We start from the raw sequence: 227776 nt of genomic DNA, 5'->3' as shown, positions 1-227776 counted from the left end.
ATCCACGAGGGATACGTCCCAAGCGAGCGGCCCATGTTCAAACGCATTTCCATCCGCCCCGAAGCCCTGGCCTTCCTGGCCAGCCTCCTGCTGCTTTCGGTCTACAACTTCCCGCTCTGGCGGCATGTCTTCGCCATAGTCCCGGCCGATGCCGACGGACTCGGCATGCGCATGGCCTTCGGCGTCATGGTGCTGGCCATCTTCAACTTCGTACTCGCCCTGCTTTCCTTCCGCCGGGTCTTAAAACCGGTGCTGATCTTCCTGTTCCTGGCCAGCTCCGGGGTCGCCTATTTCATGAGCCAGTACGGCGTGCTGATCGACGCCAACATGCTGCGCAACGTCGCGGAAACCGACGTCAACGAAGTTCGCGACCTGCTTTCCTTCAAGCTGCTGCTGTTCGTCCTCATCCTCGGTGTGTTGCCGAGCTGGCTGCTGTGGAAATTGCCGGTCCGCCACCAGCCCCTGCGCCGTGAACTGCTGGGCAAGCTAGCCCTGGCAGTCGGCTCGCTGACTGTGTTGGGAGTGGTCGCACTGGCCAACTACCAAGGCCTGGCGTCGCTGTTCCGTAACCACCACGAATTGCGTCTGCTGGTGGTGCCCAGCAACTACCTGAACGCCTCCTTTGGCTATGTGCGCGAACAACTGGTGGTGGCCAAGGAGCCATTGCGCCAGATCGGCACCGATGCGAAAAAGGCGCCGGCCTGGCAGACCCACCAGCGCAAGTCGCTGACAGTCCTGGTCGTGGGTGAAAGCGCGCGGGCGGAAAACTTCGGCATCCTCGGCTATGCACGCGACACCTCTCCGCTACTCCGGGGCCAGCAAGGCGTCACCGCCTTCAGCAACGTGCGTTCCTGCGGCACCGAGACTGCCGTCTCCGTGCCCTGCATGTTCTCCAACATGGGACGCGGCGACTACGACGCCGCCCGCGCCCGCAGCCAGGAAGGCCTGCTTGATGTGCTCAAGCATGCGGGCCTCGCAGTGACCTGGCGCGACAACCAGTCCGGCTGCAAGGGCACCTGCGACCGCGTTACCCAGGAAAACCTCAGCCACCTGAAGGACCCCGTCCTGTGCAGTGGCGGCGAGTGTCACGATGAAATCCTGCTCAAGGACCTGCAAGCCTACATCGACCAGCTCAAGGACGACTCGGTGCTGGTCCTGCATCAGATGGGTAGCCACGGCCCGGACTACGCCAAGCGTTATCCCAAGCGTTTCGAGAAGTTCACCCCGGTGTGCAACAGCAATGCCTTGAACGACTGCAGCCAGGAAAGCATCGTCAACGCCTACGACAACACCCTGGTCTATACCGACTACGTGCTGTCGAACCTGATCGATCTCCTGCGCAAGAACCAGGACAAGGTCGACACGGCCATGATCTACCTCGCCGACCACGGCGAATCGCTCGGCGAGTACAACCTTTTCCTGCATGGCACGCCCTATGTGCTGGCCCCCGACCAGCAGAAGCACGTGGCCATGCTCACCTGGTTCTCCGACAGCTACCGCAGGGAGTTCGCCCTGGACACCGGCTGCCTGTCCAGGGAGCGCGACAAGCCGCTGAGCCAGGACAACCTCTTCCACTCGATGCTGGGTCTGTTGCAGGTCCAGACCGGTGAATACCGGGAAGGCCTGGATCTGTTCGCCTCCTGCCGTACCAGCGGCCTCACCGTTGCAAGGAAATAGGTCGACGCCATGGGCGGGAAGCAGCCACTTGAGCGACGGATCATCTTCGCCTTCGTGTTGATGACGCTGATCGTTGGCGGCACCTTTTCCCTGGGAATCGTCGCCATCGTGCACTTCATCGAAGAGCACCTGGTGTCAGAGGAGATGGGCCGGGAACTGGACTATGCGATAGACGAAGAGCTCAAGCTGGACACGGTTGCGCGTATCGATGCCAATACCCGCTTCTTCAGTTCCCACAGCGGACGTGATGCCTTGCCACCGCGTTTCACCGGTCTGCCGGAAGGCTTCTCCGAGGTGCTCGATGGCGACGCCGCCTACTACGTATTCAAGCGCAGCCACGGCAGCCATGAGGACGTGCTGGTGGAAGAACAGCACGAGTTCGAGGCCCGGGAGCAGGTCCTTTTCGACGTAGTCCTGGCCGGTTTCTTGCTCAGCGTGTTCGGCGCCTGGGGACTTGGACGCCTGCTCGCACGCCGGGTGATGGCACCCGTTCGACGCCTGGCGCAACAGGTTCGCCATCGTGACCAGCTGCTGCCCATGGCACCCAGGCTGTCGCCCGACTACCCGGACGACGAGGTCGGTCGGCTCGCCGCCGCCTTCGACGAGACCCTCGGCCAGCTCCGCCATTCACTGGAGCGCGAGCGGCTGTTCACCAGCGATGTCAGCCATGAACTGCGCACCCCGCTGATGGTCATCGCCACCTCCTGCGAGCTGCTGCTGGACGCCGCCGGACTTACCGCCAGCGAGCGCGCCCAGGTCGCCCGCATCGCTCGCGCCAGCGCTGACATGCACGATCTGGTGCAGACCTTCCTGCGCCTGGCGCGAGCCGGCCAGGAGGAAAGCGGCATCGCCGAGAAAGTTGCCCTGTCCGGACTCGCGGCCGAGCAGTACCGCCAGTGGATGCCCCAGTTCCAGGCCAAGGGCCTGGCGTTCGCCCTGATCGACGAAGGCTCCAGCGCGGACCGCTATGAAGCCCCGCAACTGCGCACGGTCATGTCCAACCTGCTGCGCAATGCCTTTCACTACACTGAACAGGGTGCGGTGCGGCTGATCCTCGCGGCAGACGGTTTCCGGGTCGAAGACAGTGGCCAGGGCATTCCGGAGGAAGAGCAGGAACGCATCTTCCAGAGTTTCGTACGCGGCCAGCAGGCCCGCGGCGAAGGTCTGGGCCTGGGGCTCTCGCTGGTCAGGCGCATTTGCCAGCAGCAGGGTTGGGAAGTCCGGGTGGAATCCAGTCCGGACTCGGGCAGTTGCTTCTCCGTACACCTTGGTTGCAGCCGTTGACGTTTTTTTCACGGGCTTTTGACCTCGCCAATACAGCCCGCCATCCAGACTTATCAGCTGTCCACATGGATTCGGTGCACTGGGCTTCGCCAAGTGGTGGGTCTGCGTTCCGCGTCCTGAGCGAAGGAACTCCCCATGTCCGCCAATACCACCTCTCTGCCGCGTCGCCGCTCTCCCTTCCGCAAGCGCTCACGCGCCGGCGGCCAATGGCTGATCCTGCTTCTCGACCAGCGCACCATGCGCTGGTTGCTAGGAGCCTTCGCCCTGCTCCTGTTGTTGGGTGCAGGGATACCTGCCTGGCACCACCTGTACCCCGCCGTTGCCGCGCAGGGATGGAGCTATCAGGTGCACCTCGACGGTATCGAGCAAGTCAGCGCGCTAATACCCGATGACCGGGGAGGCCTTTTCCTCAGCCAGGAACTGCAAGACGGCAAGGGCCGTATCCTGCGTGTCGGATCGGGCGGCAGGAACAGCGAAGTTGAGACCGGCCTGTCCAAGCCCGACGGCATGGCCCGCTATCGCGGGGGCATCGCCTTCAGCCAGGAACAGGGCGAACACCCGGTGCTCTGGATGAACGACCTGGGCACCCGGCAACTGTTCAGCGCCGACAGCGTAGAAGGCCTGTCCACAGACGGCCACTACCTCTACGCAATCGAAGATCTCCACGGTAACGGCCGCTTGCTGCGTTACGACCCGGAAACCGATAGCGTCACCACGCTGCGCAGCGGCCTGGACGAAGCCGAAGCGGTCGCCTTCTGTCCCGATGGCCGCCTGTTCTACAGCGAGAAAACCAGTGGCCAGGTCCGCCTGCTGCAGGATGACGGGCAGGACCCGGTGGCGATCGATGGCCTGCGCGAACCCGGTTTCCTGCTCTGTAACCACGATGGATTGTGGGTCACCGAAGACGCCACGCACATGGCCCGCGTCCTGTTGCTCGATGCCAAGGGAGACCTGAACGTCGTGCTGTCCCACCTGCGTTCGCCGCAAACCATAGTCGAGGTCGCTTCAGGCCGTTACCTGGTCGCCGAGCAAGGACGCAAACGGGTGCTGGAACTGCAACGAAACCCTGAGCATCGCTGATGGCCACTGCCTCCTCGCAACCGCCCGACAGCGAAAAGGAACCACCTCGAAATCCCGAAACATCAACACACAGCTTTCACCATTGTGTCGTTAGGTTAGTCCCATACCCGCGAGCGGTGCCGGTTTGACCGGCACCGGCAACTCTACCGTTTCAGGAAGAACTGACGTCCAGCGCTTCCTCCGCCCGGGCGGCCATTTCCAACGGCTCCGGGCGATAGAGCACGAGGCGGTAGCAGACCAGGCTGATCATCCAGTCGAACAGCAGCGTCCAGACGTTATGCGAGAGAAAGTGCGCGCCCTGCATCATCCGTCCGAGCGAGAACAGGCTACCGAGGACCAGCGCCCCCACCAGCGCGGCCCGCGCCAAGCGTGGACGGCGGTCGCGCAAGACGAAGAACAGGGCGAGCAGGCAAAAACCTGCCGAGGCATGGCCACCCGGCCAGCAGCGGCCAGGCTTGTCGACGTAGGGATGGTGACCGATCAATGGCGAATAGGGTTCGACACCGCCGAATTCCGCCAGGCTCCAGGGGCACTGCACGGCGGTAACCGCCTTGAGCGGCGTGACGATGGCCGTGGACAGGCCGAGGGCCAGCACCAGATAGCCCAGCTGACGACGCCACTGGCGCAGGCGGGTAGGAAGCAGGCTGACGAGAAAGCCGGCGATAGCGAGGACGCCGAGGAGGATCACGGCCTGCTTGGCGCGGTCGTGCAGTACATCCTCGAGGAACGCGCTGTGCCGACCGATGAAACCGTTTTGCGGGTCGTAGAACAGGTGCGCCAGGGCGAAATCGACGTGGGGCACGTCGATCAACAGCAGAAGTGCCATGGTGGCCAGCGGCAGGCCGCTCCAGAGCACGAAATTGAAGGGACGCGAATGGGGCATCGGAAGGTCCTTGGTCAAGTGGGACGACCGAAGTCTGCGCCGGCATGCGTGAGCAACTGGTAAAGGGCTTGTGAAAAAAACATCAACGGCGCCACGGCGCAGGATCGAGGGCACTAAGTGCGAGTACTGATCATCGAAGACAACCGCGACATCCTCGCCAACGTGCTGGACTACCTCCAGCTCAAGGGTTACGGCGTCGATTGCGCCCAGGACGGCCTGTCGGGCCTGCACCTGGCGACTACCCAGCACTACGACCTGATCGTGCTGGACATCATGCTGCCGGGCATCGACGGTTTGCAGCTCTGCAACCGCCTGCGCCAGGAAGCCCGGCGGGACACGCCGATCATCATGCTCACTGCCCGCGACACCTTGGAAGATCGACTGGCCGGCCTCAGGTCGGGCGCCGACGACTATCTGGTCAAACCCTTCGCGCTGTCCGAACTGGTGGCCCGCATCGAGGCGGTGGTGCGGCGTAGCCACGGCGGACGCAAGAGCAGACTGCAGGTGTCCGACCTCATCTATGACCTGGACACCCTCCAGGCCACCCGTGCCGACCAGCGCCTGAAACTCAACCCCATCGGCCACAAGCTGCTCACTACCCTGATGCGCAGGAGCCCGGCCGTGGTGCGCCGCGAAGTGCTGGAGGAAGCCCTCTGGGGCGACGACTGCCCGGACAGCGATAGCCTGCGCAGCCATATCCACCAACTGCGCCAGGTGCTCGACAAACCCTACGAGCGCCCCCTGCTGCACACCATCCATGGCGTGGGATATCGATTGGCGGAACTGGACGACAAGGATTGATCGTTGCGCATTCGATGGCCGGACCTGAGGCCCGGGTGGCGAATAAATTCGCCCCTACAGGTTCTTGCCTAACCTGAAGCAAGTGCCGACAGGACAGGGACATGCCCGCTTCCGCCACCGCTCACCGCATTCCACGCACCGTCTGGGTACTGGGCTTCGTCAGCCTGTTCATGGACCTTTCCTCCGAACTGGTGCACAGCCTGTTGCCGCTGTTCCTGGTGGGCAGCCTGGGCGCGAGCATGCTCGCGGTCGGATTGATCGAGGGCCTGGCCGAAGCCACCGCGCTGATCGTCAAGGTCTTCTCCGGGGCACTCAGCGACTTCCTCGGCAAGCGCAAGGGACTGGTGCTGTTCGGCTACGGCCTGGCGGCGCTTACCAAACCGCTGTTTCCCCTTGCGGCCAGCGCCGACCAGGTGCTGTTCGCGCGCCTGCTGGACCGGATCGGCAAGGGCATTCGTGGCGCACCAAGGGATGCGCTGATGGCCGACGTCTCGCCTGTAGATATCCGTGGTGCCTGCTTCGGCCTGCGCCAGTCCATGGACACGGTCGGCGCCTTTCTCGGTCCGCTGCTGGCGATCCTGCTGATGATACTGCTGGCCGGTGATATCGCACTGGTGCTCTGGTTCGCCGTGTTGCCAGCGCTGATTTCAGTGGCCTTGATCCTGTTCGGTGTAGAAGAACCCGACATCACCCATCCGTCCCGGCGTCTGCGCTCGCCCATTCGGTTTCGCGCATGGCGAAGCTTTTCTCCGGCGTACTGGTGGGTGGTCGGCCTGGGGGCGTTGTTCAGCCTGGCGCGATTCAGCGAGGCATTCCTCGTGTTGCGTGCGAGGGATGCGGGCCTCTCCACCATCTGGGTGCCGCTCGTCATGGTGGTGATGGCAGCCTTCTACATGCTCTCGGCCTACCCCGCCGGCAAGCTGTCCGATCGAATCGGCCCCACCGGGCTGCTGGTCTTCTCCCTGGCGTTGCTGATTGTCGCCGATCTGCTGTTGGCGGGAGCTGACAACCCGACCCTGCTGCTGGCCGGCGTCGCCTTCTGGGGTCTCCACATGGGGTTCAGCCAGGGCATCCTCGCGGCGCTGGTGGCCGAGACCACTCCAGCGGAGCTAAAGGGCACCGCGTACGGCCTGTTCAACCTGGCAAGCGGCGGCGCCCTGCTGGTGGCCAGCACGCTGGCAGGCTGGCTCTGGCAAAGCCAGGGTCCCGCCAGCACCTTCCTCGCCGGTGTGGCGTTCTGCGTGGCGGCGCTGGTAGTGCTGGCGCTGCGTCGACACTAATCGAAAGTCGGGCTGCCTCCATCATTCGCCGGCGCGAACCTTGTTTCGATGGCCCGGGGCGGGTGTCGGACTCCGGGCTGCATGGGACGACAACAAGGAGAAGAAAATGCCCTGGTACCTCGAAGCGTTGATCAGCATCCCCGCCGGCCTGCTGCTCGGCAATTTCACTGAATGGTGGTTCCACCGCGTCGTGCTCCACGGCCTGGGCCGCAAGCGCGGCACCTTCTGGAGCTTCCATTTCCACGAACACCACCGCAACGCCCGCCAGAACAACTTCTACGACCCCTGCTATCGCCGCCATCCGCTGGGCTGGCACGCCCAGGGCAAGGAAGCCTGGGCCCTGGTGGTCGCCAGCCTGCTGGTGGCACCGTTGATTCTCTGGGCACCCTGGTTGTGCCTGACGCTCTGGTATTGCGCCGGCAACTACTACTTCACCCACAAGAAAGCCCACGACCACCCCGACTGGGCCCGCCAGCACCTGCCCTGGCACTACGACCACCACATGGGTCCCAACCCCCAGGCCAACTGGTGCGTAACCAAGCCCTGGTTCGACTGGGTGTTTGGCACGCGTGAGCATTTCGTGGGTAAACAGCAAGACGCCACCGCGCCGTCGTGATCCCTTCGCCCCTGCCCCCGGCTCACTGCCAGCGGGAACCAGAGGGACGGCCCCCCCTCTCCCTCAAGGGCGAGCGGTGACTCTCGGCTCACCACCGGCATTTGCCTGTGGGAGCGAATTCATTCGCGAAATACCCAGGACTCCAAGTCACGGGTACCCGCCCTCTCCCCCAGCCCCTCTCCCTCAAGGGCGAGGGGTGACGCTCCGCTCACCACCGGCATTTGCCTGTGGGAGCGAATTCATTCGCGAAATACCCAGGACTCCAAGTCACGGGTACCCGCCCTCTCCCCCAGTCCCTCTCCCTCAAGGGCGAGGGGTGACGCTCGACTCACCACCGGCATGAGCCTTTAGGGGCGAATACATTCGCCAAGCGGGCCGCAGGTCCGCCCCCGACCCACTTTGCGCATTCCTGATATCGCCGCCTCTCCCCTCGCCTTAACGTCACACCGGCAGGCACGGCCATCCCGCGCCTGCTCGACGGCACAACAACAAGAAGGAAGCACCGCCATGCTCAAGAAAGCTGTACTCGGGTGGCCCCAGATCGCGGGGCTCGGCATATCGCTGGTGATCGCCGGTCAATTCTCCGGCTGGAATTTCGGCCTCGCCGAAAACGGCTGGGCCAACATGCTCCTGGCCACCCTGCTGATGGCGGCACTGAGCTGCGGACTGGCGATGTGCATCAGCGAACTGTCCACCGCCATGCCCCATGCCGGTGGCGTGTTCGCCTACGCCCAGAGCGCATTCGGCCCGTTCGTCGGTTACCTGGTGGGGTCCGCCTGCGCACTGGCGCTGACTATCGGCACCGGCGCCGCAGCCACCTTCGTCGCCTCCTACATGGAGTCGGTATTCGGCTTCGGTGGCTGGCCGGTAAAGGTGGCTCTGTTCGCCCTGATCATCGGCATCCACATCCGCGGCGTCGGTGAAGCCCTTGGTGTCACCTTGCTGGCAGGTGCCATTGCCGCCGTGACCCTGCTGGTATTCGGCGGCGCCATGCTGCCCCAGCTCGATAGCAGCAACCTGCTCGGCACCGCGGGAAGCTTCGGCGAGTCCCTCAGTCTCCATGGCATTTTCGCCTGCGTGCCGTTCGCCATCTGGATGTTCATCTGCATCGAGCAGGTCAGCTCCGCCGCCGAAGAAGCTGCCGACCCCGGCCGCGCCATGTCCCGCGGGATCGCCGCAGCCGTCGCCACCCTGCTGTTGACGGCAGTCACCGTGCTGGTCTGTGCACCGGGCGCCGCCGGGGTCCAGGTGGTCGGCACAGCCGCCGACCCGCTGTATGCCGCCATGACCCACAGCGGTCGCTACGACGCCTCGAGCTGGCTGGCGCAACTGGTAGGCATTGGCGCCATCTGCGGCTTGCTGGCCACCTTCTTCTCGGTGGTCTATTCAGCCTCCCGCCAGCTCTTCGCCCTGTCCCGCGACGGCTACTTCCCAGCCGCACTGGCGCGGACCAACCGTCGCGGCTCACCCTATATCGCACTGCTGGCCCTGGCCGCAATCGGCCTGCCGCTGACCCTGGTCAGCCCGGAGAAACTGCTGCTGTGCGTGGTGCTGCTGCTCTGCACCTGCCACCTTTTCCTGTTCGCCGCCTACATCCGCATGCGCCGCACCCATGCCCATCTGGCGCGCCCGTTCCGACTGCGCGGCGGCCCCGTGATCGCCGGCCTCGGCATGTTGCTGACACTGACGGTGATTGCCGCCTGCTTCCAGCTCGAAGTCGAAGTGCTCATCGCCCTCGCCGTGCTGGCCGTCGTGCTGGTCATCAACTACCTGATGCGCGTCTCGCGCGTTGCCAAGCCCCTCGCCACGGAGAATCCCGACAATGTCTGAGCACGATCTTCTGCAACGCCGCTACCGGGCCATGGGCGACCAGTCGCCGCTGTTCTATGACCAGCCCCTGAATCTGGTGAAGGGCCAGGGCGTATGGCTCTTCGATGAGAGCGGCAAACGCTACCTGGACGTCTACAACAACGTGCCCTGCGTGGGTCACTGCCACCCGCGCGTGGTGGAGGCGATGGCCAGCCAGGCGGCCACCCTGAACATCCACACCCGCTACCTGAACGAGCGGATCGTCGCCTACGCCGAACGCCTGACCCGCACCTTCGATGCGTCTCTGGACTGCGTGATGTTCACCTGTACCGGCAGCGAGGCCAACGAACTCGCGCTGCGCATGGCGCGTTCGGGCACCGGCGGCAAGGGCGTGATCGTCAGCAGCTACAACTACCACGGCAATACCACCAGCCTGGCCGAAGTGACCACCGCGCTGCCGAGTTCCGAGCCCTTCTCGCCGTTCGCCCGCGCGGTGCCGATTCCCTGCCTGTACCGGGCGCCGGTCGGCACCAGTGCGGCAGACCTGGCCGATCAGTACGTGGCTCGTGTGGCCGAAGCGATTGCCTCGCTCAAGGCCCAGGGCGTGCAACTGGCGGCGATGCTGATCGACACCCTGTTCGCCAACGAGGGCCTGCCCCGCATTCCGACAGGCTACGTCGAGCGCATCGCGGCGCTGGTCCACGAGGCCGGCGGCCTGCTGATCGTCGATGAGGTCCAGGCCGGATTCGGTCGCACTGGCGAGCACATGTGGGGCCACCAGGCCCATGGCGCGGTACCGGACATCGTCACCCTGGGCAAACCCATGGGCAACGGTTTCCCCCTGGCAGGCCTGGTGACCCGCCGCGAACGGGTCGAGTCCTTCGGTGGGCGCAACCTTTACTTCAACACCTTCGGCGGCTCGCCGGTGGCCGCCGCCGTGGGCAGCGCGGTGCTCGACGTCATCGAGGACGAACAGTTGCTGCACAACGCCCGCGCGGTTGGCGCGCACCTGGCGAACGGACTGGAGCGCCTGGCGGGCCAGCATTCGATCATCGGCGACGTGCGCGGCAAGGGCCTGTTCTTCGCCGTCGAGCTGGTGCGCGACCGCCAGCAGAAGACGCCGGCAGGTGCCGAGGCGCGCCGCGTAGTCAACCAGATGCGCGAGCGCGGCGTGCTGATCAGCAAGATTGGCCCCGACGACAACCTGCTGAAGATCCGCCCGCCGCTGGTGTTCAGCCGCGCCGACGCGGACCTGTTCATCGACACCCTCGACAGCGTCCTGCGCGAACTCTGAGAACCGTGCCATGAGCCAATTCCACACCTTCGACCACGACCAGCAGGTCGCCAGCCTGAAGCGCCTGGCGTTCACCGCCCTTGAGCAATGGGACGGCGATTTCGTCCGTCTGGACCTGATCAAGTACCGTGAAAACGCTGTGTTCTGCGCCACCCGCCGCGACGGCCAACGCAGCGCCCTGCGCGTCCATCGCGACGGCTACCACTCCGAGGAAGCCTTGCGCTCCGAGCTGCAATGGATGGAGGCACTGGCCGCCGACGGCATCCATGTACCGCAGATCATCCGCACCCGCCACGGTGAGCATCTGGCACGGGTTCACAGTGACGAGCTGGGCGAATCTCGCTACATCGACATGCTCGGCTGGCTGAACGGCACCAGCATCGGCTCGGCCGAACACGGACTCGCGGTGCAGACCGACGTTGCCGGCCTGTTCTTCGACACCGGTGCCGTCGCCGCGCGCATCCACCAGAGTTCGGCACGCTGGGAGCAGCCCAACGCTTTCAGCCGCCACGCCTGGGATGAAGAAGGCCTGATCGGCCAGCGCCCATTCTGGGGCCCCTACTGGGAGCTGGACCTGCTCCAACCAGCCCAGCGCGCGCTGTTGCAGGCCACACGTCAGGCGGCACGCGCGGACCTGCGACGTTATGGGCGCAACCTGGACAACTTCGGCATGATCCACGCCGACCTGGTGCCGGAAAACCTGCTGCTGGAGCAGGCCAGACTGCACCTGATCGACTTTGATGACGCCGGCTTCGGTTGGCACATGTTCGAGCTCGCCACGGCGTTGTACTTCTGCCTGGATGACCCGCGCTACACGGAGATCGAAGCGGCGCTGCTGGGTGGCTACCACTCGGTCAAACCGCTGACCGCGGCTGACCGCGCGACCTTGCCGCTGTTCCTGGCGCTACGCGGGATGACCTACCTGGGCTGGATTCACACCCGTCGGGAAAGTCGCACAGCCGAGGAGCTGGCGCCCATGCTGATCGGGCGGGCCTGCCATCTGGCGCAGGCCTACCTCGACCAGCGATGATCCATCGCGGCAGCGCCTGGCAGGGATGCACAAGCGCCTGGCGCGCAGGGTAATGCCGGTTGCGCGGGACTCCGCCATGATGGCCCGGAGCGTCCGCCAACCGCGCTCGACAGGTAACCCGACATGACAGGCATTGCCCGACACCAGGCATCCGACTCCGACGAGCTCGCCGGCGCACTGGCCGGCTGGAACCAGGACTACACCCAACTGGGACGTGGCCGGCTGCATGCCGAATTGCTGCACATCCAGCTCGTCGAGGCGTCACTCATCTACGAGCACTCCAACCTGCACCTGCACGAGAACATGACGCCACCGCAAGACCAAGTGGTGTTCGGCATTCCGCTGAAGGTTTCCGCTGATTCGCTGTTCAATGGCGGAGCCCTGGCCGGCGACACTCTGCTGGTACTGGAAGGTGGCGAGGAAATGGAAATCTGTGCCCCCGGCGAAATCGGCATGCTCGGGCTGACAGTGGATCGCCGCCTGATCGCCCGGGTTCTCGGGGCCGAGGAGCAGGAACGCCTGGAGCAGGCACTCGGCCGGCGCCGCCTGGATATCTCACCGCTGGCTGCGCAGCGCCTGCGCGAGGACCTGTGCGCCTCCATCGGCGCCTTCGAGCGCGCGGAATACGACCCGCGCTCAGCCGAGCATGGCGTGCGTACCGTGATGTCCAGCCTCGACTGCGTGCTCCAGGGGCTGGACGAGGTGCTACTCGGTCCGAACCAGCGCGGTAGCGCCCTGCCCCGCACACTGGAACAACGTCGCCGCCTGGTGCTGGCGGCGGTGGAGATGATGCAGGCGAACCTCGACCTGCCGCTGTCCATGCTCGAACTCTGCCAGGCCCTGAACACCAGCCACCGCACCTTGCAGTACTGCTTCAAGCAGATCAGCCAGGCCACGCCGCAGCAGTTCTTCCTTTCCCTACGCCTGGCCGAGGCACGTCGCCGGCTAAAGCAAGACCCGCTGCAGAGCATCACCACCCTGGCGCTGGACCTGGGCTTTGCCAGCTCCAGCCATTTCTCCTCGCTCTACAAGCGCCTGTATGGCGAACAGCCCTCCCTGACCGGGCGCCGCGGTTAGGCCGCGCACCCAAGGCCGACTCAGCGCCTCTTGCGCAGCGGCTCGAGAAGCGGTTTCAGGCCGTTGTGGTCGATCTCCTGCATCAGCAACAGCAACCGACCGATCTCACCCTTGGGAAAGCCCTCGCGGGCGAACCAGTTGAGGTAATGCCCAGGCAGGTCGGCGAGCAGGCGGCCCTTGTACTTGCCGTAAGGCATTTCGCGGGTGACCAGGAGCAGCAGGTCTTCGGGGTTCATCGGGTGGCCTTGCAGGTAGAGAGAGCGGCGATTGTCGCAGAGCCACGGCTCAGGCATCCACAGCTGCGCCCAGTAGACCGAACTCCGCCGGCACCTTCACGTAGAACAGAGTCACGCCTTCTTCTTCCAGGCGCTTGAGCAAGGCGTCGCATTCGTCCTCGGAGAGCGCAAGGAGGATCAGCATCGGCTGGTCGGCCATCTCGAAGAAGTGGTGAGAATGAAATTGCCGACTGTGGCCAAAACCCTCGATCCCGGAAACCAGAGTGGCGCCGCGCAGGCCCATGTCCATGGCCTGGGCGACGATCCAGTCAGCCAGCATCTTGCCCTGATGACGGCGGTTCTGCTGGGTATACAGGGTGAGCTGGTAGCCTTTCATGCGACCTCCACATTAGAGCCTGCTCACGGTTGCGCGAGCTAGAGAGGAACAAGGCGCGAATAGCTTAGGAAGCAGAGTTTACGAGCTGTAAATGAACAAGCCCGAAGCCATTCGCAACGCAGTTAATCCGACGCGCAGCCGATCGTGAGCAGGCGCTCAGACGATGCCACCATTGACCCGCAGCGTCTGTCCGTTCACCCAGGCCCCTTCCGCACTGACGAGGAAAGCCACCAGATTGGCGATGTCTTCGGGATTGCCCAGCCGTTCCAGCGGCGCCTGCTTGGTCAGGCGCTCCACCAGTTCCGCCGGTTTACCTTCCAGGAACAGGTTGGTTGCGGTCGGCCCCGGCGCCACGCAGTTCACCGAGATGTTCCGCCCGCGCAGCTCGCGAGCGAAGATCGCGCTCATGGTTTCCACCGCCGCCTTGGACGCGGCATAGATGGCGTAGCCCGGCAGGCTCAGCCCAACCACGCTGCTGGACAGATTGACGATGCGACCGCCACGGCGCAGGCGCGACGCCGCCAGTTTGAGGGTGTTGAAGGTGCCTCGGGTATTGATGGCGAACAGCCGGTCGTAGAGCGCCATTTCGGTGTCGGCCAACGGCACCAGGCCGGGCTGGATCACTCCGGCATTGTTTACCAGGATGTCGATGGCGCCGTATTCCATCTCCGTCTGGTCGAAGAGGACGGCGACCGCCACCGGGTCGCTGACATCGGCCAGCACCGGGTAGGCCTTGCCACCCGCGCGCCGGATCTCCTCCACCACCTGTTCGGCGGCTTCCGGCCGCGAGGCGTAGTTGACCACCACCTGGATTCCTTCGGCGGCCAGGCGTCGCGCAATGGCGGCACCGATACCCCGGGACGCTCCGGTGACGATGGCTGTTCTGGCAGTTTCTGGCATGCGGCTCTCCCGGACAGGCCCTCGAAGCCACGGCTGCTGCCGTGTGTGGGGCCTTTTCAGTGGTATAGCCGCTGTTGGCGCGCCGTGCGGGACCGGTTATCCGGCGCCGCAATCGGCCCCGAAGGGGCTCATTCATCTGATCCCGGGAAACCACATCCTCAGGACGTGATCACGAATCATCGGCTCTGCCTGTGATAATTCGAAGTGCTCCCATTAGCGGGAGGGGTTTGAACTTTCTGCAGGAGCGAGCTTGCTCGCGAAAGATCGTGCTCGGCCTGTTCGCGAGCAAGGTCGCTCCTACAAGTTCCCTGGTGGGCGGACGCAGAGGCCATCCGCCCTACCGGTCACCAAGGGTAGAGCCGCAGTCCGCAAGGCGATTGAAATCGCCCCTAGAAGGTGCCGCCTACCGGCGCTGTGGTCGCCACCGGCCTGTAGCTCGCCGGGCTGAACAGCCGGGTCAGCCCGAGCATCAGCACCGCGCTGACCACCAGCACCAGCCAGGCGGCGGCGAAGTTGCCGGTGAGTTCCCGCAATAAGCCGCTGAGCCAGGGCGACACGGCGTTGATCAGGAAGCCCACTCCCTGCACGAAAGCCGCCAGTTGACCAGCCTCGCGCGGGTCGCGGCGGTGGTCGAGGGTGAGGATCAGGCTGAGGGCGAAGCAGGCCCCGAGACCGAAGCCGATCAGCGCCACCCAGAGAGCGGACAGCTCCGTCGGCGCCCAGATCAGACCGCCGAATCCCACTGCCTGGGCGGCCAGGCTGACCGACAGCAATGGCCGACGGTCGATACTGCGCTGCGCCAGTGCGGGCATGCCCAGCGCGGCAATGACCTGGAAGAGGGTCATGAAGGCGAGCAGAGAGCCGCTGCGGGTTGGGCTCCAGCCGAGTTGCTGATAGTAGGCTGGCAGCCACGCCACCATGCTCATGTAGCCGCAGTTCACCAAGCCGAAGTACAGCGCCAGCAGCCAGGCCCGGCGATTGCCGGCGAAACGCGCGGACCTACCTGCGACGGTCGGCGCGGGCCCCGGCACGGGACGCGCCAGCCACAGCACCAGGGCCAGCAACGCCGGCACCAGCCAGAGGCCAAGGCCGGCCTGCCAATGCTCAAAACGGTGGGCGAGTAGCGGGCTGCACAGCGCGGCCAGACCTCCACCGGCCATCAGGGATGCGGAATAGACCCCCATGGCCAGCGCCACGCGGCCTTCGAAACGTCGCTTGATCACGGCCGGCAGCAACGCCTGGATGAGCGCCACCCCGGCGCCGCCCAGCAACGCGGTTGCAAGCAGTGGCCCGGCCTGGCCGAGGAGCAGCCGCGCCAGGCAAGCGCCGGCGATCAGTGCCAGACCGAGGCCGATGCCGCGCCGCTCGCCCAGGCCGTCCAGCCGGTTGCTCAGCAGCGCCACCAGGCCCATGCAGACGACCGGCAAGGTGGTCAGCAACGCGGCAGTCTGGAAGCCCATGCCGGTGGCGCCGCGGATATCAGCCAGCAGCGGACTGACCGAGGCGAGGATAGGTCGCAGGTTCAATCCAAGGGCGATGAGCAGTGCCCAGCCGGCGAATCTTTCAAGGCGTTCAGCGCGTTGCATGCAGGGCCTGCCAGCGCGCGTAGATTTCGCTCATGGCCGGTTGCGGCAGGTGCCGGATATCCAGCTTCTGGGCCTCCAGCGGCAGGGCCATCTGTTGGTAGACGGCAGCGGTGGAAAGGCCGAAGGGTTCGCCCACGGAATTGGCCGCGGCAAATACCACGCGGCTCACGCCACACAGATGCATGGCCGCCAGGCACATGGGGCAAGGTTGGCCGCTGGCATAGATGACGCAACCGTCCAGGCGCGGCCCTAGTTGCCTGCTGGCAGCGCGGATGGCCTGGAGTTCGGCATGGCAGGTCGGGTCCTGGGTCAGATGGATTTCATTCACGGCACGAGCCAGAACTTCACCATCGCGAACCAGCAGTGCACCAAATGGACGGCCGCCCTGCTCCACGTTCTGCCGCGCCAGTTCCACGGCCTGTTCCAGGTAATTGCGTTCTTCAGACATGGGTTGCTCCATCAATCAGCGGGCGCCGGCGGCGCGCAGCCTGGCGGCGATGGCCGACTGGCCGCGCTGCTCGGCATGTTGCAAGGGGGTAACGCCGTCCTTGTCGGGCAGGTCGAGATCGGCATCGGCGGCGATCAGCAGGTCGACGATGCGCTGGTGGGCCAGGCCGCCGTCGCCCAGCAGCACGGCTTCCAGCAGGCAGGTCCAGCCCAGCTTGTTGACATGGTCGAGGTCGACGCCACCGGCGATCAGGGTGCGCACGGTTTCCACGTGGCCACGCTCGCAGGCGGGAATCAGTGCAGTGCCGCCGAAGCGATTGGTGCTGCGCAGGTCGGCACCATGGGCAAGGGTCAGTTCCAGGATCTGCTGGTGGCCGCTAGCGCCGGCCAGCAGGTAGGCGCTGTCCTGCATGCGGTTCTGCAGATTGACGTTGGCACCGGCTTCGATCAGGCGGCGCGCCACCTCGACCTGATTTCCGGCCGTGGCGACCAGCAAGGGGGTATTGCCCTCGGCATCGCGTACATCCACCGAAACGCCCTGTTCCAGCAGTTTGTCGACGGTGACCAGGTCACCCGTCCCGGCCGCCTGAAGCAGGCTTTGGCCGGCGTCATCGGCGTTCGCCTGGGCCGCCAGCAGCAGGCTGGTGGCGAGGAGCAGGCAGTGGGTGAGTCGGGCTTTCATGGTTCGCCTCCGCGCTTCGTCGAATGAGCGAAATTATGTCCACCTGGTCAGGTATTCTGAAATTAAATATATCCATGCCTATCAGTGTCAGTAGGAATAGTTAAATGTTCGATCCCCTCCTCCTGCGCAGCTTCGTGGCCGTAGCCGACTGCGGTAACTTCACCCGCGCCGCCGAGCGCCTGCACCTCACTCAATCCACCGTCAGCCAGCAGTTGCGAAGGCTGGAGGAAAGCCTCGGTTGCCGCCTGCTGGACCGCAGCCAGCGCCAGGTGGTGGCGACCGCCGAGGGGGAACAACTGCTCGGCTATGCACGGCGCATCCTTGCCCTTCAGGACGAAGCCGCTGAAGTGCTGCGCCACCAGCCCGGCAGCGGCGTATTGCGCCTGGGGGTGCCTGAGGACTTCGCCGCTGAACGCCTGATGCCGGTGCTCGCAGAATTCTCCGCCGCCTGGCCCGGCGTGCGCCTTGAGGTGACCAGCGGCCTCAGCCCGGAACTGCTGCGGCTGTACCAGGGCGGTGAGTTCGACCTGCTGTTGGTCAAGCGTATGGGCGATGGCGGTGACAGCCTGGCGTCCTGGCCGGAGCCCCTGGGCTGGGTGGACAGCGCCAGCCAACCGGTCTTCGGACGTGAACCGCTGCCGCTGGTGGTGTTTCCGCCTGGCGGGCTCTACCGCAACGAAATGCTCCATGGCCTGGACGTGCAGGGCCGGCGCTGGCGCATCGCCTACTCCAGCGCCAGCCTGGCAAGCGTGCGTGCGGCAGTGGCTGCTGGCCTGGGCGTGAGCCTCTTGCCGCTGCGCGTGCTGGGGCCGGAGCACCGCTTGCTGGACGAAGGGCAAGGGTTGCCGGAGATCCGAGGGTTGAGGCTGGCGCTGTATGGGAGGACCGGATTGGGGCGTGCGGGGGATGAGTTGGTGGAGAGCCTGAAGGTGTTGTGTGAGGTGCCGGTTGTGGATGTGAGCGGCCAGACGTAACCCTGTGGGAGCGAATCATTCACTCCCACAATGGTGTCCCACTCCAAGTGTCGGGAGCGTCAGGGAGTCGCTTCCGAATCCGAATCCACCTGTTCCAACTGTCCCTGATCCCACCCGCCACCCAGCGCCGCGATGAGCTGGACGCTGGTGGTCAGGCGGGTACCCATCAGGGTCAGAACGGTGCGCTCGTTGCTCAGTGCGGTGGCCTGGTTGGTGACCACGCTGTTGAAGTCCACGGTACCGGCCCGGTACTGGTTGGTGATCAGGCGCAGGGCCTCGCGGGCAGCATCGAGGGCCTCCTGCTGCACCCCGCTCTCCTCTTCCAGGACGTCGAGCTGGACCATGTAGTCCTCGGCCTCGCGGAAGCTGTCCAGCACAGTCTGGCGGTAGGTCGCGACGGTCTGGTCGTAGCTGGCTTCGGCCTGCGCCACCTGGGAGCGGATCAGGCCACCATCGAACAGGGTCATGGCGAATTCCGGGCCGATGGACCAGAAGCGGTTCGGCGTGGTGATCCAGTCCTGCAGGCTGCCGCTGCGATAACCACCCGCAGCGGTCAGGCTGAGGCTGGGGAAGTAGGCCGACTTGGCGACACCGATCTGCGCGTTGGCGGCCATCATGTTGCGCTCGGCGGAAGCCACGTCAGGACGACGCTCCAGCAGTTGCGAAGGCAGCAGGGTGGGCACGCTCGGCAGGGCCGGCACGCTGTCCACTTCGGCCAGGCTGAACTCCGCCGGCGGTACGCCGATCAGCACGGCGATGGCGTTTTCCAGTTGCGCACGCTGGTACTTGAGGTCGATGGCCTGGGCCTGGGTGCTCTTCAGCTGGGTGGTGGCCTGGGCCACGTCGGCGCGGGTCACGATGCCAGCCTTGTACTGGTTCTGGGTCAGCGTCAGGGCGCGTTGGTAACCGGCGATGGTGGCTTCCAGCAAGCGTTTCTGCGCATCCAGAACGCGCAGTTGCAGATAGTTCTGCGCAAGTTCCGATTGCAGGCTGAGGCGCGCTGCGGCCAGGTCGGCAGCGCTGGCCTGCATGCTGGCAGTGTCGGACTCCAGCTGGCGGCGTAGCTTGCCCCAGAGGTCGATCTCCCAGTTCACCCCGAGGCTGGCGTCGTAGCTCTTGGACACACCACCGCCACCGGAGCTGGTGACGGTTGAACCGTCGGACAGGCGCACGGTGCTATCGCCGCCACCCTGGCCCGAGCGGGTCTTGCCAGCATTGCCGCTCACCGAGGGGAAGAACGAGGCACGGGCACCACGGGCCAGCGCCTGCGCCTGACGGTACTGGGCGACGGACTGCGCCAGGGTCTGGTTGGAGGTTTCCAGGCGCTGCTGCAAGTCGTTGAGGGTGGCGTCGCCGTAAAGCTCCCACCAACGGCCACGATGGTCCAGGTCGGCCGGGCTGGCCAGGGACCAGCCCTCTGCATGCTTGAATTGCACGGGCACGCTTTGTTCCGGACGCTTGTAGTCCGGGCCGATAGCACAGCCAACGAGCAACAGGCCGGCGAGCGCCAGGGCTATCGCGCGGCGCAGGGGGTTCAGGGAAATGGCGGCGGTGTTCATAGGGGTGTTTCCAGAGCAGCGTCAGTGCGCACGCCACGCCAGCGATTGAAGCGATGGCGCAGCCGGTCGAGATAGAGGTAGACCACAGGGGTCGTGTAGAGAGTCAGCAACTGGCTCAGCACCAGGCCGCCGATGATGGCGACACCTAGGGGCTGGCGCATTTCCGCGCCTTCCGTGCCGCCGATGAGCAGCGGCACGGCGCCGAGGATGGCGGCGATGGTGGTCATCAGGATCGGCCGAAGTCGCAACAGGCAGGCCTGGCGAATGGATTCTTCAGGCTCCATGCCTTCCTGGCGTTCGAGCTGCAAGGCGAGGTCGATCATCATGATGGCGTTCTTCTTCACCACGCCGATCAGCAGGAACAGTCCCAGCAGCGAGATCAGGCTGAACTCCCCACCGGTAAGCAGGATCGCCAGCAGCGCGCCCACCCCGGCCGACGGCAGCGTCGAGAGGATGGTCAGCGGGTGGACATAGCTCTCGTAAAGGATGCCGAGCACCAGGTACACCAGCACCAGGGCGGCGAGGATCATCCACGGCTGGTTCTGCTGGGTGCTCTGGAAGGCATCGGCGCTACCGCCCATACGCGCGATCACCGAGCTGGGCAGGCCGATGGCGGCCACCGCCTTCTCGATGGCCACGGTGGCCTTGTCGAGACTGACGCCAGGCGCCAGGTCGAAGGCAATGCTCTCCGAGGCGAACTGGCCTTCGTGGTTGACGCGGTCTTCTTCGAGGCTGCGCTCGTAGCGGGCGAAGCTGGACAGCGGCACGCGCTGGCCATCGGCAGTGATCAACTGGACCTGCTTGAGGGTTTCCGGGTCCTGGGCGTATTTCGGGTTGACCTCCATCACCACCTGGTACTGGTTCAGGGTGTCGTAGATGGTGGAAATCTGCCGCTGGCTGTAGGCGTTGTTCAGCGCGGTGGTGACCATGGACATGTCGACCCCGAGTCGCTTGGCGGTGTCGCGGTCCACTTGCAGGGTGACCTGCTGGGCGCCCTCCCCTTCGTTGGCGTCGATGGCGGTGAGCTCCGGCAACGCCTTGAGTGCAGCGGTGACCTTCGGCCCCCAGGTGCGCAGGTCGGACAGTTCGCCACTCTGCAACACGTACTCGTACTGCGAACTGCGCTGCTCGCGGCCGCCACCGAATTGCAGGTCCTGGTCGGCCATCAGCATCAGCCGGCCACCGGGCACCTTGGGTAGATTGGCGCGCAGGCGTTCGATGACCTTCTGCGCCGACACATTGCGCTCGGCGATGGGCTTCAGGCGCACGATCATGAAGGCGTTGTTGATACCACCACTGCCGCCGATGAAGCCGGCCACGCTTTCCACGGCCGGGTCCTTGAGGACGGCGCGGCGGAAGATTTCCATCTTCGGCTGCATCACGGTGAAGGACAGACCATCGTCGCCACGGATGAAGCCGATCAACTGGCCGGTGTCCTGCTGTGGCAGGAAGGTCTTGGGCACCAGCACGTAGAGCGCGATATTGCAGCCGATGGTCAGCAACAGGCTCGCCAGGGTCAGACGCGGATGACGCAGGGCCACGCCCAGGGTCCGGTCGTAGACATTGACCATGCGCGTATGCAGCGCCTCGCTCCAGCGTTGCAGGCGGCTGTCTTCGTCCGGCACATGGGGTTTCAGCCAACGCGCACAGAGCATCGGCGTCAGGGTCAGGGACACCAGCAGCGAAACCAGGATAGCCACCGCCAGGGTCAGCGAGAACTCGCGGAACAACCGGTCGATGATGCCGCCCATGAACAGGATGGAGACGAATACCGCCACCAGCGAGAGGTTCATCGACAGCAAGGTGAAGCCGACTTCGCGGGTGCCCTGCAGCGCCGCCTTGAATGGCGCCATGCCGTCGTTGATGTGCCGCGAGATGTTCTCCAGCACCACGATGGCGTCGTCCACCACCAGGCCGGCGGCGAGGATCAGCGCCATCAGCGACAGCACGTTGAGCGAGAAGCCCATCAGGTACATCACCGCGAAGGTGCCCACCAGCGACACCGGCACCGCCAGTGCCGGAATCAGCGAGGCGCGCAGGTTACCGAGGAACAGGTAGACGACCAGGATCACCAGGCCGACGGCGATCAGCAGCGTGCGCTCGGCTTCGTGCAAGGTGGCGCGGATCACCGGCGAGCGGTCCATGGCCAGATCCAGCTTGACGCTGGCCGGCAGCACCGCCTGCAGCGCGGGCAGTTGCTGCTTGATGCTTTCGATGGTCTCGATGATGTTGGCGCCGGCCTGGCGGTTGATCACCAGCAGCACCGCCGAGTCGTCGTTGAAGAAGCCGCTGTTGTAACGGTCTTCCACCGCATCGCGGACCTTGGCCACGTCGCCCAGGCGCAGGGCGGCGCCGTCCTGGTAGCGGAGGATCAGCGGCGTGTAGTCGGCAGCCTTCTCCAGCTGGTCGTTGGCGCCGACTTGCCAGTGGCGGCCGGCGTCTTCCACGGAGCCCTTGGGGCGACGCTGGTTGGCGGCGGCGATGGCGCTGCGCACATCGTCCAGGGCAATGCCGTACTGAGTCAGCAGTTGCGGCTCCAGCTCCACCCGCACGGCCGGCAGCGAGCTGCCGCCGATCTGCACCTCACCCACGCCCTTAACCTGGGACAGGCTCTGGGCCAGGATGGTGGACGCCATGTCGTAGAGCTCACCTTTCTCCTTCACGTCGGAGGTCAGCGACAGCACCATGATCGGCGCCTGGGACGGGTTGACCTTCTTGTAGGTGGGCATGCTGCGCATGCCGCTGGGCAGCAGGTTGCGGGAGGCGTTGATGGCCGCCTGCACATCGCGGGCAGCGCCATTGATGTCGCGGTCCAGGTCGAACTGCACGATGATCCGCGTCGAGCCCTGGCTGGTGCGGCTGGTCATCTGATTGATGCCGGCGATAGTGCCCAGGGAGCGTTCCAGCGGCGTGGTCACGCTGGACGCCATGATCTCCGGACTGGCGCCGGGCAGGCTGGCCTGCACAGTGATCACCGGGAAGTCCATCTGCGGCAGCGGCGACACCGGCAGCAGGCCGAAACTGACGCTACCCAGCAGCAGGATCGCCAGGCTCAGCAGCATGGTGGCGACCGGGCGATGGATGAAGGGGGCGGAGAGGTTCAAAGACTAGCCTCCGCGCGGAGCACGACTGCCCTCACCCCCGCCCTCTCCCAGGGGGAGGGGGAGTAAAAGCGGCTCATACCGCCACCCCCGCCGCACTGCGGCCGGTGAAGCGACGGGCCAGGCGGTCGAAGGCCAGGTAGATCACCGGGGTGGTGAACAGGGTCAGCACCTGGGACAGCAGCAGGCCGCCCACCATGACCAGGCCCAGTGGCTGGCGCAGTTCGGCGCCGGAGCCGGTAGCCAACATCAGCGGGATGGCGCCGAACAGGGCCGCCAGAGTGGTCATCAGGATCGGTCGGAAGCGCAGCAGCGCCGCCTGGTAGATCGCATCCTCGGGCGACATGCCCTGGTGCCGCTCCGCGTCCAGGGCGAAGTCGATCATCATGATGGCGTTCTTCTTCACGATGCCGATCAGCAGGATGATGCCGATGATCGCGATCAGGCCCAGGTCATTGCCGGTCAGCAGCAGCGCAAGCAGGGCGCCGACGCCCGCCGAAGGCAACGTGGAGAGGATGGTCACCGGGTGGATATAGCTCTCGTAGAGCACCCCCAGCACGATGTACATGGTCACCACCGCCGCCAGGATCAGCAGCAGCGTGCTCGACAGCGACGCCTGGAAGGCCGCCGCCGCGCCCTGGAAGCGGGTCTGGATGCCTTCGGGCATGCCGATGTCCTGCTGCACCCGTTCGATCACCGCCACCGCTTCGCCCAGGGCGACGCCAGGCGCCAGGTTGAAGGACAGGGTCACGGCCGGGAACTGGCCGATATGGCTGACCGCCAGTTGCGTCTGGCGCTCTTCCACTGTGGCCAGTGCCGAGAGCGGCACCTGGGTGCCGGCACTGGTGACGACGTGAATCTGCTGCAGCGCCTGCGGGCCGATCACTTCGCCGGCGGCGGATTCCAGCACCACGCGGTACTGGCTGGACTGGGTGAAGATGGTAGAAATCTGCCGCTGGCCGAAGGCGTCATAGAGGGCGTCGGTGATGGCGGAAATCTCCACACCCAGGCGTCCGGCCATGTCGCGGTCGATGTTCAGGTACACCTGCAGGCCCTTGTCCTGAAGGTCACTGGCCACGTCCGATAGCTCCGGCTGCTGACGCAGGGCGTCCACCAGCTTGCCTGTCCACTCGTTGAGCAGGTCGGCGTCCGGGGATTCCATGCTGAACTGGAATTGGGTGCGGCTGACCCGGTCCTCGATGGTCAGGTCCTGCACCGGCTGCAGGTAAAGACGGATGTCGCTCTGTTTGTCGAGCTCGGGCTGCAGGCGCTGGATCACCTCGCTGGCGGTCACATCGCGGTCGCCGTGGGGCTTGAGGTTGATCAGCATGCGGCCGCTGTTAAGGGTGACGTTGTCGCCGTCGACGCCGATGTAGGACGTCAGGCTGGCCACCGCCGGGTCCTTGAGGATCAGCGCGGCGACCTTCTGCTGGCGTTCGCTCATGGAGCGGAAGGACACCGACTGCGGCGCCTCGGTGATGCCCTGGATGACGCCGGTGTCCTGCACCGGGAAGAAGCCCTTGGGTACCGCGAGGTAGAGCAGCACGGTCAACACCAGGGTGCCGATGGCCACCAGCAGGGTCAGGCCCTGGTGCCTGAGCACCCAGGTCAGGCCAAGGCCATAGCGTTGGATCATGCCGTCGATGAAATCACCGCTGGCCTTGTAGAAACCGCCCTCCTCTTCTTTCTTCTCCCGCTTGAGCAGGCGCGCGCACATCATGGGCGTCAGGGTCAGGGAGACCACCAGCGAGATCAGGATCGCCACCGCCAGCGTGATGGCGAACTCGCGGAACAGCCGGCCCACCACATCAGCCATGAACAGCAACGGGATCAATACGGCGATCAGCGAGAAGGTCAGGGAGATCAGGGTGAAACCGATCTGCTTCGCACCCTTGAGCGCGGCATTGAGCGGTGTCTCCCCCTCTTCCAGGTGACGGGAGATGTTTTCCAGCATGACGATGGCGTCGTCCACCACGAAGCCGGTGGCGATGGTCAGTGCCATCAGCGTCAGGTTGTTGATGGAGAAGCCGGCCAGGTACATCACCGCGAAAGTGCCCACCAGGGACAGCGGCACGGCGATGGACGGGATGATGGTGGCACTCATCCGGCGCAGGAACAGGAAGGTCACCATCACCACCAGGGCGATGGCGAGGAATAGCTCATGCTGCACATCGGTGATGGCCGCGCGGATGGTCTGGGTGCGGTCGGTGAGGACCACGACATCGATGCCCGCCGGCAGGTTGGCGGTGATCGACGGCATCAGGGCCTGGATGCGGTCCACCACCTCGATCACGTTGGCGCCGGGCTGGCGCTGGATGTTCAGCAGCACCGCCTCGTTCTGGTTGGCCCAGGCGGCGAGGCGCTCGTTCTCAGCACCGTCGACGATACTGGCGACATCCTTCAGTCGCAGGGCGGCGCCGTTGTTGTAGGCGAGGATGAGGTTGGCGTATTCCTCGGCGGACTTGAGCTGGTCATTGGCGTCCAGCATGGAAACGCGGGTCGGGCCGTCGAAGTTGCCCTTGGGCTGGTTGACGTTGGACGCGCTCACCAGGCTGCGCACGTCGGACAGGTTCAGGCCATTGGCCGCCAGGGCTTCGGGATTGACGCGAATGCGCACCGCCTGGCGCTGGCCGCCGGCGATGCTGACCATGCCCACGCCGCTGATCTGCGCCAGTTTCTGCGCCATGCGGGTGTCCACCAGGTTATGCAGCCTGGGCAGCGGCATGGTCTTCGAGCTGATGGCCAGGGTCAGCACCGGGGTATCGGCCGGATTGACCTTGTTGTAGACCGGCGGCGCCGGCAAGTCGTTGGGTAGCAGGTTGGTGGCCGCGTTGATGGCCGCCTGCACCTCCTGCTCGGCCACGTCCAGATTTATTTCCAGGCTGAAGCGCAGGGTGATGACCGAGGCACCGCCGGAACTGGTGGAAGACATCTGGGTCAGCCCTGGCATCTGCCCGAACTGGCGCTCCAGCGGCGCGGTAACGGCGCTGGTCATCACGTCCGGGCTGGCGCCCGGATAGAGGGTGAGGACGCGGATGGTCGGATAATCCACCTCGGGCAGCGCGGAAACCGGCAACAGGCGGTAGGCGATCAGGCCGGCGAGGAGGATCGCCAGCATGCTCAGAGTGGTGGCGACCGGCCGCAGGATGAACAGGCGAGAGAGGTTCATACGCCGCCTTTCGCGTCCTGGCCTTCAGGTTTGGCGCCCTGCAGTTGCTCGGTGGGCTGCACTGGAACCTCGTCGGCGTCATGCACCACTTCCACGTCGCTGCCGTCGCGCAGGCGGTCGGTACCTTCCAGCACGACGCGCTCGCCTGGCTGCAGACCGCTCTTGACCACCGTGCGCTCGCCGTCGTCCGGACCGGTTTCCAGCTTGCGGACCTTGACCTTCTTGTCGCCATCCATCACGTAGGCGAAGGTGCCCTGGCTGCCGAACTGCACGGCAGCCGAAGGAATCAGCACCGCCTGCGTCAGCAACTCGGCGCGCAGGCGGACATTGACGAACTGGTTGGGGAAGAGGACTTCGTCTTCGTTGGCGAAACGCGCCTTGAGTTTCAGGGTGCCGGTGGTGGTGTCGATCTGGTTGTCCAGGCTCTGCAGCACGCCTTCGGCCTGCTTGACCTTGTCGCCACGGTCCCACGCCTCGACCACCAGGGGCTGGCCGGCACGGAAGCGGCTGACCACCTGCGGCAACTGGCCCTCGGGGAGGGTGAAGGCGACGCTGATGGGCTTGGTCTGGGTGATGACCACCAGCGGCGTGGTGTCGCCGCTGCTGACCAGGTTGCCGAGGTCCACCTGGCGCAGGCCGAGGCGACCGGAAATGGGCGCGCGCACCTGGGTGAAACCGAGGTTCAGCCTGGCTGAAGCCACGGCCGCCTCGTCGGTCTTGATGGTCCCGCGGTACTGCGCCACCAGCGCTTCCTGGGTGTCCAGGGTCTGCTTGGCGATGCTGTCCTCGGCATAGAGGCCCTTGTAGCGGCCCAGGTCGATTTCGGCGTTCTTCAGTTGCGCGCGGTTTTGCGCCAGGGTGCCTTCGGCCTGTTGCAGGGCGACCTGGTAGGGACGCGGGTCGATCACCGCCAGCAGGTCGCCAGCCTTGACCTGTTGACCTTCCTCGAACTGCAGCTTGACCAGTTCACCATCGACACGACCGCGCACGTTTACGGTGTTCAGCGCAGTAACGGTGCCGAGAGCCTTGAGGTAAACCGGGAAGTCGCCCTGGCTGATGGTGGCGACACGCACCGGTACCGGTCCCGAGAAGGCACCGAATCCGGGGCGCCCGGCTCCCCCTCGGCCGTTCTGGTGGCCGGCTTTGGAGGCGGCTTCTGGCCAGAACCACCAGATCAGGACCAGCAGTGCCAACAGCGAGACGGCAATGACGAGCCAGTTACGGAGGGAACGGGAGTTCGGGGAAATCTCAGTGATCGGGGACATGATTCGAGTCGAGGTATGCGAGAGCGTGAACGATAAGCAGTTGAAAGCAGAAGGCAAAGTCTATTTACCGGCTATTTACCTAGGCCCGACGCAGCGAACTATCCTTACTGACCTGCGATTACCCTGCTTTTGCGGCCACAAGTGATTACACCGGGCCAGGGAGAGTTCCGTGTTCGAATGTTTCAGGCAGCGTTTTGCCGCTCTCAGGACAGGTGCCGAGGTCCATTCCTTGCGCATCGTCCGCCAGAGCTCCGAACAGGCCATGGTGCGCCGCGGCATCGCCGAGCCGCCGTCCCTGGGGCTGGACATGGGGGCGATGCTCAGCGTGCGCTTCGCTGGCGTGGAAGCCTATGCGGCCACTGCCGACCTCAGCCCCTCCGGGCTGCAACGGGCCCTGGACAAGGCCGAGGAGCTGGCCCGGCAGATCGCCCGCTACGCCCTGGTGGACCAGAGCCGACTCGAGTCGCCCCGAGGAAGTGCGGACTACCGTTCACCGGGACTGGAGCAGCCCTTCCCCAGCCTCGCCGAACGCTTCGAACTGCTGGCCGAGGAATCGGCGCGAATCCCCAATGACGCGCGCCTGGTCAACTGGAGCCTCTATCTCGACAGCCAGCGCCATGAGCAGCTCTACCTCAACAGTGCCGGCGCCGAGCAATGGCAGGACCTGCGCTTCACCTACCCCGGCATCAGCGTCACCGCTTTCGACGGCAGTGACAGCCAGACTCGCAGCTTCGGCGGCTACGGCAGTGGCCAGCAAGGCGGCACCGAAGTGCTGCAGCGCCTGGGTTTCGTCGGCGCCGCTGAGCGCGTGGCCGACGAGGCGCTGCAACTGCTGCTGGCGCCCAATACCCCCAGCGGGATCACCGACCTCTTGCTGATGCCGGACCAGATGATGCTGCAGATCCACGAGTCCATCGGCCACCCGCTGGAGCTTGACCGCATCCTCGGAGACGAACGCAACTATGCCGGCACCAGTTTCATCGGCCTGGAGGACTTCGGCCGCTATCAGTACGGCTCGCCGCTGCTGAATGTCAGCTTCGATCCAGGCATCCCGGAAGAGTTGGCCAGTTACAGCCACGATGACGACGGCCGGCTGGCAAGCAAGGAAATGCTCATCCGGGATGGCGTGCTCCTGCGCCCGCTCGGCGGCGCCCTGTCCCAGCAACGCAGCGGCCTGCCGGGCGTGGCCAACAGCCGGGCGAGCAGCTGGAATCGCGCCCCCATCGACCGCATGGCCAATCTCAACCTGGAGCCGGGCGACCAGAGCCTGACCCAGCTCATCGGCGGCATCGAGCGCGGCGTCCTGATGAGCACCAATCGCTCCTGGTCCATCGATGACGCCCGTAACAAGTTCCAGTTCGGCTGCGAGTGGGGTCGGCTGATCGAGGATGGCGAACTCCGGGGCGTGGTAAAGAACCCCAACTATCGCGGGGTTTCCGCGCAGTTCTGGCGCAACCTCGCCGCAGTGGGCAATGCCAGCACCTTCGAGGTCCATGGCACGCCCTATTGCGGCAAGGGCGAGCCGAACCAGGTGGTGCGCGTGGGCCATGCCTCGCCCGCATGCGTCTTCAGACAAGTGGAAGTCTTTGGAGGAGCCCAGTGATGGCTGACGCAGAATCCCGCTTCACCGCCCTGGCCGAAAGCCTGAACGCCAACCTGCAGGCCGGCGAGGATTTCAGCCTCTGGTACAGCGGCGAGGAGTCCGAGTTCATTCGTTTCAACCGTGCCCAGGTGCGCCAGGCGGGGCACGTGACCCAGGGCACCGGCCGCCTGCGGCTGATCCGCGACGATCGCAGCGCGGAGATCGCCATCGCGTTATCCGGCGATCCGGAAAGCGACCGCCAGCATCTGGCCGAAGGCCTGGTGCAGCTGCGCCTGGTGATCTGCCAGTTGCAGCCGGACCCTTACCTGCAAGTGGAGCGCTCCGCCTGGCATCGTCGTTCGGTAGACGAAGCCACCCTTCCCGACTGCGCCAGCGTGCTGGCCGGGATCGACGAAGCGGCCAACGGCCTCGACCTGGTGGGTATCTACGCCGCCGGCCCGTTGTACCGGGGTTTCGCCAATAGCTTCGGCGCCCTCGGATGGCACGCAGCACACTGCTTCAACTTCGACTGGAGCCTGTTCCACGCCAATCACCAGGCGGTGAAGGCCGATTACGCCGGCGCACGCTGGGACGCCAATGAGTTTGCCAGTCGCTTCGACAATGCCCGCCGGCAACTGGAGTATCTGGGCAAGCCAGTGCGTCACCTGCACCCCGGCGACTACCGCGCCTACCTGGCCCCGGCCGCCCTGGACGAAGTGTTGGGCATGCTCTCCTGGACTGGTTTTTCAGCCCGCGCCCTGGCCAACAAGGAAAGCCCTCTGCAGCGCCTGCATGACGGCAGCGCCCACTTGAGTCCGCTACTCAACCTCGACGAACAGGTTGCCGGCGCCCTGGCCCCGGCCTTCGGCCCAGAGGGAGCCCCGCGCAGCGATGTGTCACTGGTGCGCGGCGGCAAGCTCACCGGGCAACTGGTCTATCCCCGCAGCGCGCGCGAATACGACCTGCAGGCCAACTGCGCCGACGCCAACGAAGCCACCCAGTCACTGGTGATGGGCGCTGGCACGCTTCCCCTGGAAAACGTGCTGGAGCGCCTTGGTAACGGTCTCTACATCGGCAATCTCTGGTACCTGAACTGGTCCGACCTGCCTGCCGCACGCATGACCGGCATGACCCGCTTCGCCACATTCTGGGTGGAAGACGGCCAGATCCAGGCGCCAGTGGACACCATGCGTTTCGATGACAGCCTGTTCAACCTGCTCGGCGACCAGTTGGAAGAGCTGACCCAGGAGCGACAGTTGCGCTTGTCCAACAGCACCTACGGCGAGCGCCAGACCTGGTCGGCACTGCTGCCGGGAGCACTGGTCAGAAACCTGAAACTGACGCTGTAGCCCTGCCCTGTGGGAGCGATTTCAATCGCGAATGAATTCGCTCCCACAGATCAGCCTCAACCCCACAGCGCGCAAGAAAAAAGGGAGGCCATTGGCCTCCCTTCTTCATTTCATCTTGCCTTACAGGGCAGCGATGGCAGCCGCGTAGTTCGGCTCGTCGGCGATTTCGCCTACCAGCTCGCTATGCAGCACCTTGTCGTTCTCGTCCAGAACCACTACGGCACGGGCGGCAATGCCAGCCAGCGGGCCGTTGGCGATGGCGACGCCGTAGTCCTTGAGGAAGCTGGCACCGCGCATGGTGGACAGGTTCACCACGTTCTCCAGGCCTTCGGCGCCGCAGAAGCGCTTCTGGGCGAACGGCAGGTCGGCGGAGATGCACAGCACCACGGTGTTCGCCAGTTTGCTGGCCTCGACGTTGAACTTGCGCACGGACGTGGCGCAGGTCGGAGTGTCAACGCTCGGGAAGATGTTGAGCACCTTGCGCTTGCCGCTCAGGCTGGCCAGGGTCACGTCGGACAGGTCGCCGCCAACCAGGCTGAAGGCCGGGGCTTGCTGGCCTTTCTGCGGCAGTTGGCCGTCAACGTTGATCGGATTGCCCTTGAGGGTTACTTGAGCCATTGCATGGGTCCTTGTTTCAGGTGGTGTTGTAGTAAAGCGCTGAGTTAATCACGGGTCAGGGAAAATGTCCTGACTTTTGAGTCAGCCCGGCGCGGGAGAATTCGACTGGATGCTAACGCATCCCAACTACTGGATGAATGCAGGGTGGATGTCGTTTTTTGCATCCATCAATGGTTGCCAATTCAGGCTTCTATGGTGGATCGATGAAGCGTGATCCACCCTTGGATGCCCATCTCAAGGGCCGCGTTCAGAAATCCCGCTTGTAGAAGAGATCCAGTGAACTCGCCAAGCCACTGGCGGCCTCCAGGTAAAGACGCTTGGTCAGCTCGTAGCGCAGCGCCACCACGCTGGTGGAGTCCACCACCCCGAGTCCGTAACGGATGCTCAGGCGATCGGTAATCTGCCCCAGGGCGCCATCATCATCGAGTTGAAGGTCCTTGAGGCCGAGACTCTGGGCCAGTTCGCTGGTCAACGAAGCACTCCCGGAAAGGCCCATGGCCAATGCCGCGCGGCCCACGGCGTTGCCGTCACCTTCACTGGTGTTCATCGGCCGGCCGAGAATCAGATAGGACAGCGCCTGCTCCTGGCTCATGGCCGGATTGGAGAACACTTCGGTAGCGGGTTCGTCGGCACGACCATTCAGCCGCAGGCCTGCAGTGACGTCGCCAATGACGCGGACGGCTTCCACATCCAGGTAGGGCTGATCCAGCGGGCCGGCGAACAGCAGACGCGCACGGCGCAGGTCGAGGCGCTGGCCATACGCCCGATAACGACCGTTCTTCAGTACCAGCTCACCGTTGCCAGTGAGGTTGTCGCCAACCTTGAGATGCCCCTGGAGGTCTGCGGTCAGGCCGAAGCCGGAAAACTGCAGGCGGTCCTGGCCGACTTCCACATCCACGTTCATGGCCATCTGCAGCGGCTGTTGCTCTGCCTCCTGCTCGCCGACCACACGGGCATCCGGGGAGACCTTGACCGCTTGCGGCGGCAGCTCGCGGACTTTGATCTTGCCTCGCGGCACCTGCACCTTGCCACTCACGGAGAGGCGATCACCGGACAGTCCGATGTTCAAGTCCGGCTCCACTTCCAGGTTGGCGTAAGGTTCCACCACCAGCGGCAGGCGAGTGCCACGCAACGCGAGATCGAGGTCCAGACCCTGAGCCCAGGCGAGACTGCCGGACAGGCTGCCCTGGCCTTGCTCGCCACTGCGCCATTGCCCGCTCAGTTCCATGTTCTCGCCGGCGATTCGTGCGTCCAGGCCCAGGTTCTCGAAGCTCATGGGCAGGTCGCCACCACCGATTCGACCATCCGCCAGTCGCAAGTTGCCCAGGACATAGGGAGCCTGCAGGGTACCGCTCAGGCTGCCGGCACCTTCAAGGCGGCCTTCAAGGCTTTCCACCTTGGGTACGAAGGGACGCAGCACCGCAAGGTCCAGTCCGTCCAGGCGGAACTGTCCGGACAGCGGTTTGTTCGCAGGACGCGGATCGATTCGCGCATCCAGCTGCAATTCGCCAAGGCCTTGACCCTGGAAGCTCAGCTGGTTGTCGATTCGCTGTGGACGCAGGGTGCTATCGAGCAGCAGGCGCTGGTAGGGGAAATCGACCCAGCGATCTTCTTCCTTCAGGCGCAGCACGCCGCTCCCGGCGTCCAGGGTGATCTGGCCATTCGGGCCGCTGGCGGGCAGGTCGAGCTTGAGGTCGCCGTTGAGTTGGCCCTGCCAGGCGAAGTCCTCTGGTAACCAGCGCGCGAGGCTGGCCAGGGGGAAGTCGCGCAGGCGGTAATCCAGCTTTGGCTCAGGCATCAGGCGCTGTTCCCCGCCGCAGAGGCTCGCCGGGCCCGAGCGCCAGCAATGGGCGCCGAAGTTCAGCTTGCCGTCGGCCAGTCGCTCCAGTCGCGCAGGGGCTTCCAGGCGCCAGTCCTGGCCACCGGCCTGGACTTCCCCCCGGGCAAGACGACCGCGCCAGTTGCCGCCGTCCAGCTTGCCATCCAGGGCCAACAGCAGATCGAGCATCGGCCCCTTGAGGTTCATTTCGAGTTGCTGGCGTATCCGGTCGCCAGAACCGTCAGCCGTGAGCGTGCCGAACTCGTTGTCACCGGAAGCGAGGCCATCCACCTGCAACTGCACGCGGCCACGTTGGGCGGCGTCGAGCTGGGCATCCAGCTTCAGCTTGTCGAGGCGGTTGTCGCCCTGCCCCATCCGTTCACCGGTCAGTGCCAGCTTGCCCTGCGGCGCTTTCAGCGTGCCAGCGAGGTCGAGGCGCCCCTGGACCTTGCCGAAGAGTTTCGGCCAAAGCTGCCCAAGACGATTCAGGGCCAGGTCGAGATGGCCGCTGAGCTTCTGGTCCAACTGCCCTCGCCCCTCGATCCGGTTGTCACCCAGGCGCGCCTGCAGTGCATTGAGCAGCCAGCGCTCGCCGGCACCTTCGGCTTTGGCCTGAAGCACAGCCGGCTGGCCGCGCAGCTGGCCATTGAGGTCGAGGTCGGCATTCAGCTCCAGTCGCTGGTCGCGCCAAGCCCCCCTTGATTGCAGCTTGCCAGCCAGTTTGCCGGGCAGTTCGGCCAGCCAGTAGGAAGGGTCCAGCTCGCTCAGGGCCAGTTGGCTGTCCCAGCCTACGCCGTTGGCGAAATCAACTTTCACCTGGCCCTGCGCCCGCCCCCGCCCGGCTTTAAGCAGCAGGTCGGGCAGGTTGACGCTGGCGAGGTCTCCAACCACCGGACTGCCAATGCTGAAGTCGCCCGCCGGCCCCTTGAGGCTGGCTTCGAACCTGCCCTCATAGCGCGACGCGGCATAGCGCGCCTCGGCATCGAGCTGATGCAGCTCCACTGGCGGAGGTTGCTCCTGGGGGAACAGCCGTTGCCAGGGGAAATCACGCCATTGCAGGCGGCTGTCGATGGCCAGCTCCTGCTGCCAGTCGACCCGCCCCTGCAGCGCCAGGGTCTGCTGGGCATCACCAGTGAGCAGTAGCTGCTGGATGTCCGCGCCGTTGGCATCGACTCGCCCAGCCAGGTCCAGCGCTACGGCGCCACCTTCACCCGGGAGGCTGGCCTTGCCCTGCACGGCGTAACCCGCCTGGAGATCGCCCTTGGCGTCCAGGACCACCTGGTTGAGGGTCAGGGTATCCGGCAGCTCTGTGCTGGCCTTGAAACCATCGGCCCGCAGGGTGGCGCTGGCCGGCAGGTTCTCCGCCAGGGGGCGCAGCTCGCCGTCGAGGCGGCCGTTGAGGTAGCCACTGCTATCGGCCTGGAGCCGGATCGCTGACTGCAGCTCGCCGTCCGCCTTCAGCATCAGCGTCCACGGTCCCTCTCCCGGCGCGGGTAGCTGCAGGCTGCCCTGCAGGGCCAGGGGCCAATTACCTTCGGGGTGCAGCCTGCCGTGGAGATCCAGGTCCAGATCATCGCGGCGCAGCTTGAGACGTTCGAGGTTCACGCCATCCGCTTGCCATCGCGCAACCAGCTCCAGCTGCTGCAGCTGGTCATTGCCGTCGAGCAGAAAGCGGCCAATTCGCACTTGCCTGACTTCCAGCGCCAACGGTAAACGCAGCGCCGGCAGACTCATGGGGCCGCCGCTTTCTACATCCCGGGTGGGAGGCAGATCGAGGTGAATGCTGTCGCTGGACAGCTCGTTGATGCAGAGGGTGCGACGCAGCAGACAGGCGGGATTCCAGTCCAGCATTGGCGCTTCCAGTTTCAGGACGGTGTCATCCTGCTGCCACGACATTCGGGTGGCACTCCAGCGGCCACCCAGGGTGCCTCTGTAGTCGTCCACTTCCAGTCCCGGCAGTTGACCCAGGGCCCAGCGGCCACCGGCTTCGGTGAACAGCAGTGCTGCCGGAATCGCCACCGCCGCCGCAAGAACAGCGGCCAGCCCCGCAAGGCCGTACTTCACACTGCGCCTCACAGCTCGGGCCCCATGGAGAAGTGGATACGGAAGCCGCCTGGATCATCCAGGGCCTTGGCCACGTCCAGGCGAATGGGCCCCACCGGAGAAACCCAGCGCACGCCAATGCCGGCGCCGGTCTTCATCGCCGCATTGAGGGAATCCATGGCATTGCCACGGTCGACGAACGCCGCCAGACGCCACTTCTCGGCGACCGGATACTGGTACTCGGCGCTGCCCACCAGCAGGTAGCGGCCGCCAACCTTGTTGCCGCTGCTGTCTTCCGGCGAAAGGGTCTGGTAGTCATAGCCGCGCACGCTCTGGTCGCCACCGGCGAAGAAGCGCAGGGACGGCGGGATGGCGTCGAAATCAGTGGTGGCGATGCCGCCCGCCTGCACCCGGCCCAGCACGCGATGGCCACCGGGCAAGGTGTAGAGCCCCTTGGCCATGGCGCTGGCATAGGTGAAGTCGGTGTCGGAGAGGATGCCCTCCTTGGCGCCACGCACGTCGAACTGCAGCGAATAGCCACGATTGGGGTCGAGCTTGTTGTCACCGCGGGTTACGCCGTAGCTGATACCGGGAATGAGGAAGCTGCTGCGCCCGTCGTCGCTGCCATCGCCGAAGTCGAAGGTTTCCTGCTCCCAGCGCAGCGAGACCACCCGTTGCCAGTCGCTGGGCAGCTTGGACTGCCACTGGCCCCCGATGGTGAAGCGCCGACTGTCCACGTCCACCAGGTTTTCCCGTTGCAGGCCGGTAGAGAAGCGCAGCGTGTCAGTGAGCGGCGGGTCCAGGGGAATCTCGTACCAGGTGCCGACGCTCTGTCGTACCGGCGACACTTCGGTCTCGGCGCCCAGGCGGTGGCCCTGCCGGTTGATCCAGTGGCGGGTCCAGTTGGCACGGGCACGCGGGCCCACGTCGGTGGAAAAACCGATGCCCAGGCCAACGGTACGCGGCTTCACCGTCGCCAGTTTCACCTTCACGGGAATCACCTGGCCGGCGCCCTTCACCGGGCTGGCATCCACCCGGACCTCGTCAAAGTAGCCGCTGGCCTGCAGATGTTGACTGAGCTTGGCGACCTGGTCGGAGTCGTAGGGCGTAATGGCTGGAAATGGCACCAGACGTGCCAGCAGATCGGGATCGAATGGAGTATCGCCATCGAAACTGACAGCACCCAGGCTGTAGCGCGGACCGCTGTCATAGATGAGCTCGATATCCGCCACCCCGGCGCGCGGGTCGATATCCAGTCGCTGACGCTTGAAGCGTCCGTCGAAGAAGCCGTAGCGCAGTCCCTGATTCTGGATCAGTTTCTTGGCGTCCTCGTAGGCGCCGTGGTTGAGTTGCGCACCGGTTTTCAGCGCCTTGCTATCGGGAACGCGAAACGCCTTAAGCGCGCCGGCCTCGCCCTCGATCCGCACCACTACGTTGCGCAGCCGCACCGGCTCACCGGGAACCACCAGCAGGTGCAGGGCGGGGTCCTTGCCACCTTCGACGCGGCTGTCGATCTCGGCCTGGTAATAGCCGAGCGCCTGAGCGGCCTGGCGCGCCTGGTCCTCGGCTGAACGCCGGAAACGTCGCAGGTCTTCTTCCTTGCGGTCGCCAAGGGCGCCGATATAGGCCTCGATATTGGCCTTCAACGGCGCATTGGCAGGTTCGACTTTCACGTCCAGCCTGGCCTTGGCCAGCGCCAGAGTGCTTGTGCAGAGCAGGACCAACAGCAGCGGCCCGCGCAATCCTTGGCAGAAATTCATGGGGCGAAATCCTACCACGGCATTTCGCCCTTTCTGTCGGAAATGCGAATCAGCCGCTAGCCCGCATCACCGGCCGCGGATTGGGGTGGAAGAAGACATGCTCGACCACCGGACCCAAGGCGACCTCTCCCACCTCCTCGTACCCCTGACGCTTGTAAAACTCCAGGTAACGGACGTTGCCGGTGTCCAGCACGACCCCCTGGGAGCCATCGTCCTCGGCGCACCAGTTGTGCAAGGCCTCCAGCAGCTTTTCACCGAGATGCCGCCCCTGGAACTCCGGATGGATGCCGAGCAACGGCAGCACGTGATAAGGCCCCGGAGGCAGGCAGGCGAGCACAGCGTCGTGGTAATCGAGATAGCGGCGGGTGCAGCGGAATCCGGTGGTGAGCAGCATGCGTAGCCGCCAGCCCCAGCTTTCGGTGATGTCCAGGCGGCGCTGTGGAGGCGCGATCAGGGCTATGCCCACCAGGCGCTCCTCGATCAGCAGGCCGATGGCCGGCAGGTCCTCTAGGAAATGCTGTTGCACCAGTTCTCGTACCGTGGCACGTACCCGCTGGTCGTAGCCGGGACGCTCGGCCTCGAACAGATAGGCGAAGGTAGGTTCATGGCGGTAGGCGTGGTACAGCAGGGAACGTGCTTCGCGGGCGTAACCGCCGTCCAGCAGACGCACCTCGACCGGCGCGGTGGGGATGTAACCGGGCATTCACGGCACCTCTTTTGTTATGGGTTCTATCGGGCCAAGAAGGAAATTAGCACCAGATTCCGGGCCCAGCCATGCCTGCTGGCCGGGCGGCCAACCATCGGCTAGCATCGCGTTTTTGCCAGGATGCCTTCGCGATGAAGATCGTTTCTTTCAATATCAATGGCCTGCGGGCACGCCCCCACCAGCTCGAAGCGCTGATCGCCAAGCACCAGCCGGACGTGATCGGCCTGCAGGAAACCAAGGTCGCCGACGAGCAGTTCCCGGAAGCGGAAATCCGCCAACTCGGCTACCACGTGCACTACCACGGCCAGAAAGGGCACTACGGCGTCGCCCTGCTCTCCCGCCAGGAGCCGATTTCCCTGTTCAAGGGCTTCCCGAACGACGGCGAGGAAGCCCAGCGCCGCTTCATCTACGGCACCTTTGCCGATGCCCATGGCAACCCGGTGACCGTAATGAACGGCTACTTCCCGCAGGGCGAAAGCCGCGACCATCCGGTCAAGTTCCCCGCCAAGGAACGCTTCTACGCCGACCTGCAAGTGCTGCTGGAGCAGCAATTCCAACCGAGCCAGCAACTGGTGGTGATGGGCGACATCAACATCTCGCCGGAAGACTGCGACATCGGCATCGGCGAAGAGAACCGCAAGCGCTGGCTGAAGACCGGCAAATGCAGCTTCCTGCCGGAAGAGCGCGAATGGCTCGCGCGCCTGAAGAACTGGGGCCTGGTGGACAGCTTCCGCCACCTCAACCCCGAGGTGAATGACCGCTTCAGCTGGTTCGACTACCGCAGCCGCGGATTCGAAGATGAACCCAAGCGCGGCCTGCGTATCGACGTGATTCTCGCCACCAGCCCGCTGCAGGCACGCATCAAGGACGCTGGCATCGACTACGACCTGCGCGGCATGGAAAAGCCGTCGGATCATGCGCCCATCTGGCTGGAACTGGCCTGACCCCGCAGGCTGTCGCCGCAGGGCGCCGGCCTTGAGCCCGCACACGAAAAAGGCCCATCGATGATGGGCCTTTCTTCTTTCAGCGCCTGTTTGCTCAGGCCTCTTTCACCATCCGGGTCGCACCTACCCGCATGATGGTTTCGATGGCCCGTTGCAGGGCATGCTCCGAATCATAGAGGTGGCTCCGGACGATCACCTCCTTGTTGGCTGCGCGCAGCTTGAAGTAGTTCTTGCCGCTGGAATCGATGCGCCGTACGAAGCGCTCCTCATGCACGCAATTCTCGCGAAAACGGGCCATGGCCTCCTCTGCAGTGCCACGGTCTTCATGGATGCCGGTATCCACAAGGGTTTGCGCGTCGGCCGCCTTCAAACGCAGGCGCCAGGTGCCACCAGTGTTCTTTCGCAGCTCGAACCAACCACTCATCTCAAACACTCCTTGAACAAGTAAGGGATGCGCTTAATGCGCCAACTCGAAGCACCTCTCACGGGGCGTTTCGGGCAGCGGGATACCCTACCCCCTGGCAGATTTCCGGGTTGCAGGAACGGACTTATAGCGTTGTAGGAATACCCCTGGGCAGTCGAGGCGAAAGAGCCTCAAGGTTGGAAAAGGCCCAAGGCAGAGCGCCTTGTCATATCTCCGTCACCCGGCTGACTTAATCTCGCGGCTCCTTTCACTCCCTATGTACAAGGTGTCTGCCCATGCCGCGCGCCATGACCGCCAGCGACAAGGACATGTGGGGCCGTGCCCTCAGCATGTTGCTGCTCGGTTTCATCTGCTATGCCTTCCCCTGGTCGGTGTTCGCCGCCCAGCCCGAGACCGTCCTGCGCATCCAGGGCTCCAATACGATCGGTGCCAAACTGGGCCCGGCTCTGGTCAAGGGCATGCTGGAAGAGGAAGGACTGCGCGGCGTGCACCAGACGCCCGGCGACCGGGAAAACGAAGTGCATATCGTGGCTCATGATGCCCAGGGCAAGGAGATCCAGGTGGAGCTGGCCGCCCATGGCTCGTCCACCGGTTTCGTCGCACTCAAGGACAGCAGCGCCGACCTCGCCGCCTCTTCACGCCCTATCAAGGATGCCGAGGCCCAGGAACTGTCCACTTTCGGCGACCTGCGAAGCCAGTACGCCGAGCAAGTGATCGCCATCGACGGCCTCGCCATCATCCTGCATCCGGGCAATCCGCTGCGCGCCCTGACCACCGCCCAACTGGCCGCGGTATTCGCCGGCGAGGTGAAAACCTGGGAAGAGCTCGGCGGCAAGGGTGGCGCCATCCATCTTTATGCCCGCGATGACCAGTCGGGCACCTACGACACCTTCAAGGAACTGGTGCTGGCCCGCCAGGGCAAGACGCTGGCCAACACGGCCCAGCGCTTCGAATCCAATGACAAGCTTTCCGCCGCCGTCAGCACCGATCCGCAAGGTATCGGCTTCGTCGGCCTCGCCTCGATCAACCAGGCCCGCGCCCTGGCCATCGCCGACGGTGATTCCCAGGCGATGCCCCCCAGCGCCGAGCTGATCGCCACCGAAGACTATCCGCTGTCGCGTCGCCTGTTCCTTTATATGAGGCCAGGCGAACAGAACCGCTGGGCCAAGTCGCTGGTGCACTTCGCCCAGAGCGCTCGCGGCCAGGCGATCGTCGACCAGAGTGGCTTCGTCGCCCAACAGGTCCAGGCAATCAAGGTCCAGGCCCAAAAGGACATGCCGGAGAACTACCGCGAACTGGCCAGCAACGCCCAGCGGCTATCGGTGAATTTCCGCTTCCAGGAAGGCAGCGCCAACCTCGACAACAAGGCCCAGCGCGATGTGCAACGCGTGCTGGACTACCTGAAGCAGACCAGCAAACTGGAGCAGAAAGTCGTACTGGTAGGCTTCGGCGATCCCAAGGCCGACCCGCAACGGGCTGAGCTGCTGTCCAAGCTGCGAGCCATGGCCGTGCGCCGCGAACTGGTCAAGGGCGGCGTCGTCCTGAAGGATGTGACTGGGCTTGGAGACGAACTGCCGGTGGCGGCCAACACGGCCGAAGAGGGACGGATTCGCAACCGTCGAGTGGAAGTCTGGGTGTATTGACCGAGGCAGAAGGATCGTAGGAGCGAGCTTGCGCGCGAACAGTCCTAGCGCGATCTTTCGCGAGCAAGCTCGCTCCTGCAGGAAATCCGAGCCCCCTCTCCCAAACGGGAGGGGGGCCTCGCCGCATCAGAAGTCGAAGCGGGTGGTCAGCATGAAGTTACGCGGGTCGCCGTAGAAACCACCGTCATAGAAGCCCAGGTTGCTGAAGTACTTCTTGTCGGTGAGGTTGTTGCCGTTGAGGGTGACGGACAACTGTTCGGTGACCTGGTACTTCGCCATGGCATCCAGCACCCAGTAACTTTCCTGGGTGTACTCGTAGTCGCTGGCGTTGGTCGCCGGGTTCCAGATGTCCTTCCAGATCTTGCTCTGCCAGCTGGCCGAACCACCGATGGTCAGCTTGTTGAACTGGCCCGGCAGGCGGTAGCTGGTGGACACGCGGAACATGTCTTCCGGCTCAGTGGTGGAGATCTTGTCGTCATCCCCATCGCGCGTGATGCGGTGGGTGTAGCCACCCTGCACGTTCCAGTCCGGCATCAACTCGCCGGCGACTTCGAGCTCGAAGCCCTTGGTCTTGGCGCCCTGCACCGCTCGGTAAATGGACTTGTTGGTTGCCAGGTCGAAGCCGATTTCTTCAGCCAGGTTGTCCTGCTTGACCTCGAAGATCGCCGCGCTGGCGTTAAGGCGCCCGTCGAAGAGTTCCGCCTTCAGGCCCAGTTCGTAGGCATCACCCTCTTCCGGCTCGATGGCCTTGCCGTTGGCATCCTGCTCACTCTCATGAGGCTTGAAGATGCTGGTGTAGCTGGCATAGACCGAGTAGGTGTCGTTGAGGTCGTAGACCACGCCGGCGTAAGGAACCACTACGCCGGTTTCACGCAGGCTCTGCAACTTGGCGCTCTGGCCCGAGGTCAGGTCGGTGCCAGTGCTGTCCAGCTTCCAGTTGGAAACGCGGGTGCCAAGGATGATCGACAGATCGTCGGTCGGCTTGAAGCGGCTGGTCAGGTAGGCGGCAGACTCTTTCAGCTCGGTCTTGACCTTGGACTGCGGGTTGCCCCAGTCGGGCTCGGGGAAGTCGCCGTTCCAGCCAAAGACGCTCGGCGCGGCGTCGAAGAAGAACGGCCAGTTGGTTTCGTCCGACTCAATGTCGCGATGGGACAGGCCGACCACCAGCTCATGCTCACGCCCCAGTAGCTGGAACGGACCGCTGGCGTACAGGTCGTAGGCGTTCTGGCTGGTCTCGTAGTCGTACTTGCCGCGCCAGACGAACATACCAGTGCCGTCTACCGGATTCGGGTTGCCGCTGGCGGCCGAACCCAGGGTGATGGGCGAATCAGTCTCGGTGCGACTGATCGAGGCCTTCACCATCCAGTCGTAGGCAAGGCGCTGCTCCAGGGTCACGAAGGCGTTGTCGGTGGTGTTGTCCCACTGACTCCACTTGGTGCCTGGATTGTGCGAACGGGACATGTTGATTTCGTTGCCATTGCTGTCGAGCAGCGGCACCGAGGAGCCCCAGGAGGAGCCATCCGGGCGGTTGGTCTGGCGGCTGACGCCAGCACTCAGGAGAGTGTCTTCGGAGATATCTGTTTCGAGAATGCCGTAGAACACCTGCTTCTTCTCGGACAGGTGATCCATGAACGAATGACCATCCTCATAGGCGGTGACGAAACGCCCACGCACGTTGCCTTGCGGGGTCAGCGAACCGCCGATGTCGAACTCACTGCGGTAGGTATCCCAGCTGCCAGCGCCGGCGGAGATGTAGCCGGAGAGTTCCTTGGTCGGACGCTTGCGCACCAGGTTGACGGTGGCCGAGGGGCTGCCGAAGCCACTGAGCAGGCCTGTGGAGCCCTTGAGGACTTCCACGCGGTCGTAGATCACCATGTCCGCCTGGTCGATGCCGTTGCCGAAGCGGAAAGCCGCCGGGATGCCATCGATCTGGAAGTTGTCGATCTCGAAGCCACGGGACTTGAAGCTGGCGCGGCTGCTGTCGAGCTTGTTGATGGTGATGCCGGGAGTCTTCGACAGCACATCGCCGATGCTGGTCAGGTTCTGGTCATCCATCTGTTGACGGGTGATGACGCTGATCGACTGCGGAGTCTCGCGAGGCGACAGCGACAGCTTTGTGGCGGTACGCGTCGAGCCGGTGGTGTAGGAACCGGTACCCTCGGTGGTTTCCCCGAGGCGGTTATCGGTGATGGACGTAGCCACCAGTTCCAGCGATCCGTTGCCTTCCTGCTCTTCGGCCAGCACTGCAACTGCCTGCAACGCCAGGGCCACGCCCAGGATCGCCACGGACAACGGATGACGCTTGAGCCGCGCGACACCGGCATCCCCAGCCGTTTCCGTCACATTGAACGCATTTTGCTGTTGCACTCTCAAACCCCTTGGATGGTCTGTCTTGTTGGCTGGCTAACCAACGGTCTTCTTCTTTTTTTCGTGCGGTGCACGTCACTCGCATTCGCACCGTCAACCGTGCAGGTGCGATCGCATCTGACGGCGGATGCGGAAATTACCATCGAATAGTAATTGTTTACACCTGCATTTATGATTCATTCGCATGTAATTCTTGGAGATTTCTCACAAGGGGCAAAGAATTGTTACAGCGGCTCCGTTCCTCCCATACCCGGCCACCGGTAGGCTTTCCCATGTGACGCCGGGCCCCTCTGACGGCTTGCCAGCCGCCATGTCGGAGTCACGTTTCATCAACGACATAAGGAGGGGCTCATGGCAGCTCTGCACGCGTTTCTCACAGCCGACTTCCTCGGCACCGCCACCTGGTTGTGGCTCGTCTTCCTCGCAATAGTCCTCGCCTTGCTGGTCTTCGACCTCGGGGTGCTGCACCGTGACCAGCACGAAATCGAGGTACGCGAAAGCCTGCTGCTCTATGGCGGCTATTTCAGCGTGGGTGTGCTGTTTGGCGTCTGGGTGTGGTTCGAGCTGGGCGCGCAGAGCGCCCTTGAGTTCTACACCGGCTTCCTGGTCGAACAGTCCTTGTCCATGGACAACGTCTTCGTCATGGCCATGATCTTCGGCTTCTTCGCCATCCCCCGCCGTTATCAGCACCGCGTGCTGTTCTGGGGCATCCTCGGCGTGGTGGTGCTACGCGCCATCATGATCGGTCTGGGTAGCGCGCTGGTGAAGGAGTTCGACTGGATCCTCTACGTGTTCGGCGCCTTCCTGCTGTTCACCGGCGTGAAGATGCTTTTCACCAGGGAAGAGGCCCACCCGGACCTCGCCAACAACCCGGTGCTGAAATTCGTCCGCCGCCACATCCGCGTGACCGACGATCTGCATGGCTCGCACTTCTTCGTGCGTCTGAAGCAGGTTGGCGAGAGCAAGCCCATGCTCTACGCCACACCGTTGTTCCTGGCCCTGGTGCTGATCGAGCTGGCTGACCTGGTATTCGCGGTGGACAGCGTCCCGGCGATATTCGCCATCACCCAGGACCCGTTCATCGTCTACACCTCGAACATCTTCGCCATCCTCGGTCTGCGTGCCCTGTACTTCGCCCTTGCGGCACTGATGCACCGCTTCGTCTACCTGAAGTACGCCCTGGCCCTGGTACTGATCTTCATCGGCGGCAAGATTTTCCTGCACGGATTCATCGGCAAGATTCCCCCGCTGCTGTCCCTTGGCGTAACCTTCGGTCTACTTGCCGGCGGCGTGCTCCTGTCCCTGTTGAAAACACGCGACCGCCCGGCCAAAGCCTCGGGAGACCTGGAGAAACATGGATGAAGTGCGGATCGAACCCTTCGAGAAAAGCGGCCGTGTCTACTGGCGGGTGCGCCTTGGGCATCGCAGCCTGACCTTCCAGGAGGAACTGGCCGCCCGCGCATTCGCCGCCCAGTTGCACCTGCGGATGGGCTGGCTGAAGGCCAGGAACCCGGTGCCTGAGAAGGATTGATACGACCGGCGCATCAACGATGGATGTGAGAAACGAAAAGGCCCGCAAAATGCGGGCCTTTTCATTTCAGGCGATCACTGACCGCTGCGCAGCATTTCCTTCGGCACGTACTTGCCGATCTCGAACTTGCCGATGGCTGCACGATGCACTTCGTCCGGGCCGTCGGCCAGGCGCAGCGTGCGCTGCATGGCGTACATGTAGGCCAGTGGGAAGTCATTGGAAACACCGGCGCCGCCGTGGATCTGGATGGCGCGGTCGATCACCCGCAGGGCGACGTTGGGCGCGACGACCTTGATCTGGGCTATCTCACTCTTGGCCACCTTGTTGCCGACGGTGTCCATCATGTACGCCGCCTTCAGGGTCAGCAGGCGGGCCATGTCGATCTCCATCCGCGAGTCGGCGATCTTGTCGACGTTGCCACCCAGGCGGGCCAGCGGACGGCCGAAGGCGGTACGGCTGACGGCGCGCTTGCACATCAGTTCCAGGGCGCGCTCGGCCATGCCGATGGAGCGCATGCAGTGGTGGATACGACCCGGGCCGAGGCGGCCCTGGGCGATCTCGAAGCCACGGCCTTCTCCCAGCAATACGTTCTCGTAGGGCACTCGGACGTTCTCGAAGACCACTTCGGCATGGCCGTGCGGCGCGTCGTCATAGCCGAATACCGGCAGCGGGCGCAGGACCTTCACGCCGGGAGCGTCCAGGGGCACCAGGATCATCGAGTGCTGCTGGTGGCGCGGCGCATCCGGGTTGGACAGGCCCATGAAGATGAGGATCTTGCAGCGCGGATCGCAAGCACCCGAGGTCCACCATTTACGGCCATTGATGACCCACTCGTCACCTTGGCGCACAGCGCGCGCTTCCATGTTGGTAGCGTCGGAAGAAGCCACGCCCGGCTCGGTCATGGCGAACGCCGAGCGGATCTCGCCACGCAGCAGCGGTTCCAGCCACTGGCGCTTGTGTTCTTCGCTGCCGTATCGCACCAGCACTTCCATGTTGCCGGTGTCCGGCGCGGAGCAGTTGAACGGCTCCGGGCCCAGCAGCGAGCGGCCCATGATCTCAGCCAGCGGCGCGTACTCCATGTTGGTCAGGCCGGCGCCGTACTCGGACTCCGGCAGGAACAGGTTCCACAGCCCTTCCGCCTTCGCCTTGGCTTTCAGCTCTTCCATGATCGCAGTGGGCTGCCAGCGGTCGCCTTCGGCAACCTGCTGCTCGAATACCGGCTCGGCCGGATAGACATAGGCGTCCATGAATGCGGTGACGCGTTCACGCAGTTCCTGGACCTTCGGGGAATAGGCGAAATCCATGCGGGGCTACCTTTTTGCGGGTCTGTTTGTGAGGTCTGGTAAGGATGCTAGAACAGGGCGTAAGATTTCCCTAGTCTATTTTCGGCATCTATGAACATTCATCACCGATATATGATCCGCTGATAAAAACAACTTTCAGGAGCACGCCCGGCATGAATTTGAACAAGGTAGACCTCAACCTCTTCATCGTCTTCGACGCCATCTATACCGAGGCCAACCTGACCCGCGCCGGCCAGATCGTGGGCATCACCCAACCTGCCGTCTCCAACGCCCTCGCCCGCCTGCGCGAGACCTTCAACGACCCGCTGTTCGTGCGCACCGCCCAGGGTATGGTGCCCACGCCCATGGCGCAGAACATCATCGGTCCGGTGCGCAATGCCCTGCAGTTGTTGCGCGTCTCGGTACAGGAAAGCCGCACCTTCAACCCATTGCAGGCGAACAAGACCTACCGCATCAGCATGACCGACCTCACCGAGACGGTGATCCTGCCGCCGCTGTTCCAGCGCCTGCGCCGACTGGCGCCCACGGTGCAGATCGAAAGCTTCCTGGCCAAGCGCCGGGAAACCACCAAGGAACTGGCCGCAGGCCGCCTGGACTTCGCCGTGGACGCCCCGCTGAACACCGACCCGCAGGTGCGTCACGTCAAGCTCATGGAAGACCGCTACGTCTGCGCCATGCGCCGTGGCCACCCGCTGGCCAAGGACAAGATCAGCCTGGACGAGTACCTCTCGCTGTCACACATCCACATTTCCAGCCGCCGCAGCGGCCTGGGCTACGTGGACCTGTCACTGGGCAAGATGGGTATCCAACGCAAGGTGACCCTGCGCTCGCAGCACTACCTGATGGCTTCCACCGTGTTGCACGGTACCGACCTGGCGATCACTGTCCCGGAACGTTTCGCCCGCCGCCAGGATCTGCACTACGTGGACCTGCCGGTGCACGACGTGCCCGCGCTGGAAACTCACCTCTACTGGCATGAAAGCACCGACCAGGACCCGGCCAACCGCTGGATGCGCGAGCAGATCATCGAAATCTGCCAGCAGGTGACGGCGCAGGAGCAGAAGGAACGTGCCTGAAGAACCTGTAGGGGCTAATTCATTCGCCGAGGGCAGCGTAGCTGCCCCCTTCGGCATTGCAGGACAGGTCTTCGACCTGCGTGGCGATTGAAATCGCCCCTACAGAGACTGCGCCCTGATTGGACTCACCGCCCAAACTCCGGCTTGCGCTTCTCGATGAAGGCACCCATGCCTTCCTTCTGATCCGGCGTGGCAAATACCGCCTGGAACAGCCGCCGCTCGAAGCGCAATCCTTCCCCCAGCGAACCTTCGTCCACCCGGTTCACGCACTCCTTGAGCATCATCACCGCCGTGCGTGACTGCGCGGCGATGCGGTGGGCGCTGTCCAGGGCATGGTCCAGCAGTTCGGCGGACGGCACCACCCGCGCAACCACCCCGCAACGCTCGGCTTCGCTTGCCTCCATGCTGCGTCCGCTCAGCAGCATCTCCATGGCCTTGGCGCGGCCAACCAGGCGGGTCAGCCGCTGGACACCACCCGCCCCCGGAATCACCCCCAGCTTCACTTCAGGCAGGCCGAAGCGAGCCGTGTCCGCGGCGATGATGAAGTCGCACATCAGCGCCAGCTCGAAACCGCCACCCAGGGCGTGGCCGGCGACGGCGGCGATGATCGGCTTGCGACGCTGCGCCACGCGGTCCCAGCGGCCGAGGAAATCATCGAGGTAGGTACCGGGAAAGCACAGTTCGGCCATTTCCTTGACGTCCGCCCCTGCCGCGAAGGCCTTGGCGGAGCCAGTGATCAGCACGCAGCCGATGGCAGCGTCCCGCTCGAAGCCATCGAGTACCTGGTTCAGTTCGTCGATGAGCTGGGTGTTGATGGCGTTCAGCGCCTCGGGGCGATTGAGGGTGATCAGGCCGACAGCGCCGGCCTGCTCCACCAGCAGGGTCTGGTAGGTCATATCGAATTCCTGAAGAGAAAGGGAGGTTGGCGCTGCGGGCCGATTGCCGAATGAATTCGCCCCTACAGGAATGTGGAGTCTTGTAGGGGCGATTTCATTCGCCAAAGGCAGCGCAGCTGCCCCAAAGCTCAGAGGCTGCGGGCGATCACCATGCGCTGCACGTCGGAGGTGCCTTCGTATATCTGGCACACGCGCACATCGCGGTAGATACGCTCCACCGGGAAGTCCTTCAGGTAGCCGTAGCCACCCAGGGTCTGGATGGCCGCGGAGCAGACCTTCTCGGCCATCTCCGATGCGAACAGCTTGGCCATTGAGGCCTCGGTCAGGCAGGGCATACCCGCTTCGCGCAGGCTGGCGGCGTGGTGAACCATCTGACGCGCCACGGCGATCTGGGTGGCCATGTCGGCCAAGCGGAAGGACACTGCCTGGTGCTCGATGATCGGCTTGCCGAAGGTCTTGCGTTCATGGGCGTAGTCGCGCGCCGCCTCGAAGGCCGCGCGGGCCATGCCGACGGACTGAGCAGCGATGCCGATACGCCCGCCCTCCAGGTTGGACAGGGCAATGCGGTAACCCTCGCCCTCCTCGCCCAGGCGCAGGGAGGCCGGAATCCGCACCTCATCAAGCTGGATCTGGCAGGTATCGGAAGCGTGCTGGCCGAGCTTGTCCTCCACCCGCACCACCTGGTAGCCGGGGGTATCGGTGGGCACGATGAAGGCGCTGATGCCCTTCTTGCCGGCCTGAGGATCGGTCACGGCGAAGACGATCACCATCCCCGCATGGTTGCCCGAGGTGATGAACTGCTTGGCGCCGTTCAGTACGTAATGGTCGCCATCGCGGCGGGCACGGGTGCGCAGATCGCTGGCGTCGGAACCGGCCTGGGGCTCGGTGAGCGCGAAGGCACCGATCATCTCGCCCGAGGCCAGCGGACGCAGGAATCGCTCCTTCTGCTCCTGGCTGCCGTACTTGAGGATGGGCATGCAGCCCACCGAGTTGTGCACGCTCATGATGGTGGAGCAGGCGCCATCGCCAGCGGCGATTTCCTCCAGCGCCATGGCATACGCCAGGTGGCCGGTGGCCGCACCGCCCCACTCTTCCGGCACCAACATGCCGAGGAAGCCCAACTGGGCCATCTCGTGGATGGCCTCGGCGGGGAAGCGGTGCTCGCGGTCCCAATCAGCGGCGAACGGCTTCAGCCGCTCCTGGGCGAATTGACGGGCCATGTCGCGGATCTGGATTTCGTCTTCGGAGGGGATCATGGTCGCTTCCTTCAGCTGATTCGCTCGATGGCCACTGCAGTGGCTTCACCGCCACCGATGCACACCGAAGCCACGCCACGCTTGAGGTCGTATTGGGTCAGCGCATTGAGCAGGGTCACCAGCACCCGCGCCCCGGAGGCGCCAATGGGGTGGCCCAGGGCGCAGGCGCCGCCATGGACGTTGATCTTGTCGTGGGAGATATCGAGGTCGCGCATGGCGACCATGGGCACCACGGCGAAGGCTTCGTTCACTTCGAACAGGTCCACCTCGTTCAGGCTCCAGCCGGTGCGGGTCAGCAGACGCTGGATGGAGCCCACCGGTGCGGTGGTGAACAGGTTCGGCGCCTGGGCGAAGGACGCATGACCCGCGACATGGGCCAGCGGTGTCAGGCCGCGTTTTTCCGCTTCGGACAGGCGCATCAGCAGCAGCGACGCCGCGCCATCGGAAATGGAGCTGGAGTTGGCTGCGGTGACGGTGCCGCCCTCGCGGAATGCCGGCTTGAGGGTAGGAATCTTCTCCAGGCGCGCCTTCGGCGGTTGCTCGTCCTGGCTGATGGTCACCACATCACGGCCGGACTTCGCTTCCACCGGAACGATTTCGGCGGCAAAGCGGCCGTCGGCCATGGCTTTCTGCGCGCGGGTCAGCGAGGCGATGGCGAAGGCGTCCTGCTGCTCGCGGGTGAAGCCATAGGCTTTCGCGCAATCCTCGGCGAAGGTACCCATCAGGCGGCCCTTGTCGTAGGCGTCTTCCAGACCGTCGAGGAACATGTGGTCAAGCACCTTGCCGTGCCCCATGCGGTAGCCGGTGCGGGCACGTTCCAGCAGGTAGGGCGCATTGGACATGCTCTCCATGCCGCCGGCCAGCACCACGTCGGCACTGCCGGCACGCAGCAGGTCGTGGGCCAGCATCACGGTCTTCATGCCCGAGCCGCACATCTTGTTCACCGTGGAACAGACCACGCCCTGTGGCAGGCCCGCGCCAAGAGCGGACTGGCGCGCCGGGGCCTGGCCCTGGCCGGCCTGCAATACGCAGCCCATGATGACCTCGTCCACGGCTTCGCCCTGCACGCCGGCACGCTCCAGCGCGGCACGGTTGGTGGCGGCGCCCAGTTGCGCTGCAGTCATGTCCTTGAAGTCACCGAGGAAGCCGCCCATGGCGGTTCGGACGGCGCTGACGATAACGATGGAATCCCCGTTCATGGCGTTCTCCTTACTTGGCGGTCATGCGAATGGCGCCATCGAGGCGGATGACTTCGCCATTGAGCATGGCGTTCTCGACGATGTGGCGAACCAGCGCGGCGTATTCGGCCGGGCGACCCAGGCGCGGCGGGAACGGCACGGAAGCGCCGAGGGAATCACGCACTTCCTGGGGCATGCCGGCCATCATCGGAGTCTCGAAGATACCGGGAGCGATGCACATCACGCGGATGCCGTGGCGCGCCAGCTCGCGGGCGATTGGCAGGGTCATGCCGACCACGCCGCTCTTCGATGCGGAATAGGCCGCCTGGCCGATCTGCCCATCGAACGCCGCAACCGAGGCGGTGTTGATGATGACACCGCGCTCGCCTTCGGCGTTGGGTTCACCCTGTGCCATGGCCTCTGCGGCCAGACGCAGCATGTTGAAGCTGCCGACGAGGTTGATGCTGATGGTCCGGGCGAAGCTGTCCAGCCCGTGGGCGCCGTTGCGCCCAATGATCTTCTCGGCCGGAGCGACGCCAGCACAATTGACCAGCCCGTGCAGTCCGCCAAAGGCCTCTACAGCGACGGCCACTGCGGCGCGAGCGTCTTCTTCACGGGTGATGTCGGCCTTCACGAAACGGGCGTTGGCGCCCAGTTCTTCGGCGCGGGCGTTGCCGGCGTCGGCATTGATGTCCACCAGCACCACCTTGCCGCCCTGCCCCACCAGCTCACGGGCAGTGGCCAGGCCGAGACCGGAGCTGCCGCCGGTCACCAGGAAAACGGAATTCTCGATACGCACGATTGCTACTCCTCGGGGTTCAGTTGGCGGCGGCCGCCTGGGCCTTGGCGATCTCCTGGTTACGCAGGAGGAAACGCTGGATCTTGCCGCTCGGGGTCTTGGGCAATTCCGCGACGAACTCGATCTCGCGCGGATAGGAATGGGCGGACAGACGCTTTCGCACGTATTGCTGCAGAACGTCGGCCAGTTCGGCATCGGCGTTGTGGCCGGCATGCAGCACGACGAAGGCCTTGACCAGTTCGGTGCGCTCCGGATCGGGTTTGCCAATGACAGCAGCCTCGATCACCGCCGGGTGCTCGATCAGCGCACTTTCCACATCGAATGGACCGACCCGGTAGCCGGAGGTAGTGATCACATCATCAGCACGACCGACGAAGCTGATGCTGCCGTCGTCATTCAGCTCCACGGTGTCACCACTCAGATAGTAGTCACCGACGAACGCCTTGGTGGCCATGCCCTGGTAGCCGGGGAACCAGAACAGCGGCGAGCGCGGCATGTCGAGTGACAGGACGCCGGGCTGGCCGGCAGGCAGTTCGCGATGTTGCTCATCCAGCACCACTACACGGTGGCCGGGCATGGCGAAGCCGGCAGCCCCCAGGCGCACCGGATGTTCCAGGGCGTGATGGTTGCACAGCACCATGCCCAGTTCAGTCTGGCCGTAATGGTCGTGGATGGTGCAGCCCAGGCCCTCGGCGAACCAGCGGATCACTTCCGGGGTCAGGGGCTCACCGGCGCTGCTGACGGCACGCAGGTTGCCTTTGATCGCGGCCTCCACCTCGTCGCGGGCAGCCAGCAGCAGGCGATAGGCCGTGGGCGAGCCGGCCAGGTTGGTTATGCCATGCTCGCGGATGATCCGGCAGGTGCTTTCAACGGTGAAGCCGCCTTCGTAGAAGGTGGTGGCGTGGCCCATGGCGAGAGGACCGGTCACGGCGTAGTAGAGGCCGTACGCCCAGCCCGGATCGGCCAGGTTCCAGAACTTGTCGTCCGGACGCAGATCGACCGCATCACGCATGTAGCTGACGAAGGCGACGATGGCCTTGAGCGGCACGGCTAGTGGTTTCGCCAGGCCGGTGGTGCCAGAGGTGAACATCAGCAAAAACGGATCGGATGCCTTGCGCAGGACCGGTTCGAAGCTGTCCGCCTGGCGTTCCAGCTCAGCCCAGAAGTCGTCGCCGACAGTCAGTACCTGCGGCAGGTCCGCCACCTCATCCAGTTTCGGACGGTTGGCAAGATCGGTGACGACCAGCTTCGAACCTGCCCCCTGCACCCGGTGCTCGATGGCCTTGGGGCCGAACGCGGTGAACAGCGGCTGGTAGACGGCGCCTGCACGCCAGGTACCGAGAATGGTGATCAACAGTTCCGGGGTACGCGGGAGCATGCCTGAAACGCAGTCGCCGGGGCGCACGCCACGGGCATGCAGGAGGTTCGCGAAGCGAGCCGCGGCCTCCTTGAGCTGGGCGAAGGTCCAGGTGGCCTGCTCACCGTTACGCCCCTCCCAGACCAGCGCGACGCGCCCCGGTTCGGCATGGCGGTCGCAGCACTCGACACAGGCATTCAGGGCGTCGAGATCGCCCGCCAGGGTGGCGGAGGCGGCGCTGGCGTAGTCGAACTCGTCGGCAGCGGTGAAGTAATCGCGCATCGGATGGGCTCCCAGGTTGTTTTTGTTGGAGTACCGGGATGGTCGCGCCGAGGACCGATTGCGGCAATGTCGAAAGGCATCAACCTGGATGAGCGGATTTGACAGGATCGCACCAGGTGAAGAAGCACCTTGTGGGAGCGAATTGATTCGCGAAGGGCAGGACTGCGGCCTGCTTGGCGATTGAAATCGCCCCGACAGAAGAGCGGAGCGTTGCTGGCGAGTATGAAGTCGCCGGCGCGCGTCACCCCTCGCCTTCTGGGAGAGGGGTGGGGGTGAGGGAGGTCAGGCGCGGAACTGCGCCATCAGCCCCTGTTGGTGGTTGGCCAGGCGGTTCAGCGCCTGGCTGACCTGGGCGGACTCCTCGGCCTGGCCGGAGAGCGATTCGGTGACGTCGCGGATCGCCGCCACGTTGCGGTTGATCTCCTCGGCCACCGCGCTCTGTTCCTCGGCGGCGCTGGCGATCTGCAGGTTCATGTCGGTGATCACCGTCACCGCTTCGCCGATGCGTTGCAGCGCAGTCACCGCCTGTTCCACCTGCTCGACGCTGCCCTGGGCCTGGCGGTGGCTGCTGTGCATCGAACCGACCACCTCGCGCGTGCCGTTCTGCAGGCCCTCGATCACCTGGCGGATTTCCTCCACCGAGTCCTGGGTGCGCTTGGCCAGGTTGCGCACTTCATCGGCCACCACCGCGAAGCCGCGGCCGGCCTCGCCGGCACGCGCCGCCTCGATGGCCGCGTTGAGCGCCAGCAGGTTGGTCTGCTCGGCGATGGCGCGGATCACTTCCAGCACCGAGCCGATCTGCTCGCTGCTGTTGGCCAGCGCCTGCACCTCTTCCATGGCCGCACTCATTTCGCTGGCCAGTTGCTCGATGGCGCTGGTGGTCTTGCCGATCACGCCGAGGCCTTCCTGGGTGGCGTGGTCGGCCCCCCGCGCGGCTTCGGCGGCCTGGGCGGCGCTGCGGGCGACGTCCTGGGCGGTGGCGCTCATCTCGTTGGAGGCGGTGGCCACCTGGTCCACTTCGCGGTACTGCTGCTGCATGCCGGCGCTGGTCTGGCTGGCGATGGCGGCGGACTGGTCGGCGGTGCTGCGGGCGTCCTGCACCGAGCGTTTCACGTCGGCAATGATCGGCTGCAGCTTGTCGAGGAAGCGGTTGAACCAGCCGGCCAGTTCACCCAGTTCGTCCTGGCGGGCGTAGTCCAGGCGGCGGGTCAGGTCGCCTTCGCCACTGGCGATGTCCTTCAGCATACTGGCCACGCCTAGGATCGGCCGGGTCACGCCACGGGCGGTGAGCCATACCAGCAGCAGGCCGGTGACGGCAGCGGCAATGCCGAACAGCAGTTCCAGCCAGGTGCCCTGGGCATTGCGAGCGTCCAGGTCATTCTGTAGCTCCAGGGCCGGCGCCAGGAGAGTCGGCAGGGGCACGTCCAGCAGTACCGCCCAGGCTTTGGATTCCGGAATCGGCTGCAGCGGCGCGAGTACTTGCAGGTGGTCATTCGCCTGTTGTTCGTGGGCCTTTCCCTCGCGCTGGAGGCCAAGCAGCACGGAGGCTTCGTTCGGGTAGGCCTTGGCCAGGCCCTGGCCGAGCAGGCCGGCGTCTGCGCTATGGCCTGCGAGCAGACCGGCGGGACTGAGGATGCTGATGGCACCCTGGCCCTCATACAAACCCTGGCTACCGGCACTGGCCAGCTGCTGCAGATTGCTCAGACTGATATCCATGCCGACCACCGCGAGCATCTTGCCGTCCTCGATCACCGGGAAGGTGAGCGTGGTGATCAAGGTCTTCTGGCCCGAGGCGTCGTCGAAGTACGGGTCCAGCAGGCAGGGTTTCAGGGTCTGCTTCGGGCAGTTGAACCAGGTATTGAACGGGCTGCCATCGAGCATCGGCGTGGCATCGCTGATCATCACCTCGGTCGGTGCGAGGCTGTTCAGGCTGCCGCCGCGCTGGGCCCAGTAAGTGGAGAAACGGCCCACCTCGTTGCTGCCGAGTTCGGCGCGGTTGGCGTAGAGCGCATCGTTGCCGTCAAGGGCATTCGGCTCGAACACCAGGTAGAGGCTGAGCAGTTGGGGATTGGCCTGCAGCGCTTCCTTCACTTGCTGATGCAGGTCCTCGCGCAGGGCCTGGCTGTCCAATTGCAGTTTCTGCGCCTGGCGCCGCTGCTGCAGTACCTGGCGGGAGAAATTGAGACCGTCCTGATAGGCCGACAGGAAGTATCGCTGGATGGTCAGCGCCTGCACCTTGCCCTCCCCCTCCATGCGCTCGCGGGCCGACGCTTCCAGCATCTGCGCGCTGTTCGCCTTGACCAGCGCGGTGCCCGCACCCATGCGATAGAGCGATATGCCTATCAGCACGGCAACGATGGCCAGCAGGCAGAGGCCGGCCAGCAGGGTGATCTTCCACTGGATGGAAAGTCGGTTGAGGGGCATGGGCAAGGGTCCTGTGTACTTCGAGTCGGCGATTGGGCGCGGACGTCGCGCGCCTTTGAAATAGAGGCAGATAACACCTTCAACTTGAGTCGGGATGGATCAATGAGCGGTACTGGCCCGGTGTCGAACCGGTCCATTTCTTGAAGGCTTTGTAGAAGGCGCTGGTATCGGCGAAACCCAGCTCGAAGGCCAGTTCAGTGAAGTTGCCTTCGCCGTTGTCCAGCCGCGCGATAGCGAGGTCGCGTCGTACCTGGTCCTTCAGCCCCTGGTAGGACTGACCCTCCAGCGAAAGTTTGCGGCGCAGCGTGGAAGGCGCCATGTAGAAGTGGCTGGACAACGCCTCCACATCCGGCCAGCGCTCGGGCTTGATGCTGCGCAGGTAGGCGCGGATGCGCGCCGCCAGGCTCTGCGGGTCGCGGTAGCGCACCAGGATGTTCGCCGGCAAGCCACCGAGGAAGCGTTTGAGGTCGCGGCTGCTGCGGCGTACCGGCAGCTCCAGGCAGTCAGCGTTGAACAGCAGGCGACTCTGCTGGCGGGAGAAGCGCAGGTTGGTGCTGAACATCACCCGGTAGTCCTCGATGTAGTCCGGCACCGCGCAGCGCAGGTCGACACCGAGAATGGGAATGCGCCGCCCCGCCAGCCAGCACATCAGGCCGTGGATCATCAGCCACAAGGTGAAGTAGCTGAACGCACGGCATTGCTGGCCTTCGGGTTCCTCCAGGGTGATCTCCGCCAGGCCCCCGCGACATTCAAGATGAGGCGAGAGGCCGTCGAAGATGAGCTCGAACAGGCGCAGCGACAACTCCAATGCCGCGCCCACCGTGGGCTCCTTCACCGCCGCGCGGGTCATGTAGGCGAAGCTGCCGGACTTCATCCGCCGCGGATTCATGCCGAAGAATTCGTCGTCCATGGTCTGCGCGATCAGCAGCCAGAGCGCTCCATAGAGTTGCGAAGACACGCGTCCATAGGGCTTGGCCAGCAGCTCGGCGGGGATGCCGGCCTGGTGCAGCAGCCCCGAATCGTCGAAGCCCCGCTGGCGCAATTCCAGCAGGGCTTCGTGAACCAGGCGGACTGAGATGGTGCCTTTCTCGGCAGACGTGCCTGTCATGGTCTCCCTTGGTGCTGATTTCCGGCGATGCAGCATTGTAGGGGCTTTACCTGTGGGGGCGAATTCATTCGCCAAGGGCAGCGCAGCTGCCCCATGGGGTTCCGAATGGCAGGACTGTGTCCCGCTTGGCGAAAGAACTCGCACCTACAAAAGAGCGAAGAGTTCTGCCCAACGGCCCTACCGAATCGCCGTCACCTTGCCGTCCTTCGTCGGGGTCAGTTCCTCGATGCTGATCTCGCGCATGCGGAACTTCTGGATCTTGCCGGTCACTGTCATCGGGAAGGCATCCACGAAGCGGAAGAAGCGCGGCACCTTGAAGTGGGCGATACGCTCCTTGGCCCAGGCACGCAGCTCGTCTTCGGTGGCGGTGTGGCCGGGGTGGAACTTGATCCAGGCAACGATCTCCTCTCCGTACTTGCTGCAGGGAATGCCGATCACCTGCACGTCGGCCACCGCCGGGTGGGTGAAGAAGAACTCCTCCAGCTCGCGGGGGTAAACGTTCTCGCCACCGCGAATGATCATGTCCTTGCTGCGGCCAACGATGCAGACGTAGCCATTCTCATCCATGGAGGCGAGGTCGCCGGTGTGCATCCAGCGACCCGGATCAATGGAATCGGTGGTTGCCTGCGGGTTGTTCCAGTAGCCCAGCATCACGCTGTAGCCACGGGTGCAGAGTTCGCCGATGGTGCCGCGCGGAACGATCCTGCCCTCGGCGTCGACGATCTTGCTCTCCAGGTGCGGCTGGGTGCGGCCGACGGTGGTAACCCGCAGTTCCAGCTCGTCATCCGGGCCGGTCTGCAAGGACACCGGGCTGGTCTCGGTCATGCCGTAGGCGATCTGCACTTCGCTCATGTGCATCTCGTTGATCACCCGGCGCATCACTTCGATCGGGCAGGTGGCGCCGGCCATGATGCCGGTACGCAAGCTGGAAAGGTCGAACTCGTCACGCTGCGGATGATCCAGTTCGGCGATGAACATGGTCGGCACGCCATAGAGCGCAGTGGCCTTCTCCTCTGCCACGGCACGCAGGGTGGTCAGCGGGTCGAAAGCGTCACCCGGGTAGATCATGGTGGAGCCGTGGGTCACGCAGCCCAGGTTGCCCATCACCATGCCGAAGCAGTGGTACAGCGGCACCGGGATCACCAGGCGATCCTGCTCGGTCAGGCCAAGGCTCTCGCCGACCATGTAGCCGTTATTGAGAATGTTGTAGTGACTGAGGGTGGCGCCTTTCGGGAATCCGGTGGTGCCGGAGGTGTACTGGATGTTGATCGGGTCATCGAACTGCAGGCTGGCCTGACGCTCGGCCAGGGTCTGGTCACTCACCTCGCCCGCCTTCTGCTGAAGTGCAGCCCAGGGCAGGAATGCAGACGGTGGGTTAGCGGCCAGGCTGACCACGCCGCGCAGTTCCGGAAGGCGCTCGCAATTCAGACTGCCCGGCTCGGCAGCGGCCAGTTCCGGCACCAGGCCGAGGAACATGGCGTGGTAATCGGACGTCTTGAAGGCATCTGCGCAGATCACCCAGCGGCAGCCGGATTGCTTGAGCGCGTACTCCAGCTCGCTGCTGCGGTAGGCCGGGTTGATATTGACCAGGATGGCGCCGATCTTGGCGCTGGCAAACTGGGTGATGCACCACTCGGCGCAGTTGGGCGCCCAGATCCCTAAACGGTCGCCACTGTTCAGGCCCAGCGCGAGCAATGCGCGGGCGTGGCGATCCACTGCCTCGGCCAATTCCTTCCAGCAGTAGCGCAGGCCCTGATGCCTGACTACCAGCGCCTCGCGCTCGGGGAACTGGGCAACGGTGGCATCGAATGCCGCGCCTATGGTCATGGCGAGCAGGTCTTTGTCCTGCCTCCCCCGGGTGTAGCTCTGGTGATTCATGGCTTTCCCTTCTTGTCTTTGTGCTGGGATCGACTCAGATCAACTGGCCTCCAACTACGGCAGAGAGGCCGGGCACGTACTGGGCTTTATTTACCTTTACGTAAACGTAAAGGTAAATAAAGCCGGTTTTCCTGTCTAGTGACTCATTGGTCGGATATGGGTTCGGTCGTCGGGCACCGATGGTCAGGCCTTGACCATTCTGTGGGAGCGAATTAATTCGCTCCCACAAGGTCTGGCCCTTACCTCACGAATACCTGCGTCGTGGTGATCGCCATGTCGCCACCCGGCAGCTTGATGTTCTTGATCTTCTCCAGGCTATCCGGATCGAACACCGCGATGTCATTGAAGGTGCCCGCCAGGTAGAGCTTGGTGCCCTTGGTATTGAAGGCGACGCAGTAATAGGAGTGATCCAGGTTCGCAGCCTTGATCAGCTTCTGCTCCTTGATGTCGTACTTGGCCAGGCGGTTGAGCACGCCGAACATCTGGTTCGGGTCCTTCGGCGAACGCAGTCCGGTGAAGTACAGCTCGGTCAGCGGCGCGAAATCCTGGACGGTGGCCTTGCCGGTCTTCAGGTCGATGCTGACGAAGCCATAGATGAAGTCGGCGGAGGCCAGGTCCTGTTTCTCGTCCTTGAACTTGGCCGTGGTGTAGAGCATCGAGAACTCGTGGAGCGGTGTCTGGTGCGGCCAGAAGTACAGGACGTCCGGCGCGCTGTAGAGCGGGCGCTGCCAGTTGCGGCCGGGTACCGCCACCTCGTACTTGCCGGTCTTCACATCCATCTTGTAGATGTCCGGCCCGGCGACGAACAGCGAGCCATCATCTGCGGCGCGCATCAGGTAGACCTGGCGCGGCATCGGGAAGCTGCGCACGGGCTTGGCATCCAGGCCGTCGCTGGTGCGGAAGACCTCCAGGCGCGGCTGCTTGACCACGTAGTGGTCGCTCATCATCTGGGTCGGGTTGACCGTGGTGTAGAGCTCCTTGCCATCGGGGCTGAGCGCGAAGGAGAACATCGAGCGCACCTTCTCGCCCGGATTGCGCGACAGCTTGGCGTGGAACACGGTCTTGCAGCCGTCCAGGTCGATGCCGTACAGGTCACCGAAGTGGTTGTTGAGGATGAACGCGGTCTTTTTGTCCGGCGCCATCATCGCGGTGCCGGGGCCAAAGGCGTCGGGCAGGCGACAGGTCTTGTACAGGCTGTCGCTGGCCAGATCGACCACGTGCAGGTTGTTCGGGTAGTTGGTGGCGATCATGTATTCATGACCGGACTTCAGTGCCGGGCCTGCTTCATCCGCGGCCCAGGCACTGGTGCCCAGTGCGAGTCCGGCGACAGCGGTCGCCAGGCTGGCGATGGCTTTGAGTTTCATGTGGTTTCCCCTCTTGTTCTTGTCGCCGGTCATTTGTCTTTCGGGAATACGGTGCCGAGGTTGCGCCAGTCCTCTTGCGAGTTGGTCGCCTGGGCGTTCCAGTCCTGGTAGGTGCTCATCATGTCGGGCACCTGGGCCGGCCACCAGCAAGGGTCGGAGCAGCCGTAGAGGTCCGCTTCCATCGGCTGGCAGAGCGAGGCGACGCCGCCGAAGGCGTCCACTTCCCAACCCGGGTCAGTGGTGGCGGTACAACCGGCCACCGCACTCATGGCCATGACTTCTTCGATGCGATCTTCGGCTGCGGCTTTTTCGAGCATTTGCGCTTTGTTGTTGAGCGGCTTCAGATGTTTCATGTCAGTGCGCCTTCCGCGGGGAGATGTAGCTGCTGATGAAGGCCGGATTGACGGCCATGATGCGGCTGTAGACTTCGATGCCGAAGTCCACCCAGTCGCGCATCAGCTCGCAGTAGTGATAGGTCGGATGAGTGGGGTCGCCGTAACGGGCATAGCTCTCGTGGTAGCAGCCGCCGGAGCACAGGTTGCGGATGCGGCAGGTGTCGCAGCCGGTGCCGCTGCGGTCCAGGCGCTGGGAGAGGAAATCGTTCAGCTCGACCTGTTTCACGCCACTGTGCACGTTGCCGAAGGTCGGCAGGCTGGAACCGGTAAAGCGGTGGCAGAGGTTCAGCTCGCCCTTGTGGTCCACCGCCAGCATTTTCAGGCCAGCACCGCAAGGCAGCGCCTTCTTGTGGCCCTCGTGGATGTCGGTGATCAACTGGTGCAGGTTGGAGAAACCGATGTTGCGGTGCTCCAACGCCGCCTCCAGGTAGCGACGACCGAGGGCCTTCATGTTGGCGAAGACCTCCACCAGTTCTTCACTGGTCAGGTTGTAGTTCGCCATGTCGCCGGAGGTGACCGGAGCGAAACCGACTTCGGCGAAACCGAGTTCGTTGAACAGGTGGTTCCAGATGGTCTCGACGTCGGTAATGCCACGGGTCAGGGTCACCCGCGCGCCCACCGGGCGGCTGCGATAGCGCGACAACAGCAGATCCACCTTGCGCCGTACCACGTCATAGGTACCCTGCCCGCCCACGGTGATGCGATTGCGGTCGTGCACCGTCTTCGGCCCATCGATGCTCACCGACAACCCGAAGCGATGCTTGTTGAGGTAGTCAATGATCTCTTCGGTGAGCAGCGTGGCGTTGGTGGTCATGATGAACTCCACCTGCTTGCCAGCCTCGGCGAATCGACGCTCGCAGTAGTCCACCATGTGCTCGATCAGCGGCCGGTTGGACAGCGGCTCACCGCCGAAGAAGACCACGCTGTAGCGCTCCTCGTCGGGCGACTCCTTGAGCAGCATTTCCACCGAAGCCTCGGCGGTTTCCGCGCCCATCTTCTTGCCGGCGGAAGGCTTGTCGAGGTCTTCCTTGTAGCAGTAGGTGCAGCTCAGGTTGCAGCCGGTGTTGACGTTCAGCACCACGGTGTTGAGCGCGGTGCGCTCCACCTTGCTGATGCCGATTTCCGGCGTCAGCGGCGAGCCGTCGCTAACCACTTCCAGCGCGATCAGCTCGCGCAGGGTTTCATCGATGTCCTGCCCGGCGAAACGCCCGGCCAGGCGTTGCACCAGATCCTCGGACGAACAGCTCTGCTGGCGCAGCGCGTCGATGATGCCGCCGGTGATTTCGTCGGCGGCGAACAGCGAACTGCTCGGGATGTGGAACAGCATGCGGTCGGCATCCACCCGCACTTCGTGCAGGTTGCGTTCGACCAGATTCAAGATTGCGCCCATGGCGACCTCCCGGAAATTTGCCCAATCGTCGTTGCGAATCCGGGCGGGACGAACCCGCCCGAGCCACTGCCGGCTACGGCAGCGGCGGGTTGTTCCAGCGCTGTACGGTGACGATCAGGTGGCCTTCGCCCTTCTGGCCGCCTTCTTCCAGCTCGGCGATCACCTTCAGGTTGCCAGCGTTGTTGGTCATCATCTTGCGCTCCGGGTTCGGACCGGCGCCGCCAGGGATGAACACACCGTCCTTCTGCATTACGCCGGCGAACTTCACGTCCTCGTCTTCCTTGGCGCGCTCGTCGAAAGGCTCCACCGACCATTTCGCCGGCAGGTAGCCGATGCGGTAGGGCTTGCCGTCGGCGCCCTTGCCCCAGGCCTCGGCCTCGAAACGGCCCTGAACCTTGGGCGTGGAGCCGCCGTTCTCACCCACGCGGGCGATGGAGAACTCGGGCACCACTTTCACTTCGGCGATGTCCTTGTAGACGGCCAACTCGACGCCATTGAGCTTGCCCAGTGCCACGCTGCGCACGCCAGGTGCCGCATCGGCTGCGGCCTTGACCTTGACGCGAAGCTGTTTCGGGGTGACTTCCAGCACCTTCACCACTTCGACACCGGCACCCAGGTCCGGAGTACCGGAAAGGCCACTGCCCACCAAGGTCAGTTCCGCTTCGCTGCCAGCCTTGATGAAGGCGGGCTGCACGGCCAGCAGCTTGGCACTGCCTTCCTTGGCGGCGCTGAAGTCCAGGCCACGCTCATCATGCTCGGCCTCGAACATGCGACCTTTCATCTCGCCGTTCAGGGCAGCGAATACCTGGCGCAGGTTGGTCTCGCCAACCTTCACGTTGCCGCGCCACTCGTAGCCGTTGTAGAGAATGGCCGAGCCACTGCCGTTGAACGGCGTGCCGTCGGCGTACTGGCCTTTCACCTCGACCTTGAAGGTGTCGCCTTCATCGGCGGTCACGGTCATCACGCCGCGCACATCACCCTTGGTCAGCATATGGCCGCTGAAGCTCCACTGCCCCGGCAGGGCATCAGCCTTGGGCTTGGCCTTTTGCCAGTCGGCCCAGGCCTTGTCTTCAAGCGGGAATCGCTTGGCCAGTTCCGGCACCATTTCCTTGAGGGCGAGGTCCAGCCAGTCACGATCGCGGGACTGGGCCTGGTACTCGAGGGACGGCCATTGGCCGAGGTGGAAGTTGACCAGGTGTTCCCACTCCTTGGCCGGGCGGCGCTGCAAGGCGACGCGGGCACCCGAGTGGCAGCGACCGCAGGTCTGACTCAGCTGGTCGTCGAACTTTTCAACCGTGTTCAGCCGACGCTCCATGGCGTAGCGCACACCCTCGGTCTCGCTCGGCGCCAGGCCTTGCTTGTCGGCCAGGTACTTGACCAGGGTGCGGCGGTCATCGTCGCTGATCTTGAGGCCGTGCATCACCTGCATGCGCGCGATGCTCATCAGCCAGCCCTCTGGGGTCTTGCGCTGGTGGCTGATGCGACTGTAGGAATCGTTGCCTTCGGGGATATGGCAACCCATGCACTTGGACTTGAGGAGGGCAGGACCCTCCTCCGCTGCATGGGCCTGGGCGAACATCAGGGACGCCATGGCCAGTGCCAGGGTGCCCGCGTGCTGCCGGAGTCGAGTCGTCTTCAAGGTCAGACCTCCACGGTGTTGTTCTTATGATTTGCACCCCACGGCGGAGCGGGTGCAGTTGTCACGGCAAATACATAATGTGTGCCATGCCAATGAAAGTCCTTTTATAACAACGATTTAGCCTTAAAAATCAGGCTTGGCGGGAATGCTGACGGTGGACCCCGGCGTCTAATTTCGCGACAGACTGTTCCACGCTGAGACTGCACCACGCAGCATCCAGTAAAGGTAGACACTGCGACTGTTCCAGGCCCGTCTCAGCGAGTCTCAAAGTGCAACAGCGAGGCTTTCGACGACGATCGAATAACACCATTAAATTCTTTTTAAATCATAGTCTTATGTTTTATTAACGGCCTTGGCATGGGGGTTGCGAAAGCCGGGTACAACTTCAATAAACAGAGGCTTTCCCCCCATGCTCGCTGACCTGCCCGTCCTTCCCCAGACCCAAGCCTTCCTCAATCGCAAGCTGAAGATGCTGATCGGTGCCCAATGGCAGGACGCCGCCAGCGGCAACACCATGAGTTTCCGTAATCCTGCGACCGGCGAAATCCTCGGTGAAGTGCCCTCCGCCACCGCCGAGGATGTGGACCGCGCCGTGCAGGCCGCGCGCCAGGCCTTCGATGATTCCGCCTGGAGCCGCATGCGCCCCCGCGAGCGGCAGAACCTGCTGTGGCGCCTGGCCGACCTGATGGAGCGCGATGCCCAGGAACTGGCCGAACTGGAATGCCTGAACAACGGCAAGAGCGCCGCCGTGGCCCAGGTCATGGACGTGCAGCTGGCCATCGACTTCCTCCGCTACATGGCCGGCTGGGCCACCAAGATCGAAGGCACCACGGTCGACCCGTCCCTGCCGCTGATGCCAGGCGAACAGTTCCACGGTTTCATCCGCCGCGAAGCCGTCGGCGTCGTCGGCGCCATCGTCGCCTGGAACTTCCCGCTGCTGCTGGCCTGCTGGAAGCTCGGCCCGGCGCTCGCCACCGGCTGCACCGTGATCCTCAAGCCCGCCGATGAAACCCCGCTGACCGCCCTCAAGCTGGCCGAACTGGTGCTGGAAGCCGGCTACCCGGCCGGGGTGTTCAACGTCATCACCGGCACCGGCCTGAATGCCGGCGTCGCCCTCACCTGCCATCCGGGCGTGGACAAGCTGACCTTCACCGGCTCCACCGAGGTGGGCAAGCAGATCGGCAAGGCGGCCATGGACAACATGACCCGCGTGACCCTGGAACTCGGCGGCAAGTCGCCGACCATCGTCATGCCCGACGCCAACCTCGCCGAAGCCGCCGCCGGCGCCGCCAGCGCGATCTTCTTCAACCAGGGCCAGGTCTGCTGCGCCGGCTCGCGCCTGTATGTGCACCGCAAGCACTTCGACAACGTGATTGCCGACATCGCGGGCATCGCCAACGGCATGAAGCTCGGCAACGGCCTGGACCCCAGCGTGCAGATGGGCCCGCTGGTCTCCGCCAAGCAGCAAGACCGCGTCACCGGCTACATCAACCTCGGCCGCGAACTGGGCGCCACCATCGCCTGCGGCGGCGAAGGTTTCGGCCCCGGCTACTTCGTCAAGCCGACCGTGATCGTCGACGTCGACCAGCAGCACCGCCTGGTGCAGGAAGAAATCTTCGGCCCGGTGCTGGTGGCCATGCCCTTCGACGATATCGACGAGGTGGTGCGCATGGCCAACGACAACCCCTATGGCCTGGGCGCCAGCATCTGGTCCAACGACCTGTCGGCGGTACACAAGATGATTCCGCGCATCAAGTCCGGCTCGGTCTGGGTCAACTGCCACAGCGCCCTGGACCCGGCCCTGCCCTTCGGCGGCTACAAGCTCTCCGGCGTCGGCCGCGAGATGGGCGCGGCGGCCATCGAGCACTACACCGAGCTGAAGTCGGTGCTGATCAAGCTCTGAGGGCTCCTGTGGGAGCGATTTCAATCGCGAATGAATTCGCTCCCACAAAGGTGCCAAACGACCATTCGGCACCCGGTCCGACACCGTTGTGTGGGTGAAAAAAGCGCCATCCACCCTACGAAAGCCGGCCCCAGTCAGAATGACAACGACTGCTGTCATTCGCACCCTGGTCAAAATGACACTTGAAAACCCAACCTACTGATTTGCATGGGTTTGATTACTGGCACGAAAAATGACCATTCCCCTTCGCCATCCACCATACGAAGGGAACCCCCATGAAAGTCCCCAGCATCACCCTGTGCCTTGCCCTGCTCTCCTCGCCCGTCACTTTTGCCGCAGAAGTGATATCCGAAGTCCCTGACACCACTGTCGGCAAAACGTCCGGCGGCATGACCGGGCTTATGCTCGGCGCCATTGGTGGCCCCATTGGCGCCGTGGCCGGCGCTGCCGCGGGCTACTTTGGCGGCAGCGCCGCGCAGCAATCCAGCGGTCTCGCCGAACCGGCTTACATGGTGAAGATGGATGACGGTTCGGTGCAGCGCTTCCGTTCCCCGGGCAAGCATTTCAAGCCCGGCGACGAGGTCGAGGTGCGCGGCATCCGCCTGGAAGCCGCTAAGTGACGGTGCAGCGCCCCTGACCCGCTGGGCCAGGGGCGCTGCCAAGAGCTACTTGTTCAATGCCGCTTCGGCCGCGGCGATTTCCGCCTGGCGCTTGGCGATCATGTCGCCGATGGGCGGCCCCTGGAAGCGCCGGGCCTCGAACGCGAACCAGACGATTCCCGTAAGGACCAGGAAGCCGATGGTGATGTAGAGCGCCCAGTCATTGGGCGGCTGGATGCCGATGGTGAAAATCAGCGCCATCGAGATGATCGACAGGATCGCCACCAGCGAAAACAGCCCACGCCCTAGATTCCATGGCCCCATGCGCGGCCATTTGGCAGTGCCGAAGGTAAAGAGCCCGAGCACGATGGGAATGACAAAGGAGAAGAACAGGAAGATCACAGTGCACGACACGACGATGGTGTAGACCGGCGTTTCGCCGATGGACACCAGCGACGAGCCCCAGACGAACAGAACCGCCAGGATGGCGCCGGTCCAGATCGCCGCTACCGGAGTGCGGTGGGTCGGCGAGACCGAAGCCAGTGCCTTGGATGCCGGCAGGCCACCGTCACGGGCGAAGGCGAAGATCATCCGAGAAACCGAGGTCACCGTGGCCAGGCCGCAGAGGATCTGCGAGATGAAGATGGCCAGGTAGAGCAGTTCCTTCACCGTCGAATTCACCTGGGTGTCCATGGCCCAGAAGAATACGTTCCAGCCCTGGGCCGCCGCCTGCTCCATGCTTGGCAGCATCAGCACGAAGGCGCTCAGCATCAGCCAGCCGAACAGCAGCGACCAGACCACCGACATCACCATCCCGCGCGGCACGGAATGGGCCGCCTGCATGGTTTCTTCCGAGGTGTGCGCGGAAGCGTCGTAGCCGGTGATGGTGTAGATCGGCAGCAACAGCCCGAGGAGGAAGATCCAGCTATTGGACACTTCCGGCCAGACATTGCCACCGGCCGCGCCGGAGAAGTTGCCGAAGGTCCACAGACGAGAGAACTCGTAACTGGGCGCGGCGACCAGACAGACGATGGTCAGGGCGATGGCCGTGGCGAAGATCAGGTAGCCCGAGAAGTCCGTGAGCTTGGCCGTCAACCCGATGCCGAAGTGGTTACAAAGCGCCTGCCCGCCGGTAAGGATCGACAGGAAGATGATGCGTGTGGTGATGGTGTCTTCCATGCCCAGCATCGGCCCGAAGGCACCGAAGAAGAAGTAATAGGTGCCGACGTTGATCGCACCCAGTACCGTCACCAGCCCCAGCAGGTTGAACCAGGCGGTGAGCCAGCCCGTGAAGCGATTGCCGAGGATCGAACCCCAGTGGTACAGCCCGCCGGCGGTGGGATAGGCCGAGGCAATTTGGGCCATGGCCACGGCGAACACACCAGAGATCATGCAACCCAGGGGCCAGCCGATGCCGATGGCCGCGCCGCCGGCGCCGGATGTGCCCTGAGCCAGCGAGTTGATGCCGCCGGAAAGGATGCAAATGATGGAGAAGGAAATCGCGAAATTGGAGAAGCCGCCCATCCGTCGCGACAGCTCCTGGGCATAGCCCATGCTGTGCAACAGCTTGACGTCATCATCCTGATGCGTGGAGCCGTGTTGGCCTGCAGGATTCATCTTGGGTGCCCTTTGGTTTGGATTGGCAATGGATTGCTCCATGCGGCGGTTCGGGCACCTTCCCCGCCTGCACTGCGACAGCCTGTCGTATTGCTCCAGTCCCCTTTACAAACCGGTCAACCAGCGTGCCCGAACCCGCCGCTTGCCGGACAGCGAATCTGTCAGTAACGCTCGAATCCGCGCTGCAACTCCCAGTCGGTGATGCGTCGGTCGTACTCTTTCTGCTCCCATTCGGCGGTGTGCACGTAGTGGTCGACCACCTCGTCGCCGAAGGCCTTGCGCAGCATGTCCGAGCCCTTGAGGGCGGCAGTGGCTTCGCGCAGGGTCTTGTCGACCTCCGGGAGCTGGTCATTCACATAGGCATCCCCCTCGAATGGAGCACCCAGTTCAAGCTTTTCATCGATGCCTGCCAGGCCGGCGGCGATCAGCGCGGCAAAGGCGAGATAGGGATTGAGGTCGGCACCACCGATACGACACTCGATGCGCACCGACTTGCTGCCCTCGGCGCAAAGACGGAAACCGGCAGTGCGGTTGTCACGGCTCCACACCGCGCGCGTCGGTGCGAAGGTCCCGGCCTGGAAGCGCTTGTAGGAGTTGATGTAGGGCGCGAGGAAATAGGTCACCTCGCTGGCGTACTTGAGCTGCCCGGCTACCCAGCCGCGCATGAGTTTGGACATGCCGAACTCGTCCTTGGGATCGTAGAACAGCGGCTTCTTGCCCTTCTTGTCCCAAAGCGAACTGTGGATGTGGCAACTGGAGCCGGCCAGGTCGTAGCGCCACTTGGACATGAAGGTGATCGACTTGCCCTGCTGGTACGCGATTTCCTTGCAGGCGTGCTTGATGATCGCGTGGCGGTCGGCCATGGTCAGGGCGTCTGCATAGCGGACGTTGATCTCTTCCTGCCCCGGCCCCCATTCCCCTTTCGAGTTCTCGACCGGCACACCGCTGGCTTGCAGGTGCTTGCGAATCGCCCGCAGCACCGGCTCCTCACGGGTGGTCTGGAGGATGCTGTAGTCCTCGATGTAGTGCGCGGCCGTCTTCGGATGGCTGTAGTTGCGCTTGTGGATGGCGTCGTAGCTTTCATCGAAGAGATAGAACTCCAGCTCCGAGGCGAACATCCCGGTGTAACCGCGCTCGGCCAGCCGCGCCACCTGCTTCCTGAGGATGGCGCGCGGACTGTGGGGCAGGTCTTCGCGGTGGTGATGATCCAGTACGTCGCAGAGCACCAGCGCCGTACATTCCAGCCAGGGCACCCGACGCAGGGTGCTCATGTCGGGCTTCAGAACGAAGTCACCGTAGCCCTTGCTCCAACTCGCCGCCGCGTAGCCGGGCACCGGCTCCATGTCGATGTCGTCGGCCAGCAGGTAGTTGCAGCAGTGGGTTTCTTCGTATGCGCTGTCGACGAAGAACTCAGCCTGGAAGCGCTTGCCAACCAATCGTCCCTGCATGTCCACCATGCAGGCCAGCACCGTATCGATCTCGCCGCTGGCTACGGCTTTCTTGAGTTCGTCGAAGCTGAGGAGTGGTTCGCTCATCTGGCGGTCCTTCGATGGGGGGACTGCCGAAAGCTTAGTTCAGGAATGGAAAGTGCAAGGATTACCCGCACCAGGACGGTGCGAACGGTGCAGATCGGGGAACTTGCGGGGGTTTTAGCGGCCGTCTCGGACTCGTCACATCACTGTGGGAGCGAATTCATTCGCAAATGCGGACCGAAGGTCTGCCAATCGATTTTGCAGGGGGCGACCGCGTCGCTCTTCGCGAATGAATTCGCTCCTACAGGGGAACGGTTCGGCGCCACTCAAAAAAAACCGGCAGGCGTGAAGGCGCCCGCCGGAAATCGAGGGTTTGGATCAGTGGGAGATGCAGACCGACTTCAGCTCGGTGTACGCCTCGATCACTGCGCGGCCGAACTCGCGGCCCATGCCGGACTGCTTGACGCCGCCGAAGGGCATGTTCGGGTCCAGCAGCACGTGGGCGTTGACCCACACGGTGCCGGCTTCGATACGCGGTACCAGGTTCATCGCCTTGGACAGATCGTTGGTCCAAAGGCTGGCCGCCAGGCCGTAAACGCTGTCGTTGGCCAGTTCGATCATGGCGTCCTCATCGGTGAAGGGGATCACCGACAGCACCGGGCCGAAGACCTCTTCGCGAGACACGGTCATGTCGTGGTTCACGTCAGCCAGCACGGTGGGCTGGACGAAGAAACCCTCGCCTTCCAGGCGCTCGCCGCCGGCCACCACGCGGGCACCTTCCTGGCGGGCCAAGTCGATGTGCTTGAGCACGTTCTGCTGCTGCTTGAACGACACCAGCGGGTTGATCGCCGCTTCCTGGTCCATGCCCGGGCCGATGGAGAGACCTTTCACCGCAGCGGCCAGGCCCTGGACGAATTCCTCGTAGATGGACTGGTGCACGTAGAAGCGCGAGGCCGCGGCGCAAACCTGGCCGTTATTCAGCAGACCGCCGAGCAGCGCGCCCTGCACCGCCTTCTCCACGTCGGCATCGGCCAGCAGGATCATCGGGTTCTTGCCGCCCAGCTCCAGAGCGAAGCGGGTCATGTTCTCCATGCAGGCCACGCCAACGCTCTTGCCTACAGCGGTGGAACCGGTGAAGGACACCTTGCTGATCAGCGGGTGCGACGCCAGGGCGTTGCCCACGGTGCTGCCGCCGCCGGTGACGACGTTGAACACGCCCGCCGGGATGCCCGCCTCGAAGGCCAGTTCGGCCAGGCGCAGGGCGGTCAGCGGGGTTTCGCTGGCGGGCTTGATGACCACGGTGCAGCCGGTGGCGAGCGCCGGCATTGCCTTCCAGGTGGTGATCATCAGCGGGAAGTTCCACGGCACGATGCCGGCGACCACACCCACCGGCTCACGACGAGCGAAGGCCGTGAAACGCGAGCCCGGCGGGATCGGGATCGACACGTCCATGGTCTGGCCTTCGATCTTGGTCGCCCAACCGGCCATGTAGCGCATGAACTCGACGGTAGCGCCGACATCCAGCATGCGCGACATGTTGATCGACTTGCCCTGGCTCAGGGTTTCCAGCTGGGCCAGCTCTTCCGCATTCTCTTCCACGAGGGCGGCAAAACGCAGCAGGATGCGCTCGCGATCGGCCGGACGCAGGCCGGACCAGACGCGAGACTTGAACGCCTTGTGGGCGGACTGCACGGCACGATCCAGGTACTCCAGCGGCACGTCCGGCACGTGGGAGATGGCTTCGCCGGTAGCAGGGTTCAGCACCGGGGTAGTCGGGCCTTCCGGCAGCACCCACTGGCCATCGATGAAGCAACCGTGGCGGCGCTCCAGGAATGCCGCCACCTGCGGCAGGATTTCAACCTTGCTCATGCTCGATCCTCTTTAACCGTGGGCCGGGCGCCTGCCCGGCACCATCATTTCTGTGCACCCAGGAAGCAGCCGACCGCGCGACGATCGTCAGCGCTGGCCATACCGGCATAGGGCATGTAGGTACCGGCGACGAAGCCCTGGGGTTGGGCAATGAACTGCTCCAGGCTGTCCAGCTTCCATTCCACCGCTTTGGTCTTCATCGCCTGGGAGTAGCTGAAACCAGCCAGACTGCCGGACGTGCGTCCGTACAGGCCATGAAGGTTCGGGCCCATCATGGCCGGGCCACCCTGCTTGGCCGAATGGCATACCGAGCAGTCGCTGCCGAATAGCGTCTCGCCCTTCTGCACCTGTTCCGGCGCGCAGTCCGCTGCCAGCACCGATTGGGCCATCAGCAGCGACAGCACGCCGAACAGTAGCCCCTCATTGCGTTTGTGCATCTACTCACCACCTCGATCATCTACAAGCCCGCCCGCGCTGCCACTACGGCACACGCGGAAACAGGGCCGATGTCCGGATTCTCGGCGCTGACGGGATTCGAGGTTTTTTTGTGTGTGCCAGACGTGTTGGCAGGGCTGCCAGGTGTTGGCGGCAGGGAAACCTGTAGATGGGGCGAATTCGTTCGCTATGTCTGCGTTAGCTGTTGCGAGAGATTTACCATCGAGCCAAGAGCGTTGTAGGAACTGGCTTGCCGGCGAAACGCGGCCATTCGCTGGCAAGCCAGCTCCTACGGGCAGTGCAGTTGCTTGCAACACGTCATGCAGACAGAGCCAATTCATTCGCCAGGTAGGACGCAGTCCTGCCCTGCAACCTCTCTGGGGGCAGCTGCGCCGCCCTTGGCGATTGAAATCGCCCCTACAGGGCCACTGCCTCCCCTACAACAACGTTCAAGCCTGGCTGTACTGCTTGCGGTACTCGCTGGGCGACACGCCGAAACGCGCCTTGAAGGCGGTGGAGAAGTAGCTGGAGTCAGTGAAACCCCAGGCGTAGCCAAGGGCGGAGAGTTTCTGCTCGCCACCAGAGTGGCGGAGGCTTTCGGCGCAGAAGTCCAGGCGACGGTTCTTGATGTACTGCGCCACCACCAGGCCCTTCTTGGCGAACATGCGGTAGAGGCCACGTACCGAAACCCCCACTTCGCGAGCGATGGTTTCCGGGCAAAGCTCTTCGGCGCAGATGTTCTCGTCGATGAAGCGCAGGGTCTTGCGGAACAGGCGCTCGTGGGCATCCTGCTCGGCTTCGGCTGAGCTCAGGGCCGGGCGCAGCAGACTGATCATTGCCTCCAGGGTGGCTTCGCTCTCGGGCAGGCTGAGGCTGTCCTGACGGGTCGATTCGATGATCAGCCGATTGGCCATCACCGCCACGGGCGAGCTGGCCGGAATGCGCTGGGCACAGCGCACGCCGGAGAAGCGCAGGCCCTGCTCCACGATGTGGCGCGGCACGATCAGCGACAACTGGCGAGAGTTCTCGTGATAGACGAAGTCACTCGGCAGCGTGGAGTCGATCAGGGTGATGTCGCCGGGTGCCAGCTCGATGCTGTTACCGGCCTGTTCCATACCGGCGCGGCCGGCGAGCTGGAAGGCCAGGTAGAAGTGCTTGCCTTCGCTCTGCGCCACTTCCTTGGGCGTGCGGAACAGGCGCGCTTGGGCCACGTCCACGAAGCTCAGCTTGATGGCGCCGGCCTTGTGCTCGCGGATCGCCCCGGAAAATTCCGAGCCAAGCAACTTGGCCCCGAAACGGCCGCAGACCTGGTTGATGCCTTGCAGCCACTCGTCGAAGCGGTCTGCCCTTACTGATTGTGCACTCATCATGGCTTTCTCAGCCTCACGCTAGGCGTTGTTCTTGTCGTTATCCGGCAGTGCCGGGTTCACCTCGTCCGTGACTGCCGCCCTCCCGGGCGGCTGCTTTACCTCAATCCACCGAATCGCTGATAGAAGCTCTCCCCGGCGTCGGGCAACGGACCATCCGCGGTTTCCAGCGCCGCGTTCAGCCATTCCTCTGCCTTGGCAAAGATGAGTCGGTAGATATTGCGGCACAGTTGGCGCGCCGCGCGGCCTTCCCAATCGCCCGGAAGGAGTTCGTCGGGCAGTTGCGGGTCACGCAGCAGCAATTTGCGGTATTCGTGGATCAGCAAGGTTCGGGCCACAAAGCAGTCGGCCGGCTGCAGGTTCTCCTGCTCCCGCAGGGCTTGCCAGAGCGGGCGGAACAGCTGGATGAACTCGCTGTAGTGCGCGCCCAGCTCATCGATGTTCCAACTCTCGCGAACCTGCATGCGCAGGGCCTTGGAGGCCAGCACGTCCTGGGAGCGGGTTTCGAAAATGATGCTGTCTTCAACGGCGTCCAGTTCCTGCAGGGTCGCAGTCAGATCCACCCGGTCGCAACGCGGATTGGCCAGCACGGTGGGTGAAATCGCACCAAAACCTTGCCATTCCAGCTCTTCGCGCACCTGTTTGCGCTTGTCCTGGGGCAATTGCGACAGCATCACCAGCGACCAGGCACCATCCCAGGCCGGAACACTGGAGCTGTACACCCGCTTGAAGGCCTTCTCGAACCGCCGCCGACCGGTGCCGGTCAGGCTGTAGTAGCTGCGTCGGCCAACCTTTTCTGCACTCAGCCAGCCTTCCTTGGTCAGGCGGAAGATCGAGGTACGGATCAGCCGTTCGTTGATACCCATGGGCTCCAGCAACTGGATCAGGCTGCCCAGCCAGACAGTACCGCCGTGGGGCTCGATGGCATCGCCGTAGAGGGTGATGATCAGCGAGCTGGCACGAATGGGCGTCTGCTGCTGGAAGCGGGTGACGAGTTGGTCCAAGGGCACGAGCGAAGTCATGGGCATACTGGAAACGGAAAAGATGCCGAATATACCCGCAGGCTCATCGGCATGACCATCGGGGAACACCCCCGGTGTGCGAAGACCGCACTCATTGCGACGAAGTACCTTTCGGACGCAGGCCACGATCGGTTATGCGGGCGCGATCAGCCTCCACCTCGGACAACGGCTCGCAAGCCACCATATTCTCCAGGCAACGCCGGGCCAGCAGCTGGTACTCCCGGGTACCGGCCTGCTTCCAGGTCACTTCCTCGTCGCTGAGGCTGCGCTTGACCTGCGCCGGCGCGCCCATCACCAGCGACTGAGCCTCACAGCTGAAACCGGCCTTGACGAAGGCGGTGGCGGAAACGAAGGAGCGCGCACCAATCCGCGCGCCGTCCATCACTACCGCGTTCATCCCCACCAGGGCGTCTTCACCGATGCGGCAACCGTGCAGCACGGCACCGTGGCCGATATGGCCATTGCGCTCGACCACCGTGTCGCTCTCGGGGAAGCCATGCATCACGCAGGTGTCCTGGATGTTGGCGCCCTCCTCCAGGATGATCCGGCCGAAATCGCCACGCAGGCTGGCCAGGGGCCCGACGTAGCAACCCGGGCCGATGATCACATCGCCGATCAGCACCGCGCTGGGATGCACGTAGGCGGTGGGATGCACCACCGGGGTCAATCCGTCGAGGCTGTAGCAAGTCATCGCAGGGCTCCTTCTTCCTATAGGCTCACGCCGCACCGTGGCGACGGCTCTGCACGGTAACGAAGCGACGGGAAACGAAAGCACCGTCGGTGATAGAGGCGTTGGCCGCCGGATTGCCACCGCTGGCATGGAAATCGCTGAAGGCCGCGGACTGGTTGACGAACACGCCGCCATCGAAGTTGACCGACAGGGCTACGGCAACCTCCTGGGACAGCTGCTCTGCTTGGTCCAGAACGTCCTCGTCGGTGGAGTACACACCCAGGGTCAGGGCGCCCTTCTCGGCGATCACCTCACCGGCCAGACGCAGACTGTGCGCGGTGTCGTCGGTGGCGATGACAAAGGCGATGGGGCCGAAACGCTCCTCGGAATAGGCTTCGCGGTCAGCGGCCTCCACCTTCAGCAGCAGCGGCGTGTGGATGCGCGCGCCAGGGAACTGCGGATGCTCGCGAGATTCGCTATCGAGCAGCACCTCGCCCAGTTGGCGGCAAGCCTGTATGCGCTGGGCGGTGGCTTGGGACTGGATGGCACCGATCACCGCGCAAGCACGCTCGTTGTCGGCGAGGAAGCTCTTCACAGCACCGGCCAGTGCCTGGGCGACCTCATCGAAGCTCAGTTGCTCGTCACCGTTACGGATACCGCCCCGGGGTACATAGATAGCCTGGGTGGTGGTGCACATCTGCCCGGAATAGAGGCTGAGGGAGAAAGCCAGGTTGCGCGCCACGGCCTTGATGTCGCGCACGCTATCGATGATCACGCTGTTGATGCCAGCCTTCTCGGTGAACACCTGGGCCTGGCGGGCGTTATCTTCCAGCCAGTTGCCGAAAGTGCTGGAACCGGTGAAGTCCACCAGTTTCACGCGCGGGTCCAGGGCCAGTTTCTGACTGACCGGAGCGTCAGGCGTATCCACCACCAGGCTCACCAACGCGGGATCGAAGCCCAGTTCGGCCAGCACGTCCTGGGCGACCTTGACGCTCATGGCCACCGGCAGGATGGAACCGGGGTGTGCCTTCACCAGCACCGGATTGCCGGTGGCAAGGCTGGCGAACAGGCCGGGATAGGTGTTCCAGGTGGGGAATGTCGAGCAGGCGATCACCAGCGACAGGCCGCGCGGGACGATGTGCCAGCGCTTGTCGAGCACCAGCGGGTCCTGCTTGCCCTGAGGTTTGGTCCAACGCGCTGCTTCCGGCACCTCGGCCATGGCTCGCCAGGCGTAGGCCAGCACTTCCAGACCACGGTCCTGGGCGTGAGGGCCGCCAGCCTGGAAGGCCATCATGTAAGCCTGGCCGCTGGTGTGCATGACGGCATGGGCCAGTGTCGGGCTGAGGGCGTTCAGCCGCTGGAGGATTTCCAGGCAAGCGCCAACCCGCGCCTTCGGCCCGGTATCACGCCAAGCCGGCAGCGCCGCCTGCAGCCGCGACAGCAGCTCGTCCGCGTCGTACTGGTCGTAAGTCACACCCAGGTCGAAGCCATAGGGCGAACGCTCGGCGCCTGCTCGACCAACCGATTGCGGACCTGCCAGGACGAAATGCTGGCCAAGCAGTGACTCGAAGGCAGCCTGGGCATCTTTTACCGACTCTTCCGGGTACTGCTTGAGGCTTTCCGGGAAGGGCGACCAGTAGCCGCGCTCGCTGATGGCCTGGACGGCGCGCTCAAGGGTGCCGCGATGATGCTCGAACAGCTCGAGGGCGGCGGCGCGGGCGGTGGTCGACATGGAAAAACTCCTCAACTGGGCAGATGAAGCCACAAGGTGGCGCAAAGCGATTCGCTAGATACTGAATTTTGTATCACATCACTCTGCAACATAGAAGCTCAAGCACCTGTATCAGATGACGACCGGTAATCGGTACGTATCACGCGCCCTTAAACAATGATAAACCCGAGTAACCACGGCCTTTCCATGCACATGACCGGGCCTTTCAATCTGTTCTTTTGTAGTAAAGACAGAAGATATGAGACACATAAATCATATCTCACATTCTTGTTTTGTATCGCTTTGTGGTTATACTCCGGCCAAAGTCGCCCCGCCCTCAGCGCGGCAGACACAGGAAGGGACCCCACCCGAACCCACTAATAAGAGCGGCTCGCCAAAGGGCCGCGCGTGCACCTGAGGAAGAGTCGAAATGCCTCGTACCCTTGCTGTCCTGCCGCCTGAGCAGGGTGTCCGCCTGATCACCCTGCAGCGCCCGGAAGCGCTCAACGCGCTCAACACCGAGCTGTTGGGTGAGCTGGCCGCCGAACTGGATGCCGCCGAGCAGGACGCCGAGACCCGCGTCGTGGTCATCACCGGCAGCCGCAAGGCCTTTGCCGCCGGCGCCGATATCAAGGAAATGGCCGAGCGCGACCTGGTGGGCATCCTCAATGACCCGCGCCTGGCCTACTGGCAACGCATCACCCGTTTCAGCAAGCCGCTGATCGCCGCCATCAATGGCTTCTGCCTGGGCGGCGGCTGCGAACTGGCCATGCACGCAGACATCCTGATCGCCGGCGAAGACGCCCGCTTCGGCCAGCCGGAAATCAACCTGGGGATCATGCCCGGCGCCGGTGGCACCCAGCGCCTGCTGCGCGCGGTCGGCAAATCCCTGGCAATGCAGATGGTGCTCACCGGCGAAGCCATCGACGCCCGGCATGCCCAGCGCGCCGGCCTGGTCAGCGAAGTGACCCAACCCGAATTCACCGTCGAGCGCGCCATCGCCATCGGCCGCGTCATCGCTCAGAAGGCGCCTCTGGCGGTGCGTCTCGCCAAGGAAGCGCTGCTCAAGGCCGAAGACACCGACCTCGCCAGCGGCCTGCGCTTCGAGCGCCACGCCTTCACCCTGCTGGCCGGCACCCGCGACCGCGACGAAGGCATCCGTGCCTTCCAGGAAAAGCGCCGCCCCGAATTCACCGGCCAGTAAGCACTGACCGTCCGCCCCTTCGAACTCCGTAGAGCGCCAAAGCCATGAACTTCGAGCACATCCTGTTTTCCATCGAGGCTGGCGTCGCCACCCTCAGCCTCAACCGCCCGGAGCAACTGAACAGCTTCAACGCCAAGATGCATGGCGAAGTCCGCGAAGCCCTCAAGCAGGTGCGCCAGAACCCCGAGGTCCGCGTCCTCCTGCTGACTGGCGAAGGCCGCGGTTTCTGCGCCGGCCAGGACCTGGGCGACCGCAATGTGGCCCCCGGTGCTGCCGCACCGGACCTGGGCGAGTCCATCGAGAAGTTCTACAACCCGCTGATCCGCGCCCTGCGCGACCTGCCGCTGCCGGTAATCTGCGCCGTCAACGGCGTGGCCGCCGGTGCTGGCGCCAACATTCCGCTGGCCTGCGACCTGGTCCTGGCTGGCCGTTCCGCCAGCTTCATCCAGGCCTTCTGCAAGATCGGCCTGATTCCGGATTCCGGCGGTACCTGGACCCTCCCGCGCCTGGTCGGCATGGCCCGCGCCAAGGCCCTGACCCTGCTGGGCGACCGCCTGACCGCCGAGCAGGCCGAACAGTGGGGCCTGATCTACCGCGTGGTGGACGACGCCGCCCTGCGCGAGGAAGCCCAGAAGCTCGCCCGTCACCTGGCCACCCAGCCGACCTACGGCCTGGCCCTGATCAAGCGCAGCCTCAACGCGAGCCTGAACAACAGCTTCGACGAGCAACTGGACCTCGAACGCGACCTGCAGCGCCTTGCCGGTCGCAGCGAGGACTACCGCGAAGGCGTCAGCGCCTTCATGGAAAAGCGCACCCCGGCCTTCAAAGGACGCTGAGCCCATGCCCGCCCTTCATACTTCCGCCACCGTCGCCGTGATCGGCGCCGGCGCCATGGGTGCCGGTATCGCCCAGGTCGCCGCCCAGGCTGGCCATCCGGTCAAGCTCTATGACAACCGCCCTGGCGCTTCCGCCCAGGCCATCGACGGCATCGACCGCCAGCTCGGCCGCCTGGTGGAGAAGAACAAGCTCTCTGCCGAAAATCGCGCCGCTATCGTCGCCCGCCTGCAACCGGTGGAAGCCATCGAGGCCCTGGCCGATTCCAGCCTGGTGATCGAGGCGATCGTCGAGAACCTGGAGGTCAAGCGTGGCCTGCTGCGCCAGCTCGAAGCGCTGTGCAGCAGCGACTGCATCCTCGCAAGCAACACTTCTTCCCTGTCCATCACCAGCCTGGCCGCCGGCCTCAAGCATCCGGGCCGGGTCGTCGGCATGCATTTCTTCAACCCGGCACCGCTGATGGCGCTGGTGGAGATCGTCTCTGGCCTGGCCAGCGACCGCGACCTCGCCGAAGGCCTGTACGAAACCGCCAGGGCCTGGGGCAAGCAGCCGGTACATACCCGCTCCACCCCCGGGTTCATCGTCAACCGCGTGGCGCGTCCCTTCTATGCCGAAAGCCTGCGCCTTTTGCAGGAAGGCGCCGCCGACTGCGCCACACTCGACGCATTGATGCGTGACGCGGGCGGCTTCCGCATGGGCGCCTTCGAACTGACCGACCTGATCGGCCATGACGTCAACTACGCCGTCACCTGCTCGGTGTTCGACGCCTACTACGGCGACTTCCGCTTCCAGCCCTCGCTGATCCAGAAGGAACTGGTGGACGCCGGCCGTCTGGGCCGCAAGAGCGGTCACGGTTTCTACAGCTATGCCGAAGGCGCCGAACGTCCGCAGCCGGCCGAGCTGACCAGCGACGCCAGCGTGGAGTCCTGCGTGGTGGAAGGCAGCCTGGGGGTTGCCGAACCCCTGGTACAGCGTCTGGTGGACGCCGGCGTGAAGGTGGTCCGCCGCGACGGCAAGGGCCTGCTGCGGGTAGGTGACGCAGTAATCGCCCTGTCCGACGGCCGTCTCGCCAGCCAGCGTTCCCGTGAAGACGGCCTCATCAACCTGGTGCTGATCGACCTCGCGCTGGATTACAGCAAGGCCAGCCGCCTTGGCATCGCCTGCGCCACGAGCACGTCCGGAGAGGCTCGCGACCAGACGGTCGCGCTGCTGCAGCGCGCCGGCCTGAAGGTCAGCCAACTCAACGACATTCCGGGCCTCGCCGTGCTGCGCACCGTGGCCATGCTCGCCAACGAAGGTGCCGATGCCGTGCTGCAGGGCGTGGGTTCGGCTGGCGACATCGACCTGGCCATGCGTGCCGGCGTGAACTATCCGCAAGGGCCGCTGGCCTGGGCCGATGCCATCGGCCTGACGGAAGTCCTGCGCACCCTGGAAAACCTCCAGACCGCCTATGGCGAAGAGCGCTACCGCCCTTCCCTGCTGCTGCGTCGCCAGGTTGCCGAAGGGAGGAACTTCCGTGTCTAACCACGAAGCCCTTTCCCTTGCCGAAGCCTGCGGCAGCGCACTGTTCGAGCGCGATTCTGCCAGCCAGGCCATGGGCATGCGCCTGCTCTCGGTCGCACCGGGCCAGGCCCGCGTCGGCATGAGCGTGCGCGACGACATGGTCCAGGGCCACGGCACCTGCCACGGCGGCTACCTGTTTGCCCTGGCCGACTCGGCCTTCGCCTTCGCCTGCAACACCTATAACGAAGCCACCGTGGCCATCGGTTGCAGCATCGACTACGTAGCCCCGGCGCGCCTCGGCGACACCCTCACCGCCCAGGCCGTCGAGCAAAGCCGCAGCGGCCGCACCGGCAACTACGACGTACGCATCGAAAACCAGAACGGACAACTGATCGCCCTCTTCCACGGCAAGTCCTACAAAGTGCGCGGCTCGGTACTCGCGCAGGAGACCCCTGATGAATGACGCCCTGATTATCGACGCCGTACGTACGCCTATCGGCCGCTACGCCGGCGCCCTGTCCGCGGTGCGTGCCGATGACCTCGGCGCCGTGCCCATGCGCGCGCTGATGCAGCGCCATCCCGAACTGGACTGGAGCGCCATCGACGACGTGATCTACGGCTGCGCCAACCAGGCCGGCGAAGACAACCGCAACGTCGCACGCATGTCCGCCCTGCTCGCCGGCCTGCCGGTGACCGTACCCGGCACCACCCTGAACCGCCTCTGCGGCTCCGGCCTGGACGCCATCGGCAACGCCGCCCGTGCCCTGCGCTGCGGTGAAGCCGGCCTGATGATCGCCGGCGGCGTGGAATCCATGTCGCGTGCACCCTTCGTGATGGGCAAGGCGGAAAGTGCCTTCTCCCGCCAGGCGGACATCTTCGACACCACCATCGGCTGGCGCTTCGTCAACCCGTTGATGAAGAGCCAGTTCGGCATCGACTCCATGCCGGAGACCGCCGAGAACGTGGCCGAGCAATTCAACGTTTCCCGCGAGGACCAGGACGCTTTCGCCCTGCGCAGCCAGCAGCGCGCCGCCGCCGCCCAGGCCAATGGTCGACTGGCGAAAGAAATCGTCCCGGTGGAAATTCCGCAGCGCAAAGGCCCGCCGAAGATCGTCGAGCAGGATGAACACCCGCGCGGCGACACCACCCTGGAACAGCTGGCCAAGTTGGGCACGCCTTTCCGTCAGGGCGGCAGCATCACCGCCGGCAATGCCTCGGGTGTGAACGACGGCGCCTGCGCCCTGCTGCTGGCCAGCAGTGCCGCGGCCGAACGCCACGGCCTCAAGGCCCGCGCCCGCGTGGTGGGCATGGCGACCGCCGGCGTCGAGCCGCGCATCATGGGCATCGGCCCGGTACCGGCGACCCGCAAGGTGCTGGAACTGACTGGCCTGTCGCTGGCCGAAATGGACGTGATCGAGCTCAACGAAGCCTTCGCAGCCCAGGGCCTCGCCGTTCTGCGTGAGCTGGGCCTGGCCGACAACGATCCGCGCGTGAACCCCAACGGCGGCGCCATCGCACTCGGCCATCCGCTGGGCATGAGTGGTGCACGCCTGGTCACCACCGCCCTGCACGAACTGGAAGAACGCCAGGGCCGCTACGCCCTCTGCACCATGTGCATCGGCGTGGGTCAGGGCATCGCCCTGATCATTGAAAGGCTCTGAAACGCAAGAACCGAGATCTGAAAAACGGGTGAGGAGTATCCTCTTCCTCAGCACTCAGAAGCCTACGGCTTCGCGCACAAAAATAATTCGAGTGAACCATGAACATGATTGCCAATACCGCCTTGCTTGACCCGATGGAAACCGCCAGCGTCGACCAGTTGCGCCAGCACCAGCTGGAACGCCTGCGCTGGAGCCTCAAGCACGCCTACGAAAACGTTCCGCTGTACCGCCAACGCTTCGATGAGAAAGGCGTACACCCGGACGACCTGAGATCCCTGGAAGACCTGGCGAAATTCCCCTTCACCGGCAAGAACGACCTGCGCGACAACTACCCCTACGGCATGTTCGCCGTGCCGCAGAGCGAGATCGTGCGCATCCACGCTTCCAGCGGCACCACTGGCAAGCCCACGGTGGTCGGCTACACCCAGAACGACATCGACACCTGGGCCAACGTGGTCGCGCGCTCGATCCGCGCGGCCGGCGGTCGCAAGGGTGACAAGGTGCATATTTCCTACGGCTACGGCCTGTTCACCGGCGGCCTGGGCGCCCACTACGGCGCCGAGCGCCTGGGCTGCACCGTGATCCCGATGTCCGGTGGCCAGACCGAGAAGCAAGTCCAGCTGATCCGTGACTTCCAACCGGACATCATCATGGTCACCCCGTCGTACATGCTGAACCTGGCCGACGAGATCGAGCGCCAGGGCATCGACCCGCACAAGCTGGCCCTGCGCCTCGGCATCTTCGGCGCCGAACCCTGGACCGCCGAACTGCGCCGCGCCATCGAAGAACGCATGGGCATTACCGCTCTGGACATCTACGGCCTGTCGGAAATCATGGGCCCCGGGGTCGCCATGGAATGCGCGGAAACCAAAGACGGCCCGACCATCTGGGAAGACCACTTCTACCCCGAGATCATCGACCCGGTGACCGGAGAAGTAGTGCCGGACGGCCAGATGGGCGAGCTGGTGTTCACCTCGCTGTCCAAGGAAGCGCTGCCGATGATCCGTTATCGCACCCGCGACCTGACCCGCCTGCTGCCGGGCACCGCCCGCCCCATGCGGCGCATGGACAAGATCACCGGCCGCAGCGACGACATGCTGATCATCCGCGGCGTGAACGTGTTCCCGACCCAGATCGAAGAACAGGTGCTGAAGGTCAAGCAACTCTCCGAGAACTACGAGATCCACCTGTTCCGCAACGGCAACCTGGACAGCATCGAGGTGCATGTCGAGCTCAAGCACGAGCACGAGAACCTCGGCGAGTCGCAACAGCAGGTGCTGTGCAACGAGCTTTCCAAGTACATCAAGACCTACATCGGCATCAGCTCGCGCATCGTCCTGCGCCCCTGCTATTCACTGAAACGCTCCGAAGGCAAGGCCTGCCACGTGTACGACAATCGCAACAAGTAACCCTCGCGAAATGAAAAAGCCCCGCTTCGGCGGGGCTTTTTCATGGGCAGGAACAATCGGCGAAAGACGCATTTCTTTCCGCCAGCCCAAAGACATCACAGCGCATTGACCGCTGGTCGGCGCAAGCACCACTCGATTGGCGAGTCTGTCGAACCGGCACTATCTAGATCGACTCATTAGTGAATCGGGCGCGTGATCCCTGCGTGTACCGGATGCGACAGACAACTTTTTTTCACACCATCCAGAAAGGAGAATGGATATGAGCTACGTAGATGGATTCCTGGTACCCGTTCCCACCGCCAGCCGTGAGGCCTACCGCAAGGTGGCCGAGATGGCTGCTGGCGTCTTCAAGGAATGCGGCGCCCTCAGCGTCGTCGAGTGCTGGGGTAACGACGTACCCGAGGGCAAGGTGACCTCCTTCCCCATGGCAGTGAAATTGAAGGAAGGTGAAACCGTGGTCTTCTCCTGGATCACCTGGCCGTCCAAGCAGGTCAGAGACGAAGGCATGAAGAAAGCGATGGAAGACCCGCGCATGAAACCCGACCCGAGCACCATGCCTTTCGATGGGCAGCGGATGATCTTTGGCGGTTTCGAGGTGTTGGTAAGCGCGTGATGAGCTGTTGGACGGGGGCAGCTGTGCTGCCCTTTCGCGAATGAATTCGCTCCCACAAAAAACAGCGGCGACGTGCTTGAACTGTGGGAGCGATTTCAATCGCGATGCAGGTCGAAGACCTGCCTGATAGCTCAGGCCAAACCCCGTGCACGAACCTTGTAGGGGCTATTTCAATCGCCAGGCGCCACTTGCCCCTACTTGAGTACACCCAGGAGCTTCCACAGGCGGCGGGATTCGGCATCGGCCGTGATCAACTCATCCAGCAGATTGCTCAACGGCTGGTTGCCCCATTCCACCGCGCGGCGGATCACATAGGGCACCGGGCTGTGTGGCTCTGTGCGGGCGAGGTAGTCGGCGATCAGCGCCAATTGGCGATAGGCCTCTTCGCGGCTACCCGGTGTGCCGCTGAAGCTGGGCGCGACCTCCGCGGCGGCGGCAATCGGAGCTGCCGAGGATTCGGAGGCTGGCTCCATGGCAGGCGGCGTCTGGGATTGCATGGGGGCGAACTCCTGCATGAGCGAGCGGATGGCGTTCAGGGTCTGGTGCAAAGGAGCGAAGCTGGGAGCCAGGTCACCCAGCCAGCCGTCGCTCCAGGCATCCAGGCGACCGAGTTCCGCCAGGCTCGCCTCCGCGCCCTGACGCACGCGCAGGAAACTCGCCGGTGACATCTGCCTGAGCGTTTCATCGAGCTTGCGCTGCTCCAGCCGTGCCGCCTCGGCGGCGACCTTATCCGCCTTGCTGTCGCTGGCCTGCACCTGCCGTTGCTGGAGTTGCTGCCAGCCGTGCAGAGTCAGGTGGGCGAGATCGGAATGCTCGGCACCGAACAGCGCGCATCGGGTCAGCACGATTTCGCTGTAGCGACGCACCATCCACTCCAGCGGCGCCACGCGCCAGGAACGGTCGCCGTCCTCCGGTTGCGGGTGCAGATCGTCGGGGTAGCGCTCACAGAGTCCGGCGAGCAACCCCAGCGCCGGCGCCAGGCCGTCGAGTCCGCTGCGCAGGAGCCAGGCCTCGCCCAACCAGGCAGCCAGCATCAGGTCCTTGCTGCGTTCACGGAGCAGCTCGCTGGCCAGGTGCTCCACAGCAGCCCAGTCACCGCGCTTGAGGTCCGCTTGCCAGACTCCCGCGGGCAGGCTGGCGTCGTCCTCCCGGCGCAGCTCTCGCAGACGGTCCCAGGCGGGGTCGTAGCGCAGGCTGGGACCGCAGGGTTCGGTATCGGAAATGGGGTCCAGCAGCTCGCTGGCCGGGCTATCGGTCATCGGCAGGTTCATGGCGTCGCCTCGGTGCTGACCAGGGAAGCGCTGTGGCTATTGATGAAGGGCGAGCGCGGAGCCTTCACCGGCAGGGGCTGAATCGACAGCGGCAGCTTGCCCCCCTGCGTCATCAGCGACAGGCGCATGAACATCAACGCCTGCTGGTTGCCGCTCGGAGTACCGCGCACCGGCACCTGAAGGGTCAGCGGAAAGTCGGTGTAATCCATGCTCGGCTGCCGTTGCAGCACCACATGGGAGCGCATCAGGCGCAACAGCGCCCACGGCCCGCGGTACTCCCAGCCCGCCTCCAGATCGGACACCGCCATGCTCGGCTGCAACGGGTCGATGCTCGGTCTCTGGCTGCCGTCCTTGGCCCAGCGCAGCAACAGCTGCACGGGATCGCCGACGTTCCAGTGCAGACGCTGCACTTCGCCGGGGAAGCCGATCTGCTTGTCGCCAGCATGCAGACCCCAGGCGATTACCTGGTCCGCTCCGCGCTCGTCATCGCGGTCGGTGCGCCAGCGCACGTCCAGCTCGACGCCCAGGGAGCCAGAAGGGTCGCGCAGGAACAGCGGGCCAAGCCAGCTACGCGCCTGTTTCAGACGGGCGAGGAAGTCCTCCGCTGCAGGGCGATCGCTGGCGTTGCTCCATTTCAGGCCTTCTTCAGCCTGCGCCAGCCGGCTGTCGATCAGTTCCACCAGGTGCTGCACCCGTGCCGGGTCGGCATCATCGGCCTGAAGGCTGTAGGCGAAGGGGAAGCGGTCAGCGAGGTACTGGTTGAAGTAGTCCGCCAGGTCATTCCAGGCCTGGGCGGCACGCTGCTGCTGCAACTGGCTGCAGCGCTGCGACGCCTGTTCGCGCAGGACATGGGTACGCCGGGACAGATCGCCGACACCGGCGGAAAGGGTGGCGGTGGCCAGCACCTGGGTGCAGGAACCCATGTCCATTTCGACGAAGTCGCGGCTGACCAGTTGCTCGAACAGCGCCGGTGAGCTGGCAGGGTTCTGGGCCTTGTACTTGATCATTTCCTCGCTCAGGGCAGCCAGGCGCGCCACCCGGTCCCGCTCGGAGGAAGACAACCCTGCCTGCTCCTGGAGCCACGTCAGCGCTGGCGCCGCGCCCTCACTGGTGGAAAGGATGACTGCGAACTGCTGGCCCAGGCTGTTCTTCAGGTCCTGCACATCGCTGGAGCGGAAGAGTTGCAGACCGAGATTGCGGCCACCGTCCCATTGGTAGATGTCGAAGCGCTGGGTAAATACCGGTAAGGCATCGATGCTGCCCAAAGCTGAATCGACATCGGCCATGGCCATGCGGGTCAGCTGGCTGCGCAATGCGCCAGCAAGGTCGGTCCGATCGAGCTCGACCAGTGCGTTCAGAACCTGGCCGGCCTGTTCCACCGGAACATCGAAGGCCTTGCTGGCCCCGCCTGGCGGGCGCGGATCGGAAGCGCTGAGGCTGGCCCAGATGGCTCGCGTCGCCGCTTCACCAGCCGCCTTGAGCATGCCTTCGCGATAATCCGGCGGAATCAGTGCCAGCTCCTGGCCGACGAAGGCGCGATAGCTGTCGACGAAGCCCTGCGCCTGGGCCAATGCCCGCGAATCGACGTAGCGCAGTGTCCGCGGATCGGGCTCGGCGGCGTCCCGACGCAGGGCAACCACGACGAAATCGCGCTTGAGCAGCCCTTTGATCGCCTTTGCCAGCGCGCTGATGTGCTCTTGCATCGTCAGCGTGCCGCCCGCCTGACGCTGCAACAGGTTGGAGCGAGTGCCGATGCTGGCGATCCACTGCCCGTGGAAGCCTTTGCGCAGGCGGGCCGCTTCGGCCTCGAGGTTTTGCTCCACCGCGGGGCCCAGCAAACTGTTCTGACGCACAGTTTCCATGTGATTGCGATAACCCGGAACCAGCTCCTCGCCATTGCTGTGGCTCCAGGCGGAGTTGGTCAGGGCGATCAGGTCTTCGAGGGTATCGATCAGGCTGTTGATCTCTTCCAGCTCGGGCAGTGTATTGCCCTGCCCGCCTTGCAGGCTCTCGAGGTGCACCTTGAGGTACCCGGCCGGACGAACGAAGTTGTCGGCCAGGAAGTACTGCGTCAGCCAGAGCTTCATCAGCGCCTGATATTGCTGGCTCAGGGCCTGGCGCTGGGGCTGTAGGTCGAGCGGCGCCAGTCCCGGGCCGCCCAGCCCTCGCAAAACGCGCTCGTAATAGGCGCGGCGGCGCAGGTCGGCCGTGTTCAAGTCCAGCCCGAGCGCGGTGTTGCCCAGTTGCGCCAATGGTTCCAGTACGCCCTTGTCACCGGACAGGACGTCGGCGAACAGCCGGTTCTGTTGCGCCAGGCTGGACACGCCGTAGGCCAGCTTGCGCGCCTTGACATAGTTCGGCCAATCCTCGGGCTGCTCGCCTTCGACGCTGGTGCGTCGATCACCCACGCGGATCGCCAACAGCTTGTCCAGCTCCACTCGCTGCAGCTGTCCCAGGGGGTGCATCGCCTCGCTGCGCGCCATGGACCGGAGGACGTTGTCCATGCGTCCATCGAGGGAGGAAAACCAGGAGGTGGGATAGACCAGCGAGGCGAAATGCCAGCGCGGAGCATCCTGCAACAGGCGCCAGAAGCCCAGCAGGTTACGCCGCGCCTGCTCCGCGCTGCGCGCCGGGTCCTTCAGCGTCACATGATTGTTCTGCGCAACCTGCAGCACACGCGTCAGCTCGCGGGCGTCACGCTGGCCGTCATGCCACACCCAGAGCATCCCGAGGAGCCAGAAGGCGCCGATGACCGCCGCCGTACCGGCAACTACCTGCTGCCAGCGCTGACGCAGGCGCAAGATGCGCGGCACCGCCTGGGCCAGGCCCTGTTCAGCGAGGAATCGTTGGCGCCAGAGCGAGCGCGTGAACACGCCGCGCGCCGGAGCCAGTTCGCGGGCGGTCAGCTCCCACGACTCGGGATCGCTGGCGAACGCTTGAGCCGAGCTGAGATAGAGCCCCCGCAGCCGCGGTGCCTCGCCCTGGGCATTACCCTGGAATACCGGCTCGAGCAGCGCGCGCAGGTTGCCCCGCAAGCAATCCAGCTGACCCGGCAGACGGTAGAGGTCTTCTCCCAGCTCACCCTTGATAGCCGCTACTTCGAGGATCGCCGCCTGCACACCCTGGATCACCTGGTCGATGGCGTCATCCAGCCAGTAGCCCTGCCAGCCCGCCTCCAGGGCATAGGGTGATGCCCAACCCAGGGCGCGCTCACGGCCTTCTTCCGGCAATGCGGCTACCAATTCCTGAAACCCCTGCATTTCCTCGAGGCCAGTGACCAGCACATGTACCGGTAGGCTCAGGCCCAGACGCTGCAGCATTTCGCCGAAGCGGCGACGCGCGGCGATGGCATCGGCTGCCAACTGCGCATCGTCCAGCAGGCGCGCCAGCGGGATGGTCCAGATCACACCATCCAGGGGCCGCTGGCCACGCAAGCGCAGCAACATGCCGAGCAGTCGACGCCATGCGAAGGCCGGAACGGTTCCACCCTCCTCCGGCAGAAACAGGCCTTGGGGCACCACCAGCAGACAGCCGTCGGGGTCGAGCCACCAGCGACCAAACCAGGCAGCCCGCCCAGCCGGCGCCAATTGCCAGTCCAGGCACAACTGGCCGCCTTCACGCGGGTCGCCCACCAGCAATAGCCAGGGAGTCTGATAACGATCCTGGCTGCCCTGGTCGTGTTCCATCTTGCGCACGGCGGCATAGAAGCTGCGGATGGCCGCGCCGGACTGGGTGCGCAACCACCACCAAAGCACCGCGAGGGCGGCCAGCAGCAGGAGCAGCGCCAGGACTATCAGGGCAATGGCGAAGCCGCTCATTCCGACTGCTCCCCGTCATCCAGCGTGGCGGCCAGGTGCAGGACGGGTTCCAGTTCGGACTGGATGTCGCTCCACAGCCACTGCCCAAGGGCTGTCAGCAGCAGCGCAAAACCTGCAATCGCCAATCCCAGGCGCAGGCCATCCGGCAAAGCCCGACGCAGGGGCCGGCTCAGCGGCTCGGCGCGCAGTGGGCGCTCGAGGCTCTGCAGTGCGCCTTGAGCGACGGGCTCGCGCTGCCAGGCGAAGGTGAACAACGCCTGCCGCCAGCGTTCGTGCATGGCCTGACCACGCTCACCGCGCAGCTGGCCGTGGAAGCCCAGCACCAGGCATTGCAGGTAGACATTGGCCAGGTCGCGGGTGGCCGGAATACGCTCCTTGAGCAGGTTGCGAATGGCCGTGGGCACGCGCTCGCCGGCATTGCGCGACCCATAGAGCCGCGCCTCCAGCGGGCGTTCCTGCCAGGCGATCTGGCCAGCCCAACTGCCGAACAACAGGGTTTCATCCAGCAGCGCCACGAAGGCGTAGACCATCGCCTTGACCTGGGCCGCCGCCGGCTCGCCGACACTGGCAAACGCGCTGCGCCAGAGGCGGCGAACGATGCGCGTGGCAGTCTCGGCCGTGCGCTCCACCAGTTGGCCGTCGCTGTCGTCGGCATCTTCCAGCTCGTCCCAGGCATCACGCCATTCCAACCAGGCCTGGCGAAAAGCGAGGCTCAGGGGTGCCTCGCCGAACTCCGGCGGATACAGGGCCACACTCCTTTCCGGCATTTGCGCGTCCTTGGCTGGTCAGGCGAATTCGTGTGCGTTGGCGACGAACAGCACCACTTGCCAGGGCCCTACCAGCGCAGCCTGGCCGGGCACCACGATGCAGAGTTTCTGCTCGGGATCGAACCACTCTCCGGCAGCCTGGACCACGAACAGACGGGTGTCCTCACCCACACTGTAGGCAACCTGCTCGCCTCGGCTCATGGATTGGTGCGCCAGCCCACTCATGCGCTGGCGAGCAAGAGTCGGCACCTGACCCTGGGCGGCGATGATGGCCTGTCCCAGCCAGTAGGAAGCAGCCTGCTCCCCAGCGCCAGCCGGCATGCGCAGGCCGATTACCAGGCGCTGGCGACGGGACTGGAGGTCCGGCAGTTGAATGGCGAAGCCCTGCTCCACCTGTTCGAAGACCAGGCAGCGATAACCGACCCGCACACGGGTCAGGGCGCTCTCCAGCCAGTCGAGTACTTCGTCGTAGCCGCGCTTTAGGTCGAGGTAATCCAGCGGCGCGAAGGCCGGAACGCCGGCCACCGGGTCCAGCGCGCACCAGGCGCCAGCCATGCCCACGAGCAGGCCATGCAAGCGGTCAGGGGCGGCGATCCGGCTGTTCAGCGCCGCCTCCACTTCCGGCAACCGCGCCCAGAGTGCGGCGAGCTGCCGGCGAATCTCCACCATGTCGTCATGGTTGCCCGCCTGCTCCGCCTGACGCAGGCGTCCGCCGAGGAACAGACACTTCTCCCGCGTGCGGGCACAGAGGGCGGCAACCGCACGACCGAGCACGGATTCGGGAAGGACTCGCGGGGTTGGCGCCACATAGGACTGGCGAACGAAACCACCACCCTCCTTGGCGATCCGCAGGAGCGGCAGGCAGACCGAATCGGCACGACCGATCTCAGTCACCAGTCGCGCAGCCGGACGCCAGACCAGGATGGGTTCGGGGTGTTCGCCGCTGGCCAGGTCAGGCACGGCCTCGCCCACCGCCGATTGCAGGCGCCCACGCAGCGGCAGCACCTGGCCGCCTCGCCCGAGCGGGTTGACGGCCAGGAACACGGTGACGGTTGAAGTCGCGGACTGGGCGATGGCGGTGCTGAGGTCCAGCTCCAGCACTACGCCCTCGCCGGGCTTGATGCTGACCGGCAAACCGTCGGGCAGGATGGCTTCGAGGGCGAGCACGCGCACCAGGCCTGCGCTCAATGCAGCGGGGTCGAGTTCGAGTTGGGAGATGCCCCAGAACCAAGGATTGCCGGCTTGGGCGAAATGGGCGGCAAGGACTTCCGCGCGCAACCCTTGCAGCTGGAAATGCTGGGGCAGCAACTGCATGCCCTCGTGCCAGCACACCGCGTCAGGCAGAACTTTCATACCACTCCCCTTCGACGTCCAACGTTGTCGCGAGCTCGACGCCCTGCTGCTTCAGGGGCCTTTCGTCACTGCTCGTTCTCGCTCAGCAAGCGCATTTCCCTGCTATCGAACCGGAGCCAGGCACGGCTCTGCTCATCCAGTCTCAGGCGGTGAGCACCGGGTGTGTTATAGCCGGCAAAGACCAAAAGTCCAGCCGCGCTATCACCCGCCAGAGGAAACTCGCGAGCCTCCATGAATTGCCCGGGAACCAGCTCCAGGCTCCAGACGGAAAACTGCTGACGGTAGTCGCGGCGAAACTGCTCGCGATCGGCGAACCACTGCCGTGCGGTGATGCCGGAAAGCACCTTGAGCAACTCGGGATCGCGCACCGCGATGAAGTCGACGGCGATGGGTGTGTCGTCGTTGGCGCGCTCGGCGACATCCAGGGTCAGTGCGTCGAGTTGGACCTTCGGACCGAGTAGATCGGAGCATCCTCCCAGCAAGATCGCAGCGGCCAGGAACAACAATTTTGAACTGGAAATGAAACGTCCTTGCTTCATGAAGGTCAGACTCTGGTTTGCATTTGCAAATTTATAGACCTGTTCTAGCGTGTGTGAGTAGTTCATCGGACCGATGAACTAGAGGGATCGCCAAGGACAGGCTTGCGTGTAGTTTCCCCCTGTCGCGTCGTGATCCAGCAAGGGAGTGCGATGACAGGACCAGTCCGATGCATTGCGCTCGTGGCAATGCACCGGAGCCCACCAAAATGGCCGAAAGCACGCAGCACAAACTGGATCGGGTACGCCCGCCCCGGGTTCAGATCACCTACGACGTCGAAATCGGCGACGCCATCGAGAAGAAAGAACTGCCGCTGGTCGTGGGCATCCTCGCCGACCTCTCGGGCAAGCCCGAGCAGCCCCTGCCGAAACTCATCGAGCGCCGCTTCACCGAGATCGACCGCGACAACTTCAACCAGGTCCTCTCCTCCATCGCACCGCGCGCCACCCTGCAGGTGGACAACACCATCACCGGTGACGGCAGCAAGCTCAATGTCGAGCTGCGCTTCAAGGACATGGACGACTTCGATCCGGTCAACATCGTCAAGCAGATCACCCCGCTGCGCCGTCTGTTCGAGGCTCGCCAACGCCTGCGCGACCTGCTCACCAAGCTCGACGGCAATGACGATCTCGACAAGCTCCTGCAGGAAGTGGTGAGCAACACCGAAGGCCTGCAAGAGATCAAGTCGGCGCGTCCCGAAGCCGAAACCGCCGCGCCCGAGGGCGAAGGCGAAGCACCGGCCGAACCCCAGGCCTGATCCATAGCCCGACTTCCAGGAGGAATCGCTCATGGCAACAGAAGCCGGTGCGAACAGCGAGAGCACCACGCAGACCCTGACTCTGCTCGACCGAATCGTCGCCGAGGGCCGCATGGCCCACGATGACAGCCAGCAGGATTACGCCCGCGACATGCTCGCGGAATTCGCCACCCAGGTTCTCGACGAAGGCATGGCCATCGACAAGGACACCGTGGCCATGATCAACGATCGCATCAGTCAGATCGACGAACTGATCAGCGCCCAGCTCAACGAAGTCCTGCACCACCCCGAGCTGCAGAAACTGGAAGCGTCCTGGCGTGGCCTGCACCTGCTGGTGCAGAACACCGAAACCAGCTCCCGCCTGAAACTGCGCCTGCTCAACGTCAGCCAGAAAGACCTGCAGACCGACCTGGAAAAGGCCGTCGAGTTCGACCAGAGCGCGCTGTTCAAGAAGATCTACGAAGAGGAATACGGCACCTTCGGCGGCCATCCCTTCAGCCTGCTGGTGGGCGATTACAGCTTCGGTCGGCATCCCCAGGACGTGGCCCTGCTGGAGAAGCTTTCCAATGTCGCCGCCGCCGCTCACGCGCCCTTCATCGCGGCTGCCAACCCGAAACTGTTCGACATGAACAGCTTCACCGAACTGGCCGTACCCCGTGATCTGGCGAAAATCTTCGAGAGCCAGGAGCTGATCAAGTGGCGCAGCTTCCGCGAGAGCGAGGACTCGCGCTACGTTTCCCTGGTGCTGCCGCACTTCCTCCTGCGCCTGCCCTATGGCCCGGACACCCTGCCGGTGGAAGGCATGAACTACGTCGAAGACGTCAACGGCACCGACCATTCCAGGTACCTGTGGGGCAACGCTGCCTGGGCCCTGGCCCAGCGCATCACCGAGGCGTTTGCCAAGTACGGCTGGTGCGCAGCGATCCGTGGCGCCGAAGGCGGCGGTGCGGTGGAAGGTCTACCGGCCCATACCTTCCGCACCAGCTCCGGCGATCTGTCGCTGAAGTGCCCGACCGAGGTGGCGATCACCGACCGCCGCGAGAAGGAACTCAACGACCTCGGCTTCATTGCCCTCTGCCACAAGAAGAACAGCGATCTCGCGGTGTTCTTCGGTGGCCAGACCACCAACAAGGCCAAGGCGTACAACACCAACGAAGCCAACGCCAACGCGCGCATCTCGGCGATGCTGCCGTACGTGCTCGCGGCCTCGCGTTTCGCCCATTACCTGAAGGTGATCATGCGCGACAAAGTGGGCAGCTTCATGACCCGCGACAACGTTCAGACCTACCTGAACAACTGGATCGCCGACTACGTACTGATCAACGACAACGCCCCCCAGGAGATCAAGGCCCAGTACCCGCTGCGCGAAGCACGGGTGGACGTTTCGGAAGTGGCCGGCAAGCCGGGCGCGTACCGGGCGACCGTATTCCTTCGCCCGCACTTCCAGCTGGAGGAACTGACCGCCTCGATCCGTCTTGTGGCCAGCCTGCCGCCGCCGGTAGCCGCCTGACCCGTGCCGCCCGCCGGCCAGTCCGGCGGGCGGGCACCACCCTTTCTTTCGGATTTTCCAGATTCAGGAGTTCCAATCGATGGATGCGATCATTCTCGACCTCGGCGACGACATCAAAGGCGACAGTCTGCTCGAGGGCTATTCCGACAAGATCGAACTGATGTCCTACAGCCACAACGTGGCCATGCAGGTCACCAACGACGTCAGCAACTCAGAACGCACTTCCGGCCGCCCGCACATTGGTGAGTTCACCGTCACCAAGTTCATCGACACCTCCACCCCGTCGCTGAACGAATACTGCTGCGCCGGAAAACCCATCACCACGGCGAAGATCACCATCGGCCGCAACGCCGCCGAAGGTGATGGCAAGGTCCTCCCCTTCATCGTCTACACCCTGGATAACGTGGTGCTGTCCAACGTCAGCGTGAGCGGTGGTGCCGGTGGCAAGCCGGTGGAAACCCTGTCGCTGAACTTCACCAAGATCAAATGGGAGCTCACTGCGCAGAAGGACGACGGCACCAAGGAAGGCACCGCCGCTTCCACCTGGGACCTGGCGGCCAACAAGGTGGTCAAGTAACGACGCCCGGCCATGTCGGAAGCCGGCCTGCTGCCGCCACTGTTCGAGCGTCTTGCCGCCCAGGCGGACGAGGCGCAGGCCTTCGACCGCGAGGCCATGGCGGAATCCGTCCGCCAGGAACTGGCGCGGCTGCTCAACACCCGCCGCGCCAGCGCCAGGAGCGCGCAACCACTGACCATCCTCGACTATGGCATCGGCGACTGGAGTGCACTCCAGGCACGCCGCAGCGATGACCGGCGGCAACTGGTACGGGAAATCCGTGCCGCCGTTCAGCACTTCGAACCGCGCCTGCAACTGACCGAAGTGGAAGCCGAACCGGTCCCCGGCCAACCCCAGCGCCTGCGTCTTCGCCTGGGTGGCAGTCTGCGCAGTGGTCAGCGCAGCTGGCCGGCGGTGTTTGTCATCGACAACAACGACGAGGGCCTCGAGGTAAGCCATGAGCGACTCGATTGACCCGGAGCTGCTGGACTACTACCAGCGCGAACTCACCTGGCTGCGCCACGCCGGCGCCAGTTTCGCCGCACGCTATCCCAAGGTTGCCCGCCGCCTCGAATTGTCTCCCGGCGAATGCCCGGACCCACATGTGGAACGGTTGCTGGAAGGCTTCTCGCTACTGACCGCGCGCCTGCAACGGCGCCTCGACGACGACTACGCAGAGTTCAGCGATGCCCTGCTGGAACAGCTCTACCCGTTGGCCCTGCGCCCCTTGCCCTCCTGCGCCATCGTCCAGTTCGAGCCGGACCCGACCCAGGGTAGCCTGGCCGAAGGCTTCCGGATGCCACGCGACACGCCGCTGTTCGTCACCACCAGCCAGGGCGCCAGCGTGCACCTGCGCACCACGGCAGAGGCGATGCTCTGGCCCGTGCGCATCGGCGGTGCGACGCTGCTGGATGGCGACGAGGCAGTTGCCCTGACCGGACGCCCCGAGGCACGCGCGGCACTGCGCCTGGAACTGCACTGCCTGGGCGAGTTCGATTGGGCGCAACTGCCCATCCGCCAATTGCGCCTGCATCTCGCCGCCTCGCCGGTGACCAACGCCGCGCTCTACGACCTGCTCGGCGCCCACACCCTCGGCATCCATTGCGGCGTACCGGGCGTGCCATTGCTGCCCTGCCCCGGCGAGCCTCAGCTGGTGGGCTTTGCCGACGACCAGGCGTTACTGCCCGAGGAAGATGGCCAGCATCCTGCCCTGCGCCTCCTGGCCGAGTACTTCACCTTCCCGGACAAGTTCGCGTTCTTCGATATCCCGATCCAGCCGCCCAGCACGGGCGGGCGCGATTGCGTGCTGTTGATCGCCTTCGACCGCGCTCCGGCGGGCCGCCTGCACCTGCAGCAGCACGACTTGCGCCTGGGTTGTGCGCCCGTCATCAACCTGTTCCCGCGCACCTCCGAGCCGCTCCGACCGGACGGCACCCGCAGCGAGTATCGCCTGATCGCCGATGCCCACCGCGAAAGCAGCGTGGAGATCCACAGCGTCCGCGCCATGCGGGCTGCATCGCCGCGCGGCGTGATTCCAGTACCGGCCTACTATGGCCATGCCCATGGTGCGAGCGTTCCCGGTGCCCGCCTCTATTGGCATGCCCGCCGGGTACAAGGCATGACCCCCAATCGCCTGGGCACCGACCTTTTGCTGAGCCTGGTGGACACCCGTTTCGATCCATTACAGGACGCCCCCGAGTACAGCCTGACCGCCGAGCTGCTCTGCACCAATCGGCACCTGGCGGAGAATCTGCCGGCTGGCACGCGCCTGGGCTTCGAGCGCCCCGGCCCGGTCGCCCGCGCCAGCCTGCGCAACCCGCCCACCCCGCAGAGCCTGCCGCGCCTGTCCGGCGAATCGCGCTGGCGAATGGTCTCGCAGCTCACGCTCAACCACCTGTCCCTGGTGGAAGGCCCGCAGGCCCTGGAAGCCCTGCAGGAGATGCTCAACCTGCACAACCTGCGCGACGAAAGTGGCGTCCGCCGGCAGATCGAAGGCATCACCCGACTGACGTGCGAGCGGGTAGTCGCCAGGATCGGCGACGATGCCTGGCGCGGGTGGCGCAATGGGCTGGAAGTGCGCCTCAGCCTCGATCCCCAACACTTCGCCGGCGCCAGCGCCGTGCTCTTCTCCGCCGTACTCGCGCAATTCTTTTCCCTTTACGCGACCGCGAACCGCTTCGTGCGAACCGTGCTGGTCGATGGCGACAAGGAGGTCAGGACGTGGCGACCCCAGGCCGGCATGCCCCTCTCCCTCTGAGCCGGCGCCTGCGCGAAGCGCCGCAGGCGTTCGAGCTCCTGCAGGCACTCCTGCTGCTGGAGCGCGAACGGCCTGGTGCAGACCCCCTTGGCCAGGGCAGCGCCCCCCAGGGTGAAGCCTTGCGCCTGCGCGGCCCGCTGACCCCGACCTTCGCGGCCAGCCAGGTCGAGAAGCTGGAAGAACAGCCCGGCCAGCCACCGACCCTTACCACTCCCGTGTTCGGCCTCGGAGGCCCCGACGGCCCCCTGCCCTACGCCTACCAGGAGTGGTTGCAACAGCGCGCCAAAGAGAAGGATCACGCCCCGGCGGAATTCCTCGACCTGTTCCAGCATCGCCTGCTCAGCCTGTTGTACCGCGCGCTCGGCAAACATCGCCTGGCGCTGGGCTTTCGCGCGCCCGAAGACTCGCCAGCACAGGACCAGTTGCTGGCCCTCTGCGGCCTGCTACCCGGTGCCCTGCAGAATCGCCTGACCCTGCCGGACGCGGCCGTGACCGCACGCACCGCGTTGTTCGCTGGCGGCCGTCGCTCTCTGGCCGGTTTTGCCGCACTGGTGCGTCACCAGTTCAACGTCGCGGTGCGCTACGAGGCCTACCAAGGGGGCTGGCGCGAAATCCCACCGGCCAGCTGCAGCCGCTTGCAACGCGGCGCCCGCAACCTCCGCCTGGGCCGCGATGCCATCGCTGGCACCCGTGTATGGGATGAACACGCCGGTATCCGCCTGATCCTCGGCCCGCTGTCCAGCGACCGTGCACGCGACTTTCTTCCCGCCGGCGCCGACCACGTACAGCTTGCAAGCCTGGCCGCGCTCTACTTCGGCCCAGACCTGGACTGCAGCCTGCGCCTGCTGGTCCGTCCCGGTGCGCCGCTGTGCCTGGACCGCACCCAATCGCCCCGCCTGCGCTGGAGTGGAGGCCTGCAGTTGCACGGCGAAACGCTGCAACGGATCGACACTCGATTGCGCCACTCGGAGGTGACCTGACCATGGAACTCGGCAGCCTGATCGGACGCCTCAACGCGGAAAGTCGCCGGGCCCTGGAACGGGCTGCACAGCGCTGCCTGCAACGTACCCACCACTACGTGGAAATCGAGCACCTGCTGCTGGAGCTGCTGGATATCGAAGGTGGCGACCTGGCCTGCCTGCTGCCGCGTTTCGGCCTGGAGCGCGACACGCTCGCCTCGGAGATCAACCAGGCGCTGGAACTGTTCAAGGCCGGCAATACCCGCACCCCGGCGCTCTCCGCGCAGACCATCGGCGTGCTCGAGGATGCCGTGGTGCATGCCAGCGTGCTGGGCCAACAGAGCATCCGCTCCGGCCTGCTCCTGCTCGCCCTGCTCGACCGCGACGAACGCCGCACCCTGCTGCTCAACAGTGCCTCGTCACTGCTGCGTATTCCGCGCGAAGCCTTGCGCAGCAACCTGCTGGAATGGACCCAGCCCTCCCGCGAGCAACCCGCCGCCGCCCAGGCCGCCAAGGGAAAGCCCGCCCAGCCAGGCGCCCAGGACTCCATCCTCGACCAGTACACCCAGGACCTCACCGCCGATGCCCATGCCGGGCGCATCGATCCCATCGTCGGACGCGACAGCGAGATCCGCCAGAGCATCGACATTCTCCTGCGCCGCCGGCAGAACAACCCGATCCTCGTGGGCGCCCCCGGCGTGGGCAAGACGGCTGTCGTCGAAGGGCTGGCCCTGCGCATTGCCGCCGGCGACGTGCCGCCACCCTTGCAGGACGTCAGCCTGCGGGTGCTCGACCTCGGCCTGCTGCAAGCTGGCGCTGGCGTCAAAGGCGAGTTCGAACAGCGCCTGAAAGGTGTGATCGACGGTGTACGCAATGCTGACAAGCCAGTCATCCTGTTCATCGACGAGGCCCATACCCTGATTGGCGCCGGCGCCGCCGAAGGCCAGAGCGACGCCGCCAACCTGCTCAAGCCGGCCCTGGCCCGTGGGGAACTGCGCACCCTGGCCGCCACCACCTGGCTGGAGTACAAGAAGTACTTCGAGAAGGACCCGGCCCTGGCCCGACGCTTCCAATTGGTGCAAGTGGAAGAGCCGGACGAGACCACGGCCGTGGAAATGCTCCGGGGAGTCGCCGCCAAGCTGGAACAGCACCACGGCGTGCAGGTACTGGATGCCGCCATTCACGACGCAGTGAAGCTTTCCCATCGCTACATCTCGGGTCGACAGCTGCCGGACAAGGCCATCAGCGTGCTCGACACCGCCTGCGCCCGCGTCGCCCTCGGCCAGCACGATGTGCCTCCGCCGCTGGAAAGCCTGCGCCACCGTGAGCAATCCCTGGAAGAAGAGCTGCAACGCCTGCGTCGCGAACAGGCCACCGGCCTCGACCACCGCGAGCGCATTACCGCACTGGAAACTGAATCGCGCGGCAACCTCGTCGCCATCCGCGAGCTGGAAACCCGCTGGGGCGAGGAACGTGAAGCCGTGCGCGAATTGCTGGACGCCCGCCGGGAACTGCTCGCCCTCAGCGACAGCGTCGACACCAGCAAGCCCAACGAAGAATTGGATGACCGTATCGACCACCTGGCCGCCGAACTGGCGCGCCTGGAAGCTGGCCTCGATGCCATTCGCCAGGACGACCCGCTGGTGCCGGAGCAAGTCGATTCCAAGACCGTGGCTTCGGTCATCGCCGGCTGGACCGGCATCCCTATCGGCAAGATGCTCGCCGACGAAGCCCACGCCGTGCGTACCTTGGGCCAGCGCATGGCGCAACGGGTCATGGGCCAGGAAGCTGCCCTCGCCACCATTGCCCAACGCATCCAGGCCTACCGAGCCGGCCTTACCGACCCGGCCAAACCGGTGGGCGTGTTCCTGCTGGTGGGCCCCACCGGCGTCGGCAAGACCGAGACCGCCTACGCCCTGGCCGATGCCCTCTACGGCGGTGAGCGCAACCTCATCAGCATCAACCTCTCCGAGTATCAGGAAGCCCACACCGTCAGCCAGCTCAAGGGCGCCCCGCCCGGCTACGTCGGCTACGGCTCCGGCGGCGTACTGACCGAAGCCGTGCGCCGCCGACCTTACTCGGTGGTGTTGCTGGACGAGATCGAAAAGGCTCACCCGGATGTGCTGGAAGCCTTCTACAACGTCTTCGACAAGGGCGTGATGGAAGACGGAACCGGCCTGGTGGTGGACTTCAAGAACACCGTGATGCTCGCCACCAGCAACGTCGGTGCCGAACTGGTCCTCGACACCCCGCTCGACCAGCTCGCGGGCGACGCTTTCAACGAACGCCTGCGCAAGGTCCTGCTGCAAGCCTTCCGCCCCGCCTTCCTCGCCCGCATGACCGTGGTGCCGTACCGCCCGCTGGACGAGGCGACCCTGGAAGGCATCGTCGTTGCCAAGCTGGAGAAACTTCAGGGTCGCTACAAGGCCGCCACCGGCAAGCAGTTCGACTTCGACCCGGCCATCGTCAAGGCGGTACTCGCCAAGTGCAGCTCGGCGGGAGCGCGGGATATCGAGAACGTACTGATGGCGCAGGTGACGGGGAAATTGGCGGAGTGGGTGTTGGAATGACGGTCTGAATCAGGAGGTGATATATGCCAGTCGCACATGTAAGTGCCGCCGTGGGGACAGCCCATCGAGATATCGTCCGGGAACTTGCAACGGCCTGCATTCTGCAGTTCCAGAGCATCAGGGGACCGGGAAATGGCGTCGGAAACGGGTCCTGCTGCGCAAGCGTCAGATTGACCGCCCCGGGGCCGTGGGGCGCTCCCGATTACCGATTCGGGCAAAGTCAGGCACATCTCCTGGACGCGGACGCAATCAATGTCGGCGGTCTGTTCAATCCCCAACACCATGCAGAAAGACAGGCGCATGCCGCCGGGAATCTTGCTGGTGGATACGTGCCGCATCTGTTCGTCGAACTCCCTCCTTGTGGTGGCCACAACGGCTGTGCCAACTGGTGCGCGGCCAACATCACCAATGTGAACGTCTGGTACCTGTACGCCAATACGCAGGCCATGGTCGCTGCCCATAGCGCTGGCAACTTCGCGCAGTTCGCGGCCCTGAACCAGGCCCTGCCATAAGAAGCTGCGGCCGGAACGCCCCGAAGCCAAGCAAGTGCCTGCGCACGACTACAAAGAAGGAACATTCAGATGGCGAACGCAGAAGTCTATGCAAAATGGAGTGGCCAGGCCGATGGCAATCGGCGCTCCGGAGGCTGGAGCGGGCCGCACGGCAGTGCCAGTGCTTCAGGCGCAGGTGGAATAGTTGCACTGAACCAACATGCTGAGCGCCTGGCATGGAAAGCCGCATGGCCCTCACGAATCCGTGCGCATATCCAACAAACCATCGGAAATTTTCCGAACCAGACATATCAGATAAAGATCTGGGTTGATCAACAGGTATGCCCAACCTGCCAGAAGTGGATGGTCATCGACGTCATCGGCCATCTGAAGCTTCTCCAGCAGTCATATCCCACCCTGAAAGTCGAGCTGTATGCCGAGGTGCTTTTCGCAGGCGTCACGAGAAAAGTACGCGTACAACGAACAACGGTCTGGCCAATCGAAATCGGCAATCAGAGCACCTACCAGAACCTGCCCGTTATTTATAACTGACAGAAAAAGCCGATGATCCGCCGGGGCTGACCTACATGAACATCATGAGTTGGAACATCAAGCAATTTAACTACAACCCCCAAAAGGACAAGTCCGAGCAACTGGCTCGCATGGTTCAGATAGCGGAAATCGTTTCGAGCCGGAACATCGACATCCTGACCGTCCTTGAAGTACGTCCGTCCGTAAAGAGCCCGATATTCGGCGAGTCCTATGACGATAGTCAGGGAGCGCTTGCGATTGCTCAGTTGAAGGAAATCCTGGGAGAGCAGTGGCAGTACAGCTTGTCTGGCGGGAATGCATACAAGGAAAGCAACAAGGGTGAACTGTATGCGTTTCTATGGCGTTCCGACCGGGCAGTGCCCTTGAGTGAGCCATCACTTACCAACACCAATGCACAGCAGAAGATCCTGCCGTTCAAGAACCGTGTGCCGGCCATGATGCTGTTCGGGGAGAACGGCACAGAGAACATCGTCGCCGTGATGGTCTACCACGCACCCAACCCGAGCGAAATGAGCGACAAGGAAATTGGCTACATAAAGCAACTTGCCCATGTTCAAGAGTTTCCGACGGTACTCTGCGGCGACTTCAACATGAACACCCACGATGTATTCACCATCTTGCAGCCGGAATTCAATCTGGCGGTCACCAATGAAACCAGCCTGAGGGTCAAGCCTACCGGCACTGACAATCCCTATGACGCCATTTTCTATCACGGCCTGACACTGCAGTCCGCTGGTGGGGATAACCTGCTGACGACGGTACAGAACGCTCTGGACATGACTATCAGTACGACCCAGGAGATAAAGTCCATCAAGCACTACACATCGGACCACGCGCCGGTATGGGCGCAGTTTTCCCTCACCTGACGAGAACACGGCCACTAAATGGATTTCACAATTACGGTCGGAGGGATCGACAATTTCACGGCTGATCTCTGTTCAGGCTCAGAGAATCTGCAGGACTTTTTCGGCCTGACACTGTTCGGTCACAGCGCCACCCCTGTAACCCTTTCCAGCACCATCGCCACCCACCTCACCACCACCCTCCACATCGACGCCAAGCAACGCCCCCTCGACGCCCTGGTGGCTGAAATCCACCAGCTCCCCGCCGACGCCACCGCCGAGCGATACCAACTGGTGCTGCGCCCCTGGCTCTGGTGGTTGACCCTGGCCAGCAATAATCGTGTGTTCCAGAACAAGACCACCAGCGACATCGTCACCGGCATCTTCACGGCCCACGGTTTCACCGATTTCAAGCTGTCCCTCAGCGGCAGTTACAGCCCGCGCGAGTATTGCGTGCAGTACGGCGAAACCGATTTCGCCTTCGTCTCGCGGCTACTGGAGGAGGAAGGCATCTTCTGGTTCTTCACCCACGAGGACGGCAAACACACCCTGGTGCTCGGTGACAGCAACGACGCCTTTGCGCAGATACCCAACGGGCCGACCGTGCCCTATCTGGGCCAGGGGATCGGCGTGCGCGAACTGCATGGAGTGCGCTCCGGGCAGCTATGCCTGCAAGCGGTGGCCGGGATCTACAGCGCCACCGACTACGAGTTCACCACCCCCACGACTTCGCTCTATAGCCAGGCCGAAGCGGTGGCAGGACCGCGATCGATTTACGAACATCCGGGCGGCTATACCGCCAAGGCCCGAGGCGACGCGCTGTCCAAGCAGCGGGTGGATGAGCTGCGTAGCCAGGAGAAGCGCTTCATCGGCGAGAGCGACTGCCGCTGGCTGGTGCCGGGACACTGGTTCACCTTGAGCGGGCACGACGATACGTCGCTCAACATCGACTGGGTGGTGACTTCGGTGACCCACGAGGCCAGCCACGAGCATTACCGCAATCGCTTCGAAGCCATTCCCAAGGCCAACCACTACCGCCCCCCGCGTGCCACGCCCAAGCCGCGGATGCATACGCAGACGGCGGTGGTGGTGGGCAAGAGCGGCGAGGAAATCTGGACCGACCAGTATGGCCGCATCAAGATCCAGTTCCCCTGGGACCGCGATGGCAAGAATGATGAAACCTCTTCCTGCTGGGTGCGGGTGGTGCTGCCCTGGAGTGGCAAGGGCTTCGGCATGCAGTTCATCCCGCGTATCGGGCAGGAAGTGATCGTCACTTTCATCGATGGCGACCCGGACCGCCCACTGGTGACCGGCTGCGTCTACAACGGCGACAACACCCTTCCCTATGCCCTGCCGGACAACCAGACCCAGTCCGGCATCAAGACCAACTCCTCCAAGGGCGGCGGCGGTTTCAACGAATTGCGCTTCGAAGACAAGAAGGATGCCGAGGAGGTGTTCCTCCAGGCGCAGAAGGACATGAAGGTGAATGTGCTCAACGACAGCAAAGCCACCATCGGCCATGACGAAACCCTCACGGTGCAGAACGCCCGCACCCGGACGGTGAAGGAAGGCGACGAGACCATCACCCTGGAGAAGGGCAAGCGCAGCGTCACCATCCAGACCGGTAGCGACACCCTGGATGTGAAGGACAGTCGCACTGTGAAGGTTGGTGCCGACCAGACCCACAGCACAGGCGGCAATTACAGCCACAAGGTGACTGGCAACTACGAACTTACGGTAGACGGCAACCTGACCATCAAGGTCAGCGGCACGCTCACCTTGCAGAGCGGCGGCAGCCTGACCATCAAGAGCGATGCCGACCTCGCCGCACAGGCCGGGACCTCCATCACCCAGAAGGCCGGCACGTCCCTGACCAACCAGGCGGGCACGTCGTTGGACAACAAGGCCGGCACGACCTTGACCAACGACGCCGGCATCAGCCTGACCAACAAGGCCAGCGCCGAGCAGACGGTAGACGGCGGCGGCATGCTGACCATCAAAGGCGGTCTGGTGAAGGTGAACTGAGCATGGCGCAATCCGGCAAGCTCGACCTCATCCGTGGCGACAGCCGTATGCAGGGCAATCTGCAGGACGGTGGCCTGGAAGGGCCAGTGCGTATCGAGGAGGCCGGTCGCCCCCAGGCGCAGCTCGGCTACAGCCAGGGCGAGCTGAACGGCCCGAGCACCCTCTTCCACCCCAACGGCAGGGTTTCGGCGCAGATGCCCTACCTGCGCGGCAAGCTGCATGGCGTGGCGACCTTCCATGCGCCAGAAGGCTGGCTGCAACGCAAGGTGAGCTATCGCCACGGGCTGATGCATGGCGAAGCCACTAGCTATTACCCGGATGGCAGCGTTGCGGAGATCGAACAGTATCGCGATGGCGTACGCGACGGTCCTTACCAGCGCTTCCACGGTAATGGCCAAGTGGCCCTGCGTAGTCGCTACCTGAAAGGCCAGATGCTGGAACCGGGTCAATCCTTCGCCGAAGACGGCCGGCCGCTGGACGCCGATGGCAAGCCCATATCGCGGCTGCTCTGGTGGTGGAAGCGCTGGACCGAACCCGCCGAAGCCTGACGCCCATCCCTGTAAGAGCGAGCTTGCTCGCGAACCGGTCCAGCCATTCGCCGGCAAGCCGGCTCCTACATGCACCTGCCACAGCCTGTAGGAGCGAGCTTGCTCGCGAACCAGACCAGCCATTCGCCGGCCAGCCGGCTCCTACATGCACCTGCCACAGCCTGTAGGAGCGAGCTTGCTCGCGAACCGGGCCGACCATTCGCCGGCAAGCCGGCTCCTACATGCACCTGCCACAGCCTGTAGGAGCGAGCTTGCTCGCGAACCAGGCCGACCATTCGCCGGCAAGCCGGCTCCTACATGCACCTGCCACAGCCTGTAGGAGCGAGCTTGCTCGCGAACCGGGCTCGCGCCGGCTTAGGGAATCAGCATCTGCACCTGGCCAGGCATCTGGATCTTGATCACCCCCGCCCAGCTACACATCAGCGTGCTGTTGGCATCCAGCGCCGGCATGTTGCCCAGCAGCACGGTCGGTGCGCCGCCCGGAATCCAGGGCGCCGCCGTGGCCGGTATGCAGGGCATCGGGGTCAATACGCCAAGAGCGGCGGCGGTGGCGGCGGCCACGGTGGGATTGGCCAGGCTCTGACACATACCGAAGGTAGGGATGTTCACCAGCGGGATGTGATCCGTGATGTTCGCCGCCGGCATTCCGCCCGTCATAGTCCGGTTCACCGGCAGAACATTCAGCACCGTCGGCGCCACGCCAAAACTGCATTGCAGCGTCGCACCGCTGCACACCTGCGGACATCCCATGTTCCACCCTCCTCCGTTCGTCGCCTGAAACTCTAGACGACCCTCTCGATTGTCGCCCGGCGCAACAACCAATCACATTACAACCAACAGCTAGATCCTTCCTGTATCACATCACTTGATACAGGATCGCACCTCGTCCTTGTGGGAGCGAATTCATTCGCGATTATCGGCCGCACGCGCTCTGGAATGGGACTCCAGCCCATTATCACTGACCTATCGCGAATGAACTCGCCCCCACAGATAACGCATCGCTGCCAGGCGGCTTATGCCTGAAGCCCACCCTTGTCCTTCCGCGAAGCGATACAAAAACCATATTCGATACACGTTTTAGTGTTTGATATTTGTTTTCGTATCATTTAAAAATAGCGCCATGGCCAAGCCACCCCACGAACCCTGCATGGCTGGAGAACGGCATGTACGCACAATTGGTTGAGACCGGCGTGAAGCGCGTGAAAGCGCTGGAGGAGATGTCCCCCGAAGAACGCGCCTTCCAGGAGAAGATCGACGCGGAGATCAAGATCGAGGCGAAGAACTGGATGCCGGACGCTTACCGGCAGACCCTGATCCGCCAGATTTCCCAGCACGCCCACTCCGAGATAGTCGGCATGCTGCCCGAAGGCAACTGGGTGACGCGCGCCCCGACCCTGAAGCGCAAGCTGCAACTGATGGCCAAGATCCAGGACGAAGCCGGCCACGGCCTCTACCTGTACAGCGCCATGGAAACCCTGGGTGCCGACCGCGACGCGGAAATCGCCAAGCTGCACAGCGGCAAGGCCAAGTACTCCAGCATCTTCAATTACCCGACCCTGAGCTGGGCCGATATGGGCGCCGTGGGCTGGCTGGTGGATGGCGCCGCCATCGTCAACCAGGTGGTGCTGCAGCGGACCTCTTACGGCCCCTACTCACGCGCCATGATCCGCATCTGCAAGGAAGAGTCCTTCCACCAGCGCCAGGGCTACGAAATCCTCCTGCACATGATGCGTCACGGCACCCAGGCCCAGAAGGACATGGTCCAGGACGCCATCAACCGCCTCTGGTGGCCGTCGCTGATGATGTTCGGCCCGAGCGACGCCGACTCCCCCAACAGCGCCCAGTCCATGGCCTGGAAGATCAAGCGCCAGAGCAACGACGAGCTGCGCCAGCGCTTCATCGACCAGACCGTGCCGCAACTGGAACTGCTCGGCTGCACCGCCCCGGACCCGCACCTGAAGTGGAACGAGGAACGCGGTCACTACGACTTTGGCGACATCCAGTGGGAAGAGTTCTACGAAGTGCTCAAGGGTAATGGCCCGTGCAACGTCGAACGCGTCGCCACCCGCCGCAAGGCCATAGAAGACGGCGCCTGGGTCCGCGAAGCCGCAGTTGCCCACGCCCGCAAACAACAACAGAAACGCGACGCAGCCTGAGTCGTCTCGAGGAGAAGAACAAATGTCCGAGTGGACCCTTTTTGAAGTCTTCGTGCGCAGCAAGCACGGCCTGAACCACAAACACGTCGGCAGCGTGCATGCCGCCGATGCGCGCATGGCCATCGAGAACGCCCGCGAGCTGTACACCCGCCGCAACGAAGGCGTGAGCCTCTGGGTGGTGCCGTCCGCGCTGATCACCGCCTCCTCGCCGGACGAGAAAGAGCCGCTGTTCGACCCGTCCCAGGACAAGGTCTACCGCCACGCCAGCTTCTACGAACTGCCGGCCGAAGTCGGCCACATGTGAGGCCGCTGCCATGACCGAACGCGAAGACCTCATCCAATACCTGCTGCGCCTCGGCGACAGCGCCCTGATCCAGGGCCAGCGCCTGTGCGAATGGTGCGGCCACGCCCCGGCACTGGAAGAAGAGCTGGCGCTGATGAACGTCGGCCTTGACCTGGTGGGCCAGGCTCGCAACTGGCTGGATTACGCTGCGGAGCTGCTGGACGACGGCCGTGACGCCGACCACCTGGCCTTCCGCCGCGACGAGCGCGCCTACCGCAACCTGCTGCTGGTGGAACAGCCAAACGGCGACTATGCCGTGACCATCACCAAGCAGTTCTTCTATGACGCCTGGCACTTCCAGGTCCTGCATGGCCTCTCGCAGTCCAGCGACGAGCGGGTCGCCGGCATCGCCGCCAAGGCACTGAAGGAAGTCACCTATCACCTGCGCCGCTCCAGCGAATGGGTCGAACGCCTGGGCGACGGCACCGAGGAAAGCCACGAGCGCATGCTGGCGGCCATCGGTGACATCTGGCGCTTCACCGTCGAACTGGTGAACGGCGACGACGTGGAGCAGCGCCTGTTCGAGGCTGGTATCGCGCCGAACCCGGCTGAGATCGCCGCAGCCTGGAAGTCCAAGGTTGCCGACATCTTCGCCAGCGCCACCCTGCCCCTGCCGGAGCCGGCCAGCTATTTCTACCTGTCCGGTCGCAAGGGCCTGCACACCGAGCACCTCGGCCTGCTGCTGGCAGAAATGCAAATACTCCAGCGGACCTACCCCGATGCGTCCTGGTGAGCTGATCGCCAGCGACCGTGGTGCCAGGGCCGGCGCGCCAGATGATCTGGCGCACGCCTGGTCGGTACTGGGCGAGGTGATGGACCCGGAAGTGCCGGTGGTCAGCGTGGTCGACCTCGGCATCGTCCGCGGCCTCGACTGGCAGGACGGCCACCTGCATGTGGTCGTCACCCCGACCTACTCCGGCTGCCCTGCAACCGAGGTGATCGAGCAGGACATCGAGCAGGCTCTGGAAGGTGCCGGTTTTTCCGCACCGAAGCTGGAGCGTCGCCTGACGCCTGCCTGGACCACCGACTGGATAAGCACTGACGGCCGCGAGCGCCTGCGTGCCTATGGCATTGCGCCACCGGCCGGCAGCACCAGCAAGCGCAGCCTGATGGGCGACGCCGGTGATGTCTGCTGCCCGCAGTGCGATAGCGCCCACACCGAGTTGCTCAGCCAGTTCGGCTCCACCGCGTGCAAGGCCTTGTATCGCTGCATCGATTGCCGCGAGCCCTTCGACTATTTCAAGTGCATCTGAGTGGCTTGCCACCGGAGACGACCAAGATGAGCAAGTTCCACAGCCTGACGATCAAAGAAGTCCGCCCGGAAACCCGCGATGCGGTCTCCATCGCCTTCGATATTCCCGCCGACCTGACCGAGGCGTTCCGCTTCACCCAGGGCCAGCATCTGGTGATGCGCACCCAGATGGACGGCGAGGAAGTGCGCCGTTCCTACTCCATTTGCACTGGCGTCAACGACGGCGAGCTGCGGGTGGCGATCAAGCGTGTGGCCGGCGGCCGTTTCTCCGCCTTTGCCAATGAAAGCCTGAAAGCCGGCCACAGCCTGGAAGTGATGCCGCCCTCCGGCCACTTCTTCGTCGAGCTGGAGGCCGCGCGCCACGGCAACTACCTGGCAGTGGCGGCCGGCAGCGGCATCACGCCGATCCTGTCGATCATCAAGACCACCCTGGAAAGCGAGCCGAACAGCCGCTTCACGCTGATCTACGGCAACCGTTCCAGCGCTTCCGCTCTGTTCCGCGAGCAGCTGGAAGACCTGAAGAACAGCTACCTGCAGCGTCTCAACCTGATCTTCGTGTTCAGCCGCGAGCAGCAGGACGTGGACCTCTACAACGGCAGGATCGACGCCGACAAATGCGGCCAGCTGTTCTCCCGCTGGATCGACGTCAAGGCCCTGGATGCTGCCTTCATCTGCGGCCCCCAGGCCATGACCGAGACGGTGCGTGACCAGCTCAAGGCCAACGGCATGCCCACCGAGCGCATCCACTTCGAGCTGTTCGCCGCTGCTGGCAGCAACGCCAAACGCGAAGCCCGTGAAGCCGCCCGCACCACCGACAGTGCTGTCAGCCAGGTCACCGTCATCGCCGATGGCCGTGAAATGACCTTCGAACTGTCGCGCAACAGCGTCAGCGTGCTCGACGCCGGCAACGCCCAGGGTATGGAACTGCCCTACTCCTGCAAGGCCGGCGTGTGCTCCACCTGCAAGTGCAAGGTGGTCGAGGGTGAGGTGGAGATGGACAGCAACTTCGCCCTGGAGGACTACGAAGTGGCCGCTGGTTACGTGTTGTCCTGCCAGACCTTCCCGATCAGCGAAAAAGTAGTCCTCGACTTCGACCAGCTGTAAGCAACACCCGTAGGAGCGAGCTTGCTCGCGAAGCTGTTTGGCAGAAACCGTTCGCCAGCAAGCTGGCTCCTACAAAAAAACTAGAAAGGCAGCACCCGCGTTACCCCGTTCAACACAAGCAGCCTTGCCGTCGGCCGTTGAATGGGCGCCTCGACAATCACAAAAAGAGAAAGCAACCATGACCCCGCAAGACCTCGATCGCATCCGGGAGAACCCGGACTTCATCCAGCTGGTCCGCCGCAAGCAGCGCCTGACCTGGTCCCTGACCGCTGCCATGCTGGTGATCTACTACGGCTTCGTGCTGCTGGTGGCCTTCGCACCCGGCGTGCTCGGCCAGTCCCTCAATGGCGGCGTTACCAGCGTGGGTATGCTGGTGGGCGTGGTCATCATTCTGCTTTCCTTCGCGCTCACAGGCATCTATGTGAAGCGCACCAACAGCGTCCTCGACCCGCTGAACGACAAGCTCAAGCAGGAGTGCGGCCAATGAAAGCGCTCGCCTCCCTGCTGCTCATTGCCGGCCTCGCGGCCTCCCAAGGCGCCTTTGCAGCCGACGCCGCAGCCCGCCCGCTGAACTGGAACGCCATCTACATGTTCCTGGCGTTCGTGCTCTTCACTCTCGGCATCACCCGCTGGGCCGCCCTGCGCACCCGCTCGGCCGCCGACTTCTACACCGCCGGAGGCGGCCTCACCGGTTTCCAGAACGGCCTGGCCATCGCTGGCGACATGATCAGCGCGGCATCGTTCCTCGGCATCTCCGCCATGATGTTCATGAACGGCTACGACGGCCTGTTGTACGCCCTGGGCGTGCTCGCCGGATGGCCGATCATCCTGTTCCTGATCGCCGAACGCCTGCGCAACCTCGGTAAGTACACCTTCGCCGACGTGGTGTCCTATCGCCTTGAGCAAAGCCCGATTCGCATCACCGCAGCCTTCGGCACCCTGACCGTGGCGCTGATGTACCTGGTGGCGCAGATGGTCGGCGCCGGCAAGCTGATCGAGTTGCTGTTCGGTCTTTCGTACTCCCAGGCAGTGATGCTGGTGGGCGTGCTGATGGTCTGCTACGTGACCTTCGGCGGCATGCTGGCCACCACCTGGGTTCAGATCATCAAGGCCGTGTTGCTGCTCTCCGGCACCACCTTCATGGCCTTCATGGTGCTCAAGCACTTCGGCTTCAGCACCGAAGCCATGTTCTCCGCCGCCGCCTCGGTCCATGCCAAGGGCACGGCCATCATGGCGCCGGGCGGGTTGCTGTCGAACCCCATCGACGCCATTTCCCTGGGGCTGGGCATGATGTTCGGCACCGCCGGCCTGCCGCACATCCTGATGCGCTTCTTCACAGTGAGCGACGCCAAGGAAGCCCGCAAATCGGTGTTCTACGCCACCGGTTTCATCGGCTACTTCTACCTGCTGCTGATCGTGGTCGGCTTCGGTTCCATCGTCATGGTCGGTACAAATCCCGAGTTCCGCGACGCAGCTGGCACCATAATCGGCGGCGGCAACATGGTAGCCGTGCACCTGTCCCACGCCGTCGGCGGCAGCCTGTTCCTCGGCTTCATCTCCGCCGTGGGCTTCGCCACCATCCTGGCGGTGGTTGCCGGACTGGCCCTTTCCGGCGCCTCGGCGGTTTCCCACGACCTGTACGCCTGCGTTATCCGCAAGGGCAAGGCCAGCGAGCGTGAAGAAATGCGCGTGTCGCGCATCGCCACCCTCTGCATTGGCGTTCTGGCGGTAATCCTCGGCCTGCTGTTCGAATCGCAGAACATCGCCTTCCTCTCCGGCCTGGTGCTGGCCATCGCCGCCTCGGTCAACTTCCCGGTGCTGTTCCTCTCCATGTTCTGGAAAGGCCTGACCACCCGTGGCGCCGTTGCCGGCAGCGTGGCTGGCCTGATGTCCGCCATCGTCCTGCTGGTGCTGAGCCCCGCTGTCTGGGTCAACGTGCTGCATCACGACAAGGCGTTGTTCCCGTATTCCAACCCGGCGCTGTTCTCCATGGGCCTGGCCTTCTTCAGTGCCTGGCTGCTCTCGGTGACCGATGCCTCCGAGCGCGCCAAGGAAGAACGTGGTCGTTACCTGGCCCAGTTCATCCGCTCCATGACCGGTATCGGCGCAGCCGCCGCCAGCCGCCACTGAGCCCTGAACAACCGGACGATGGATACAAGAACAATGACCCAAAGCCGTACCACTGCGCCGCTCCTTGCGGCGCTCACCCTGCCCTTTGCCACCTCGGCGCTGGCGGGTTTCATCGAAGACAGCAAGGGCAGCCTGGAGCTGCGCAACCACTACATCAATCGCGACTTCCGCCAGGACGGTGCCGCACAGTCCAAGGCCGAAGAATGGAGCCAGGGCTTTACCGCGCGCCTCGAATCCGGCTTCACCGAGGGCACGGTCGGCGTCGGCCTCGATGCCATCGGCGAACTGGGTGTGAAACTGGATTCCAGCCGCGACCGACGCGGCACTGGCTTGCTGCCGTTCGACCCGGTAACGAAAGAGCCGGTGGATGATTACAGCGAGCTGGGTCTGACCGCCAAGCTGCGCGCTTCGAAAAGCGTGTTGCGCCTGGGCACCCTGCAGCCGCTGCTGCCGGTGGCCACCTATAACGACACCCGCCTGCTTTCCTCCACCTTCCAGGGCGGCATGCTGACCAGCCAGGAGCTGGCCGGCCTGACCTTCAACAGCGGCCGCCTGACCCGTACCAACCTGCGCGACTCCTCCGGCCGCGACGACATCGGCTTTGGTGCCGCCACCAGCGACGCCTTCGACTTCGCCGGCGGCAGCTACGCCATCAACCCGCAACTGGCGCTCAGCTACTACTACGGCCTGCTGGACGATATCTATCGCCAGCAGTTCGTCGGCCTGGTGCACACCATGCCATTGCCAGGCGGCGTCAACCTGAAGAGCGACATCCGCTACTTCGACAGCCGCGGCGATGGCGTAGAGCGCGCCGGTGAAATCGACAACCGCAACTTCAATGGCATGTTCAGCCTGGGCAAGGGCGCCCACCGGATCAGTGCAGCCTTCCAGCGCATGTCCGGCGACAGCGCCTTCCCCTTCCTCAATGGCGGCGACCCGTATGTGGTCAACCTGGTGACCTTCAACACCTTCACCCGCGCCGAGGAAGATGCCTGGCAACTGCGTTACGACTACGACTTCGCCGCTCTCGGCATCCCGGGGCTGACGTTCATGACCCGCTATGTCGACGGCAGCAACGTCAAGACCGCGACCGGCGACGACGGTGAGGAATGGGAACGCGACAGCGACCTCGCCTACGTCATCCAGAGCGGCCCTGCGAAGGGCCTCAGCCTGCGCTGGCGCAATGTCACCTTCAGGTCCGGCAATGGCCTGACCACCGATATCGATGAAAACCGCCTGATCCTCGGCTACACCCTGGCCCTCTGGTAAGGCACCCGAAACCGTAGGAGCGAGCTTGCTCGCGGATAGCTGCGATTCGCGAGCAAGCTCGCTCCTGCAAACGAAACCCACATCGGAGCCCATCGCTCCGTCCCCCTCACGGAGAAATCCTCATGAGTAACGCCCCCACGCTGCAAAGCTTCATCGGCGGTCGCTGGATCGGCCAGCAAGGCGCCCAGGCACTGCGCAGTGCCATCGACGGCAGCACGATCGCCCGCGCCCACGAGGAATCCCTGGACTTCTCCGAAGCCATCGAACATGGCCGCAAACGCGGTATCGCCAGCCTCATGGCCCTCGATTTCCAACAGCGCGCGGCGCGCCTCAAGGCCCTGGCGCTGTACCTGACCGAGCACAAGGAACAGCTCTACGCGCTGTCGCGCCACAGCGGCGCTACCCGTGCCGACAGCTGGATCGACATCGAGGGTGGGGCCTCCACCCTGTTCAGCTACGCCGGTGTCGGCGCTCGCGAACTGCCGTCCGGCAACATCGTCCATGAAGGCCCGGCAATGCCGCTGGGCAAGCAGGGCACCTTCGCCGGCACCCACATCCTGGTGCCGCGCGGCGGCCTGGCCGTGCACATCAACGCATTCAACTTCCCGATCTGGGGAATGCTGGAGAAGTTCGCCCCGAGCTTCCTCGCCGGCATGCCCTGCATCGTCAAACCCGCTACCGCCACCAGCTACCTGACCGAAGCCGCCGTGCGCCTGATGAATGAATCCGGCTTGCTTCCCGAAGGCAGCCTGCAGCTGATCATTGGCAGCACCGGCGACTTGCTGGACCGCCTGCAAGGCCAGGACGTGGTGACCTTCACCGGCTCGGCCGACACCGCCGCCAAGCTGCGCGTGAATGCCAACCTGATTCGCAACTCCATCCCCTTCAATGCCGAAGCGGACTCGCTCAACTGCGCCATCCTCGCTCCGGAAATCACCCCTGACGATCCGGAGTTCGACCTCTTCGTCAAGGAAGTCGCCCGCGAGATGACGGTGAAGGCTGGCCAGAAGTGCACCGCCATTCGCCGTGCCATCGTCCCCGCCAAGCACATCGACGCCGTAGCCGAGCGTCTGCGCGAGCGTCTGTCCAAGGTCGTGATCGGCGACCCCGCCGTAGAGGGCGTGAAGATGGGCGCGCTGGCGTCCCATGCCCAGCAGGCCGACGTGGCCGAGCGCCTGGACGCCCTGCTGGCCAGCAGCGACTTGCTGTTCGGTGCCCGCGACGGCTTCGCCCCGCGCGGTGAAGGCGTGAACGAAGGCGCCTTCTTCGCGCCCACCCTGCTGCGCGCTCGTGATCCGCACGCCGAAGGCGGCGCCCACGACATCGAGGCGTTCGGCCCGGTGAGCACCCTGATGGCCTACGACGACATCGACGAAGCCATCGCCCTGGCCGCCCGTGGCAAGGGCAGCCTGGTGGCCAGCCTGGTCACCAAGGACCCACTCGTCGCGGCCCGCGTGGTGCCGCAAGCCGCCGCCTTGCACGGTCGCCTGCACATCCTCGACCGCGAATCCGCCGCCGAATCCACCGGCCACGGTTCGCCGCTGCCGGTGCTCAAGCACGGCGGTCCCGGCCGCGCCGGTGGTGGCGAGGAACTGGGCGGCCTGCGCGCAGTGAAGCACTACCTGCAACGCGCCGCCGTCCAGGGTTCGCCCACCATGCTGGCCGCCGTCACCGGCGAATACGTACGTGGCGCCAAGGTGGTCGAAACCGAAGTACACCCGTTCCGTCGCTACTTCGATGAACTGCAAATCGGCGAATCCCTGCTGACCCACCGTCGCACCGTCACCGAAGCCGACATCGTCAACTTCGGCTGCCTGTCGGGCGACCACTTCTACATGCACTTCGACGAGCTGGCCGCCAAGGAATCCCAGTTCGGCAAGCGCATCGCCCACGGCTATTTCGTGCTCTCCGCCGCCGCCGGCCTGTTCGTCTCCCCGGCCCCTGGCCCGGTGCTGGCCAACTACGGTTTGGACAGCCTGCGCTTCATCACCCCGGTGGGCATCGGCGACACCATCCAGGCGCGCCTGACCTGCAAGCGCAAGATCGACCAGGGCAAGAAGAGCCCCAAGGGCGAGCCGCAAGGCGTGGTGGCGTGGGATGTGGAAGTCACCAACCAGAACGGCGAGCTGGTGGCCAGCTACGACATCCTGACCCTGGTGCTGAAGCGCCCGGATGCTGCATGAACCGAGTCGCTGCGTGAGTTTACGACCGGCCTTAGGGCCGGTTTTTTTTGCCTGCTCGGACGATTCGCTTTCTGCAGGGGCGATTTCAATCGCCAAGCGGACCGCAGGTCCGCCAGTCCAAGCCAGCGGGGCAGCTGCGCCGCCCTTGGCGAATGAATTCGCCCCCACAACAAGCGCCACGCCGGCGGTCCACGCCGATTCTGGCACGCAGCCTCAAGCCCTTGGCAAGCAGGCACAAGGCCAGTGCACGGCAACTCCTTAGTATCCGGTCGCAGAAACGCTCCGCTGCCAATACCAAGAAGAAGGAAGCCTTGCCATGTCCCGGTCAAACCTGTTCCGACTTTCCACCCTGGCGCTGCTGGTGGGTGCCGCTACCCAGGCGGGTGCCTATGAGCTCTACGCCGACGAAGACACTCACCTGAACGCCACCCTGGAGGCCGTGTACGGCTTCTTCCACAGCCAGGAAAACTACGCCATCGCTGGCTCGAAGAGCGAGGGGTCGTCGTCCTGGCGCGAGGGCTATGCCAAGTACGGCATCAGCTTCGACCAGGGTCTGGCAGGGGCCGGCACCAGCTATGGCGCCTTCAACATGCTCAGCTCCGGCACCTGGGGTGACGGCGACGCGGCTGGCTTCACTGATGGCTCCGAGCGCACCACCAAGATCGAAGATGCCTATCTCGGCTGGCGCTCCGGCCTGTTGTTCGAGGCTCTGGGCGAAGACGGTGTGGACTTCTCCTTCGGCCGCCAGAACATCATGATCGGCGACGGTTTCCTCATCAATGGCGATGCCCTCAACCTCGGCAAGGGCCTTGCCGACGGCGAATTCAACCGTGGCGGCGCGTACTGGCTGGCGGCACGCAAGGCATTCGACCAGACCGCCATACTGCGTCTCGGCGGCAAGGATGGCCTGCGCGGCGACCTGATGTGGCTCAAGTCCGACAACCGCGCCCAGGCCAAGCCCGAACTGCTGGTGGGCAACCTGGAGCACGTATCCGAGGCCGGTACCCTGGGCCTGACCGCCATCGATATCCGCGATATCGATGAAGAGTTCGCCTCGCCCTTCCAGGCCGAACGCGACGGCATGAAGACCTACAGCGTGCGCGGCCAGGGCAATGCCGGCGTAGAGAACCTGTTCCTCTCCGGCGAGTACGCCTGGCAGGACAAGAAGAACGTCGACGACGAGGACGCCTGGTACCTGGAAGCCGGCTGGACCTTCTCCGATGTGGCCTGGAGCCCGAGCGTGAACTACCGCTACAGCCGCTTCTCGGAAGGTTACGACCCACTGTTCACCGGCTTCAGCCGTGGCTACGGCACCTGGTTCCAGGGCGAGGTGGCGGGTAACTATGCCGGCCCGTTCAACTCCAACACCCAGGTTCATCACGTTGCCTTCAAGGTGACGCCGCTGGAGAACCTGAGCCTTGGCGCGCTGTGGTTCGACTTCAACACCCTGGACCGCGACCTCGGCAACTTCGATGGCCGCGAGGTGGACCTCTACGCCGAATGGGCGGTGACTGAAAACCTGATCGTCATGCCGGTGGTCGGCCTCTACAAGCCTGACCGCAGCGCGGACGAAGGCGGCACTCAGCTCGGCGGCAACGACAGCAACCTCTACAGCCAACTGGTGTTTGTCACCATCTTCTGAACCAATCCGGGGCGGCAGCGCCCCGGTTTCCCCAGGCGACCGCGCCCATGACCAGCCCCAGCCTCAGCATCCAAAGCAAGATCACCCTGCTAGCGAGCCTCTGCCTGATCCTGGTGGTGGGGCTGCTGGTCGGCCTGTCGCTCTACCAGACTCGCGCCAGCACCGAGCGGGTCAAGGATTCCAGCGGGCGCATGTTGGCCGAGGCGGCACGCCTCAATCTGCAGGCCCAGGGCAAGGTCCAGGCCCTGCAGATCCAGCGCAGCTTCACCCGCACCCACGAATATGGCCTCGGCCTGGCGCGACACCTGCTTTACCTGCGCGAGCGTGCCACCCGTGGCGAGATCAGCGCAGAAACGCTGCGCGCCGAACTGGCCGGTGAACTGCGCAAGGCCGTCGAGCAACGCCCCGAGCTGCTCGGCCTGTTCCTGATTTTCCAGCCCGATGCACTGGATGGTCGCGACGCCGAATTCCACGGCCGCAATGAGCTGGGCAGCAACGATGCCGGTCGCTTCGCGTTGTACTGGCTGCAAGCGAAACCGGGCGAGCTGCAAGCCGTACCGGGCGATGAGAAACTGCTGGCGGATACCTCCCCCGGCCCCAGCGGCGCACCCTTCAACGCTTTCTTCACCTGCCCGCGCGACAGTGGGCAGCTGTGCTTGCTGGAGCCGTACTTCGACGAGTCCTCGGGCGCCCGCAGACTGGTCACCAGCATTGCTTTCCCGTTGCTGGAGAATGGCAAGGTGCTGGCCGTGATCGGTCTCGACATCAGCCTCGACAGCCTGCAACTGGATGCAGCGGCCAGCAGTCGCGAGCTCTACGAGGGCAACGGCCACGTCAGCATCGTCAGCCCGTTGGGCGTGGTTGCCGGCCATAGCGAGGATGCAAGCCAACTCGGCAAGCGTCTGCAGGCAGTGCTGCCGGACCAGGCCACCGAAGTCCTGGATTTCCTCGGCCGCAGCAAGCCCCACGCGTTCATCGACAAGGGGCAGATCAGCGTGCTCGAGCCCCTCTCCCCCATCGCCGGCGCCAAGCCGTGGGGCGTGTTGCTGGGCGTGCCGCAGCGGGTGCTGCTGGCTCCCGCCGAAGCGCTGAAAGTGCAGATGGATGACGAGCGCCTGCAAAGCTCGGCGCTGGAGTTCATCCTCGGCTCAGTGGCAGCCCTGCTGGGGGTCGCCATGATCTGGCTGGCCGCCCGCGGCGTGACCCGCCCGCTGCTGCGCCTGGCTGGCATGCTGGAGGACATCGCTGAAGGTGAAGGTGACCTCACCCGCCGCCTGACCTACGCCCGGCGTGACGAATTGGGTCGCCTGGCGCTCGCCTTCAATCGCTTCCTCGACAAGCTGCAACCGGTGATCGCCAAGGTCCAGGGTTCGGTTCGCGACGCCCGCGACACCGCCGACCAGTCCGCACTTATCGCCCGCCAGACAAGCGAAGGCATGCAGCAGCAGTTCCGCGAGATCGACCAGGTGGCCACCGCCCTTCACGAGATGTCCGCCACGGCCAATGCATCGGCACAAAGCGCGGCCCAGGCCGCCGATGCCGCGCGCAACGCCGACCAGGCCAGCCGTGAGGGCCTGGAGGTGATCACCCGCACCACCAGCGCCATTCACGCCCAGGCGCGGGACATGAGCGAGGCCATGGCTCAGCTCCAGACGCTGGCCCAGAGCAGCGAGCAGATCGGCTCGGTGCTGGAGGTGATCCTCTCCATCGCCGGGCAGACCAACCTGCTCGCCTTGAATGCCGCCATCGAGGCGGCACGTGCCGGTGACGCCGGGCGCGGTTTCGCCGTGGTGGCCGATGAGGTGCGCAGCCTGGCGCGACGCACCCAGGACTCCGTGGAAGAGATCCGCCAGGTGATCGACAACCTGCAGAACGGCACCCGTGACGTAACCCAAGCGATGCAGGGCAGCCACGGCCTGGCCCAGGAGAACGTAAGCCAGGTGCAGCAGGCAGTGACCGCGTTGGAGCGCATCAGCGACGCCGTCAACCTGATCACCGAGATGAACCTGCAGATCGCCAGTGCCGCCGAAGAACAAAGCAGCGTCGCAGATGAGATCAATCGCAACGTCGAGGCCATCCGCGACGTGACCGAATCGCTGTCCGGCCAGGCCGAGCAGTCGGCCCAGGTCAGTCGCCAGCTCAACGAACTGGCCAACCATCAGCAGGGGCTGATGCAGCAGTTTCGCGCCTAGGGGTCCACAAGACTCAGGAGCGTCATCAGGCGGCTTCGCCGCCACTCCCCGTCGCCACCGGCCTGAAGGGTTACCCGCCCCGACTGGTCGGTGGCTCCTGTCACAACTTCTGCGCGGGTGTGACCGCGCCATAGCCGGGCCGCGTCATGGAAGAAAACCTCCCTGCACGCAGAAGTCTCCATGCACCCACTTCGCAAAGCCCTGCATAACGAGTTGCACTCGCGGCCGTCGATCTATTTTCGTGATCCGGCCAACGTCTATCACTTCGCCTTCGCCGACGCCGAGGACGTCTGCGACGCCCTGGTCGAGCACCTGAACCAGACTGCCGATGCTTCACTGGCCACCAATGGCTCCCAGGGTTTGCTGCGACTGGGCGAAGACACCCTGAAATGGGAACGCCATACCGAGTTCTTCACCCTCACCCTGGTGGTGCCACGCAAGGCGGGCGACGACTTCTGGCCGGCCCTGCCGGCAGCGCTGGAGAGCCTGGTGGCCGACTACCGCCATCTGCTGATCAACGCCGACCAGGTGCTGGTGGAGTCGGAGACGAACTGGGCGGGCGACACCTCCGCCTATGGGTTCAAGGACCCATCAGGCTCCACCTTGGGCGGCGGCGATGCCATCGCCTGGTCGGACTTCCGCCTGAGCGAAGACGGCGTGAACCGCATCCTGCTGGTCAACCGCCGGCTCAACGCCTATCGCCTGGGCCGGATGATCCGCCGCCTGCTGGAAATCGAGACCTATCGAATGATGGCTTCGCTCACCCTGCCGGTGGCCCAGGCGGTGAGCGGGCAGTTGAAAGAATACGACAAGGAACTGGCCAGGCTTTCCGACCGTAACGCCGAGAGCAAGGGCAGCGCCAAGGAGCTGTCGACGGATATTGCCGCCCTCTCCGCCCGTATCGTGCGCAGCACCGCCCGGACCCGCCAGCGCTTCAGCGCCACGGAGGCCTACGCGCAGATCGTCTTCGAGCGCATCAACGAGCTCCGTGAATCCCATATCGATGATTGCCAGCGCCTGGGGGTGTTCATCGAACGACGCTTCCGCCCCACCGTGCGCTACTGCGCCGCCACCGACCAGCGCCTGGTACGCCTGGGCCAGAGCGTGGCCAACCTCGGCGACCTGCTGCAGGCACGCGTCCAGGTGGAAGTGGAAGAACAGAACTCGGAGATCCTGCGCAGCCTGAACGCCCGCGCCGATACCCAGATCAAGATCCAGAAAGCGGTGGAAGGCCTGTCGATCATCGCCATCAGCTACTACCTGCTGAGCCTGTTCAAGCTGTTCTACGGCGGCTTGCACACGCTCGGCCTGGATATGTCACCGAAGGCGGCGATCCTTGTGATGACACCGGTCGTGGCGTTGATACTCGGCGTGATAGTCCTGCGGATCAGGAAGGCGAAGGGGCATTGACCCCGTTGACGAAGGTCACCGCAGAGCTGTAGGGGCGATTTCAATCGCCAAGGGTGGCGAAGCTGCCCCCTGCAAGTCCGATGGGCAGACCTGCGGCCTGCTTGGCGAATGAATTCGTCCCTACAAATGTGTACCGACGCCTCGGTACATCCACCAGCGGACCTCGGAACGGGCACCTGTGGTGGATCGGTGAAGCGTGATCCACCCACACATCAAGGCCGATTTCGGCGGCCGCAGAAATCGCAGTCAAAAAAAGACCCGGCAAATTGCCGGGTCAATAACCGTGATTAGCCTGATGAGGAGATAATCTGATGAGTCCGAAACTGGGCTTGTCAGCTTATCCAGCTGGCCGCGAGGCCAGTGGCTGTAATAATAATGATTCTCATTTTTCAGTCAAGCGATAGTCGCTACCGAATGTGAATTACTTCTATTTGACGACAAGCGGCCTCCGCTCCCCTTTCTGCTCACTCCAGATCCAGGCCTGCCTCGGCCAGCGTTCGGCGATAGCAATCACGCAGTGAATCCAGGTGGCTCCATACCTGCCCCGCGCACTCGTCCAGGGCGATATGGCTTCCGGCGCGGCAGCGATTTTCCAGCTCGCAGCCCTGATAGAAGGCATTCACCACCTCGACCATGGGCTCGCGCTGGTTTTCCATCAGCACCGCGGCGTGCGCCAATACCACATGACGACCATCGTCGCGCCGGCGTCGCCAGCGCTGGGCGGTGCCGACCAGCTTGCGCGATTCCAGGGTGACGTTGTAACGGCCGTCACAGAAAGCGCCATCCACCTCACCCAGCCCGCCTTCGAGTCCCATGCCGGCCAGCCAGTCGAGCATCGGCTGGCAGAGCCGCAGGTAGGCGTTCTCGATCCTGGTCAGCTCGCTCTCACGGGGTGGCAAGGCATAGACAAGCGCCACATTGAGCACCGCCGGTGATTGCGGCACGGGCTCGCCACCGCTGTCGCGCAACGCGACCGGCCAGCCCAGCGACTGGCAATCAGCCCCGGCGGCGGCGAATCCGGCCAGTCGGCTCATGCGCTGCGGCATCACCAACGCTGCCTCCCGTGGTCGCCACAGGAGCAACCCGCATTCCCCTTCCCCTTGCTGGATGCGCTCCAGCAGCCGGCGTTCCTCGTCCAACCCTTCGGCTACCGCGTAGCGTGGAACCTGGTGCATCTCTCCTCCCACAAGTGTCAACTTTCCACCAGCAACCAAGCGCCAAGGCTTTGCCGCTCTAAGTCACTAATACATTTGTACTTTTATACCGTTCGTATCCGTACTTCAGCCGCCAGTCCGCCAGAGGCGGTTTTCACCCAGATGAATGATGGCACCGCGGAATTGCCTCCTCTAAGTTTGTTTCAACCTGTTTCATAAGCGCGATACAAGCTTCGACCGGCAATCACTACAGAGCCAACAAGGCCGACCGGTACGAGGTGCTTCTGAGGCGGACAGAGCGATCGAAAGTTCACCGTCAATCAAGCTGTGGAGGACCGCAGCCGTGAATATCTCTCGCTTGCTGTTCAGGGGCACTCCGCTTGTCGCCAGCAATGTCACAGGTGACAGCAACCAACAACCACTCGCCAACACCAACCGCCGTTCATTCCTCAAATGGTCCGCAGCCGCCAGCGCCCTGCCCTTGCTCCTTACCGAACGTGACAGTCACGCCAAGGACAGCGACACCTCCGATGTCGCCAGCCCGAAGACCACTCCGTGGAAGGAATTCCTGCCCAACCAGATGAGTCCGCTGAACCCGGTCAGCGTGCTGCATGGAGCGGACGGCGTGCAGGTGGTTCCGCCTTCCGTCACCGCCGACGCCGAGCACGGGGAATGTGGCCGCAAACCACACCAGCGCTATGACCAACTGGGCATCGATCCGACGATGTATGAAATCAACGTGGTGGAGCGCCCGTGGAAGGCGCACCCGGACCTGCCGGAAACCAAGGTCTGGAGCTACCGCGCCGCCGACTCCACCCCGGATAGCTTCAGCCCGATCATCTTCGCCCGCTATGGTCAGCCGGTACTCTGCCGCTTCCACTGCAAGTTGCCCAAGGACCATGTCGGCGTCGGCGTCCCGTACATCTCGGTGCACCTGCACAATCTGCACTGCCCTTCGGAAAGTGACGGTTTTCCCGGTGATTTCTTCAGTGCCCAGAAGCAGGGCCTGACCATGGACTTCAAGGGCGAGTACAAGGACCACTTCTACCCCAACGTATACGCCGGCCTGGACGAGATGCAGAACGGCATCGGCGACTACCGCGAAGCGCTCGGCACGTTGTGGTTCCACGACCACACCTGGCAAGCCACCTCGCAGAACGTGGTGCGCGGGATGTTCGGCTTCTACGTCATCTTCGACCACCTGGACTCCGGCAACGAGAAAGACCCGAGCCCGGAAGCGCTGCGCCTGCCTAGCTATCCGTACGACTACATGCTGAGCTTCAACGACATGCGCTTCGATTCGAAGGGTCAGCTCGTCTTCGACCGTTTCAGTCCGGACGGCACGCTGGGCGACAAGATCCTGGTCAACGGCAAGATCGAGCCAGTGCTGCGCGTCGCGCGGCGCAAGTACCGACTGCGCCTGCTCAACGCCGGCCCGTCGCGCTTCTACGAGTTCTACCTGAACGACAGCAAGGGCAAGGCGCAGACCTTCACCTACATCGCCAATGACGGCAACCTGCTGCCCGCGCCCATCCGCAACATGGGCAAGGTTCATCTGGGCGTCGCCGAGCGCGCGGACCTGGTGGTGGATTTCTCCAAGTACCCCGTCGGCACCGAGCTGTTCCTTACCAACCGCCTGATCCAGGACACCACCAAGGGACCGGACAAGGTAGACGGTTCCGGCACCAAGGTGCTCAAGCTGCTGGTGGACCGTGACCCGCCGGAGCAGGACCTGAGCCAGGTGCCTGATGTCCTGCGGCCGCTACGCCCACTGTGCGACGAGGAAATCGAACGGGCCAAGGTGCGCCGCTGGGTGTTCGACCGCAAGGGCGGCGAATGGGCGGTCAATGGCAAGCCGGAGAATATCCTCGACACCAGCGCCAAGATCGACAAGGGCGAGTGCGAGATCTGGGAGCTGGTCAACGAAAGTGGCGGCTGGCAGCACCCGGTGCATATTCACTTCGAGGAAGGTCGCATCCTCAGCAAGACGGTCAACGGTGTGCCGGTGGCCATTCCGGAACACGAGCGAGGACGCAAGGACGTCTATGTGCTCGGCAAGAACGAGGCGGTTCGGGTGTTCCTGCGCTTCCGCGACTTCACCGGCAAGTACGTCATGCACTGCCACAACGTGATCCACGAGGACCACGGCATGATGATGCGCTGGGACATCGAGGACGACACGCCGCCCGAACCGCCAGCCGGGTGCAACGTCAGCTGAGCCATAGCCAACCCTTGATCGTTACTGGAGATGCCAGATGAACACTCGCAGAAATCTGCTGTTCGGCGCCGGTGTGGCTGCCACAGGCCTGGCCGCGCTGGGCGCCGGCCTGGTAGATCGCAACTGGGCCGCCCCGGAACCCGAGTACGCCGAGGGCGACAGCTTCGGCGCCCGCTACTTCCCTAACCTCACCCTCTACACCCACCTCGGTAAGCGCGTGAAGCTCTATGACGATCTCATGCGCGACAAGGTGGTGACCTTCAACATGATGTACACGATGTGCGGCGGCCTCTGCCCCACCATGACCGCCAACCTGCGCGGCACCCAGAAGCTCCTGGGCGACCGGGCCGGGAAGAATGTCTTCATGTACTCCATCACCCTGCAGCCGGAGCTGGATACGCCGGAGATCCTCAGGGAATACGCCGAGTCCCACCATGTCGGTCCGGGCTGGCTATTCCTCACCGGCGACCCGGCGGACCTGGAGAAGCTGCGCCGCAAGCTCGGCTTCTTCGACCCGGACCCGGTAGTCGATGCCGACCGCACCACCCATATCCGCATGGTGCGCATCGGCAACGACCGCTTCGATCAATGGACCATGGCCTCGGCCCGCTCACAGCCTGAGCAGTTGGTGGCGGCGATCAACATGGTGGACCGGTCGGTGGATTTCACCTCGCACAATGGGAAGGATGCGAGCCTGCCGGCTTGAGGCCCGGACCGGCCGAGGATTGACTTGTGGGAGCGATTTCAATCGCGATGCAGTACGCAGTACTGCCGGGAATACCAGGGCGGCTAAACCGCCCTATTCGCGAATGAATTCGCTCCCACAGGCGAGGAGCCGTGCACCGCTCAGCGCACCCGCCCCAGATTCACCACCAATGGCCAGCTCACCCGGCGGGTGCTCGCCGGGTCGCCCCAGGCCTGCGTGAATCGTTCGCGTAGCGGGTCGAGCGGGTTGTTGCCGTGGGCGTTCTGGTAGGTCGCCAGGGCCGACCAGCTTTCCAGGTAGCCCAGAAGCCGCGCCAGGTCCCATTGGGCATCCAGGTTGAAGGGCGGCACCTCGATGCGCTCGAAAGGGAACGGCAGGGTGCGATAACCCTGCTCCACGTGCTTGCGCTCCTCGGCCCAGTAACTGCCGAGGATGTCGCTGTAGAAGTGACTGACCAGCGCATCCACTTCGGGCGTGATCGTCGTGAGGTTGTAGGAAATCACCGCAAGCAACCCGCCCGGCCGGCTGACCCTGCGGACTTCGGCATAGAAGCGTTCCAGGTCGAACCAGTGCAGCGCTTGCGCCACCAGGGTCAGGGAAACGCTGGCGTTGGCCAGCGAAGTCTGCTCCGCCGGCTCGCAGCGGTAGTCGATATTGGCGGCCTGCTCGGCCTTGGTCAGTTGCTGCGCGCTCACATCGGTTCCCACAACCCGCTGAAAATGCCGCGCAAGGTCGACGGTCGCCTGACCGGAACCGCAGCCGCAATCCCAAGCCAGGGAAAGGTCCGGTGCCTGCTGGCTGAGCCAAGCGATCAGCGCGGGGTCGTAGGTGGGGCGACTGGCGCGGTAAGCGTCGGAATTTCTGGTGAAGAGTGCGCTTGTGTCGGACATGGCAGGAAATCCGCTTCGGGTCGCAGGGATTGCCAGCATAGCGCGGGTGGAGCCATGAGGCTGGCGTTGTAAGGGTGAACTCATTGGCCAAGGGCAACGCAGTTGCCCCCGAGACTCCACCCGGCAGACCTTCGGCCTGCTTGGCGATCGAAATCGCCCCTAAAGAGGTAGAGGGGGCAGTCCGTGCCTCATTTCACGATGGCCAGTTCGAACGAACCCTGGTCACTGTGCTCATGCACCTGCATGCCCGCTTCGCTCAAGGCAAGGTCCTGCAGGGGGCGCTTGAAGGGTTTGTTGTCCAGGGTCTGCACGCTGCGGTCTTCGTCTGTGGTCAGCAGCAGTACGTAGCGTTCGCCCTGATTGGCGCGGACCTGCACCGTGCCTTCGATGAAGGCATAGCGGTACCAGGTTTCGCCGTGGAGCTGATAGACCGCATCGCTCACCAGCCGCGTCGGCCGTTTGGCTTCGTCGAGGAACAGCAGCGAGGGATAGACCACCTGGCGATTGGCGAAGCTGCGGATTCGCAGCCCGTAGCTATGCTGGGAGCGCGGCAGCTTGAGGGCGCTGTAGTAGCTGCGCCCCATGGGAAAGTCGAAGCTGGGCGAGAGGTTGTTCAGCTCCTCGTAGCGCGGCTCTTCTACTGAAACCTCGGTGAAGGCGGCGTCCGCCAACTGACCGCAGCAGCGCTCCACCAGGCTCTGGTAAAGCGCCTCACCCTGCTCTTCGCTGCCCTCCAGCAAGGCCTTCATGGCGGCCGTGGGCTGGCCATCGAGGGATGGCAACAAAGCGGCCTTGCGCTTGAATTCCATCTCGCGGGCTTCGGTATAGGCAATGGGGCCGGGAGGCGCGTCATCCGCTTCCGACTCCTTGCCCCGGGCAGGCACCGGCGAGTTGTGTGTGCGGCCCTGCTCATCGACCCAGGTGAAGTACGCTGGGCCCTGTTCCGGCCGGGAGTAGCCGCGGCCTTCGAGGACCGCCGAGTCGACGTACTCCTCGGAGCGCTGGCCGTTGGGCAGCACGAAATCGCGATGGCCCGAATCCACCTGCCCCGCCGCGTAGAAACTGTTCTGCAGATTGCCGCTGGCATCCACCCAGGTGAAATAGCGCCGCTTGCTCTCGCCTGCCTTGGCGCTGCCGGGCCACAGTGCGTCGCCGCCATCCTTCAGGCGTGCCTGGTCGCTCTGCACGACTCGCCTGGCCGCCTGGCGCTGCTGCTCGCTGTAGCGGCTGTCGACGAAGGTGTTGTGGACGCGGCCCTGATCGTCGATCCAGGTCAGGTAGCGGCCACTGCTGGCGTGAGCGGTGCCGGCGAGAGTCATGGCGATAAGCAGGATGGGCACTTTCATCAGAAGGTCGTCTGGTAGGTCAGGGCCAGGATGTACGCCTTCACTGAAGTCGAGACGTTTTGTCCGGCGTAAGGGTTGTAGACCAGGTTGTCGATACCGGTGCAGTTGAGGCTGCAGCTGGTGTCGGCCTTGGTGCTCTGCCTGGTGGTGAAGTAGTTGAAGCCGATGTCGATGTTGGTGTCCTTGTCCCAGCGATAACCCAGGCCCAGGCCATAGAGGTGGGCATCACCGATGGGTGCGAGCACGTCGGCCTTGTCGTCCGGAATGGCCGAGGGACGCCACTCGTAGCCGGCGCGCACGGCCAGGCGATCGGTCCACTGGTACTGCACGCCGAGCGCCCAGCTCCAGGTATCGCGGTAGCCACGGTCGAGGATGATGCTGTGGCTGGTGGCATTGCCGCCGCCGAAGTTCTTGGCGATGCGCAGCAGGTCCAGCTCGCGGTCGAACTCGATCTCGAACTCGTTCCAGTCGCTGTAGCCGCTCCACTTAAGGTCGAAGTTGAACTGCCAGCGGTCGAATGGAACGATCTTGATGCCCGTGGAGAAGTTGTCCGGGTAGGTCATGTCCAATGACGCGTTGCCCATCTCTTCGTCGACGTTGCCGTAGGGGAACAGCGGGCTCAGCACCTGGCCGAACAGCGAGGACTGCATGCCGGACCAGAAGCCCTGCCAGTCCTTGCTGTAGTCGACCCGGTACTTGCCCTGCAGATGCATGCGCGCCTCGCTCTGGTACGTGGCGCCCCAGGCGAACCAGTCGGTGGGCTCCCAGAGGAAGCCGATGTTCCAGGTCGGCGACAGCGACTGCTGCAGGTCCAGGTCCATGTTGGCCAGCGTGTCGAAGGGACCGATCTTGCCGCCGCAGACGTTGATGATTCCCGAGACGACTTCGCCCAGCCCGGGCAGGCAGAGGAACTCGTTGAACAGCCGGGTCAGTCCGGTCAGGAAGCCCGGGTTGCGAAAGTCCTGGTTGAGCGCCATGGCCTGGTGGGAGAAACCAATGGACAGGCCCACCGCCAGCTCGTCATTCACCTGGTAGCCCACCGAGGGCGAGAAGTAGGTAATGCGCTGCAAGGCGACCTCACGCCCCTGGTAGCGCGCCGGATCGCTGTCCGAGTCCCGCGAGTAGCCCAGGGCCATGGGTGCGTAGACGTTGGTGGCGAAGGTGAACTTGGAGCCCGGCGGGTTGATAGACAGACCCGCCAGCGGTGCGAACAGCACCGGCACTTCGGTCATGCCGCCCATGCCCGGCAGGTACATGGCTGGCGTCAGGGTGCGGCTACTGGAGTTCGCCACCGGGTCGTCGTCGTAGCCGAGGAAGCCGTAGTCCTCGGGGGCCTCGAACTTGGCGCGAATGTCCATCACCCCGGTGAGGAACTTCACCGTGGTCTGGCGGCCCTTGAGCTTGGTCAGTGCGGCCGGGTTGTAGTGCACCGCGTCGATCCCGGAGGAATCGGCGGTGATGGCGTTGGCCATGGCCATCGCCTTGGGGTTGCCGATGGTCAGGTCGTTGGCCAGTTGGGCCTGGGCCAGGCCCGCCCAGCAAAGGCCTACCCCGACGATCGCCCGCGCAAGCGGCGAAAGGTGCGTGCTCATGAGGTGATCTCTCGCCGGTTACTGGGCCTTGAGGCCTTTGATGTCGAGGGGTACGGAAAGCCCCAGGAGTACGTCCGGCGAGTCCTCGGTCATGCCGAAGCCGGCGTTGACGTTGATGATGTAGTCCGGCGACGTTCGCAGGCCAAGGGAGAAGTTCATGATCGAACTGGTCTGTTCGGTTCCCTCCAGGTTGGCGGTCTGGAACTTGTATGTCGGCTTGGTCGTGTAGGCCATCTGGTACGAGGTGGCCAGGGACACGTCGTAGGACAGCGCATAGGCGAAGCCCATGCTGAAGTTGAGGGTGTCACCCGGTTCCACGTCTTCCAGGATGCGCCCGCCGCGCATCTGGTGAATGTCATGCACCGGCATGTTGTAGGTGTATCCCACCGAGCCGAACAGCACGACCGGGTCGATCACGTAGGACATGTTGGCGCCTACGCCCAGGCTGTAGTAGCCGTTGCCGGTGGACAGGTCGTTTTCGGAGTTGATGTCGTAAGGGCTTTCCCCGGTGGGCAGGCCCAGGGTGGCGAAGAGCGTGGTGACCGGCCGGCCACGGGTCGAGGCCCAGGGCTGCCAGCGCAGGGAGGCAGAGATGTCACCGAGGCTGTAGACGTTCAGGTCGCGCTCAGTGTCGTACTTGGCGACGAAGGGCAGGCGCACGCTGAAGGTCAGGTTGTCCCACACCCCGTAGTCGAAGGTGAAGGAGTTGGTGAAGGTGTGTTGGGCCTCGCTCTGGCTGAGCACGCTGTAGACGTTGCTGCCGGTGCGGAAGGTTTCGATCTGGGTATCGCGCACCAGCGAGTAGTCGAAACCGTAGGTGAGCGTGCGCTCGCCTTTCTTCAACAGCGTGTAGCTTTTCTCGGAGGCCTGGAACACTTCTTCCAGCGCCTTGGCGCTGTCGGCGTCGTCGTCCTTCTTGCTCAGCGCGTCACGCGCCTCGTCCACCGAGCTCTCCTCGGCCTGCAGCGGCAGACTGGTACAGAGCACCAGCATGGCCAGCCATGCGTATTCCCTTGGTCCCATGGTGCTATCCCCAGGTCTTTCTTGTTATGAGCGGGTGTCACTTGCGGCGGATGTAGCGGATATCGCCCCCCGAACCCAGTTCGTCGATTTCGTTCTGGGTGAACTTGGTGATCTGCGGAAACTCCTTGAACGCCAATAGGCTGACGATGCGATCGTCCACCAGGCGCAGGTCGCGCTCGGTGAGGGCCATGGCGTTCTGCGGTTCGTTGCCCGAGGGGAAGATCACGAAGAGGACGTTCTGGTCCCAGATTTCCTCGAAACGGGCACGGGTGAAACTGATGTTGCCGAGTGCGGGGTCCGCGACGAATACGTGGTCGTTGTAGACGTCGCGCACCACCACGAAATGCTTGAAGCCGCCGTAGTGGATCGGAACGATGGCCGGATGCTCCAGGGCGTCGAGGTCGCCGAATTCGGCACGGAATCCGCCACTCTTGTAGCCCAGCGCGCCGACGAAGCGCTTCATGTCCAGCAGCGAAAAGCCACGGCGCTCGACGATCTTGTCGGCTTCGCCGTAGCGCAGCAGGCCTTCCATCACCTGGCGTTCTTCCAGGTTCCGGCCCAGGTAGTAGTCCAGCAGGCTGGTCAGTGCCGCGGAGCCGCAGCTGTAGTCGTAGGCCTGACGGATGACGTTGCGAAATTGCAGCTGGCTCATCGGCTCGACCACGGCCGTTTCACGGTACGGACCATTGGGCGAGAGCGGCTGGCTGATGTTTACCGCACCTTGCGGTTGCGGCTTGGTGTCCACCGTCTGGGTGAAGCCGAACAGACCGAGCAAACTGCCAATCAGGATTTCGATCATTGCCGTTCCGACTACTCGACTCTTTTCTTGGGGAAAGGCCCCGCCGACCAGGTCGGCGAGGCTTTCCGGATTACAGGATCAACGAGCTGTCAGTGACCCCAGACCTTGAGGGTGGAGCCGGACATGTTCATGTTGTTGATGGCCAGGGAACCGATGCTGGCGGCGCTGGAGTCGCCGACGCGGATGGCGCCGACCGAGAGCTGGCCGGTGATGGACGGCAGGCTGATCTGCAGCTTGTCGCTGCCACCGGCGCCACCGTCGATCACGTCGATCTTCAGCGGGTCGCTGTCGAGGATGTCGAAGCCGGTGAAGGACACGGTTTCCAGGCGCAGGGTACCGGCGGTGGTGGTGCTGCCGGAGGTTTCGGAGTCGGTGTAGACGATGCTGCCGATGGAGCCGTTGAAGCTACCGGAGATGCTGATGCCGTCCTGACCAGTCACACCGGACAGAGCGGAATCGTCCATGGCCTTGAGGTCGGCCTGGGCCATGAACGGAGCAGCGAGCACAGCAGCGGCCAGAGCCAGTTGTTTGAAGCTTTTCATTCTTTTTATCTCCAAAGTTCACAGGTGGGTTGCCCCCGGGGCCTGCCGTCGACTCCTGTCATCGGCAGTTGGACCGGCTGACGCCGATCTCCTGGCCGGACGCTGCTTCCTTAATCGCATCCGGCGAGGATTCGTGAAGCACCATGCTTCTCGACCTGGGAACAAAACTACTTAGCCCCTCCCCCGCTGCCAGCCCATCCAAGGGATGGAGGGGCTGTGGGGTTCCCCACCTCAGGCCTCGCTCAGGAGGCCCAGACTCTTGCCCTTCAACACGGCCTGGGTACGGCTGCGCACCCCGAGCTTGGCGAACAGGTTGTGCAGATGCCATTTGATGGTGGCCTCTGACAGGTGCACCGCCTGGGCAATGTCGCGGTTGGAAAGACCTGCCGCGACATACCGCAGGATTTCGCGCTCTCGATGGCTAACATCTTGATTTTCATCGAAAGTTTCCGGATCCACGGAGAGCCGGCGGCATTGCTCGCGCAGGCTTTCGGCCACACCTTGCCAGGCGCCGGCACGCTTGGGTTCGGCGGCGCGCCAGGCATCCCAGAGCGGCAACAGCCAGAGCGCATCATCCTGGAACAACCGGCGGTAGCCACGATTCCAGGCCTCTTCCAAGGTGTTCTGGAACAGGACGAAGGCCTTCTCGCTGTTACCTTTGCGCCAGTACGCCACAGAAAGTAACAGCGACAGCCGCAGGCGACGATCGCGCTGGTGTTCGTCCTGTTGCCGCGCGAGGCAATTCTCCAGGCTCGATTGGGCACGCTCGGGGCGGCGCTCGGTGAGTGCCAGGCGTGCCTCGGTCAGGGCCAGCACCGTGTGCGCATCGGAGTAACGCGCCAGCGGCAGCACGGCCAGGTGTTGCTGCAGTTGCAGGCAGATGCGCTCGGCTTCGTTGGGCCGCCGCAGCCAGAGCAGGAACTGCACCTTGCAGGCCATTCCATGGGCGAAGACCCGCTCGTAGCCCGCACCCTGCAGGCCAGCCAACCATTCGTCGAGCTGGGCCAGCGCCTGCTCCGGTTCACCGGCAAAGAATCGCGCCCGCGCCATCACCAACTGACCACGGCTTATCAATTCCACCGGAGTCGCTACATCTCGCCAGGTAGTCGCCAGGGGCAGTTCGGCAAGGATTGCGGCCTGGCGGTCCTGTTCGTAAAGGAGGTCGGCGTAGGCCAGGGCCAGCGGCCCACCTACCCGGCTGCGTCGCCCGAACACCCGTTCCACACGGGCTCGGGCGGTTTCGGCGATGGCCCGGCCGCGTTCCAGTTCGCCGCTTTCCTTGCAGATCAGCGCCTCGATCAGGCTGGTCATGACATGCAGGTATTCGCTGTCCACCAGTTTCAGGTTGTCACGGGCTATCGCGATGGCCTTCGCGGCTTCGCCGAATTCGCCCATCAGCGCATAGGCCGCCGCCTGGACGCAGGCCAGGCTGGCACGGAACACCGGCTGGTTGTCCGGCACCATGGCGAGCCACTGGCGGGCGACCTTGAGGCAGGCTTCCAGCTTGTCCTGATAGAGCATGACCAGGGCCTTGAGCACCTGGGAGGCCGCCAGCAGTTCGCCAAGGCCGAAATGGATCACCTTGCCGCGCCCTTGCAGCAGTCGCGTGCTGACTTCCTCGATCAGCGCTTCGGACTCCGCGAATCGCTGCTCGAACGCCAACTGCCAGGCATAGAAGATCTGGAACACCGGGTGCTCGCGAATGACCTCGGCGGGCACGCCCTTGAGCATCGAAAGAATGCCGTAGACCCGGTTGCCGGCGATCAGCCGTGCGCCCTGGCGCTCCAGCATCGCGGCGGCGAAGGCGAAATCGCGGCCACGCAGGGCGTACTTGATGGCGCGGTCCGGCATGTCGTGGCCTTCGCACCAGCGCGCCGCCGCATGCAGCAGGGTTGCCGGATCCGTCTGGCGCGCCAGGCGACCCTGGAGGAACTCGGCAAACAGATGGTGATAGCGGAACCACTCGCCCTGCTCGTCCAGGGGAATGATGAAGAGCTGCTCGCGCTGCAGCCGCATCAGCATGTCGAGCCCATCGCGGCGGCCGGTCAGGGCATTGCACAGGTCGGCGCAGAAGTCGTCGAGCACCGAGGTCTGTTCGAGGAACTGCTGCAAGGGTTGCGGCAGGCTTTCGAGCACGTCCTCGGTCAGGTAGTCGGCGATGTTGCGCTCGGTGCCGCTGAGGCTGGCGAGGAAGGCAGCACGATCGGGATGCCGGGCCAGCGCCAGGCTCGCCAGGTGCAGCGCGGTGATCCAGCCCTCGGTGCGGGTGTGCAGCAGGCGCACTTCATCGCTGGCCAGCGTCAACTGGCGCACCTCGCGGAAGTAGGCCTCGGTTTCTTCGAGGGTCAGGCGCAGGTCTTCGGCTTTCAGCAACAGCGATTCCGCCTCGCTGAACAACAGCCGTGGTGTGAAGCGGGTGCTGCTGACCAGGTGGACATTGGCCGGCAGGTTCTCGATCAGGTAGCGCGCCCCCTGGTCGAGGGCTACGTGGCGGATGCGGTGGAAGTCATCGAGCATCAGGTAGAGGTCGCCCTCGATGCGTTTCAGATCGCCGACGAACGCGTCGATCACCGCCTCGATGGGCCAGTTCACATCACCCTGCAGAAGGCCAACGGTATTGCCACCAAAGCCGGGCAATGCGGCATCCACCGCGGCGACCAGGTACTGCAGCAGGCGTTGCGGCTCGCTGTCGGCCTCATCGCAGGACAGCCAGGCGACATGTGCGCCATCGATCTGGAGGTGCTGGCGGAACAGGCTGAGCACGGTGCTCTTGCCGAATCCGGCCGGCGCACTGAGCACCAGTACGCGGCGGCTGCGGGCGCCCTGCAGGCGCTGGATCAACGCTCGGCGCGGCAGTACCGGGCGGCCACCGGCATCGGCCGGGAACAGCTTGGTGCGCAGGAGGGGAATCTGGTGCGGGCGTGACAGGCAGAGGTCGGTCATGATTCGAGCAGCCCCAGCTCGCGGGCACGCCGGATCGCTTGGGTCCGGTTACGCACCTTGAGCTTTTCGTAGATGTTGTGCAGGTGCCATTTGACAGTCCCCAGCGCCAAGGCCAGCTGCTGTCCGATCTCCTCGTTGGACATGCCCTTGGCGGCCAGACAGACCACCTCGCGCTCACGGTCGGTGAGTCCTTCTTCCAGCACATCCAGGGATTTGCGTGCGTCGTTGCCGGGCCAGGACGCCAGCAGGTCGCGGATGAAACCTTGCAGCGCGGGGTGGCGTTCGGCCGCTTCCAGTTGCTGGAGCAGTTGGCGGATGGCCTCGCCCTCCTCTATGAACAGGCTGCGCACGCCCTCCCGCTCGGCACAGAGCAGGCACTGCACCAATAGGCTCTGGGCGCGCTCCTGATAACCCAGGCGCTGGTAACTGAGGGCGGCCAGCAGGTCCAGGCGCAGCCGTTGCAGGCCATGCCAGTTGGGCTGGAGCTTGCCGCGCAATTGGGTGATCTCGTGCAGGGCTTCGCTGAAGTGCCCACGGGCTTGCTGCAGGCGCACGCGGATCAGCCCCTGTACCCAGAGCGCCGAATTGGCGCCGTGCTGGGTACCGCCGCTGGCCAGCTTGTTCCAATCCACGCCCTTGAAGCGCTGTTCGGCCCGCTTGATGCGATCGGTGCCAGGCTCCTGGAGCGTCAGCGAGATTTCCTCGGCCACCGCTCGCGCATAGAAGCGCCAGGACTGGTTGCGTGCGGCCAGGTTCTGCATCAGCACCAGGGTCGCCTGGGCTTCCTTGGGCTTGTCCTGCATGCGCTGGATGCGCGCAAGGAAGAGCATGCCCTGGGCATAGATGTCGATCGGCCGGATGACGTCGATATGGGTCAGCGCGCTGCCGAGGCGTTCCTCGAGGCCGTCGAGGCGCCCCTGCTGGTAGGCGATCAGGGATTCGACTATGACCGGCAGCGCCATCGCACGGGACTTTTGCCCCAGGTGCGGCATGACTTGCGCATGCATCTGATCGAAGAGCATCTGCGCCTGCCGCACCTGGCCCTGTTCCAGGGCCAGGAGGATCTCGACGTTGGCCAGCTGCATGTCCAGGTAGCGGCCTTCGAGGAAGTGGTTGCGCTGCTGGGCCAGGGACAGCAGGCGGCGGGCCTGGTCCGGCTGGGCGAGGACCGCCAGGGCCATGGCGCCAATCACCAGGATGGCCACTTCGAGGAAGGCCTGGTTGCGCCCGAGTTGCGCCTCAACCCGGCGGGCGATGGTGACGCAGAGTTCGAGGTCGTCCTTCTGCAGGGCGAGGGCCGCCTTTACCGCCAGGGTCGCCAGGTACTTGTCGCTGATCTGCGCCTCGGCGCGGGTTCCGCCCCAGCGGGCCAGCAACTCGTCGAGCATCTGGATGGCTTCCGGCAGTGCCATCTCGGTCGCACGGTTCCAGACATCCGCCAGTACCAGGGTCGGGTAACGCGCGGCAATATCGTCCGGCACCTTCTGCCGCCAGCGGTAGATCTTGTTCAACTGGCCGCGGTTGATCAGTTCCAGGCCGCAGCCATCCACCAGCGCCGCGAGCATGTCCGGGTCTTCGGCTAGGCTCGCGTGCTCGATGGCGAGGTTCTGCATGTGATGGTTGGTGAACCAGAGACTGGCGTTGAAGTGCAGTTGCTTCAGGCGCTCCGGATCACGGGTCTTGAGACGGCTGCGCAGGAAGTCGGCGAACAGGTGGTGGAAGCGGTACCACTGCCGCTCACGATCCAGCGGCAGCAGGAACAGCTGCATGGTTTCCAGCCGTTCCAGCAACGCCTGGCCATCCTGGCGCCCGGTCAGTGCGTTGGCCAGGTCACCACTGAGCTGGCTGGCGACACCGAGGGCCAGCAAGGCGTCCTGCAGATCGGCAGACAGCTGCTCGAAAACGCTGGCCAGCAGGTATTGACCTACCGTGGCCTGGTCACTGCCCAGGCACTCCATCTGCTCAGTGGCTTGCGGTTGGTGGCGGAGCCACAGGCTCGCCAGCTGGACACCAATCGCCCACCCTTCGGTATGGCTGTGCAGCGCGGCCAGTACTGCATCATCCAGTTGCAGGCCGGTACGGGCCAGGTAGTCGCGGGTTTCCTCGACGGACAGGCGCAACTCGTCGAGACCGATCTCCAGCAGCCAGCCCTTGGCCCGCAAGGTGGCCAGACTCAGCGGCGGCAGGGAGCGGCTGCCGACGGCCAGGGAGAAGCTGGCAGGGGCCAGGCGCACCAGGCGGCCAAGTGCGGAAAAGAGTTCGGGGTCTTTCAACAGGTGCAGGTCATCCAGCACCAGCAGGAGCGGACCATTGTGGCGGGCGAGGTCCACCAGCAGGCTTTCGAGCACGGCGTTGACCGGGACCTGCATGGTGTTATGCAGGTAGCCGCGGGCGTAGTCGCCAACGCCGGGCACGGCTTCGCCGAGGGTCTTGATCAGTTGCTGGAAGAATCGCGCGGGATCGTCGTCCTCGGCCTCCAGGGAGAACCAGGCCACTGCGCTGCCGGCGGTGCGGCGTTGCTCGGCCAGGGCCGCAAGGGCGGTGGTCTTGCCGAACCCGGCAGGTGCCGAGAACAGCAGGAGGCGAGCATGAGGATGGGCGGCCAGTGCCGCCTGAACCTGGGGTCTTGGCAGATAATCGGCAGATGCCTGAGGTGTCACGAGTTTGGAGCGCTGGCGGCTACCGGCTGCGGGGTTGAGAACTGCGTCCACTGCCTGAATCCCTGTGTCGTTATCGTTGTGGTTCGGAGGTACATCTCCGTGGGATTGGTACATAAGTATCAGAATGTTTTTCCTACGTAAACGTCAGAAAAGGCTCTAGGATCGACACTGCAGGCAGACTAGAATCCGCTCCTGCATTCAGCCCGCGCCGCCCCCATGCCTGACTGTCATTTACACGCTCTTCCCTATCAGGAATCTCCCTGCGAACGCTTCGCCCGAGTCCGCCAGGCCCCCGGCGCCGTGTTGCTGGACGCCGGCCGACCGGTCGCCGAGCGTGGACGCTATGACCTATTCAGCGCCTGGCCATTGGCAGCATTTGCAGCAGCGCCGGGCGAATCGGCCAACGACTTCGCCCATCGCCTGCGGAAGGCTCTGGCCAGCCTCGGCGAGGCGAGCCTGCCTGCGGGAATCGAACTGCCGTTCGTCGGCGGCCTGATCGGCTACCTGGCCTATGACTTCGGCCGCAGGGTGGAGCAACTGCCGGAAGCGGCCATCGATGACCTGCAATTGCCCGACGCCCAGTTGGGCCTCTATGCCTGGGCGCTGGTCAGCGATCATCAACTGCGCACCAGCCAACTGGTGTTCCACCCCAGCCTTGCGCAAGCCGAGCGCGCACGCCTGATCGCCCTGTTCAGCGAGCCTGCCGAATCGGCATCCGCCCCATTCCGCCTGCACGCGCCCTTCCAGGCCAACCTCGACCAGGGCCAGTACCGCGACGCCATCGAACGGGTGCAGGCCTATATCCAGGCCGGCGACTGTTACCAGGTGAATTTCACCCAGCGCTTCCAGGCACACTGTGAGGGCGATCCCTGGTCCGCCTACCAGGCATTGCGCGCGGCCTGCCCGACGCCGTTCGCCGGCTACCAGGCGCTGAACGATGGCGGCGCCATCCTCAGCCTGTCGCCGGAGCGTTTCATCAAGGTCAGCCAGGGCATGGTGGAAACCCGCCCGATCAAGGGCACCCGACCGCGCGGCCAGACACCGGAGGAAGACCGCATCCAGGCCGAGGAGCTACTGGCCAGCCGCAAGGACCGCGCGGAGAACCTGATGATCGTCGACCTGCTGCGTAATGACCTCGGACGCAGCTGTGCCATAGGTTCGGTACGAGTGCCTGAGCTGTTCGCCCTGGAGAGCTACCCCAACGTCCATCACCTGGTCAGCGCCATCACCGGCCGCCTGGCGGCAGACAAGGATGCACTGGACCTGATCACTGGCAGTTTTCCCGGCGGCTCGATCACCGGCGCCCCGAAGATTCGCGCCATGCAGATCATCGACGAGCTGGAGCCCACTCGCCGCTCGATCTATTGCGGGTCCCTGCTTTACCTGGACGTTCGCGGCGAACTGGACAGTTCCATCGCCATCCGCACCGTGCTGGTGAAAGACGGTCGGGCCAGTTGCTGGGGTGGCGGAGGCATCGTCGCCGACTCCGACTGGCAGGAGGAATACCGTGAGTCAATCACCAAGGTGAAGGTGTTGATGCAGACGCTGGAGAGGTTGGGAGATTAAAACCTGTGGGGGAAGAATTCATTCGCGAACCGAATTGGCACCGTGCCAGCAGACGGCCCCTCCCCCCAACCCTATTCCAGAGGGCGAGGGAATGAAAAAGCCCGCTTTCGCGGGCTTTTTCATAGGCAGGATTCAGAGGCTCAACTGACGGTTGGAGGCCTTGATGAACTCGCGCTTGAGGTCTTCGTAGGTGTGCACCGCCGGGAACTGCGGGAACTCGCGGATTACATTTTCCGGCGCATGGAACAGGATACCAGCATGAGCTTCGCTGAGCATGGTGGTGTCGTTGTAGGAGTCGCCAGCCGCGATCACACGGTAATAGAGGCTCTTGAAGGCCAGCACGGACTGGCGCTTGGGGTCCTTCTGGCGCAGCTGGTAATCCACCACACGATCGGTCTCGTCGGTGATCAGGCGATGGCAGAGCAGGGTCGGGAAGCCCAGTTGACGCATCAGCGGCTGGGAGAACTCGTAGAAGGTGTCGGAGAGGATGACGACCTGGAAGCGCTCGCGCAGCCAGTCGACGAACTCGACGGCGCCTTCCAGCGGCTTCAGGGCAGCGATCACTTCCTGGATGTCGGCGAGCTTCAGGCCGTGCTCGTCGAGGATGCGCAGGCGCTGCTTCATCAGCACGTCGTAGTCCGGAATGTCCCGGGTAGTCGCCTTCAGCGCTTCGATTCCGGTTTTTTCCGCGAAAGCGATCCAGATTTCCGGAACCAGTACACCTTCAAGGTCGAGACAGGCGATTTCCACGAGCAATTTCCCCGCATGGCTTTTTGATTGGAGGCGGCACTCTAGCGACTCGACAGATACCGTGCAACGCAGCCCTTATATCCAAACGCAGCAGTGGTACTTCCTGATGGTTATTTAGGAGCATAACTCCCCTTTGTTAAGATGCCCGCCATAGAGCGCGCCCAGCGCCACCCCTAAAAGGAAGCCTGCCTGATGAGCCACCCCTTCGACGTCGTCGCACTGGCGACGGCTTACGCCAGCAAGTCCCCCCAGGACATCCTCAAGCTCGCCTTCGAGCATTTCGGCGACGACCTGTGGATTTCCTTCAGCGGCGCCGAGGACGTGGTCCTCGTGGACATGGCCTGGAAGCTGAACAAGAACGTCAAGGTATTCAGCCTGGATACCGGCCGTCTGCATCCGGAAACCTACCGCTTCATCGAGCAGGTGCGCGAACACTATGGCATCGCCATCGAGGTGCTATCGCCGGACCCGCGCCTGCTGGAACCCTTCGTCAAGGAAAAGGGCTTGTTCAGCTTCTTCAAGGACGGTCATGGCGAATGCTGCGGCATCCGCAAGATCGAACCGCTGCGCCGCAAGCTCTCCACCGTGACAGCCTGGGCCACCGGCCAGCGTCGCGATCAGAGCCCGGGCACCCGTTCCCAGGTGGCCGTACTGGAAGTGGACGGCGCCTTCTCAACCCCGGAAAAGCCGCTGTACAAGTTCAACCCGCTGGCGCAGATGAGCAGCGAAGAAGTCTGGGCCTACATCCGAATGCTGGAGATTCCCTACAATCCACTGCACGAGCGCGGTTTCATCAGCATCGGCTGCGAGCCCTGCACCCGCCCGGTACTGCCGAACCAGCACGAGCGCGAAGGGCGCTGGTGGTGGGAGGAAGCCACCCAGAAGGAATGCGGCCTGCACGCCGGCAACCTGATCAGCAAGGCCTGAGCCATGCGCATCACCCTGGTGAAGAAAGTCCTCGCCGATGGCCAGGACTGCCGCAAATGCCGGGATGTGATGGTGCACCTGGAACGCGGGGGCCATCTGGAGCGGATAGACCGCATCCTGGTGGCCGACGAGCGCAACCCGGGTAGTGCCGGCTGGATGGCAGCGCAGCATTACGGCGTGGACACTGCACCGTTCTTCGTGGTGCGCCACGACGATGGCCGGGAGCAGGTCTACACCGTATTCCTCGCCTTTCTGCGCGATGTGTTGCAGCCCTCCTCCAACCCATCCTCGTAGCCCAGCAGGGTGTTTGGCTTCGCGGAGCTCAGCCCAACCTACAGCCCTCTTGGCGTGCAGGTGGGTTGCGGCAGAGCAAAGAGAAACCCAACAGCATCCAGCGTCGTAACTCCTGTGTACCGCCCAGAAAGAAGCCCGGCAATAGCCGGGCTTTTTCCTTGCCCTGACCCTTAGTAGGTCGGCAGCTCCACGTCGTGGAACAGCTCGTCCAGCTCCGCCTTGTTATGACACTGCACGGCCCTGGCCTGGACATCGCGGGTCAGGTGCGGGGCGAACTTCTCGATGAAGTCACACATGAAGCCGCGCAGGAAGGTGCCGCGACGGAATCCGATCTTGGTCACGCTCGCTTCGAACAGTTCACTGGCGTCCAGCACCACCAGGTCGCTATCGAGCTTGGGATCCACCGCCATTTTCGCGACGATGCCCACGCCCAGCCCCAGGCGTACATAAGTCTTGATCACGTCAGCGTCGGCAGCGGTGAACACGACCTTGGGGGTCAGGCCACGATGGCTGAACGCTTCATCCAGCTTGGAGCGGCCGGTAAAGCCGAACACGTAGGTCACGATGGGATGTTCAGCAAGTGCTTCGAGGGTCAGCTTGGGCAGCTTGGCCAGCGGGTGGCCTTGGGGAACGATGACGCAGCGGTTCCAGCGGTAGCACGGCATCATCACCAGGTCACCGAAGAACTCCAGGGCTTCGGTGGCGATGGCGAAATCGACAGTGCCATCGGCAGCCATCTCTGCGATCTGCATGGGCGTCCCCTGGTGCATGTGCAGGGCAACGTCGGGGTACTGCTTGATGAATCCACCGATCACCGGCGGCAGTGCATAGCGCGCCTGGGTATGGGTGGTGGCAATGGACAAGGTGCCTTTCTTCTCGTTGGAGAACTCCTGGGCAATCTGCTTGATGCTCTCGACCTTGCGCAGGATTTCGCCGGCGGTGGTGATGATGCGCTCACCGGCCGGAGTGACTCGAGTGAGGTGCTTGCCGCTTCGCGCGAAAACCTCGACGCCCAGCTCGTCTTCCAGCAGACGGATCTGCTTGCTGATGCCCGGCTGCGAGGTGTAGAGGCTTTGGGCAGTAGCGGACACGTTAAGGTCGTGGTGCGCTACTTCCCAGATGTAGCGCAATTGCTGGAGCTTCATAGGCAATCCTCAAAGCGATTACGCCGCAGGATGTCGGCGGCGTTTATAACCATATTAATGGTTTGCTGAATAAAACTAGACGTTTTTTTGCGCTTTGCACAACCCGCGACCAGCGGTGATCAGAAGTCGTTGCGCCCGCGATGCTGGAGCATTGGCACCAGATACACCGGCACCTCTGAAAGTTGCACCAATCTGGCAGCGGTACGGCCCAGCGGTGTATCCAGCGAAGTCCCGTGGCTGTGGCTACCTACTACGAGCAGGTCCACCGAGAGCTTCTGCACTTCTTCGAGTATGACCAGCGGCGGATCCCCCTGAACCACCCGCACCGCGCGGATCATGTCCAGGTCCTGGACCGCCTCGCCCATTTCATCGCGAAACCCCTCCAGCACCCGCTGCTCGATACTCGACATCACGGTGCCCAGCCCCTTGGCCCGCAGCTCCTTGAGGGTGGCGTCGTCAAGGTAGGTCTGCAGAACCGATTCGGCGAACAGCCCAAGGGGCTCCACCGCATGAACTACATACAATTGGGCGTTGTAGGCGCGAGCGAGAGACAAGGCGTGCTGCAGAACATATGGGGCATAGAGACCGAGGTCCGTGGCATAGAGAATGGAGCGAATCATGAGGCCTCCTACTGCCATGCTTGGCTGGCCTCACCAGAGCTTAGGTTCTGTAGGAAAAGTCGTCGAGCGACCGGCCGGCGCGGCACAAAGACCATTGGACCGCGCTGAAGCGTGCTAGCCACAAATGGCTTTCCAGGCCGATTGCGGAGCCTGCTGGCAACTCTCGTAAGGAATCCGATCAGAACTGCGGTTCGTTGCTCACACCGTGGGGAACATGCCCGGTAGCCACTACATCGCGGGCCTTTTCGCAGTGTCCGGCCTGGTCGTCGAAGAACACATCTGCGCCAAAGGTTTCGAGGATGGCGGCCTTTTCCAACCCGCCGAGGAAGAAGGATTCATCCAGACGAATGTCCCAGTCGCGCAGGGTGCGGATGACCCGCTCATGCGCCGGCGCGGAGCGCGCGGTTACCAACGCCGTGCGAATCGGACAGGCTTCCGGCGGGAACTCCTGCTGCAACCGGTTCAGCGCCGAAAGGAAAGGCTTGAAGGGCCCTCCATCCAGAGGTTCGCGCGCCGAATCGCGCTCGTGGGCCTGGAAGGCTTCGAGGCCGCCACTCTGGTAGATACGCTCGGAATGGTCGGAAAACAGCACCGCATCTCCATCGAAGGCGATGCGCAGCTCATTGCTCGCGGCGCGGCGCGGACCGCCAGAGAGAATGGTGGCGGCGGCGTAGCCCGTCTGCAGGGCGCGACGCACATCTTCGGCATGGGTGGACAGGAACAGGTGGCAACCGAAGGCGCGCAGATACGGCTCGGGACTGCGCCCGCCGACAAAGGCAGCGCGGGAGATGCCAAGACCGTAGTGCTGGATGGAGTTGAAGGCCCTCAGCCCGGTGTCGGCGCTGTTGCGCGACACCAGGATGACCTCGACCCGCTGCTGGCCCAACTGTTCGTTCAGGCCAAGCAGTTTCTCCACCAGCGGATAGGCATCGCCAGGAGCCAGCACTTCGTCTTCATGGTCGATCTGGTACTGGCGGTAGGCTTCTATGCCTTCTGCCTCGTAGACCCGGTGGCTTTCGTCCAGGTCGAACAGTGCCCGCGAAGAGATCGCCAGTACCAGCTTGTCACCCAGCCCCTTGCCCATGAAGGTCCGTCCTCTCAACCCTGATTGCGTGCATCGATGAAGCGTAGCGCCTGATAGAGCGCACGGATACGCGGCATCTCGAACCCGACTGCAGCAGCCGCAGCAAGAGGAGCTTCATATATGGCGCCGAGTTCAAGCGGGCGTTTCTGCACGAAGTCGTGGTACATGCTGGGCAAGTAGTCGGGCATGCGATCGGTTGAAGCCAGCAGCTTGGCGGCGAAGTTGTCCGGGATGCGATGCCCGATGGCAGTAGCCGCATCCACCACTTCCTGCATGATCGCCTGGATCAGTTCACGTGTATCGGTGTTGCTCATGAGCGCCGTGGTGCCAGCATCCAGCAGTACCGACAAACCGTTGTAGGGCACGTTCCAGACCAGCTTTTGCCAACGCGCCTGGTCCAGGTTGGCGACTGCCGCCGAGTCGATTCCGGCAGCCTTGAACAGGCCGGAGCCCTCCTCCGTCAGCGCCTGGCGCTCCGCTTCGTCGACCGCCGGGCCAGAGTGATAGCCGAGGTTCACCGCCCCCAGAGACTGGTGCTCGATCACCCCTGGTGCCGAGCGGTGGACGCAGATGTAGCAGAGGCCGCCAAGCAAATGCAGCGAGCTTGGCAGCAGACGACGCAGTTCGTCCTCCACCGCCAGGCCGTTCTGCAGCAGCACCACCTTCGCGCCCGGCGCGGCAACCTGGGCGATGATCGGCGACAGCGCGGCATTGCTGGTGGTCTTGGCGCCTACCAGCAACCAGTCGCAGGCGGGCATTTCAGCCGCATCACGGTAAGCCTGGGCAGGGAACAGCGCCTGAGCGCCATGCACCGCGCTGTTCAGTTGCAGACCACGTGCGACGACGGCGTCGTATTCGCTGCGCAGCAGGAAGTGCACATCAAAGCCGGCACGGGCCAGCATCACACCATAAAAGCCGCCGATGGCGCCGGTACCGATAATGCCGATACGCGGTTTGCTTGTACTCATTTAAGGAAGCTCCTCTGCCGGCCGGGCCAATACCCGCTCCAGGGCTTTTGTCAGATCGTCGCGCCGCAGGCTGGAGTGCAGCGCGCCATGGAAGTTGCCATTTCGAACCACGAACAACGCAGGCAGGTGGAATACCTCATAGCGCTCGACCAGCCCACCATTATTGCCGGCATCGATCCAGCACAATCGGTCCACCGGCAGCCCGGCTCCCGGCAGATGCTCGCGAGCCCAGCGACAACTGGCGCAGCCGACACTGGTGAAAATGACCAGTGAAATGCCGGGGAGATCGAGCAGAGAGTGATCGGCATCGAAGTCGGTCAATTCCACCTCGGGCACTATAGTTTCTGGTGCGATGCCGGGTTCGAGGCTTCTGGAGTTCGCGGTCATGCGTCAATTCCTGCGTCACCCCACGGAAATGCCCGTGGAGCTGGTTCCACGCAAGGGCAGGCACATGCCCCTGCAGCGGCTGCACGATATCAGCCTGGGTGGGGTGGCATGCAACTCCGTACGGGCGTTCCGGCGCGGCACCTCTATCGAACTGTGCATCCCGTTGCTGGGCGACCAGGCACGCATTTCCGGAACCGTTGTCTGGTGCCGCAAGCAGGTCGATGACTACATGATCGGCATCGCGTTCACCGATGAAGAGAACATGTTCCGCGCACGGATGGTCGAGCAGATCTGCCTGATAGAACAGTACCGCAGGCAGCGCGAGGAAACGGTTGGCCATGCCCTGGCACCAGAAGCGGTGGCGCAGGAATGGATCGCCCTGCACGCAGCCGACTTCGCCCCCGTCTGAATTCGTGCCAATTCCACGTTCGGCGCATGCATTCGCCATTGTCGAGGTTACGTGGAAAGCGTTAAGGTTCCCGTCCCCGCCGCGTTTTTACTGCTGTGCTCTCCGCCAAACGGGGATCGCTGGCGGCCGGCACCCGTGACCTGACGACCCTGAACGATGAAAAGCACGATGGCTGATTTACAGATCGACGACCTTAACGTTGCCTCCAACGAGACCCTGATCACGCCGGAGCAGTTGAAGCGCGAAATTCCCCTGACCGATGGAGCCCTGGATACCGTCGCCAACGGCCGCCAGGTGGTCCGCAATATCCTCGATGGCAAGGACCATCGCCTGTTCGTGGTCGTGGGCCCCTGCTCCATCCACGACATCAAGGCCGCTCACGAGTATGCCGACCGCCTCAAGGTCCTGGCCGCCGAAGTGTCCGATACCCTCTTCCTGGTAATGCGCGTGTACTTCGAGAAGCCGCGCACCACCGTCGGCTGGAAAGGTCTGATCAACGACCCCTACCTCGACGACTCCTTCAAGATCCAGGACGGCCTGCATATCGGCCGCCAACTGCTGCGAGACCTGGCCGAAAAAGGCCTGCCCACCGCCACCGAGGCCCTGGACCCGATCTCCCCGCAGTACCTGCAGGACCTGATCAGCTGGTCGGCTATCGGCGCCCGTACCACTGAATCCCAGACGCACCGCGAAATGGCTTCCGGCCTTTCGTCTGCGGTCGGATTCAAGAATGGCACCGACGGAAGCCTGACCGTAGCGATCAACGCTCTGCAATCGGTTTCCAGCCCGCACCGTTTCCTCGGCATTAACCAGGAAGGTGGCGTCTCCATCGTCACCACCAAGGGCAACGCCTATGGCCACGTAGTTCTGCGCGGCGGCAACGGCAAGCCGAACTACGACTCGGTCAGCGTCGCCATCTGCGAACAGGAACTGACCAAGGCCCGAATTCGCCCCAACATCATGGTCGACTGCAGCCACGCCAACTCCAACAAGGACCCGGCCCTGCAGCCTCTGGTCATGGACAACGTTGCCAACCAGATCCTGGAAGGCAACAACTCCATCGTCGGCCTGATGGTGGAAAGCCACCTGGGCTGGGGCAGCCAGTCGATCCCGAAAGACCTCGACCAGCTGAAGTACGGCGTTTCCATTACCGACGCCTGCATCGACTGGGAAACCACCGAGAAAGCCCTTCGCAGCATGCACGCCAAGCTCAAGGATGTGCTGCCCAAGCGCCAGCGCTGATTGGTAGCTGTAAACGAAAACGCCGGGCAATTGCCCGGCGTTTTTCATTGCGCTTCGACTCAGCCGTTGCGCTGGGACTGACGCTGGCGTCGCTCGATATAACGTTCGACGTAGGAGCAGGATGGGATCACGGTGTAGCCGTGGTCCTCGGCATATTCCAGGGCGGATTCAGTCAATGCCGCGGCAATCCCGCGACCGCGCAGGACGTTCGGCACGAAAGTGCGATAAATGTCCAACGTCTGTTTACCCAGGTCCATATAGGCCAGGTATGCACGATGACCGTCCACGGTGGTCTCGAACTGATGACCTGCCTGGTCATGGTGGATGGACAATGCCTCGCTCATCACTACTCCTCTGAGGATCTAAAACCTTACGCGTACCTTATCGATCTTTTCCAGCCGAAGGAACATCTCTGCCGTGCCAGAACCGAACTGTACGCTGAGGTACGCCTTCCCGTTCTCCACCTTGTGTAATACACCCTGGTAATAGGCGCCATCGAAGGTGATGAACTGCAACCGCTTGCCGGCATATCCCGGCAGGTCGGCAACATTGACGAACTCATACTGCTGCGCGGCACGTCCATCGCCATCGTTTTCCCGCTCCGCGTTGATCTTCTCCATTGCGACAGGCTCATTACGCGCTGCCGTCGGGTCGACCCAAGTGAATTCGACCGGCCGCACCAATTCCTGGTTCACCAACACTGCCGGACGCAGCATCGCCACTACATCCTTGGCCTCAAAGAACTGCAGGCCATCCCACGCCATGCCCTCACTCGGCGTAAGTTCGACACGAAGCGACTGCGGGTCCTTCAGGTAACGACCGTAAGAATCCAGCATCGATTGCCCCAGGGCGACCTTCTGGCTCCGCAGTACGGTGTCGAACTGCTGGACCGCGGTCTTCAGATACGCATCAGGTGACTGACCGAGCTTACTTGCGCAGAATTCCTGGACCTTGCGCTGGTACTGGTTGTCATTCAACTCGAGGATCAGGCTGGAAAGTTGCGGCGGATTGACCCGCAGGTCGCCCGGCTCCTCCGACATGTTAGACAACGACAGGCTGAGACGCACTTCGCCCATGTCCCGGGTATCGGAAGTCAGGTTCAGGTTGAGTTTCTGCGCACCCGGCTGGAACAGATAGGAGAACTCGGCATCGGTTTCCAGGGTGCGATACCCCATCTCCAGCAGTTCGTCTGTGCCAATGTTGCGCACTGTGCCGCACGCAACCTCGCTCATTGCAGTGAATACACTGCGCTCAGCCGGAGTGTTGTACAGCTGCTGCATGAACGGCCCGTGCACTTCCAGTGCAATGCCCTTCAGGCTGAGCGCCATCTGTTCGGGGAACTTGCCCTCGGCAAGGCGCTCCTTGAAGCTGAGGAGTTCGCGCAAGCTCTTGAACTTCAGTTCGGCCTGCTGCACGTTCAGGCTGTCGCCCATAGCCGGAACGCGAAGTTGAAGGTTTTCGAGGCCAACCCGGCCATCGAAGGAAGAAGTAATGCCCCCATAGGTGATATCCATCACCGGCGACAACTTGCTGATTGCGTCATCCATGATCGATCTGACCGACCACCAGAGTGACAACTTGATGATCAACCCCACGGCCAGAACCGAGAGCACTCCCCACTTGAGAATCTTCGACATAGTGACGTCCTTGAAGTCTGCGCTTCGCTACGGATATCGGAAGCCGTGCAAGCTTATCAGCGGCCCACGGCCACTACTACGACCGCTCTTTGTATAGAAGGTGATAATTCACGGTCCTCTGAAAAAGTTCCATTTCCAATGCAGAATTCGAGCATGAGCACGCCCTCGACCCAGCCCAAGGTAACGCTTGTCAGATTATGGGAGGGAAGCTGCCCACAGCGCTGACCAAGGCCTACACTTGGAATTTCGACTGATCAAAGAACAATCAGCCTGACTGTTTTTTGATCAGCGACCTCGTTAGTTGCTCGTGAACTAGCCGGCAAGCTGAAAAAAATGTGCCTGCCTTGCACAAGGTCAGTTTACTTACTACAAGTTATGGGTAGTATGTACGCCGGCTAATTTCCCAAGCTCGGGGAATTGCTTTATGGAAATGTCCACCTTAAGGGGAACACGATGAACAACGTTCTGAAATTCTCTGCTCTGGCTCTGGCCGCAGTTCTGGCCACCGGTTGCAGCAGCGTATCCAAAGAAACCGAAGCTCGTCTGACTGCGACTGAAGACGCAGCTGCTCGCGCTCAAGCCCGTGCTGACGAAGCCTACCGCAAGGCTGACGAAGCTCTGGCCGCCGCTCAGAAAGCCCAGCAGACCGCTGACGAGGCTAACGAGCGCGCCCTGCGTATGCTGGAAAAAGCCAGCCGCAAGTAATAGCTTTCGGGCTATAGAGCCGATCCAGTTCGCTGGGTCGGCTTTTTTATTGCCCGCACTTTGTACCCCTTCTCTTTCCGGCTTACTTCCAATAGCCGATGCATCGCCAATTCACGGGCAAAAGAAAAGCCCGCTGGCGATTCGCTCAGCGGGCCTTCTTCAAACAACCGGTAGCTTAGAGCTCGGTATTCGGCGTACTCGCCGCAACCGCCGAGTTGGGTTCTGCAATTTCCACCGGCAGGCCGTCTTCGGCCGCAACCACTTCGCGCACGACATCCCAATCCAGGCGGATGGTATTGACCAGATCCTCGCGTTTCAGTAGCGCGTTGATCACAGCAGTGTGCTTGTCCACCACCGACGGATCGCCATGATCATCCAGAGGAGCATGGGCTTCCAGGTAGATCTTGCCGCCGCTGACACCGAACTTGTAGGGCTCGTTGATGATGCGCACCGGAGTGCCCACCGGCGCCATGGAGGCCAGCGCCAGGACGTTGTTGTTCAGCATGCGGAAGCAACCATGGCTGACGCGCATGCCAATGCCGAACTTCTTGTTCGAGCCGTGGATCAGGTAGCCCGGCACGCCCAGATTGAACTTGAACGGACCCAGGGGGTTGTCCGGACCTGGCGGCACCACGGTTGGAAGCGGATCGCCATCGGCTGCGTGCTCTTCGCGAATCGACTTCGGCGGATACCAGGCCGGATTGGAGGTCTTGGCGGTTATGGTGGTGTGCGCAATGGGCGAACCCCAGCCTTCACGACCAATACCCAGCGGGAAGGTATGCACCACATTCTGCCCTTTCGGGAAGTAGTACATCCGATACTCGGCAAGGTTGATCACGATACCTTCGCGCGGTCCCGCCGGCAGGATGTAGCGAGTCGGCAGGATGACCTCGGTGCCAGCACCGGGCAGCCAGGGATCGACACCAGGGTTGGCGGCGACCATCTCCAGATAACCCAAGTCATTGGCAACGCCGATATCGGCGAACGTGTCTTCGTACTTGGCCTTGATCACCTGGACCTGGCCGACGATATCTTCGCCGGGCGGCGGCAGGGGCAGCTCAAGGGCTGCGACAGGGCCCGCCACCAGCAGGGACGCTACTGACAGGGAGCGGGCGACGGCTGTAAAGCGCGGCAACATCCGGGAATCCTTGGCAAATTGACTGATTAAAAGACTCGGAATTCTACACCGACGCGAGGCGCGCCGGGAGCCCTCAGGCCTCCGACCAGACCGAGTGCTGCCCCTTTCGGTGAGCCTCGAGAGTGGAACGGCAGTTGGAGCACAGCCGCCGATCGCGTAGCAACTCTTGTTCCAGACTACTCCAACGCGGTTGCGCCGGCAGCAAACCGCCACAGAGAGTCCTATCAGCAAAACCGTCCAGTTCAAGCTGTCGCGCTACCAGGTGCAGGCGAACCTCGCGGCAAGCAAACAGGTCGAGCTGCTCGTCGGGCTCAATCACTTTGTAGCCAAACAGGGACCAGGCGGGGCGCGGCATGGAGGACTCCAGGGAGGGTGCGCAACATTAGCCGAAAGCGAGCCGCGGGAAAAGCGTCAGAGCATGGGTTCCAGGGTTGGCCAGAGGTTATCCAGCAACCTTGGCTGGGCCTGCGCGCGAGGATGAAGGCCATCGGCCTGCATCATCTCCGGCACGCCCCCAACCCCATCGAGGAAGAAGGGCACCAGCGGTACCTGCTTCTCCGTCGCCAGGCTGCTATAAACCTTGGCGAACGCATTCGTATAGCGCGCACCGTAGTTGGGCGGAAGACGCATGCCGAGCAGCAGCACGGACGCGCCCTGCGCCTTGGCGCTGTCGATCATGGCAGCAAGATTCTGTTGCAATTGCGCAGGTGGCTGGCCACGTAGCCCATCGTTGCCACCAAGCTCGATGATCACCAGTTCCGGCTTATGTTCGGCCAGTAGTGCCGGAAGCCTGGACAGCCCGCCAGCACTGGTGTCGCCACTGATCGAAGCATTCACCACACGCTGTTCGTAACCCTTCTCGGCGAGGCGCTTTTCCAGCAGAGCGACCCAGCCTTGGCTGGATTCCAGCCCGAAAGCGGCGCTGATACTATCGCCGACGACCAGCAAGGTCCCCGCCATGGCCTCCTGCGCCAACAGCAACAGTGACAGGCAGCCGCCCAACAACCAGGCACGCATTGGATTCTCCATGAGCGCAAGCATTCTCGATGCGCGGAACCTTAGCAAAGTGGTTCCCAGCGCGGAAGGCGAGCTGATCATCCTTCACGACCTCTCGCTCGACCTCCGCAAGGGTGACAGCCTGGCCATAGTCGGCAGCTCCGGCTCCGGCAAATCTACCCTCCTCGGCCTGCTCGCCGGACTCGACCTGCCCAGCTCCGGCGAAGTGCACTTGGCTGGATGCGCCCTGTCGAGCCTCGACGAAGACCAGCGGGCGCGGGTTCGAGCTGAGCATGTTGGTTTCGTCTTCCAGTCGTTCCAGTTGCTGGACAACCTCAACGCCCTGGAAAACGTCATGCTGCCACTGGAGCTGGAAGGCCATCGGGATGCGCGCACCCGCGCCCGCCACCTGCTCGAACGGGTCGGCCTGGGCCAGCGTCTCAACCATTACCCACGCCAGCTTTCCGGCGGCGAACAGCAACGAGTCGCCATTGCTCGCGCCTTTGCCGCCGAACCCGATGTGCTGTTCGCCGACGAGCCCACTGGCAACCTAGATAGTCACACCGGCGAGCGCATCAGCGACCTGCTTTTCCAGCTCAACCAAGAGCGTGGCACAACCCTGGTACTGGTAACTCACGACGAACGCCTGGCCCATCGCTGCCGTCGCCTGATCCGCCTCGAAGGTGGGCGCCTGGTCGAACAGGTGGAACCCTGATGCGGCGTCTGCCACTCGCCCGCCTTATGGCGATGGCTGCCCGCCAGCTGTGGCGCGACGCCCACAGCGGCGAACTGCGGGTGTTGTTCTTCTCCTTGCTGGTGGCCGTTGCCGCCAGCAGTGCCATCGGCTACTTCAGCGCCCGCCTTAATGGCGCCATGCTCTTGCGTGCCACGGAGTTTCTCGGTGCCGACCTCCTGCTCAGCGGCTCATCACCAGCCAGCGCCGAGCAGGTCGAAAGAGGCATGCGGCTCGGTCTGAAACACGCCAGCGCAGTGGAGTTCTCCAGCGTTATCGCCACCGACAACGGCATCCAGCTTTCCAGCGTCAAGGCCGCCGACGCAGCCTATCCGCTGCGCGGTGAATTGAAGAGCGCCGCGCAGCCTTACGGGGAGGAAATCACTGGCAGCGGCCCGAAATCGGGCGAGGCCTGGGCCGAAGCAAGGCTCTTCGCAACGCTGGACCTCAAGCCCGGCGACAGCATCGATGTCGGGCAGAAGACCCTGCGCCTGACGCGCGTACTCACCTACGAACCCGACCGTGCAGGCGATTTCTACAGCCTCACCCCACGGGTACTTATCAGCCTGGACGACCTTGGAGCCACCGGCATCGTTCAACCCGGCAGCCGGGTGCGCTACCGGGAACTGTGGAGCGGTCCAAATGAAGCGCTGGCACAGTACCGGGCGGAGATCGAACCCGACCTGGAAGCGAACCAACGCCTGGAGGATGCCAGACAAGGCAATCGCCAGATCGGAGGGGCGCTCGGTCGCGCCGAACGCTACCTGAACCTGGCCAGCCTTGCCGCCGTGCTGCTCGCCGGCGTCGCGGTGGCGCTGTCCGCCGCCCGATTCGCCGCACGTCGTTACGACGCCAGCGCCCTGCTACGTTGCCTTGGCCTGTCCCGCCGCGAAGCCCTCCTTTTATTCGGCCTGCAACTGGCGCTGCTCGGGCTCGTTGCCAGCGCACTGGGCGCCCTGCTCGGTTGGTTGGCACAAGTTGCGCTGTTCGAATTGCTCGCTGGACTCCTGCCGGCTGTGATTCCGTCCGGCGGACTGGTACCAGCGCTCGCCGGGATCGCCACGGGCCTACTCGCCCTGGCCGGCTTCGCCCTGCCGCCGCTGGCTGCACTGGGCCGTGTGCCACCTTTGCGCGTCCTGCGCCGCGACCTGCTGCCACTCCCCCCGAGTGCCTGGCTTATATATGGAGCAGCATTGCTGGCCCTTGGTCTGATCATGTGGCGCCTGAGCCTGGACCTGAAATTGACGATCGCCCTGCTCGGTGGCGGCCTGATTGCGGCCCTGCTGCTGGGCGGTCTGCTGCTGGCTGGACTGAAGGGGCTGCGCAAGGCCCTGGCCAACGCAACCCTGCCCTGGCGCCTCGGTCTCGGCCAACTCCTGCGCTACCCGCTGGCCGCGGCCGGCCAATCACTGGCCTTCGGCCTGATTCTCCTGGCCATGGCACTGATCGCGCTGCTCCGGGGGGAACTGCTGGACACCTGGCAGAACCAGCTACCCGTGAACGCGCCCAACCATTTCGCCCTAAATGTGCTGCCCGCCGAGAAGGACGCCTTTGCCAGTCGCCTCGCCAGCCTGTCGCCGCACCCTTCGCCGCTTTACCCGGTGGTGCCCGGTCGACTCACAGCCATCAACGGAGAAGCGGTACGCCAGTTGGTGAGTAAGGACTCCCAAGGCGAACGCGCCGTGCAGCGAGACCTCAGCCTGACATGGTCTGCCGAGCTGCCGGGCGACAATCGCCTGGTAGCCGGACACTGGTGGGGCGGCCTGGAAAAATCCGCACTGCCGGGGGTTTCGGTTGAATCCAAGCTTGCCGAAAGCCTTGGCCTGAAATTGGGTGACAAGCTCAGCTTCAGCGTCGGCGGCCTGCAGCGCGACGCCGAGGTGACCAGCCTGCGCGAAGTGGATTGGGACAGCTTCCAGCCGAACTTCTACATGATCTTCGCGCCGGACACCCTCTCAGATCTCCCGGTCACCTACCTCACCAGCTTCTATTTGCCGCCGCGGCATGACCGCGACCTGGTGGAGTTGTCCCGCGCGTTCCCGGCGGTGACCCTGCTGCAGGTGGAAGCCATACTCGCGCAACTGCGGAGCATCCTCGCCCAGGTCACCCTGGCAGTAGAGTTCGTATTGCTCTTCGTACTCGCAGCCGGCCTTGCCGTGCTATTCGCCGGGCTGCAATCGACCCTGGACGAGCGCATCCACCAGGGCGCCCTGCTCCGCGCCCTGGGCGCCGAGCGCCAGTTGCTGCTGAAAGCACGACGCGCGGAATTCGCCCTGCTCGGCGCCTGCAGCGGCCTGCTCGCTGCACTCGGTTGCGAACTGGTCAGCGCCTTGCTCTATCGCTTTGCTTTCGACCTGCAATGGCAACCCCACCCCTGGCTGCTCCTGCTGCCATTGCTGGGCGCCCTACTTGTTGGCTCGGCAGGCGTAATGGGGACGCGTCGCGCGCTCAACGCCAGCCCACTGACGGTCCTGCGCGAAGCTTGATAGGCTTCGATTTCCGAAACCCCGCAGGACCGTCATGAGCCGTTACCGCCCTCCCCGCACCGCCGGAACACCCTTGATCACCCCGGAAGGTGAGGCCCGCCTGCGTGCCGAGCTTCACGAGCTTTGGCACGTACGCCGGCCCAAGGTCACGCAAGCCGTGAGCGAAGCGGCCGCCCAGGGCGACCGTTCCGAGAACGCCGAGTACACCTACGGCAAGAAGATGCTGCGGGAGATCGACAGTCGCGTTCGCTTCCTCACCAAGCGATTGGAAAACCTCAAGGTGGTGCGCGAACGTCCGACCGACCCCGACAAGGTCTACTTCGGTGCCTGGGTCACCCTGGAAGACGACGATGGCGAGCAGTCCCGCTACCGCATAGTCGGACCGGACGAATTCGATCTGAAGCAGAACCTGATCAGCATCGACTCTCCCCTGGCCCGTGCTCTGGTGGGAAAGCCGCTGGACGCCGAAGTCCGCGTCAGCACCCCAACAGGGGAAAAGACCTGGTACGTGGTTGAAATCGATTATCCGTAGCTCTGCAAAACGAGTCGGCCTGACACCAGTCAGCGCAGCGTGATCAGGCCTTGCCGCGCCACGCGCACCAACTGGCTGAGCACTTCCGGCAGCTCCTTCGCCGAAGGCGCCTGGATCACGGCCATGTCGAAGCTGTCGCTGGCAAAGCGAGCCAATGACTCGCCTTCGCGAGCGAACTGGATCAGGAAGTTGCGCGGTCGGTCCCAGCGCTTGGGCCAGCCTTCGAGATAGCGAAGGAGCGTTGGCTGGTGCGAGCCGCCAAGCAGGATTCGCGGATTGCGCAAAACCAGCCCGGTGGTGATCGGGGCTAGCCGGAGAAGGGGTTGGGGACAGGTCATGGTGCATGTCTCCGCCTCGTAAGGTCCCGCTGGGCAGCGGTGAGAGGCGACACCGAACCAGCGTTTTAGCGGTATTTGGAAGCCTCTGAAGACTTCTGCGCCCCGCAAGTAGCTGACTAAATCGGCGCATGGGGCGACATCCTAGAGAAGCCCGCGCAATACTGTCAAGGCGACCACAACGCCCCGCGAGACGCCCATGAGCACCCCGCCCCTGCGCCTGTTCTTCGCCCTTCCCTGCTGCCCGCAGTTGGCCCACGAAATCGCCGACTGGCGCGCCCGGAACCCCGTTGACGGCAAACCCGTTGCACCCGGCAACCTTCACCTCACCCTCGCCTTCCTCGGCTCGCAACCCCGTGGACAGGTGGAAGCCCTGGAAGCCCTGGCGGCCAGCCTGGAACCGAGGGCGTTCACCCTGCACCTGGATCGCCTGGCGCGGTGGAAAAACGGTCTGCTGTATATGGCACCCAGTCGGATACCGCCTGCACTGACCGAACTGGAGCGCAACCTGCGCGAGCATTTGCTGGGCGCCGGATTCAGTCTTGAGACCCGCCCCTTCAAGCCCCATCTGACGCTGGCTCGCCATTGCCCGCGTCTTCCAGCGGCAAGCACCCCAACCTTCGATTGGCCAGCCACCGAGTTTTCCCTCTTCGCCTCGGAAAACACAGCCAAAGGCACCCGCTATCGCTCACTCGGGCAATGGCCGTTGCGGCCTTCGACCCCAGCCTGACGTTTCGCTGAGTAACAGGAAACTGGTCGGCATCTTAGGGTGAACGGATGTAAACATCCGCGAAAAGCCTAACCCAGAGCATCTGCCAGAATTTTGTAGCGAATGGCATGGTTCCTGCGCTCCGCCCTGCCTGAAGTGCACGCCCAGGAGGGGCGTGGCCACGCCAGGGAATGCAGTCAGGCCCTCCCACGCACAACATCGAGAGCGCACATGAAGAACAACAAGACCCTGCTCGCCCTTTGTATTGCCACCGGACTCGCTGCCTCCGAGCAAGCACAGGCCCTCTGGTTCGGTTCCAGCGGCTATACCCAGACCCGTTACCCGATCGTACTGACCCACGGCATGCTCGGTTTCGACAGCATCCTTGGCGTCGACTACTGGTACGGCATTCCCTCTGCCTTGCGCCGTGATGGCGCTCGCGTCTATGTCACGGAAGTCAGCCAGCTGAACACCACCGAAGCGCGCGGCGAAGAACTGTTGGAACAGGTGGAAGAAATCGTCGCCATCAGCGGCAGCCCCAAGGTCAACCTGATCGGCCATAGCCATGGCGGCCCGACCATTCGCTACGTGGCAGCGGTGCGCCCAGAACTGGTCGCTTCGGCTACCAGTGTCGGTGCGCCCCACAAGGGTTCCGCCACTGCCGACTTCATCCGCCAGGTGCCTCCGGGTTCCGCGGGTGAAGTAATGCTGGCGGGCATCGTCAATGGCCTGGGCACTCTGATTAACTTCCTCTCCGGCAGCGACAGTGACCTCCAGCAGAACGCCCTTGGTGCCCTGGAATCCCTCAACAGCCAGGGCGCAGCTGCGTTCAACGCACGCTTCCCGCAGGGCCTACCGACCACCGCATGCGGCGAGGGTGCCTACCAGGTCAACGGTGTGCGCTACTACTCCTGGAGCGGTACCAGCCCACTGACCAACGTGCTGGATGTCAGTGACACCCTGCTTGGCGCCAGTTCGCTCACATTCAATGGCCAAGCCAACGACGGCCTGGTAGGTCGCTGCAGCTCACACCTGGGCAAAGTCATTCGCGACGACTACCGGATGAACCACCTGGACGAAGTCAATCAGACCCTGGGGCTGACCAGCCTGTTCGAAACCGACCCGACCACCGTCTATCGTCAACAGGCCAACCGGCTGAAGAACGACGGGCTCTGAGCCCGCTTCGCGGGGCCTGCGGGCCCCGCACCTCTCCAGACTGCCGAGCGACCCCGTGAAAAAACTCCTGCTACTGTTCCCCATCGCCTTCGCCGGCGCCCTGGCCATCCTGTTGCAATGGGGCGGCAAACCGGCACCTGCTTCACCTAGCGTCTTACCAGCGCATGCAATGAGTGCAGCTCCAGCCAGTTCCCCCGTAACCACTTCGCAGGCGCTGCCAAGCCCTCTGGCCGGAGCGATCAGCACCACACCCCAGCTCGGATCACTGGCGGGGACGGAGGTGGACGGGCGCTTTCACCTCGACGCGGCTGGCAACCTGCTGATTACCGAGGACATCCGACGCATCTTCGATTACTTCCTCAGCACCCAGGGTGAAGAGTCGCTGGTCAGCAGCATTCAGCGCCTCAGAAGCCACATTACCGGGCAACTGGAAGCACCAGCGCGAGGTCAGGCCTTGGCATTGCTCGACCAATACCTGGATTACAAACGCCAACTCGTGCAACTGGAGCGCGACCTGCCGCTACTCGCCGACATCACCGCACTGCGTCATCGCGAAGCGGCAGTACAGGCTCTGCGCGCTCGCATCTTCAGCGTCGATGTCCATCAGGCCTTCTTCGCTACCGAGGAGGCCTATAACGCCTTCACGCTGCAGCGCCTGGCCATCCAGCGAGACACAGGAATGGAACCAGCCGCCAAAGCTGCAGCCATCGACCAACTACGCGCAGCCTTGCCGGAAGAGATGCAAACATTGGCCGCGAGCCAACTGCAGGCCGAACTTCGGGCCCAGGTCGGGGCGCTCCAGGCGGCAGGCGGCAGCCCTGAGCAAGTTCGCCAGCTCCGCCAGCAACTGGTGGGCGCCGAAGCGACGGCACGGCTGGAAAACCTGGACCAACAGCGCCTGCAATGGCAGCAACGGTTACAGGCCTACCTGAAGGAGAAAGGGCGTATCGAGGCCAGTGAAGGGCTGAGCCAGAGTGACAAAACGGCCGCGATCAACCGCCTGGAGGAAGAAGGATTCAATCCGCAAGAGCGCCTGCGCCTTCAGGCCGCTGCGGAATTGGCTGCGGCCAGGAAGAAGCAGCCATGAGATGCAAAAAAGGCCCGCTCAAGCGGGCCTTTTTCAACTACCTGGTACCTGGCTCAGTTGGCCAGGTTGCGGTCCAGAGACATCTTGCCGGCGCCTTCGACCAGCAACGTGGCGCTGATCAGGGCGAGAATCATGGCGTACTCGAAACCGCCGTTGGTAATGAAGAAACCGCTCGCCCAGTGCACGCTGAAGATCGCCACGATCATCGCAACGATCAGCGCCGCAGCGGCCGGACGCACCAGCAAGCCGATCACCAGGGCGAGGCCGCCGAAGAACTCTGCGCTACCTGCCATCAGAGCCATGAGGTAACCGGGAGTCAGGCCGATGCTTTCCATCCACTGCCCGGTACCCGCCAGGCCGTAACCGCCAAACATGCCAAAGAGCTTCTGTGAGCCGTGAGCCATGAAAGTCAGGCCGGTGATGACCCGCAGCAGGGTGATGCCATAGCCAGCGTTGGTGGCGAGGATGGATTTGATCGGGTTACTCATCGAGGTGTTCCTTGTGTTGTGGGAGTCGATGAACAGAAGCTTAGTAGAATTATTTGATATTAAAACCGGAAAATTCTCACCGACTTCATCGAGTAATTCGATTATCTTCGAGTCTTACCGACCGCTTTCGAAGGCTCCAGTAGATAACGCTCGCGATCGAAGGCCAGGTAGTACTTGTTCACGCTGTTGACGTAGGTCACCACGCCCATCCCGGCCTGTTCGGCAGCAATGCGCTCCACCTGGAAGAACCACTGGTTGGGATTCAGTCCCCGCCGCCGGGCTTCGGCGCGCATCCCCTGGACCCGTTGCGGGCCAAGGTTGTAGGCAGCGAGAACGAAGGCCATTCGCTCGCGGTCATCTAGCTGCGCGCTGGAGAAGAAACTGCGGCGCAGCTTGGCCAGGTACCTGGCTGAGGCCTGCACATTATTGTCGAGCTTGTGGATGTTCCCTACGCCAACGCTGCTCGCTGCGCCCGGCGTGATCTGCATCAGCCCGGTGGCTCCGCCTGCCCCCTTGGCGGCCGGATTCAGGCTGGACTCCTTGTAGGCGAGCGCCGCGAGGCTGAGCCAGTCGAAATCATGCTGGTCGGCGTAGCGCTGCAGCACCGGGCGCACGCGTTCGAGCCGCTGGCGCTCAGTGCGGGCAAGTGGGTTGTGGACCTTGTAGAGACGACGATAGACGCGCTGGAACGCCGCATCCTGGTCTTCAGGTGCGCGGTACCCATCGAGGAAACGGTCGACGCTGGCCCGCAACGTCGGCGCATCACGACGAACGAACCAGGTCATATCACCCTGCCGGTCGAGCACCAGGTGTTTGTCCAGGCGCAGCTTCGGCATCACCTTGGCCCAGCGCTCGGCAATCGGCTGCTCCACCGCCGTCAGCGGGAAAATGCCGGCCTGGACCATCTCCAGCACATCTTCCACCGCCAGGGTCGAGTCGACCCATTCGATGACGATGGGCGCAAGCTTGCGCGCCGCCAGCTTCTCGTTCACTGGGCGCAACGCCTCGCCCGCGGCGCTGCCGACCGGTAACGCGATGCTGCGACCGGACAACTGCTCCAGGCGCTGGTAACGACGCTGCCCTTGCCGGCTGACCAACACCAGCGGTACATCCTTGCGCAGTGGCGCACTGGCGCTGATGTTGGCGCCAATGCCCTGGTTGACCAGTTCACCTGGCGCCACCAGATCACCTTCGCCCCGCTGCAACGCAGCCAGCAACTGATCCTTGGCCTTTGGGATGATCTTCAGCTTGATTTCACGCCCATCACGGGCATTTCGATTGAGGTACTGCTCGAAGGCCCGGATACGGTGGTACTCGACTCCGACCGGTTCGCCCTTGACCTCGCCAGAGCTGTTACGGCTCTGGTTCACCAGCACCTTGAGCACGCCACTACGGCGGATCTGGGCCAAGTCGCGGGCTTCGGCCGGCTGCTGCCAGACTTCCGGCGGCCCAGCCAGGCGAGCGCTTGCCGTGAAAGGCAGCAACGCCAGCAGGCAGAGCAGCAGCAACGGTCGCGTCATCAATTCTCCAGGGACTGGCGGGACGTCAGCGCGCACCCGAACGTGTAGAGTTGCTGCGCCGCGAAACCTTGGCTGGCGAGCGAGGGGCGCGGAGATTGTCACAGCTACGCGCCTGACGCCAGTCAAAGCGTGGTATTGACTTCAACATAAGGCGCCAAGTTCCTGTATAGATTGGTTTTTTTAATTGTTTCGAGCATTGTTCCGCGGCTCTGCTCCAATCCGAGGTAGCACCATGCAACTCATCGACATCGGCGTCAATCTGACCCACCCCAGCCTAGCCCGCGACGTCCGCGCCCTGCTGGAACGTGCGCAGGCCGCCGGCGTTCACCAAATGGTGCTGACCGGCACCAGCCTGGATGACAGCGAAAAAGCCCTGCTTGTCGCTGAGCAACTGGATGAAAGCGGTCGCCTGCTGTTCAGTACGGCCGGTGTCCACCCCCATGAGGCCAGCAACTGGAACAGCGATAGCCAGCGGCAACTCCGGGCGCTGCTGGGCGAAGCCCGAGTGCGGGCCGTGGGCGAATGTGGCCTGGATTTCAATCGCGATTTCTCGCCACGCCCGCAGCAGGAGAAGACCCTCGAAGAACAACTCGCCCTGGCCGCCGAACTGGGCAAGCCGGTGTTTCTCCACGAGCGAGACGCCGATGAACGCCTGCTGGCCATCGTGCGGGAGTTCCGCGATCAGCTCAGTGCCGCCGTGGTGCACTGTTTCACCGGCGAGAAGCGCGCCCTCTACGGCTATCTGGACCTCGACCTGCATATCGGCATCACCGGCTGGATCTGCGATGAGCGTCGCGGTACCCATCTGCATGCCCTGGTGCGCGACATTCCCCGTGGCCGGTTGATGCTGGAAAGCGATGCGCCGTACCTGCTGCCACGAAGCCTGCGCCCTAAACCCAAACACGGCCACAACGAACCGGCCTTCCTGACCGAAGTCCTGCGGGAAGTCGCCCTGCATCGTGGCGAAAGCCATGAAGAACTCGCCCAGCACACCACTGATTGCGCACGCGCCTTCTTCGGGCTCCCGGCCATCGACTGAGTCAGGCAATCAGGTTCCTTCTTGATTCGGATCAAATCTGGTAGGAATTTTCCGTCAGAAAATAATGGCACCTTGCCAATACTGTCCGAGCCATAAGAAGAACATCATGGGTACCTGGATTCGCGATATCTCCCTGAAATACAAGTTCTGGGCCGTCAATGCGGTGGCCTTCTGCACCACCCTCCTGCTGGTTCTGCACGCACTTTACCTAGAGCAGCAGGGCCGCGCGGAAGACGCTCGCAATGCTGCTGCGACCCAGGCCCAGCTGCTGAAATCCTGGCCAACCGCCGAGCCCCTGCCCTCATTGCCCGGCGTCATCGCCTTCAACGCAGGTAGCGCCCCGCAATTACCCGGTGGCCAGTCTCTGGCCCGCGCCAATGGCTGGGTGGAGCTGGAGCACGACGGTCTGTTCGGCAGCAACCCCGCCATCGGCGCCCAGGTGTTCGATCGCACTGACGGTCAGCGCGTCGCCGTGCTGGCCAGCAGCCCGAGCATGGCCCAGTTGCTGGGCGCCCGCGCTGGGGAATACGCAATCTCCGTGTTCCTGCTGATGGTCGCCCTGCTGGCAGCTTCACAGTTGCTGATCCGTTTCCTGCTGAGCCACCTCAACACCCTCAAGGACGTGATGCTCCACGTCGAACGCAGCGGCGATCTTTCCGCCCGCGTACCGCTGGACAGCCGAGATGAAGTGGGCCAGATGGCCAACGCCTTCAATGCCATGCAAGCCGGCTATGGACGCGTGGTCGGCACCGTTGCCCAGGCCGTGGCCCGCCTCGACGAAGGCGCCGCACGCCTTGCCGGCAGCATGGGCGAGGTGCGCCAGGGCATGCTCGGCCAGCAGAGCGAAACCGATCAGGCCGCCACCGCCATCAATGAAATGTCCACTACCGTGCACCACATCGCCCAGCATGCGGCGGACACCCGCGACCAATCGCAGAATGCCGATCAGCTTGCCGGTGCCGGCCAACTGGTGGTGGAACGGGTCGAACATTCCATCACTGGGCTTTCATCCGGCGTGCAACAAACCGCGGAGACGATTCAGCGCCTGGCCGAGGACAGCCAGAAGATCAGCGGCGTCGTCAACGTCATTCACGGCATCGCCGAGCAGACCAACCTGCTGGCGCTGAACGCTGCCATCGAAGCCGCGCGTGCCGGGGAAATGGGCCGCGGGTTCGCTGTCGTGGCAGACGAAGTGCGCAACCTGGCCAGGCGCGTGCAGGACTCAACCGACGAGATCACCAGCATGATCGGCGCTCTCCAGGCCGGTACTCGCGACGCCGTGGAGTTCATGCGCGAAAGCTCGATCAAGGCCAACGATTGCGTGCACGCCGCCCAAGAGGCTGGCGCCGCCCTGGCCGCCATCACCGGCGCGGTCGCCCAGATGCGCGAAAGCAATACCCAGATCGCGGTGGCTGCCGAGCAGCAGAGCCAGGTGGCCGAGGAAATGACCCGCGCCGTGGTAGGGATTCGCGACGTTACCGAACTCACCGTCAGTCAAACCGTGGAATCTGCCGCCACCAGCAATGAACTGGCGGAACTGGCTAGCGAGCTGTCCCAGGCGATTCGCCAGCTCAAGCTAAGCGCCTGAAAGTTCCGCCCCACGCTATCCGCTCCATAGGGAGAAGGCATTCGCCGGCCCATCAGGGCCGGTCTATGCTGCCGACATCCCCTCAAGGAGCCGGACATGGGCAAACGACTTCCCAACCTGCATGCATGGCAATGGCGGACCTATTCCGACAATCACCAGCATCCAGCCAACCTGATCCTGCATGTGATTGCCGTACCGCTGTTCATCGTCGCGGCCATTACCCTTGTCTACGGACTGTTCAGCCTGAGCTTTCGGCCGTTCGTGCTGGGAATCATCGGCATTGTCGCCTCCCTGGCACTGCAGGGACGCGGGCACAAGCTGGAAGCGGTAGCACCGGAACCCTTCAGCGACCGCAAGGACGCCGTTGGCCGACTGCTGGTGGAGCAGTTCCTCACGTTCCCTCGCTTCCTGCTCAGCGGCCAATGGTGGCGCAACTGGCGCAAGAAAAAGCACTGAGCCATCAGAGTCGACCCGGACTCCGGCTCGTGGACATCAAGAGGTCTACCCGAACTAAAAGGTCCTGTTTCGCCGCAGGGTGCGCCATACGCACCGGCTCGCGCTCGGAGGTAGGACAATCGCGGCCCAATCTCCGCTGGTGCGCGCGGCGCACCCTACAGATGACCCCCACCCTCCTTGCACGACCTGCACAGGGCGATCAGCCGAACACCACCACGGTCTGCCGACTCATCGCCACCAGGTCGCCGTCCGGCGTCCACAGGGCCGCCGCCGCATGGCCGTAACCATCGCTGGCGTGCTCGATGCGCGCGCGATACCTGCACCAGTCATGGGTATCCAGCTTCGGTAGCGGCTGCACGAACTCGATGGTCCAGGTCAAAGTGCTGCCCGGTGCGGGTGTTGGCAGGTGCGGTACGGTGGCCGGCGGCCACGCGTCCACCAAGGCCAGCAGATGTGCCTCGGTGACAGGCTCCCGCTCCACTTCGCCACGAAAACGTACCCAACCGCCCATGTCGCGTTCGCGGCTCCCGGAAAACGGCATGCCGCCGATGGCCCAGCGCATGGCCAGGTGACGGGTGAATTCCGGTGTAACACCAGGAATGAAGGGCAGTTCGAAGCAATCTGCCGCGGGCTTCATGTCGGGTGCTGGCTCAGCGGCCATCTGCACCACCGACTGACGCGAGCCGCCGAAGCTGCCCTGCACCAACGCCACTACCTGACCCTTCTGCACCACACGGCAGAACACCTGGCTCACTGCCTTGCCTTCGCGCAGCAGCTCGGCCTCGAAGCTGGCAGGCACTTCGGGCTCCAAAGGGCCGACGAAAGTCGTGGCCAGGGATCGCACCGGCCGGCCCGGCTCGACCTTCGCGCGCATGGCTTCGAACGCCAGCGCCGCAACCACACCACCGAAGGCGGCCCGCCCCTGTCCCCAGGTGGCAGGCACCACGATCTCATTCGGATTGCTGCGCGCCGCCTGGATCAGTTCGGAGAATAATTTCATCTGGAGTCCCTGTAGTGAATCGCTCAGTCGGCGATCTTAGGGCATTGCCCCACAGGCTCGAAAGGCGCGTCGCAAGGCTGCCGCGCCAACGCCGATGGGATACCCGCCATGGGCGAATCAGGCCAGTCGCCGCAGCAGCTTCTCCAGTACCCGGTCCGAACGGACTTCAGCGGCATGCAACGCCACCTGCCACCCACGAATTCGCGGGCGCAGGTCAGGCTCCTGGTCCGCACGGCCCAACCACTGCAGGTTGTCATGCCATTTGCCCAGCGCGGATTGCGCACCCACCAGCAGCCGCCGGGTCTTGGGCGACAACTCGATCAAGTCCGGGTAAGCGTCCACGCCGTAGCGCAGGCGCTTGATCAGCAGCCGCAGGCGATGACGGTCGTGGGCGGGATCCTGGAGCGCCTGTACGAGACGGCGGTGACTCTTGCCAAGGGATTTGGCCACTGTCCTGCACAACCCCTTCAGCAGCCCCTCGCGATCGTACACACGCATCAGATGGGGCCAGGCTTCGAGCACCAGGAACAGGCGAGCGAGCTCCGGGGCCAGCAGAAACTGTGCATAGCCAAGGTGCCGAGCGCGTTCCCGGCCCGGAGTCAGGCGATCCAGACCGTGACTGCGCAACTCGATGATCAGCACTTCCAGATCCCGCAATGGCCCGCTCAGACTTGCCAGATCGGCAGCCGCCTGGTTCAGCACGTCGACTGCCGGCAACCCGCGAAAAGGACGCAGCAAGCTACGCAGGCGCCTGGTTGCAACGCGCAGGTCATGCAGGGCCTCGTCATCCGTACCCGCGGCCAGCCGCTCGGCACAGGCATGCATGCGAACCTCCAGACCAATGACTTGGGCGATCAGGTCATCCAGCATTCCGGCCATCTTCTAGCTCTCCAGGGGTCAGGCGCGCAGGCGACTACGGCAGTACTCAGCATGGATCATCCGCGCGCACCGCGCAGGCGCCAGGGCAATGCCTTACGCAGGGCGCGCAGGTGCCTGGCCGGATCGGACGTCCACTGGCTGGCATATCGGCTAGCCTCGAAGGCTGCGAGGAAGGCGCGGATCTGCGCCGCCTGCCGGGGCAGCTCGCGGCTTGCACGCTCAGCGAAGGCGCGCGGCCCTTCGCCCTTGCCACGCACTACGCCATGGCGCGCCAGCAATTGCTCGAAAACCTGGAACTGACGCAACTGGGGGTCGGGCTCACGTCGCCATGGCGCGAACAGAAACAAGGCCAGCAGCGCCATCAGCACTGCTCCGGCACCGACCAGGCCCAGGCCGAGCGAGCGCCCATCCAGGGTGCCGAACCAGCGCCGCACAAGCTCCATCTGCGCCTCTCCCTGGTAGCCCAGTACCCAGCGCTGCCAGCCGTAGTTGAGATTGTCCCAGGCCAATCGCACCTCGTTCAGCCAGGCCAGCTGTCGAAAGCGCAGAGGTGAAAGGGGTGACCCCTCGAGGAAGCTCTGCTCGCTGGCCACGGCATCTTCAAGGCCACGCTCGATGCGGCTCGGCGCCACTTGGAAAGTTGGATCGACGCTGATCCAGCCGCGTCCCGGTAGCCAGTATTCCACCCAGGCGTGAGCGTCGAACTGATGCACCAGCACGTAGTTGCCGGCAGGATTGAGTTCGCCACCCTGATACCCGGCCACCACCCGCGCGGGAATGCCGGCGGCTCGCAGGACGAAGGTCATGGCGCCTGCATAATGGGCACAGAACCCCCTGCGGGTATCGAAGAGAAACGCATCAATATTGTCCTCACCCAGCGGCGAAGGCTTCAGGGTGTAGACGTAAGGCTCGCGATTGAAATGCGCGAGCAGTGCATCCACCAGCTGTTGCGGCTCAGCGTACTGCCGCTTGAGCTCCCCGGCCCAGGCCCGCGTTCGCGATTCACCTGCCTCTGGCAGCTGCAGGGCCCTGCGCAAGGCATCGGGGTTGCCATCAGGTTCGCGTACCGCCTTAGGCCAGGAGGTGACCTGGTAGAGCAGCGGGCGATCGACCGGCGTGCGGCGCTCGAGGCGGAAGTCCGCCCGCGGGCGCACACCCTCCTCGCCCGTCTCGGCCACATCCAGGCCAAACAGCCACGGCCTGCCGCTGGGCTGCATGACAATGCTGTAGCGCAGTGGCTCACCTTCCCGACGCCAGACCGCCTCCTGGCCGAACTGGGAAGTGAGAGATTGGGACCAGCGGCGCCCATCGAATCGCTCAAGGGTCAGCGCGCGCCAGTAGAGCTGGCTCATGGGCGGCACCGGACCTTCGAAGCTGGCGCGGAAAGTCAGGTCGCCGGAGCGGCTGAGTTCGGCGATATCCGCTGGACTCATCGCATCCGCCAGGCCGGTAACCCCCTTGTCACTCGGCAGGGGCAGCGACCACAGCGGCCCCAGGCGCGGAAAGAACATGAACAGCAACAGCATCAGCGGCACCGCCTGTAGCAACAGGCTGCCCGCCGCCTTCAACGGCACCAGCGGGCGTTCAGCGAAGCGGCTCTGCTGCAACCCCACCAGGGAGGCCAGCAATGCGCAAAGGGGCAGCAGGCTGTAGAGCCCGGCCAGCATGCCGTCGTTGAACAGATAGGCGGTGACCTGCGTGAAGAACCCGAGGAGCACCAGCACCAAGGCATCACGCTGGGTGCGCAGTTCCACCAGTTTGAGGATGAACACCGCCACCAGCAGCACGACCGCCGCCTCCAGCCCAACCAGCGTGCCCCTGGAGAAGAATACGCCCAGCGCGACCGCGAGGATCAGCGCGGCCTTGATCGTGCCGCTGGGGTACTGCGCACGCATGCGGAATATCTGGATGCGCCATCCAGCACAGCCCAACCACATTGCAATGATCCACAACGGCAGGTAGGGCAGATGCGGCAGGATCACCAGCACCTGCGCCACCAGCAGCCAGGTCAGGCCGATCCGGGTAATGGGCAGGCCGGCCTTCATCGCGCCCCCCCGAACAGGGCCAGGGCCCGCAGGCAGGCTTCGCGGTGGGCATCACCGGTGTCGGCGCCCAGCTCCTGGCCCCCCAGGCGCAGGCCGAAGGGTTGGCCACGGGAAGAAAACTGCAACACCCAGTAGCAGAGCAGACCCAACCGCTGCTCCAGATCGCCGTCCAGCCGATCGAGGTCGAGCCAGACATCACGCCCGGCCAGGGCGGCGAAGTCCTTTACGAACAGCCCCTGGCCGCGAGAAAAGGCCTTCCAGTGCAAGCGGCGACGCGAATCGCCCGGCTGGTAGGCGCGCAGCCCCTGGTAGTCGTCCGCCCCGGCACCGAGCACATGCTGGCCGTCGTCGCCGTCATCATCGCCACGGCCAGGCATCAGCGGCAGATCGCCCTCCAGCGGGCGCGGATAGACCAACAGGGCCTGGTCCAGATCCACCCAGCTCCACGCCACCAGCAACCCGAGCGGATAACGGCTTTCGACGCGCAGGCGTCGGGGCCGCAGCCAGCCACGCCGTCCGGTAGGCAAGTGCAACTCCACCTCGCAGGCGCCATTGGCGGCTACGTCCTGCACCTGCAACGGCAAGGGCGGCCAACCCAGCGCGACGGCCTGGTGCTCCCGGCCGCTGCTTTCCAGCGTGACGTGGAAGTGCGCTTGCTCGCCGAGGAAAACGGGCGCACCACCCGCTGCCTTGAGGTTCAGCCCCGAAAGGTTGCGGAAGGTGTGCAGGATGGCCACCAGGAATACCGACAGCAACAGGAAAGTCAGCGCGTAGGCCAGGCTGTTCTGGTAGTTGATCGCCACCAGCAGCATTGGCACCAGGGCTAGCCCGAAAGCGGCTCCGGCGCGGGTTGGCAAGATGAAAATCCGTCGCTGATCGAGACGTACCTGGTTCGCTGGCGGGATGCGGCGCGCCAGCCAGCGATCGACCTGGACTTCCAGCATCAGAGAGCCGGCACTTCGCGCAGCAGCCACTGCACCAGCGCGCCACCGCCATGTCCGGATGGATCGGCGCGCTCGCGCAGGCGATGGCCGACTACCGAAGGCAGAACCGCCTGGACATCTTCCGGTATCACATAATCGCGCCCTGCCAACAGGGCCCAGGCACGCGCAGCGGAGAGCAACGCCAAACTGGCGCGGGGCGACAGCCCCCAGGCGAACTGCGGTTGGCTGCGGGTGGCATCCACCAGGCGCAACACGTAATCCACCAGCGCGTCGCGAGCCACCACCTTGGGCACTTCGGCCTGGATAAGCCCCAGCTCGGCGTGGGTGAAAATGGGTTCCAGGCGCGGCAGCAGCTCACGCCGCGCCTCGCCTTGCAACAATGCCTTCTCCGCCGCCCTGGCCGGATAGCCGAGGGACAGGCGCATGAGGAAGCGGTCCAGTTGCGACTCCGGCAAGGCGAAGGTACCGCCTTGGCTGGCCGGGTTCTGCGTGGCGATGACGAAGAAGGGTTCCGGCAGCGGGCGCGTGGCCCCCTCGATGGTCACCTGCCCTTCCTCCATGGCTTCCAGCAACGCGCTCTGGCTCTTGGGAGTGGCGCGGTTGATCTCATCGGCCAGCACCAGCTCGGCGAACACCGGCCCCGGGTGGAAGACGAACTGGCTGCTGTCCTTGTCGAACACCGAGGTGCCAAGGATGTCACCGGGCAGGAGGTCCGAGGTGAACTGGATGCGCTGGAAGCTCAGCCCCAGCACCTTGGCCAGGGCATGGCCCAGGGTGGTCTTGCCCATACCGGGCAGGTCTTCGATCAACAGGTGTCCACGGGCCAGCAGGCAGGTCAGGGCCAGGCGTACCTGTGCTTCCTTGCCCAGCACTACCTGATTGACCGCGTGCAGACAGGCATCCAGTTTGGTTCGCATTCGTCGCTCCCTGTGCAATGCGACGATGCTACTGGCAGGGCGGGTAATGGCAAAGCGCCCGGCAAACTTTACTCATGAAACTGTGCGTCAGCTCGCTGCGCCAGCCTCGGCATGCAGGTCGCCGGTCAGGAAGGCCGCGCCCTCGCAGAACAGGTGCGGATAAACCTCGGCAAGGTGATCGAAGAACAGTTGCTCAGGCAGGTCAGCGAACTGGCCGTGGTCCGCCAGGTATTCCATGTAGCGCTCGCCCTGGCTGTTGAAGGGGTGGAAAACGCTGTCCTGGCGTCCGTCGAACTCCAGCGGAGGCACCTTGAACAGCCGGCACAGCGCCAGGTTGAAAGCCGGTGTGGCCTTGACCCAGCGGCCGTCGAGGTGCAGCTCGGTGTAACCGTGCATGGCGAACACCTCGCTGCGCAGGAGCTCCAGCAGTCGGGGCGTGGCCAGGTGGTTGCGCACGTCGGCGAGACCAATGCGTGCAGGGATGCCGCAATGCCGCGCGCATGCCGCCAGCAGGATCGCCTTGGGCACGCAGTAGGATTCGCCCGCCCCCAGAGCATGGCTGGCCTTCAGAGTCTGCGGGTCCCGGCTGAATACATAAGGGTTGTAGTGGATCTCGTCGCGCACCGCGCGGTACAGGCTGACAGCTTGATCGATTGGGTCGCGGCTTGCCCCACGGTGCATTTCCGCGAACTCGACCACCAGGGTGTGGTCACTATCAACAAAGCGGCCGGGCTCCAGGAAGTGCTGCATGGCGTGTTCTCCTGCGGGTAAGTCGCAAGTCTATCCAGCGCCCCGCCGCCCCGGGTACGACATACCGGCCAAGCTCGCCGTTCCTGTCGCCATGGCCATGGTTGGCGATTAGTCTCGTGACGGCCCCTCGCCGCCATCAAGGAGGATCGACCATGCTGTTGCTCTGGATACTTGCCCTGGGCCTGGGCGTCGCCTATCTCGCCCACCGCCGCATAGCCCCCCTGCCCGCGCTGGCCTTGGTGGCCGGTTATCTGGTGCTGATGGGGCTGTTCGGCCATTCACCCGGCTGGCTGCTGCTGGTGTTCTGGCTGCTCTGGCTGGCTGTCGCGCTGCCCCTGGCGTTGCCCGGGCCACGTCGGCAATGGCTCAGCTCACCGCTCTTTTCCTGGTTCCAGCGAGTGCTGCCGCCCATGTCCGAGACCGAGCGCGACGCCATCGAGGCCGGCACCGTCTGGTGGGACGGCGAGCTGTTCAGCGGACGTCCAGACTGGCGCAAGCTCCTGGACTCCCCTCGCCCGCAGTTGACCGAAGAGGAGCAGGCCTTCCTCGACGGTCCTACGGAAGATCTCTGCGCCATGGTTAGCGACTGGGAGATCGGCCAGAAGCTCGACCTCCCGCCTGAGGCCTGGGAGCACATCAAGAAGCACGGGTTCTTCGCCCTGATCATCCCGAAGGAGTACGGCGGCAAGGGCTTTTCCGCCTACGCCCACTCCCAGGTTGCAATGAAACTCGCGACGCGTAGCGGCGACCTGGCTTCGACCGTGATGGTGCCCAATTCTCTCGGCCCCGCCGAACTGCTGCTGCACTACGGCACTGACGAGCAGCGCCGGCACTACCTGCCACGTCTTGCGAGCGGCGAGGACATTCCCTGCTTCGCCCTTACCGGGCCACTCGCCGGCTCGGATGCCGGTGCCATGCCGGACGTCGGCATCGTCTGCAAGGGCCAGTGGCAGGGAGAGGACGTGATCGGACTGCGTCTGACCTGGGAAAAGCGCTACATCACGCTCGGTCCAATAGCCACTTTGCTGGGCCTGGCCTTCAAGGCCCACGATCCGGACCATCTGCTGGGCGATGAAGAAGATCTTGGCATCAGCCTCGCGCTCATCCCGACGGATACCTCCGGCGTGGAGATCGGCCGGCGCCACCTGCCTTTGGGCGCGGCCTTCATGAACGGGCCGAACTCTGGCAAGGACGTGTTCGTGCCCCTGGACTTCGTCATCGGTGGCCAGGCCATGCTCGGCAAAGGCTGGATGATGCTGATGAATTGCTTGTCGGTAGGCCGCTCCATTTCCCTCCCCGCCGCCTCAACCGGTGCCGCCAAGTTCACCAGCCTGGTAACGGGCCAGTACGCCCGCATACGCGAACAATTCAACGTACCCCTGGCGGCCTTCGAAGGCATTCAGGAAGCCTTGGCGCGTATTGCCGGCAACGCCTGGCTGATGGACAGCGCGCGCATCCTCACTGCCAGCGCGGTGGATCTGGGCGAGAAGCCTTCGGTGCTGTCGGCCATCCTGAAGTACCACCTGACCGAGCGCGGCCGCGAATGCATCGGCCACGCGATGGACGTACATGGCGGCAAGGGCATCATCCTCGGGCCGAACAACTACCTGGGGCGCGCCTGGCAGGGAGCGCCCATCTCCATCACGGTCGAAGGCGCCAACATCCTCTCGCGCAACCTGATGATATTTGGCCAGGGCGCGATCCGCTGCCATCCGTTCGTGCTCAAGGAAATGGCCCTGGCCGGCCGCCAAGATCGTGACCAGGCGCTGGAGGAGTTCGACCAACTGTTACTGCGGCACATCGGTTTCGCCGTGGGCAACGCAGCCAGCAGCCTGCTGCTCGGTCTCAGCCTTGGCCGTCTTGGCGACGCGCCCGGCGACAATCTCTGCCGTCCCTACTTCCGCGCCCTCGATCGGCTGGCAGCTGCCTTCGCCCTGCTCGCCGACTGCAGCATGCTATTGCTTGGCGGCGAGCTGAAACGTCGTGAGCGGCTTTCCGCGCGACTGGGCGACGCCCTGAGCTACCTCTACCTGGCATCGGCGGCTCTCAAGCGCTATCACGACCGCGACTACCCCGAACACCTGCAACCACTGGTGCGCTGGGCACTGGAGGAAAGCCTGGGCAAGGCCGAGCAGGCCCTGGACGGACTGCTCGACAACTTCCCAAATGCCTTCATGGGCGGCCTGCTGCGAGTACTGGTGTTCCCCCTCGGCCGTCGCCATCCCGGCCCCTCGGATGAGCTGGACGCCGAAGTCGCCGGAGTGATCGGCCGCGACCGGGGAGATCCGGCGCTGGAGGAGCTGCTCGCAGGCTGCTACCGCCCGCAATCCGCCGAAGACCCAGTAGGCGCGCTGCAGCAGGCTGTCGACCTGGCCGACAACTGCCAGCCCTCGCAGCGCAAGCTGCAACAAGCGGTCAAGGCGGGCAGCCTGAAACCCGCCACGGATGAGTCCCTGGTGGACGCAGCCTTGGCCGCGGGACTGATCGATGCCGCCGGAGCCACGCAGTTGCGTGCCCTCGAGGCGGCACAGCGGCGAGTCATAGACGTCGACGATTTCAGCAAGGACGAACTCGCGCCCAGCGCGGGCAAGATTCGCTGAGCCCGCAGGCAGGACAGCCGGCGCGGCGGGCCTTATACTCCCGCGCCCGATCCAGTTTCAGGAAAGTCCGCCATGTCCAATCCCTATCTCGACCACCATCTCGCCCTGCTCGCGCACCTGCGCGGCATCCTGGTCGCCCTGGGCGAGGCGGAGCAGGTTCCCGAGGAGAACCATGCGCTCTTCGTCGAGCGCTTCGACGACCTGATGGGCGAGCTCCCGCGCGACCCGGAAGGCAGCCTGTACCTTGGCCAGGACCTGATCAGCCAGGTCTTCCATCGCTACCCGCAGATCGCCCACCTGGTCCCACGCGATCTCCTCTGGTTCTTCGGCGGCGACTGCCTGCACTTCATGCCCGACGAAGAAATCGACCTGTTCCAGCGCCTCGATGAGCGCCGCTACGAAGCCGAACAGAACGGCGAGCCGTTCGATTGGAACCTGGAGAAGCGGTTGCTGGCCCTGCCGGAAGACAGCAACAAGCACTGACACCTGCCGGGGCGGCACTCTCTGCCGCCCCATCTTCGCGCCGAATTTCGCCACCCATCGCCCGCCTTCCCGACACAATTGCGGCAAGGTGCCAGCCTCTGCCATCATTGCGAATCATTCGTAAACACTCTTTCAAGTACTTCTCAATGAGGTCAGCGTGTCGGTCGGTAATTCCGCAAATCCGCAACTGGTAGGGCTGCTTTACCGAGACCATCGTGATTGGCTGTTCCACTGGCTTCGCAAGACGGTGCAATGCCCCCATCGCGCCGAAGACGTGAGCCAGGACACCTTCGTCCGCCTGCTCGCACGGACCGACCTGCAACCTCCCCGTGAACCCCGTGCCCTGCTGGCTACCATTGCCCGCGGGTTGCTGGTGGATCAATTCCGTCGCAATGACCTGGAACGCGCCTACCTGGACGAACTGGCCCAGGCTCCGCAGGACCTGCACCCAAGCCCCGAGGAACAGGCACTGATCCTGGAAAGCCTGCGTGAAATCGATCGTCTGCTTGGCCAGCTGTCCAGCAAGGCGCGTGCCGCGTTCCTCTACAACCGCCTCGACGGCCTGGGCCACGCCGAGATCGCCGAACGCCTGGACGTTTCCCCGTCACGGGTTCGCCAGTACCTGGCCCAGGGTATGCGCCAGTGCTACATCGCGCTTTACGGAGAGCCAGCATGAGCCGGGTATCCGCGCGTGCGCTGGACGAGGCGATTGCCTGGCAGCTTTGTCTGGATTCCGGTGAGGCGACCGACCGCGAGCGGCATGAATTCCGCCGCTGGCTAGGTGCCCACCCGGAGCATGCCCAAGTGTGGCAACAACTTTCCGGCATCGATCAGCAACTGGCAGCAGCAGCCTCCGCCCACGCCCGTCGCGCGCTGTTGCGCGGCGGTGGCGTACGACGGCGCAGCCTGCATCGCCTCTCAGGCAACGCCCTGGCTCTCGTACTCGCAGTGGGCCTTGGACTCGGCCTTTTGGCCCAGCAGCGCCCACTGGGCGATTACCTGGCCGATGAAATGACGGCCAACGGCGAGCACCGCGAACTGCGCCTGGCGGACAACAGCCTCGTGCAGCTCAACAGCCGTACAGCCCTGGATATCGACTTCGACGGACCACAGCGTCGCCTCTACCTGCGCAGGGGTGAGATCCTGGTGAAGACCGGTCACGACGACCCGCGCCCTTTCATCATCGAGACCAGCCAGGGCCGCCTGCAGCCTCTCGGCACTCGCTTCCTGGTGCGCCGCACGGGTGAGGCGACCCAACTGATCGTGCTGGAGTCCGCCGTGGCGGCAAGACCGCACAACGGCTCGGTCGAGCGCGTGGTCCGCGCTGGCGAACAGGTCTGGATCGATAGCGAGCACCTTGGGCCCACGCGCGCTGCTCCTGTTGGCGCCGAGGCCTGGAGCCGCGGACTGTTGGTAGCGGAGGACATGCCGCTGCCCCAGCTGATCGACACCCTGAGCGAGTACCACAGCGGTTATCTGGGCCTGGACCCGGGCCTGGACAATCTGCGCATCAGCGGCGTCTTCCCGCTCAACGAAAGCGACAAGGCCCTGGCCGCCCTGCCCCCCAGCCTCCCCGTGAGCATCGAACGCATCGGTCACTGGTGGACACGCGTGGTACCCGCGAAGGACTGAAAACCGCAAGGTGGGCAGAGCCGCGCTGCCCACCTCGAAAAATCACGCCCAGGGACGGGGAGAAAAGTTTTTGGCGTCCCCCTGTCACTTTTCGATTCTCGCTCGGCAAGAAGGCATTGAGACGATTTCTCACTTAGGAGATATTCGCAATGCAACTTGCTTCCGCGACCTTCCGCCACACCCTGATGGCGCTGGCCATCACAGTCGGCAGCCTGGCCAGCCAGGCCCAGGCAGAAACGTATCAGCTGCCCTCCGCGCCGCTGGCGAGTACCCTGAACCGTATCGCGGCCGATGCCGGCATCGTTCTGAGCGTCGATCCCGCCCTGACCGCAGGCAAGACCGCCCCCTCCGTGCAAGGCGACCTGAGTCCGCTGCAGGCGTTGTCCGTGGCGCTGCAGGGCAGCAACCTGCGCCTGGTGCAGAACGGTTCCGATAGCTACAGCCTGGCGCCCGTGGCCGACGAGGCGATGAGCCTGCCGGATGTGAACATCGACGGTAACCGCAGTTACGAAACCGCCTGGGACCCCACCACCGGAATGGTGGCCACGCGCACCGCCGCTGGCACCAAGACCGACACGGCGATCAATGAAATTCCCCGCTCGATCTCGGTCATCACCCGTGAGCAGCTCGACTCGCGCCCCACCCTCAGCCTGAACGATTCGCTGCGCTACACCGCCGGCGTGATGAGCAGCGGTTACGGTTCCGACTCCCGCGCCGACTGGCTGAAGGTGCGTGGCTTCGTGCCGACCCAGTTCCTCGACGGCCTGCCCCTGCCGGTGGGTTCCTTCGCCAACCCGAAGATCGAGCCCTGGAACCTGGAGCGCATCGCTGTTCTGCGCGGCCCGGCATCCTCCGTTTACGGCCAGACTCCGCCCGGCGGCCTGCTGGACATGGTCAGCCGCCGCCCCCAGGCCGAGCAGGCCAACGAGGTTGAGCTGCAGGCTGGCAGCAACGAGCACAAGCAAATCAATTTCGACAGCACCGGCAAGATCGACGACGAGGGGCAGTTCCTCTATCGCGTGAGTGGCACCGTGCGCGACAGCAACTCGCCCGTCGACCATATCCCGGACAAGCGCTACAACATCGCGCCGAGCCTGACCTGGAACATCAACGACGACACCAGGCTGACGTTCCTCTCGCAGTACACCCGCGACGATACCGGTATCACTGGCCAGTTCCTGCCTCTGCAGGGCACCAAGATCGACTCGCCGTTCGGCAAGATCTCGCACCACAAGAACCTGGGCGAGCCGGACTGGGACTTCTACGACCGCACCTACTACGCGCTGGGCTACTCCTTCGAGCATCGCTTCAACGATGTCTGGCAGTTCCGCCAGAACCTGCGCTACACCAAGAGTGACCTGGAGTTCCAGGCAGTGAACGTCTCCACCTTCAACACGGTCGACGCCGACGGCAACGTCAGCCGTGAATCCGGCATCGTCGATGAGGACATCAGCCAGTTCGCCGTGGACAACAACTTCCAGGCCGACTTCAGCACTGGCGAACTGGACCACACGCTGCTGCTCGGACTCGACCACCAGCGTTCCAACAGCAACTACCGCTGGCTCTATGGCTTTGGCGTGCCGCCGATCAACGTCAACAACCCGATCTATGGCGCCGACCTGTCGAACGTCACCTACTTCACCCTCCAGGACTACAACCAGAAGACCTACCAGACCGGCCTCTACATTCAGGACCAGATCGCCCTCGATAACTGGCGCCTGACCCTGGGCGGCCGCGAAGACTGGGTACATACCGGTACCGAGTTCTTCAACCAGAACGACATCACCAATACCCAGCGCGATGTGGCCTTCAGCGGCAACGTGGGTCTGAGCTACCTGTTCGACAACGGCATCACCCCGTACATCTCCTACGCCGAGTCCTTCCAGCCCTCCATGGGCGCCACGGTCAGCACCACCCAGTCCTTCGAACCCACCGAGGGCAAGCAGTACGAAGTCGGCATCAAGTACCAGCCGCCCGGCACCGACGCCATGCTGACCGCCGCCGTATACGACCTGACCCAGACCAATGTCAGCGTCACCGAAGGCAGCGTGACACGCCAAATCGGTGAGCTGAAGCTTCGCGGCCTGGAGCTGGAAGCCACTGCCGACATCACCGAAAACCTCAAACTGGTGGCGTCCTACAGCTACACCGACAGCGAAATCCAGAAAGGCGTGGACAAGGGCAATCGCATGGCCCAGGTACCGCGCAACCAGGCCACCGCCTGGGCCGACTACACCTGGCACAGCGGCATCCTCGACGGCTTCGGCGTTGCCGGTGGCGTGCGCTATGTCGGCGACAGCTACGGCAACACCGCCAACACCTGGCTCGGCCACACCGGTTCCTACACTGTGTACGACGCCTCGGTGCACTACGACCTGGGCCGCCTGAACAGTTCGATGCGCGGCCTATCCGTGGCAGTGGACGCGAAGAACGTGTTCAACAAGGAATACCTGTCCACTTGCGACGGCTACTGGTGCTACTACGGTGACGAACGCACCGTGGTCGGCAGTGTGAATTACAAGTTCTGACGAAGCACGGCCGCCCTCCGGGGCGGCCCCTGATTCGGGAATCGCCATGCAAAGCCGCACCATCCGGCGCTGGTCCGTGATCCATACCTGGACCAGCCTGATCTGCACCGTCTTCCTACTGATGCTGGCCCTCACCGGCCTGCCGCTGATCTTCCACCACGAACTGGAGCACCTCCTGGGCGAAGCGCCCGAACTCCGCGAGATGGCTCCGGATACGCCGCATCTCGGGTTGCAGCAACTCGTGGAGGCTGCCCAGCGCCACCGCCCCGGTGAGGTGGTGCAGTACGTGGGCTATGAAAAAGACGAGCCCAACGGCGTGGTCGCCATTACCGCCGCCACCGCCGGCACCGAGCCCAACTCTTCTCACACCTTCATGCTCGACGCCCGCACCGGTGAGGCGCTTGCCATGCCGGCGGCCAACGGCGGCGTGCTGATGTTCATTCTGCGCCTGCACGTGGACATGTTCGCCGGGCTGCCGGGCAAGTTGCTGCTGGCGTTCATGGGCGTCCTCTTCGTCGTCGCCATTGTTTCCGGCGCGGTGCTGTACGCACCATTCATGCGCCGCCTCAAGTTCGCCGAGGTGCGCCACCACCGCTCAACCCGCACCCGCTGGCTGGACCTGCACAACCTGATTGGTATCGTCACCCTGACCTGGGCCCTGGTGGTGGGAGTCACCGGCGTCATCAGCGCCTGCGCCGACCTGCTGATCAGCGCCTGGCGGCACGACACACTGACCGCCCTGGTAGAGCCCTACCGCAATGCGCCGCCACTGACCGAACGCGCCCCGGTGAACAACGTCCTCACGATTGCCGCTAAAGCGCTGCCCGGCATGCAGGCGGATTTCATCGCCTTCCCCGGCACGCGTTTCTCTAGCGAGCATCACTACACGGTGTTCATGGTCGGCAGCGCTCACCTGACGGCCCATCTGTGGACGCCAGTGCTGATCGACGCACGAACCTTGGAGGTCACCGCCGTCGCGCAACGGCCCTGGTACATGGATGCCCTGGCGATGTCCCAACCCCTGCATTTTGGCGACTATGGCGGCCTCCCGATGCAAGTGCTCTGGGCTGCGCTCGACGTTCTCACAATCATCGTGCTGGGCAGCGGCCTGTATCTCTGGTGGGTACGCCAGCGGCGCAGTACCGGGGCACGGGCATCCGAGGAGGCCAGGGCATGAACTGGCGACAGTCCACCTTCACCCTGCCCCTGATCATCGGCCTGCTCGGCGCCCTGGGGCTGTTCAGCGCCCTGCTGGGCGATGGCTCGTGGGACGCCCTGGCCTGGCTCGGCCTGGGGGTTCCCACGCTGCTTGGATGCTGGCCTCTATTGCGCCGCCCGCGCGAGTAGGCCTCTAGGCTCGACAGATTCGAGACGTAAAAAAGGCCCGCTCAGCATTGCCGGGCGGGCCTTCTTCATCGAGTGAGTAAATGCGCGGAGGCTTGGCCGCGGCTTCAGATCAACCCTGGCGGGCCTGCTCCGCGCGCTGTTTTGCAGCCACAGACTCTTGCTGCTTCTGCTCCAGCTGGACCTTGGCCAGACGCGCCTGCCAGCGTTGAGTCGTACGATCGCCGCCGCCGGCAGCCATGGCGGAAGTGGCCGAAAGGACGATAGTCAGGGCGGAAGCAAGGGCGATAACTTTTTTCATAATCAAACTCCGAACAACAAACAAGGCAAAGCGAAAAGCTCAAAGAAGGCCCGATCAAGGCGGCTGACTGCAGCACGCACGAGTACGCAAATGGCTACGGGCCAATGATCAATTCGGAAGATAGGACCAGCCCTAATCCCAATTCGTTCGCTAGCTAACTTGTTTTACGGGCAGCGGAGACCAGCCAGATCGCGCTGACGCCGGGAGCCTAGAGCACCCCGAACCGCCCGTCGGCCCACCTGCTGAAACCACTCCTTGCGCACCACTGGAGGGTAGATCGGCGACACTCAGGTAGCACCACTGGCGAGCGTCGCGCCGAGTTGCGCCAGTTGTTCGCGCAACCAGCCCAGCCCGGGCGCCAGTTCCTGCTGACGGTGCCAGATCAGACTCACCTGCACGGACGGCGTCTCCACCGGCAGCGGCGCTATTTCCAATGCGTAGATGGCGGCGAAGTGCTCGGCTAGCCGGCGTGGCACGGTGCCCAGCAGGTCAGAGCGCGCCACGATGGGCGGAATCGACAGGTAGTGGGGCACCTGCAGTCCCACCCGACGCTTGATCTTCGCCGAACCGAGCACTATCTCCAGCGGCGAGCCACGGCCGGCACGGGGCAGTATCAGCACATGCTGGCTGCCCAGATAGCCGTCGCGAGTGAGCCCACCTACGAAAGCCTTGTGCCCGGCCCGTCCTATCACCACCAGCTCCTCTTCCATCAGGGGTTGGTAACAGAGATCCGGGTTGTCGAAGTAGAGGTAGTCGATGGCCAGGTCCAGCTCACCGGTCGCCAGCCGTGTCACCAGACTTTGGGCTTCATCGTCCTGCACCTCCAACACTACCCGCGGCGCTTCGTGCCTCAGTTGCTCCAGCAACGCCGGCAACAGCATGGCCTGGGCGTAGTCGTTCATCGACAGCCGGAAGCAGTGCTCAGCCAAAGGATCGAAGACCTCCTGGGCACCCAGCCCGAGTTGCAGCAGGTTCAGCGCCTGGCGCACCGGCGCATAAAGAACCTGGGCATGGGCGGTAGGCGACATGCCGCGCGCAGTGCGCTTGAACAACGGCTCGCCCAGTTGGCTACGCAACCGCGCCAGGGCGTTGCTCACTGCAGGCTGACTCATATGCAAACGCGTGGCGGCCCGCGACAGGTTCTGTTCCTGCATCAGGGCGTCGAACACCAGCAGCAGGTTCAGGTCGATGCGGCGCAAATTCAGGATCATGAATAATGCTCATTTCGACTATCCATTATCGGAATAAAGTATTCACCACTATGCTCCCTGATATGTCAACAAGACTGCCGGAGCAGCCATGAGCCACGACACCCAGGCCTTTCGCGACCGCTATCGTGCGGGCATCCACCCCCTCTACAACGTCTGGCTGCATGGTGGTTTCGTGCTGCTTTACGGCGCGGCCTGCCTGGCCTTCTTCATCGGCAGCCTGAGCGACGTGAAGCCCTGGGAGTGGCTGGTAGTGCCGGCCGCCCTGGTGTTCTTCAACTGGGGTGAGTACTCCATCCACAAAAACCTCGGGCACCACAAGACTCGCGCCGGCTCGATGTTCTACAAGCGCCACACCGGCGATCACCACAGCTTCTTCATTGCCGGAAAAATGACCTGGGATTCCGCCCGCGATTGGCGGGTAATCCTCTTTCCTGCCTGGCTTATCGTCTTCTACAGCATTGGCCTGTTTGCAGCCTGGTGGTTGCTGTCTTTCGTGAACACCAACGTCGCCGCACTCTTCGCCACCACGCTGCTGGCCGGATACCTGAGCTACGAGGTCTTCCACGCCTGCGAACACCTGCCCGCCAACCACCCCATCTCGCGCCTGCCATGGATCAGCCACATGCGCAGGCTGCACGAGCTTCACCACCGCCGCGACCTGATGCAGACCCACAACTTCAACCTCGTCTTCCCGCTGATGGACTGGCTCAAGGGCAGCCTGCACTGGGAACCACTGGAACAGGAGAACTCCATGACCCGAATGCAGCACGAAGTGGAAATCGCCCTAAGCCCGGAACTGGTCCTGGCCTACGCCAGTAGCGCCACTCGCTGGCCCGAGTGGCATCCCTCCTCCCTTCGCGTGGACGGGCCCGCCGGACCACTGCCAGCCGGCAGCCATTTCGAGGAAGACATCCACGCAGGCGGGCGCGCAGGACACCTGAGCTGGGATGTGACCGAGTACAGCCCCGGCCGGCTCTGGCGTGCCACCGCCAAAGGCACCCATGGGCTGGAACTGGTGCTGACCTACGAATGCGAAAGTAGCGGCAGCGGAACGCGGTTCGTCCGCACCCTGGAGTACGGTTTCTCCGGGCTGGCCATGCAGATCGCGAACTGGCTGGTGATGCGCAGCAAGATCGACCGAGAATCGGTCGATTCCATGAAGCAGCTGAAGGAGATGGCCGAACGCGCCATCGACAAGTCCTCGACTCGCCAGCACGACCTGGCCTGAATCGGAAACGCAAAAACGAAAACGCCGCTCGAATGAGCGGCGTTTTCGTTTAACTGGAGCGGGAAACGAGACTCGAACTCGCGACCCCGACCTTGGCAAGGTCGTGCTCTACCAACTGAGCTATTCCCGCATTTGACACAAAGTGGCGTCCCCTAGGGGACTCGAACCCCTGTTACCGCCGTGAAAGGGCGGTGTCCTAGGCCACTAGACGAAGGGGACTGAAATTGGAGCGGGAAACGAGACTCGAACTCGCGACCCCGACCTTGGCAAGGTCGTGCTCTACCAACTGAGCTATTCCCGCATGCAACTTTTACAGCCTGCACCTTTCGGTGCGTCCCTCAACCCTTATCGGGCTTGGGCAAGCAGGGCATTGGCTCTGCTTTTGAATCTGGAGCGGGAAACGAGACTCGAACTCGCGACCCCGACCTTGGCAAGGTCGTGCTCTACCAACTGAGCTATTCCCGCAAATATGGCGTCCCCTAGGGGACTCGAACCCCTGTTACCGCCGTGAAAGGGCGGTGTCCTAGGCCACTAGACGAAGGGGACGCGGCCCGGAACTTACAACAGCTTTCATGCTTCTTCCGGCTTCTCTGCGCTGCCTGGGCATCGCGTCGAAGTGGCGCGCATTCTATGGAGGCCATGAACACCCGTCAACCCCCTATCAAAAACTTTTTAAAATCAAAGACTTCTGCTCAAAATTTGATCCGCCTCTATGAGCGCCGGAGGCAAGCCTCTACACTCAGCCGCACCTTACAAGAACATCGGAGCCCTGCAGATGTCGCCACTCGTGATCACCCTGTTGATCGTTGTCGGTATCGTCATCCTCATCGTAATTGGCTACGTGAACCATATGGTGGAAAACAGCAAGCTGGAGAAGGCCCGCCTGAAAGCCGACCTCAGCGACCGTATCCGCCGCTGCGCAGACCTTTCCGAAACTCTCCCCGGCCAGATGGTCTCCCCTGACCTCAAACTGCTGCTGACTCGCCTGCAGTTACAGCTCAGCGAGCGCCTGCTGCAAGTGGACAAGGGCGACAACGCCCTCAAGACGCGCTTGGAGCAGCTTCGCGCGCTGGTCAGCCAGGGCGAGTCCATCCCGGTGAACAATCCGCCGCAAAAGATCCTCACCGAAGCCAAGGCCAAGGAAATCCGTTTCCAGCTGGAAAGCCTCCACGGCCAGATCACCCGTGCCGCCCAGGATGGCCAACTGCCCGCCAACGAAGCCAAGAGCCGGGTCCGGGATATCCGCGACATGCTCGTGCAGCTGCACGTGGAGTTCTTCACCAACCTAGGCCTCCAGGCCCTGCAGGAAAACCAGCCGCGCCAGGCTCGTCTCGCCTTCGAGCGAGGCGTCCAGTACCTGCAGAAGCAGCCAGACCCCGCCCGTTACCAGGATCGCCTGCAACAGATGAAGGCGCAGCTCGCCCGAGCCAACGCCCTTGTACTGGAGAACGCCCAACCCAGCGCCGACGAACCGAGCGAACTCACCGAAGGTCTGAAGTCACTGGATGACGAAGACACCTGGAAGAAGAAGAACATCTACGACTGATTCGCTCAGACGAGGACCTCCCGATGAGCCTGACCCTTTACGGCGCCCCGCTGTCCCCCTTCGTGCGCAAGGTTCGCCTTTATCTGTTGGAGAAAGGCCTGGATTACCAGTTGGAGGTAGTCTCGCCGTTCAGCCAGCCAAGCTGGTTCCGCGAACTGAGTCCGCTGGGCCGAATTCCCGCGCTGCGTGACGGCGACACCACCCTGGCCGACTCCAGCGTGATCTGCCAATACCTGGAAGAGAAGCACCCCGGCCTTGCACCTCTATATGGCCGTGACGCCGAAGAACGCGCCCGGGTGCGCTGGCTGGAAAAATATTCCGACTATGAACTGGCGCCCCTGGCCACCTTCGGTGTGTTCCGCAATCGCACGCTGAAACCGTCGATGGGCCAATCCTGTGACGAGGCCACGGTGCAAGCCGCACTCGTCGACAAGCTGCCGCCCCACTTCGACTACCTGGAAAGGTCCCTGGGCGACGCCGAATACTTCGTTGGCGAGCAACTGACCATGGCCGACCTCGCCTTCGCCACCCAATTGATCAACATGGAGCACGGCGGCGAACGCCTGGAAGCCGAACGCTGGCCGCGTCTGGCGGCGCACTATGAGCGCCTTGCCGCGCGCGAATCGGTCCAAGCGGTATTGCCGGGCGAACAGAAGATCCTCGCCAAGCTTGCTGGTCGCGCCTGATATCACGAGCACGACAAGCCGAAAAAAAGCCCGGACACGTCCGGGCTTCTTCATTGCACGGCAATCAGCAATCAGTCAGGCGCAGGAAAATCGCTGCCAACTGCTCGATACCGGCCTGGTCTTCTTCCTTGAAACGCGCCAGGTTCGGGCTATCCAGATCGAGCACGCCAATCAGGCGGCCATCCTTGACCAGCGGAATCACCAGCTCGCTGTTGGATGCGCTGTCGCAAGCAATGTGCCCCGGGAAGGCGTGTACATCCTCTACCCGCTGGGTTTCCCGAGTACGCGCCGCCGCGCCGCACACGCCCTTGCCGAAGGGAATGCGAACACAGGCGACCTTGCCCTGGAACGGGCCGAGCACCAGCTCTTCATTACGATTGAGGTAGAAGCCCGCCCAGTTCAGGTCCGGCAGTTCATTGAAGAGAAATGCGGAGAACTGCGAGCTGTTGGCGATGAAATCACGCTCGTCAGCCAACAGAGACTCCAGCTGTGCGGCCAGCAGCGCATAGCCGGAAAGGCCGCTTCCGGCCTGTTGCAGATCGATCATTTGGAAGACTCCAGCAAAGCAAGCCCAACCCAGTGGCGGGCGAATTGATAGGCGCAGCGGCCGTTACGATTGCCGCGCCCAAGGGCCCAGCGAATCGCCAGTTTTTCCAGTTCCTCGCTCCATTCCCACTCCAGGGCCGCGGGTTCGGCCAGCACGTCGATCCAGTGACGGACTACGGCGAGGAAGTGGTCCTGGGTAAAGGGATAGAAGGACAACCAGAGGCCAAAACGGTCGGACAGTGCAATCTTGTCCTCGACCGCCTCGTTGGGATGCAATTCGCCATCGACCATCTGCCAATGTTCATTGTCGCTTTGCTTCTCCGGCACCAGGTGACGACGGTTGGACGTGGCGTAGAGCAGTACGTTGTCCGGGGCACGCTCCAGGGAGCCGTCCAGCACGCTCTTCAGCACGCGATAATCGCCCTCGCCCGCCTCGAAGGACAGGTCGTCGCAGAACAGCACAAAGCGCTGCGGCAGGTTGGCCAGCTGTTCCACCACACGGGGCAGGTCAGCCAGGTGGTCACGTTCGATCTCGATCAGACGGAGGCCGGCACCGGCGTGCTCGGCCAGCAATGCGCGCACTAGCGAGGATTTTCCGGTTCCGCGGGCGCCCCACAGCAGCGCGTGGTTGGCCGGCAAGCCATCGACGAACTGACGGGTGTTAGCGGCCAGTTGCTCGCGCTGCTTGTCGATACCGATCAGGTCGGCAAGAGACAGGTCCAGGCTCACGTCCAGCGGCTGCAGGTAGCCACTGCGACCATCGCGATGCCAGCGCGCAGCCAGGCTCTTCTGCCAGTCGATCACCGGGCGAGGCACCGGCAAAAGGGGTTCGAGGCGGGCCAGTACCGCATCGGCACGCTCGAGAATCTCAAACAGACGGGAATCCACGTTCAACTCCTTGTTCAGCCGCAGTCTTCAGGCGCTGCCGGCAGACCGGATAGGCTATGCTTGGCAAGCCCTCGGAACAAGGCCAAATCCCACGTCCCATGGATATTCCGCTGACACAACGGCTGTCGTTCAAGCAGGCCAGCCTGACGGTGCTGGTGGCGTTCCTACTGGGTACCGTTCTCAGCATCGTTCAGGTCGCCAGCGACTACTTCAACGAGAACGAGTCGATCGATCGCGAGATCAAAGCCCTGCTCGAAATCGCCCACAGCCCCGCCGCGCGCATCGCCTACAACATCGACGCCGAACTGGCCCAGGAACTGGTGCTCGGCCTGCTGCGCTCGCCCGCGGTGATCCGCGCCGAGATCGTCGACAACAACGGGGCGATGCTCGCCAGCGTGGGCCGGCCACGAGCCGAAAGCGATTTCCGCATTTTCAGTGACTACCTGTTCGGCGAACGTCGCGAGTTCGAGGACCCCCTCTACATCGTCCACGCGCCCAATGAGACCCTGGGCGTGCTCCGTCTGGAAGTGGACACCTTCGCCTTCGGCAACCACTTCCTGCGCCGCGCCATGATCACCTTGCTGAGCGGCTTCGTGCGCAGCTTGCTGCTGTCGCTGATCCTCCTGGTGCTCTTCTACAGCATGCTGACCAAGCCCCTGGTGGAGCTGATTCGCGGGCTCAGCGAGCGCGACCCGCGCGCCTCGCCGGACGCCAAGCTGCCCTACCCGCCCGGCCACGAGCACGACGAGATCGGCGTGCTCGTGGAAGTCATCAACCGCCAGTTGGCCAGCCTGGCGACCGAGATGCAGCAGCGGCGCGATGCGGACCAGCGCCTGAACCAGTACCTGGCCGAACTGGAAGACATCGTCTCGGCACGCACCGCCGAGCTGAAGGCTGCCAACAGCCGCCTCAGCCGCTACAACCAGGAGCTCGAGGTGGCGCGCAGCACCGCTCTGGAAATGGCCAAGGCCCGCGCCGCCTTCCTCGCCAACATGAGCCACGAGATCCGCACTCCGCTCAATGGCCTGCTGGGCATGCTCGACCTGGCCCTCGACGGTCCGCTGAACAACGAGCAACGCCGCCAGCTACAAATTGCCCACGATTCCGGCAGCGTGCTGGTGGAACTGCTCAACGACATCCTCGACCTCTCCAAGTTCGAAGCCGGCCAACTGGAGCTGGAACAGATTCCCTTCGACCTGGGCACGCTGCTGGAAGACACCGCCAACCTCCTGTCGCAGAACACTGCCCCCGGCGTCGAACTCACCTGCCTGATCGATCCGAAGCTCCCATCACTGGTGGTCGGCGACCCAACAAGGGTGCGCCAGGTGATCAGCAACCTTCTGTCCAACGCCCTCAAGTTCACCCGATTCGGCCGCGTCGACCTGCGCGCCGCCCCCAGTCCCGGCGGCGTTCTGATCACCGTGCGCGACACGGGCATCGGCATCTCCGCCGAAGCCCTGCCCAAGCTGTTCCAGCCCTTTTCACAAGGTAGCGCCGGCATTACCCGGCAATTCGGCGGCACGGGCCTGGGCCTGGCGCTGACCCGCCATCTCTGCGAAGCCATGCAAGGGCAACTGGACGTCAAATCACAAGAAGGCGTGGGTAGCATGTTCAGTGCCGAGCTGCCGCTGGTGGAGCACAGCCCGGCTGAGCCACGCTCGCCCATGCAAGGCAAAGTCGTCGCCCTGTGCGGCGCGAAGAGCGGCCTGGCGGAATTGCTGGGCATCTGGCTCCCGCTCTGGGGCCTGAAGTTCGAGCGGCGCGACAGAGATGCCGACCTTGCAGACGTGCAGGCGGACCTGCTGATCAGCGACGACCCAGATTGCCTGGAGCATGTACGCCGTAGCGCGCAGATTCCGATCCTGCTGGTAACCGGCTACGGCAGTTTCCTGCCACCGCCGCGGGCCGCGACCCTGACGCCGCTGCATCAACTGGCGCGCCCCTTGTCACGCGCGGCGTTGCACCAGGCGCTTCAACGGGTACTGCTGAAACTCCCGGAGGATGCGCCGGCCATTGCCGCACAAGCGGAAGAGCCACAGCTTCGCCATGCACGCGTTCTGCTGGTGGAAGACAACGCGGTGAACCAGCTCGTGGCCAAGGGCATGCTGGCCAAACTGGGCTGCGAGGTATTGCTGGCGGGCCACGGAGCCGAGGCACTGAGCCGCCTGGAGCAAACGACCGTCGACCTGGTACTAATGGACTGCAACATGCCGGTGATGGATGGCTACGAAGCCACCCGGCGTATTCGCCAGAGCGGGCGCTGGCACGACCTGCCGATCATAGCCCTGACCGCCAACGCCCTGCCGGACGAGCGCGAACGCTGCCGCGCCGCCGGCATGGACGACTATCTGGCCAAGCCCTTCCGCCGCGAAGAGCTGGTTGCCCTGCTCGACACGTGGTTGCCGGCTACCCAGGCAACCCCATGAGCTGACCCAGCAACTCGCCGAGACGCGCACGCAATTCGGCCATCTCATTGAGATCCAGACCACTGGAGCAGATCAGCTCATCGCGCAGGGGCATCACCTTCTCCCGCAAGGCAATCCCCTCCTCCGTCAACGCCAGGTGCACTTCACGTTCGTCATGAGCCGCACGACGACGACGCACGAGACCGAGCTGCTCCAGGCGCTTGAGCAACGGCGTGAGGGTGCCCGAATCCAGCAACAAACGCTCGCCAAGAGCCTTGACCGTGGGCTGCTCGGGCGGACGTGCGTGCCACTCCCAAAGCACTAGCATGGCCAGGTACTGCGGGTAGGTCAGGCCAAGGGACTCCAGCAGCGGCCGGTATCCGCGGATCACCGCACGGGACGCTGCGTAGAGTTTGAAGCACAGCTGGTTGTCCAGCAGGAGCTCGGGCTCGATCGATGGTGCGTTCATTTCAGCAGGGCTTCGATCTCGGTGCTGATCTCTTCCGGCTTGGTGGTCGGCGCGAAGCGCTTGATCAGTTGGCCATCCTGGCTGATCAGGAACTTGGTGAAGTTCCATTTGATGCCCTGGCTACCCAGTAGGCCAGGCGCACGCTTCTTCAGTTGCACATAGAGCGGGTGGGCATTCGAGCCGTTCACGTCGATCTTCTTGAACAGCGGGAAGCTGACGCCGAAGTTCAGCTCGCAGAACTCACTGATGGCGCCTTCGTCACCCGGCTCCTGCTTACCGAACTGGTTGCAGGGGAAGCCCAGCACTACCAGCCCCCTGTCCTTGTACTGCTGCCAGAGGTTTTCCAGGCCTTTGTATTGCGGGGTGAAGCCGCACTTGCTTGCGGTATTGACCACCAGCAGCGCCTTGCCGCCGAAGTCCGAAAGGGTCTTCTGCTCGCCTTTGATGGTGGTAACGGGGATATCGAGAATCTTGTCGCTCATGGTTGGAACCTGCTCAGGAAGAAATCCAGCAAAAAGTAGCTCTCAATTAAATTGCGTGCAATTTATTTTTACTATGAAAAGGCCCGCTAGATGGCGAGCCTTTCCAGATGAGCGTTCAGCGTGGCTCGAGCTTCAGCGACACCGAATTGATGCAGTAACGCATGCCAGTGGGTCGCGGACCATCGGGAAAGACGTGTCCCAGATGGGAATCGCAGCGGGCACAGCGCACTTCGATGCGATGCATGCCGTGGCTGAAATCCTCGCGCTCGGTGATGACGTCCTTGCTCACCGGCTGGAAGTAACTCGGCCAACCGCTTCCGGAGTCGTACTTCGCATCGGAGTCGAACAGCGCCTCGCCGCAGCAGGAGCAGTGATAGATGCCCGGGGTCTTGGTGGCGTAGTACTCGCCAGTGAATGCACGCTCGGTGCCACCCAGGCGGCAAACGTGGAACTGGGTTTCGGAAAGCTCCTCGCGCCAGCTTTCCAGGGGTTTCTCAAGCTTGTCCATGACAGTCCTCGGCAGTGTTAAAAAAGCCCGGTCCCGACCTTTTCGGGTCAACGGGCCGCACGTATCATGCGCGATTCATCAGACGCCAGTCTGGCAGCGGCGTTACAGGCTGCCAAGGCGCATCGATCCCCGTCGCCTCGCGCGACTCTTTTCACCTCGGGACAGTTACGCATCATGCAGGTCAGCAAATCGAACAAGCTCGCCAACGTCTGCTACGACATTCGCGGACCGGTGCTCAAGCACGCCAAACGCCTGGAAGAGGAAGGCCACCGCATCCTCAAGCTGAACATCGGCAACCCGGCGCCGTTCGGTTTCGAAGCCCCGGAGGAAATCCTCCAGGACGTGATCCGCAACCTGCCGACCGCCCAGGGCTACAGCGACTCCAAGGGCCTGTTCAGTGCGCGCAAGGCCGTGATGCAGTACTACCAGCAGAAGCAGGTGGAAGGCATCGGCATCGAGGACATCTACCTCGGCAATGGCGTGTCCGAGCTGATTGTGATGTGTATGCAGGCACTGCTGAACAACGGTGACGAGGTCCTGATCCCGGCGCCCGACTATCCGCTCTGGACTGCCTCGGTGAGCCTCGCCGGTGGCAAGCCGGTGCATTACCTGTGCGACGAGCAGGCCAACTGGTGGCCGGACCTGGATGACATCAAGGCCAAGATCACCCCGAACACCAAGGCCATGGTGATCATCAACCCGAACAACCCCACTGGCGCCGTGTATTCGAAGGAAGTCCTCGAGGGCATGGTGGAACTGGCGCGCCAGCACAACCTGGTGGTCTTCTCCGACGAGATCTACGACAAGATCCTCTACGACGAAGCGGTTCATATCTCCACCGCCTCCCTGGCGCCGGACGTGCTCTGCCTGACCTTCAACGGCCTGTCCAAGTCCTACCGCGTGGCCGGCTTCCGTTCTGGTTGGGTGGCCATCTCTGGCCCGAAGCAGAAAGCCCAGAGCTACATCGAAGGAATCGACATCCTCGCCAACATGCGCCTGTGCGCCAATGTGCCGAGCCAGCACGCGATCCAGACCGCACTCGGCGGCTACCAGAGCATCAATGACCTGGTTTTGCCTAACGGCCGCCTGCTGGAACAGCGCAACCGTGCCTGGGAGCTGCTCAATGACATCCCCGGTGTCAGCTGCGTGAAACCCATGGGCGCGCTCTACGCCTTCCCGAAGATCGACCCCAAGGTCTGCCCGATCCACAACGACGAGAAGTTCGTTCTCGACCTGCTGCTCTCCGAGAAGCTGCTGATCGTCCAGGGCACTGCCTTCAACTGGCCGTGGCCCGACCACTTCCGCGTGGTCACCCTGCCCCGCGTCGACGACCTGGAGCAGGCGATCGGCCGTATCGGCAGCTTCCTCAAGTCCTACCGTCAGTAACGTCCCATGGACTTGCAGATCGACGACTTCTACAAGGACTGCGCCACCGGCCTGCTACAGCTGTATCAGGCCTTTCCAAGGCGGGTCGCGCTCTATGTGGAAGACCTGATCGGCCCATCCGAGCCGGATGAATTCGGCCTGCCCAGCAAGCGCCACGAAAGCTGCCTGGGCGCCCTCCTCTGGCTCGCGGATGAGGGTTACCTGCGCTTCGACAGCACCATTCACTTCGAAGCGCTGGACCAGGCGGTGCTCACCGAGAAAGGCTTTCTTCGGCTCTCCCGCGCCCTGCCCGACGCGCTGGACAATGCGGAAAACCTGCCGATCAGCATCCTGCGGGTCCGTGCCAGCCTTGCGCAGCAATTGCGCGAGGCACTCCGCAGTTCCGACAGCGAACGCCTCGTGCACCTGACTCGGCTAATCTTCGATAGCAGTGCGAAGGCTTCAGGCGACATAGTTTGAAATAGTCCCCGGTTGAATACGCCAGGGCCGCCCCTTATATACCCCGCATACCAAACCGCTTTCCGCCGTGAGGAGATTGTTCCAATCATGATGCGCATTCTGTTGTTCCTGGCCACAAACCTTGCAGTCCTGGTGATTGCCAGCATCACGCTGAAACTGCTGGGCGTAGACCGTTTCACCGGCCAGAACTACGGCAGCCTGCTGGTCTTCTGCGCCGTGTTCGGTTTCGCCGGCTCGCTGGTTTCGCTGTTCATCTCCAAGTGGATGGCGAAGATGAGCACCGGCACTGAAATCATCACCCAGCCGCGCACTCGCCACGAACAGTGGCTGCTGCAGACCGTCGAACAACTGTCCCGCGAAGCCGGCATCAAGATGCCGGAAGTCGGCATATTCCCCGCATACGAAGCGAACGCGTTCGCCACCGGCTGGAACAAGAACGACGCGCTGGTGGCCGTGAGCCAAGGCCTGCTGGAGCGATTCTCCCCCGACGAAGTGAAGGCCGTGCTGGCCCACGAGATCGGTCACGTCGCCAATGGCGACATGGTCACCCTGGCACTGATCCAAGGAGTGGTGAACACCTTCGTGATGTTCTTCGCGCGCATCTTCGGCAACTTCGTCGACAAGGTGATCCTGAAGAACGAGGAAGGTCCGGGCATCGGCTACTTCATCGCCACCATCTTCGCTGAACTGGTCCTGGGCATCCTCGCCAGCATCATCGTCATGTGGTTCTCGCGCCGCCGCGAATTCCGCGCCGATGAAGCCGGCGCCAACCTGGCCGGCACCAACGCGATGATCGGCGCCCTGCAGCGCCTGCGCGCCGAGCAAGGCGTGCCGGTACAAATGCCTGACAGCCTGACTGCCTTCGGCATCAACGGCGGCCTGAAGCATGGCCTCGCCGGCCTGCTGATGAGCCACCCGCCGCTGGAAGACCGCATCGAGGCCCTGCGCCGCCGCGGCTGAAACGAATCACACTGACTTGGGCGGCCAATTGGCCGCCCTTTTTTTGCCTGCGGGCTGGCTCCGAACCGAAGGTTGTGGCTGGGCTTAGCGAAGGCCAGCATTTCGTGCCCCAACGTGAACACGCAGCGAAAGGTTATCTGCGTCTCAGACGGAACACCGGTTCATGCAGGCTATCCAGCCCGCGAGAGGCGAACTTCCAGTTCTTCTCCAGCACGTCGTTGCGCTCCAGCATCTCCACCTCCCAGCTCGCCGCCAGATGCCTGTGCACTTCGGATTCGGGCACCGAGAACGGCGGACCCTCGAGGCGCGCCTGCTCGTAGTCCAGCGTCACCATCAGTCCGTCACAGCGCGCGGGCAGGATGCGATGCAGGTGCGCCATATAGTCATCACGCATCGAGGGCGGCAGCGCAATCAGCGCAGCGCGATCGTAGAGTGCCTGACAATCGGCGACATCAGCAGCGGTGACGGCGAAGAAGTCACCCTGGAGAATCTCGATGTCACCCATGCTATAGCGGCGCAGCGCGCCCTGTTGCGATACATCGGGGGTCAGCCCCTGCTCGGTAAAGAAATCCTCCACCGCACGCTCGGCCAGCTCGACACCCAGCACTTTGTGGCCCTGCCCTGCCAGCCAGACCAGGTCCAGGGTCTTACCACAAAGCGGCACCAGCACCTGGCAACCCTGCGCCAGACCCAGCTTCGGCCAGTAGCGCTCGAGATAGGGATTGATCTCGCGCAGGTGGAAACCGATCTGATTCTGCGCCCAGCGCGACTGCCAGAACTGCTCGTCCATGAAACCTCCATCAATTCGATCAAATCGCTCAAATATTTATGCTGGATATCCATATATCCAGCCCGGATGATGCCGGAATCCTACCGGAGGAATTCCGAAATGCTACCCAGCCTCTACATCTCCCACGGCTCCCCCATGCTCGCCCTGGAGCCCGGCGAAAGCGGCCCTGCACTCAAAGCCCTGGCTGACGCGCTGCCCCGCCCCAAGGCGATCCTGGTGGTTTCCGCCCACTGGGAAAGCAATCAGCTGCTGTTGAGCGGCGCTGCGCACCCGGAAACCTGGCACGACTTCTACGGCTTTCCACCGCCGCTCTACGCCGTGCAATACCCAGCGCCCGGAGCGCCCGAGCTGGCCGAAGAAATCGCCGGCCTGCTGACCGAGGCCGCTCTCCCTGCTGGCATCGACGCGGAACGCCCCTTCGACCATGGCACCTGGGTCCCACTGTCGTTGATGTATCCGGATGCCGCTATTCCGGTGGTCCAGCTGTCATTGCCGAGCCGTCTTGGCCCTGCCTTTCAGACTCGCGTCGGCCATGCACTGGCAGACCTGCGCCAACGCGGAATCCTGCTGATTGGCTCTGGCAGCATCACCCACAACCTGGGCGAACTGGACTGGCATGCAGGCCCCGAAGCTATCAAGCCCTGGGCAAAGGAATTCCGCGACTGGATGGTGGCGCACCTCGCAGCCGACGATGAAGCAGCCTTGCATGACTACCGTAGACTGGCGCCCCATGCCGCACGCAACCACCCACGGGACGAGCACCTGCTGCCGCTCTATTTCGCCCGAGGCGCTGGCGACCGCTTCGGCCTGGTGCACAGCGGCTTCACGCTGGGAGCCCTAGGGATGGATATCTATCGGTTCGACTGAACGGCGATGCTCTGTTTAGGGGCGAATGAATTCGCCCCTAAATAGAATCGATAACTCAACAACGGACACAAAAAAGCCCCGCTAATGCGGGGCTTTCCTGTTTACGGCTATGCGAATCAATCTTCGCGATAGCGACGCAGCTTCAGCTGCTTGCCGGCGACTCGCGTGTCCTTCAGCTTGCCCAGAAGGCGATCGAGGCCTTCTTCCGGCAGTTCGATCAGACTGAAGGTTTCGCGGATCTGAATGCGACCGATGGCGTCGCGGGCAATGCCGCCCTCATTGAGGATGGCACCCAGCAGGTTCTTCGCGGCGATGCCGTCGCGAGTACCCAGGGCGGTACGGCAACGCACACGGCCTTCGGCCAGCGGCATGGGCGCACGGCGCTCGCGGTACTCACCACGCTCACTACGCTCGCCACCGTCACGCTCGCGACGCTCACGCGGCTGGGAGCTCGGCACCAGAGGTTGCTCACGCTCGACGTCGGCAAGGTTGAGCGCCTGGCCATTGGTGGCCTTGCGCAGCAGCGCCGAGGCCAGGGCTCGCGGGCTGCAACCGATATCGGCGATCAGGCGATCAAGCAGCTCGCCGTGGCTGGCTTCAGCATCGGCCACAAGCGGATTGAGGCTGGTGGTGAGCTTCTTGATGCGCGCGTCCAGAACCTGTTGGGCGTTGGGCAGGCGCACTTCAGCGACCTTCTGGCCAGTCACACGCTCGATCACTTGCAGCATGCGGCGCTCGCGCGGGGTCACCAGCAGCAGCGCGCGACCGTCACGGCCGGCTCGGCCGGTACGGCCGATACGGTGCACGTAGGATTCCGGATCGTAGGGCATGTCCACGTTGAACACGTGGGTGATGCGCGGCACGTCGATACCGCGAGCGGCAACGTCGGTGGCGACCACGATGTCCAGACGGCCATCCTTCAGCGACTCGATCACCCGCTCACGCTGGTTCTGAGCGATGTCACCGTTCAGCGCGGCGGCTTTGTAGCCCTTGGCTTCCAGCGCGCTGGCCAGGTCCAGGGTGGCCTGCTTGGTACGCACGAAGGCGATAAGCGCGTCGAACTCCTCGACTTCCAGCAGACGCAGGACGGCTGCGGTCTTCTGGTCCGCGTGGACCATCAGGTGAGCCTGCTCGATGCGCGCCACGGTCTGGGTCTTGGCGGCGATCTTGACGTGTTGCGGGTTCTGCAGGTGACGCTCGGCGATGGAACGGATCGACGGCGGCAGGGTCGCGGAGAACAGCACGCTCTGGCGGCTTTCCGGGAGTGCTTCGAAGATTACTTCGAGGTCGTCCATGAAGCCGAGCTTGAGCATTTCATCCGCTTCGTCCAGCACCAGTTGCTGCACGGTGGCGAGCATCTTGTCATCGCGACGCAGGTGGTCGCACAGACGGCCGGGGGTAGCCACGATTACCTGGGCACCCTGGCGCAGGGCCTTGAGTTGCGGCCCCATGGGCGCGCCGCCGTATACGGCGACCACGTTCAGGCCTGGCATCTGCTTGGCGTAGGTTTCGAAAGCGGTGGCAACTTGCAGTGCGAGCTCGCGGGTCGGTGCCAGGATCAGCGCCTGCGGCTCTCGTTTGGCCGGATCGATGCGCGACAGGATCGGCAGCGCGAAGGCTGCAGTCTTGCCGGTACCGGTCTGGGCCTGGCCAATCATGTCGTGACCGGCAAGGATTACCGGAATCGATTGGGCCTGGATGGGGGACGGCTCTTCATAGCCAACCGCGGCAATAGCAGCTAGTACGTTGGGATGAATGCCGAGCGCGGCGAAAGTGCCGATTTCCTGGGTCATGGGTCTGCCTCGTGTGCATCCGCAAAGACCCTTGTTCCATGGCTGCACATGCCGTGAAGGACCTTGTGGGTCACCCTGGCAGCCTGGTAGAGAATTTGCGTGATCGCTTTATTGGGAATGGATGAATCGTCAAGGGTAGTCCGCTGCGCGGACTTGCAGCCGAAGGCAAAGTGCCTCGGAAAAAAACGCAGTACTTGAACGGGGCCGTCAGTTGGCCGGCGCGCATCATACAGGAAATATCTCGCCAGCGTGCAGATTTTTCTACACCTCCGCAACTGCTCCGCCAGACGGTTCGGGCCAATGGACAAGCCCTTTACGCGGGTCTATATCCCACCTGCCCAGTTTCCACTCCCACAAAGGAAAGCCATCCATGTCCACCAGTTCCGCCGGCCGCGTCAGTCGTGAGAAGCGCGGCCACATCATGCTGATCGGCCTTGACCGCACGCCCAAGCGCAATGCCTTCGACCAGGCGATGCTGGATGATCTGGTACTGGCCCTGGGCGAGTACGAACGGGACGACGATGCTCGCTGCGCGCTGGTATTCGCCCATGGCGAGCATTTCACCGCCGGGCTGGACTTGGCCAGTGTCGGTGACACCTTCAGGCAGGGCTGGCAGCTACCGACAGGCGCCATCGACCCCTGGGGCACCTTCGGTGGCCCACGCCTGACCAAGCCACTGATGGTCGCGGTGCAAGGCTACTGCTACACCATCGGCATCGAACTGATGCTGGCGGCCGACATCAATCTCTGCGCCAGCAACACTCGCTTCGCCCAGATGGAAGTACAGCGCGGCATCTTTCCCTTCGCCGGCGCCACCTTGCGACTGCACCAGATAGCTGGCTGGGGCAACGCCATGCGCTGGCTGCTCACCGGCGACGAATTCGACGCCCACGAAGCCTATCGCCTGGGCCTTGTGCAGGAAGTTCTCGCCAGCGAAGACCTGCTGCCTCGCGCCATCTGGCTCGCCGAGCGCGTGGCGGCCCAGGCGCCACTGGGCATCCGTGCCACCCTGGCGTCGGCGCACCAGACTCTGGATGACGGCGAGAAATTAGCGGCCGCCGCTCTTCAGGCCACGGCACAACAACTCCTGGCCACCGAGGATGCCAAGGAAGGCCTGCGCGCGATGCTGGAAAAGCGGGAGGGGAAATTCAAGGGGAAATAACCAACATTCTGCAGGAGCGAGCTTGCTCGCGAAGGATCGTGCCTGGGCTGTTCGCGAGCAAGCTCGCTCCTACCTCATCACCCCATCCACCCGAGGTTTCAACTCGCCGGCCTCACCACATCCAGCAGCGATTGCAGTGAGTACCCCAGGCTCGGCGCCAAAGCCTCGGCTTTCGCCTGGAGCGCGTCACGATCCAGCACCTGATCCAGGTCGGCTGGCACGAACAGCACCACATTGCCTTCCTTCACCGGGCACTCCCAGTAGTGGCGATGAAAAAGCCCGCGCAGCAGAGCGGCACCCAGGGGTTTGCCGTCCTCCGCCGCCCATTGGTTGATCACCAGCCAGCCGCCGGGGCTGAGGCGTTTCTGACAGGCGCCGAGGAAGTTCCACGCCAGGTGGCCAACGCCCGGTCCGTGGTCGGTGTAGAGATCGACGAAGATCAGGTCCGCCGGCTCCGCGCTGTCGAGCAATTCAAGGGCGTCACCAATACGCACGTAAAGGCGGGGATCGTCGGTCAGGCCGAGATACTCCATGGCCAGCCTTGGCACATCCGCGCGCAGCTCGATCACTTCCACATCTTCCAGCGACAGGAACTTCAGGCAGGCCTGAGTCAGCGTCCCGGCCCCAAGGCCGAGGAACAATGCGTTTTCCGGTGCCGAATGACAGAGTGCGCCCAGCAGCATGGCGCGGGTGTAGTCGTACTCCAGCCAGGCCGGATCGGCCGTGAACACGCAGCTCTGCTCCACCGCTTCGCCGAATTCGAGGATGCGATAAGGGCCGACTTCGTAGACGCGGATCACGCCGAATTCATCATGCACTTCCGCGAGCAGGCGCTCCTCGGACATCAAGTCATCACTCCTTCAAGGCCGGCGCTGACAATTCGCACCAACCCGGCGCAACACCGGCGCCTATTGCCATTGAAGCCGGAGCAGGTGCTCCCGGCATAATCCGAACCGCACGCCCCAAGGGCGAAAACCGCACAAGAATAACAGCGCAGAGGTCGAACCCAGCATGTACGCCATCATCGGCGCGGGCCCAATGGGCCTGTGCAGCGCCCGCCAGTTACAGAAACACGGCATTCCCTTCATTGGCTTCGAACTGAACGGCGATGTCGGCGGCCTCTGGGACATCGACAACCCCCACAGCACCATGTACGACTCGGCGCACCTGATCTCCTCCAAGCGCACCACCGAGTTCACCGAGTTCCCAATGGATGCCGAGGTGGCGCCCTATCCGCACCACAGCGAGATGCGCCGCTACTTCCGTGATTACGCGAAAAACTTTGACCTCTACAAGCATTTCCGTTTCAACACCCGCGTGCTTCGCCTGGAACGCCAGGAACAGGGCTGGAAACTGGTCAGCGAAACGGATGGCCAGCGCCGTGAAGATCATTTCGACGGCGTGCTGATCGCCAACGGCACCTTGCACACACCCAATCGCCCCGCCCTGCCCGGCCAGTTCGACGGCGAACTGCTGCACTCGGCGGATTACCGCTCGCCGGCGATTTTCGACGGCAAGCGCGTGTTGCTGGTGGGTTGCGGAAACTCCGCCTGCGACATCGCGGTCGATGCCGTGCACCGCGCAACCTCGGTCGACCTCTCGGTGCGCCGCGGCTACTACTTCCTGCCCAAGTTCATCTTGGGCCGCCCGACCGATACGTTCGGCGGCGCCGTGAAGCTCCCCCGCCGGCTCAAGCAACTGGTCGATGGACTGCTCGTCCGCGCGCTGGTTGGCAAGCCGTCACAGTACGGTCTGCCCGACCCCGACTACCGGCTCTACGAATCCCACCCAGTCATGAACTCCCTGGTGCTCCACCACCTGGGCCATGGCGATATCAAGGCGCGCCCGGACATTTCCCGAATCGACGGCCGCAGCGTGACCTTCAGCGACGGTCGCCAAGCCGAGTACGACCTGATCCTGCAAGCCACCGGCTACAAGCTGGATTACCCCTTCATCGAGCGCGCCGAGCTGAACTGGCCTGAGCGCGCCGGTGCGCCGCAGCTCTACCTGAACATCTTCCACCCCGAGTACGACGACCTGTTCATGATGGGCATGGTCGAGGCCTCCGGCCTGGGTTGGCAGGGCCGCGCGGAGCAAGCCGAGCTGGTGGCCCTGTACATTCGCCAGTTGCAATCCGGCAGCCCGTCGGCCCGATCCTTCCAACAGTTCAAGCGCGAGCGCGCCGGACTGCGCCTGGACGGCGGATACCAGTACCTGGAACTCGAACGCATGGCCTACTACGTCCACAAGGACAGCTACCGCGCCACCATCGCCATGCACACCGCAGAACTGCGCAAGGACCTGGCCACCAGCAGCCAGCCCATGACCGCCCAGAACCTGGCCTGACGCGGAGGCGAATAATGAGAGTCGTCCTGATCACCGGCGCCGCCAGCGGCCTCGGCTGGGAACTGGCGCGCGCCTGTCACGCGGCTGGCAACGCACTGCTGCTGACGGACCTCGATGCCGCCGGACTGGCTGCACGAGTCGCAGAACTGGGTGACGAGCGCGTCGTGGGTGTGGCCGGCGACATCACGGACAGCGACGTTCACGGGCAGCTTGTCGACATCTGCCGCCAACGCTTCGGCCGCCTTGACCTGCTCATCAACAATGCCGGCATCACCCATCGTTCGCCGACCATCCACACCGCACCACAGGTTCTGCGCCGAGTGATGGCGGTGGATTACCACGCGCCGCTGGAGCTGACGCTGGCCGCCCTTCCGCTGCTGCGCGCCAGCCGTGGTCAAGTGATTGCCATTGGCTCGATGGCAGGCTGGATGCCGGTGCTCGGCCGCGCCGGCTACTGCGCCGCCAAAAGCGCCCTGACCCAGGCGTTCGAAGTGCTGCGCGCAGAGATTGCCCGCGACGGCGTGGGCCTGCTGATGGTCTATCCCAGCTTTCTCGATACTCCCATCGAACGCAACGCACTCGGGGGCGATGGTCGTCCCGCGCAACACGCGCGCTCGACGGTGGGCAAGGTGCGCAGCGCCGACTGGATGGCCAGGGAGATACTCAAGAGCGCGAACACCCGCCAGCAGCGACTGTTCCCCGACCGCGGGAGCTGGCTCGCCAGCCTGCTCTGGAGGTTGGCGCCGGCCCTCTACTATCGGCAGATGAGTCAGCGTTTCGTCGGGGAACTGGATTGATGGAATTCGCCTGGCTGGTCCTTGGCGGTTTCATCCTGCTTGCTTACACCCTGGAAGCCATCACCGGCTTCGGCAGCACCATCGTCGCCTTATCCCTGGGCGCCCTGCTGCTGCCGATCCAGGAACTGCTTCCGGTGCTGGTACCGCTGAACATCCTCATGAGCGGGTTTCTCGCCTGGCGCCATCGACGCCTGGTGCAATGGCGGCTGCTGCTGGTCACGGTGCTACCGGGCATGCTTGCCGGCACCCTCGTCGGCTACGGACTGCGACCCTGGCTTGACGAGGGGGCGATGAAGCTGGGCTTCGGCGTATTGATACTCTGGTTCGCCCTGCGCGGGCTGCTCCAGGGTGCTCCCCAGGGCCGCACTCCGGCCTGGATGACGCGCCTGCAAACCGGCGCTGCCGGCATCAGCCACGGCCTGTTCGCTTCCGGCGGACCATTGCTGGTACATGCCCTGGCCGCTACCGCGCTGGACAAGGCCCGGCTGCGCGCCACCCTGCTCTGCGTCTGGTTCGGCCTCAACAGCCTGTTGACCCTGGCTTTCCTCATCGATGGCAGCCTGACGCCGGCGCTGCCTCGCGTCGTTTTCTATACACCGCTGCTGGTACTCGGGATGCTGGTCGGGGAGTACCTGCACAAGCGCCTGGCGGAAGCGCATTTCCGCACCGCCATTCACCTGCTGCTGTGCCTCTGCGGCGTGCTTCTCTGCTGGCGTGCCTAGCGCCGCTTCGGGGCCTTTCGGGTACCATGGCTCATCTACCGCAAGCAGCCGTATCGAGACCCTGATGAGCAGCCAAGAATGGAGCCCTGAAAGCTGGAGGGAAAAACCCATCCAGCAGCAGCCCGAATACCCGGACGCCGCGAAACTGGCGCATGTCGAGCAAACCCTGGCGAGCTACCCGCCGCTGGTGTTCGCCGGTGAAGCGCGCGAGTTGCGCCGCCAGTTTGCCGAGGTGACTGAGGGGCGTGCCTTCCTGCTACAGGGCGGTGACTGCGCGGAAAGCTTCGCCGAGTTCTCCGCCGCGAAGATCCGCGACACCTTCAAGGTGCTGCTGCAGATGGCCATCGTCATGACCTTCGCCGCCGGCTGCCCGGTGGTGAAAGTCGGTCGCATGGCCGGACAGTTCGCCAAGCCGCGCTCCTCCGGCAATGAGACGCAAGGCGACGTGACCCTACCCGCCTACCGTGGCGACATCGTCAATGGCATCGGCTTCGACGCCGCCAGCCGCGTGCCGGACCCGGAACGCCTGCTGCAGGCTTACCACCAGGCCACCGCCAGCCTCAACCTGCTGCGCGCCTTCGCCCAGGGCGGATTCGCCGACGTGCACCAGGTGCATCAGTGGAACCTCGATTTCATCGCCAACTCGGCGCTGACCGAGAAGTACAGCCAGTTGGCCGATCGCATCGACGAAACCCTGGCCTTCATGCGCGCCTGCGGCCTGGACAGCGCACCGCAATTGCGCGAAGCGAGCTTCTTCACTGCCCACGAAGCACTCCTGCTGAACTACGAGCAGGCCTTTGTCCGCCGCGACAGCCTCACCGGCAATTGGTACGACTGCTCTGCGCACATGCTCTGGATCGGCGACCGAACCCGCCAGCCGGAAGGCGCCCACGTGGAATTTCTACGCGGCGTCGGCAACCCCATCGGGGTCAAGGTCGGACCGAGCATGGACAGCGACGACCTGATTCGCCTGATCGACATCCTCAACCCCGACAATGACCCCGGCCGTCTCAACCTGATCGTGCGCATGGGCGCGGAAAAGGTTGGCGATCACCTGCCACGCCTGATCCGCACTGTCGAAGCTGAAGGCCGCAAGGTGCTATGGAGTTCGGACCCCATGCACGGCAATACCATCAAGGCTTCAAGCGGCTACAAGACCCGCGACTTCGCCGCCATTCTCGGTGAGGTGAAGCAGTTCTTCGAGGTGCACCGCGCCGAAGGCACCTACGCCGGTGGCATCCATATCGAGATGACCGGACAGAATGTCACCGAATGCATCGGCGGCGCCCGTCCAATCACCGAAGACGGTCTCTCCGACCGCTACCACACCCATTGCGACCCACGCCTGAATGCCGACCAATCCCTGGAACTGGCCTTCCTGATCGCCGAGACGCTGAAGCAGATACGCCGTTAGGACTGCGCTCTTCCTGTGGGGGTGAATCCATTCGCCAAGGGCTGCAACGCAGCCCGTGCCACCTGCCTGGATAGCGAATGAATTCGCCCCCACAAAACACCATCAGCTCACCAGCCTGGACAGAGATGCCTGCAACCGCAGCGTCCCCGGCCGCCGGCAGGTGACTGCTACCTCGTTCAATCCCAGCCACAACGCCATGCCCTGCAGATTGTCGGCCAAGGCCTGCATGCCGGCTTCACTGAGACCGCGCTCCTCTTCGTGCAATGCATGCACCGCCAGGCGGCCCTGGGCGCGTTCGGCACGCAGATCGACGCGGGCAGCCAGGCGTTCGTCGTGCAGGAACGGCAGCACGTAGTAGCCGTACTGGCGCTTGTGCTGCGGCGTGTAGATTTCCAGGCGATAGCGGAAGTCGAACAGGCGCTCGGTACGTCCCCGCTCCCAGATCAGCGAATCGAAAGGTGACAGCAGTGCGCTGGCCTTCACCTTGCGCGGCACCTTGGGGTCACCCAGGCAATAGGCGGGCTGCTTCCAGCCGTCGACCTGAGCCAGCTGCAACGCTCCGTCCTCCACCAGCTCAGCCAGGCGCGCCTGGCTGTCGCCGGTATCCAGACGGTAGTAATCCCGCAGATCACGCTCGGTGGCCACGCCAAGCGCCTGGGCCGCACGCAGCAGCAATTGTCGCTGCGCTTCAGCCTCGGGCATCTCGGCCTGGCTGAGAATGGCGGCGGGAATCACCCGCTCCGGCAAGTCGTAGATACGCTCGAAACCCCGGCGCCCGGCTACCGTCACCTCGCCAGCGGCGAACAGCCATTCCATCGCATGCTTTTCCGCGCTCCAGTCCCACCAGGGCCCAGCCCGCTCTTCGCGCGTGCTCAACGCCCCAGCGCCAAGAGCGCCCTGCTCGCGCACCGACTGCAGGACGCGCTGGATCACTTCCCGCTGTTCGAATCCGAAACGCGCCAGCTGCTGATAGATGCCCCGGCCATTGGCCGCCCTGCGCATGCGCCAGCGCATCAGCGGATAGAGTTCCAGCGGCAACAGCGACGCCTCATGGCCCCAATACTCGAACAACGCCCGGCGCCGAGGCTTGCCCCAGGCGAGGTCGTCCAGCAGTTCACGATCGTAGTGGCCGAGGCGGGAAAAGGCCGGCAGATAGTGCGAGCGCACCAAGGCGTTCACCGAATCGATCTGCACCACCCCCAGCGACTCCAGCTGCGCCTGCAATTGCCGATGTCGAATGGCGCCGCGTGGCGCACGGGCGAAACCCTGCGCAGCCAAGGCCAGGCGACGGGCTTCGGGAAGGGAAAGACTCAGCGTCATAGGGCTCCGTGCCGGCAAGGGGAAGACGCTTCACAGTAGCATCAGCCCGCCTGGCTTTCGCGCTCCAGTTCCGCGGGTACGAACGGTACGGATTCGTCCGGCGCGAGGAAGGTCTGGCGGAAGGTAAAGGCCTCCGGCGTGGGGCCGTGTTCGCGCAACCGGGCCAGACGCGCCGCCGCTTCCCGGACATCGGGGCGATGTCCCTTGGGAACCCACCAGAGCACCTGGTGCATACCGGAGGCACGCTCGAACCATTCCTTGCGGCGTTGCAGCATCTCGACGTGGGCCGAACGGTAAACGAAGTCGGTAAGGCTGGCGACATCGCGCCAGACCGACAGATTGACCAGCACCTCAGGACCGAAGGGGCGAATGGCAGTGGCATCACCTTCCTCGTCCTGCAGCCGCCAGACGAAGCCCGGTGAACGCTCGGCCAGGGCGTTGACCGGCGCCAGGTTAGCGACGAAATCAGCCATGCCAGGGGAGTCCAGGGGCGTCTTCATCAGGGCTATGTTCAGTTGGGCAAGTTCGTGAGTGTTCGACATGAGTTCCTTTCCCTATCAGCAAATGTGCGGCCCGCCCTTCGCTTCACCGTTGGCGGGCCGCATCGAGGCTTCACTTCTTCAGCGGGTCTTCCCAGAAATGACGCTCGCTTTCTTCCATGACGTCAGCGCGGGACAAACCAATGTCCTTGAGCATCTCGTCGCTCATCCTGGACAGTTGATCACGCTCATACGCCAGTTGCTCCCAGCGCCTGACCATGCGCCAGGCAGCGGCGAGCCAGCTTTCCCGATGAGGTTCGAAACCGGCGTGATGCGAAGTACCGATAAAACCGTGTTGACCTTTCATCTTGGTGTCCTCCCAGTGGGGATGGCGCCAGTTTCCAACCAGGACTAAGATCAATCCAACGAATGTTTCTTATGAAGCACATCTCAGGATTTGATGAATGAACTACCCAGCCATTGATACCGAACTGCTGCGTACCTTCGTCGCCATCGCCGACTATGGTGGATTCACCCGCGCAGCAGAGATGGTCAATCGCACCCAATCGGCCGTGAGCATGCAGATGAAGCGGCTGGAGGAAGATGTACTACAGCGTGCGGTGTTCGAGCGCGACGGCCGCCAGGTCAGGCTCACCGCCGAAGGGCAGATACTGCTGGGCTACGCGCGGCGCATTCTCAAGCTACACGGCGAGGTGATGAACACCCTGCGCCAGCCGCACATGGTGGGTTCGGTGCGCATCGGCACGCCGGACGACTATGTGATGCGCTTCCTGCCTGGAATTCTCTCGCGCTTCGCCCAGGCCTATCCGCTGGTGCAAGTGGAGGTGCACTGCGACTCCTCCGCCCAGTTGCTGCAGCGCCAGGACCTCGATCTGACCATCGTGACCCGCAAGCCGGGCGACGACATCGGCGAGTTCCTGCGCCAGGAGCGCATCGTCTGGGCCGAGGCCATAGGCTTCAACCCCCACGAGCAACCGGCTCTGCCGCTCGCCATGTTCAACTCCGAATGCTTCTGCCGCGCCTGGGCCTGTAACGCCCTGGACGCCATTGGGCGCGAGTACAGGGTGGCCTACACCAGCCCGAGCCTGTCGGCCATCATGGCCGTGGTCAGCGCTGGGTTGGCGATCACCGCCCAATTGCAGAGCCTGATCACCCCCGACATGCGCATTCTGGGTGAAGCCGAAGGTCTACCGCAGTTACCGGTGTGCAACATCATGCTGTTGCGCAATGAACGCCATCAATCACCGGTAACCGAGACCCTGGCAGAACATATCGTGGAAGGTTTCCGGAATTGATCGGCCTCACTTGAGGCCAAGCATCGCGGCACACACCAGCAAGAAGACGCAGAACAGCGAACGCAACACTCGTTCCGGCAAAGCATGAGCCAGGCGCACGCCCCAGCTGATGCTGAGCAAGCCGCCTATCGCCAGGGGCAAGCCCATCGCCCAGTTCACGTGATCGTGCAGGCCGTAAGTGGCAAGGGTAACCGCAGTGCCCGGCGCGGCCAGCGCCAGGGACAGGCCCTGGGCCATGATCTGGCTGGTGCCGAACACGCTGGTCAGCACCGGTGTCGCAATCACCGCACCGCCGACCCCGAACAGACCACCCGCAACGCCTGAAATACCGCCCAACACCCCGAGCCAGGGCCAGGGGTGGCGCAACTCTGAACTGGCCTGGGCCTTGGCCATGAACATCCGCGCGAAGTTGTATGCGGCAAGCGCCAGCAGGAAAGCCACGAACGCCAGGCGCATGCTTTCCGCATCAACTCGAACCGCGAACAGCGACGCCATCCAGGCGAAACCGAAACTGGTGGCAGCCAGCAGTGTCGCGTAGCGTGGGTCGATACGGTTGCGCTGGTGGTAACGCCACAGCGCCAACAGCACGTTGGGCACCACCATTACCAGGGCGGTGCCCTGGGCCAGTTGCTGATCAAGACCGAAGAGCACGCCCAGAGCGGGAATGGCGATCAGCCCACCGCCAATGCCGAAGAGCCCTCCCACGGTGCCGAGCACTGCACCCAGTGCGACGTTCAGTACAAAAGCCAAAAGATCCATGACGCCTCCCAAACAGATGGGAAGATGCTACCGACCGCCGGTTGTCGCGGAAACGCACAGCAACGCACAATGGCTTTGCGTAATTCGCAAAGGCAAATCTGATGAACCCCGATGCCCTGACCGAACAACTGGCCCTCTTTCTCGACGTCCTGGAGGCTGGAAGCTTCTCCGCCGCCGCCCGCCGTCACCCACTCACACCCTCCGCCGTAGCGCGACGCATCGACGCCCTGGAGCGCGCCCTGGGCAGCAACCTGTTCGTCCGCAACACCCATGCGGTGAAAGCGACGCCCGCTGGCCTGGCCTTTGCCGAACGGGCAAAGCGGGTGCTTGCGGAACTGCGCCTGGCCCGCGCCGAAGCCGTATCCCTGAGCAGCGCACCGGAGGGGCTGATCCGTATCGATGCGCCAAGCCCATTCGGCCGCAGGCACCTGGCGCCGGCCATTGCGGAGTTCCTCACCCACTACCCCGGCCTCGATGTGCAGCTGCGACTGATCGACAGCTTCATCGACATGCACGGCGAGAGTCTCGGCCAGGTGGATCTGGTACTGCGCATTGGCCCGCTTGCCGATACCCGCCTGGTCGCGACTCCGCTAGCGCCACTGGTACGCATTCTCTGCGCCAGCCCGGACTATCTGCGCCGACGCGGCATTCCCCGGAACCCGCGCGAACTGCCCGACCACGACGGCCTCGACTGGGACGCCCTGGCACCGCCCTATGCCTGGCGCTTCGAGGTGGACGGCAAGTTGCAGCACATTCGCCCCGGACGCATGCGGATGACCGCGAACAATGCCGAGACCCTGCTCTTCAGTGCCGTCGCGGGGCACGGAATTGCCCACCTGCCGACCTGGTTGATCAGCGAACACCTGGTGCGCGGCGAACTGGTGCCGCTGTTCTGCGAGGACGGCTTGCCTCCGCCGGAGCCCAGCGGCATCTACGCCTTGCGCCTGGAAGGGGAAGCCAGCTCGCGCAGTCGGCTACTGCTGGAGTTCCTGAAGAATCGATTTGGCCCGGTGCCGCCCTGGGACCTTGCCTTGGGCAGCCTTGGGCGGATCTGATCAACGCGGCAACTGCACCACCCGGGTACCGGCCAGCAAGTCATGCAGGCAACGACGATCGGCACGGAAGATGAACAGGTAATCCACCAGTACCAACAACACGCCCACGACCGGGATATAGGCCAGCAACCACCAGAGCAGATACCGCTTGAGCAGCAGGTTGCCCAGTTCGGGGACCTGGCCGTCGAGATTGACGATGGCGATCTTCAGCAGGCGCTTGCCGAGCGTCTGGCCGAAGTTCTTGAGGAAATGCCCGTTGACCAGCAAGAACACTGCGATCCCGACTACAAGGCTCAGCAACTGCTGGCCCAGGCTGGGCTCGATGCCCTGCTGGGCGGCGGCGAAAGTGCCGGAGAAGTAGGCCACCGGCACGGTTACCAGACTCATGATCAGACCATCTATCAACGCAGCCGCCAGGCGTGTCCAGCGTGAAGCAAGCAGCGGTTCGGCGGCACTGTTGACGGTGAGTTCCGCCTGGGGCACCTGATAAGGGTTTTGCAGGTTGTCCATGATGCAGTCCTTGCAGTGATCGACCGGGAAATTGTGGCCTACACAAGACCGTCTTGCAGGGTGATGGAAAGAATGAATTTTGCCCACGAAAGGCTTGCGCGCTAAATTGGTCACCATCACTGCCTATGGAGACCGACCATGTCCACTCCCCCGTGCAAGGAGCTGATGCTCGACAACCAGCTCTGCTTCGCCCTCTATTCCACTTCGCTGATGATGACCAAGGTCTACAAGCCGCTGCTCCAGGAGCTGGGCCTTACCTACCCGCAATACCTCGCCATGATGGTGCTCTGGGAAGGCGACGGCATCACGGTCGGAGAAATCAGCAACCGGATGCTCACTGATCCGGGCTCCCTCACTCCGCTGCTCAAGCGCCTGGAAGCCGAAGGCTTCATCACCCGAACTCGCAGCAGCAAGGACGAGCGTGTGGTGGAACTGCGCCTCACCGAGCAAGGCCGTGCCCTGCAGGAGAAGGCCAAGAAGGTGCCCGCCTGTATTCTCGCGGCTACCGAGCGCACGACAGATCAGCTGGGTGTCCTCAAGGATGACCTCGTGTCCCTGCGCAACAGTCTGGGAAAGGCCGTCTGACGGCCTTATTCCCATTTCCTTCAGGCGTTATTCCAAAGTCTTCCAATAATTATCTTGCGCACTAAATAAATCAGGATTAATTTCTGCCTCAAGCACTTATTTAGCGCGCAAACTTTTATACAGCAAACTTAATCCAGATAGAGGAATACGCCATGAAATCGATCAGCACCGTAGTTGCAGGCAGCCTTCTCGCCCTCTCCGTGAGCCACGCATTCGCCGCCGGTAGCCCGGGTGTCGAACATGACACCCAGGCTTTCCTCGAAGCCTTGGCAGCCGGTGGTGGCCAGCCCCTGGAAACTTTGGCACCCAAGGATGCCCGCGCGGTGCTGGTAGGTGCGCAGGCCAGTGTGAAACTGGAACTGCCGAAAGCCGATGTCAGCAAGAAGACCATCGAAGCCGAAGGCCAGAAGATCGACCTGACAATCGTCCGCCCTGAAGGCGCCAAGGGTGAACTGCCCGTGTTCATGTTCTTCCACGGGGGCGGCTGGGTACTGGGCGACTATCCGACCCATGAACGCCTGATCCGAGACCTGGTGGCCAACTCCGGCGCAGTTGCGGTCTACGTGAACTACACGCCCTCCCCCGAGGCGAAATACCCGACCGCCATCAACCAGGCCTACGCTGCCACCAAATGGGTGGCCGAGCACGGCAAAGAGATCGGTGTGGACGGCAAACGCCTTGCGGTGGCCGGCAACAGTGTCGGTGGCAACATGGCCGCCGTGGTCAGCCTGATGGCCAAGGACAAGGGCACGCCGAAGATCCGCTTCCAGGCCCTGCTGTGGCCCGTAACCGACTCGAACTTCAACAACGCCTCGTACAACCAGTTCGAGAACGGCCACTTCCTCACTCGCAACATGATGAAGTGGTTCTGGGACAGCTACACCACTGACCCGAAACAGCGGGCCGAAATCTACGCCTCGCCGCTTCAGGCTTCGACCGAACAGCTGAAAGGCCTGCCGCCGGCACTGGTGCAGACCGCCGAATTCGATGTGCTGCGCGATGAAGGCGAAGCCTATGCCCGCAAGCTCGACGCCGCTGGAGTCGAGGTCACCTCGGTGCGCTACAACGGCATGATCCACGACTTCGGCCTGCTCAACGTGCTGGCCAAGGTCCCGGGCACCCGCGCAGCAATGCAGCAAGCCGGCGAGGCGATCAAGGAGCACCTGAAGTAAGAACTACAGAAACGAAAAAGCCCGGCGTATGCCGGGCTTTTTCTTGTCTCGCTAAAAGGCTCAGGCCTTGACGCGGGACTTGTACTCGCCGGTGCGGGTATCGATCTCGATGGAGTCACCGATTTCGCAGAAGGCGGATACTTGCAGCTCGGCACCGTTGTTCAGGCGAGCAGTCTTCATGACCTTGCCGGAAGTGTCGCCACGGACGGACGGCTCGGTGTAGGCGATCTGGCGAACGATGGTGGTCGGCAGTTCAACCGAGATCACGCGATCGTTGTAGAACACGGCTTCGCAGACGTCGGTCATGCCGTCTTCGATGAAGGTCAGCACGCCTTCCAGGTCGGCTTTCTCGATCTCGTACTGGTTGAACTCGGTGTCCATGAACACGTACAGCGGATCGGCGAAGTAGGAGTAGGTCACTTCCTTGCGTTCAAGGATGACCGGCTCCAGCTTGTCGTCGGCCTTGAACACGGTCTCGGTGCCGGCGCCGGTCAGCAGGTTCTTCAGCTTCATCTTGACGACAGCACTGTTACGGCCGGACTTGTTGAACTCGGCCTTCTGGATGACCCAGGGAGCGCCATTGATGTTGGCAACTTGGCCGGCGCGGAACTCTTGAGCGGTTTTCATACGAATATCCGATGTGGATGGGTGACAAAAAACTGGCCGCGTATCATAGCGGTTTTGTACAAATCTGCACCAGACCCGTCGCGAGGTCCGCACGCGATGCCTGCAGCAGGCACCACTGCTCGGCTTTCAGGCTGATTTCCGACCATTGCGCCAACAGCTCATTCCAGGCCTCGCCCATCCCCTCTCCCTTGTTCCAGGCCCGCCAGCTTTGGGCCAGCGCAGCAGCTGCGGCCGGCGACAGGTCGCGGCAATAGAGGGTAAGAAACGCCTCCAGCTTGTCCCAGTGGGCGCCCTCCTCTTGCTGGTAGATGTGCCAGAGCAGCGGCTTCCCCGCCCATTGGGCGCGGATGAAGGAGTCTTCGCCGCGTACCGCATTGAAATCGCAGCACCAAAGGATTTTGTCGTAGTCGTCCTGGCTGACGAAAGGCAGCACCTGGATCGCCAGTTTCCCGCGACGGAATCCGGTGCCCGCCGTCAGCTGTTCCTCGCCAAGCCAGTCAGCCAGATCGGCCAGTACCCGACCAACGGGCACCAGCAGTTGCACCGGCTGATCACCCGCCGCCAGGATGTCCAGCCAGCCGGCCAGGGCTGCGTTCTCATAGGCAAACAGCGAAATCAGCAGCGCGCCTTCCTCGTGCGCAACACCCAGTTCTTCCAGGAAGGTCCGCCGCGCGTCGGGATCGACCAGGAATGCCTGGCGTCGTTCAACCAGCCCGGACTCCCTCAGCAGGCCGCCGGTGCCCTCGATGAAACCTGGAAAGTAGAAAGCCTTCTGCAGGCCATTGGCCTGGAAGGACGGTAGGCCATGGCATCCGGCCACCCAGTCCTCGGCACTGAGGTATTCCAGATTCAACCAGTGGGGCTTGTCCGCCCTCGCGGCCATGGCCGTCAGGTACGGGTCGGGAAGCTGGCAGGCGAAGGCTTCGATCACCACGTCCGCCGCCTCCACCGGCTGCCAATCCTGGCGCCAGTGACGGATTTCCACGCCGTGTTGCCATTGGCTCTCCGCCTCTGGATCGGCTTGAGGACAAAGCGGCGCGAAGGCGGCAGGTTCATCCACCCAAAGGCGCACCGACTGGCCGTGCTCGGCCACCAGTTGGCGAGCCAGGCGCCAGGTCACGCCGATGTCGCCAAAGTTGTCGACGACGTTGCAGAAGATGTCCCACTTCACGATGCGTGATTCCCAGGAAAAACCGCAGTTTAACCAAGACGCGAGACACAAGAACAAAATGCCCGCCATCAAGGCGGGCCAAGGGGAGCATGGTGCCGAAAAGGGTTTGCGTGGAGCGAGTGGCTCAAGCCGCCAATCGATAGGGACTGCTTTCGCGACGGGCCAGTTCCAGTTGCCAGATCGCCTGATTGGCGCCGGCCGCGTCACGGGAGGTGAAGGGACCGGAACGCATCACGCCGTCCACTACCACAAACCAGCAGGCCATATGGCCAGCGGCCCTGAGAGTTTCCGGAACCGCAGTACCGACCAGGGACATGACATCAACGTGGGACATCGCCTCACCTCCATCGCTTTTGCATGGTGTAAAGACTATGGCGATGGCTCGACCAACAGAAATCAGTTGCCTCAATAGTGGCTATCCACAAGAGCAATTGGCCCTCCGACTGGACAGCACCGAAATGGGGCGTCTAGATTGGTGGCTCATAGCCATTAGCCGTGGATGGCGCCCCCCCTGACAGGAAGTCAAGCGATGTTCTCCCCCGCCTGCAGTGCCTTCGCTCGCCCCCTGCCTCCCCTTCGCCCACTCGATACGAGGCGTCTGCCATGAACAGTTCGATCAAACGCTTCTTCAACGACCTCAGCGTCCGCCAGAAGCTGCTCACCGGATTCGGCCTGGTCCTCGCCATCACCCTGCTGGTGGCCTGGACCAGCTGGCGCGCACTGGAAGGTGCACTGCACCGATTCGACATCCTGCTCCGGGTCAACGACATCGATACCAAGCTCTACCAGGTCCGGCAGCACGAGAAGGACTTCATCATCCGCAGCGACGAACAGGCCATCGGCAACGCGCTGCAGATCATCGGAGAGATCCAGGGCATCGCCGACAACACCCTGAAGGTGATGACCATTCCCCGCACCATCGATCTGATGAAGCAGATCCAGACGGATCTCGGCCAGTACCAGCAGAACCTGACGGGACTGGCGGAAATGGAGAAGAACAAACGCAGTGCCCAACAGAATATGGAGCAGGCTGCCCGCGAGGCGCTGAAGCAGTTCGATGAACTGGAGCAGCACCTGACCCAGGAAGCCCTGCAGCAGATCCGGCAGAGCGGCGACGAGGACGGTATTCGCGCGCTGGAAACCGCGACCCATGCGTCGGGCATGGCCAAGGACGTCCTTAGCGCACGGCGCCACGAAAAAGACTTCGTCATGCGCGGCGATGCGCAGTACGCCGACAAGCTCAACGCCTTGTTCGACGGCCTCGAGAGCCGCACCAGCGACCTCGCCTCACGCATCAGCGAACCCTCAGCCCAGGAAAACCTGGACTCAGCGCGCAAACAGATCGCACGCTACCGCAGCGAATTCGCCAACCTGCGCCAAAGCATCCAGCTCCATGCCGACTCCGAGTCCGCGCTGACGAAACGCGCCTCGGGTATTTCCGGTTCCTCCACCGACGCACTGAGCATCCAGATGCAATTGCTCGAAGCCGACGCGCGCCAGGCCAAGACCATCCTGGTCACGGCGGCCGCCATCGGGTTCGTGGTCGGATTGGTGTCCGCCCTGATCATTGCCCAGTTGATCGTGGCCCCCCTTCGCCAGGCCGTTCAGCAAGCCCGCAAGGTGGCTGCCGGTGACCTGACCTCGGATATCCGCAGCGATCGCAAGGATGAGCTTGGTCAACTGATGCAGGCCATGCAGGACATGACCGAGAGCCTGCGCAGCCTACTCAGGCGCCTCGGCAGCGGCATCGAACAACTGGCCACGGCCGCCGAGGAAATGTCCGCCGTGACCGAGCAGACCAGCGCCGGCGTGACCCAGCAGAAAATGGAAACCGAGCAGGTGGCCACCGCCATGAATGAGATGGTCGCCACCGTCCAGGACGTCGCCCGTAACGCTGAATCCGCGGCCGATTCCGCCAGCCACGCCGATCGCCAGGCACAGCACGGCACCGCCGTCGTGCAGCAGGCCATCGAGCGCATCGAACACCTGGCCCAGGCAATCGAGCAGTCCGCCGGAGCCATCGAGCGACTCAAGCACGACAGCACCAACATCGGTACCGTGCTCGACGTGATCAAAAGCATCGCCGAGCAGACCAACCTGCTCGCCCTCAATGCCGCCATCGAAGCAGCCCGGGCGGGAGATGCCGGGCGCGGGTTCGCGGTCGTCGCAGACGAGGTGCGCGCCCTCGCCCGCCGGACCCAGGAATCCACCACGCAGATCGAGCAGCTGGTCAGCACCTTGCAGGACGGCGCCCAGGGCGCGGTGGACATGATGGGCAGAAGCCGCACCCAGGCCGGCCATACGGTGGACGCTGCCAAAGAGGCCGGAACTGCGCTGGAGGCCATCAATGACTCGGTCTCCAATATCCAGCAGCTCAACCAGCAGATCGCCACCGCCGCCGAGCAGCAAAGCGCCGTGGCCGAAGAAATCAACCGCAGCGTCACCAGCATTCGCGACGTGGCCGAGCAATCCGCAGCGGCCACAGAGGAAACCTCGGCCGCCAGTGTCGATCTCGCCCGCCTCGGCGGCGAACTGCAGACAGAGGTCAACCGCTTCCGCCTAGGCTGAACGCAAAAGCCCCCTGCCCGCTCGCACGGACAGGGGGCAACCAGAGACAGTAAGGCGCCGTCACGCAGGCGGCCCTGTGGCCCAGAACCAGCAACAAACTCTCGACCGGTCCCGCCACGCCGCATCACGACCTGCGGCACCAGGCCCGTCGCGTCCCGAGCAGCCTGCGCTACCGGGCGCTGGTATCCCTGGTGGTGAACCGGTCCCGCCCCTGCGGGTTTTCCCCATCATCCCTGAGCGCCCTTGGCAATCCGTTGATTGCGGACTACCATAATCACGTTTTGCACACCATGCAAACACGATAAGTGAGCCAAGGACGATTCATTCCGTCATTAAGATTCGCGGCATGAACACGCTTGGATCGCGCATCGCGCACTACAGAAAGCTGAAAGGACTCTCTCAGCAGGCCCTGGCCAACGAGTGCGGCTGGGAATCACAATCCCGTATCGGCAACTACGAGCGGGATACCCGCGAGCCCTCGTTCGAAGACCTCAAACGCATCGCCAAGGCGCTGGAGGTATCGCTCAACGACCTGCTCAATCCCGTCATGCAGATTGCCGAATCGAAAGACGGCCATTACGGCCCGGAACAGACACTGAGTCCACGCTCCCGCCAGGTGCTCGACCGCCTCACCCGTGCAGCCAGCGAAGGCCGCCTGGTCGAACAGGACCTGGTTCTGCTGGAGCAGATCGCCCGGCGACTGGAAAAACCGGGCGATTGATCGACCCTTTTCTCCAGCTACCTGTCTCAAGGACATGGGGAATCCGATCCCTCATGCCCGAGAGGTAACGCGCATGATTGCCAAAGTCGTGAAGATTGCCTTGCTGGCCGTCGTACTCGCCAGCAACAGCGGCTGCATCATCCATCACTACGATGACGACGATCACCGTGGTGGCTGGGACGGCCACCGGGACCACGATGACCGAGACCGGGACGGGCACAGGAAAGGCCACCGTTGAATAACGAAAAAGCCCCGCGATGCGGGGCTTTTTCCGCAATCTTCTGCAGTTTTCGCGACCGGGTGTATAGTCGATCACCCTGATCTCCCAGCGAGCGGTCGCCCATGGCTGCCTCCTCTCCCGGAATCTCCAGACGCCAGGTACTCAAGGCCTTCGCAGCATTCGGCGCGGCCCTTGTCGCGGGCGACGCCCTGGCCAGCCGGATCGAGGTGACGCTGCGCCCCCGCAACCTCCACGCACGCATGCTCAATCGTGATCGCCACCTGCGCCTGGAACGCCCGGCCGCAGGAGAAGTCGCCACCTTCTGCTACTTCCGCAAGGGCAAGGGCTGGGACCTGGAAGGCTATCGTCAGGGCTGCCGCATCCTGCGAGACGTGAAGTACAAGAGCACGGTGAAGATCAACGTCAAATTGCTCGACCTGCTTTTCCTCATCCAGGCCTGGCTTCGCATCAACAAGCTCCCCACCCGCATCCTGGTGAGCAGCGGTTATCGCACCCCGCAGCACAACGCCACCCTGGAAGGCGCCGCCCGGCAGTCCCTGCACATCCGTGGCATGGCCGCCGACATCCGTATTCCCGGCGTCAGCGTCGAACGTCTGGGCAGGCTGGTCCGCGCCCTCGGCGCCGGTGGCGTGGGCTTCTATCCATCCAAGGGGTTCATCCACGTAGACGTTGGCCGCGTCAGGACCTGGCGAGTCGCCGCGCTGGTGGAGCCAGGGCAGGAAGAATGGGCTCTGGCCGTGTTGGACCAGGGCGAGCATTTCGCCTGACTTCAATCGAAGTCAGCGCAGTCCCCGCAAACGAACTGGCCACGCCGATCCGTGCGTTCGGTCAGTTCGCCGCAGTAATCGCACTCCCCTTCCACGGCGTCGAGCGGATCGGCGTCTTCATCGTCGAAGCACTCGTCATCCAGGTCATCGTCGTTGTCGAGCAGATGATCGTGCTCGGGTTCGTGGAGGTCGAGATCGTCGTCCATAGCACCGCACCAGATGTGGAAATCGAAAGGTCGCGGACTATAGCGCCGAGGCTGCGCTCCCGCCAATGTGGCTTAGCCCGGCGGTACCGACGTCGGTGCTCAGCATTCCGCCGAGCTGAAAACCGGACGATGGTGCTCGTCGATGCGCAGGAGCTTGCTCAATGCATCCCTGGCGGCCTCGAGGGCGTCGCACTGGCGCGCAAAGTAAGCGCCGTCGTAGACGCGATAGAAGAAGGGTTCGTCGTCGCTGCCGTTCCGCGCAATGGCGATGAAGGCCAGCACATGGTCGCCATTGATGAGCGTTTCGGGCCAGGCGGCGTGTTCCGGGAAGTCTCGTCTGTACATGGTGACCTCCGGCGGATCGAGTCTCAGTTGCGGAAAGTCCACTATCTACCTGCAGAACCCGAATAGCTTCCTTTCGATCCAATATCGGACCGAAGGTCTCCGTCCGCCAAAAAAAAACCCCGCACGGCGCGGGGCTTTTTTTCGACGCGGCTGTTACAGCGGGCGAACCTGCTCAGCCTGAGGGCCTTTGGCCCCGTCGGTGACGAGGAAGCTTACGCGCTGACCTTCGTCCAGGGATTTGTAGCCATCACCTTCGATCTGGCGGAAGTGAACGAACACGTCCGGACCTTGCTCGGGGGTGATGAAGCCGAAGCCTTTTTCAGAGTTGAACCACTTAACGGTACCGTTCTGGCGAGTTGCCATGATGTTGTCTCCAAGGTGTAGGAATAGCGGTCAGGCGAAAGCCCAGCCATGACTGTATGCGTAGTGAAGGGTGCCGAGGAGATGGAACATCGAAAGGACAGAACATCAAGCCGGTGCCGCAAGACTGAGCAGGCAGTGGGCGAAGAATACAGGGTTCGGCGAGATTGGAAAGTTTTTTCTGGCGGCTCGGCACCCGGCGCGTTGGCCAACCGGCCGAAATAGCGGGTTGGCCGGAGGGCGAGCCTGTATAGTCACGGGTAGGCCTCGCTTTCGAGCGCTCACAAATCAAAGGTGCTCTCATGTCTGATAACCCAACAAACCGTGCCAGGTCCGAGCTGGACGAGCAGACCAGGGCCTTTCTGTCGAAGGGCGGCGAGATCACAGAGGTCCCCACCGGCAAGACCGGATGGAATACGGGACGTCAGAAGTCGCAGTGGTCCAAGCCCCAGGCGAAGAAACCCGAAGAATGATGACAAGGCGAGCCAATGGCTCGCCTTGTCATTATCGGCGCCGGCAACCGCCCGCGCCCGCTCCCGGGACGGCCTTCAGTCGCCCTCCCCCATCAAGTCCTGCAAGCGCTGGCGCAGCCAGCTTTCCGCCGGATCACTGTCCAGCATGCTGAGCCAGACCATATCCAGGTCCAGCTCGGGTGTTTCGAAGGGCAGCGACTCGTAACGCAGCTGGCCGGAAGCGGCCATCGCTTCGGCGATGTAATCAGGCAGGCTGACCAGCAGATCGGTGTCCGCCAGCAAGGCCGGCAAGGCACTGAACTGCGGAACCGACAACACCACCCGGCGCGTGCGTCCGATCGACTGCAACCAGTCGTCCGCCAAACCGTGGGTACTGGCCGTGTGGGATACCTGGACATGGGGCCTGGCGCAGTACTCATCCAGGGTCAGGAGCGCGTCGCCCGGGTCCGCACGCAGCACTTTCGGGTAGACGCGGCGCAGGCGCTTGCACCTGGCATTGGCCGGCAAGTCGCGGGTCTGGGCGATGCCGACGGTAATCTCGCCATTGGCCAGCAGCTCAGGAATCCGCCAATAGTTGGCATGTTGCACCACGATCACGATGTTCGGCGCTTCATTACGCAACGCCCGCAGCACTGGCGGCAACAGTGCGAACTCGACGTCATCCGACAGCCCGATGCGGAAAGTCATGTTGCTGGTGGACGGGTCGAACTCGTGAGTCAGGCTGAGCGCCACGGACAGGGCATCCAGCGCCGGTGACAAGTGCCGGGAGATCATCTCGGCCCGGGCAGTTGGCTCCATGCGGTGGCCGACGCGGACGAACAAGGGGTCGTTGAACAGCGCACGCAGGCGATTCAGGGCCGCGCTGATGGTGGGCTGGACCAGAAAGAGCTTCTCCGCGGCCTTGGTGACATTGCGCTCCTGCATCAACGTCTCGAACACCACCATCAGGTTGATGTCGGCCTTGCGCAGTTCGTTGCGATTCATACCCCGCTCCTCCCGTGATTCGCGGTCACCCCGCCCGACATGGCACGAGAAGCTTTCCAGGCGTCAATCCGTGCAAGCACGCGGAACTGCTGAACTGAATATAGGGAAGTTGGCATGGCGGTATCTGTCTGCAAATTACTGGTTCACCAGGAAAAGGCCCGTGGCAGAGCGTTCGGCCGCCGCCCCTATGGGTAGCAATGAGCGTTCGCGCAAGCATCGGAAGCAAAACACACTGTTGCGTGATTTCACCCTTGAAGCGCATTCGACCGAATGATTAGATAGCATCCTAATAGATAGCTAGCACTCTTTATATATGTCTGTCGGAGCCCTTCAACTGCAAGTCAGCAGCCGCATGGTCATCAGTGGCCGCAACTGGCGCCGCATCTGCCAGGCCAACCTGTCGAAGTTCGGAATCAGCGAGGCCTGTTGCGGGCCCTTGCTGATGATTGGCCGGCTGGGCGGTGGCGTGCGCCAGGTGCAACTGGCCCAGGCCATCGGTATCGAAGGTCCGTCCCTGGTGCGCCTGCTCGATCAGCTGTGCAACGCAGGCCTGATCGAACGCCAGGAAGATGCCAGCGACCGCCGTGCGAAGACCCTTAGTGTCACCAGCGCCGGACGCGAGCTCAGCGAGAGGCTGGAGAACGAACTGATCCTCCTGCGCCGCCAGGCACTGGCGCAATTGTCGCCTGCCGACTTGCAGGCCGCCCTGCGCGTGTTCGACGCCTTCGACCAGTTCAGCCAGGCCCACTGATCGTGCTCAACCTGCCTCCCGCCCGCGACTGGTTCTACTCGATCAAGGTCTTCGCCGCTTCGATGCTGGCGCTGTACATCGCGCTGTACATGCAACTGCCCCGCCCCTACTGGGCCATGGCTACGGTGTACATCGTCGCCAACCCCTTCGTCGGCCCCACCAGCGCTAAAGCCCTGTACCGCGCGCTCGGCACCTTGCTCGGCGCCAGCGCCGCCGTGTTCATCGTGCCGCTGCTGTCCCAGCAACCCCTGTTGCTGAGCCTGGTGGTGGCGTTCTGGACCGGCGGCATGCTGTTCCTCTCGATGCATGTACGCACCGCCGACAACTACGCGCTGATGCTGGCCGGCTACACCATGCCGATGATCGCCCTGCCAGTGGTGGACAACCCACAGGCGGTCTTCGACCTCGCCTACTCGCGATTTCTCGAGATTCTCCTGGGCATCATCTGCGCCAGCGTGGTCGGCAGCCTCTTCTGGCCCAGCCGGCTGGCTCCGGTGCTCGCCGCCAACTCCAGCCGCTGGTTCGGCGACGCCCGCGACTATTGCGCCCTGCAGTTGCAACACCCGCGTGACTTGCAGCGGCTGGTGCAATTGCGCTCAGCCATGGTCACTACCTTCAATGGCCTGGAGCTGATGATCGGCCAGCTGCCGCACGAGGGAGCGCACCCTCGCGTCGTGCGCAACGCCCGTGAGCTTCGTGAACGCATGGCCCTGTTGTTGCCCGCGGTGGATACCCTGCACGACAGCCTGATCGCCCTACAGGAAAAGGCACCACGGCTGGCCGCGAGACTTGCCCCAAGCCTGCGGGCCTGCCTCGATTGGCTACAAGGCGACGCGGATGACGAGACGCGCACGCGACTCCGCCGGCAGCTCGATGCCTTGCAGCCGCATGCCAGCAGCTTGGGAGATGCCGGCCAGTCGTTGCTTAGCAGCAGCCTCTATCGCCTGCGGCAATGGCTCGACCTCTGGCAGGACTGCCGCGACCTGCATCAGCGCCTGGACAGCGACGACCATGCTCCCTGGACGTCGGTCTACCGACACTGGCACCTGGGCAGTGGCGCGCGCTTCTTCGACCGCGGCCTGATGCTGTATTCCGTCGCCTACATCATCCTCGGCATCTTCGTCGCGACACAGCTGTGGATCTGGCTGCAATGGACCGACGGTGCCAGCGCCGTGGTCCTGGCCGCTGTGGCCTGCTGCTTCTTCGCCACCCTCGACGAACCGGCGGTGCAGATCAGGCGCTTCTTCATCTGGACCAGCTTCAGCGTGGTGCTGGCCAGCCTCTACCTGTTCCTCGTGCTGCCCAACGTCCACGACTTCCCACTGCTGGTGCTGGCCTTCGCCGGCCCCTTCATCTGCGTCGGCACCCTGACCGTGCAGCCTCGTTTCTACCTGCCGACACTCCTGATCGCGGTGAACACCGCAACCTTCATCAGCATCCAGGGTGCCTACGAAGCCAACGTACAGGTATTCCTCAACAGCAACCTGGCCGGTCCCATCGGCCTGCTGTTCGCCTTCCTCTGGACCCTGGTTTTCCGCCCCTTCGGCGCCGAACTGCTGGCCCGGCGCATGACCCGTTCCAGCTGGCAGGACCTCGCGGACATGAGCCGCGCCGACACCCTGGCAGCCCAACGCAGGCTCGCCGGACGCCTGCTCGACCGTTTCGCCCAGCACCTGCCGCGCCTGAACCTGAGCGGCCAGGACAGCAGCGGCGCCGAGCGTGAACTCCGCATCGCCTACAACCTGCTGGACATCAAGGCCCACCAGGGCCGGCTGCCATTGGACCTGCAACGGCCGCTGCAACTGGTGGTGCGCGGCGTCGGCCGTCACTTCCGGCGCAACCTGCGTAGCACAGTCGCCCGGGACGTAGCGCCCTCGCTGCTGAACCTGATCGAACACGCCCGCCAGGCCGTGGCCGCCGCCGCGCCGCAGCATGAAGAGACCGCACTGGCAGTCCTGCATGCCCTGGCCGGGCTGGAAACCGCCTTGCGCCCGGCACTTGCCACGCCACCGGTGCAAGGCGCGGAACAACCCATCCCCGCAGGCCTGGACGGAGCAGCGCTGTGATTGGCGACATCAATATCTTCGGAGTCTTCCTGCCCACCGCCCTGGTGCTGATGCTCCTGGCCTACCTGGTCTACCTGCCGCTGCAGAAGCTCCTGAATGCCCTGCATGTCTATCGCCTGGTCTGGCACCGCGCGCTGTTCAACATCGCGTTGTACGCAGCCCTGCTGGGCACCCTCGAACATTTCAGCCGAATCCTGATGCAATCATGAAACGACTCGCGTTTTCCTCCGCCCGCCTGCTGGTCACCCTGCTCGCCGTTGCCGTCGCCGCCGTACTGATCTGGCAGATGCTGAGCTATTACCTGTTCGCACCCTGGACCCGCGATGGCCATATCCGTGTGGACGTGGTCCAGGTGGCGCCCGATGTCTCGGGCCTGATCGACAAGGTGGAGGTCCATGACAACCAGCCGGTCAGCAAAGGCCAGGTGCTCTTCGTGATTGACCAGGAGCGATTCAAGGTCGCCTTGCAACAGGCACAGGCCATGCGCGACGACCGCCGCGAAACCCTTGCCCAGGCCCGCCGCGAGCAGGCACGCAACCGTGCCCTGGGCCGGCTCGTCGCCCAGGAAATCGTCGAGGCAAGTGACTCTTCGGTGCTGCGCGCCAGCGCAGCGCTGTCCGAAGCCGAAGCCACGGTGGAAGGCGCCCGGCTCAACCTCGCCCGCACCGTCATCACCAGTCCGGTGGACGGCTACCTGAACGACCGGGCGCCCCGGGCAGGAGAGTTCGTCAGCGCCGGGCACAACGTGCTGTCGGTGGTGGACAAGGGCTCTTTCCACCTGGACGGTTACTTCGAAGAAACCAAGCTCGGCCAGATCCACATCGGCCAGGCCGTGGACATCCGCGTGATGGGTGATGGCCGCCGCCTGACCGGCCGCGTGCACAGCATTGCCGCCGCCATCGAAGACCGTGACCGCACCAGCGGCGCCAACCTGCTGCCCAATGTCAACCCGGCCTTCAGCTGGGTGCGCCTGGCCCAGCGTGTTCCGGTGCGCATCCTGTTCGATGAGGTACCGGAGGACTTCCGCATGGTGGCGGGACGAACCGCCACCGTCTCCATCCTCGAAGCACCGGTGAAACCATGAGACTCCGCCCGCTCGCAGCCAGTCTCAGCCTGGCCCTGAGCCTCTCCGCCTGCCAGGTGGTTGGCCCAGACTACGCACTGCCTGGAGACGCCGCGATCAAACGGGTCGACGCCCAGGGGGAACTCGCCACCGCCGATGCATCGGTCGTCTCCACACCGGTACCGGCAGACTGGTGGCGCCTGTACCACGCGCCGGAACTCGAGCGCCTGGTAGAGCAGGCACTGGCCGCCAACACCGACCTGCGCGTGGCCGCCGCCAACCTCGGCCGCGCCGCCGCCCAGGTGCATGAAGCGGAAGATCGTGGCGGCTTCGAGGCGTCACTGAGTGCCGACCTGCAGCGCACCCAGGTTGCCGGCCAGCAGTTCCTGTTGATGGAAAAAGTGCCGGTGGTGAACTTCGCCAACCTCAACGCCAGCCTGTCCTATCAGTTCGACCTGTTCGGCAAGCTCCAGCGTGGCGTCGAGGCTTCCCGCGCCGACGCCGACGCCGCGCAGGCCGCTGCCGACCTGGTCCGTATCAACGTCGTGGCACGGGTGGTGAGCGCTTATGCGCAGGTCTGCTCGGCCAACGAGGAACGCGAAGTCGCCCAGCACTCGCTGGATCTGCAGCGCCAGAGCCTGGAGCTCACCCAACAACTTCACGCTGCAGGGCGCGGTAACGAAACCGAAGTGACGCGCTCGGCCACCCAATTCAAATCGCTGCGCGCCGCGCTTCCGCGCTACACGGCCGCTCAGCAGGCAGGCATTTATCAGCTGGCCATGCTCACGGCCCAGCCGGTAGCGGCGCTGCCGCGTGGTGTCACCGAATGCCGTCATCTGCCTGAACTCACCCAGCCGCTGCCAGTGGGCGATGGCGCCGAACTGCTCAAGCGCCGGCCGGACATTCGCCAGGCGGAACGCCAGCTCGCCGCGTCCACGGCGCGCATAGGCGTCGCCACCGGCGAGCTGTACCCGGACATCAGCATCGGCGCCTCGACCGGCCTGATCGGCATCCTCGACGACATGGGCGACCCGTCGACCCAGCACTGGGGTTTCGGCCCGCTCATCCACTGGAACATTCCCACCACCGGCGCCCGTGCCCGCGTGCAGCAGGCCGAGGCCGCCACCCAGGCGTCGCTCGCCCATTTCGACGGTGTGGTGCTCAATGCCCTTCGCGAAACCCAGACGGCCCTCGTCCAATACACCGCCGCCCTGCAGCAACGTGCTGCACTGGACGAAACCGCACGTTCAGCTCAGCTGAGCGCCGAGCAGACACATGCGTTCTACCAGGCCGGCCGCGAGTCCTTCCTGGCCGAACTGGAAGCCCAGCGCACACAGGCGCAAGTCGCCGAACAACTGGCCGCCAGCCAGAGCCAGGTCGTCCAGGCGCAGATCGGCCTGTTCATGGCCCTGGGCGGTGGCTGGCAACAGGTAACGGCCAAGGACGAGAGCAACGTGCACTGACTTTCGAGCGCAGCCCCTTCAATGCGCCAGCCTGAAACAACCCTATCCCCCCCTCTCCCAGAGGACGAGGGGTGACTCGCGCCTGCGAGGCCTGGGCAGTCCTGAAGCAGCCAGCCGTCTGAATCCGAGACAACTCAGCCCCCTCACCAAACCCGCAGCTTCCCGACCCACCTACCCCTCCGGGGTGGGCCATTCATGCCGACCTTCTGTTGAACTCTGCGCGATTGATTTCGCAAACCTCCGGAGTTCTCCATGAGCCTCAACAGAATCGGCGTGATCGGGGCCGGCACCATGGGCAGCGGCATTGCCCAGGTCTGTGCCTCCGCTGGCCTGAGCGTCATCCTGATCGATGTCACCGAACCTGCCCTGGCCCGAGGCGTGGCCGCCGTGAACGAGGGCCTGCAACGCCAGGTTCGCAAAGCGAGGATCTGCGAGAGCGAGCGCGAAGCGACTCTGGCACGGGTGCAGGCCACCACTGACTACAGCAGCCTGGCCGAAGCCGACCTGGTAATCGAAGCCGCTACGGAGAATCTCGAGCTCAAGCTGCGCATCCTGCGTCAGATCGAAGCAGTGGTTTCATCCGACACAGTGATCGCCACCAACACTTCGTCCATCTCCATCACCCAGCTGGCTGCCGTATTGGAGCGCCCCGAGCGCTTCATCGGAGTGCACTTCTTCAATCCCGTACCGGCCATGCAACTGCTGGAGCTGATTCGCGGCTTGCAGACCTCCAGCCAGACCCACGCCGCAGTGGAGTCCTTCGCCAAGGCGGTCGGCAAGACACCCATCAACGTCGACAACGCTCCGGGATTCGTCGTCAACCGCATCCTGATCCCGATGATCAACGAAGCCGTTTTCGTGCTCCAGGAAGGCCTCGCCAGTGCCCGGGACATCGATACCGGAATGCAGCTGGGTTGCAACCACCCCATCGGACCACTGGCCCTGGCCGACATGATCGGCCTCGACACCCTGCTCGCCATCATGCAGGTCCTGCACGACGGCTTCGGTGATCCCAAGTACCGCCCCGCCCGGCTGCTCAAGGACCTGGTTGCGGCCGGCCATCTCGGCCGCAAGAGCGGCCGCGGCTTCCACAGCTATTGAATCACCCATTGAGGCCTCAGCCATGAGCGAATACGCAGCTCCCCTGCGCGACATGCAGTTCGTCCTGAACGAACTGGGATACCTGGAACAAGTGAGTGAACTGCCCGGCTGCGAAGACCTGGGCGCCGACCTCGTCGATGCCATCCTGGGTGAGGCCGGCAAGTTCGCCCAGGGCGTGCTCTCGCCCCTGAACATCGTCGGCGACCGTGAGGGTGCGCGCTGGCACGAAGGCGAAGTGACCACCGCAAAAGGCTGGCACGAGGCCTACGGGCAATTCGTCGAAGGCGGTTGGAACGCCCTCTCCTGCCACCCGGAGTTCGGCGGCCAGGGCCTGCCGCGACTGATCTCGGCACTGGTGGAAGAGATGTGGAACGGCGCCAACGTTTCATTCGGCCTGTGCCCCATGCTCACCCGGGGCGCCATCGAGGCTATCGAGCTCTGCGGGTCTTCCCATCTGAAGGAAACCTACCTGCCGAAAATGATCAGCGGCGAATGGACCGGCACCATGAACCTGACCGAACCCCAGGCCGGTTCGGACCTCGCCGCCGTGCGCAGCCGCGCAGAGCCCCAGGGCGACGGCACGTACCGTTTGTTCGGCCAGAAGATCTTCATCACCTATGGCGAGCACGACTTGACCGACAACATCGTGCACCTGGTACTGGCCCGCGTCCCGGGCGCGCCTGAGGGTGTGAAAGGCATCTCGCTGTTCGTGGTGCCGAAGCTCCTGGTGGAAGCCGACGGCAGCCTGGGGGCGCGCAACGATGTGCGCTGCGCCTCCATCGAGCACAAGCTGGGCATCCATGGCAGCCCGACCGCCGTACTGGCCTTCGGCGACAACGAGGGTGCCCTGGGCTGGCTGGTGGGCGAAGAGAATCGCGGGCTGGAATACATGTTCATCATGATGAACGCCGCGCGCTTCTCCGTCGGTATCGAAGGGGTCGGCTTGTCCGAACGTGCCTACCAGCGTGCACTCGGCTACGCCCGCGAGCGTGTTCAGGGCACCGAGGCCGGCGCGAAGAGTCGTGACAAGGTGGCGATCATTCGCCACCCGGATGTCCGTCGCATGCTGTTGTCGATGAAATCCCGCACCGAGGCGATGCGCGCCATCGCCTGCGAAGTCGCCGCAGCAATGGACTGTGCCGAACGCCATCCCGACCCGGCACGCCGCGAGGAATGGCAAGCCTTCGTCGACCTGATGATCCCCGTGGTCAAGGGTTGCGGCACCGAGAATGCAGTGGACATCGCCTCCCTCGGCGTGCAGATCCACGGTGGCATGGGCTTCATCGAGGAAACCGGCGCCGCCCAGCATCTGCGCGATGCACGCATCACCACCATCTACGAAGGCACCACCGGCATCCAGGCGTCCGACCTCGTCGGCCGCAAGATAGCCCGTGATGGCGGCAAGGCCATCGGGCAGGTGACAAAACGGATGCGCTACGTCATGGAGCGTCTTGTCTGGGCAGATGACCCGCAGCTGCAGGATATTGCCAGCGCCCTCGCCAGCGCCGTGGTAGCGCTGAACGCAGCGGTGGAGTTCATCGTGGCGAACTTCAACGGCCAGGCGCCTCGCGTTCTGGCCGGGGCTGTGCCATTCCTGGAGCTGTTCGGCACCGTGGCCGGTGGCTGGCAGATGGCCCGCTCGGCGCTTGCCGCCCATGGCCAGCTCAAAGCGGGAACCACCGACCAGGACTTCTATCGCGGAAAGCTGCAGACCGCACGCTTCTACGCCGAGCATCTGCTGCCACGTGCCGAGGGGTTGTCGCGGATCGTGATCCAGGGCGGCGACGTGGTTCTGGAGATGGAAGATTCGTTGCTCTGAGATTCCGCCGCCCGCCCCAAGCGGGCGGCGGAAAGGGGCCGGCGGGTGTCGACCGCCGGAACGGAGCTTTGGGCCGTCCTTGTGACGGCCTTTTTTTCTGACCCAAGCCCGGCACCTTATTCACCCACCGCACCTGTAGGAGCGGGCTTGCCCGCGAACAGCCCGAGCACAAACTTTCGCGAGCAAAGCTCGCTCCTACAAAGGCCTGGCCCACGCGTCGCACCAAAAAACGGGCCTCTCCCCATCAGGGAGAAGCCCGCGGCCTTAGAGGATTTCGCGCGGCTTGGTCAGGCGAACCCTGTAGCTCAGTCGACGCGCTGGATCTTCGGTGCCTTCCAACGGCCATCGAGGGCTTCGGGCTTCGGCCAATACAGACGGCCGGCGATATAGAACGGGCCGTCCGGCGCGGGTAGCCAGTTGGCCTCATCGGCCTTGCCCGGCGACTGGTGCTGGATGTACAGGGTCAGGCCGCCATCGGCATCGCGCTTCAGTTGCGGCAACATCGGCGAATTGATCAGGTAGCGCTGCAGTGGGTTGGCCACCAGCAGTCGCGAAGCGTCGTACAGGGTCAGCGACCAGAAGGCGTTGACCGGGGGTAGCTGGCCAGGGGCGAAACGCAAGGTATACCGATGGCGCGACGCATCCAGTTTCTGCCCTTGGGCGTCGAGGTAGAACGGCGGATAGATGGTCTCTTCCTTGTCGTTGCCATAGAGGCCGGTGACCGCCGCGCGCATCCGGTACAAGTAGTTGTTGCCGAGGAATTCGCGGCTACCGAGGAAACGCGTCGTGGAGACTTCGCCTCGCGCGACCCGCTGGCCAAGGGCCTCGAAGTCCCGCCAGGCGTCAGCAATGCCAGCCGCGATGGCTTCGCGTATATCCGCAGGCAGGGACTGCCCGTCAAAGGTCAGGCCGGGGCCGATGCCCAGCCGGGCAAAGCGCTCCATCAGGCTCCGTTCGGAAGGATGGATCGGGCAGTAACCGAGAACGAAGTTCAACTGGTTGAAGATCTCCAGGCTGCTGCGCTCTTCTTCGGCGCTTAGCGGCGCGCGGAAGTCGACGGCAGCTACCGCGGCCGGAGCCGACTGGCCGAGGAATGCGGACAGCGGCTGTACCTTGTAACCGGCCTGCACCCTTTTCACGTTTTCCAGGTCGTCCGGGCCCTTCAGCTGGGTGCGGTAAAACACGAAGGCAAACTGGGTCTCGGAACGGAACACATGGTCGATACCGGGCGGGACCGTGCCCTGCCAGTCCGGCCCGGCGAGCAGGAAGGTGCCGCCGCCGTTACCGGTGGTCCGGCTGCCGACGTAACCGAAATTATGGGTGTACGCGTCGACGAACTGCGCCGAGTAATAACGCCCTTTCGCCACCGCTGGCATCGTCAGCACCAACGGTTCGCGGCGCAGGTCCGCACCAAGTTGGGAGTACGGCGTGTCGGCATTGGGCGTCGGATAGGCCCTGTCGTCCGGCGTGTAGATGCGCGCGGTGTTGTGCAGGGTGTTCCAGGGCGACTTGAACTCCGGGTGCTGCTGGTCCTGAAAGTAGGTGTATTGCACGCGGTAGTTGTCCACCAGGGGGAAACCGTAGATGTAGGCTTCCTTGGCGATGGCCCGCGCCTCGGCCGGCGTCAGAGCGGCTGCGCTGGATACGGAGGCATGGGTGAGGAATGCAAGCAGTGCGACCACGAGGGCGCGCCTGAGGTTGTTCTTGCTCACGAGGAACTCCTGGTGGCGAAACGACAGGGCGCAAGCGCCCCGACCTTTCAGTTTTTTGGCCAGCTATCGGTAGGCCGCCATTCACGGACGCGGAGTGCTGCATCGCCTTCCGGCCGGTAGGCATGACAGGTACCGATGGCCCAGTGGGTGGGCATCTCGAAGTCGGGATCGCGGGCGGCGCGATCGCGCAGGCGCTTCTGCAACACAGGCGCCAGGGTCTGGATGGCGGTAGTGGCCATGGGACCGAGGAGCTCGGTGAGGTGAGTGCAGCCCTTCATCCCGCCAACCCGTTCGGCCACGCGCTTCCTGAACCCCGGGCCGATGCTGATGCCCACCAATGCGGCGTAGGCCTGGTTGATATGACCGCATACCGGAGTGGGTGCCCGTTCGGAAACGGCTTCGATCCGCTGGATCACCAGCTTGCGATCGAGCGTCATGCGGATAAGCATCTGGTGCAGTACGCCATTGGCAGGAACGACCCCATAAGGGAATTCCGTGTCCACCCCTTTGGTATCCAGCAACCGCCCTTCGACCTCGAACAGCCCGTCGTCTCGTTCGTAACCGGTGCAGGTCACCTGGCGGGTGTGCAACAGACGACGGCTGACGGTTTTCTCTTCCATGCAACGGCCCTCTTGGAAGAAGGGGCGCCTAAGCGCCCCGTCAGTCACCTCAAACGTTGCCCAGACCACCGCCGCAGACCAGGACCTGGCCAGAGACGTAGTCGGATTCCGGAATGCAGAACAGGTAGATGGCGCCTGCCGCTTCCTCGGGTGTGCCTGGACGGCTCAGCGGGATCATGGTCTTCGACTGCTCGACGATGGCCGGACTGATGCCGACCTTGATTTCGCGGCCTTCGATGTTGATGTAGTTCGGATCACCTTCCACCGGCTGGGTCTGGCGGGTCTCGATATGGCCGAAGGCGACGGCATTGACGTTGACCTTCATGCGCCCCCACTCCTTGGCCAGGCACTTGGTCATGCCCAGCACGCCGGCCTTGGCGGTGGAGTAGTTGACCTGGCCCGGGTTTCCGCTCGCAGATACCGAGGACACGTTCACCACCTTGCGGTTGACCACGCGACCCTCGGCGGCCTCTTTCTTGGCCATGGCACTGATGATCGGCTGGGCGGCACGCAGGATGCGGAAAGGCGCGGTGATGTGGCAGTCGATGATGGCGTACCACTGCTCGTCACTCATCTTCTGGATCACGTTGTCCCAGGTGTAGCCGGCGTTATTGACGATGATGTCGATGCCGCCGTAGCTGTCCACCGCGGTCTTCACGAAGCGGTCGGCGAAGTCGACGGCAGTGACGCTGCCGACGCAGGCAACGGCTTCGCCGCCGGTGGCGCGGATTTCCGCGACCACTTCTTCGGCCGGGCCGGCGTCCAGGTCATTGACCACCACGCGAGCGCCATCGGCAGCCAGTTTCAGGGCGACGCTGCGGCCGATGCCACGACCGGAGCCGGTGACCAGGGCGACTTTGCCTTCGAGTTTCTTCATGGGTTGTTCCTTGTTCCTGTGGGGTTCAGGCGAGGGCCACGACGGCTTCGCCGATCAGTTTTTCTTCGCCGTACTGGTTGCCGCAGCGGATCGCCAGACGCACGCGCCGCTCGCCATCGGCCTCGAATTTCTCGATGACCTTGCCGCTGCAGGTAGGGACATGGCCAAGCTGGGTGATGCCGGTGAAGCGCACTGTCAGGCTGCGGACCTGCGTCTGTGGCACCCAGCCGGTGAGCAGGCGGCCGAGATAGGCCACCGAGAGCATGCCGTGGGCGAACACATCGGGCTGGCGCGCCTTGCGGGCGAAGTCGAGATCGATATGCACCTGGTTGTGGTCACCGGATGCGCCGGCGTACAGGGCCAACGTGGTGCGGTTGACCGCAGGCAGCGTCAGCGGCGGCAGCTCGGCGCCGATCTGCAACTCGTCAAACAGGGGAAGGCTCATTGCACGATCCTCAGCGCTGCACGAGAGAGGAACGGATGTCGGCGATGTGCCGGCCGTCCTGGTTGGTGACCCGCGTCTCCTGGACCACGAAGGTCAGCGCTCCACCCTTCTTCTCGTAGACATCCACCACCCGCGTATCGAACGTCAGCACGTCCCCGGCGTAGGCCATGCCGTGATAGGTGAAGCTCTGCTCAGCATGCAGGATGCGTCCAAGGTCGAAGCCGAAGATGTCTTCGACTATGTGGTCGGTGTCGCGCCCTTCGGCTTCCAGGCACATCAGGAAGCTCGGTGGTACCGGCAATGCGCGGTGCCCGGCGGACCTGGCGGCGGCTTCATCGGTGTAGACCGGATCGGTCTCGCCGATGGCCTTGGCGAAGAAGCGCAGGCGCCCCTTCTCCACGTCGGCGGTGGTCACTCCCAGGGAACGGCCGATCAGACTCTTGTCTGCCATGTCATGGAGTCCTCGAGTGAGTTGAAACGCGCGCCCATGTGGGCGCGCACTGTCTTCAGCCGCGACCGAAGAGGGTCACGATGCCTGCGCCGCCCAGGCCCAGGTTGTGTTGCAGGGCGTGCTGGAGACCTTCCACCTGGCGGGCCCCGGCGGTGCCGCGCAGCTGGTGGGTCAGCTCATAGCACTGGGCAAGGCCGGTGGCGCCCAGTGGATGCCCCTTGGAAAGCAGGCCGCCGGACGGATTGATCACCACCTGGCCGCCGTAGGTGTTGTCGCCGTCCATCACGAACTTCTCGGCGCCGCCTTCCGGGCAGAAGCCCAGGCCTTCATAGGTCAGCAGTTCGTTGTGGGCGAAGCAGTCATGCAGTTCGCAGACACGGATGTCTTCCGGACCGACGCCGGCCTTCTCGTAGACCTCGGTGGCGGCCTGGCGGGTCATGCCGACGCCAACGATGCTGATCAGCGACGGCGGCTCGAAGGCTTCCGGCTTATCGGTCACCAGGGCCTGGGCCAGGATGCTCACGTCGGTGCGCAGGCCGTGCTGCTTGGCGAAGCGCTCGGACACCACGATGGCCGCGGCACCGCCGCAAGTGGGCGGGCACGCCATCAGGCGGGTCATCACGCCGGGGAAGATCACCTGGTCGGCCATCACTTCCTCGGTGGTCACCACCTTCTTGAACACCGACAGCGGGTTGTTGGCGGCATGGCGGCTAGCCTTGGCGCGAATGGCGGCGAAGGTTTCCATCTTCGTGCCGTACTTCTGCATGTGTTCGAGGCCGGCGCCACCGAAGAACTTGAGGGCGTCGGGCATGTCGCGGCCCTGGGGGAAGATCGCGTCCGCCACTTCGTGGCCCTTGCCATAGGTGATCGGACGGTCGAGCCAGTGAGACTTCAGGGCGCCGGGCTGCATCTGTTCGAAGCCGAAGGCCAGGGCGCAATCCACTGCGCCGCTCTCCACCGCCTGACGCGCCAGGTACAGGGCGGTGGAGCCGCTGCCGCAGTTGTTGTTGACGTTGATCACCGGGATGCCGGAGAGACCCACTTCATAAAGGGCCGACTGGCCGCTGGTGGAGTCGCCATAGACGTACCCGGCATAGGCCTGCTGGACCTTGCCGTAGTCCAGTCCGGCG

205 protein-coding genes, 5 tRNA genes and 3 pseudogenes (1 of these 213 cut by a window edge) are annotated in these 227776 nt (G+C 63.8%); 106 read left to right on the top strand and 107 right to left on the bottom strand.

Features of this window, described 5'->3' with window-relative positions; translation table 11 throughout:
- Positions 1 to 33: 33 nt before the first annotated feature.
- The 3 genes from SA496_RS10010 to SA496_RS10000 all read left to right on the top strand — a co-directional run bounded on the left by SA496_RS10010 (position 34) and on the right by SA496_RS10000 (position 4041).
- Complete coding sequence (locus SA496_RS10010; protein ID WP_153921361.1) at positions 34 to 1677, top strand: phosphoethanolamine transferase; 1644 nt, start codon at positions 34 to 36, stop codon at positions 1675 to 1677.
- A gap of 9 nt (positions 1678 to 1686) precedes the next feature.
- Positions 1687 to 2961 carry a sensor histidine kinase gene (locus tag SA496_RS10005; protein ID WP_330115356.1) on the top strand — a complete coding sequence of 425 codons (1275 nt, stop codon included), beginning with the start codon at positions 1687 to 1689 and terminating at the stop codon, positions 2959 to 2961.
- 135 nt (positions 2962 to 3096) lie between these two features.
- Entirely contained in the window at positions 3097 to 4041 is a 945-nt protein-coding gene (locus tag SA496_RS10000) for a hypothetical protein (RefSeq protein ID WP_153921363.1), read from the top strand.
- Positions 4042 to 4192: 151 nt separating this feature from the next.
- Here SA496_RS10000 and SA496_RS09995 read toward each other — a convergent pair whose 3' ends face one another.
- Complete coding sequence (locus tag SA496_RS09995) at positions 4193 to 4924, bottom strand: phosphatase PAP2 family protein (protein WP_153921365.1); 732 nt, start codon at positions 4922 to 4924, stop codon at positions 4193 to 4195.
- Positions 4925 to 5041: 117 nt separating this feature from the next.
- Here SA496_RS09995 and SA496_RS09990 point away from each other — a divergent pair, with 117 nt between their 5' ends.
- The 7 genes from SA496_RS09990 (at position 5042) to SA496_RS09960 (ending at position 12831) form a co-directional block, all read left to right on the top strand.
- Positions 5042 to 5725, top strand: a complete 684-nt coding sequence (locus SA496_RS09990) for a response regulator transcription factor (protein WP_120651366.1) — start codon at positions 5042 to 5044, stop codon at positions 5723 to 5725.
- Positions 5726 to 5826: 101 nt separating this feature from the next.
- Entirely contained in the window at positions 5827 to 7005 is a 1179-nt protein-coding gene (locus tag SA496_RS09985; RefSeq protein ID WP_120651367.1) for an MFS transporter, read from the top strand.
- A gap of 106 nt (positions 7006 to 7111) precedes the next feature.
- Positions 7112 to 7621: a sterol desaturase family protein gene (locus tag SA496_RS09980; RefSeq protein WP_218584182.1), complete on the top strand. Its 510-nt coding sequence runs from the start codon at positions 7112 to 7114 to the stop codon at positions 7619 to 7621.
- Positions 7622 to 8128: 507 nt separating this feature from the next.
- Positions 8129 to 9451, top strand: a complete 1323-nt coding sequence (locus tag SA496_RS09975) for an amino acid permease (protein WP_330115355.1) — start codon at positions 8129 to 8131, stop codon at positions 9449 to 9451.
- A complete protein-coding gene (locus SA496_RS09970; protein ID WP_153921372.1) occupies positions 9444 to 10724 on the top strand; it encodes an aspartate aminotransferase family protein in 1281 nt (426 codons plus the stop codon). Before SA496_RS09975 ends, SA496_RS09970 begins: the two co-directional genes overlap by 8 nt.
- 10 nt (positions 10725 to 10734) lie before the next feature.
- Positions 10735 to 11754, top strand: coding sequence for a phosphotransferase enzyme family protein (locus SA496_RS09965; protein WP_330115354.1), 1020 nt, complete (start codon positions 10735 to 10737; stop codon positions 11752 to 11754).
- Positions 11755 to 11877: 123 nt separating this feature from the next.
- Complete coding sequence (locus SA496_RS09960; protein ID WP_330115353.1) at positions 11878 to 12831, top strand: helix-turn-helix domain-containing protein; 954 nt, start codon at positions 11878 to 11880, stop codon at positions 12829 to 12831.
- A 20-nt stretch (positions 12832 to 12851) separates the two neighbouring features.
- Here the strand turns inward: SA496_RS09960 and SA496_RS09955 are convergent, their stop codons facing one another.
- The 6 genes from SA496_RS09955 to SA496_RS09930 all read right to left on the bottom strand — a co-directional run bounded on the left by SA496_RS09955 (position 12852) and on the right by SA496_RS09930 (position 17058).
- Positions 12852 to 13067, bottom strand: coding sequence for a DUF3820 family protein (locus tag SA496_RS09955; RefSeq protein WP_330115630.1), 216 nt, complete (start codon positions 13065 to 13067; stop codon positions 12852 to 12854).
- Positions 13068 to 13116: 49 nt separating this feature from the next.
- Complete coding sequence (locus SA496_RS09950; RefSeq protein ID WP_120651372.1) at positions 13117 to 13443, bottom strand: DUF190 domain-containing protein; 327 nt, start codon at positions 13441 to 13443, stop codon at positions 13117 to 13119.
- 156 nt (positions 13444 to 13599) lie between these two features.
- On the bottom strand, positions 13600 to 14343 hold the full coding sequence (locus SA496_RS09945; RefSeq protein ID WP_330115352.1) for an SDR family oxidoreductase: 744 nt from the start codon (positions 14341 to 14343) through the stop codon (positions 13600 to 13602).
- A 389-nt stretch (positions 14344 to 14732) separates the two neighbouring features.
- A complete protein-coding gene (locus tag SA496_RS09940; protein WP_330115351.1) occupies positions 14733 to 15929 on the bottom strand; it encodes a CynX/NimT family MFS transporter in 1197 nt (398 codons plus the stop codon).
- Complete coding sequence (locus SA496_RS09935; protein WP_120651375.1) at positions 15916 to 16377, bottom strand: nucleoside deaminase; 462 nt, start codon at positions 16375 to 16377, stop codon at positions 15916 to 15918. Before SA496_RS09935 ends, SA496_RS09940 begins: the two co-directional genes overlap by 14 nt.
- A 15-nt stretch (positions 16378 to 16392) precedes the next feature.
- Entirely contained in the window at positions 16393 to 17058 is a 666-nt protein-coding gene (locus SA496_RS09930) for an ankyrin repeat domain-containing protein (RefSeq protein ID WP_330115350.1), read from the bottom strand.
- A gap of 104 nt (positions 17059 to 17162) precedes the next feature.
- Between SA496_RS09930 and SA496_RS09925 the strand changes: the two genes are divergently transcribed.
- On the top strand, positions 17163 to 18032 hold the full coding sequence (locus tag SA496_RS09925; RefSeq protein WP_120651377.1) for a LysR substrate-binding domain-containing protein: 870 nt from the start codon (positions 17163 to 17165) through the stop codon (positions 18030 to 18032).
- Between the two features lie 59 nt (positions 18033 to 18091).
- On the opposite strand, the gene SA496_RS09920 is transcribed toward SA496_RS09925, so the two are convergent.
- The 4 genes from SA496_RS09920 to SA496_RS09905 form a co-directional block, all read right to left on the bottom strand.
- Positions 18092 to 19591 carry an efflux transporter outer membrane subunit gene (locus SA496_RS09920; RefSeq protein ID WP_153921385.1) on the bottom strand — a complete coding sequence of 500 codons (1500 nt, stop codon included), beginning with the start codon at positions 19589 to 19591 and terminating at the stop codon, positions 18092 to 18094.
- On the bottom strand, positions 19588 to 22695 hold the full coding sequence (locus tag SA496_RS09915) for a multidrug efflux RND transporter permease subunit (protein WP_153921387.1): 3108 nt from the start codon (positions 22693 to 22695) through the stop codon (positions 19588 to 19590). Before SA496_RS09915 ends, SA496_RS09920 begins: the two co-directional genes overlap by 4 nt.
- Positions 22696 to 22768: 73 nt before the next feature.
- Positions 22769 to 25861: an MdtB/MuxB family multidrug efflux RND transporter permease subunit gene (locus SA496_RS09910; protein ID WP_120651380.1), complete on the bottom strand. Its 3093-nt coding sequence runs from the start codon at positions 25859 to 25861 to the stop codon at positions 22769 to 22771.
- Entirely contained in the window at positions 25858 to 27126 is a 1269-nt protein-coding gene (locus SA496_RS09905) for an MdtA/MuxA family multidrug efflux RND transporter periplasmic adaptor subunit (protein WP_330115349.1), read from the bottom strand. Before SA496_RS09905 ends, SA496_RS09910 begins: the two co-directional genes overlap by 4 nt.
- Before the next feature lie 169 nt (positions 27127 to 27295).
- On the opposite strand from SA496_RS09905, the gene SA496_RS09900 reads away from it, so the two are divergent.
- Positions 27296 to 28729 (top strand): TldD/PmbA family protein, encoded by a 1434-nt coding sequence (locus SA496_RS09900; RefSeq protein ID WP_330115348.1) that lies wholly within the window; start codon positions 27296 to 27298, stop codon positions 28727 to 28729.
- Positions 28729 to 30057 carry a TldD/PmbA family protein gene (locus SA496_RS09895; RefSeq protein WP_120651383.1) on the top strand — a complete coding sequence of 443 codons (1329 nt, stop codon included), beginning with the start codon at positions 28729 to 28731 and terminating at the stop codon, positions 30055 to 30057. The genes SA496_RS09900 and SA496_RS09895 overlap by 1 nt, the downstream gene beginning before the upstream one ends.
- Positions 30058 to 30177: 120 nt before the next feature.
- Here SA496_RS09895 and tpx read toward each other — a convergent pair whose 3' ends face one another.
- The 4 genes from tpx to SA496_RS09875 all read right to left on the bottom strand — a co-directional run bounded on the left by tpx (position 30178) and on the right by SA496_RS09875 (position 37000).
- Positions 30178 to 30675: a thiol peroxidase gene (gene tpx, locus SA496_RS09890; RefSeq protein ID WP_153921391.1), complete on the bottom strand. Its 498-nt coding sequence runs from the start codon at positions 30673 to 30675 to the stop codon at positions 30178 to 30180.
- Positions 30676 to 30922: 247 nt separating this feature from the next.
- Entirely contained in the window at positions 30923 to 34570 is a 3648-nt protein-coding gene (locus tag SA496_RS09885; RefSeq protein WP_442965075.1) for a translocation/assembly module TamB domain-containing protein, read from the bottom strand.
- Positions 34567 to 36297, bottom strand: coding sequence for an autotransporter assembly complex protein TamA (locus SA496_RS09880; RefSeq protein ID WP_330115347.1), 1731 nt, complete (start codon positions 36295 to 36297; stop codon positions 34567 to 34569). The genes SA496_RS09885 and SA496_RS09880 overlap by 4 nt, the downstream gene beginning before the upstream one ends.
- A gap of 49 nt (positions 36298 to 36346) precedes the next feature.
- The gene (locus tag SA496_RS09875; RefSeq protein WP_120651387.1) at positions 36347 to 37000 is read right to left on the bottom strand and encodes a GNAT family N-acetyltransferase; all 654 of its coding nucleotides are present in this window, start codon (positions 36998 to 37000) and stop codon (positions 36347 to 36349) included.
- Positions 37001 to 37134: 134 nt separating this feature from the next.
- On the opposite strand from SA496_RS09875, the gene xthA reads away from it, so the two are divergent.
- Positions 37135 to 37947, top strand: coding sequence for an exodeoxyribonuclease III (gene xthA, locus SA496_RS09870; protein WP_120651388.1), 813 nt, complete (start codon positions 37135 to 37137; stop codon positions 37945 to 37947).
- A 94-nt stretch (positions 37948 to 38041) separates the two neighbouring features.
- Here xthA and SA496_RS09865 read toward each other — a convergent pair whose 3' ends face one another.
- A complete protein-coding gene (locus SA496_RS09865; RefSeq protein WP_153921395.1) occupies positions 38042 to 38371 on the bottom strand; it encodes a YegP family protein in 330 nt (109 codons plus the stop codon).
- Positions 38372 to 38646: 275 nt separating this feature from the next.
- Between SA496_RS09865 and SA496_RS09860 the strand changes: the two genes are divergently transcribed.
- Positions 38647 to 40014, top strand: coding sequence for a substrate-binding domain-containing protein (locus SA496_RS09860; protein ID WP_120651390.1), 1368 nt, complete (start codon positions 38647 to 38649; stop codon positions 40012 to 40014).
- Positions 40015 to 40140: 126 nt separating this feature from the next.
- Here the strand turns inward: SA496_RS09860 and SA496_RS09855 are convergent, their stop codons facing one another.
- A complete protein-coding gene (locus SA496_RS09855) occupies positions 40141 to 42381 on the bottom strand; it encodes a TonB-dependent siderophore receptor (protein ID WP_330115346.1) in 2241 nt (746 codons plus the stop codon).
- A gap of 351 nt (positions 42382 to 42732) precedes the next feature.
- Here SA496_RS09855 and SA496_RS09850 point away from each other — a divergent pair, with 351 nt between their 5' ends.
- Positions 42733 to 43743 (top strand): TerC family protein, encoded by a 1011-nt coding sequence (locus tag SA496_RS09850; protein ID WP_120651391.1) that lies wholly within the window; start codon positions 42733 to 42735, stop codon positions 43741 to 43743.
- Complete coding sequence (locus SA496_RS09845; RefSeq protein ID WP_162945817.1) at positions 43736 to 43912, top strand: hypothetical protein; 177 nt, start codon at positions 43736 to 43738, stop codon at positions 43910 to 43912. The genes SA496_RS09850 and SA496_RS09845 overlap by 8 nt, the downstream gene beginning before the upstream one ends.
- Before the next feature lie 74 nt (positions 43913 to 43986).
- On the opposite strand, the gene SA496_RS09840 is transcribed toward SA496_RS09845, so the two are convergent.
- Positions 43987 to 45216, bottom strand: coding sequence for an acyl-CoA dehydrogenase (locus tag SA496_RS09840; protein WP_120651392.1), 1230 nt, complete (start codon positions 45214 to 45216; stop codon positions 43987 to 43989).
- Positions 45217 to 45368: 152 nt separating this feature from the next.
- Between SA496_RS09840 and SA496_RS09835 the strand changes: the two genes are divergently transcribed.
- The gene (locus tag SA496_RS09835) at positions 45369 to 46292 is read left to right on the top strand and encodes a LysR family transcriptional regulator (protein WP_120651393.1); all 924 of its coding nucleotides are present in this window, start codon (positions 45369 to 45371) and stop codon (positions 46290 to 46292) included.
- A gap of 125 nt (positions 46293 to 46417) precedes the next feature.
- Here the strand turns inward: SA496_RS09835 and SA496_RS09830 are convergent, their stop codons facing one another.
- The 13 genes and pseudogenes from SA496_RS09830 to peaA all read right to left on the bottom strand — a co-directional run bounded on the left by SA496_RS09830 (position 46418) and on the right by peaA (position 62258).
- A complete protein-coding gene (locus tag SA496_RS09830) occupies positions 46418 to 47188 on the bottom strand; it encodes an enoyl-CoA hydratase-related protein (protein ID WP_120651394.1) in 771 nt (256 codons plus the stop codon).
- A gap of 128 nt (positions 47189 to 47316) precedes the next feature.
- Positions 47317 to 48444 carry an acyl-CoA dehydrogenase family protein gene (locus tag SA496_RS09825; protein ID WP_120651395.1) on the bottom strand — a complete coding sequence of 376 codons (1128 nt, stop codon included), beginning with the start codon at positions 48442 to 48444 and terminating at the stop codon, positions 47317 to 47319.
- 11 nt (positions 48445 to 48455) lie between these two features.
- Positions 48456 to 49643, bottom strand: coding sequence for an acetyl-CoA C-acyltransferase (locus SA496_RS09820; protein ID WP_120651396.1), 1188 nt, complete (start codon positions 49641 to 49643; stop codon positions 48456 to 48458).
- Positions 49644 to 49653: 10 nt separating this feature from the next.
- Entirely contained in the window at positions 49654 to 50421 is a 768-nt protein-coding gene (locus SA496_RS09815) for a 3-hydroxyacyl-CoA dehydrogenase (RefSeq protein ID WP_330115345.1), read from the bottom strand.
- 19 nt (positions 50422 to 50440) lie between these two features.
- A complete protein-coding gene (locus tag SA496_RS09810; RefSeq protein WP_330115344.1) occupies positions 50441 to 52060 on the bottom strand; it encodes an acyl-CoA synthetase in 1620 nt (539 codons plus the stop codon).
- Between the two features lie 282 nt (positions 52061 to 52342).
- Positions 52343 to 53098 (bottom strand): methyl-accepting chemotaxis protein, encoded by a 756-nt coding sequence (locus tag SA496_RS29160; protein ID WP_371924409.1) that lies wholly within the window; start codon positions 53096 to 53098, stop codon positions 52343 to 52345.
- Positions 53099 to 53200: 102 nt separating this feature from the next.
- Positions 53201 to 54313 (bottom strand): annotated as a pseudogene (locus SA496_RS29155) (PDC sensor domain-containing protein); the annotation flags it as partial.
- A gap of 250 nt (positions 54314 to 54563) precedes the next feature.
- Positions 54564 to 55592: an AraC family transcriptional regulator gene (locus tag SA496_RS09800; RefSeq protein ID WP_120651400.1), complete on the bottom strand. Its 1029-nt coding sequence runs from the start codon at positions 55590 to 55592 to the stop codon at positions 54564 to 54566.
- Between the two features lie 177 nt (positions 55593 to 55769).
- Complete coding sequence (locus SA496_RS09795) at positions 55770 to 57470, bottom strand: AMP-binding protein (RefSeq protein WP_153918660.1); 1701 nt, start codon at positions 57468 to 57470, stop codon at positions 55770 to 55772.
- Positions 57471 to 57709: 239 nt separating this feature from the next.
- The gene (peaD, locus tag SA496_RS09790) at positions 57710 to 58834 is read right to left on the bottom strand and encodes a quinohemoprotein amine dehydrogenase subunit beta (RefSeq protein ID WP_330115343.1); all 1125 of its coding nucleotides are present in this window, start codon (positions 58832 to 58834) and stop codon (positions 57710 to 57712) included.
- A gap of 29 nt (positions 58835 to 58863) precedes the next feature.
- Positions 58864 to 59187 (bottom strand): quinohemoprotein amine dehydrogenase subunit gamma, encoded by a 324-nt coding sequence (qhpC, locus tag SA496_RS09785; protein ID WP_028627367.1) that lies wholly within the window; start codon positions 59185 to 59187, stop codon positions 58864 to 58866.
- Between the two features lies 1 nt (position 59188).
- Complete coding sequence (gene peaB / locus SA496_RS09780) at positions 59189 to 60619, bottom strand: quinohemoprotein amine dehydrogenase maturation protein (RefSeq protein WP_153918655.1); 1431 nt, start codon at positions 60617 to 60619, stop codon at positions 59189 to 59191.
- Between the two features lie 73 nt (positions 60620 to 60692).
- On the bottom strand, positions 60693 to 62258 hold the full coding sequence (gene peaA, locus SA496_RS09775) for a quinohemoprotein amine dehydrogenase subunit alpha (protein ID WP_120651403.1): 1566 nt from the start codon (positions 62256 to 62258) through the stop codon (positions 60693 to 60695).
- Positions 62259 to 62667: 409 nt separating this feature from the next.
- Between peaA and SA496_RS09770 the strand changes: the two genes are divergently transcribed.
- Both SA496_RS09770 and SA496_RS09765 read left to right on the top strand, forming a co-directional pair.
- The gene (locus tag SA496_RS09770) at positions 62668 to 64161 is read left to right on the top strand and encodes an aldehyde dehydrogenase family protein (protein ID WP_330115342.1); all 1494 of its coding nucleotides are present in this window, start codon (positions 62668 to 62670) and stop codon (positions 64159 to 64161) included.
- A 275-nt stretch (positions 64162 to 64436) separates the two neighbouring features.
- Positions 64437 to 64781 (top strand): hypothetical protein, encoded by a 345-nt coding sequence (locus SA496_RS09765; RefSeq protein WP_120651405.1) that lies wholly within the window; start codon positions 64437 to 64439, stop codon positions 64779 to 64781.
- A gap of 45 nt (positions 64782 to 64826) precedes the next feature.
- Here SA496_RS09765 and SA496_RS09760 read toward each other — a convergent pair whose 3' ends face one another.
- The 8 genes from SA496_RS09760 to paaN form a co-directional block, all read right to left on the bottom strand.
- On the bottom strand, positions 64827 to 66377 hold the full coding sequence (locus tag SA496_RS09760; RefSeq protein ID WP_120655216.1) for an amino acid permease: 1551 nt from the start codon (positions 66375 to 66377) through the stop codon (positions 64827 to 64829).
- 161 nt (positions 66378 to 66538) lie between these two features.
- Positions 66539 to 67912, bottom strand: coding sequence for a glutamine synthetase family protein (locus SA496_RS09755; protein ID WP_120651406.1), 1374 nt, complete (start codon positions 67910 to 67912; stop codon positions 66539 to 66541).
- Positions 67913 to 68227: 315 nt separating this feature from the next.
- Positions 68228 to 69718 (bottom strand): aldehyde dehydrogenase family protein, encoded by a 1491-nt coding sequence (locus tag SA496_RS09750; RefSeq protein WP_120651407.1) that lies wholly within the window; start codon positions 69716 to 69718, stop codon positions 68228 to 68230.
- Positions 69719 to 69762: 44 nt separating this feature from the next.
- The gene (locus SA496_RS09745; RefSeq protein ID WP_153920333.1) at positions 69763 to 70155 is read right to left on the bottom strand and encodes a c-type cytochrome; all 393 of its coding nucleotides are present in this window, start codon (positions 70153 to 70155) and stop codon (positions 69763 to 69765) included.
- Positions 70156 to 70602: 447 nt separating this feature from the next.
- The gene (gene feaR / locus SA496_RS09740) at positions 70603 to 71523 is read right to left on the bottom strand and encodes a transcriptional regulator FeaR (protein ID WP_120651409.1); all 921 of its coding nucleotides are present in this window, start codon (positions 71521 to 71523) and stop codon (positions 70603 to 70605) included.
- A gap of 95 nt (positions 71524 to 71618) precedes the next feature.
- Positions 71619 to 72542: a phenylacetic acid degradation operon negative regulatory protein PaaX gene (gene paaX, locus SA496_RS09735; protein ID WP_153920331.1), complete on the bottom strand. Its 924-nt coding sequence runs from the start codon at positions 72540 to 72542 to the stop codon at positions 71619 to 71621.
- Positions 72543 to 72633: 91 nt separating this feature from the next.
- Positions 72634 to 73233 carry a phenylacetic acid degradation protein PaaY gene (gene paaY, locus SA496_RS09730; protein ID WP_120651410.1) on the bottom strand — a complete coding sequence of 200 codons (600 nt, stop codon included), beginning with the start codon at positions 73231 to 73233 and terminating at the stop codon, positions 72634 to 72636.
- 25 nt (positions 73234 to 73258) lie between these two features.
- Complete coding sequence (gene paaN, locus SA496_RS09725) at positions 73259 to 74944, bottom strand: phenylacetic acid degradation protein PaaN (protein WP_330115341.1); 1686 nt, start codon at positions 74942 to 74944, stop codon at positions 73259 to 73261.
- 409 nt (positions 74945 to 75353) lie between these two features.
- On the opposite strand from paaN, the gene paaF reads away from it, so the two are divergent.
- The 7 genes from paaF (at position 75354) to SA496_RS09690 (ending at position 82147) form a co-directional block, all read left to right on the top strand.
- Entirely contained in the window at positions 75354 to 76127 is a 774-nt protein-coding gene (gene paaF, locus SA496_RS09720) for a 2,3-dehydroadipyl-CoA hydratase PaaF (RefSeq protein ID WP_120651412.1), read from the top strand.
- A gap of 44 nt (positions 76128 to 76171) precedes the next feature.
- Positions 76172 to 76963 carry a 2-(1,2-epoxy-1,2-dihydrophenyl)acetyl-CoA isomerase PaaG gene (gene paaG / locus SA496_RS09715; RefSeq protein WP_120651413.1) on the top strand — a complete coding sequence of 264 codons (792 nt, stop codon included), beginning with the start codon at positions 76172 to 76174 and terminating at the stop codon, positions 76961 to 76963.
- A 4-nt stretch (positions 76964 to 76967) separates the two neighbouring features.
- The gene (paaH, locus tag SA496_RS09710; protein WP_330115340.1) at positions 76968 to 78485 is read left to right on the top strand and encodes a 3-hydroxyacyl-CoA dehydrogenase PaaH; all 1518 of its coding nucleotides are present in this window, start codon (positions 76968 to 76970) and stop codon (positions 78483 to 78485) included.
- Positions 78478 to 78927 (top strand): hydroxyphenylacetyl-CoA thioesterase PaaI, encoded by a 450-nt coding sequence (gene paaI, locus SA496_RS09705; protein WP_330115339.1) that lies wholly within the window; start codon positions 78478 to 78480, stop codon positions 78925 to 78927. Before paaH ends, paaI begins: the two co-directional genes overlap by 8 nt.
- Positions 78920 to 80125, top strand: coding sequence for a 3-oxoadipyl-CoA thiolase (gene pcaF, locus SA496_RS09700; RefSeq protein WP_120651416.1), 1206 nt, complete (start codon positions 78920 to 78922; stop codon positions 80123 to 80125). Before paaI ends, pcaF begins: the two co-directional genes overlap by 8 nt.
- A gap of 98 nt (positions 80126 to 80223) precedes the next feature.
- Positions 80224 to 81534, top strand: a complete 1311-nt coding sequence (paaK, locus tag SA496_RS09695; RefSeq protein WP_120651417.1) for a phenylacetate--CoA ligase PaaK — start codon at positions 80224 to 80226, stop codon at positions 81532 to 81534.
- Positions 81535 to 81793: 259 nt separating this feature from the next.
- A complete protein-coding gene (locus SA496_RS09690; protein WP_120651418.1) occupies positions 81794 to 82147 on the top strand; it encodes a DUF1428 domain-containing protein in 354 nt (117 codons plus the stop codon).
- Positions 82148 to 82341: 194 nt separating this feature from the next.
- Here the strand turns inward: SA496_RS09690 and tssA are convergent, their stop codons facing one another.
- The 5 genes from tssA to SA496_RS09665 all read right to left on the bottom strand — a co-directional run bounded on the left by tssA (position 82342) and on the right by SA496_RS09665 (position 89895).
- On the bottom strand, positions 82342 to 83418 hold the full coding sequence (tssA, locus tag SA496_RS09685) for a type VI secretion system protein TssA (RefSeq protein WP_330115338.1): 1077 nt from the start codon (positions 83416 to 83418) through the stop codon (positions 82342 to 82344).
- Positions 83415 to 87236: a type VI secretion system protein gene (locus tag SA496_RS09680; RefSeq protein ID WP_330115336.1), complete on the bottom strand. Its 3822-nt coding sequence runs from the start codon at positions 87234 to 87236 to the stop codon at positions 83415 to 83417. Before SA496_RS09680 ends, tssA begins: the two co-directional genes overlap by 4 nt.
- Entirely contained in the window at positions 87233 to 88003 is a 771-nt protein-coding gene (locus SA496_RS09675; RefSeq protein WP_120651421.1) for a DotU family type IV/VI secretion system protein, read from the bottom strand. The genes SA496_RS09680 and SA496_RS09675 overlap by 4 nt, the downstream gene beginning before the upstream one ends.
- A gap of 18 nt (positions 88004 to 88021) precedes the next feature.
- Positions 88022 to 89356, bottom strand: coding sequence for a type VI secretion system baseplate subunit TssK (tssK, locus tag SA496_RS09670; RefSeq protein ID WP_120651422.1), 1335 nt, complete (start codon positions 89354 to 89356; stop codon positions 88022 to 88024).
- 65 nt (positions 89357 to 89421) lie between these two features.
- Entirely contained in the window at positions 89422 to 89895 is a 474-nt protein-coding gene (locus tag SA496_RS09665; RefSeq protein WP_120651423.1) for a type VI secretion protein, read from the bottom strand.
- 206 nt (positions 89896 to 90101) lie between these two features.
- On the opposite strand from SA496_RS09665, the gene tssB reads away from it, so the two are divergent.
- The 12 genes from tssB (at position 90102) to SA496_RS09605 (ending at position 102960) form a co-directional block, all read left to right on the top strand.
- Positions 90102 to 90650, top strand: coding sequence for a type VI secretion system contractile sheath small subunit (tssB, locus tag SA496_RS09660; RefSeq protein ID WP_120655218.1), 549 nt, complete (start codon positions 90102 to 90104; stop codon positions 90648 to 90650).
- 31 nt (positions 90651 to 90681) lie between these two features.
- A complete protein-coding gene (gene tssC, locus SA496_RS09655) occupies positions 90682 to 92160 on the top strand; it encodes a type VI secretion system contractile sheath large subunit (protein ID WP_120651424.1) in 1479 nt (492 codons plus the stop codon).
- 79 nt (positions 92161 to 92239) lie between these two features.
- A complete protein-coding gene (locus SA496_RS09650; RefSeq protein ID WP_120651425.1) occupies positions 92240 to 92737 on the top strand; it encodes an Hcp family type VI secretion system effector in 498 nt (165 codons plus the stop codon).
- Positions 92738 to 92749: 12 nt separating this feature from the next.
- A complete protein-coding gene (gene tssE / locus SA496_RS09645) occupies positions 92750 to 93190 on the top strand; it encodes a type VI secretion system baseplate subunit TssE (RefSeq protein ID WP_120651426.1) in 441 nt (146 codons plus the stop codon).
- Entirely contained in the window at positions 93174 to 94973 is a 1800-nt protein-coding gene (gene tssF, locus SA496_RS09640; protein WP_330115335.1) for a type VI secretion system baseplate subunit TssF, read from the top strand. Before tssE ends, tssF begins: the two co-directional genes overlap by 17 nt.
- The gene (gene tssG, locus SA496_RS09635) at positions 94937 to 95953 is read left to right on the top strand and encodes a type VI secretion system baseplate subunit TssG (protein WP_120651428.1); all 1017 of its coding nucleotides are present in this window, start codon (positions 94937 to 94939) and stop codon (positions 95951 to 95953) included. The genes tssF and tssG overlap by 37 nt, the downstream gene beginning before the upstream one ends.
- Before the next feature lie 2 nt (positions 95954 to 95955).
- Positions 95956 to 98502 (top strand): type VI secretion system ATPase TssH, encoded by a 2547-nt coding sequence (gene tssH / locus SA496_RS09630; protein ID WP_120651429.1) that lies wholly within the window; start codon positions 95956 to 95958, stop codon positions 98500 to 98502.
- A gap of 329 nt (positions 98503 to 98831) precedes the next feature.
- Positions 98832 to 99014 (top strand): hypothetical protein, encoded by a 183-nt coding sequence (locus tag SA496_RS09625; protein WP_120651430.1) that lies wholly within the window; start codon positions 98832 to 98834, stop codon positions 99012 to 99014.
- Between the two features lie 69 nt (positions 99015 to 99083).
- Positions 99084 to 99545, top strand: a complete 462-nt coding sequence (locus SA496_RS09620; RefSeq protein WP_120651431.1) for a hypothetical protein — start codon at positions 99084 to 99086, stop codon at positions 99543 to 99545.
- Positions 99546 to 99580: 35 nt separating this feature from the next.
- Positions 99581 to 100411: an endonuclease/exonuclease/phosphatase family protein gene (locus tag SA496_RS09615; RefSeq protein ID WP_120651432.1), complete on the top strand. Its 831-nt coding sequence runs from the start codon at positions 99581 to 99583 to the stop codon at positions 100409 to 100411.
- A gap of 18 nt (positions 100412 to 100429) precedes the next feature.
- Positions 100430 to 102412 carry a type VI secretion system Vgr family protein gene (gene tssI / locus SA496_RS09610; RefSeq protein WP_330115334.1) on the top strand — a complete coding sequence of 661 codons (1983 nt, stop codon included), beginning with the start codon at positions 100430 to 100432 and terminating at the stop codon, positions 102410 to 102412.
- Positions 102413 to 102414: 2 nt separating this feature from the next.
- Positions 102415 to 102960: a toxin-antitoxin system YwqK family antitoxin gene (locus tag SA496_RS09605; RefSeq protein WP_120651434.1), complete on the top strand. Its 546-nt coding sequence runs from the start codon at positions 102415 to 102417 to the stop codon at positions 102958 to 102960.
- Positions 102961 to 103314: 354 nt separating this feature from the next.
- Here SA496_RS09605 and SA496_RS09600 read toward each other — a convergent pair whose 3' ends face one another.
- Positions 103315 to 103710 (bottom strand): DUF4280 domain-containing protein, encoded by a 396-nt coding sequence (locus SA496_RS09600; RefSeq protein ID WP_330115333.1) that lies wholly within the window; start codon positions 103708 to 103710, stop codon positions 103315 to 103317.
- A gap of 413 nt (positions 103711 to 104123) precedes the next feature.
- Here SA496_RS09600 and paaA point away from each other — a divergent pair, with 413 nt between their 5' ends.
- The 13 genes and pseudogenes from paaA to SA496_RS09540 all read left to right on the top strand — a co-directional run bounded on the left by paaA (position 104124) and on the right by SA496_RS09540 (position 118641).
- On the top strand, positions 104124 to 105116 hold the full coding sequence (gene paaA / locus SA496_RS09595) for a 1,2-phenylacetyl-CoA epoxidase subunit PaaA (RefSeq protein WP_120651436.1): 993 nt from the start codon (positions 104124 to 104126) through the stop codon (positions 105114 to 105116).
- A gap of 22 nt (positions 105117 to 105138) precedes the next feature.
- Entirely contained in the window at positions 105139 to 105420 is a 282-nt protein-coding gene (gene paaB / locus SA496_RS09590) for a 1,2-phenylacetyl-CoA epoxidase subunit PaaB (protein WP_016493150.1), read from the top strand.
- A 10-nt stretch (positions 105421 to 105430) separates the two neighbouring features.
- Positions 105431 to 106192 carry a 1,2-phenylacetyl-CoA epoxidase subunit PaaC gene (gene paaC / locus SA496_RS09585; RefSeq protein WP_330115332.1) on the top strand — a complete coding sequence of 254 codons (762 nt, stop codon included), beginning with the start codon at positions 105431 to 105433 and terminating at the stop codon, positions 106190 to 106192.
- Positions 106179 to 106712 (top strand): 1,2-phenylacetyl-CoA epoxidase subunit PaaD, encoded by a 534-nt coding sequence (paaD, locus tag SA496_RS09580; RefSeq protein ID WP_330115331.1) that lies wholly within the window; start codon positions 106179 to 106181, stop codon positions 106710 to 106712. Before paaC ends, paaD begins: the two co-directional genes overlap by 14 nt.
- A gap of 26 nt (positions 106713 to 106738) precedes the next feature.
- Entirely contained in the window at positions 106739 to 107815 is a 1077-nt protein-coding gene (paaE, locus tag SA496_RS09575; protein ID WP_330115330.1) for a 1,2-phenylacetyl-CoA epoxidase subunit PaaE, read from the top strand.
- Between the two features lie 178 nt (positions 107816 to 107993).
- Positions 107994 to 108302, top strand: coding sequence for a DUF485 domain-containing protein (locus SA496_RS09570; RefSeq protein ID WP_120651440.1), 309 nt, complete (start codon positions 107994 to 107996; stop codon positions 108300 to 108302).
- Positions 108299 to 109945, top strand: coding sequence for a cation acetate symporter (locus tag SA496_RS09565; RefSeq protein ID WP_280359738.1), 1647 nt, complete (start codon positions 108299 to 108301; stop codon positions 109943 to 109945). Before SA496_RS09570 ends, SA496_RS09565 begins: the two co-directional genes overlap by 4 nt.
- A 33-nt stretch (positions 109946 to 109978) precedes the next feature.
- A complete protein-coding gene (locus SA496_RS09560) occupies positions 109979 to 111214 on the top strand; it encodes an OprD family porin (protein ID WP_330115329.1) in 1236 nt (411 codons plus the stop codon).
- Positions 111215 to 111336: 122 nt separating this feature from the next.
- Positions 111337 to 113397: a phenylacetic acid degradation bifunctional protein PaaZ gene (gene paaZ, locus SA496_RS09555; RefSeq protein ID WP_330115328.1), complete on the top strand. Its 2061-nt coding sequence runs from the start codon at positions 111337 to 111339 to the stop codon at positions 113395 to 113397.
- 316 nt (positions 113398 to 113713) lie between these two features.
- Positions 113714 to 115039, top strand: a complete 1326-nt coding sequence (locus tag SA496_RS09550; protein WP_330115327.1) for a hypothetical protein — start codon at positions 113714 to 113716, stop codon at positions 115037 to 115039.
- 47 nt (positions 115040 to 115086) lie between these two features.
- Positions 115087 to 116373 (top strand): annotated as a pseudogene (locus SA496_RS29150) (HAMP domain-containing protein); the annotation flags it as partial.
- 102 nt (positions 116374 to 116475) lie between these two features.
- Positions 116476 to 117231: a methyl-accepting chemotaxis protein gene (locus SA496_RS29145; protein WP_372240549.1), complete on the top strand. Its 756-nt coding sequence runs from the start codon at positions 116476 to 116478 to the stop codon at positions 117229 to 117231.
- 180 nt (positions 117232 to 117411) lie between these two features.
- Complete coding sequence (locus SA496_RS09540) at positions 117412 to 118641, top strand: DUF3422 domain-containing protein (protein ID WP_153920296.1); 1230 nt, start codon at positions 117412 to 117414, stop codon at positions 118639 to 118641.
- Positions 118642 to 119105: 464 nt separating this feature from the next.
- Here the strand turns inward: SA496_RS09540 and SA496_RS09535 are convergent, their stop codons facing one another.
- A complete protein-coding gene (locus SA496_RS09535; RefSeq protein WP_330115325.1) occupies positions 119106 to 119816 on the bottom strand; it encodes a lipoyl protein ligase domain-containing protein in 711 nt (236 codons plus the stop codon).
- Between the two features lie 322 nt (positions 119817 to 120138).
- On the opposite strand from SA496_RS09535, the gene SA496_RS09530 reads away from it, so the two are divergent.
- Positions 120139 to 122013 (top strand): multicopper oxidase family protein, encoded by a 1875-nt coding sequence (locus SA496_RS09530; protein ID WP_120651449.1) that lies wholly within the window; start codon positions 120139 to 120141, stop codon positions 122011 to 122013.
- A 37-nt stretch (positions 122014 to 122050) separates the two neighbouring features.
- A complete protein-coding gene (locus SA496_RS09525) occupies positions 122051 to 122719 on the top strand; it encodes an SCO family protein (protein WP_120651450.1) in 669 nt (222 codons plus the stop codon).
- A gap of 140 nt (positions 122720 to 122859) precedes the next feature.
- On the opposite strand, the gene SA496_RS09520 is transcribed toward SA496_RS09525, so the two are convergent.
- The 8 genes from SA496_RS09520 to SA496_RS09485 all read right to left on the bottom strand — a co-directional run bounded on the left by SA496_RS09520 (position 122860) and on the right by SA496_RS09485 (position 134565).
- Complete coding sequence (locus SA496_RS09520) at positions 122860 to 123609, bottom strand: class I SAM-dependent methyltransferase (RefSeq protein ID WP_153920289.1); 750 nt, start codon at positions 123607 to 123609, stop codon at positions 122860 to 122862.
- Between the two features lie 188 nt (positions 123610 to 123797).
- Positions 123798 to 124955 carry a MalM family protein gene (locus SA496_RS09515; protein WP_330115324.1) on the bottom strand — a complete coding sequence of 386 codons (1158 nt, stop codon included), beginning with the start codon at positions 124953 to 124955 and terminating at the stop codon, positions 123798 to 123800.
- The gene (locus SA496_RS09510) at positions 124955 to 126547 is read right to left on the bottom strand and encodes an outer membrane protein transport protein (RefSeq protein ID WP_120651453.1); all 1593 of its coding nucleotides are present in this window, start codon (positions 126545 to 126547) and stop codon (positions 124955 to 124957) included. Before SA496_RS09510 ends, SA496_RS09515 begins: the two co-directional genes overlap by 1 nt.
- A gap of 18 nt (positions 126548 to 126565) precedes the next feature.
- On the bottom strand, positions 126566 to 127570 hold the full coding sequence (locus SA496_RS09505; RefSeq protein WP_174235577.1) for a transporter: 1005 nt from the start codon (positions 127568 to 127570) through the stop codon (positions 126566 to 126568).
- Between the two features lie 37 nt (positions 127571 to 127607).
- A complete protein-coding gene (locus SA496_RS09500) occupies positions 127608 to 128369 on the bottom strand; it encodes a C39 family peptidase (RefSeq protein WP_077526270.1) in 762 nt (253 codons plus the stop codon).
- Positions 128370 to 128458: 89 nt separating this feature from the next.
- Positions 128459 to 128911, bottom strand: a complete 453-nt coding sequence (locus SA496_RS09495; RefSeq protein WP_120651455.1) for a DUF6160 family protein — start codon at positions 128909 to 128911, stop codon at positions 128459 to 128461.
- Positions 128912 to 129142: 231 nt separating this feature from the next.
- Complete coding sequence (locus SA496_RS09490; RefSeq protein WP_330115323.1) at positions 129143 to 131854, bottom strand: helix-turn-helix transcriptional regulator; 2712 nt, start codon at positions 131852 to 131854, stop codon at positions 129143 to 129145.
- Positions 131851 to 134565 carry a LuxR C-terminal-related transcriptional regulator gene (locus SA496_RS09485; RefSeq protein WP_256660971.1) on the bottom strand — a complete coding sequence of 905 codons (2715 nt, stop codon included), beginning with the start codon at positions 134563 to 134565 and terminating at the stop codon, positions 131851 to 131853. The genes SA496_RS09490 and SA496_RS09485 overlap by 4 nt, the downstream gene beginning before the upstream one ends.
- Positions 134566 to 134730: 165 nt before the next feature.
- Between SA496_RS09485 and pabB the strand changes: the two genes are divergently transcribed.
- Positions 134731 to 136080 (top strand): aminodeoxychorismate synthase component I, encoded by a 1350-nt coding sequence (gene pabB / locus SA496_RS09480; protein ID WP_330115322.1) that lies wholly within the window; start codon positions 134731 to 134733, stop codon positions 136078 to 136080.
- A 132-nt stretch (positions 136081 to 136212) separates the two neighbouring features.
- Here the strand turns inward: pabB and thrH are convergent, their stop codons facing one another.
- Positions 136213 to 136830: a bifunctional phosphoserine phosphatase/homoserine phosphotransferase ThrH gene (gene thrH, locus SA496_RS09475; RefSeq protein WP_330115321.1), complete on the bottom strand. Its 618-nt coding sequence runs from the start codon at positions 136828 to 136830 to the stop codon at positions 136213 to 136215.
- A gap of 192 nt (positions 136831 to 137022) precedes the next feature.
- Here thrH and SA496_RS09470 point away from each other — a divergent pair, with 192 nt between their 5' ends.
- Both SA496_RS09470 and SA496_RS09465 read left to right on the top strand, forming a co-directional pair.
- A complete protein-coding gene (locus tag SA496_RS09470; RefSeq protein WP_120651460.1) occupies positions 137023 to 137757 on the top strand; it encodes a phosphoadenylyl-sulfate reductase in 735 nt (244 codons plus the stop codon).
- A 3-nt stretch (positions 137758 to 137760) separates the two neighbouring features.
- Positions 137761 to 138051 (top strand): hypothetical protein, encoded by a 291-nt coding sequence (locus SA496_RS09465; protein ID WP_330115320.1) that lies wholly within the window; start codon positions 137761 to 137763, stop codon positions 138049 to 138051.
- 170 nt (positions 138052 to 138221) lie between these two features.
- Here the strand turns inward: SA496_RS09465 and cysB are convergent, their stop codons facing one another.
- From cysB to SA496_RS09440, 5 genes are all read right to left on the bottom strand, one after another.
- Positions 138222 to 139196, bottom strand: a complete 975-nt coding sequence (cysB, locus tag SA496_RS09460) for an HTH-type transcriptional regulator CysB (protein ID WP_120651462.1) — start codon at positions 139194 to 139196, stop codon at positions 138222 to 138224.
- Between the two features lie 119 nt (positions 139197 to 139315).
- Positions 139316 to 139816, bottom strand: a complete 501-nt coding sequence (locus tag SA496_RS09455) for a universal stress protein (protein WP_120651463.1) — start codon at positions 139814 to 139816, stop codon at positions 139316 to 139318.
- Positions 139817 to 139994: 178 nt separating this feature from the next.
- Complete coding sequence (locus tag SA496_RS09450; RefSeq protein ID WP_153920276.1) at positions 139995 to 140900, bottom strand: 5'-nucleotidase; 906 nt, start codon at positions 140898 to 140900, stop codon at positions 139995 to 139997.
- Between the two features lie 14 nt (positions 140901 to 140914).
- Positions 140915 to 141868, bottom strand: coding sequence for a putative 2-dehydropantoate 2-reductase (locus SA496_RS09445; protein ID WP_120651465.1), 954 nt, complete (start codon positions 141866 to 141868; stop codon positions 140915 to 140917).
- Positions 141869 to 142255 (bottom strand): thioredoxin family protein, encoded by a 387-nt coding sequence (locus tag SA496_RS09440; RefSeq protein ID WP_330115319.1) that lies wholly within the window; start codon positions 142253 to 142255, stop codon positions 141869 to 141871. It abuts the gene before it with no gap.
- On the opposite strand from SA496_RS09440, the gene SA496_RS09435 reads away from it, so the two are divergent.
- Positions 142254 to 142664 carry a PilZ domain-containing protein gene (locus tag SA496_RS09435; RefSeq protein ID WP_330115318.1) on the top strand — a complete coding sequence of 137 codons (411 nt, stop codon included), beginning with the start codon at positions 142254 to 142256 and terminating at the stop codon, positions 142662 to 142664. The two genes, SA496_RS09440 and SA496_RS09435, sit on opposite strands and share 2 nt — an antisense overlap.
- A 168-nt stretch (positions 142665 to 142832) precedes the next feature.
- Positions 142833 to 143906 (top strand): 3-deoxy-7-phosphoheptulonate synthase, encoded by a 1074-nt coding sequence (locus tag SA496_RS09430; RefSeq protein WP_120651468.1) that lies wholly within the window; start codon positions 142833 to 142835, stop codon positions 143904 to 143906.
- Positions 143907 to 143965: 59 nt separating this feature from the next.
- Here SA496_RS09430 and SA496_RS09425 read toward each other — a convergent pair whose 3' ends face one another.
- Both SA496_RS09425 and SA496_RS09420 read right to left on the bottom strand, forming a co-directional pair.
- Positions 143966 to 144250 carry a GNAT family N-acetyltransferase gene (locus SA496_RS09425; protein WP_120651469.1) on the bottom strand — a complete coding sequence of 95 codons (285 nt, stop codon included), beginning with the start codon at positions 144248 to 144250 and terminating at the stop codon, positions 143966 to 143968.
- 18 nt (positions 144251 to 144268) lie between these two features.
- Positions 144269 to 145543, bottom strand: a complete 1275-nt coding sequence (locus SA496_RS09420; RefSeq protein ID WP_330115317.1) for a hypothetical protein — start codon at positions 145541 to 145543, stop codon at positions 144269 to 144271.
- A 453-nt stretch (positions 145544 to 145996) separates the two neighbouring features.
- Here SA496_RS09420 and oprI point away from each other — a divergent pair, with 453 nt between their 5' ends.
- Positions 145997 to 146248: an outer membrane lipoprotei OprI gene (oprI, locus tag SA496_RS09415; protein ID WP_003448337.1), complete on the top strand. Its 252-nt coding sequence runs from the start codon at positions 145997 to 145999 to the stop codon at positions 146246 to 146248.
- A gap of 175 nt (positions 146249 to 146423) precedes the next feature.
- Here oprI and SA496_RS09410 read toward each other — a convergent pair whose 3' ends face one another.
- The 3 genes from SA496_RS09410 to SA496_RS09400 form a co-directional block, all read right to left on the bottom strand.
- Positions 146424 to 147386, bottom strand: a complete 963-nt coding sequence (locus tag SA496_RS09410; RefSeq protein ID WP_120651471.1) for a L,D-transpeptidase family protein — start codon at positions 147384 to 147386, stop codon at positions 146424 to 146426.
- A 73-nt stretch (positions 147387 to 147459) separates the two neighbouring features.
- Positions 147460 to 147741, bottom strand: a complete 282-nt coding sequence (locus SA496_RS09405) for a hypothetical protein (RefSeq protein ID WP_120651472.1) — start codon at positions 147739 to 147741, stop codon at positions 147460 to 147462.
- 56 nt (positions 147742 to 147797) lie between these two features.
- Positions 147798 to 148403 (bottom strand): arylesterase, encoded by a 606-nt coding sequence (locus tag SA496_RS09400; RefSeq protein ID WP_120651473.1) that lies wholly within the window; start codon positions 148401 to 148403, stop codon positions 147798 to 147800.
- A gap of 10 nt (positions 148404 to 148413) precedes the next feature.
- Here SA496_RS09400 and SA496_RS09395 point away from each other — a divergent pair, with 10 nt between their 5' ends.
- Genes SA496_RS09395 through greB form a run of 3 tightly spaced genes read left to right on the top strand, consistent with a single transcriptional unit; the run spans position 148414 to position 152133 of the window.
- Complete coding sequence (locus tag SA496_RS09395) at positions 148414 to 149097, top strand: ABC transporter ATP-binding protein (protein ID WP_120651474.1); 684 nt, start codon at positions 148414 to 148416, stop codon at positions 149095 to 149097.
- Complete coding sequence (locus SA496_RS09390) at positions 149097 to 151601, top strand: ABC transporter permease (RefSeq protein WP_330115316.1); 2505 nt, start codon at positions 149097 to 149099, stop codon at positions 151599 to 151601. The genes SA496_RS09395 and SA496_RS09390 overlap by 1 nt, the downstream gene beginning before the upstream one ends.
- A 34-nt stretch (positions 151602 to 151635) precedes the next feature.
- The gene (gene greB, locus SA496_RS09385; protein WP_120651476.1) at positions 151636 to 152133 is read left to right on the top strand and encodes a transcription elongation factor GreB; all 498 of its coding nucleotides are present in this window, start codon (positions 151636 to 151638) and stop codon (positions 152131 to 152133) included.
- 29 nt (positions 152134 to 152162) lie between these two features.
- On the opposite strand, the gene SA496_RS09380 is transcribed toward greB, so the two are convergent.
- Positions 152163 to 152471 (bottom strand): class I SAM-dependent methyltransferase, encoded by a 309-nt coding sequence (locus SA496_RS09380; protein ID WP_120651477.1) that lies wholly within the window; start codon positions 152469 to 152471, stop codon positions 152163 to 152165.
- A 196-nt stretch (positions 152472 to 152667) separates the two neighbouring features.
- Between SA496_RS09380 and thpR the strand changes: the two genes are divergently transcribed.
- The 3 genes from thpR (at position 152668) to SA496_RS09365 (ending at position 155440) form a co-directional block, all read left to right on the top strand.
- Positions 152668 to 153198, top strand: coding sequence for an RNA 2',3'-cyclic phosphodiesterase (gene thpR / locus SA496_RS09375; RefSeq protein WP_153920273.1), 531 nt, complete (start codon positions 152668 to 152670; stop codon positions 153196 to 153198).
- A gap of 210 nt (positions 153199 to 153408) precedes the next feature.
- Positions 153409 to 154353: a triacylglycerol lipase gene (locus SA496_RS09370; protein ID WP_120651479.1), complete on the top strand. Its 945-nt coding sequence runs from the start codon at positions 153409 to 153411 to the stop codon at positions 154351 to 154353.
- 55 nt (positions 154354 to 154408) lie between these two features.
- Positions 154409 to 155440, top strand: a complete 1032-nt coding sequence (locus SA496_RS09365; RefSeq protein ID WP_330115315.1) for a lipase secretion chaperone — start codon at positions 154409 to 154411, stop codon at positions 155438 to 155440.
- Positions 155441 to 155493: 53 nt separating this feature from the next.
- On the opposite strand, the gene SA496_RS09360 is transcribed toward SA496_RS09365, so the two are convergent.
- Positions 155494 to 155928, bottom strand: a complete 435-nt coding sequence (locus SA496_RS09360) for a DoxX family protein (RefSeq protein ID WP_120651481.1) — start codon at positions 155926 to 155928, stop codon at positions 155494 to 155496.
- 101 nt (positions 155929 to 156029) lie between these two features.
- The gene (locus SA496_RS09355; RefSeq protein WP_330115314.1) at positions 156030 to 157448 is read right to left on the bottom strand and encodes a transglycosylase SLT domain-containing protein; all 1419 of its coding nucleotides are present in this window, start codon (positions 157446 to 157448) and stop codon (positions 156030 to 156032) included.
- 232 nt (positions 157449 to 157680) lie between these two features.
- Here SA496_RS09355 and SA496_RS09350 point away from each other — a divergent pair, with 232 nt between their 5' ends.
- From SA496_RS09350 to SA496_RS09340, 3 genes are all read left to right on the top strand, one after another.
- On the top strand, positions 157681 to 158487 hold the full coding sequence (locus SA496_RS09350; protein WP_120651483.1) for a TatD family hydrolase: 807 nt from the start codon (positions 157681 to 157683) through the stop codon (positions 158485 to 158487).
- Between the two features lie 106 nt (positions 158488 to 158593).
- Positions 158594 to 160075 carry a methyl-accepting chemotaxis protein gene (locus tag SA496_RS09345; protein ID WP_153920264.1) on the top strand — a complete coding sequence of 494 codons (1482 nt, stop codon included), beginning with the start codon at positions 158594 to 158596 and terminating at the stop codon, positions 160073 to 160075.
- Positions 160076 to 160171: 96 nt separating this feature from the next.
- Positions 160172 to 160531 carry an Mpo1-like protein gene (locus SA496_RS09340; RefSeq protein ID WP_120651485.1) on the top strand — a complete coding sequence of 120 codons (360 nt, stop codon included), beginning with the start codon at positions 160172 to 160174 and terminating at the stop codon, positions 160529 to 160531.
- A 199-nt stretch (positions 160532 to 160730) separates the two neighbouring features.
- On the opposite strand, the gene SA496_RS09335 is transcribed toward SA496_RS09340, so the two are convergent.
- The 6 genes from SA496_RS09335 to SA496_RS09310 all read right to left on the bottom strand — a co-directional run bounded on the left by SA496_RS09335 (position 160731) and on the right by SA496_RS09310 (position 167066).
- Positions 160731 to 161531 carry an acyl-CoA thioesterase gene (locus SA496_RS09335; protein WP_120651486.1) on the bottom strand — a complete coding sequence of 267 codons (801 nt, stop codon included), beginning with the start codon at positions 161529 to 161531 and terminating at the stop codon, positions 160731 to 160733.
- A gap of 117 nt (positions 161532 to 161648) precedes the next feature.
- Positions 161649 to 162410: a CHAD domain-containing protein gene (locus SA496_RS09330; protein WP_120651487.1), complete on the bottom strand. Its 762-nt coding sequence runs from the start codon at positions 162408 to 162410 to the stop codon at positions 161649 to 161651.
- Positions 162411 to 162466: 56 nt separating this feature from the next.
- Complete coding sequence (locus tag SA496_RS09325; RefSeq protein ID WP_330115313.1) at positions 162467 to 164455, bottom strand: transglutaminase TgpA family protein; 1989 nt, start codon at positions 164453 to 164455, stop codon at positions 162467 to 162469.
- Positions 164452 to 165399, bottom strand: a complete 948-nt coding sequence (locus SA496_RS09320; RefSeq protein ID WP_330115312.1) for a DUF58 domain-containing protein — start codon at positions 165397 to 165399, stop codon at positions 164452 to 164454. Before SA496_RS09320 ends, SA496_RS09325 begins: the two co-directional genes overlap by 4 nt.
- Positions 165399 to 166316, bottom strand: coding sequence for an AAA family ATPase (locus SA496_RS09315; RefSeq protein WP_120651490.1), 918 nt, complete (start codon positions 166314 to 166316; stop codon positions 165399 to 165401). Before SA496_RS09315 ends, SA496_RS09320 begins: the two co-directional genes overlap by 1 nt.
- Positions 166317 to 166403: 87 nt before the next feature.
- Positions 166404 to 167066: a transglutaminase-like domain-containing protein gene (locus SA496_RS09310; RefSeq protein ID WP_120651491.1), complete on the bottom strand. Its 663-nt coding sequence runs from the start codon at positions 167064 to 167066 to the stop codon at positions 166404 to 166406.
- Between the two features lie 152 nt (positions 167067 to 167218).
- Here SA496_RS09310 and SA496_RS09305 point away from each other — a divergent pair, with 152 nt between their 5' ends.
- The 7 genes from SA496_RS09305 (at position 167219) to SA496_RS09275 (ending at position 175656) form a co-directional block, all read left to right on the top strand.
- The gene (locus SA496_RS09305; protein WP_330115311.1) at positions 167219 to 169666 is read left to right on the top strand and encodes an acyl-CoA dehydrogenase; all 2448 of its coding nucleotides are present in this window, start codon (positions 167219 to 167221) and stop codon (positions 169664 to 169666) included.
- Positions 169667 to 169738: 72 nt separating this feature from the next.
- Entirely contained in the window at positions 169739 to 170149 is a 411-nt protein-coding gene (locus tag SA496_RS09300; RefSeq protein ID WP_120651493.1) for a PA2817 family protein, read from the top strand.
- A gap of 157 nt (positions 170150 to 170306) precedes the next feature.
- Positions 170307 to 170825 carry an RNA polymerase sigma factor gene (locus SA496_RS09295; protein WP_120651494.1) on the top strand — a complete coding sequence of 173 codons (519 nt, stop codon included), beginning with the start codon at positions 170307 to 170309 and terminating at the stop codon, positions 170823 to 170825.
- On the top strand, positions 170822 to 171781 hold the full coding sequence (locus SA496_RS09290) for a FecR domain-containing protein (RefSeq protein WP_153920256.1): 960 nt from the start codon (positions 170822 to 170824) through the stop codon (positions 171779 to 171781). Before SA496_RS09295 ends, SA496_RS09290 begins: the two co-directional genes overlap by 4 nt.
- 149 nt (positions 171782 to 171930) lie before the next feature.
- Positions 171931 to 174309: a TonB-dependent siderophore receptor gene (locus tag SA496_RS09285; protein WP_153920254.1), complete on the top strand. Its 2379-nt coding sequence runs from the start codon at positions 171931 to 171933 to the stop codon at positions 174307 to 174309.
- Between the two features lie 46 nt (positions 174310 to 174355).
- Positions 174356 to 175486 carry a PepSY-associated TM helix domain-containing protein gene (locus tag SA496_RS09280; RefSeq protein ID WP_330115310.1) on the top strand — a complete coding sequence of 377 codons (1131 nt, stop codon included), beginning with the start codon at positions 174356 to 174358 and terminating at the stop codon, positions 175484 to 175486.
- Entirely contained in the window at positions 175483 to 175656 is a 174-nt protein-coding gene (locus tag SA496_RS09275) for a hypothetical protein (protein WP_178123519.1), read from the top strand. Before SA496_RS09280 ends, SA496_RS09275 begins: the two co-directional genes overlap by 4 nt.
- 109 nt (positions 175657 to 175765) lie before the next feature.
- On the opposite strand, the gene SA496_RS09270 is transcribed toward SA496_RS09275, so the two are convergent.
- Positions 175766 to 175954: a hypothetical protein gene (locus tag SA496_RS09270; RefSeq protein WP_120651498.1), complete on the bottom strand. Its 189-nt coding sequence runs from the start codon at positions 175952 to 175954 to the stop codon at positions 175766 to 175768.
- Positions 175955 to 176241: 287 nt separating this feature from the next.
- Positions 176242 to 177165, bottom strand: a complete 924-nt coding sequence (gene bsrA, locus SA496_RS09265; protein ID WP_330115309.1) for a LysR family transcriptional regulator BsrA — start codon at positions 177163 to 177165, stop codon at positions 176242 to 176244.
- 88 nt (positions 177166 to 177253) lie between these two features.
- Between bsrA and SA496_RS09260 the strand changes: the two genes are divergently transcribed.
- On the top strand, positions 177254 to 178393 hold the full coding sequence (locus SA496_RS09260) for an SRPBCC family protein (protein ID WP_330115308.1): 1140 nt from the start codon (positions 177254 to 177256) through the stop codon (positions 178391 to 178393).
- A gap of 54 nt (positions 178394 to 178447) precedes the next feature.
- Here SA496_RS09260 and SA496_RS09255 read toward each other — a convergent pair.
- The 5 genes from SA496_RS09255 to SA496_RS09235 form a co-directional block, all read right to left on the bottom strand.
- Positions 178448 to 178523 (bottom strand) — tRNA-Gly (locus SA496_RS09255).
- Between the two features lie 13 nt (positions 178524 to 178536).
- A tRNA-Glu gene (locus tag SA496_RS09250) sits at positions 178537 to 178612 on the bottom strand.
- A gap of 6 nt (positions 178613 to 178618) precedes the next feature.
- A tRNA-Gly gene (locus SA496_RS09245) sits at positions 178619 to 178694 on the bottom strand.
- Between the two features lie 88 nt (positions 178695 to 178782).
- Positions 178783 to 178858 (bottom strand) — tRNA-Gly (locus SA496_RS09240).
- Positions 178859 to 178863: 5 nt separating this feature from the next.
- A tRNA-Glu gene (locus tag SA496_RS09235) sits at positions 178864 to 178939 on the bottom strand.
- Positions 178940 to 179168: 229 nt separating this feature from the next.
- Between SA496_RS09235 and SA496_RS09230 the strand changes: the two genes are divergently transcribed.
- The gene (locus SA496_RS09230; protein ID WP_120651501.1) at positions 179169 to 179939 is read left to right on the top strand and encodes a hypothetical protein; all 771 of its coding nucleotides are present in this window, start codon (positions 179169 to 179171) and stop codon (positions 179937 to 179939) included.
- Positions 179940 to 179962: 23 nt separating this feature from the next.
- Positions 179963 to 180625, top strand: a complete 663-nt coding sequence (locus SA496_RS09225) for a glutathione S-transferase family protein (RefSeq protein ID WP_120651502.1) — start codon at positions 179963 to 179965, stop codon at positions 180623 to 180625.
- A gap of 64 nt (positions 180626 to 180689) precedes the next feature.
- Here SA496_RS09225 and SA496_RS09220 read toward each other — a convergent pair whose 3' ends face one another.
- Positions 180690 to 181172 (bottom strand): GAF domain-containing protein, encoded by a 483-nt coding sequence (locus tag SA496_RS09220; RefSeq protein ID WP_120651503.1) that lies wholly within the window; start codon positions 181170 to 181172, stop codon positions 180690 to 180692.
- Positions 181169 to 182059, bottom strand: coding sequence for an ATP-binding protein (locus tag SA496_RS09215; RefSeq protein WP_330115307.1), 891 nt, complete (start codon positions 182057 to 182059; stop codon positions 181169 to 181171). Before SA496_RS09215 ends, SA496_RS09220 begins: the two co-directional genes overlap by 4 nt.
- A 56-nt stretch (positions 182060 to 182115) precedes the next feature.
- Between SA496_RS09215 and SA496_RS09210 the strand changes: the two genes are divergently transcribed.
- Positions 182116 to 184485, top strand: a complete 2370-nt coding sequence (locus tag SA496_RS09210; RefSeq protein ID WP_256660972.1) for a response regulator — start codon at positions 182116 to 182118, stop codon at positions 184483 to 184485.
- On the opposite strand, the gene SA496_RS09205 is transcribed toward SA496_RS09210, so the two are convergent.
- The 3 genes from SA496_RS09205 to msrB form a co-directional block, all read right to left on the bottom strand.
- Complete coding sequence (locus SA496_RS09205) at positions 184466 to 184933, bottom strand: MarR family winged helix-turn-helix transcriptional regulator (RefSeq protein ID WP_153920245.1); 468 nt, start codon at positions 184931 to 184933, stop codon at positions 184466 to 184468. The two genes, SA496_RS09210 and SA496_RS09205, sit on opposite strands and share 20 nt — an antisense overlap.
- Complete coding sequence (locus SA496_RS09200; protein WP_120651506.1) at positions 184930 to 185415, bottom strand: glutathione peroxidase; 486 nt, start codon at positions 185413 to 185415, stop codon at positions 184930 to 184932. Before SA496_RS09200 ends, SA496_RS09205 begins: the two co-directional genes overlap by 4 nt.
- A gap of 115 nt (positions 185416 to 185530) precedes the next feature.
- A complete protein-coding gene (msrB, locus tag SA496_RS09195) occupies positions 185531 to 185923 on the bottom strand; it encodes a peptide-methionine (R)-S-oxide reductase MsrB (RefSeq protein WP_120651507.1) in 393 nt (130 codons plus the stop codon).
- Positions 185924 to 186097: 174 nt separating this feature from the next.
- On the opposite strand from msrB, the gene SA496_RS09190 reads away from it, so the two are divergent.
- The 3 genes from SA496_RS09190 to htpX all read left to right on the top strand — a co-directional run bounded on the left by SA496_RS09190 (position 186098) and on the right by htpX (position 188728).
- On the top strand, positions 186098 to 187309 hold the full coding sequence (locus SA496_RS09190; protein WP_120651508.1) for a pyridoxal phosphate-dependent aminotransferase: 1212 nt from the start codon (positions 186098 to 186100) through the stop codon (positions 187307 to 187309).
- Between the two features lie 6 nt (positions 187310 to 187315).
- A complete protein-coding gene (locus SA496_RS09185; RefSeq protein ID WP_120651509.1) occupies positions 187316 to 187768 on the top strand; it encodes a hypothetical protein in 453 nt (150 codons plus the stop codon).
- A gap of 87 nt (positions 187769 to 187855) precedes the next feature.
- Positions 187856 to 188728, top strand: a complete 873-nt coding sequence (gene htpX, locus SA496_RS09180) for a protease HtpX (RefSeq protein WP_120651510.1) — start codon at positions 187856 to 187858, stop codon at positions 188726 to 188728.
- A 133-nt stretch (positions 188729 to 188861) separates the two neighbouring features.
- Here htpX and SA496_RS09175 read toward each other — a convergent pair whose 3' ends face one another.
- Positions 188862 to 189518: a thiopurine S-methyltransferase gene (locus tag SA496_RS09175; protein ID WP_330115306.1), complete on the bottom strand. Its 657-nt coding sequence runs from the start codon at positions 189516 to 189518 to the stop codon at positions 188862 to 188864.
- A 99-nt stretch (positions 189519 to 189617) separates the two neighbouring features.
- On the opposite strand from SA496_RS09175, the gene SA496_RS09170 reads away from it, so the two are divergent.
- Positions 189618 to 190385, top strand: coding sequence for a DODA-type extradiol aromatic ring-opening family dioxygenase (locus tag SA496_RS09170; RefSeq protein WP_153920243.1), 768 nt, complete (start codon positions 189618 to 189620; stop codon positions 190383 to 190385).
- A 116-nt stretch (positions 190386 to 190501) separates the two neighbouring features.
- Here the strand turns inward: SA496_RS09170 and SA496_RS09165 are convergent, their stop codons facing one another.
- Positions 190502 to 192178: a DEAD/DEAH box helicase gene (locus SA496_RS09165; RefSeq protein ID WP_120651513.1), complete on the bottom strand. Its 1677-nt coding sequence runs from the start codon at positions 192176 to 192178 to the stop codon at positions 190502 to 190504.
- Positions 192179 to 192548: 370 nt separating this feature from the next.
- On the opposite strand from SA496_RS09165, the gene SA496_RS09160 reads away from it, so the two are divergent.
- Positions 192549 to 193340: a crotonase/enoyl-CoA hydratase family protein gene (locus SA496_RS09160; protein ID WP_120651514.1), complete on the top strand. Its 792-nt coding sequence runs from the start codon at positions 192549 to 192551 to the stop codon at positions 193338 to 193340.
- Positions 193341 to 193438: 98 nt separating this feature from the next.
- On the opposite strand, the gene SA496_RS09155 is transcribed toward SA496_RS09160, so the two are convergent.
- Positions 193439 to 194185 carry a spermidine synthase gene (locus SA496_RS09155; RefSeq protein ID WP_120651515.1) on the bottom strand — a complete coding sequence of 249 codons (747 nt, stop codon included), beginning with the start codon at positions 194183 to 194185 and terminating at the stop codon, positions 193439 to 193441.
- Positions 194186 to 194351: 166 nt separating this feature from the next.
- Between SA496_RS09155 and SA496_RS09150 the strand changes: the two genes are divergently transcribed.
- From SA496_RS09150 to SA496_RS09135, 4 genes are all read left to right on the top strand, one after another.
- Complete coding sequence (locus tag SA496_RS09150) at positions 194352 to 195686, top strand: flavin-containing monooxygenase (protein ID WP_330115305.1); 1335 nt, start codon at positions 194352 to 194354, stop codon at positions 195684 to 195686.
- A 14-nt stretch (positions 195687 to 195700) separates the two neighbouring features.
- Positions 195701 to 196483 (top strand): SDR family oxidoreductase, encoded by a 783-nt coding sequence (locus SA496_RS09145; protein ID WP_120651517.1) that lies wholly within the window; start codon positions 195701 to 195703, stop codon positions 196481 to 196483.
- On the top strand, positions 196483 to 197205 hold the full coding sequence (locus SA496_RS09140) for a sulfite exporter TauE/SafE family protein (RefSeq protein WP_330115304.1): 723 nt from the start codon (positions 196483 to 196485) through the stop codon (positions 197203 to 197205). The genes SA496_RS09145 and SA496_RS09140 overlap by 1 nt, the downstream gene beginning before the upstream one ends.
- 64 nt (positions 197206 to 197269) lie before the next feature.
- Entirely contained in the window at positions 197270 to 198619 is a 1350-nt protein-coding gene (locus SA496_RS09135) for a class II 3-deoxy-7-phosphoheptulonate synthase (protein WP_330115303.1), read from the top strand.
- 102 nt (positions 198620 to 198721) lie between these two features.
- Here the strand turns inward: SA496_RS09135 and SA496_RS09130 are convergent, their stop codons facing one another.
- The 3 genes from SA496_RS09130 to SA496_RS09120 form a co-directional block, all read right to left on the bottom strand.
- Entirely contained in the window at positions 198722 to 199939 is a 1218-nt protein-coding gene (locus tag SA496_RS09130; RefSeq protein WP_153920239.1) for a winged helix-turn-helix domain-containing protein, read from the bottom strand.
- A gap of 41 nt (positions 199940 to 199980) precedes the next feature.
- Positions 199981 to 200481, bottom strand: a complete 501-nt coding sequence (locus SA496_RS09125; protein WP_330115302.1) for a DUF3291 domain-containing protein — start codon at positions 200479 to 200481, stop codon at positions 199981 to 199983.
- 70 nt (positions 200482 to 200551) lie between these two features.
- Positions 200552 to 200785 carry a DUF1127 domain-containing protein gene (locus SA496_RS09120; protein ID WP_120651522.1) on the bottom strand — a complete coding sequence of 78 codons (234 nt, stop codon included), beginning with the start codon at positions 200783 to 200785 and terminating at the stop codon, positions 200552 to 200554.
- Between the two features lie 97 nt (positions 200786 to 200882).
- Here SA496_RS09120 and SA496_RS09115 point away from each other — a divergent pair, with 97 nt between their 5' ends.
- Positions 200883 to 201734 carry a LysR substrate-binding domain-containing protein gene (locus SA496_RS09115; RefSeq protein ID WP_120651523.1) on the top strand — a complete coding sequence of 284 codons (852 nt, stop codon included), beginning with the start codon at positions 200883 to 200885 and terminating at the stop codon, positions 201732 to 201734.
- Between the two features lie 6 nt (positions 201735 to 201740).
- Here the strand turns inward: SA496_RS09115 and SA496_RS09110 are convergent, their stop codons facing one another.
- Positions 201741 to 202493 (bottom strand): sulfite exporter TauE/SafE family protein, encoded by a 753-nt coding sequence (locus SA496_RS09110; protein WP_330115301.1) that lies wholly within the window; start codon positions 202491 to 202493, stop codon positions 201741 to 201743.
- Positions 202494 to 202594: 101 nt separating this feature from the next.
- Between SA496_RS09110 and SA496_RS09105 the strand changes: the two genes are divergently transcribed.
- Positions 202595 to 203548, top strand: coding sequence for a LysR family transcriptional regulator (locus SA496_RS09105; RefSeq protein ID WP_330115300.1), 954 nt, complete (start codon positions 202595 to 202597; stop codon positions 203546 to 203548).
- Here SA496_RS09105 and SA496_RS09100 read toward each other — a convergent pair whose 3' ends face one another.
- Complete coding sequence (locus SA496_RS09100) at positions 203549 to 204058, bottom strand: RDD family protein (protein WP_120651526.1); 510 nt, start codon at positions 204056 to 204058, stop codon at positions 203549 to 203551. It lies immediately after the preceding gene.
- A gap of 138 nt (positions 204059 to 204196) precedes the next feature.
- Here SA496_RS09100 and SA496_RS09095 point away from each other — a divergent pair, with 138 nt between their 5' ends.
- Both SA496_RS09095 and SA496_RS09090 read left to right on the top strand, forming a co-directional pair.
- A complete protein-coding gene (locus SA496_RS09095) occupies positions 204197 to 204643 on the top strand; it encodes a MarR family winged helix-turn-helix transcriptional regulator (protein WP_120651527.1) in 447 nt (148 codons plus the stop codon).
- A 152-nt stretch (positions 204644 to 204795) separates the two neighbouring features.
- Positions 204796 to 205815 carry an alpha/beta hydrolase gene (locus tag SA496_RS09090; protein WP_153920235.1) on the top strand — a complete coding sequence of 340 codons (1020 nt, stop codon included), beginning with the start codon at positions 204796 to 204798 and terminating at the stop codon, positions 205813 to 205815.
- 60 nt (positions 205816 to 205875) lie between these two features.
- Here the strand turns inward: SA496_RS09090 and efp are convergent, their stop codons facing one another.
- From efp to SA496_RS09075, 3 genes are all read right to left on the bottom strand, one after another.
- Positions 205876 to 206442, bottom strand: coding sequence for an elongation factor P (gene efp, locus SA496_RS09085; protein WP_120651529.1), 567 nt, complete (start codon positions 206440 to 206442; stop codon positions 205876 to 205878).
- A 43-nt stretch (positions 206443 to 206485) separates the two neighbouring features.
- Positions 206486 to 207616, bottom strand: a complete 1131-nt coding sequence (gene earP / locus SA496_RS09080; RefSeq protein WP_256661029.1) for an elongation factor P maturation arginine rhamnosyltransferase EarP — start codon at positions 207614 to 207616, stop codon at positions 206486 to 206488.
- A gap of 121 nt (positions 207617 to 207737) precedes the next feature.
- The gene (locus tag SA496_RS09075; protein WP_120651531.1) at positions 207738 to 207947 is read right to left on the bottom strand and encodes a hypothetical protein; all 210 of its coding nucleotides are present in this window, start codon (positions 207945 to 207947) and stop codon (positions 207738 to 207740) included.
- A gap of 269 nt (positions 207948 to 208216) precedes the next feature.
- On the opposite strand from SA496_RS09075, the pseudogene SA496_RS29140 reads away from it, so the two are divergent.
- From SA496_RS29140 to SA496_RS09055, 5 genes and pseudogenes are all read left to right on the top strand, one after another.
- A pseudogene (locus tag SA496_RS29140) lies at positions 208217 to 209320 on the top strand (methyl-accepting chemotaxis protein); the annotation flags it as partial.
- Positions 209297 to 210181, top strand: a complete 885-nt coding sequence (locus tag SA496_RS29135) for a methyl-accepting chemotaxis protein (RefSeq protein ID WP_377668760.1) — start codon at positions 209297 to 209299, stop codon at positions 210179 to 210181. The pseudogene SA496_RS29140 and the gene SA496_RS29135, both read left to right, overlap by 24 nt.
- Before the next feature lie 346 nt (positions 210182 to 210527).
- Entirely contained in the window at positions 210528 to 210902 is a 375-nt protein-coding gene (locus SA496_RS09065) for a helix-turn-helix domain-containing protein (RefSeq protein WP_120651533.1), read from the top strand.
- A 73-nt stretch (positions 210903 to 210975) separates the two neighbouring features.
- Positions 210976 to 211140, top strand: coding sequence for a hypothetical protein (locus SA496_RS09060; protein WP_153920229.1), 165 nt, complete (start codon positions 210976 to 210978; stop codon positions 211138 to 211140).
- A gap of 104 nt (positions 211141 to 211244) precedes the next feature.
- Positions 211245 to 211910 carry a YcbK family protein gene (locus SA496_RS09055; RefSeq protein WP_153920227.1) on the top strand — a complete coding sequence of 222 codons (666 nt, stop codon included), beginning with the start codon at positions 211245 to 211247 and terminating at the stop codon, positions 211908 to 211910.
- A 2-nt stretch (positions 211911 to 211912) separates the two neighbouring features.
- Here the strand turns inward: SA496_RS09055 and SA496_RS09050 are convergent, their stop codons facing one another.
- The 3 genes from SA496_RS09050 to SA496_RS09040 all read right to left on the bottom strand — a co-directional run bounded on the left by SA496_RS09050 (position 211913) and on the right by SA496_RS09040 (position 212824).
- Positions 211913 to 212116, bottom strand: a complete 204-nt coding sequence (locus SA496_RS09050) for a hypothetical protein (protein ID WP_330115299.1) — start codon at positions 212114 to 212116, stop codon at positions 211913 to 211915.
- A gap of 99 nt (positions 212117 to 212215) precedes the next feature.
- On the bottom strand, positions 212216 to 212461 hold the full coding sequence (locus tag SA496_RS09045; RefSeq protein ID WP_120651536.1) for a hypothetical protein: 246 nt from the start codon (positions 212459 to 212461) through the stop codon (positions 212216 to 212218).
- Between the two features lie 153 nt (positions 212462 to 212614).
- Positions 212615 to 212824 (bottom strand): cold-shock protein, encoded by a 210-nt coding sequence (locus SA496_RS09040; protein ID WP_120651537.1) that lies wholly within the window; start codon positions 212822 to 212824, stop codon positions 212615 to 212617.
- A gap of 299 nt (positions 212825 to 213123) precedes the next feature.
- Between SA496_RS09040 and SA496_RS09035 the strand changes: the two genes are divergently transcribed.
- Positions 213124 to 213294 carry a hypothetical protein gene (locus SA496_RS09035; protein WP_162945819.1) on the top strand — a complete coding sequence of 57 codons (171 nt, stop codon included), beginning with the start codon at positions 213124 to 213126 and terminating at the stop codon, positions 213292 to 213294.
- Between the two features lie 75 nt (positions 213295 to 213369).
- On the opposite strand, the gene SA496_RS09030 is transcribed toward SA496_RS09035, so the two are convergent.
- The gene (locus SA496_RS09030) at positions 213370 to 214278 is read right to left on the bottom strand and encodes a LysR substrate-binding domain-containing protein (protein WP_120651538.1); all 909 of its coding nucleotides are present in this window, start codon (positions 214276 to 214278) and stop codon (positions 213370 to 213372) included.
- Between the two features lie 313 nt (positions 214279 to 214591).
- Here SA496_RS09030 and SA496_RS09025 point away from each other — a divergent pair, with 313 nt between their 5' ends.
- The 7 genes from SA496_RS09025 (at position 214592) to SA496_RS08995 (ending at position 222541) form a co-directional block, all read left to right on the top strand.
- A complete protein-coding gene (locus tag SA496_RS09025) occupies positions 214592 to 215029 on the top strand; it encodes a MarR family winged helix-turn-helix transcriptional regulator (protein WP_120655220.1) in 438 nt (145 codons plus the stop codon).
- Positions 215026 to 217095 (top strand): FUSC family protein, encoded by a 2070-nt coding sequence (locus SA496_RS09020; protein ID WP_330115628.1) that lies wholly within the window; start codon positions 215026 to 215028, stop codon positions 217093 to 217095. The genes SA496_RS09025 and SA496_RS09020 overlap by 4 nt, the downstream gene beginning before the upstream one ends.
- Positions 217092 to 217304 (top strand): DUF1656 domain-containing protein, encoded by a 213-nt coding sequence (locus SA496_RS09015; protein WP_077523383.1) that lies wholly within the window; start codon positions 217092 to 217094, stop codon positions 217302 to 217304. The genes SA496_RS09020 and SA496_RS09015 overlap by 4 nt, the downstream gene beginning before the upstream one ends.
- The gene (locus tag SA496_RS09010; protein WP_120651539.1) at positions 217301 to 218179 is read left to right on the top strand and encodes an efflux RND transporter periplasmic adaptor subunit; all 879 of its coding nucleotides are present in this window, start codon (positions 217301 to 217303) and stop codon (positions 218177 to 218179) included. The genes SA496_RS09015 and SA496_RS09010 overlap by 4 nt, the downstream gene beginning before the upstream one ends.
- Positions 218176 to 219621, top strand: a complete 1446-nt coding sequence (locus SA496_RS09005; RefSeq protein ID WP_330115298.1) for a TolC family protein — start codon at positions 218176 to 218178, stop codon at positions 219619 to 219621. The genes SA496_RS09010 and SA496_RS09005 overlap by 4 nt, the downstream gene beginning before the upstream one ends.
- Before the next feature lie 252 nt (positions 219622 to 219873).
- A complete protein-coding gene (locus tag SA496_RS09000) occupies positions 219874 to 220722 on the top strand; it encodes a 3-hydroxybutyryl-CoA dehydrogenase (RefSeq protein ID WP_120651541.1) in 849 nt (282 codons plus the stop codon).
- 22 nt (positions 220723 to 220744) lie between these two features.
- The gene (locus SA496_RS08995) at positions 220745 to 222541 is read left to right on the top strand and encodes an acyl-CoA dehydrogenase C-terminal domain-containing protein (RefSeq protein WP_330115297.1); all 1797 of its coding nucleotides are present in this window, start codon (positions 220745 to 220747) and stop codon (positions 222539 to 222541) included.
- Between the two features lie 305 nt (positions 222542 to 222846).
- On the opposite strand, the gene SA496_RS08990 is transcribed toward SA496_RS08995, so the two are convergent.
- The 6 genes in view from SA496_RS08990 to SA496_RS08965 are tightly spaced (at most 55 nt apart) and all read right to left on the bottom strand, a layout consistent with a single transcriptional unit that may run on beyond the window.
- The gene (locus SA496_RS08990; RefSeq protein WP_330115296.1) at positions 222847 to 224253 is read right to left on the bottom strand and encodes a DUF1254 domain-containing protein; all 1407 of its coding nucleotides are present in this window, start codon (positions 224251 to 224253) and stop codon (positions 222847 to 222849) included.
- Between the two features lie 47 nt (positions 224254 to 224300).
- Entirely contained in the window at positions 224301 to 224873 is a 573-nt protein-coding gene (locus SA496_RS08985) for a DUF2889 domain-containing protein (protein WP_153920213.1), read from the bottom strand.
- A gap of 49 nt (positions 224874 to 224922) precedes the next feature.
- Positions 224923 to 225750, bottom strand: coding sequence for an SDR family NAD(P)-dependent oxidoreductase (locus SA496_RS08980; protein WP_153920211.1), 828 nt, complete (start codon positions 225748 to 225750; stop codon positions 224923 to 224925).
- A 25-nt stretch (positions 225751 to 225775) separates the two neighbouring features.
- Positions 225776 to 226195 carry a MaoC family dehydratase gene (locus SA496_RS08975; protein WP_330115295.1) on the bottom strand — a complete coding sequence of 140 codons (420 nt, stop codon included), beginning with the start codon at positions 226193 to 226195 and terminating at the stop codon, positions 225776 to 225778.
- A gap of 10 nt (positions 226196 to 226205) precedes the next feature.
- Positions 226206 to 226646: a MaoC family dehydratase N-terminal domain-containing protein gene (locus SA496_RS08970; protein ID WP_330115294.1), complete on the bottom strand. Its 441-nt coding sequence runs from the start codon at positions 226644 to 226646 to the stop codon at positions 226206 to 226208.
- A gap of 55 nt (positions 226647 to 226701) precedes the next feature.
- Positions 226702 to 227776, bottom strand: partial view of a lipid-transfer protein gene (locus SA496_RS08965; protein ID WP_330115293.1) — the 3' portion only. The gene runs 113 nt beyond the window's last position; 1075 of the gene's 1188 nt are visible here — the last part of the coding sequence; its start codon lies beyond the right edge, outside the window — the gene reads right to left on this strand; its stop codon occupies positions 226702 to 226704.

It is taken from the genome of Pseudomonas sp. JS3066 (genome assembly GCF_036328175.1).
Classification (GTDB): domain Bacteria; phylum Pseudomonadota; class Gammaproteobacteria; order Pseudomonadales; family Pseudomonadaceae; genus Metapseudomonas.
Note: the sequence above shows the minus strand (reverse complement) of the source record. Positions and strands in the feature narration are given on the sequence as shown.

What these genes read in the sequence shown, in the direction of transcription:
- SA496_RS09350 (WP_120651483.1), top strand. Translation starts at nt 157,681, where the DNA reads ATGCAACTCATCGACATCGGCGTCAATCTGACCCACCCCAGCCTAGCC.
- peaB (WP_153918655.1), bottom strand. Translation starts at nt 60,619, where the DNA reads ATGGGCGCAATCTTGAATCTGGTCGAACGCAACCTGCACGAAGTGCGG.
- SA496_RS09310 (WP_120651491.1), bottom strand. Translation starts at nt 167,066, where the DNA reads ATGCAGCACTTCCTGGAGCCCGGCCGCTTTGTTGATAGTGACCACACC.
- SA496_RS09420 (WP_330115317.1), bottom strand. Translation starts at nt 145,543, where the DNA reads ATGTCGAAGATTCTCAAGTGGGGAGTGCTCTCGGTTCTGGCCGTGGGG.
- SA496_RS09300 (WP_120651493.1), top strand. Translation starts at nt 169,739, where the DNA reads ATGTCCAATCCCTATCTCGACCACCATCTCGCCCTGCTCGCGCACCTG.
- SA496_RS09760 (WP_120655216.1), bottom strand. Translation starts at nt 66,377, where the DNA reads ATGAATCCTGCAGGCCAACACGGCTCCACGCATCAGGATGATGACGTC.
- cysB (WP_120651462.1), bottom strand. Translation starts at nt 139,196, where the DNA reads ATGAAGCTCCAGCAATTGCGCTACATCTGGGAAGTAGCGCACCACGAC.
- SA496_RS09830 (WP_120651394.1), bottom strand. Translation starts at nt 47,188, where the DNA reads ATGACCTACCAGACCCTGCTGGTGGAGCAGGCCGGCGCTGTCGGCCTG.
- SA496_RS09325 (WP_330115313.1), bottom strand. Translation starts at nt 164,455, where the DNA reads ATGAAGGCCGGCCTGCCCATTACCCGGATCGGCCTGACCTGGCTGCTG.
- SA496_RS09270 (WP_120651498.1), bottom strand. Translation starts at nt 175,954, where the DNA reads ATGAAAAAAGTTATCGCCCTTGCTTCCGCCCTGACTATCGTCCTTTCG.
- SA496_RS09930 (WP_330115350.1), bottom strand. Translation starts at nt 17,058, where the DNA reads ATGAAAGCCCGACTCACCCACTGCCTGCTCCTCGCCACCAGCCTGCTG.
- SA496_RS09380 (WP_120651477.1), bottom strand. Translation starts at nt 152,471, where the DNA reads ATGACCTGTCCCCAACCCCTTCTCCGGCTAGCCCCGATCACCACCGGG.
- SA496_RS09490 (WP_330115323.1), bottom strand. Translation starts at nt 131,854, where the DNA reads ATGACCGACCTCTGCCTGTCACGCCCGCACCAGATTCCCCTCCTGCGC.
- SA496_RS09060 (WP_153920229.1), top strand. Translation starts at nt 210,976, where the DNA reads ATGATTGCCAAAGTCGTGAAGATTGCCTTGCTGGCCGTCGTACTCGCC.
- peaD (WP_330115343.1), bottom strand. Translation starts at nt 58,834, where the DNA reads ATGAAACTCAAAGCCATCGCCAGCCTGGCGACCGCTGTCGCCGGACTC.
- SA496_RS09505 (WP_174235577.1), bottom strand. Translation starts at nt 127,570, where the DNA reads ATGGGACCAAGGGAATACGCATGGCTGGCCATGCTGGTGCTCTGTACC.
- paaK (WP_120651417.1), top strand. Translation starts at nt 80,224, where the DNA reads ATGAACATGATTGCCAATACCGCCTTGCTTGACCCGATGGAAACCGCC.
- paaC (WP_330115332.1), top strand. Translation starts at nt 105,431, where the DNA reads ATGACCGAACGCGAAGACCTCATCCAATACCTGCTGCGCCTCGGCGAC.
- SA496_RS09875 (WP_120651387.1), bottom strand. Translation starts at nt 37,000, where the DNA reads ATGCCCGGTTACATCCCCACCGCGCCGGTCGAGGTGCGTCTGCTGGAC.
- SA496_RS09950 (WP_120651372.1), bottom strand. Translation starts at nt 13,443, where the DNA reads ATGAAAGGCTACCAGCTCACCCTGTATACCCAGCAGAACCGCCGTCAT.
- SA496_RS09765 (WP_120651405.1), top strand. Translation starts at nt 64,437, where the DNA reads ATGAAAGTCCCCAGCATCACCCTGTGCCTTGCCCTGCTCTCCTCGCCC.
- SA496_RS09965 (WP_330115354.1), top strand. Translation starts at nt 10,735, where the DNA reads ATGAGCCAATTCCACACCTTCGACCACGACCAGCAGGTCGCCAGCCTG.
- SA496_RS09105 (WP_330115300.1), top strand. Translation starts at nt 202,595, where the DNA reads ATGAACCCCGATGCCCTGACCGAACAACTGGCCCTCTTTCTCGACGTC.
- SA496_RS09050 (WP_330115299.1), bottom strand. Translation starts at nt 212,116, where the DNA reads ATGGACGACGATCTCGACCTCCACGAACCCGAGCACGATCATCTGCTC.
- SA496_RS09135 (WP_330115303.1), top strand. Translation starts at nt 197,270, where the DNA reads ATGAGCAGCCAAGAATGGAGCCCTGAAAGCTGGAGGGAAAAACCCATC.
- tssF (WP_330115335.1), top strand. Translation starts at nt 93,174, where the DNA reads ATGAGCGACTCGATTGACCCGGAGCTGCTGGACTACTACCAGCGCGAA.
- SA496_RS09620 (WP_120651431.1), top strand. Translation starts at nt 99,084, where the DNA reads ATGGCGAACGCAGAAGTCTATGCAAAATGGAGTGGCCAGGCCGATGGC.
- SA496_RS09320 (WP_330115312.1), bottom strand. Translation starts at nt 165,399, where the DNA reads ATGCTGGAAGTCCAGGTCGATCGCTGGCTGGCGCGCCGCATCCCGCCA.
- paaX (WP_153920331.1), bottom strand. Translation starts at nt 72,542, where the DNA reads ATGACTTCGCTCGTGCCCTTGGACCAACTCGTCACCCGCTTCCAGCAG.
- tssK (WP_120651422.1), bottom strand. Translation starts at nt 89,356, where the DNA reads ATGAAAGTTCTGCCTGACGCGGTGTGCTGGCACGAGGGCATGCAGTTG.
- SA496_RS09540 (WP_153920296.1), top strand. Translation starts at nt 117,412, where the DNA reads ATGCACCCACTTCGCAAAGCCCTGCATAACGAGTTGCACTCGCGGCCG.
- SA496_RS09115 (WP_120651523.1), top strand. Translation starts at nt 200,883, where the DNA reads ATGAACTACCCAGCCATTGATACCGAACTGCTGCGTACCTTCGTCGCC.
- SA496_RS09975 (WP_330115355.1), top strand. Translation starts at nt 8,129, where the DNA reads ATGCTCAAGAAAGCTGTACTCGGGTGGCCCCAGATCGCGGGGCTCGGC.
- SA496_RS08995 (WP_330115297.1), top strand. Translation starts at nt 220,745, where the DNA reads ATGAGCGAATACGCAGCTCCCCTGCGCGACATGCAGTTCGTCCTGAAC.
- SA496_RS09995 (WP_153921365.1), bottom strand. Translation starts at nt 4,924, where the DNA reads ATGCCCCATTCGCGTCCCTTCAATTTCGTGCTCTGGAGCGGCCTGCCG.
- SA496_RS29145 (WP_372240549.1), top strand. Translation starts at nt 116,476, where the DNA reads ATGCAGCAGCAGTTCCGCGAGATCGACCAGGTGGCCACCGCCCTTCAC.
- SA496_RS09435 (WP_330115318.1), top strand. Translation starts at nt 142,254, where the DNA reads ATGCGTCAATTCCTGCGTCACCCCACGGAAATGCCCGTGGAGCTGGTT.
- SA496_RS09030 (WP_120651538.1), bottom strand. Translation starts at nt 214,278, where the DNA reads ATGAATCGCAACGAACTGCGCAAGGCCGACATCAACCTGATGGTGGTG.
- SA496_RS09355 (WP_330115314.1), bottom strand. Translation starts at nt 157,448, where the DNA reads ATGACGCGACCGTTGCTGCTGCTCTGCCTGCTGGCGTTGCTGCCTTTC.
- SA496_RS09075 (WP_120651531.1), bottom strand. Translation starts at nt 207,947, where the DNA reads ATGTCCCACGTTGATGTCATGTCCCTGGTCGGTACTGCGGTTCCGGAA.
- SA496_RS08985 (WP_153920213.1), bottom strand. Translation starts at nt 224,873, where the DNA reads ATGGAAGAGAAAACCGTCAGCCGTCGTCTGTTGCACACCCGCCAGGTG.
- SA496_RS09170 (WP_153920243.1), top strand. Translation starts at nt 189,618, where the DNA reads ATGCTACCCAGCCTCTACATCTCCCACGGCTCCCCCATGCTCGCCCTG.
- SA496_RS09280 (WP_330115310.1), top strand. Translation starts at nt 174,356, where the DNA reads ATGCAAAGCCGCACCATCCGGCGCTGGTCCGTGATCCATACCTGGACC.
- SA496_RS09920 (WP_153921385.1), bottom strand. Translation starts at nt 19,591, where the DNA reads ATGAACACCGCCGCCATTTCCCTGAACCCCCTGCGCCGCGCGATAGCC.
- SA496_RS09430 (WP_120651468.1), top strand. Translation starts at nt 142,833, where the DNA reads ATGGCTGATTTACAGATCGACGACCTTAACGTTGCCTCCAACGAGACC.
- SA496_RS09955 (WP_330115630.1), bottom strand. Translation starts at nt 13,067, where the DNA reads ATGAACCCCGAAGACCTGCTGCTCCTGGTCACCCGCGAAATGCCTTAC.
- SA496_RS09160 (WP_120651514.1), top strand. Translation starts at nt 192,549, where the DNA reads ATGTCCACCAGTTCCGCCGGCCGCGTCAGTCGTGAGAAGCGCGGCCAC.
- SA496_RS09980 (WP_218584182.1), top strand. Translation starts at nt 7,112, where the DNA reads ATGCCCTGGTACCTCGAAGCGTTGATCAGCATCCCCGCCGGCCTGCTG.
- tssH (WP_120651429.1), top strand. Translation starts at nt 95,956, where the DNA reads ATGGAACTCGGCAGCCTGATCGGACGCCTCAACGCGGAAAGTCGCCGG.
- SA496_RS09315 (WP_120651490.1), bottom strand. Translation starts at nt 166,316, where the DNA reads ATGCGAACCAAACTGGATGCCTGTCTGCACGCGGTCAATCAGGTAGTG.
- SA496_RS09945 (WP_330115352.1), bottom strand. Translation starts at nt 14,343, where the DNA reads ATGCCAGAAACTGCCAGAACAGCCATCGTCACCGGAGCGTCCCGGGGT.
- tssE (WP_120651426.1), top strand. Translation starts at nt 92,750, where the DNA reads ATGTCGGAAGCCGGCCTGCTGCCGCCACTGTTCGAGCGTCTTGCCGCC.
- greB (WP_120651476.1), top strand. Translation starts at nt 151,636, where the DNA reads ATGAGCCGTTACCGCCCTCCCCGCACCGCCGGAACACCCTTGATCACC.
- SA496_RS09935 (WP_120651375.1), bottom strand. Translation starts at nt 16,377, where the DNA reads ATGTCTGAAGAACGCAATTACCTGGAACAGGCCGTGGAACTGGCGCGG.
- SA496_RS09565 (WP_280359738.1), top strand. Translation starts at nt 108,299, where the DNA reads ATGAAAGCGCTCGCCTCCCTGCTGCTCATTGCCGGCCTCGCGGCCTCC.
- SA496_RS09145 (WP_120651517.1), top strand. Translation starts at nt 195,701, where the DNA reads ATGAGAGTCGTCCTGATCACCGGCGCCGCCAGCGGCCTCGGCTGGGAA.
- SA496_RS09410 (WP_120651471.1), bottom strand. Translation starts at nt 147,386, where the DNA reads ATGTTGCCGCGCTTTACAGCCGTCGCCCGCTCCCTGTCAGTAGCGTCC.
- paaD (WP_330115331.1), top strand. Translation starts at nt 106,179, where the DNA reads ATGCGTCCTGGTGAGCTGATCGCCAGCGACCGTGGTGCCAGGGCCGGC.
- SA496_RS09810 (WP_330115344.1), bottom strand. Translation starts at nt 52,060, where the DNA reads ATGCGCGATTACTTCACCGCTGCCGACGAGTTCGACTACGCCAGCGCC.
- SA496_RS09140 (WP_330115304.1), top strand. Translation starts at nt 196,483, where the DNA reads ATGGAATTCGCCTGGCTGGTCCTTGGCGGTTTCATCCTGCTTGCTTAC.
- SA496_RS09285 (WP_153920254.1), top strand. Translation starts at nt 171,931, where the DNA reads ATGCAACTTGCTTCCGCGACCTTCCGCCACACCCTGATGGCGCTGGCC.
- SA496_RS09065 (WP_120651533.1), top strand. Translation starts at nt 210,528, where the DNA reads ATGAACACGCTTGGATCGCGCATCGCGCACTACAGAAAGCTGAAAGGA.
- SA496_RS09340 (WP_120651485.1), top strand. Translation starts at nt 160,172, where the DNA reads ATGGGCAAACGACTTCCCAACCTGCATGCATGGCAATGGCGGACCTAT.
- SA496_RS09515 (WP_330115324.1), bottom strand. Translation starts at nt 124,955, where the DNA reads ATGAAAGTGCCCATCCTGCTTATCGCCATGACTCTCGCCGGCACCGCT.
- SA496_RS09125 (WP_330115302.1), bottom strand. Translation starts at nt 200,481, where the DNA reads ATGTCGAACACTCACGAACTTGCCCAACTGAACATAGCCCTGATGAAG.
- SA496_RS08980 (WP_153920211.1), bottom strand. Translation starts at nt 225,750, where the DNA reads ATGAAGAAACTCGAAGGCAAAGTCGCCCTGGTCACCGGCTCCGGTCGT.
- SA496_RS09865 (WP_153921395.1), bottom strand. Translation starts at nt 38,371, where the DNA reads ATGAGTGGTTGGTTCGAGCTGCGAAAGAACACTGGTGGCACCTGGCGC.
- SA496_RS09895 (WP_120651383.1), top strand. Translation starts at nt 28,729, where the DNA reads ATGGCTGACGCAGAATCCCGCTTCACCGCCCTGGCCGAAAGCCTGAAC.
- SA496_RS09035 (WP_162945819.1), top strand. Translation starts at nt 213,124, where the DNA reads ATGTCTGATAACCCAACAAACCGTGCCAGGTCCGAGCTGGACGAGCAG.
- SA496_RS09470 (WP_120651460.1), top strand. Translation starts at nt 137,023, where the DNA reads ATGAGCCACCCCTTCGACGTCGTCGCACTGGCGACGGCTTACGCCAGC.
- SA496_RS09665 (WP_120651423.1), bottom strand. Translation starts at nt 89,895, where the DNA reads ATGAAGCAAGGACGTTTCATTTCCAGTTCAAAATTGTTGTTCCTGGCC.
- SA496_RS09100 (WP_120651526.1), bottom strand. Translation starts at nt 204,058, where the DNA reads ATGGACAACCTGCAAAACCCTTATCAGGTGCCCCAGGCGGAACTCACC.
- SA496_RS09130 (WP_153920239.1), bottom strand. Translation starts at nt 199,939, where the DNA reads ATGACGCTGAGTCTTTCCCTTCCCGAAGCCCGTCGCCTGGCCTTGGCT.
- SA496_RS09860 (WP_120651390.1), top strand. Translation starts at nt 38,647, where the DNA reads ATGCCGCGCGCCATGACCGCCAGCGACAAGGACATGTGGGGCCGTGCC.
- pabB (WP_330115322.1), top strand. Translation starts at nt 134,731, where the DNA reads ATGCCTGACTGTCATTTACACGCTCTTCCCTATCAGGAATCTCCCTGC.
- SA496_RS09940 (WP_330115351.1), bottom strand. Translation starts at nt 15,929, where the DNA reads ATGCAACGCGCTGAACGCCTTGAAAGATTCGCCGGCTGGGCACTGCTC.
- SA496_RS09360 (WP_120651481.1), bottom strand. Translation starts at nt 155,928, where the DNA reads ATGAGTAACCCGATCAAATCCATCCTCGCCACCAACGCTGGCTATGGC.
- SA496_RS09185 (WP_120651509.1), top strand. Translation starts at nt 187,316, where the DNA reads ATGGACTTGCAGATCGACGACTTCTACAAGGACTGCGCCACCGGCCTG.
- SA496_RS29160 (WP_371924409.1), bottom strand. Translation starts at nt 53,098, where the DNA reads ATGCAGCAGCAGTACCGCGAAGTGGACCAGGTGGCCACCGCCTCCAAC.
- SA496_RS09005 (WP_330115298.1), top strand. Translation starts at nt 218,176, where the DNA reads ATGAGACTCCGCCCGCTCGCAGCCAGTCTCAGCCTGGCCCTGAGCCTC.
- SA496_RS09455 (WP_120651463.1), bottom strand. Translation starts at nt 139,816, where the DNA reads ATGATTCGCTCCATTCTCTATGCCACGGACCTCGGTCTCTATGCCCCA.
- bsrA (WP_330115309.1), bottom strand. Translation starts at nt 177,165, where the DNA reads ATGATCCTGAATTTGCGCCGCATCGACCTGAACCTGCTGCTGGTGTTC.
- paaA (WP_120651436.1), top strand. Translation starts at nt 104,124, where the DNA reads ATGTACGCACAATTGGTTGAGACCGGCGTGAAGCGCGTGAAAGCGCTG.
- paaF (WP_120651412.1), top strand. Translation starts at nt 75,354, where the DNA reads ATGCCTCGTACCCTTGCTGTCCTGCCGCCTGAGCAGGGTGTCCGCCTG.
- SA496_RS09405 (WP_120651472.1), bottom strand. Translation starts at nt 147,741, where the DNA reads ATGCCGCGCCCCGCCTGGTCCCTGTTTGGCTACAAAGTGATTGAGCCC.
- SA496_RS08970 (WP_330115294.1), bottom strand. Translation starts at nt 226,646, where the DNA reads ATGGCAGACAAGAGTCTGATCGGCCGTTCCCTGGGAGTGACCACCGCC.
- SA496_RS09345 (WP_153920264.1), top strand. Translation starts at nt 158,594, where the DNA reads ATGGGTACCTGGATTCGCGATATCTCCCTGAAATACAAGTTCTGGGCC.
- SA496_RS09570 (WP_120651440.1), top strand. Translation starts at nt 107,994, where the DNA reads ATGACCCCGCAAGACCTCGATCGCATCCGGGAGAACCCGGACTTCATC.
- SA496_RS09755 (WP_120651406.1), bottom strand. Translation starts at nt 67,912, where the DNA reads ATGAGCGAACCACTCCTCAGCTTCGACGAACTCAAGAAAGCCGTAGCC.
- SA496_RS09040 (WP_120651537.1), bottom strand. Translation starts at nt 212,824, where the DNA reads ATGGCAACTCGCCAGAACGGTACCGTTAAGTGGTTCAACTCTGAAAAA.
- SA496_RS09260 (WP_330115308.1), top strand. Translation starts at nt 177,254, where the DNA reads ATGAGCCACGACACCCAGGCCTTTCGCGACCGCTATCGTGCGGGCATC.
- SA496_RS09840 (WP_120651392.1), bottom strand. Translation starts at nt 45,216, where the DNA reads ATGGATTTCGCCTATTCCCCGAAGGTCCAGGAACTGCGTGAACGCGTC.
- SA496_RS09465 (WP_330115320.1), top strand. Translation starts at nt 137,761, where the DNA reads ATGCGCATCACCCTGGTGAAGAAAGTCCTCGCCGATGGCCAGGACTGC.
- paaN (WP_330115341.1), bottom strand. Translation starts at nt 74,944, where the DNA reads ATGTCGACCACCGCCCGCGCCGCCGCCCTCGAGCTGTTCGAGCATCAT.
- SA496_RS09825 (WP_120651395.1), bottom strand. Translation starts at nt 48,444, where the DNA reads ATGATCCCCTCCGAAGACGAAATCCAGATCCGCGACATGGCCCGTCAA.
- SA496_RS09615 (WP_120651432.1), top strand. Translation starts at nt 99,581, where the DNA reads ATGAACATCATGAGTTGGAACATCAAGCAATTTAACTACAACCCCCAA.
- SA496_RS09395 (WP_120651474.1), top strand. Translation starts at nt 148,414, where the DNA reads ATGAGCGCAAGCATTCTCGATGCGCGGAACCTTAGCAAAGTGGTTCCC.
- SA496_RS09800 (WP_120651400.1), bottom strand. Translation starts at nt 55,592, where the DNA reads ATGACAGGCACGTCTGCCGAGAAAGGCACCATCTCAGTCCGCCTGGTT.
- SA496_RS09165 (WP_120651513.1), bottom strand. Translation starts at nt 192,178, where the DNA reads ATGACCCAGGAAATCGGCACTTTCGCCGCGCTCGGCATTCATCCCAAC.
- SA496_RS09525 (WP_120651450.1), top strand. Translation starts at nt 122,051, where the DNA reads ATGAACACTCGCAGAAATCTGCTGTTCGGCGCCGGTGTGGCTGCCACA.
- SA496_RS09600 (WP_330115333.1), bottom strand. Translation starts at nt 103,710, where the DNA reads ATGGGATGTCCGCAGGTGTGCAGCGGTGCGACGCTGCAATGCAGTTTT.
- tssA (WP_330115338.1), bottom strand. Translation starts at nt 83,418, where the DNA reads ATGAACCTGCCGATGACCGATAGCCCGGCCAGCGAGCTGCTGGACCCC.
- efp (WP_120651529.1), bottom strand. Translation starts at nt 206,442, where the DNA reads ATGAAAACCGCTCAAGAGTTCCGCGCCGGCCAAGTTGCCAACATCAAT.
- SA496_RS09290 (WP_153920256.1), top strand. Translation starts at nt 170,822, where the DNA reads ATGAGCCGGGTATCCGCGCGTGCGCTGGACGAGGCGATTGCCTGGCAG.
- htpX (WP_120651510.1), top strand. Translation starts at nt 187,856, where the DNA reads ATGATGCGCATTCTGTTGTTCCTGGCCACAAACCTTGCAGTCCTGGTG.
- SA496_RS09795 (WP_153918660.1), bottom strand. Translation starts at nt 57,470, where the DNA reads ATGAATCACCAGAGCTACACCCGGGGGAGGCAGGACAAAGACCTGCTC.
- SA496_RS09095 (WP_120651527.1), top strand. Translation starts at nt 204,197, where the DNA reads ATGTCCACTCCCCCGTGCAAGGAGCTGATGCTCGACAACCAGCTCTGC.
- SA496_RS09370 (WP_120651479.1), top strand. Translation starts at nt 153,409, where the DNA reads ATGAAGAACAACAAGACCCTGCTCGCCCTTTGTATTGCCACCGGACTC.
- SA496_RS09230 (WP_120651501.1), top strand. Translation starts at nt 179,169, where the DNA reads ATGTCGCCACTCGTGATCACCCTGTTGATCGTTGTCGGTATCGTCATC.
- SA496_RS09510 (WP_120651453.1), bottom strand. Translation starts at nt 126,547, where the DNA reads ATGAGCACGCACCTTTCGCCGCTTGCGCGGGCGATCGTCGGGGTAGGC.
- SA496_RS09025 (WP_120655220.1), top strand. Translation starts at nt 214,592, where the DNA reads ATGTCTGTCGGAGCCCTTCAACTGCAAGTCAGCAGCCGCATGGTCATC.
- SA496_RS09120 (WP_120651522.1), bottom strand. Translation starts at nt 200,785, where the DNA reads ATGAAAGGTCAACACGGTTTTATCGGTACTTCGCATCACGCCGGTTTC.
- thpR (WP_153920273.1), top strand. Translation starts at nt 152,668, where the DNA reads ATGAGCACCCCGCCCCTGCGCCTGTTCTTCGCCCTTCCCTGCTGCCCG.
- SA496_RS09440 (WP_330115319.1), bottom strand. Translation starts at nt 142,255, where the DNA reads ATGACCGCGAACTCCAGAAGCCTCGAACCCGGCATCGCACCAGAAACT.
- SA496_RS09960 (WP_330115353.1), top strand. Translation starts at nt 11,878, where the DNA reads ATGACAGGCATTGCCCGACACCAGGCATCCGACTCCGACGAGCTCGCC.
- SA496_RS09650 (WP_120651425.1), top strand. Translation starts at nt 92,240, where the DNA reads ATGGATGCGATCATTCTCGACCTCGGCGACGACATCAAAGGCGACAGT.
- SA496_RS09985 (WP_120651367.1), top strand. Translation starts at nt 5,827, where the DNA reads ATGCCCGCTTCCGCCACCGCTCACCGCATTCCACGCACCGTCTGGGTA.
- SA496_RS09150 (WP_330115305.1), top strand. Translation starts at nt 194,352, where the DNA reads ATGTACGCCATCATCGGCGCGGGCCCAATGGGCCTGTGCAGCGCCCGC.
- pcaF (WP_120651416.1), top strand. Translation starts at nt 78,920, where the DNA reads ATGAATGACGCCCTGATTATCGACGCCGTACGTACGCCTATCGGCCGC.
- paaY (WP_120651410.1), bottom strand. Translation starts at nt 73,233, where the DNA reads ATGACTTGCTACAGCCTCGACGGATTGACCCCGGTGGTGCATCCCACC.
- SA496_RS09390 (WP_330115316.1), top strand. Translation starts at nt 149,097, where the DNA reads ATGCGGCGTCTGCCACTCGCCCGCCTTATGGCGATGGCTGCCCGCCAG.
- SA496_RS09535 (WP_330115325.1), bottom strand. Translation starts at nt 119,816, where the DNA reads ATGCACCAGGTTCCACGCTACGCGGTAGCCGAAGGGTTGGACGAGGAA.
- SA496_RS09750 (WP_120651407.1), bottom strand. Translation starts at nt 69,718, where the DNA reads ATGAGCAAGGTTGAAATCCTGCCGCAGGTGGCGGCATTCCTGGAGCGC.
- tssB (WP_120655218.1), top strand. Translation starts at nt 90,102, where the DNA reads ATGGCCGAAAGCACGCAGCACAAACTGGATCGGGTACGCCCGCCCCGG.
- SA496_RS09690 (WP_120651418.1), top strand. Translation starts at nt 81,794, where the DNA reads ATGAGCTACGTAGATGGATTCCTGGTACCCGTTCCCACCGCCAGCCGT.
- SA496_RS09680 (WP_330115336.1), bottom strand. Translation starts at nt 87,236, where the DNA reads ATGAGCGGCTTCGCCATTGCCCTGATAGTCCTGGCGCTGCTCCTGCTG.
- SA496_RS09225 (WP_120651502.1), top strand. Translation starts at nt 179,963, where the DNA reads ATGAGCCTGACCCTTTACGGCGCCCCGCTGTCCCCCTTCGTGCGCAAG.
- SA496_RS09400 (WP_120651473.1), bottom strand. Translation starts at nt 148,403, where the DNA reads ATGCGTGCCTGGTTGTTGGGCGGCTGCCTGTCACTGTTGCTGTTGGCG.
- SA496_RS09045 (WP_120651536.1), bottom strand. Translation starts at nt 212,461, where the DNA reads ATGTACAGACGAGACTTCCCGGAACACGCCGCCTGGCCCGAAACGCTC.
- msrB (WP_120651507.1), bottom strand. Translation starts at nt 185,923, where the DNA reads ATGGACAAGCTTGAGAAACCCCTGGAAAGCTGGCGCGAGGAGCTTTCC.
- SA496_RS09550 (WP_330115327.1), top strand. Translation starts at nt 113,714, where the DNA reads ATGTCCCGGTCAAACCTGTTCCGACTTTCCACCCTGGCGCTGCTGGTG.
- SA496_RS09000 (WP_120651541.1), top strand. Translation starts at nt 219,874, where the DNA reads ATGAGCCTCAACAGAATCGGCGTGATCGGGGCCGGCACCATGGGCAGC.
- SA496_RS10000 (WP_153921363.1), top strand. Translation starts at nt 3,097, where the DNA reads ATGTCCGCCAATACCACCTCTCTGCCGCGTCGCCGCTCTCCCTTCCGC.
- SA496_RS09970 (WP_153921372.1), top strand. Translation starts at nt 9,444, where the DNA reads ATGTCTGAGCACGATCTTCTGCAACGCCGCTACCGGGCCATGGGCGAC.
- SA496_RS09335 (WP_120651486.1), bottom strand. Translation starts at nt 161,531, where the DNA reads ATGAAATTATTCTCCGAACTGATCCAGGCGGCGCGCAGCAATCCGAAT.
- SA496_RS09210 (WP_256660972.1), top strand. Translation starts at nt 182,116, where the DNA reads ATGCTTGGCAAGCCCTCGGAACAAGGCCAAATCCCACGTCCCATGGAT.
- SA496_RS09500 (WP_077526270.1), bottom strand. Translation starts at nt 128,369, where the DNA reads ATGATCGAAATCCTGATTGGCAGTTTGCTCGGTCTGTTCGGCTTCACC.
- SA496_RS09445 (WP_120651465.1), bottom strand. Translation starts at nt 141,868, where the DNA reads ATGAGTACAAGCAAACCGCGTATCGGCATTATCGGTACCGGCGCCATC.
- SA496_RS09675 (WP_120651421.1), bottom strand. Translation starts at nt 88,003, where the DNA reads ATGCCGGAAAGGAGTGTGGCCCTGTATCCGCCGGAGTTCGGCGAGGCA.
- SA496_RS10010 (WP_153921361.1), top strand. Translation starts at nt 34, where the DNA reads ATGTTCAAACGCATTTCCATCCGCCCCGAAGCCCTGGCCTTCCTGGCC.
- paaE (WP_330115330.1), top strand. Translation starts at nt 106,739, where the DNA reads ATGAGCAAGTTCCACAGCCTGACGATCAAAGAAGTCCGCCCGGAAACC.
- feaR (WP_120651409.1), bottom strand. Translation starts at nt 71,523, where the DNA reads ATGATGAGTGCACAATCAGTAAGGGCAGACCGCTTCGACGAGTGGCTG.
- SA496_RS09330 (WP_120651487.1), bottom strand. Translation starts at nt 162,410, where the DNA reads ATGGCCGGAATGCTGGATGACCTGATCGCCCAAGTCATTGGTCTGGAG.
- SA496_RS09605 (WP_120651434.1), top strand. Translation starts at nt 102,415, where the DNA reads ATGGCGCAATCCGGCAAGCTCGACCTCATCCGTGGCGACAGCCGTATG.
- tpx (WP_153921391.1), bottom strand. Translation starts at nt 30,675, where the DNA reads ATGGCTCAAGTAACCCTCAAGGGCAATCCGATCAACGTTGACGGCCAA.
- SA496_RS08975 (WP_330115295.1), bottom strand. Translation starts at nt 226,195, where the DNA reads ATGAGCCTTCCCCTGTTTGACGAGTTGCAGATCGGCGCCGAGCTGCCG.
- SA496_RS09055 (WP_153920227.1), top strand. Translation starts at nt 211,245, where the DNA reads ATGGCTGCCTCCTCTCCCGGAATCTCCAGACGCCAGGTACTCAAGGCC.
- SA496_RS09220 (WP_120651503.1), bottom strand. Translation starts at nt 181,172, where the DNA reads ATGATCGATCTGCAACAGGCCGGAAGCGGCCTTTCCGGCTATGCGCTG.
- SA496_RS10005 (WP_330115356.1), top strand. Translation starts at nt 1,687, where the DNA reads ATGGGCGGGAAGCAGCCACTTGAGCGACGGATCATCTTCGCCTTCGTG.
- SA496_RS09200 (WP_120651506.1), bottom strand. Translation starts at nt 185,415, where the DNA reads ATGAGCGACAAGATTCTCGATATCCCCGTTACCACCATCAAAGGCGAG.
- SA496_RS09850 (WP_120651391.1), top strand. Translation starts at nt 42,733, where the DNA reads ATGGCAGCTCTGCACGCGTTTCTCACAGCCGACTTCCTCGGCACCGCC.
- SA496_RS09835 (WP_120651393.1), top strand. Translation starts at nt 45,369, where the DNA reads ATGAATTTGAACAAGGTAGACCTCAACCTCTTCATCGTCTTCGACGCC.
- SA496_RS09495 (WP_120651455.1), bottom strand. Translation starts at nt 128,911, where the DNA reads ATGAAAAGCTTCAAACAACTGGCTCTGGCCGCTGCTGTGCTCGCTGCT.
- SA496_RS29135 (WP_377668760.1), top strand. Translation starts at nt 209,297, where the DNA reads ATGCAGGCCATGCAGGACATGACCGAGAGCCTGCGCAGCCTACTCAGG.
- tssI (WP_330115334.1), top strand. Translation starts at nt 100,430, where the DNA reads ATGGATTTCACAATTACGGTCGGAGGGATCGACAATTTCACGGCTGAT.
- tssC (WP_120651424.1), top strand. Translation starts at nt 90,682, where the DNA reads ATGGCAACAGAAGCCGGTGCGAACAGCGAGAGCACCACGCAGACCCTG.
- SA496_RS09770 (WP_330115342.1), top strand. Translation starts at nt 62,668, where the DNA reads ATGCTCGCTGACCTGCCCGTCCTTCCCCAGACCCAAGCCTTCCTCAAT.
- SA496_RS09880 (WP_330115347.1), bottom strand. Translation starts at nt 36,297, where the DNA reads ATGAATTTCTGCCAAGGATTGCGCGGGCCGCTGCTGTTGGTCCTGCTC.
- SA496_RS09845 (WP_162945817.1), top strand. Translation starts at nt 43,736, where the DNA reads ATGGATGAAGTGCGGATCGAACCCTTCGAGAAAAGCGGCCGTGTCTAC.
- qhpC (WP_028627367.1), bottom strand. Translation starts at nt 59,187, where the DNA reads ATGAAACATCTGAAGCCGCTCAACAACAAAGCGCAAATGCTCGAAAAA.
- SA496_RS09090 (WP_153920235.1), top strand. Translation starts at nt 204,796, where the DNA reads ATGAAATCGATCAGCACCGTAGTTGCAGGCAGCCTTCTCGCCCTCTCC.
- SA496_RS09190 (WP_120651508.1), top strand. Translation starts at nt 186,098, where the DNA reads ATGCAGGTCAGCAAATCGAACAAGCTCGCCAACGTCTGCTACGACATT.
- SA496_RS09520 (WP_153920289.1), bottom strand. Translation starts at nt 123,609, where the DNA reads ATGTCCGACACAAGCGCACTCTTCACCAGAAATTCCGACGCTTACCGC.
- SA496_RS09910 (WP_120651380.1), bottom strand. Translation starts at nt 25,861, where the DNA reads ATGAACCTCTCTCGCCTGTTCATCCTGCGGCCGGTCGCCACCACTCTG.
- SA496_RS09110 (WP_330115301.1), bottom strand. Translation starts at nt 202,493, where the DNA reads ATGGATCTTTTGGCTTTTGTACTGAACGTCGCACTGGGTGCAGTGCTC.
- SA496_RS09745 (WP_153920333.1), bottom strand. Translation starts at nt 70,155, where the DNA reads ATGCACAAACGCAATGAGGGGCTACTGTTCGGCGTGCTGTCGCTGCTG.
- SA496_RS09155 (WP_120651515.1), bottom strand. Translation starts at nt 194,185, where the DNA reads ATGTCCGAGGAGCGCCTGCTCGCGGAAGTGCATGATGAATTCGGCGTG.
- paaZ (WP_330115328.1), top strand. Translation starts at nt 111,337, where the DNA reads ATGAGTAACGCCCCCACGCTGCAAAGCTTCATCGGCGGTCGCTGGATC.
- SA496_RS09275 (WP_178123519.1), top strand. Translation starts at nt 175,483, where the DNA reads ATGAACTGGCGACAGTCCACCTTCACCCTGCCCCTGATCATCGGCCTG.
- SA496_RS09305 (WP_330115311.1), top strand. Translation starts at nt 167,219, where the DNA reads ATGCTGTTGCTCTGGATACTTGCCCTGGGCCTGGGCGTCGCCTATCTC.
- SA496_RS09010 (WP_120651539.1), top strand. Translation starts at nt 217,301, where the DNA reads ATGAAACGACTCGCGTTTTCCTCCGCCCGCCTGCTGGTCACCCTGCTC.
- SA496_RS09450 (WP_153920276.1), bottom strand. Translation starts at nt 140,900, where the DNA reads ATGGGCAAGGGGCTGGGTGACAAGCTGGTACTGGCGATCTCTTCGCGG.
- SA496_RS09560 (WP_330115329.1), top strand. Translation starts at nt 109,979, where the DNA reads ATGACCCAAAGCCGTACCACTGCGCCGCTCCTTGCGGCGCTCACCCTG.
- SA496_RS09425 (WP_120651469.1), bottom strand. Translation starts at nt 144,250, where the DNA reads ATGAGCGAGGCATTGTCCATCCACCATGACCAGGCAGGTCATCAGTTC.
- SA496_RS09925 (WP_120651377.1), top strand. Translation starts at nt 17,163, where the DNA reads ATGTTCGATCCCCTCCTCCTGCGCAGCTTCGTGGCCGTAGCCGACTGC.
- SA496_RS09905 (WP_330115349.1), bottom strand. Translation starts at nt 27,126, where the DNA reads ATGTCCCCGATCACTGAGATTTCCCCGAACTCCCGTTCCCTCCGTAAC.
- paaB (WP_016493150.1), top strand. Translation starts at nt 105,139, where the DNA reads ATGTCCGAGTGGACCCTTTTTGAAGTCTTCGTGCGCAGCAAGCACGGC.
- SA496_RS09175 (WP_330115306.1), bottom strand. Translation starts at nt 189,518, where the DNA reads ATGGACGAGCAGTTCTGGCAGTCGCGCTGGGCGCAGAATCAGATCGGT.
- SA496_RS09820 (WP_120651396.1), bottom strand. Translation starts at nt 49,643, where the DNA reads ATGAACGGGGATTCCATCGTTATCGTCAGCGCCGTCCGAACCGCCATG.
- oprI (WP_003448337.1), top strand. Translation starts at nt 145,997, where the DNA reads ATGAACAACGTTCTGAAATTCTCTGCTCTGGCTCTGGCCGCAGTTCTG.
- xthA (WP_120651388.1), top strand. Translation starts at nt 37,135, where the DNA reads ATGAAGATCGTTTCTTTCAATATCAATGGCCTGCGGGCACGCCCCCAC.
- paaH (WP_330115340.1), top strand. Translation starts at nt 76,968, where the DNA reads ATGCCCGCCCTTCATACTTCCGCCACCGTCGCCGTGATCGGCGCCGGC.
- SA496_RS09205 (WP_153920245.1), bottom strand. Translation starts at nt 184,933, where the DNA reads ATGAACGCACCATCGATCGAGCCCGAGCTCCTGCTGGACAACCAGCTG.
- paaG (WP_120651413.1), top strand. Translation starts at nt 76,172, where the DNA reads ATGAACTTCGAGCACATCCTGTTTTCCATCGAGGCTGGCGTCGCCACC.